The organism is Hydrogenophaga aromaticivorans (genome assembly GCF_013387465.1).
In the GTDB taxonomy this organism is placed as follows: domain Bacteria; phylum Pseudomonadota; class Gammaproteobacteria; order Burkholderiales; family Burkholderiaceae_C; genus Hydrogenophaga; species Hydrogenophaga aromaticivorans.
Genome location: NZ_VYGV01000016.1, coordinates 112,256 through 332,711, shown reverse-complemented (window position 1 = coordinate 332,711; position 220,456 = coordinate 112,256). Strand labels below are relative to the sequence as shown.

Annotated in this window: 245 protein-coding genes, 1 tRNA gene and 4 pseudogenes (2 of these 250 cut by a window edge); 97 read left to right on the top strand and 153 right to left on the bottom strand. The window is 63.6% G+C overall.

The annotated features are described in order from the left end of the window. The 13 genes from F3K02_RS18710 to F3K02_RS18650 form a co-directional block, all read right to left on the bottom strand. Positions 1-341, bottom strand: the beginning of a protein-coding gene (locus tag F3K02_RS18710) for a CaiB/BaiF CoA transferase family protein (protein ID WP_218179494.1). Its footprint begins 862 nt before the window's first position; only the first 341 of its 1,203 coding nucleotides appear in the window; it begins with the start codon at positions 339-341; its stop codon lies off the left edge, out of view. Then, a complete protein-coding gene (locus tag F3K02_RS18705; protein WP_246309635.1) occupies positions 338-1,480 on the bottom strand; it encodes a CoA transferase in 1,143 nt (380 codons plus the stop codon). Before F3K02_RS18705 ends, F3K02_RS18710 begins: the two co-directional genes overlap by 4 nt. A 60-nt stretch (positions 1,481-1,540) precedes the next feature. Next, complete coding sequence (locus tag F3K02_RS18700) at positions 1,541-2,755, bottom strand: FAS1-like dehydratase domain-containing protein (RefSeq protein WP_177137128.1); 1,215 nt, start codon at positions 2,753-2,755, stop codon at positions 1,541-1,543. A gap of 102 nt (positions 2,756-2,857) precedes the next feature. After that, entirely contained in the window at positions 2,858-3,859 is a 1,002-nt protein-coding gene (locus tag F3K02_RS18695) for a Bug family tripartite tricarboxylate transporter substrate binding protein (protein WP_177137127.1), read from the bottom strand. Positions 3,860-3,894: 35 nt separating this feature from the next. Then, entirely contained in the window at positions 3,895-4,818 is a 924-nt protein-coding gene (locus F3K02_RS18690) for an SMP-30/gluconolactonase/LRE family protein (protein WP_177137126.1), read from the bottom strand. 13 nt (positions 4,819-4,831) lie between these two features. Beyond that, positions 4,832-5,593 carry an ABC transporter ATP-binding protein gene (locus F3K02_RS18685; protein WP_177137125.1) on the bottom strand — a complete coding sequence of 254 codons (762 nt, stop codon included), beginning with the start codon at positions 5,591-5,593 and terminating at the stop codon, positions 4,832-4,834. After that, a complete protein-coding gene (locus tag F3K02_RS18680; protein WP_343067109.1) occupies positions 5,586-6,374 on the bottom strand; it encodes an ABC transporter ATP-binding protein in 789 nt (262 codons plus the stop codon). The genes F3K02_RS18685 and F3K02_RS18680 overlap by 8 nt, the downstream gene beginning before the upstream one ends. Further along, entirely contained in the window at positions 6,371-7,375 is a 1,005-nt protein-coding gene (locus F3K02_RS18675) for a branched-chain amino acid ABC transporter permease (protein WP_343067108.1), read from the bottom strand. The genes F3K02_RS18680 and F3K02_RS18675 overlap by 4 nt, the downstream gene beginning before the upstream one ends. Further along, entirely contained in the window at positions 7,368-8,246 is an 879-nt protein-coding gene (locus F3K02_RS18670; protein ID WP_177137124.1) for an ABC transporter permease subunit, read from the bottom strand. Before F3K02_RS18670 ends, F3K02_RS18675 begins: the two co-directional genes overlap by 8 nt. 4 nt (positions 8,247-8,250) lie before the next feature. Beyond that, the gene (locus tag F3K02_RS18665) at positions 8,251-9,171 is read right to left on the bottom strand and encodes an NAD(P)-dependent oxidoreductase (protein WP_177137123.1); all 921 of its coding nucleotides are present in this window, start codon (positions 9,169-9,171) and stop codon (positions 8,251-8,253) included. A 17-nt stretch (positions 9,172-9,188) separates the two neighbouring features. After that, positions 9,189-9,932, bottom strand: a complete 744-nt coding sequence (locus F3K02_RS18660; protein WP_177137122.1) for an SDR family NAD(P)-dependent oxidoreductase — start codon at positions 9,930-9,932, stop codon at positions 9,189-9,191. Between the two features lie 59 nt (positions 9,933-9,991). Next, complete coding sequence (locus F3K02_RS18655) at positions 9,992-10,834, bottom strand: HTD2 family dehydratase (RefSeq protein ID WP_343067107.1); 843 nt, start codon at positions 10,832-10,834, stop codon at positions 9,992-9,994. 10 nt (positions 10,835-10,844) lie between these two features. After that, entirely contained in the window at positions 10,845-12,056 is a 1,212-nt protein-coding gene (locus F3K02_RS18650; RefSeq protein WP_177137120.1) for an ABC transporter substrate-binding protein, read from the bottom strand. A 167-nt stretch (positions 12,057-12,223) separates the two neighbouring features. On the opposite strand from F3K02_RS18650, the gene F3K02_RS18645 reads away from it, so the two are divergent. From F3K02_RS18645 to F3K02_RS18620, 6 genes are all read left to right on the top strand, one after another. Then, on the top strand, positions 12,224-13,453 hold the full coding sequence (locus F3K02_RS18645; RefSeq protein WP_177137119.1) for a CaiB/BaiF CoA transferase family protein: 1,230 nt from the start codon (positions 12,224-12,226) through the stop codon (positions 13,451-13,453). 22 nt (positions 13,454-13,475) lie between these two features. Continuing rightward, a complete protein-coding gene (locus F3K02_RS18640) occupies positions 13,476-14,039 on the top strand; it encodes a DUF2889 domain-containing protein (RefSeq protein ID WP_177137118.1) in 564 nt (187 codons plus the stop codon). A 41-nt stretch (positions 14,040-14,080) separates the two neighbouring features. Further along, positions 14,081-17,536, top strand: coding sequence for a pyruvate carboxylase (locus F3K02_RS18635; RefSeq protein WP_177137117.1), 3,456 nt, complete (start codon positions 14,081-14,083; stop codon positions 17,534-17,536). 142 nt (positions 17,537-17,678) lie between these two features. Then, on the top strand, positions 17,679-18,839 hold the full coding sequence (gene sucC, locus F3K02_RS18630) for an ADP-forming succinate--CoA ligase subunit beta (protein WP_177136773.1): 1,161 nt from the start codon (positions 17,679-17,681) through the stop codon (positions 18,837-18,839). An 18-nt stretch (positions 18,840-18,857) separates the two neighbouring features. Next, complete coding sequence (gene sucD / locus F3K02_RS18625) at positions 18,858-19,751, top strand: succinate--CoA ligase subunit alpha (protein ID WP_177137116.1); 894 nt, start codon at positions 18,858-18,860, stop codon at positions 19,749-19,751. Positions 19,752-19,838: 87 nt separating this feature from the next. Continuing rightward, entirely contained in the window at positions 19,839-20,726 is an 888-nt protein-coding gene (locus F3K02_RS18620; RefSeq protein WP_246309583.1) for an NUDIX hydrolase, read from the top strand. Positions 20,727-21,338: 612 nt separating this feature from the next. Here the strand turns inward: F3K02_RS18620 and F3K02_RS18615 are convergent. Beyond that, complete coding sequence (locus tag F3K02_RS18615) at positions 21,339-22,307, bottom strand: YeeE/YedE thiosulfate transporter family protein (RefSeq protein WP_177137115.1); 969 nt, start codon at positions 22,305-22,307, stop codon at positions 21,339-21,341. A gap of 149 nt (positions 22,308-22,456) precedes the next feature. On the opposite strand from F3K02_RS18615, the gene F3K02_RS18610 reads away from it, so the two are divergent. Both F3K02_RS18610 and F3K02_RS18605 read left to right on the top strand, forming a co-directional pair. Next, positions 22,457-22,639 carry a hypothetical protein gene (locus F3K02_RS18610; protein WP_177137114.1) on the top strand — a complete coding sequence of 61 codons (183 nt, stop codon included), beginning with the start codon at positions 22,457-22,459 and terminating at the stop codon, positions 22,637-22,639. Between the two features lie 69 nt (positions 22,640-22,708). Then, entirely contained in the window at positions 22,709-23,416 is a 708-nt protein-coding gene (locus tag F3K02_RS18605; RefSeq protein WP_177137113.1) for a DUF6969 family protein, read from the top strand. A 120-nt stretch (positions 23,417-23,536) separates the two neighbouring features. Here the strand turns inward: F3K02_RS18605 and F3K02_RS18600 are convergent, their stop codons facing one another. From F3K02_RS18600 to F3K02_RS18560, 9 genes are all read right to left on the bottom strand, one after another. Continuing rightward, positions 23,537-24,613 carry a hypothetical protein gene (locus F3K02_RS18600; RefSeq protein WP_177137112.1) on the bottom strand — a complete coding sequence of 359 codons (1,077 nt, stop codon included), beginning with the start codon at positions 24,611-24,613 and terminating at the stop codon, positions 23,537-23,539. Between the two features lie 56 nt (positions 24,614-24,669). Then, complete coding sequence (locus tag F3K02_RS18595) at positions 24,670-25,404, bottom strand: cytochrome c biogenesis CcdA family protein (RefSeq protein WP_177137111.1); 735 nt, start codon at positions 25,402-25,404, stop codon at positions 24,670-24,672. A gap of 13 nt (positions 25,405-25,417) precedes the next feature. Continuing rightward, positions 25,418-25,798: a thioredoxin family protein gene (locus F3K02_RS18590; RefSeq protein ID WP_177137110.1), complete on the bottom strand. Its 381-nt coding sequence runs from the start codon at positions 25,796-25,798 to the stop codon at positions 25,418-25,420. A 99-nt stretch (positions 25,799-25,897) separates the two neighbouring features. Continuing rightward, the gene (locus F3K02_RS18585) at positions 25,898-26,980 is read right to left on the bottom strand and encodes a patatin-like phospholipase family protein (protein WP_246309631.1); all 1,083 of its coding nucleotides are present in this window, start codon (positions 26,978-26,980) and stop codon (positions 25,898-25,900) included. A 139-nt stretch (positions 26,981-27,119) separates the two neighbouring features. Next, complete coding sequence (locus tag F3K02_RS18580) at positions 27,120-27,920, bottom strand: 3-hydroxybutyrate dehydrogenase (protein WP_177137108.1); 801 nt, start codon at positions 27,918-27,920, stop codon at positions 27,120-27,122. 109 nt (positions 27,921-28,029) lie between these two features. After that, positions 28,030-28,314 carry a DUF427 domain-containing protein gene (locus F3K02_RS18575; RefSeq protein ID WP_177137107.1) on the bottom strand — a complete coding sequence of 95 codons (285 nt, stop codon included), beginning with the start codon at positions 28,312-28,314 and terminating at the stop codon, positions 28,030-28,032. Between the two features lie 55 nt (positions 28,315-28,369). Beyond that, positions 28,370-29,065 carry an HAD-IA family hydrolase gene (locus tag F3K02_RS18570; RefSeq protein WP_177137106.1) on the bottom strand — a complete coding sequence of 232 codons (696 nt, stop codon included), beginning with the start codon at positions 29,063-29,065 and terminating at the stop codon, positions 28,370-28,372. Between the two features lie 30 nt (positions 29,066-29,095). Beyond that, the gene (locus F3K02_RS18565) at positions 29,096-29,404 is read right to left on the bottom strand and encodes a hypothetical protein (RefSeq protein ID WP_177137105.1); all 309 of its coding nucleotides are present in this window, start codon (positions 29,402-29,404) and stop codon (positions 29,096-29,098) included. Between the two features lie 13 nt (positions 29,405-29,417). Then, a complete protein-coding gene (locus F3K02_RS18560; RefSeq protein WP_177137104.1) occupies positions 29,418-29,987 on the bottom strand; it encodes a carboxymuconolactone decarboxylase family protein in 570 nt (189 codons plus the stop codon). Positions 29,988-30,256: 269 nt separating this feature from the next. On the opposite strand from F3K02_RS18560, the gene F3K02_RS18555 reads away from it, so the two are divergent. From F3K02_RS18555 to F3K02_RS18545, 3 genes are all read left to right on the top strand, one after another. Next, a complete protein-coding gene (locus tag F3K02_RS18555; protein ID WP_177137103.1) occupies positions 30,257-30,583 on the top strand; it encodes a DUF4148 domain-containing protein in 327 nt (108 codons plus the stop codon). Between the two features lie 218 nt (positions 30,584-30,801). Then, the gene (locus F3K02_RS18550) at positions 30,802-31,413 is read left to right on the top strand and encodes a sigma-70 family RNA polymerase sigma factor (RefSeq protein ID WP_177137102.1); all 612 of its coding nucleotides are present in this window, start codon (positions 30,802-30,804) and stop codon (positions 31,411-31,413) included. Next, complete coding sequence (locus F3K02_RS18545; RefSeq protein ID WP_177137101.1) at positions 31,410-31,640, top strand: anti-sigma factor family protein; 231 nt, start codon at positions 31,410-31,412, stop codon at positions 31,638-31,640. Before F3K02_RS18550 ends, F3K02_RS18545 begins: the two co-directional genes overlap by 4 nt. 16 nt (positions 31,641-31,656) lie before the next feature. On the opposite strand, the gene F3K02_RS18540 is transcribed toward F3K02_RS18545, so the two are convergent. After that, complete coding sequence (locus F3K02_RS18540) at positions 31,657-32,493, bottom strand: AraC family transcriptional regulator (protein WP_177137100.1); 837 nt, start codon at positions 32,491-32,493, stop codon at positions 31,657-31,659. A 105-nt stretch (positions 32,494-32,598) separates the two neighbouring features. On the opposite strand from F3K02_RS18540, the gene grxC reads away from it, so the two are divergent. Next, a complete protein-coding gene (grxC, locus tag F3K02_RS18535; RefSeq protein WP_177137099.1) occupies positions 32,599-32,859 on the top strand; it encodes a glutaredoxin 3 in 261 nt (86 codons plus the stop codon). Between the two features lie 79 nt (positions 32,860-32,938). Here grxC and F3K02_RS18530 read toward each other — a convergent pair whose 3' ends face one another. Genes F3K02_RS18530 through nrtS form a run of 4 tightly spaced genes read right to left on the bottom strand, consistent with a single transcriptional unit; the run spans position 32,939 to position 34,600 of the window. Continuing rightward, a complete protein-coding gene (locus F3K02_RS18530) occupies positions 32,939-33,514 on the bottom strand; it encodes a carboxymuconolactone decarboxylase family protein (protein ID WP_177137098.1) in 576 nt (191 codons plus the stop codon). Further along, positions 33,511-33,747: a zf-HC2 domain-containing protein gene (locus F3K02_RS18525; RefSeq protein WP_177137097.1), complete on the bottom strand. Its 237-nt coding sequence runs from the start codon at positions 33,745-33,747 to the stop codon at positions 33,511-33,513. Before F3K02_RS18525 ends, F3K02_RS18530 begins: the two co-directional genes overlap by 4 nt. Further along, positions 33,741-34,379, bottom strand: coding sequence for a sigma-70 family RNA polymerase sigma factor (locus F3K02_RS18520; protein WP_177137096.1), 639 nt, complete (start codon positions 34,377-34,379; stop codon positions 33,741-33,743). Before F3K02_RS18520 ends, F3K02_RS18525 begins: the two co-directional genes overlap by 7 nt. Further along, complete coding sequence (nrtS, locus tag F3K02_RS18515) at positions 34,376-34,600, bottom strand: nitrate/nitrite transporter NrtS (RefSeq protein ID WP_177137095.1); 225 nt, start codon at positions 34,598-34,600, stop codon at positions 34,376-34,378. The genes F3K02_RS18520 and nrtS overlap by 4 nt, the downstream gene beginning before the upstream one ends. A 358-nt stretch (positions 34,601-34,958) precedes the next feature. Between nrtS and F3K02_RS18510 the strand changes: the two genes are divergently transcribed. The 5 genes from F3K02_RS18510 (at position 34,959) to F3K02_RS18490 (ending at position 38,475) form a co-directional block, all read left to right on the top strand. After that, positions 34,959-35,279 carry a BufA1 family periplasmic bufferin-type metallophore gene (locus F3K02_RS18510; RefSeq protein WP_177137094.1) on the top strand — a complete coding sequence of 107 codons (321 nt, stop codon included), beginning with the start codon at positions 34,959-34,961 and terminating at the stop codon, positions 35,277-35,279. 45 nt (positions 35,280-35,324) lie between these two features. Next, positions 35,325-36,302, top strand: coding sequence for an MNIO family bufferin maturase (gene bufB, locus F3K02_RS18505; RefSeq protein ID WP_177137093.1), 978 nt, complete (start codon positions 35,325-35,327; stop codon positions 36,300-36,302). Further along, entirely contained in the window at positions 36,299-37,069 is a 771-nt protein-coding gene (locus F3K02_RS18500) for an HvfC/BufC N-terminal domain-containing protein (protein WP_177137092.1), read from the top strand. Before bufB ends, F3K02_RS18500 begins: the two co-directional genes overlap by 4 nt. Before the next feature lie 140 nt (positions 37,070-37,209). Then, positions 37,210-37,653, top strand: a complete 444-nt coding sequence (locus F3K02_RS18495) for a DoxX family protein (RefSeq protein ID WP_343067124.1) — start codon at positions 37,210-37,212, stop codon at positions 37,651-37,653. 24 nt (positions 37,654-37,677) lie between these two features. Continuing rightward, positions 37,678-38,475: a YiiX/YebB-like N1pC/P60 family cysteine hydrolase gene (locus tag F3K02_RS18490; protein ID WP_177137090.1), complete on the top strand. Its 798-nt coding sequence runs from the start codon at positions 37,678-37,680 to the stop codon at positions 38,473-38,475. Between the two features lie 13 nt (positions 38,476-38,488). Here F3K02_RS18490 and merR read toward each other — a convergent pair whose 3' ends face one another. Beyond that, positions 38,489-38,887, bottom strand: a complete 399-nt coding sequence (merR, locus tag F3K02_RS18485; protein WP_177137089.1) for a mercury resistance transcriptional regulator MerR — start codon at positions 38,885-38,887, stop codon at positions 38,489-38,491. Positions 38,888-38,929: 42 nt separating this feature from the next. Here merR and merT point away from each other — a divergent pair, with 42 nt between their 5' ends. The 7 genes from merT to F3K02_RS18455 all read left to right on the top strand — a co-directional run bounded on the left by merT (position 38,930) and on the right by F3K02_RS18455 (position 44,638). After that, positions 38,930-39,301, top strand: a complete 372-nt coding sequence (gene merT, locus F3K02_RS18480; RefSeq protein WP_177137088.1) for a mercuric ion transporter MerT — start codon at positions 38,930-38,932, stop codon at positions 39,299-39,301. 10 nt (positions 39,302-39,311) lie between these two features. Next, positions 39,312-39,596 (top strand): mercury resistance system periplasmic binding protein MerP, encoded by a 285-nt coding sequence (gene merP / locus F3K02_RS18475; RefSeq protein ID WP_177137087.1) that lies wholly within the window; start codon positions 39,312-39,314, stop codon positions 39,594-39,596. Beyond that, positions 39,593-39,811 (top strand): GDCCVxC domain-containing (seleno)protein, encoded by a 219-nt coding sequence (locus tag F3K02_RS27630; protein ID WP_343067106.1) that lies wholly within the window; start codon positions 39,593-39,595, stop codon positions 39,809-39,811. Before merP ends, F3K02_RS27630 begins: the two co-directional genes overlap by 4 nt. A 239-nt stretch (positions 39,812-40,050) precedes the next feature. Next, positions 40,051-42,201, top strand: coding sequence for an FAD-dependent oxidoreductase (locus tag F3K02_RS18470; RefSeq protein ID WP_177137086.1), 2,151 nt, complete (start codon positions 40,051-40,053; stop codon positions 42,199-42,201). A gap of 13 nt (positions 42,202-42,214) precedes the next feature. Then, positions 42,215-43,261: a DEP domain-containing protein gene (locus F3K02_RS18465; RefSeq protein WP_177137085.1), complete on the top strand. Its 1,047-nt coding sequence runs from the start codon at positions 42,215-42,217 to the stop codon at positions 43,259-43,261. Between the two features lie 17 nt (positions 43,262-43,278). After that, entirely contained in the window at positions 43,279-43,953 is a 675-nt protein-coding gene (locus tag F3K02_RS18460; protein WP_177137084.1) for a TIGR04283 family arsenosugar biosynthesis glycosyltransferase, read from the top strand. A 7-nt stretch (positions 43,954-43,960) separates the two neighbouring features. After that, a complete protein-coding gene (locus F3K02_RS18455; protein ID WP_177137083.1) occupies positions 43,961-44,638 on the top strand; it encodes a TIGR04282 family arsenosugar biosynthesis glycosyltransferase in 678 nt (225 codons plus the stop codon). A 13-nt stretch (positions 44,639-44,651) separates the two neighbouring features. On the opposite strand, the gene F3K02_RS18450 is transcribed toward F3K02_RS18455, so the two are convergent. Genes F3K02_RS18450 through arsS form a run of 6 tightly spaced genes read right to left on the bottom strand, consistent with a single transcriptional unit; the run spans position 44,652 to position 50,195 of the window. After that, positions 44,652-45,497: an S-methyl-5'-thioinosine phosphorylase gene (locus F3K02_RS18450; RefSeq protein WP_177137082.1), complete on the bottom strand. Its 846-nt coding sequence runs from the start codon at positions 45,495-45,497 to the stop codon at positions 44,652-44,654. Positions 45,498-45,500: 3 nt separating this feature from the next. Then, positions 45,501-46,523, bottom strand: coding sequence for a hypothetical protein (locus F3K02_RS18445; RefSeq protein ID WP_218179493.1), 1,023 nt, complete (start codon positions 46,521-46,523; stop codon positions 45,501-45,503). A 15-nt stretch (positions 46,524-46,538) separates the two neighbouring features. Next, positions 46,539-47,384 carry a phosphonate ABC transporter ATP-binding protein gene (locus tag F3K02_RS18440; protein WP_177137081.1) on the bottom strand — a complete coding sequence of 282 codons (846 nt, stop codon included), beginning with the start codon at positions 47,382-47,384 and terminating at the stop codon, positions 46,539-46,541. Positions 47,385-47,392: 8 nt separating this feature from the next. Continuing rightward, entirely contained in the window at positions 47,393-48,289 is an 897-nt protein-coding gene (gene phnE / locus F3K02_RS18435; protein ID WP_343067105.1) for a phosphonate ABC transporter, permease protein PhnE, read from the bottom strand. After that, positions 48,286-49,152: a phosphate/phosphite/phosphonate ABC transporter substrate-binding protein gene (locus F3K02_RS18430; RefSeq protein WP_177137080.1), complete on the bottom strand. Its 867-nt coding sequence runs from the start codon at positions 49,150-49,152 to the stop codon at positions 48,286-48,288. The genes phnE and F3K02_RS18430 overlap by 4 nt, the downstream gene beginning before the upstream one ends. Then, positions 49,149-50,195, bottom strand: coding sequence for an arsenosugar biosynthesis radical SAM (seleno)protein ArsS (gene arsS, locus F3K02_RS18425; RefSeq protein WP_177137079.1), 1,047 nt, complete (start codon positions 50,193-50,195; stop codon positions 49,149-49,151). Before arsS ends, F3K02_RS18430 begins: the two co-directional genes overlap by 4 nt. Before the next feature lie 912 nt (positions 50,196-51,107). Between arsS and F3K02_RS18420 the strand changes: the two genes are divergently transcribed. From F3K02_RS18420 to F3K02_RS18405, 4 genes are all read left to right on the top strand, one after another. Then, complete coding sequence (locus F3K02_RS18420; protein WP_177137078.1) at positions 51,108-52,625, top strand: ATP-binding protein; 1,518 nt, start codon at positions 51,108-51,110, stop codon at positions 52,623-52,625. A 122-nt stretch (positions 52,626-52,747) separates the two neighbouring features. Next, positions 52,748-53,395 (top strand): SEC-C domain-containing protein, encoded by a 648-nt coding sequence (locus F3K02_RS18415; RefSeq protein WP_177137077.1) that lies wholly within the window; start codon positions 52,748-52,750, stop codon positions 53,393-53,395. A gap of 354 nt (positions 53,396-53,749) precedes the next feature. Then, positions 53,750-54,406 (top strand): hypothetical protein, encoded by a 657-nt coding sequence (locus tag F3K02_RS18410; RefSeq protein ID WP_177137076.1) that lies wholly within the window; start codon positions 53,750-53,752, stop codon positions 54,404-54,406. 309 nt (positions 54,407-54,715) lie between these two features. Continuing rightward, entirely contained in the window at positions 54,716-55,663 is a 948-nt protein-coding gene (locus F3K02_RS18405; protein ID WP_177137075.1) for a S1 family peptidase, read from the top strand. A 336-nt stretch (positions 55,664-55,999) separates the two neighbouring features. Here the strand turns inward: F3K02_RS18405 and F3K02_RS18400 are convergent, their stop codons facing one another. Further along, positions 56,000-56,605 (bottom strand): hypothetical protein, encoded by a 606-nt coding sequence (locus F3K02_RS18400; RefSeq protein ID WP_177137074.1) that lies wholly within the window; start codon positions 56,603-56,605, stop codon positions 56,000-56,002. Between F3K02_RS18400 and F3K02_RS18395 the strand changes: the two genes are divergently transcribed. Then, positions 56,604-57,317: a DUF6998 domain-containing protein gene (locus tag F3K02_RS18395; RefSeq protein WP_246309581.1), complete on the top strand. Its 714-nt coding sequence runs from the start codon at positions 56,604-56,606 to the stop codon at positions 57,315-57,317. The two genes, F3K02_RS18400 and F3K02_RS18395, sit on opposite strands and share 2 nt — an antisense overlap. A 715-nt stretch (positions 57,318-58,032) precedes the next feature. Here the strand turns inward: F3K02_RS18395 and F3K02_RS18390 are convergent. From F3K02_RS18390 to F3K02_RS18355, 8 genes are all read right to left on the bottom strand, one after another. Then, complete coding sequence (locus tag F3K02_RS18390; protein ID WP_177137073.1) at positions 58,033-58,671, bottom strand: hypothetical protein; 639 nt, start codon at positions 58,669-58,671, stop codon at positions 58,033-58,035. A gap of 142 nt (positions 58,672-58,813) precedes the next feature. Next, a complete protein-coding gene (locus F3K02_RS18385; RefSeq protein ID WP_177137072.1) occupies positions 58,814-59,257 on the bottom strand; it encodes a hypothetical protein in 444 nt (147 codons plus the stop codon). A 445-nt stretch (positions 59,258-59,702) separates the two neighbouring features. Next, complete coding sequence (locus tag F3K02_RS18380; protein WP_177137071.1) at positions 59,703-60,680, bottom strand: GIY-YIG nuclease family protein; 978 nt, start codon at positions 60,678-60,680, stop codon at positions 59,703-59,705. Positions 60,681-60,685: 5 nt separating this feature from the next. Then, entirely contained in the window at positions 60,686-61,057 is a 372-nt protein-coding gene (locus F3K02_RS18375; protein ID WP_177137070.1) for a hypothetical protein, read from the bottom strand. Between the two features lie 25 nt (positions 61,058-61,082). Further along, the gene (locus F3K02_RS18370; RefSeq protein ID WP_177137069.1) at positions 61,083-61,859 is read right to left on the bottom strand and encodes a hypothetical protein; all 777 of its coding nucleotides are present in this window, start codon (positions 61,857-61,859) and stop codon (positions 61,083-61,085) included. A 61-nt stretch (positions 61,860-61,920) separates the two neighbouring features. Then, the gene (locus F3K02_RS18365; protein WP_177137068.1) at positions 61,921-62,742 is read right to left on the bottom strand and encodes a hypothetical protein; all 822 of its coding nucleotides are present in this window, start codon (positions 62,740-62,742) and stop codon (positions 61,921-61,923) included. A gap of 125 nt (positions 62,743-62,867) precedes the next feature. Then, a complete protein-coding gene (locus F3K02_RS18360; protein WP_177137067.1) occupies positions 62,868-64,130 on the bottom strand; it encodes an Arm DNA-binding domain-containing protein in 1,263 nt (420 codons plus the stop codon). Continuing rightward, the gene (locus tag F3K02_RS18355) at positions 64,123-64,362 is read right to left on the bottom strand and encodes a hypothetical protein (protein WP_177137066.1); all 240 of its coding nucleotides are present in this window, start codon (positions 64,360-64,362) and stop codon (positions 64,123-64,125) included. Before F3K02_RS18355 ends, F3K02_RS18360 begins: the two co-directional genes overlap by 8 nt. Positions 64,363-64,512: 150 nt before the next feature. Here F3K02_RS18355 and F3K02_RS18350 point away from each other — a divergent pair, with 150 nt between their 5' ends. Further along, on the top strand, positions 64,513-64,725 hold the full coding sequence (locus F3K02_RS18350; RefSeq protein WP_177137065.1) for a helix-turn-helix domain-containing protein: 213 nt from the start codon (positions 64,513-64,515) through the stop codon (positions 64,723-64,725). 204 nt (positions 64,726-64,929) lie between these two features. Here F3K02_RS18350 and F3K02_RS18345 read toward each other — a convergent pair whose 3' ends face one another. From F3K02_RS18345 to hydA, 18 genes are all read right to left on the bottom strand, one after another. After that, the gene (locus F3K02_RS18345; protein ID WP_177137064.1) at positions 64,930-65,709 is read right to left on the bottom strand and encodes an HNH endonuclease; all 780 of its coding nucleotides are present in this window, start codon (positions 65,707-65,709) and stop codon (positions 64,930-64,932) included. A 22-nt stretch (positions 65,710-65,731) separates the two neighbouring features. Next, the gene (locus F3K02_RS18340; RefSeq protein WP_177137063.1) at positions 65,732-66,277 is read right to left on the bottom strand and encodes an ATP-binding protein; all 546 of its coding nucleotides are present in this window, start codon (positions 66,275-66,277) and stop codon (positions 65,732-65,734) included. Next, positions 66,274-66,696 carry an ASCH domain-containing protein gene (locus tag F3K02_RS18335; protein ID WP_177137062.1) on the bottom strand — a complete coding sequence of 141 codons (423 nt, stop codon included), beginning with the start codon at positions 66,694-66,696 and terminating at the stop codon, positions 66,274-66,276. The genes F3K02_RS18340 and F3K02_RS18335 overlap by 4 nt, the downstream gene beginning before the upstream one ends. 4 nt (positions 66,697-66,700) lie before the next feature. Continuing rightward, a complete protein-coding gene (locus tag F3K02_RS18330; RefSeq protein ID WP_177137061.1) occupies positions 66,701-67,081 on the bottom strand; it encodes an EVE domain-containing protein in 381 nt (126 codons plus the stop codon). Positions 67,082-67,117: 36 nt separating this feature from the next. Next, positions 67,118-68,344: an IS256 family transposase gene (locus F3K02_RS18325; RefSeq protein WP_177137060.1), complete on the bottom strand. Its 1,227-nt coding sequence runs from the start codon at positions 68,342-68,344 to the stop codon at positions 67,118-67,120. Next, a complete protein-coding gene (locus F3K02_RS18320) occupies positions 68,341-69,513 on the bottom strand; it encodes a GNAT family N-acetyltransferase (RefSeq protein WP_177137059.1) in 1,173 nt (390 codons plus the stop codon). The genes F3K02_RS18325 and F3K02_RS18320 overlap by 4 nt, the downstream gene beginning before the upstream one ends. Before the next feature lie 813 nt (positions 69,514-70,326). Continuing rightward, entirely contained in the window at positions 70,327-70,836 is a 510-nt protein-coding gene (uraD, locus tag F3K02_RS18315) for a 2-oxo-4-hydroxy-4-carboxy-5-ureidoimidazoline decarboxylase (protein WP_246309579.1), read from the bottom strand. A 26-nt stretch (positions 70,837-70,862) separates the two neighbouring features. Continuing rightward, positions 70,863-72,113 (bottom strand): pyridoxal-phosphate-dependent aminotransferase family protein, encoded by a 1,251-nt coding sequence (locus F3K02_RS18310; RefSeq protein WP_177137057.1) that lies wholly within the window; start codon positions 72,111-72,113, stop codon positions 70,863-70,865. Between the two features lie 21 nt (positions 72,114-72,134). Continuing rightward, positions 72,135-72,893 carry a fumarylacetoacetate hydrolase family protein gene (locus F3K02_RS18305; RefSeq protein ID WP_246309577.1) on the bottom strand — a complete coding sequence of 253 codons (759 nt, stop codon included), beginning with the start codon at positions 72,891-72,893 and terminating at the stop codon, positions 72,135-72,137. 11 nt (positions 72,894-72,904) lie between these two features. Further along, positions 72,905-74,323, bottom strand: a complete 1,419-nt coding sequence (locus F3K02_RS18300) for an amidase (protein ID WP_177137055.1) — start codon at positions 74,321-74,323, stop codon at positions 72,905-72,907. Beyond that, positions 74,323-75,615 (bottom strand): TRAP transporter large permease, encoded by a 1,293-nt coding sequence (locus F3K02_RS18295; protein ID WP_177137054.1) that lies wholly within the window; start codon positions 75,613-75,615, stop codon positions 74,323-74,325. The genes F3K02_RS18300 and F3K02_RS18295 overlap by 1 nt, the downstream gene beginning before the upstream one ends. Continuing rightward, positions 75,612-76,223, bottom strand: a complete 612-nt coding sequence (locus tag F3K02_RS18290) for a TRAP transporter small permease subunit (protein ID WP_177137053.1) — start codon at positions 76,221-76,223, stop codon at positions 75,612-75,614. The genes F3K02_RS18295 and F3K02_RS18290 overlap by 4 nt, the downstream gene beginning before the upstream one ends. Positions 76,224-76,293: 70 nt before the next feature. Continuing rightward, positions 76,294-77,349, bottom strand: coding sequence for a TRAP transporter substrate-binding protein (locus tag F3K02_RS18285; RefSeq protein WP_177137052.1), 1,056 nt, complete (start codon positions 77,347-77,349; stop codon positions 76,294-76,296). A 47-nt stretch (positions 77,350-77,396) separates the two neighbouring features. Beyond that, positions 77,397-78,677, bottom strand: a complete 1,281-nt coding sequence (locus F3K02_RS18280; protein ID WP_177137051.1) for a TRAP transporter large permease — start codon at positions 78,675-78,677, stop codon at positions 77,397-77,399. Further along, on the bottom strand, positions 78,674-79,201 hold the full coding sequence (locus F3K02_RS18275; protein ID WP_177137050.1) for a TRAP transporter small permease subunit: 528 nt from the start codon (positions 79,199-79,201) through the stop codon (positions 78,674-78,676). The genes F3K02_RS18280 and F3K02_RS18275 overlap by 4 nt, the downstream gene beginning before the upstream one ends. Before the next feature lie 26 nt (positions 79,202-79,227). Continuing rightward, entirely contained in the window at positions 79,228-80,232 is a 1,005-nt protein-coding gene (locus F3K02_RS18270) for a TRAP transporter substrate-binding protein (protein WP_177137049.1), read from the bottom strand. Positions 80,233-80,257: 25 nt separating this feature from the next. Beyond that, positions 80,258-81,010 carry an aspartate/glutamate racemase family protein gene (locus F3K02_RS18265; RefSeq protein ID WP_177137048.1) on the bottom strand — a complete coding sequence of 251 codons (753 nt, stop codon included), beginning with the start codon at positions 81,008-81,010 and terminating at the stop codon, positions 80,258-80,260. Between the two features lie 9 nt (positions 81,011-81,019). After that, the gene (gene hydA / locus F3K02_RS18260; RefSeq protein WP_177137047.1) at positions 81,020-82,435 is read right to left on the bottom strand and encodes a dihydropyrimidinase; all 1,416 of its coding nucleotides are present in this window, start codon (positions 82,433-82,435) and stop codon (positions 81,020-81,022) included. Positions 82,436-82,732: 297 nt separating this feature from the next. Between hydA and F3K02_RS18255 the strand changes: the two genes are divergently transcribed. Next, the gene (locus F3K02_RS18255) at positions 82,733-83,458 is read left to right on the top strand and encodes a maleate cis-trans isomerase family protein (RefSeq protein ID WP_177137046.1); all 726 of its coding nucleotides are present in this window, start codon (positions 82,733-82,735) and stop codon (positions 83,456-83,458) included. A gap of 123 nt (positions 83,459-83,581) precedes the next feature. Then, positions 83,582-84,295 (top strand): GntR family transcriptional regulator, encoded by a 714-nt coding sequence (locus F3K02_RS18250; RefSeq protein ID WP_177137045.1) that lies wholly within the window; start codon positions 83,582-83,584, stop codon positions 84,293-84,295. 329 nt (positions 84,296-84,624) lie between these two features. On the opposite strand, the gene F3K02_RS18245 is transcribed toward F3K02_RS18250, so the two are convergent. Both F3K02_RS18245 and F3K02_RS18240 read right to left on the bottom strand, forming a co-directional pair. Continuing rightward, positions 84,625-85,785 carry an IS30 family transposase gene (locus F3K02_RS18245; RefSeq protein WP_177137044.1) on the bottom strand — a complete coding sequence of 387 codons (1,161 nt, stop codon included), beginning with the start codon at positions 85,783-85,785 and terminating at the stop codon, positions 84,625-84,627. A 312-nt stretch (positions 85,786-86,097) separates the two neighbouring features. After that, a tRNA-Arg gene (locus F3K02_RS18240) sits at positions 86,098-86,173 on the bottom strand. Between the two features lie 239 nt (positions 86,174-86,412). Between F3K02_RS18240 and F3K02_RS18235 the strand changes: the two genes are divergently transcribed. Continuing rightward, a complete protein-coding gene (locus F3K02_RS18235; RefSeq protein ID WP_177137043.1) occupies positions 86,413-86,955 on the top strand; it encodes a c-type cytochrome in 543 nt (180 codons plus the stop codon). Between the two features lie 77 nt (positions 86,956-87,032). Here the strand turns inward: F3K02_RS18235 and F3K02_RS18230 are convergent, their stop codons facing one another. The 3 genes from F3K02_RS18230 to F3K02_RS18220 all read right to left on the bottom strand — a co-directional run bounded on the left by F3K02_RS18230 (position 87,033) and on the right by F3K02_RS18220 (position 89,213). Further along, positions 87,033-87,611 (bottom strand): DUF2946 family protein, encoded by a 579-nt coding sequence (locus F3K02_RS18230; protein WP_177137042.1) that lies wholly within the window; start codon positions 87,609-87,611, stop codon positions 87,033-87,035. Positions 87,612-87,754: 143 nt separating this feature from the next. Further along, a complete protein-coding gene (locus F3K02_RS18225) occupies positions 87,755-88,762 on the bottom strand; it encodes a YheT family hydrolase (protein WP_177137041.1) in 1,008 nt (335 codons plus the stop codon). Positions 88,763-88,775: 13 nt separating this feature from the next. After that, positions 88,776-89,213, bottom strand: a complete 438-nt coding sequence (locus F3K02_RS18220) for a YybH family protein (RefSeq protein WP_177137040.1) — start codon at positions 89,211-89,213, stop codon at positions 88,776-88,778. Between the two features lie 198 nt (positions 89,214-89,411). Between F3K02_RS18220 and F3K02_RS18215 the strand changes: the two genes are divergently transcribed. From F3K02_RS18215 to F3K02_RS18205, 3 genes are read left to right on the top strand one after another with little or no spacing between them, the layout of a single operon-like run. Continuing rightward, a complete protein-coding gene (locus F3K02_RS18215) occupies positions 89,412-90,020 on the top strand; it encodes a LemA family protein (RefSeq protein ID WP_177137039.1) in 609 nt (202 codons plus the stop codon). Further along, complete coding sequence (locus F3K02_RS18210; RefSeq protein ID WP_177137038.1) at positions 90,017-90,916, top strand: TPM domain-containing protein; 900 nt, start codon at positions 90,017-90,019, stop codon at positions 90,914-90,916. The genes F3K02_RS18215 and F3K02_RS18210 overlap by 4 nt, the downstream gene beginning before the upstream one ends. 5 nt (positions 90,917-90,921) lie before the next feature. Then, entirely contained in the window at positions 90,922-91,449 is a 528-nt protein-coding gene (locus F3K02_RS18205) for a TPM domain-containing protein (RefSeq protein WP_177137037.1), read from the top strand. 27 nt (positions 91,450-91,476) lie between these two features. On the opposite strand, the gene F3K02_RS18200 is transcribed toward F3K02_RS18205, so the two are convergent. From F3K02_RS18200 to F3K02_RS18155, 10 genes are all read right to left on the bottom strand, one after another. Next, positions 91,477-92,049, bottom strand: coding sequence for a cyclic nucleotide-binding domain-containing protein (locus tag F3K02_RS18200; RefSeq protein ID WP_177137036.1), 573 nt, complete (start codon positions 92,047-92,049; stop codon positions 91,477-91,479). Positions 92,050-92,170: 121 nt separating this feature from the next. Continuing rightward, the gene (locus tag F3K02_RS18195; RefSeq protein WP_177137035.1) at positions 92,171-92,587 is read right to left on the bottom strand and encodes a F0F1 ATP synthase subunit epsilon; all 417 of its coding nucleotides are present in this window, start codon (positions 92,585-92,587) and stop codon (positions 92,171-92,173) included. Between the two features lie 123 nt (positions 92,588-92,710). Continuing rightward, the gene (gene atpD, locus F3K02_RS18190; protein WP_177137034.1) at positions 92,711-94,117 is read right to left on the bottom strand and encodes a F0F1 ATP synthase subunit beta; all 1,407 of its coding nucleotides are present in this window, start codon (positions 94,115-94,117) and stop codon (positions 92,711-92,713) included. Positions 94,118-94,161: 44 nt separating this feature from the next. Then, positions 94,162-95,028 (bottom strand): F0F1 ATP synthase subunit gamma, encoded by an 867-nt coding sequence (gene atpG / locus F3K02_RS18185; protein WP_177137033.1) that lies wholly within the window; start codon positions 95,026-95,028, stop codon positions 94,162-94,164. A 31-nt stretch (positions 95,029-95,059) separates the two neighbouring features. Further along, the gene (atpA, locus tag F3K02_RS18180) at positions 95,060-96,616 is read right to left on the bottom strand and encodes a F0F1 ATP synthase subunit alpha (RefSeq protein ID WP_177137032.1); all 1,557 of its coding nucleotides are present in this window, start codon (positions 96,614-96,616) and stop codon (positions 95,060-95,062) included. A 60-nt stretch (positions 96,617-96,676) separates the two neighbouring features. Further along, positions 96,677-97,207 carry a F0F1 ATP synthase subunit delta gene (locus F3K02_RS18175; protein ID WP_177137031.1) on the bottom strand — a complete coding sequence of 177 codons (531 nt, stop codon included), beginning with the start codon at positions 97,205-97,207 and terminating at the stop codon, positions 96,677-96,679. Positions 97,208-97,253: 46 nt separating this feature from the next. Then, positions 97,254-97,724: a F0F1 ATP synthase subunit B gene (locus F3K02_RS18170; RefSeq protein WP_077334649.1), complete on the bottom strand. Its 471-nt coding sequence runs from the start codon at positions 97,722-97,724 to the stop codon at positions 97,254-97,256. 121 nt (positions 97,725-97,845) lie between these two features. Continuing rightward, positions 97,846-98,094: a F0F1 ATP synthase subunit C gene (gene atpE / locus F3K02_RS18165; RefSeq protein ID WP_077334647.1), complete on the bottom strand. Its 249-nt coding sequence runs from the start codon at positions 98,092-98,094 to the stop codon at positions 97,846-97,848. Between the two features lie 77 nt (positions 98,095-98,171). Next, a complete protein-coding gene (gene atpB, locus F3K02_RS18160; RefSeq protein WP_177137030.1) occupies positions 98,172-99,056 on the bottom strand; it encodes a F0F1 ATP synthase subunit A in 885 nt (294 codons plus the stop codon). A gap of 28 nt (positions 99,057-99,084) precedes the next feature. After that, positions 99,085-99,585 (bottom strand): ATP synthase subunit I, encoded by a 501-nt coding sequence (locus tag F3K02_RS18155; protein WP_177137029.1) that lies wholly within the window; start codon positions 99,583-99,585, stop codon positions 99,085-99,087. 134 nt (positions 99,586-99,719) lie between these two features. Here F3K02_RS18155 and F3K02_RS18150 point away from each other — a divergent pair, with 134 nt between their 5' ends. Genes F3K02_RS18150 through F3K02_RS18130 form a run of 5 tightly spaced genes read left to right on the top strand, consistent with a single transcriptional unit; the run spans position 99,720 to position 103,369 of the window. Next, on the top strand, positions 99,720-100,643 hold the full coding sequence (locus F3K02_RS18150; RefSeq protein WP_246309575.1) for an aminotransferase class IV: 924 nt from the start codon (positions 99,720-99,722) through the stop codon (positions 100,641-100,643). A gap of 10 nt (positions 100,644-100,653) precedes the next feature. Beyond that, on the top strand, positions 100,654-100,938 hold the full coding sequence (locus F3K02_RS18145) for an HP0495 family protein (RefSeq protein ID WP_177137028.1): 285 nt from the start codon (positions 100,654-100,656) through the stop codon (positions 100,936-100,938). A 2-nt stretch (positions 100,939-100,940) separates the two neighbouring features. Next, positions 100,941-101,633 (top strand): lipoyl(octanoyl) transferase LipB, encoded by a 693-nt coding sequence (lipB, locus tag F3K02_RS18140; RefSeq protein WP_177137027.1) that lies wholly within the window; start codon positions 100,941-100,943, stop codon positions 101,631-101,633. 27 nt (positions 101,634-101,660) lie between these two features. Then, positions 101,661-102,683: a lipoyl synthase gene (gene lipA / locus F3K02_RS18135; protein WP_177137026.1), complete on the top strand. Its 1,023-nt coding sequence runs from the start codon at positions 101,661-101,663 to the stop codon at positions 102,681-102,683. 2 nt (positions 102,684-102,685) lie between these two features. After that, a complete protein-coding gene (locus F3K02_RS18130) occupies positions 102,686-103,369 on the top strand; it encodes a helix-turn-helix domain-containing protein (protein ID WP_177137025.1) in 684 nt (227 codons plus the stop codon). A gap of 125 nt (positions 103,370-103,494) precedes the next feature. On the opposite strand, the gene F3K02_RS18125 is transcribed toward F3K02_RS18130, so the two are convergent. Beyond that, complete coding sequence (locus tag F3K02_RS18125; RefSeq protein ID WP_177137024.1) at positions 103,495-103,845, bottom strand: carboxymuconolactone decarboxylase family protein; 351 nt, start codon at positions 103,843-103,845, stop codon at positions 103,495-103,497. Positions 103,846-103,948: 103 nt separating this feature from the next. Here F3K02_RS18125 and F3K02_RS18120 point away from each other — a divergent pair, with 103 nt between their 5' ends. Then, positions 103,949-104,785, top strand: a complete 837-nt coding sequence (locus tag F3K02_RS18120; protein ID WP_177137023.1) for a DMT family transporter — start codon at positions 103,949-103,951, stop codon at positions 104,783-104,785. 35 nt (positions 104,786-104,820) lie between these two features. On the opposite strand, the gene gloA2 is transcribed toward F3K02_RS18120, so the two are convergent. The 6 genes from gloA2 to F3K02_RS18090 are packed head-to-tail and all read right to left on the bottom strand — an operon-like array spanning position 104,821 to position 109,532. Then, a complete protein-coding gene (gene gloA2 / locus F3K02_RS18115) occupies positions 104,821-105,225 on the bottom strand; it encodes an SMU1112c/YaeR family gloxylase I-like metalloprotein (RefSeq protein ID WP_177137022.1) in 405 nt (134 codons plus the stop codon). Positions 105,226-105,244: 19 nt separating this feature from the next. After that, positions 105,245-107,017: a phosphoenolpyruvate--protein phosphotransferase gene (gene ptsP, locus F3K02_RS18110; RefSeq protein WP_177137021.1), complete on the bottom strand. Its 1,773-nt coding sequence runs from the start codon at positions 107,015-107,017 to the stop codon at positions 105,245-105,247. Positions 107,018-107,021: 4 nt separating this feature from the next. Next, entirely contained in the window at positions 107,022-107,291 is a 270-nt protein-coding gene (locus F3K02_RS18105) for an HPr family phosphocarrier protein (RefSeq protein ID WP_177137020.1), read from the bottom strand. Next, positions 107,260-107,706, bottom strand: coding sequence for a PTS sugar transporter subunit IIA (locus tag F3K02_RS18100; RefSeq protein ID WP_177137019.1), 447 nt, complete (start codon positions 107,704-107,706; stop codon positions 107,260-107,262). Before F3K02_RS18100 ends, F3K02_RS18105 begins: the two co-directional genes overlap by 32 nt. A gap of 9 nt (positions 107,707-107,715) precedes the next feature. Then, on the bottom strand, positions 107,716-108,999 hold the full coding sequence (locus F3K02_RS18095; RefSeq protein ID WP_177137018.1) for an MFS transporter: 1,284 nt from the start codon (positions 108,997-108,999) through the stop codon (positions 107,716-107,718). Continuing rightward, entirely contained in the window at positions 108,996-109,532 is a 537-nt protein-coding gene (locus F3K02_RS18090) for a hypothetical protein (protein ID WP_177137017.1), read from the bottom strand. The genes F3K02_RS18095 and F3K02_RS18090 overlap by 4 nt, the downstream gene beginning before the upstream one ends. 56 nt (positions 109,533-109,588) lie before the next feature. Between F3K02_RS18090 and F3K02_RS18085 the strand changes: the two genes are divergently transcribed. From F3K02_RS18085 to F3K02_RS18075, 3 genes are all read left to right on the top strand, one after another. Next, entirely contained in the window at positions 109,589-110,854 is a 1,266-nt protein-coding gene (locus tag F3K02_RS18085; protein WP_177137016.1) for a CaiB/BaiF CoA transferase family protein, read from the top strand. Positions 110,855-110,901: 47 nt separating this feature from the next. Further along, entirely contained in the window at positions 110,902-111,363 is a 462-nt protein-coding gene (locus F3K02_RS18080; protein WP_177137015.1) for a thioredoxin domain-containing protein, read from the top strand. Positions 111,364-111,479: 116 nt separating this feature from the next. Then, on the top strand, positions 111,480-112,010 hold the full coding sequence (locus F3K02_RS18075; RefSeq protein ID WP_246309573.1) for a TlpA disulfide reductase family protein: 531 nt from the start codon (positions 111,480-111,482) through the stop codon (positions 112,008-112,010). 105 nt (positions 112,011-112,115) lie between these two features. Here F3K02_RS18075 and F3K02_RS18070 read toward each other — a convergent pair whose 3' ends face one another. After that, positions 112,116-112,568 carry a c-type cytochrome gene (locus F3K02_RS18070; protein ID WP_177137014.1) on the bottom strand — a complete coding sequence of 151 codons (453 nt, stop codon included), beginning with the start codon at positions 112,566-112,568 and terminating at the stop codon, positions 112,116-112,118. Between the two features lie 195 nt (positions 112,569-112,763). Here F3K02_RS18070 and istA point away from each other — a divergent pair, with 195 nt between their 5' ends. The 4 genes from istA to F3K02_RS18050 all read left to right on the top strand — a co-directional run bounded on the left by istA (position 112,764) and on the right by F3K02_RS18050 (position 116,636). Then, positions 112,764-114,308, top strand: a complete 1,545-nt coding sequence (gene istA, locus F3K02_RS18065; RefSeq protein WP_177136038.1) for an IS21 family transposase — start codon at positions 112,764-112,766, stop codon at positions 114,306-114,308. A 59-nt stretch (positions 114,309-114,367) separates the two neighbouring features. Next, positions 114,368-115,105 (top strand): IS21-like element helper ATPase IstB, encoded by a 738-nt coding sequence (gene istB / locus F3K02_RS18060; RefSeq protein WP_177136039.1) that lies wholly within the window; start codon positions 114,368-114,370, stop codon positions 115,103-115,105. A gap of 295 nt (positions 115,106-115,400) precedes the next feature. Next, positions 115,401-116,075, top strand: coding sequence for a cytochrome b/b6 domain-containing protein (locus tag F3K02_RS18055; RefSeq protein WP_177137013.1), 675 nt, complete (start codon positions 115,401-115,403; stop codon positions 116,073-116,075). A 66-nt stretch (positions 116,076-116,141) separates the two neighbouring features. Then, a complete protein-coding gene (locus F3K02_RS18050) occupies positions 116,142-116,636 on the top strand; it encodes a GNAT family N-acetyltransferase (protein WP_177137012.1) in 495 nt (164 codons plus the stop codon). 83 nt (positions 116,637-116,719) lie between these two features. Here F3K02_RS18050 and F3K02_RS18045 read toward each other — a convergent pair whose 3' ends face one another. The 22 genes from F3K02_RS18045 to F3K02_RS17940 form a co-directional block, all read right to left on the bottom strand. After that, positions 116,720-117,232: a peroxiredoxin gene (locus F3K02_RS18045; protein WP_177137011.1), complete on the bottom strand. Its 513-nt coding sequence runs from the start codon at positions 117,230-117,232 to the stop codon at positions 116,720-116,722. Between the two features lie 138 nt (positions 117,233-117,370). After that, positions 117,371-117,640, bottom strand: a complete 270-nt coding sequence (gene rpsQ / locus F3K02_RS18040) for a 30S ribosomal protein S17 (RefSeq protein ID WP_177137010.1) — start codon at positions 117,638-117,640, stop codon at positions 117,371-117,373. Between the two features lie 11 nt (positions 117,641-117,651). After that, complete coding sequence (gene rpmC / locus F3K02_RS18035; RefSeq protein ID WP_177137009.1) at positions 117,652-117,858, bottom strand: 50S ribosomal protein L29; 207 nt, start codon at positions 117,856-117,858, stop codon at positions 117,652-117,654. A gap of 16 nt (positions 117,859-117,874) precedes the next feature. Then, entirely contained in the window at positions 117,875-118,291 is a 417-nt protein-coding gene (gene rplP / locus F3K02_RS18030; RefSeq protein ID WP_177137008.1) for a 50S ribosomal protein L16, read from the bottom strand. 2 nt (positions 118,292-118,293) lie between these two features. Continuing rightward, positions 118,294-119,169 carry a 30S ribosomal protein S3 gene (gene rpsC, locus F3K02_RS18025; RefSeq protein WP_177137007.1) on the bottom strand — a complete coding sequence of 292 codons (876 nt, stop codon included), beginning with the start codon at positions 119,167-119,169 and terminating at the stop codon, positions 118,294-118,296. Between the two features lie 15 nt (positions 119,170-119,184). Further along, complete coding sequence (rplV, locus tag F3K02_RS18020) at positions 119,185-119,520, bottom strand: 50S ribosomal protein L22 (RefSeq protein WP_177137006.1); 336 nt, start codon at positions 119,518-119,520, stop codon at positions 119,185-119,187. Positions 119,521-119,529: 9 nt separating this feature from the next. Further along, positions 119,530-119,805, bottom strand: coding sequence for a 30S ribosomal protein S19 (rpsS, locus tag F3K02_RS18015; protein WP_077334601.1), 276 nt, complete (start codon positions 119,803-119,805; stop codon positions 119,530-119,532). Positions 119,806-119,817: 12 nt separating this feature from the next. Next, complete coding sequence (gene rplB / locus F3K02_RS18010; protein WP_177137005.1) at positions 119,818-120,642, bottom strand: 50S ribosomal protein L2; 825 nt, start codon at positions 120,640-120,642, stop codon at positions 119,818-119,820. A gap of 2 nt (positions 120,643-120,644) precedes the next feature. Further along, positions 120,645-120,959 (bottom strand): 50S ribosomal protein L23, encoded by a 315-nt coding sequence (gene rplW, locus F3K02_RS18005; RefSeq protein WP_177137004.1) that lies wholly within the window; start codon positions 120,957-120,959, stop codon positions 120,645-120,647. Further along, the gene (gene rplD / locus F3K02_RS18000) at positions 120,956-121,576 is read right to left on the bottom strand and encodes a 50S ribosomal protein L4 (RefSeq protein ID WP_177137003.1); all 621 of its coding nucleotides are present in this window, start codon (positions 121,574-121,576) and stop codon (positions 120,956-120,958) included. Before rplD ends, rplW begins: the two co-directional genes overlap by 4 nt. After that, entirely contained in the window at positions 121,576-122,250 is a 675-nt protein-coding gene (gene rplC, locus F3K02_RS17995; protein WP_177137002.1) for a 50S ribosomal protein L3, read from the bottom strand. The genes rplD and rplC overlap by 1 nt, the downstream gene beginning before the upstream one ends. 217 nt (positions 122,251-122,467) lie before the next feature. Next, positions 122,468-122,782 (bottom strand): 30S ribosomal protein S10, encoded by a 315-nt coding sequence (gene rpsJ, locus F3K02_RS17990; protein WP_068174613.1) that lies wholly within the window; start codon positions 122,780-122,782, stop codon positions 122,468-122,470. 11 nt (positions 122,783-122,793) lie between these two features. Then, complete coding sequence (gene tuf, locus F3K02_RS17985; protein ID WP_177132504.1) at positions 122,794-123,984, bottom strand: elongation factor Tu; 1,191 nt, start codon at positions 123,982-123,984, stop codon at positions 122,794-122,796. Between the two features lie 111 nt (positions 123,985-124,095). After that, the gene (gene fusA, locus F3K02_RS17980) at positions 124,096-126,198 is read right to left on the bottom strand and encodes an elongation factor G (RefSeq protein WP_177137001.1); all 2,103 of its coding nucleotides are present in this window, start codon (positions 126,196-126,198) and stop codon (positions 124,096-124,098) included. An 81-nt stretch (positions 126,199-126,279) separates the two neighbouring features. Continuing rightward, complete coding sequence (rpsG, locus tag F3K02_RS17975; RefSeq protein WP_068169697.1) at positions 126,280-126,750, bottom strand: 30S ribosomal protein S7; 471 nt, start codon at positions 126,748-126,750, stop codon at positions 126,280-126,282. Positions 126,751-126,903: 153 nt separating this feature from the next. Then, complete coding sequence (gene rpsL / locus F3K02_RS17970; protein WP_056266875.1) at positions 126,904-127,281, bottom strand: 30S ribosomal protein S12; 378 nt, start codon at positions 127,279-127,281, stop codon at positions 126,904-126,906. A 189-nt stretch (positions 127,282-127,470) separates the two neighbouring features. Then, a complete protein-coding gene (locus F3K02_RS17965) occupies positions 127,471-128,649 on the bottom strand; it encodes a D-alanyl-D-alanine carboxypeptidase family protein (protein ID WP_218179492.1) in 1,179 nt (392 codons plus the stop codon). Positions 128,650-128,693: 44 nt separating this feature from the next. After that, complete coding sequence (locus tag F3K02_RS17960; RefSeq protein WP_177137000.1) at positions 128,694-129,317, bottom strand: alpha/beta hydrolase; 624 nt, start codon at positions 129,315-129,317, stop codon at positions 128,694-128,696. Between the two features lie 65 nt (positions 129,318-129,382). Next, positions 129,383-129,721: a (2Fe-2S) ferredoxin domain-containing protein gene (locus F3K02_RS17955; protein WP_177136999.1), complete on the bottom strand. Its 339-nt coding sequence runs from the start codon at positions 129,719-129,721 to the stop codon at positions 129,383-129,385. A 9-nt stretch (positions 129,722-129,730) separates the two neighbouring features. Then, positions 129,731-130,846 (bottom strand): VanZ family protein, encoded by a 1,116-nt coding sequence (locus tag F3K02_RS17950; RefSeq protein WP_177136998.1) that lies wholly within the window; start codon positions 130,844-130,846, stop codon positions 129,731-129,733. A gap of 9 nt (positions 130,847-130,855) precedes the next feature. Next, positions 130,856-131,284 carry a CopD family protein gene (locus F3K02_RS17945; RefSeq protein ID WP_177136997.1) on the bottom strand — a complete coding sequence of 143 codons (429 nt, stop codon included), beginning with the start codon at positions 131,282-131,284 and terminating at the stop codon, positions 130,856-130,858. A gap of 273 nt (positions 131,285-131,557) precedes the next feature. Then, a complete protein-coding gene (locus F3K02_RS17940) occupies positions 131,558-132,685 on the bottom strand; it encodes a hypothetical protein (RefSeq protein WP_218179491.1) in 1,128 nt (375 codons plus the stop codon). Between the two features lie 317 nt (positions 132,686-133,002). Here F3K02_RS17940 and hemB point away from each other — a divergent pair, with 317 nt between their 5' ends. Together hemB and F3K02_RS17930 are read left to right on the top strand one after the other, a co-directional pair. Then, on the top strand, positions 133,003-134,004 hold the full coding sequence (gene hemB, locus F3K02_RS17935; RefSeq protein WP_177136995.1) for a porphobilinogen synthase: 1,002 nt from the start codon (positions 133,003-133,005) through the stop codon (positions 134,002-134,004). 34 nt (positions 134,005-134,038) lie between these two features. Then, a complete protein-coding gene (locus F3K02_RS17930) occupies positions 134,039-135,166 on the top strand; it encodes a magnesium transporter CorA family protein (protein ID WP_177136994.1) in 1,128 nt (375 codons plus the stop codon). A gap of 70 nt (positions 135,167-135,236) precedes the next feature. Here F3K02_RS17930 and F3K02_RS17925 read toward each other — a convergent pair whose 3' ends face one another. Genes F3K02_RS17925 through F3K02_RS17910 form a run of 4 tightly spaced genes read right to left on the bottom strand, consistent with a single transcriptional unit; the run spans position 135,237 to position 138,175 of the window. Beyond that, complete coding sequence (locus tag F3K02_RS17925) at positions 135,237-135,887, bottom strand: glutathione S-transferase family protein (protein ID WP_177136993.1); 651 nt, start codon at positions 135,885-135,887, stop codon at positions 135,237-135,239. Positions 135,888-135,889: 2 nt separating this feature from the next. Then, the gene (locus F3K02_RS17920) at positions 135,890-136,855 is read right to left on the bottom strand and encodes an amidohydrolase (RefSeq protein WP_177136992.1); all 966 of its coding nucleotides are present in this window, start codon (positions 136,853-136,855) and stop codon (positions 135,890-135,892) included. A 4-nt stretch (positions 136,856-136,859) separates the two neighbouring features. Further along, on the bottom strand, positions 136,860-137,543 hold the full coding sequence (locus F3K02_RS17915) for a dienelactone hydrolase family protein (protein WP_177136991.1): 684 nt from the start codon (positions 137,541-137,543) through the stop codon (positions 136,860-136,862). A 32-nt stretch (positions 137,544-137,575) separates the two neighbouring features. Next, positions 137,576-138,175: a 2-hydroxychromene-2-carboxylate isomerase gene (locus tag F3K02_RS17910; protein WP_177136990.1), complete on the bottom strand. Its 600-nt coding sequence runs from the start codon at positions 138,173-138,175 to the stop codon at positions 137,576-137,578. An 83-nt stretch (positions 138,176-138,258) separates the two neighbouring features. Here F3K02_RS17910 and F3K02_RS17905 point away from each other — a divergent pair, with 83 nt between their 5' ends. The 3 genes from F3K02_RS17905 (at position 138,259) to F3K02_RS17895 (ending at position 140,301) form a co-directional block, all read left to right on the top strand. Further along, positions 138,259-139,029 carry an SDR family oxidoreductase gene (locus F3K02_RS17905; RefSeq protein ID WP_177136989.1) on the top strand — a complete coding sequence of 257 codons (771 nt, stop codon included), beginning with the start codon at positions 138,259-138,261 and terminating at the stop codon, positions 139,027-139,029. Between the two features lie 13 nt (positions 139,030-139,042). Then, positions 139,043-139,570 (top strand): MaoC family dehydratase, encoded by a 528-nt coding sequence (locus F3K02_RS17900; RefSeq protein ID WP_177136988.1) that lies wholly within the window; start codon positions 139,043-139,045, stop codon positions 139,568-139,570. A gap of 110 nt (positions 139,571-139,680) precedes the next feature. Beyond that, positions 139,681-140,301 (top strand): MarC family protein, encoded by a 621-nt coding sequence (locus F3K02_RS17895; RefSeq protein ID WP_177136987.1) that lies wholly within the window; start codon positions 139,681-139,683, stop codon positions 140,299-140,301. On the opposite strand, the gene F3K02_RS17890 is transcribed toward F3K02_RS17895, so the two are convergent. The 7 genes and pseudogenes from F3K02_RS17890 to F3K02_RS17860 form a co-directional block, all read right to left on the bottom strand. After that, entirely contained in the window at positions 140,207-141,028 is an 822-nt protein-coding gene (locus F3K02_RS17890) for a GntR family transcriptional regulator (protein ID WP_177136986.1), read from the bottom strand. The genes F3K02_RS17895 and F3K02_RS17890 overlap by 95 nt on opposite strands. A gap of 8 nt (positions 141,029-141,036) precedes the next feature. Then, positions 141,037-142,716, bottom strand: coding sequence for a sigma-54-dependent Fis family transcriptional regulator (locus F3K02_RS17885; RefSeq protein ID WP_177136985.1), 1,680 nt, complete (start codon positions 142,714-142,716; stop codon positions 141,037-141,039). Positions 142,717-143,157: 441 nt separating this feature from the next. Next, a pseudogene (locus F3K02_RS17880) lies at positions 143,158-143,649 on the bottom strand (transposase); the annotation flags it as partial. A 91-nt stretch (positions 143,650-143,740) separates the two neighbouring features. Next, the gene (gene ltrA, locus F3K02_RS17875; RefSeq protein WP_177136972.1) at positions 143,741-145,216 is read right to left on the bottom strand and encodes a group II intron reverse transcriptase/maturase; all 1,476 of its coding nucleotides are present in this window, start codon (positions 145,214-145,216) and stop codon (positions 143,741-143,743) included. Positions 145,217-145,544: 328 nt separating this feature from the next. Next, entirely contained in the window at positions 145,545-146,744 is a 1,200-nt protein-coding gene (locus F3K02_RS17870; protein WP_343067104.1) for an IS5 family transposase, read from the bottom strand. A gap of 224 nt (positions 146,745-146,968) precedes the next feature. Beyond that, complete coding sequence (locus F3K02_RS17865; protein ID WP_177136984.1) at positions 146,969-148,201, bottom strand: ThuA domain-containing protein; 1,233 nt, start codon at positions 148,199-148,201, stop codon at positions 146,969-146,971. A gap of 177 nt (positions 148,202-148,378) precedes the next feature. Next, a complete protein-coding gene (locus F3K02_RS17860; protein WP_177136983.1) occupies positions 148,379-149,284 on the bottom strand; it encodes a LysR family transcriptional regulator in 906 nt (301 codons plus the stop codon). Between the two features lie 55 nt (positions 149,285-149,339). Here F3K02_RS17860 and F3K02_RS17855 point away from each other — a divergent pair. Beyond that, positions 149,340-150,159 (top strand): annotated as a pseudogene (locus tag F3K02_RS17855) (molybdopterin-dependent oxidoreductase); the annotation flags it as partial. 203 nt (positions 150,160-150,362) lie between these two features. Here F3K02_RS17855 and F3K02_RS17850 read toward each other — a convergent pair. Next, positions 150,363-150,617, bottom strand: a complete 255-nt coding sequence (locus F3K02_RS17850) for a hypothetical protein (RefSeq protein ID WP_177136982.1) — start codon at positions 150,615-150,617, stop codon at positions 150,363-150,365. A 163-nt stretch (positions 150,618-150,780) separates the two neighbouring features. On the opposite strand from F3K02_RS17850, the gene F3K02_RS17845 reads away from it, so the two are divergent. The 11 genes and pseudogenes from F3K02_RS17845 (at position 150,781) to F3K02_RS17795 (ending at position 160,925) form a co-directional block, all read left to right on the top strand. Then, on the top strand, positions 150,781-151,974 hold the full coding sequence (locus F3K02_RS17845; protein WP_177136981.1) for an aromatic ring-hydroxylating oxygenase subunit alpha: 1,194 nt from the start codon (positions 150,781-150,783) through the stop codon (positions 151,972-151,974). Positions 151,975-151,976: 2 nt separating this feature from the next. Continuing rightward, positions 151,977-152,486 carry a nuclear transport factor 2 family protein gene (locus F3K02_RS17840; RefSeq protein ID WP_177136980.1) on the top strand — a complete coding sequence of 170 codons (510 nt, stop codon included), beginning with the start codon at positions 151,977-151,979 and terminating at the stop codon, positions 152,484-152,486. Positions 152,487-152,552: 66 nt separating this feature from the next. Beyond that, entirely contained in the window at positions 152,553-153,638 is a 1,086-nt protein-coding gene (locus F3K02_RS17835; RefSeq protein WP_177136979.1) for a TAXI family TRAP transporter solute-binding subunit, read from the top strand. Positions 153,639-153,690: 52 nt separating this feature from the next. Further along, positions 153,691-155,631 carry a TRAP transporter permease gene (locus F3K02_RS17830; RefSeq protein WP_177136978.1) on the top strand — a complete coding sequence of 647 codons (1,941 nt, stop codon included), beginning with the start codon at positions 153,691-153,693 and terminating at the stop codon, positions 155,629-155,631. Further along, on the top strand, positions 155,628-156,734 hold the full coding sequence (locus F3K02_RS17825) for a 2Fe-2S iron-sulfur cluster binding domain-containing protein (protein ID WP_177136977.1): 1,107 nt from the start codon (positions 155,628-155,630) through the stop codon (positions 156,732-156,734). Before F3K02_RS17830 ends, F3K02_RS17825 begins: the two co-directional genes overlap by 4 nt. Positions 156,735-156,747: 13 nt before the next feature. Next, the gene (locus F3K02_RS17820) at positions 156,748-157,077 is read left to right on the top strand and encodes a Rieske 2Fe-2S domain-containing protein (protein WP_177136976.1); all 330 of its coding nucleotides are present in this window, start codon (positions 156,748-156,750) and stop codon (positions 157,075-157,077) included. A gap of 77 nt (positions 157,078-157,154) precedes the next feature. After that, entirely contained in the window at positions 157,155-157,574 is a 420-nt protein-coding gene (locus F3K02_RS17815) for a 2Fe-2S iron-sulfur cluster binding domain-containing protein (protein WP_177137538.1), read from the top strand. Next, positions 157,565-158,509, top strand: a complete 945-nt coding sequence (locus F3K02_RS17810; RefSeq protein WP_177136975.1) for a catechol 2,3-dioxygenase — start codon at positions 157,565-157,567, stop codon at positions 158,507-158,509. Before F3K02_RS17815 ends, F3K02_RS17810 begins: the two co-directional genes overlap by 10 nt. 49 nt (positions 158,510-158,558) lie before the next feature. Further along, complete coding sequence (locus F3K02_RS17805; RefSeq protein WP_177136974.1) at positions 158,559-158,963, top strand: GlcG/HbpS family heme-binding protein; 405 nt, start codon at positions 158,559-158,561, stop codon at positions 158,961-158,963. A 21-nt stretch (positions 158,964-158,984) separates the two neighbouring features. After that, a complete protein-coding gene (locus F3K02_RS17800) occupies positions 158,985-160,439 on the top strand; it encodes a 2-hydroxymuconic semialdehyde dehydrogenase (RefSeq protein ID WP_177136973.1) in 1,455 nt (484 codons plus the stop codon). Between the two features lie 8 nt (positions 160,440-160,447). Beyond that, positions 160,448-160,925, top strand: a pseudogene (locus tag F3K02_RS17795) (alpha/beta fold hydrolase). A gap of 75 nt (positions 160,926-161,000) precedes the next feature. Here F3K02_RS17795 and F3K02_RS17790 read toward each other — a convergent pair. The 3 genes and pseudogenes from F3K02_RS17790 to F3K02_RS17780 all read right to left on the bottom strand — a co-directional run. Further along, a pseudogene (locus tag F3K02_RS17790) lies at positions 161,001-161,618 on the bottom strand (transposase); the annotation flags it as partial. A 91-nt stretch (positions 161,619-161,709) separates the two neighbouring features. Next, on the bottom strand, positions 161,710-163,185 hold the full coding sequence (gene ltrA / locus F3K02_RS17785) for a group II intron reverse transcriptase/maturase (protein WP_177136972.1): 1,476 nt from the start codon (positions 163,183-163,185) through the stop codon (positions 161,710-161,712). A gap of 328 nt (positions 163,186-163,513) precedes the next feature. Beyond that, positions 163,514-164,713 carry an IS5 family transposase gene (locus F3K02_RS17780; protein ID WP_343067104.1) on the bottom strand — a complete coding sequence of 400 codons (1,200 nt, stop codon included), beginning with the start codon at positions 164,711-164,713 and terminating at the stop codon, positions 163,514-163,516. A 199-nt stretch (positions 164,714-164,912) separates the two neighbouring features. On the opposite strand from F3K02_RS17780, the gene F3K02_RS17775 reads away from it, so the two are divergent. The 6 genes from F3K02_RS17775 to F3K02_RS17750 all read left to right on the top strand — a co-directional run bounded on the left by F3K02_RS17775 (position 164,913) and on the right by F3K02_RS17750 (position 169,577). After that, complete coding sequence (locus tag F3K02_RS17775) at positions 164,913-165,113, top strand: phenol hydroxylase subunit (protein ID WP_177136971.1); 201 nt, start codon at positions 164,913-164,915, stop codon at positions 165,111-165,113. Between the two features lie 35 nt (positions 165,114-165,148). Then, on the top strand, positions 165,149-166,144 hold the full coding sequence (locus tag F3K02_RS17770; protein ID WP_177136970.1) for an aromatic/alkene monooxygenase hydroxylase subunit beta: 996 nt from the start codon (positions 165,149-165,151) through the stop codon (positions 166,142-166,144). 33 nt (positions 166,145-166,177) lie between these two features. Next, positions 166,178-166,447: an MmoB/DmpM family protein gene (locus F3K02_RS17765; protein WP_177136969.1), complete on the top strand. Its 270-nt coding sequence runs from the start codon at positions 166,178-166,180 to the stop codon at positions 166,445-166,447. A 145-nt stretch (positions 166,448-166,592) separates the two neighbouring features. After that, complete coding sequence (locus F3K02_RS17760; protein WP_177136968.1) at positions 166,593-168,152, top strand: aromatic/alkene/methane monooxygenase hydroxylase/oxygenase subunit alpha; 1,560 nt, start codon at positions 166,593-166,595, stop codon at positions 168,150-168,152. Beyond that, the gene (locus tag F3K02_RS17755; protein ID WP_177136967.1) at positions 168,149-168,505 is read left to right on the top strand and encodes a phenol hydroxylase subunit P4; all 357 of its coding nucleotides are present in this window, start codon (positions 168,149-168,151) and stop codon (positions 168,503-168,505) included. The genes F3K02_RS17760 and F3K02_RS17755 overlap by 4 nt, the downstream gene beginning before the upstream one ends. Positions 168,506-168,512: 7 nt before the next feature. Next, positions 168,513-169,577: an NADH:ubiquinone reductase (Na(+)-transporting) subunit F gene (locus F3K02_RS17750; RefSeq protein ID WP_177136966.1), complete on the top strand. Its 1,065-nt coding sequence runs from the start codon at positions 168,513-168,515 to the stop codon at positions 169,575-169,577. Here F3K02_RS17750 and F3K02_RS17745 read toward each other — a convergent pair. Continuing rightward, complete coding sequence (locus tag F3K02_RS17745) at positions 169,564-170,475, bottom strand: LysR family transcriptional regulator (protein WP_177136965.1); 912 nt, start codon at positions 170,473-170,475, stop codon at positions 169,564-169,566. The two genes, F3K02_RS17750 and F3K02_RS17745, sit on opposite strands and share 14 nt — an antisense overlap. A 126-nt stretch (positions 170,476-170,601) precedes the next feature. Between F3K02_RS17745 and F3K02_RS17740 the strand changes: the two genes are divergently transcribed. The 13 genes from F3K02_RS17740 to F3K02_RS28005 all read left to right on the top strand — a co-directional run bounded on the left by F3K02_RS17740 (position 170,602) and on the right by F3K02_RS28005 (position 181,590). Further along, positions 170,602-170,973 (top strand): 2Fe-2S iron-sulfur cluster-binding protein, encoded by a 372-nt coding sequence (locus F3K02_RS17740; protein WP_177136964.1) that lies wholly within the window; start codon positions 170,602-170,604, stop codon positions 170,971-170,973. 20 nt (positions 170,974-170,993) lie between these two features. After that, positions 170,994-171,938 carry a catechol 2,3-dioxygenase gene (locus tag F3K02_RS17735; protein WP_177136963.1) on the top strand — a complete coding sequence of 315 codons (945 nt, stop codon included), beginning with the start codon at positions 170,994-170,996 and terminating at the stop codon, positions 171,936-171,938. A gap of 145 nt (positions 171,939-172,083) precedes the next feature. Continuing rightward, positions 172,084-172,515, top strand: a complete 432-nt coding sequence (locus tag F3K02_RS17730; protein ID WP_177136962.1) for a GlcG/HbpS family heme-binding protein — start codon at positions 172,084-172,086, stop codon at positions 172,513-172,515. Between the two features lie 22 nt (positions 172,516-172,537). After that, on the top strand, positions 172,538-173,992 hold the full coding sequence (locus tag F3K02_RS17725) for a 2-hydroxymuconic semialdehyde dehydrogenase (protein WP_177136961.1): 1,455 nt from the start codon (positions 172,538-172,540) through the stop codon (positions 173,990-173,992). Next, a complete protein-coding gene (locus F3K02_RS17720; RefSeq protein WP_177136960.1) occupies positions 173,989-174,846 on the top strand; it encodes an alpha/beta fold hydrolase in 858 nt (285 codons plus the stop codon). The genes F3K02_RS17725 and F3K02_RS17720 overlap by 4 nt, the downstream gene beginning before the upstream one ends. 12 nt (positions 174,847-174,858) lie before the next feature. Further along, positions 174,859-175,635: a 2-oxopent-4-enoate hydratase gene (dmpE, locus tag F3K02_RS17715; RefSeq protein WP_177136959.1), complete on the top strand. Its 777-nt coding sequence runs from the start codon at positions 174,859-174,861 to the stop codon at positions 175,633-175,635. Between the two features lie 28 nt (positions 175,636-175,663). Next, positions 175,664-176,452 (top strand): 2-oxo-3-hexenedioate decarboxylase, encoded by a 789-nt coding sequence (gene dmpH / locus F3K02_RS17710; RefSeq protein ID WP_177136958.1) that lies wholly within the window; start codon positions 175,664-175,666, stop codon positions 176,450-176,452. Positions 176,453-176,471: 19 nt separating this feature from the next. Then, positions 176,472-177,386 (top strand): acetaldehyde dehydrogenase (acetylating), encoded by a 915-nt coding sequence (locus F3K02_RS17705; RefSeq protein ID WP_177136957.1) that lies wholly within the window; start codon positions 176,472-176,474, stop codon positions 177,384-177,386. Between the two features lie 11 nt (positions 177,387-177,397). Then, positions 177,398-178,438 carry a 4-hydroxy-2-oxovalerate aldolase gene (gene dmpG, locus F3K02_RS17700; RefSeq protein ID WP_177136956.1) on the top strand — a complete coding sequence of 347 codons (1,041 nt, stop codon included), beginning with the start codon at positions 177,398-177,400 and terminating at the stop codon, positions 178,436-178,438. 9 nt (positions 178,439-178,447) lie between these two features. Further along, entirely contained in the window at positions 178,448-178,639 is a 192-nt protein-coding gene (locus F3K02_RS17695; protein WP_177136955.1) for a 2-hydroxymuconate tautomerase, read from the top strand. Between the two features lie 77 nt (positions 178,640-178,716). Continuing rightward, positions 178,717-180,105 carry an amidase gene (locus F3K02_RS17690; RefSeq protein WP_177136954.1) on the top strand — a complete coding sequence of 463 codons (1,389 nt, stop codon included), beginning with the start codon at positions 178,717-178,719 and terminating at the stop codon, positions 180,103-180,105. A gap of 43 nt (positions 180,106-180,148) precedes the next feature. Next, positions 180,149-180,940: a 2-keto-4-pentenoate hydratase gene (locus tag F3K02_RS17685; RefSeq protein WP_177136953.1), complete on the top strand. Its 792-nt coding sequence runs from the start codon at positions 180,149-180,151 to the stop codon at positions 180,938-180,940. Positions 180,941-181,293: 353 nt separating this feature from the next. After that, complete coding sequence (locus F3K02_RS28005; RefSeq protein WP_177136952.1) at positions 181,294-181,590, top strand: DUF2934 domain-containing protein; 297 nt, start codon at positions 181,294-181,296, stop codon at positions 181,588-181,590. Here the strand turns inward: F3K02_RS28005 and lon are convergent. From lon to F3K02_RS17660, 4 genes are all read right to left on the bottom strand, one after another. Further along, complete coding sequence (gene lon, locus F3K02_RS17675; protein ID WP_177136951.1) at positions 181,577-183,958, bottom strand: endopeptidase La; 2,382 nt, start codon at positions 183,956-183,958, stop codon at positions 181,577-181,579. The two genes, F3K02_RS28005 and lon, sit on opposite strands and share 14 nt — an antisense overlap. Before the next feature lie 62 nt (positions 183,959-184,020). Continuing rightward, entirely contained in the window at positions 184,021-184,497 is a 477-nt protein-coding gene (locus F3K02_RS17670) for an Hsp20/alpha crystallin family protein (RefSeq protein WP_177136950.1), read from the bottom strand. A 4-nt stretch (positions 184,498-184,501) separates the two neighbouring features. Further along, positions 184,502-184,930, bottom strand: coding sequence for an Hsp20/alpha crystallin family protein (locus F3K02_RS17665; protein ID WP_177136949.1), 429 nt, complete (start codon positions 184,928-184,930; stop codon positions 184,502-184,504). A gap of 152 nt (positions 184,931-185,082) precedes the next feature. Further along, positions 185,083-185,736 (bottom strand): BON domain-containing protein, encoded by a 654-nt coding sequence (locus F3K02_RS17660; protein ID WP_177136948.1) that lies wholly within the window; start codon positions 185,734-185,736, stop codon positions 185,083-185,085. 407 nt (positions 185,737-186,143) lie between these two features. On the opposite strand from F3K02_RS17660, the gene F3K02_RS17655 reads away from it, so the two are divergent. Continuing rightward, complete coding sequence (locus F3K02_RS17655) at positions 186,144-186,395, top strand: lipoyl domain-containing protein (RefSeq protein WP_177136947.1); 252 nt, start codon at positions 186,144-186,146, stop codon at positions 186,393-186,395. Positions 186,396-186,441: 46 nt separating this feature from the next. On the opposite strand, the gene F3K02_RS17650 is transcribed toward F3K02_RS17655, so the two are convergent. The 6 genes from F3K02_RS17650 to F3K02_RS17625 form a co-directional block, all read right to left on the bottom strand. Next, positions 186,442-187,323 (bottom strand): helix-hairpin-helix domain-containing protein, encoded by an 882-nt coding sequence (locus F3K02_RS17650; protein WP_343067103.1) that lies wholly within the window; start codon positions 187,321-187,323, stop codon positions 186,442-186,444. Further along, positions 187,320-189,335, bottom strand: a complete 2,016-nt coding sequence (locus F3K02_RS17645) for an erythromycin esterase family protein (RefSeq protein WP_177136946.1) — start codon at positions 189,333-189,335, stop codon at positions 187,320-187,322. The genes F3K02_RS17650 and F3K02_RS17645 overlap by 4 nt, the downstream gene beginning before the upstream one ends. Positions 189,336-189,391: 56 nt before the next feature. After that, positions 189,392-189,817: a c-type cytochrome gene (locus tag F3K02_RS17640; protein WP_177136945.1), complete on the bottom strand. Its 426-nt coding sequence runs from the start codon at positions 189,815-189,817 to the stop codon at positions 189,392-189,394. Positions 189,818-190,075: 258 nt separating this feature from the next. Continuing rightward, positions 190,076-191,182 (bottom strand): DUF8173 domain-containing protein, encoded by a 1,107-nt coding sequence (locus tag F3K02_RS17635; protein WP_177136944.1) that lies wholly within the window; start codon positions 191,180-191,182, stop codon positions 190,076-190,078. Positions 191,183-191,188: 6 nt separating this feature from the next. Continuing rightward, entirely contained in the window at positions 191,189-191,713 is a 525-nt protein-coding gene (locus F3K02_RS17630; protein ID WP_177136943.1) for a flavodoxin family protein, read from the bottom strand. A gap of 46 nt (positions 191,714-191,759) precedes the next feature. Beyond that, positions 191,760-192,185, bottom strand: a complete 426-nt coding sequence (locus tag F3K02_RS17625) for a glycine zipper 2TM domain-containing protein (RefSeq protein ID WP_177136942.1) — start codon at positions 192,183-192,185, stop codon at positions 191,760-191,762. Positions 192,186-192,379: 194 nt separating this feature from the next. Here F3K02_RS17625 and F3K02_RS17620 point away from each other — a divergent pair, with 194 nt between their 5' ends. Further along, entirely contained in the window at positions 192,380-192,886 is a 507-nt protein-coding gene (locus F3K02_RS17620; protein WP_177136941.1) for a host attachment protein, read from the top strand. Between the two features lie 435 nt (positions 192,887-193,321). On the opposite strand, the gene F3K02_RS17615 is transcribed toward F3K02_RS17620, so the two are convergent. The 5 genes from F3K02_RS17615 to F3K02_RS17595 are packed head-to-tail and all read right to left on the bottom strand — an operon-like array spanning position 193,322 to position 197,928. Further along, positions 193,322-194,311: a branched-chain amino acid ABC transporter permease gene (locus tag F3K02_RS17615; RefSeq protein ID WP_177137536.1), complete on the bottom strand. Its 990-nt coding sequence runs from the start codon at positions 194,309-194,311 to the stop codon at positions 193,322-193,324. A gap of 5 nt (positions 194,312-194,316) precedes the next feature. Then, positions 194,317-195,174: a branched-chain amino acid ABC transporter permease gene (locus tag F3K02_RS17610; protein WP_177136940.1), complete on the bottom strand. Its 858-nt coding sequence runs from the start codon at positions 195,172-195,174 to the stop codon at positions 194,317-194,319. 28 nt (positions 195,175-195,202) lie between these two features. Next, entirely contained in the window at positions 195,203-195,913 is a 711-nt protein-coding gene (locus F3K02_RS17605; protein WP_177136939.1) for an ABC transporter ATP-binding protein, read from the bottom strand. Beyond that, positions 195,910-196,638 carry an ATP-binding cassette domain-containing protein gene (locus tag F3K02_RS17600; protein WP_177136938.1) on the bottom strand — a complete coding sequence of 243 codons (729 nt, stop codon included), beginning with the start codon at positions 196,636-196,638 and terminating at the stop codon, positions 195,910-195,912. Before F3K02_RS17600 ends, F3K02_RS17605 begins: the two co-directional genes overlap by 4 nt. An 18-nt stretch (positions 196,639-196,656) precedes the next feature. Further along, complete coding sequence (locus F3K02_RS17595) at positions 196,657-197,928, bottom strand: ABC transporter substrate-binding protein (protein WP_177136937.1); 1,272 nt, start codon at positions 197,926-197,928, stop codon at positions 196,657-196,659. A gap of 217 nt (positions 197,929-198,145) precedes the next feature. Between F3K02_RS17595 and F3K02_RS17590 the strand changes: the two genes are divergently transcribed. Next, positions 198,146-198,337, top strand: coding sequence for a VOC family protein (locus tag F3K02_RS17590; protein ID WP_246309569.1), 192 nt, complete (start codon positions 198,146-198,148; stop codon positions 198,335-198,337). 171 nt (positions 198,338-198,508) lie between these two features. Here the strand turns inward: F3K02_RS17590 and hpaI are convergent, their stop codons facing one another. From hpaI to hpaR, 10 genes are all read right to left on the bottom strand, one after another. Then, entirely contained in the window at positions 198,509-199,318 is an 810-nt protein-coding gene (hpaI, locus tag F3K02_RS17585) for a 4-hydroxy-2-oxoheptanedioate aldolase (RefSeq protein WP_177136936.1), read from the bottom strand. Beyond that, on the bottom strand, positions 199,315-200,346 hold the full coding sequence (locus F3K02_RS17580; RefSeq protein WP_177136935.1) for a 2-dehydropantoate 2-reductase: 1,032 nt from the start codon (positions 200,344-200,346) through the stop codon (positions 199,315-199,317). The genes hpaI and F3K02_RS17580 overlap by 4 nt, the downstream gene beginning before the upstream one ends. Further along, a complete protein-coding gene (locus F3K02_RS17575; RefSeq protein WP_177136934.1) occupies positions 200,343-201,104 on the bottom strand; it encodes a class II aldolase/adducin family protein in 762 nt (253 codons plus the stop codon). Before F3K02_RS17575 ends, F3K02_RS17580 begins: the two co-directional genes overlap by 4 nt. A 33-nt stretch (positions 201,105-201,137) precedes the next feature. After that, positions 201,138-201,965: a 2-oxo-hept-4-ene-1,7-dioate hydratase gene (hpaH, locus tag F3K02_RS17570; protein ID WP_177136933.1), complete on the bottom strand. Its 828-nt coding sequence runs from the start codon at positions 201,963-201,965 to the stop codon at positions 201,138-201,140. A 3-nt stretch (positions 201,966-201,968) separates the two neighbouring features. Continuing rightward, positions 201,969-202,415 carry a 5-carboxymethyl-2-hydroxymuconate isomerase gene (locus F3K02_RS17565; RefSeq protein WP_177136932.1) on the bottom strand — a complete coding sequence of 149 codons (447 nt, stop codon included), beginning with the start codon at positions 202,413-202,415 and terminating at the stop codon, positions 201,969-201,971. An 11-nt stretch (positions 202,416-202,426) separates the two neighbouring features. Next, a complete protein-coding gene (gene hpaD / locus F3K02_RS17560) occupies positions 202,427-203,353 on the bottom strand; it encodes a 3,4-dihydroxyphenylacetate 2,3-dioxygenase (RefSeq protein ID WP_177136931.1) in 927 nt (308 codons plus the stop codon). Between the two features lie 340 nt (positions 203,354-203,693). Next, positions 203,694-205,169, bottom strand: a complete 1,476-nt coding sequence (gene hpaE, locus F3K02_RS17555; protein ID WP_177136930.1) for a 5-carboxymethyl-2-hydroxymuconate semialdehyde dehydrogenase — start codon at positions 205,167-205,169, stop codon at positions 203,694-203,696. A gap of 16 nt (positions 205,170-205,185) precedes the next feature. After that, entirely contained in the window at positions 205,186-205,962 is a 777-nt protein-coding gene (locus F3K02_RS17550; protein ID WP_177136929.1) for a fumarylacetoacetate hydrolase family protein, read from the bottom strand. Continuing rightward, positions 205,959-206,621 carry a fumarylacetoacetate hydrolase family protein gene (locus F3K02_RS17545; protein WP_177136928.1) on the bottom strand — a complete coding sequence of 221 codons (663 nt, stop codon included), beginning with the start codon at positions 206,619-206,621 and terminating at the stop codon, positions 205,959-205,961. Before F3K02_RS17545 ends, F3K02_RS17550 begins: the two co-directional genes overlap by 4 nt. Before the next feature lie 10 nt (positions 206,622-206,631). Continuing rightward, entirely contained in the window at positions 206,632-207,129 is a 498-nt protein-coding gene (gene hpaR / locus F3K02_RS17540) for a homoprotocatechuate degradation operon regulator HpaR (RefSeq protein WP_177136927.1), read from the bottom strand. 115 nt (positions 207,130-207,244) lie between these two features. On the opposite strand from hpaR, the gene F3K02_RS17535 reads away from it, so the two are divergent. Together F3K02_RS17535 and F3K02_RS17530 are read left to right on the top strand one after the other, a co-directional pair. Continuing rightward, the gene (locus F3K02_RS17535; protein WP_177136926.1) at positions 207,245-208,297 is read left to right on the top strand and encodes an NAD(P)H-dependent flavin oxidoreductase; all 1,053 of its coding nucleotides are present in this window, start codon (positions 207,245-207,247) and stop codon (positions 208,295-208,297) included. Further along, complete coding sequence (locus F3K02_RS17530; protein WP_177136925.1) at positions 208,285-208,581, top strand: antibiotic biosynthesis monooxygenase family protein; 297 nt, start codon at positions 208,285-208,287, stop codon at positions 208,579-208,581. The genes F3K02_RS17535 and F3K02_RS17530 overlap by 13 nt, the downstream gene beginning before the upstream one ends. Before the next feature lie 16 nt (positions 208,582-208,597). Here F3K02_RS17530 and F3K02_RS17525 read toward each other — a convergent pair whose 3' ends face one another. Next, positions 208,598-209,737, bottom strand: coding sequence for a hypothetical protein (locus F3K02_RS17525; protein WP_177136924.1), 1,140 nt, complete (start codon positions 209,735-209,737; stop codon positions 208,598-208,600). 66 nt (positions 209,738-209,803) lie between these two features. Here F3K02_RS17525 and radA point away from each other — a divergent pair, with 66 nt between their 5' ends. The 5 genes from radA to F3K02_RS17500 all read left to right on the top strand — a co-directional run bounded on the left by radA (position 209,804) and on the right by F3K02_RS17500 (position 213,721). Then, a complete protein-coding gene (gene radA / locus F3K02_RS17520; protein WP_177136923.1) occupies positions 209,804-211,180 on the top strand; it encodes a DNA repair protein RadA in 1,377 nt (458 codons plus the stop codon). Between the two features lie 64 nt (positions 211,181-211,244). After that, positions 211,245-211,679 carry a glycerate kinase gene (locus F3K02_RS17515; protein ID WP_177136922.1) on the top strand — a complete coding sequence of 145 codons (435 nt, stop codon included), beginning with the start codon at positions 211,245-211,247 and terminating at the stop codon, positions 211,677-211,679. A gap of 60 nt (positions 211,680-211,739) precedes the next feature. Then, a complete protein-coding gene (locus tag F3K02_RS17510) occupies positions 211,740-212,678 on the top strand; it encodes a branched-chain amino acid transaminase (RefSeq protein ID WP_177136921.1) in 939 nt (312 codons plus the stop codon). 1 nt (position 212,679) lies between these two features. Continuing rightward, on the top strand, positions 212,680-212,886 hold the full coding sequence (locus F3K02_RS17505; RefSeq protein ID WP_177136920.1) for a zinc-finger domain-containing protein: 207 nt from the start codon (positions 212,680-212,682) through the stop codon (positions 212,884-212,886). A 4-nt stretch (positions 212,887-212,890) separates the two neighbouring features. Beyond that, positions 212,891-213,721: a glycosyltransferase gene (locus F3K02_RS17500; RefSeq protein ID WP_177136919.1), complete on the top strand. Its 831-nt coding sequence runs from the start codon at positions 212,891-212,893 to the stop codon at positions 213,719-213,721. 330 nt (positions 213,722-214,051) lie between these two features. Here F3K02_RS17500 and F3K02_RS17495 read toward each other — a convergent pair whose 3' ends face one another. Both F3K02_RS17495 and F3K02_RS17490 read right to left on the bottom strand, forming a co-directional pair. Continuing rightward, a complete protein-coding gene (locus F3K02_RS17495) occupies positions 214,052-215,329 on the bottom strand; it encodes a sensor histidine kinase (RefSeq protein ID WP_177136918.1) in 1,278 nt (425 codons plus the stop codon). Next, entirely contained in the window at positions 215,326-216,057 is a 732-nt protein-coding gene (locus tag F3K02_RS17490) for a response regulator (protein WP_218179489.1), read from the bottom strand. Before F3K02_RS17490 ends, F3K02_RS17495 begins: the two co-directional genes overlap by 4 nt. Positions 216,058-216,203: 146 nt before the next feature. Here F3K02_RS17490 and F3K02_RS17485 point away from each other — a divergent pair, with 146 nt between their 5' ends. Further along, the gene (locus tag F3K02_RS17485; RefSeq protein WP_177136917.1) at positions 216,204-217,778 is read left to right on the top strand and encodes a class I adenylate-forming enzyme family protein; all 1,575 of its coding nucleotides are present in this window, start codon (positions 216,204-216,206) and stop codon (positions 217,776-217,778) included. Here the strand turns inward: F3K02_RS17485 and F3K02_RS17480 are convergent. Further along, the gene (locus F3K02_RS17480) at positions 217,744-219,162 is read right to left on the bottom strand and encodes an AmpG family muropeptide MFS transporter (protein WP_177136916.1); all 1,419 of its coding nucleotides are present in this window, start codon (positions 219,160-219,162) and stop codon (positions 217,744-217,746) included. The genes F3K02_RS17485 and F3K02_RS17480 overlap by 35 nt on opposite strands. A gap of 47 nt (positions 219,163-219,209) precedes the next feature. On the opposite strand from F3K02_RS17480, the gene F3K02_RS17475 reads away from it, so the two are divergent. Next, on the top strand, positions 219,210-220,076 hold the full coding sequence (locus F3K02_RS17475) for a M48 family metallopeptidase (RefSeq protein WP_177136915.1): 867 nt from the start codon (positions 219,210-219,212) through the stop codon (positions 220,074-220,076). Between the two features lie 70 nt (positions 220,077-220,146). Here F3K02_RS17475 and F3K02_RS17470 read toward each other — a convergent pair whose 3' ends face one another. Next, positions 220,147-220,456, bottom strand: partial view of a lysylphosphatidylglycerol synthase domain-containing protein gene (locus F3K02_RS17470; protein WP_177136914.1) — the end only. Its footprint extends 656 nt past the window's final position; the window shows 310 of its 966 coding nt (coding positions 657-966); its start codon lies off the right edge, out of view — the gene reads right to left on this strand; it ends in the stop codon at positions 220,147-220,149.

The following is a 220,456-nucleotide window of genomic DNA, read 5'->3' as shown; positions in this document are numbered from 1 at the left end:
TCGAACCCGAGGCCGAGGCGGTTCATGACACCAGCCCGGAAGCTCTCGGTCGCCACATCGGACACCGCCACTAGCCGCTTGGCCAGCGCAACGGCCTCGGCCTGCTTGAGGTTCAAGCGCACCGACAACTTGTTGGCCGACACCTGGTCGAAGGTCGCGGCCTGCATGCGGCCGTATACGGCGTGCGGTTTGCGAAAGGCATCCGGTCGGGTTCGGCTTTCGATCTTGATGCACTCCGCGCCCAGTTGCGAGAGCAGGTGTGTGCAGTAGGGTCCTGCAGCGTGGATCGTGAAATCGGCGATACGCACGCCAGCCAAAGGCGCATTGGTACGTTTCATCATGCCAGCACCACCGCGTCCATTTCTCCCAGCGCCGGCACGCGTCCGCCGCCAGGCAAGAGCGAGCAGCGGAACTGGAAAGGTGCAACCAGCACCTCCACCGATCCACCGCTCTCCAGTTCCGAGCGCGCAAACAGGCCACGCGCCCGCTCGTGCTCACTCTGTGTCACCTCCATAGGTGTCCGGTACTTCGCCGCGGGCACGCCCAGTTCCTGCGCCCGACGAACAATCTCCTCGACCGGGTGCCTGCGCATCCACTCGCGCACATGGCCATTGATCTCGTCGCCGCGGCGGCTGCGTTCCAGCGGATCGCTCAGGCTTTCTTCTTCAGCCCATGCCGGGCGCCCCAGCAAATCCACAAGCCCGTGCCACTGCCGGTCTTCCAGCGTGAGCAACTCGACATAGCCATCGCTCGCCTCGAACACACCGCCATAGCGGAAGCGCCTCGATGTGCGGTGCTCCAGCGAACCATCGCCCAAGCGCTGCAAGGCGAAGGCCCCCACCGACAGCACGGCGTCCTGCACCGATACATCGACGTACTGGCCACCCGCCACAGGCACAGCCCACCAGGCCGTGAGCGCGGCCAACGCCGCCATGGTGCCTCCCTGATAGCCGGCAAAGTGGCCATAGATCTTCAGTGGCGGACGGTCCGGGAACAGCTCATGGGACAGTCCATTGGGCAGCAGGAAGCCCTCGCCCCCGGCGTGGAGCAAATTGATCTCCTCCCCATCCCAGTTCGCCTTCGGTCCCGAGGCGCCAAAGGGCAAGACACTCACGTGCACCAGGCCCGGATGCCGCGCCCCGATCAACGCCGGATCCAGCCCGTGCCGCGCTCGATCGCGCAGCGGCGTGTCGTCGATCAGGATGTCGGCATGAACCAGCTCGCGCTCCAGCACGAGCCGACCCTCGGCAGAATCCAGATCACACACCTGACTGCGTTTTCCCACCGCCAGGTAGGTGAACAGCGCGCTGTCCCCCGTACCGTCCAGCAGCGGTGCGGCATGGCGCAGCGGTGAGCCACCGCTCGGCTCCAGCATCACGACGTCCGCCCCCATCGCGGCCATCAAGCGGCCTGCGTAGGCGGCAGCGACTGTGCGTGAACACTCAAGAACGCGACAACCGGTCAAGGGCAGAGATGGCATTTGCGGTGCGTCGTTGCTGGACATGGTGGCTCTTTCGCTGGTTGTTCCGCTCGGCGCCGTTCAACGGACGACGGGCAACTCAAGGTCCATGGCGGAGCCGTCGATGAACGCTGGCAACTTGACGTCGCGCGAGGGCAGCGCCACCGTGGCCAGCCCCGGGGTGGTCACTTCACCGCGCTGGTTCTCCGCGGCAATTTCAATGTCCACCAGCGGCACGTTGTTCTTCACATACTTGCGCACGACTTTGCCCTTGCAGAACGTTGTGTCGCCGACGATGTTGAAACGGCGCATCTCCGTGCGCACCCGCTTGATGACACCGGCATCACCCATCCAGTTGGTGATGAGCGTGCACATCCAGGAGGAACGCTGCGGACCGTAGTCGTAGGTGCCCGGCACGCCAACCTCTTTGGCCACCGACTCGCGGTGGTGACCGATGCCGGTGTACTCCACCCCACCGCCCGCTTCCGGATTGCGGAAGAAGTGACCCGGATGCTTCACCGCAGCCTGCAACACCACACCGTGGGTATGGCCCCGACCGCAGCCCACCAGGAACCCCATGGTGTCCATCAAGGACAGCGGACCACGGGCGATGGTCGGGAGCTCTTCACCCACCTCCACTTCCTCCCAGTAACGAACGGCGGCACCACGGATGTTCTTGGGTTCGTCCAGAACGATCTGATCGATGCGGTCGTGTTCTTCGTTGCTGTACTCGTACTGCTCGATTTCTTTGTACTTGCCGGTGTCTCGCGCAGCCTTGCGCTCGTGGCGGGTACAGGTGCCCAGCGCTCGGGCCACCAGCTCGCTGCGCTGGTTGTAGTAGCACGCTTCCACGTACTGAAGCACCAGGCGGCCAGAGAACTTGCTTTCCTTCTCTTCGACACCGACCACGCGCTCGATCGGGGTGATGCGATCACCCGGGCGCACATGGCGCATCAGCTCCCAGTCGTTGCCGGCATAGAAGCCGTGCACGCCAGGCAGACCCCAGCGGGTACGACCCAGCCAGCCGAAAGCCATGGGGAACATGGGATGGGCCAGCATCGTGCCGTAGCGCGATGCTGCGCCATACCCGATGTCGCGGTACAGCGGATTCAGGTCACCAATGCCATTGCACCAGTTGCGCAGGGTGTCCGCGGTGGCGTCCTGCAGATACGGTCCTTCCGGGCGCAGGTGCAAGCCGATCATCGCTCTGGCGTCGGCGATGGCCTGATCGGTGATGAGGCCTTCAGCGGGCGCATTGCCGACTTCGTTCTGCTGGGGGATTGCGATGGCATTCATGTGTGTAGCTCCGGTCGTTGAAAATTTGATGTTGAATGCATAATGCATTCTTTTGAGAAAAAAGTCAATGCCAAAGGCCTGACTTTGCACGTCAGACGTCGATCAATCGATGCGGATATCGGCCGCCTTGATGATGCCGCCCCACTTGAGGCGCTCGTCCTTCACGAACGCGTCGAGCTGGCTCGCCCCCATGTAAAGAGGCTCTATCCCGATCTCCTGCATCTTGCGCCGGGTCTCGGGCTGTTGCAGCGCACGCTGTATGTGCTCGCTCAGCTTTTGCACGACGTCGCGTGGTGTGCCACGGGGCGCAAACAGGGCGTCCCAGGCCACGACGTCAAACCCGGACACGCCTTGCTCGGCCACAGACTTGACGCCAGGCAGCATCTCGCTGGCTTTGAGTGATGTGATGCCCAATGCACGAAGTTTTCCGGAAGCGATGTGTGCCCGCGCGGCGGTGACCGTGTCGATGGTCAGGGGGATCTGCCCACCGAGCACATCGGTCATCGACTGGGCGGAGGATTTGTACTTCACCCCGAACAACGGCGCTTGTGCCACCTTCTCGAACTGCGCCAGCACCACGCTGGCGGTGGTGCTAGGCAGTCCGACATTGAGGGTCTTCGGGTTCGCACGGGCGCGTGCAATGAGTTCGGGGATGCCATTGGTGGGGAAATCGGGTGACGACGTGCTGATCACCATCGGCAGCAGGCCGATCATGGCCACGCCTTCGAAGTCGGCGGAGGGACTGAACCCGAGGTTGCTGTAGAGGAATTCGTTGGCCGCGTGGGTGGCGTTCGTTCCGAGCAGGAAGGTGTAGCCATCTGGCGCGGATTTGGCGGCGACTGCGGTTCCGATGTTGGCGCCCGCACCGGCACGGTTTTCCACCACAAACGGCTGGTTCAGCGTCTTGGCCAGCTCCTGCGTGAGCAGGCGCGTCAGCACGTCGGCGCCCTGCCCCGCGGCATACGGCACGATGATGCGGATCGGTCGCTCAGGCCAGGTCGTCTGCGCGGCCGCAGGGAGTGCCCACGCCAACAGCGTCGAGGCGACCAGCGCACAGCCGGCGCGCAAGGTGGTGCGCCGGTTGTGGAGTTTCGATGGCTTCATGGATGCGTCCTTTCAGGGGTGGTTGCCGGAGGGGGTCAGGCGGAAAGCGGTAGACCGGCTCGCGGCCAGACGGCCTCAAACAGCTGGCCATAACCGGAGAGGGTGATGAAGGCGGTGCGCCGGTCGGGCCCACCGAAACAGATGTTGGTGCAGTAGCCTTCGGGCGCATCGTGGAACTCCAGCAGCTCGCCCACCGGGGAAAACACACTGATGCCGCCGCGCACCAGCGTGGCCACACAGATGTTGCCGCCCTCCTCCAGCGCCAGCGAATCGAAGCGCTGGAAACCGGGCAGGCCATGCACCAGGCGCCCACCGTTGGGCGACGGCCAGGCTTCGTGCCCGAGTTCGCCACGTCCGATGACAGGAAAGGACCACAGCCGGCTGGTTTCCGTTTCCGTCACATACAGCGTGCCGCCATCGGGTGACAGTCCGACGCCGTTCGGCGTCAGCACGGGGTGGGCGGCGCGGCGGATGAAACGGCCATCCGTGGTGGCGTAATACACCGCGCCGCGCATCATGCGGTCCTCGAAGGTCTTGCCAAAGTCGGTGAACCAGAAGCCGCCCTGGCCGTCGAACACCAAATCGTTCGGACCATGCAGGGGCACGCCGTCGCAATGGGTGTACAGGGTTTCAACAAGGCCGCTGTCGAGGTTCACGCGCTGGATCGCACCGCCACGGTAGTCCGCGGCCGGACCGGTGGGTCGCATGAAGCCGCCGTCGGTGCGCCAGCTGAAACCGCCGTTGTTGCAGATGTAGCAATGGCCGTCCGGCCCCAGGGCCGCGCCGTTCGGACCGCCACCCACCTCGGCAACAACACGCTGCGTCCCATCCGGCAAGACCCGCGTCAGGCGCCCAGCGGCGATCTCGACCACCAGCACACTGCCATCCGGCAGCGCCACCGGCCCCTCGGGAAATTGCAACCCGCTGGCGATCACCCGCCCCTGCAATTTCTGTTTCATGACAGCTCCCGTTTCAAGCATGGGCGGTGGGCGCGGCGTCCTGCCGCGCCCCCAGATAGGCATCGATGGCCTGCTGGCGTCCCTCGCGGCTGCGCAGGGCATGGGCATCCAGCTCGCCCACGATGTGGCCATGGCGCATCACCCAGGCACGCGCCGCCAGCTTGGCCGCCGCGTGGAAGCTCTGTTCCACCAGCAGCGCCGTCAGCTTCTGCTCCTGCTGGATCAGGGCCAGCCGTTCGTACACCCGAGCAACGAGCAAAGGGGCAAGTCCCAGCGAGGGCTCATCCAGCAGCAGCAACCGGGGACCGGACATCAATCCGCGGCCGATGGCCAGCATCTGCTGTTCACCGCCACTGAGCAGACCCGCCGGCGACTTCAAGCGGGTCGCGATCTCCGGGAAGAACTCGAGCACCATCTGCTGGCGCCGCACCCGTGTGCGGGCATCGACGAAATACGAGCCCAGCGTGAGGTTCTCGGCAACCGACAGATCGGTGACGATCGCACGCCCTTCGGGCACGTAAACGATGCCCGCGCGGAACCGCTGCGCGCAGGACAACCGGCTCACATCCTGCCCGTCGAAGCGCACCCGCCCTTGCGACGGCTCCAGCCCGGCTATCGCCCGCAGGGTGCTGGACTTGCCGGCACCGTTGGCACCCAGCAGCGCCGCGACCGTCCCACTGGCCACCCCCATCGAAACCCCGTGCACCACGGGGCCGGCGCCATAGCGCACGGTCAGGCCATCCACCTGCAGCAGGTCTGAAGTCGTATCACTCATCGTCGTCTCCGAGATACACGCGGACCACTTCCGGGTTGGACCGAATCTGCTCGGGGTCTCCCGAGGCCAACAGTCGCCCGACGTTGAGCACGTGGATGGTGTCGCACACTTCCATGATCAGGTCCATGTCATGCTCCACCACCACCAGCACCATCTGCGGCGTACGCAGCTTTTTGAGTGCGTTCGACAGGTCACGCGTCTCCACCGAGTTCAGGCCCGCTGCGGGTTCGTCCAGCAGCAGCACACGCGGCGACCCCGCAATGGCGCGAGCGATTTCGGCCAGCCGCAGCATGCCCGGCGGCAGTTGTGAGGGCGACTCGTCGGCCGCCTGGGCGATGCCCAGCCGGCTCAGCGCCGCGAGCGCCAGATCGCGGTTGTGCTGGCGCTCGGCCCGGCCGCGCGCCAATGGCAGGAACGCGTCCAGCCAGCCCGCAGAAGACTGACGGTCCAGCCCGATCATCACGTTCTCGACCACGCTGAGTTCGGGGCACAAGGCGACATGCTGGAAACTGCGCGAGAACCCGAGTGCGGCCCGTTCGGTGGGCGCCATGCCCTTGAGCTGCACCTGACCGAGCCGGATGCTGCCCTGCTGCGGCGAATACAGGCCGGTGAGGCAGTTGAAGAAACTGGTCTTTCCGGCACCGTTGGGACCGATCAGCCCGGTGATTTCTCCCGGCGCCAGGTGCATCGCGATGTTGTGCAGCACCTGGTTGCCGCCGAACGAGAGCGCGAGGTTCTCGACCACCAGAGGCACCGCTTCCATGACCGTTGTGGTGTTCACGCGCGGCCTCCTTCGAGGCGGGCACGAAGCCCCGCCGGCAGCGCGTTGACCCCCAGCACGACACCCAGCAGCGCACCGCCGTAGAGGATGGGCACCCAGTCACCCGCGCCAGCCAGCAGCAGGGGCATCAGCGTCAGGAACAGGCCACCTACGATGCTGCCCACGACCGACAGGGAATACAGGCTCACCACCGATCCCACGAGCAGGAAGATGGATGTCCAGAGCGTGAAGCTGTTGGGCGAAACAGTCGACGAACTGAACGAGAGCAGCGCACCGGCGATCGCCGCAATGCCGGCGCTCAAGGCCACACAGGACAGGCGGGCCCAGCTGCGGCGCACACCGAAGGACTCCGCCGCGTGCGCGGAGGTGCGGATCAGCAGCAGGGCCGTGGCCTGACGCGAGCGCCGGAAGCGCCACAACAGGGCCACCACGAGGAACAACCCCATGAGCGGCAGGTAGTAGCGCTGCAGCGACTTGCCCATGACCGGCAAGGCATCGAGCTTCACATACAGTCCTTCGTAACCGCCGGTCACCGAAGAGAAGTGCAACAACACTTCGGGCAGCGCCAGCGCCAGCGCCATCGTTGTTACCGACAGACCGATACCGAACAGGTTGCGCGAGGGATAGGCAAACACCAGTCCCATCGCCGCGCCAACCACCGCGGCCACCGGCAGGCTGAAGAGCAGCGACAGTCCGAAGTACTTCTCCATCAAGGCCACTGTGTATGCGCCTGCTGCGACGAACACGCCGTGCCCGATCGACACCTCGCCGCCGTAGCGCACCAGGAAGCTCACAGAAATGATCGCGATCGCGTTGGCGAAACACAGCCCCAGTGTGAACGTCCAGTAGCCACCCGCCACCAGCGGCAGCAGCAACAGGAACAGCAAACCGACGGCAACGCCGATCCGCATCGTCAGGCGGTGGCCGCCAGCGCCACCGGTCACGCCGGCAGCAGGCGCATGGTCGGCCACGGCCCCTTGAACCATCAATGCATCAGACACGGGTACCTCCTCGCACAGACAGAACCCCTTTGGGAAAGACGTTCAGCACCAGCAGCATGGTGAGCAACAGGTAGGTGTTGCTGAACTCCGCCGCGATGTAGAAGGACAGCAGATTCATCAGGATGCCCACAAAGATCCCACCCAGCACAGCGCCCGGCAGGCTGCTGAACCCACCCACCACCGCAGCGGCGAAGGCCTGGAGCATGAAAGACGAGACGCTGGTGGAGGACAGGAACGTCGTGGGCACGATCAGCAGCGAGGCCACCAGCCCCAGCAGGCCGGCCACCACCCAGGAGAACAGGTGCACTTGGCGCAGGTTCAGCCCGCACACGCGGCTGGCGAAGGGATTCGCCGACACCGCCCGGAAAGCGATCCCGATTCGGGTGCGCTCGATCAGAAGGTACAACAGTCCGATCACGATCAGCGTCACGCCCAGCACCGCCAGGTCATAGGTCGAGATGCGCACCGGGCCGAGCTGCCCGCGCCAGTCGGGCAGCGGCAGGTCCATCGACACGACGTTGGAGCCAAACAGCAGCTGCGTCGCGCCCTGTGCGACCAAGCCGATGCCCAGCGTGGCGATCGTGCTGGTCAGGTCCGACTTGAACACCAGCGGCGCGATCAGAAAGTAGCAGCCGGCCATGACAGCCACCATGATCACCAGCGTGAGCAGCACCGCCAGCCCCCAGGCCATGTTCGCAAAAATGCCGGCGGTGAAACCGAACACCAGGAAGGCCGAAAGACCGGCCAGGTTGCCATGGGCGAAGTTCACCACCATGGAACTCTTGTAGATCAGGACGATGCCGATCGCCCCCATCGCATAGAGACAACCGCTCACCATCCCGGCCCAGAGCAGGCCCAATAAATCGTCCACGGCATCAGTCCTTGGTGGTGCCCGTGGCGGGTGCCAGGGCGATGTTGCGGTCAATGACCTCGATCACCGCGGGGTAGTAGCGACCACTCCAGCCGTTTTCAGCCGTCGCCGCGTAGTAGCGCTGCGCCAGTTCGGTGACGCGCGTCCTCACACCGGTCTGTTCGGCCAGTTCCAGCACGTAGCCAATGTCCTTGAGCACGTACTCCGGAGGAAAGGACTTCGCCGGGTACTCCCGCGGCAGCATGGACTTTCGCCCGTGGTTGCGCAGCGCGAAGCTGTCGCCCGAACCCTTGGACACGGCATCCAGCAGCGTCGCGGGTTGTACGCCGGAACGCTCGCCCAGCACCATCATCTCGGCCAGGGCGAGGGTGTTCTCGAACACCAGTGCGTTGTTGATCAGCTTCACCACCTGGCCGCAGCCGGTGACGCCGCAATGCGTCACGTCCGACCCCATGTAGCGCAGCCACGGCTCAATGCGTGCGAACAGCTCCGCGTCCGCCCCCACCATGATGCTGAGTTCGCCGCGTTGCGCCGCTTCCCGTGTGCGCGCCACCGGGGCATCGGCGAACGCCACACCCAGGGCCGCGAGCCGTTCGGCCACGCTGCGCGCCACGGCCACGGTGGTCGTGCTCAGGTCGACGATCACCTGTGGTCGCCTCGCCCCACTGGTCAATCCGCTGCTTCCCAGGCAGACCTGCTCCACGGCTGGTCCGCCCGGCAGCGACAGAAACACCACGTCGGCCTGCGCGGCCAGCTCGGCCAGCGTTCCCACGCGGCGGGCCTTGGTTCCGTCGAGCACCTCGAACGCCCCCGGGTTGGTGTCGAAGGCGAGGACATCGCCCGCGTGCTTCATCGCGACGTTGCGGCACATCGCCCCACCCATCACGCCGAGCCCGACAAAACCGATCACTGCATCTGTTGCCATCTTGAAGCCCCTTGGTGTCAGTCCATCCACATGCCGCCGCTGATGTCCAGCGATGTGCCTGTGATCCAGTTGGAAGCGGGCGAGCACAGGAACAGGGCGGCTTGCGCGATGTCATCTGCATTCCCCCAGCGACCCAGCGGCACCGACGCATGGGCGGATGGCGCCGCGTTGCCCGTGACGTTGGCCCACATGGCGGTTTCCACCGGACCGGGGGCCAGGGTGTTGGCGTAGACGCCATGTGGGGCGCCGGCCTTGGCAATCCAGCGCATCATTCCGTGAACGGCCGATTTGGAGGCCACATAAGCCGGACCGGACGCTACGCCACCGTTCTTGGCGGCGATCGAGCCTGCGGCCAGGATCTTGCCGAAACCACGCTCGCACATCAGCGGAAACAGCTTGCGGGCCGGGTTCACCACGCCCATCACGTTCACGTTGAGGATGGACTGCCACTCCTCATCGGTGCTCTCTGCGAGGGGTGTCCGGGCGATGGTGCCGGCGCACAGCACCAGGATGTCGACTTTCTGGTGTCGGGCAATCACCGCATCGATCACCCGGTCGGTGTCGCTGCGCGAAGTCACGTCGTAACGCAGGTATTCGATGCCCGGACCGAGGTCTTCCTTGTCCGCGCGGTCCGTTGCCACCACCGTGGCGCCTGCGGCCTTGAACGCCGCGCTGATGGCGCGGCCCATGCCGCCGGCGCCGCCGGTGATCAGCGCGACCTGGCCTTCCAGGCTGGCCGGTCCGCTCATATGTTGTGCCATGTTTTTGGTGCTCCTTGTGTGGGTTGGGTTCTCGGGACACCGGTCCCGTGCTTGCATCGTCAGCGGAAAGTGGCCGTGGCGGACATGGCCAGCTCGCCGTCCGGGCCCCGGGCCCACAGGGACATGGCGCCGCTCTCCGCGTCACGGCCCTCCAGGCGAAAGGGACGACCGACGAACAGGGGACTGACACCTCGGAAATCGAAGCTCGCCAGCCGGCGAGCGCCGCCGTGCGCCACCGCAAACTGCTGCAGCAGCGTGGCCGTCAACGGCCCATGAACCACGAGGTCGGGATAGCCTTCTTCTTCACGCGCGTAAGCCTGGTCGTAGTGGATGCGGTGCCCGTTGAAGGTCAGGGCCGAATAGCGGAACAGCAACGTCGTGTCGGGCCGGAACTCCTGGCTCCATTTCGCCTGCCCGTCGTACGGTTCTGGTGCCGCAACGGGCGAAGCCCCCGGGGGCGTCGCATCCCGGTAGACGATGTCCTGTTCCTCGGCGATGCAAGGCTTGCCCTCGCAGCTGATCACGTGCTCTACCGTGACGAACCACAACGAGCCTCGTTTGCCGACCTTGTTCTCCACTTTCAGGATCAGGCTGCGCCGCGTCGCCGTGGCGTCGACAGGGACATCGGCCAGGTAGCGCACCCGGCTGCCGGCCCACATGCGGCGCGGCAACTCGATCGGCGGCAGGAATCCACCGCGCAGGGGGTGGCCATCACCGCCCAGTCCGCTGCGGCGCACGACCGGGTTGAAAAACAACCACTGCCAGCCCGGTGGCAGGGGCTTCCCGGGGCCCGGCGCGTCTTCAAGATCCAGGGCCGCGGCCAAGGCTTGAACCGACGGCGCGAGCACCCGCTCCGTTCGTTCCTCTTCCCGGCCAACCCAGTCGTCATAGGCAGTTGTCACACTCGGCTCCTCAGGAAATCTTGGCGTCGAACACATCGGCTGGGAACGGACGGAAGTCGCGCACCAGCTTGAAACTGCCATCTGGCGCCGCCTGGATGATTCCCTCCTGGCGCGCGCCGCGGTGGTCGCCCGCCTTGAAGGTGACATTGCGTGCACCACCGACCGTGGCGTTGCTCATGGTTTCCATCACGTCCACCAGGTTGGCGCGGGTCAGCGGCTTGCCACTGGCCAACAACATCTGAAAACCCTTGACGAACAGCGCGCCATTGCTCCAGCCGTTCAGGCCGAACACGCCGATGGGATCGTTCGGGAAGTGCTTGGCCACGTTGTCGCGGTAGGCCTTGATGTCCGGATCGTCGGCACCGACCGGCATCAGCCACGAGGAGAAAAAGGTGCCATTCAGCAGGTCACCCGCCAGTTTGCGCGTCGTCGGATCGGCCGTGAAGAAAGGCGCCATCCACTTGGTCTGGAAACCGATGCGGTCGGCAGCCTTCTGCGCCGCCGCCAGGTTGGCGTTGGAGCCGAAGAGGATCACCACTTCAGCCTTGGTGTTGGCCAGTCGCCGCACATGCGGCGTGAAGTCGGTGTTGCGCACTTCGAAGGGGATCGATTCGGCCGCCTCTTTCTTGAGCGTGCTCATGTGCAGATCGAAACCTCGTTTGGCCGAGCGCCCCAACTCATCGTTCTCCCACAGCAGGGCGACGCGGCTGGCGTTCAGTCCATTCAGGGCATAGTCCAAGTTGGAGGCAGCCGACCACCCGTAATCCGGCAACAGCGGAAACACCAGCCTCTCGGCGAACAACGCTGTGGCGCCACCGATCGGACCAATCATGGGCAGCCCCACTTCCTTGGCGTAGGGGATCACCGCCACCGACTGCGCAGTCCCCACCGGAGCCGCTAAGGCAAAGACCTTGTTCTCCTCCACCAGGCGACGCGTGACCGCGACGCTGCGCGCCGGCTCATAGCCGTCGTCGTAGGTCACATAGTTGATCTTCCAGCCGTTCAGGGCGTTGGTCTCGTTGGCCCACTTGAAGCAGGCCTCGGCTGCGTGCGTGAGGATCGTATAGAACGGCACCGGCCCCGTAATGGGCGTGAACGCCCCCACAGTCACCGTCTTGTTGGCCAGATCAATGCCCGGGGAAGCCTGCTGGGCTTGCACCCAACCCGGCAGGGCCAGCGATGTGACCGCAGCGCTGCTGGAGAGAAAAGTTCTTCTGTGCATCTTGGTGTCTCCTGTGGATGTTCGGGATATGCGCCAAGATCACTCGACGCACAATGCATTGTATGGAATGCAGAAGTCATTAAAATTAGGGTTTCCACTGAAAAAACAGGGAAATCTTCTGTTTTTACCGATATACAATGCATTCTTTTAACGATGAAGGGCATCCCATGCACCACCCTCCACTCTCCGGACGACGCGTCATTGAACTGGGCACCATGCTGGCAGCGCCCTTTGCCTCACACATCCTGGCCCAGCTCGGCGCCGAGGTGATCAAGGTGGAGCCGCCCGCCGGCGACCCCACACGCAGCCTGGTGCGCGGCGGCCCCAGCGGCACCTTCATCGCCTACAGCCACGGCAAGAAGAGCGTGTGCATCGACCTGGGCCGACCCGAGGGCCGCGCCGCATTTCTCCAGCTGATCGCCAGCGCCGACGCACTGGTGCACAACCTGGCGCCCAAGGCCGCGAAAAAGCTCGGGGTCACGCGCGAAGACTGCGCCGCGGTCAATCCGAACCTGATCTACTGCCACATCCGCGGTTACGCGGCCGGCCCGCAGGCCGATGACCTGGCCTCGAATCCGGTGGCCGAAGCCGCCACCGGTGTGATGGAAGCCAACCGGGTCAACGGCCGACCCAGCCGCCTCGGCCCCTCGTACCACGACCAGTTCGCAGGTGCCTATGCGGTCATTGGCATCCTGGCGTCGATGCTGCAGCCCGAGGCCGACCCGGGCGAACGGCAGGTGGAGATCGGCCTCTACGAAACCGGTCTGCACGTGGCATCGCGCGACCTGGTGGGTGTTCAGCTCAAGACCCAGTTGCTTGGCCGACCCGAACGCGAACCGCATGGGGAGTTCAGCATGCCGGGCTACGGCGCCTACCTCACCGCCGACGAACGCTGGATCTACCTGCTGATCCTGAACGACGCCCATTGGCTGAAGTTCTGCGAAGCCCTGAAGCTGCCGCAGGCGACAGATGCGTCGCTGGCCGCGCTGCGCCACCGCAAGAAGCGCCGCGAAGAGGTGGAGGAGATCGTGAAGGCCGCTGTGGCCCAGCACCGTTTCGACGACGTCGAATCCCGGTTGAAGGCAGCAGGCGTCGGCTGTACCGAAGTGCTGCCGCTGGAACGTGTGCTGGAGGCGCCGCAGGCGCACCAGCCCGGCAAGCTGCGCACGGTGCCCTTGCGCGGCATGGATTTCGAGGTGCCCGAGTTTCCGCGGCTGGGTGCCTGCGATGACGGCATCGTCACCCTGCCCCCGGCCGAGCTCGGCGAGCACACCCTGGAGGTGCTGCAAGCTGCGGGCCTGAGCCCTCAGGCCTGCGAGGCCCTGATCGCGTCAGGTGCTGTGGCGGTGGCCCGGCCGGACAGTTTTGCCTGGGCCCCGGTTCGCCCTGGCACCTGAACACGCCAGCCCCGGAGAACCCATGACCCACCCTGCTGATCGGGAAGAGATCCACCACCGCCAGATCGACCTGCGGTTTTTCCGGCGCACCGACGGGCTTTTCGAGATCGAAGGACGTCTGGTGGATACCAAGAGCCACCCATTCCGACGACAGCTTGCCCACCAGGACACACCACCGGGCGTGCCCGTGCACGACCTCCTCGTGCGCCTCGTGATCGACGAGGACATGCTGGTGCACGAGGCATCGGCGGAGATGGTAGCGACCCCTTTCGGCGTTTGCCGCGGCGCAGTGAACACCTTGGCGCCACTCCAGGGCCTTCGCCTCGGCGCGGGCTGGGGCAAGCAAGTGCGAGAGCGCCTCGGCGGCGCACAGTCCTGCACGCACATCGTCGAACTGCTCGGCCCCATGGCCACCACCGCCTTCCAGGGACTGGCGCCCCAGCGCTTGGCCAGCATCAATGCACCGGCAGGCGAAGCACAGCGCCGGGCCAAGGTGGACAGCTGCTACGCCTATGCGGCGCAGCGGGAAGTCGTGGCACAGCTCTGGCCCGACCTCCACCGACCACCACACGACCGCGACACCTGAGCACACCTGCTGATGTATCGGCAGACAGCGCGCAACACACCATGAAACAGCCCACCATCGAATCGATCCTGATCGCCAACCGTGGCGAAATTGCCATCCGCGTCATGCGCGCGGCCACCGAACTCGGCATCCGTACCGTGGCCGTCTATTCCAACGAAGACCGCTTCGCCCTGCACCGCTTCAAGGCCGATGAGAGCTACCTGGTTGGCGCGGGGCAGAAACCCATCGCCGCGTATCTGGACATCGCCGAAATCATCCGGGTGGCCAAACTCGCCAAAGTGGATGCGGTCCACCCCGGCTATGGTTTCCTGTCGGAGAACCCCGACTTTGCAGACGCCTGCGCGGCGGCCGGGTTGGTCTTCATCGGGCCGTCCAGCACCGTGATGCGCACCCTGGGGAACAAGGTCGCCGCGCGCCATCTGGCCGAGTCCGTGGGCGTGCCTGTGATGCCGGCCACACCCCCGCTACCGCTGGACACGGATCAGGCCATCGCGCTCGCCGAAGCCATCGGCTACCCGCTCATGCTCAAGGCGAGCTGGGGTGGCGGTGGCCGCGGCATGCGCGTCATCCGCAGCCGCGACGATCTGCTGGAGCAGATGCCCATCGCCCGCAGCGAAGCCCGGTCCGCATTCGGCAACGACGAGATCTACCTGGAAAAGCTGGTCGAGCGGGCGCGCCACGTGGAAGTGCAACTGTTGGGCGATACCCACGGGCACCTGCTGCACCTCTTCGAACGCGACTGCACGGTCCAGCGGCGCAACCAGAAGGTCGTTGAACGGGCGCCGGCGCCCTATCTGAGCGACGAACAACGCGAGGCCTTGTGCGCAGCGGCACTCACACTCGGCCGCGCCGTGAACTACACCCACGCCGGCACCGTCGAGTTCCTGCTGGATGCCGACACCGGCGCCTTCCATTTCATCGAAGTCAATCCGCGCATCCAGGTCGAGCACACCGTGACCGAACAGGTCACCGGCATCGATCTGGTCAGGGCACAGATCACCATCTCGCAAGGCGCGGCCATCGGTGTGCCTGGTGCCGCCGTGCCGCCGCAGGAGGCGCTCCGGCTGAACGGCCACGCACTGCAGTGCCGGGTCACCACCGAAGACCCCGAGAAGAACTTTTCACCCGACTATGGTCGACTCTCGAACTACCGGTCCACCGGTGGCTTTGGTGTGCGCCTGGACAGCGGCACCGCCTACTCCGGCGCGGTCATCACGCCCTACTACGACAGCCTGCTGGTCAAGGTCACGTCCTGGGGCATGAGTTCCGACGACGCCATTTCGCGCATGGGGCGCTGCCTGCGGGAGTTCCGCATCCGCGGTGTCGCCACCAACCTCGCCTTCCTGGAAAACGTCATCACACATCCGCAGTTTGTCAGCGGGACGTGCACCACCCGCTTCATCGACCAGAGTCCGGAACTGCTCAAAGTCGCACAGCGGCGGGATCGGGCCACCAAGCTCCTGCGATTTCTCGGTGAGGTCAGCGTCAACGGACACCCGGAAATGAAGGGGCGGACGCTGCCAGCGCTGCCTTTGCCCACGCCCGTCAAACCTGCGTGCGACCTGATCCAGCCGGCGCCGCCCGGCACGCGGGACCTGCTGCGCGAACTCGGCCCGGAGACATTTGCCCAGTGGATCAAGGCACAGCAACGCGTGCTGCTGACCGACACCACCATGCGCGACGCCCACCAGTCGCTGCTGGCCACCCGCATGCGCACCCATGACATGGTGGCGATCGCACCGCACTACGCCCGGCTGCTGCCGGACCTCTTTTCGGTCGAATGCTGGGGTGGCGCCACCTTCGATGTGGCGATGCGGTTCCTGAACGAGGACCCGTGGCAGCGCCTGGCACAACTTCGCACTGCCATGCCCAACGTGCTGCTGCAGATGCTGCTGCGCGCTTCGAACGCGGTGGGCTACACCAACTATCCGGACAACGTGGTGCGCTTCTTCGTGGCCCAGGCGGCCCAGGCCGGCATCGACGTCTTCCGGGTCTTCGACTCGCTGAACTCGGTCGAGAACATGCGGGTGGCCATCGACGCGGTGAAGGAGTCCGGCGCCCTGTGTGAAGCCGCCATCTGCTACACGGGGGATCTGTGGGATACCCGGCGGGACAAGTACAACCTGGCCTACTACGTGAAGATGGGCCAGGCGCTGCAGCGCGCCGGCGCGCATGTGCTGGCCATCAAGGACATGGCCGGCGTGTGCCGCCCCCGTGCCGCGGCGGCCCTGGTGCGCGCACTGAAAGACGAAACCGGACTGCCGATCCACTTTCACACACACGACACCAGCGGGATGTCCGGCGCGAGCGTGCTGGCGGCCATCGATGCCGGCTGTGACATCGTGGACGGCGCCCTGGACGCCATGAGTGGCCTGACCTCCCAGCCCAGCCTGGGCAGTCTGGCGGCGGCACTCGAAGGCCACCCCCGCGATCCGGGCGTGCGCCAGGAGGCGCTGCGCGACCTGTCGCACTACTGGGAAGGGGTTCGCCGCTACTACAGCCCGTTCGAGAGCGACATCCGCTGCGGCACCTCCGATGTGTACCGACACGAAATGCCCGGCGGGCAGTACACCAACTTGCGTGAACAGGCCCGCTCCCTGGGACTGGAGGCCCGCTGGCCCGAGATCGCCGAAACCTATGCCCAGGTCAACCTGCTGTTCGGCGACATCGTCAAGGTAACACCCACCTCCAAGGTGGTGGGTGACATGGCGCTGTTCATGGTGGCCAATGATCTGACGCCCGCCGACGTCACCGACCCCAACAAGGAGCTGGCCTTTCCGGAGTCGGTGGTGTCGCTGTTCAAGGGTGAGCTCGGATTCCCCGCGGATGGCTTTCCCGAGGCCTTGCAGCGCAAGGTGCTCAAGGGCCAGCCACCCCTGACGGGTCGAGCCGGCGCGCAACTGCCCCCGGTTGACCTTGAAGCCGAACGGGGAAAGCTGACGCGACAGCTGGGTCACGCGATCAGCGACCAGGACCTGGCGTCCAGCCTGATGTACCCGAAGGTGTACCAAGCCTTCTCGAAACACCGCAGCCACTACGGTGACGTCTCGGGTATTCCGACGCCCGCCTTCTTCTATGGACAACAGGAGCGCGAGGAAATCGCGGTCACCATCGACACCGGCAAGACGCTGCACGTGAAGGTCGAGGGGAGCACCCCACCAGACGCCGAGGGCCAATGCCGTGTGTTCTTCGAACTGAACGGTCAACCTCGCCTTATCCGCATTCCGATGGCAGGCGCGGTCGTCACGAGCAAGGCCACCCGGGTGGCCGAAGAGAACAACCCTCACCATGTGGGGTCACCCATGCCAGGTGCGGTGGCGCGCGTGGCCGTGCGCGAAGGCCAGCGCGTGTCCAGGGGCGATGTCCTGGCCACCATCGAAGCCATGAAGATGGAGAGTCTGGTGTGCGCCGAGCACGACGGGGTTGTCACCCATGTCCATGTGCAGCAAGGTGACTCCGTCCCAGTCCGGGGCTTGTTGTTTGAAATCGGCGGCTGACTGTCTGCGCTTCCCGGTGTATCAACCTGGCATCGGACACCATCAAAGTCACCCGTCATTCCACTACGAACTGGCGACGGTTTGATGAAGCTGTCGAGTGGTTTGAACCAAGACACCATTTCTATCAATACAAAGGTTAAAAATGAAGATTCACGAGTACCAAGGCAAGGAAATCTTGCGTCAATTTGGTGTGCCAGTGCCGCGTGGCATTGCCGCGTTCACGGTGCAGGAAGCGGTGGAAGCCGCGCAGAAACTGGGTGGTCCGGTCTGGGTCGTCAAGGCCCAGATCCACGCCGGCGGCCGTGGCAAGGGCGGTGGCGTGAAGGTCGCAAAGACCATCGAAGACGTCAAGCGCCTTGCGGGCGAGATCCTGGGCATGCAGCTCAAGACCCACCAGACCGGCCCAGAAGGCCAGAAGGTGCGCCGCCTCTACATCGAAGACGGCGCCGACATCAAGAACGAACTGTATGTGTCGCTGGTCACCGACCGCGCGACCCAGAAGGTGGCGCTGATCGCATCGAGCGAAGGCGGTATGGACATCGAGGAAGTGGCCCACTCCACGCCCGAGAAGATCGTCACCGAGTTGATCGATCCGCTGACCGGCATCACCGAAGCGCAGTCCCGCAAGGTGGCTGCCGCCATCGGCCTGACCGGCGCTTCCGTGGACCAGGCCGTGGACATCTTCGCCAAGATCTACAAGTGCTACATGGACACCGACGCGTCCCTGGTGGAGATCAACCCCCTGAACTGCGATTCCAAGGGCAACCTGATGGCGCTGGACGCGAAGTTCAACTTCGACGCCAACGCGCTGTTCCGCCACCCCGAGATCGTGGCCTACCGCGATCTGGACGAAGAAGATCCGGCCGAAATCGAGGCCTCGAAATTTGACTTGGCCTACATCAGCCTGGACGGCAACATCGGCTGCCTGGTGAACGGTGCCGGTCTGGCCATGGCCACCATGGACACCATCAAGCTGTTCGGCGGCGAGCCGGCCAACTTCCTGGACGTGGGCGGCGGCGCCACCGCCGAGAAGGTCACCGAAGCCTTCAAGATCATGCTCAAGAACACCAAGGTCAAGGGCATCCTGGTCAACATCTTCGGCGGCATCATGAAGTGCGACACCATCGCCACCGGCGTGATCACCGCCTGCAAGGCGACCAACCTCAGCGTGCCGCTGGTGGTGCGCATGAAGGGCACCAACGAAGAGCTGGGCAAGAAGCTGCTGGCCGAATCCGGCCTGCCGATCATCGCTGCCGACACCATGGCCGAAGCAGCGACCAAGATCGTTGCTGCCGTCAAATAAGCCCGGAGAAGAAACACCATGTCGATCTACATCAACAAAGACACCAAGGTCATCACCCAGGGCATCACGGGCAAGACCGGCCAGTTCCACACCGAGAAGTGCCAGGAATACGCGAACGGCAAGAACTGCTTCGTGGCTGGCGTGAACCCGAAGAAGGCCGGTGAGTCGATCTTCAACATCCCGATCTACGCCTCCGTCAAGGAAGCCGCGCAGCAGACCGGCGCCACCGTGTCGGTGATCTACGTGCCGCCCGCTGGCGCTGCCGCCGCCATCTGGGAAGCCGTCGAGGCAGATCTGGACCTGGCGGTCTGCATCACCGAAGGCATCCCGGTCAAGGACATGCTGGAAGTGCGCAACCGAATGAAGGCCAAGGAAGCCGCCGGCGGCAAGAAGACCCTGCTGCTGGGCCCCAACTGCCCCGGCCTGATCACGCCGGAAGAAATCAAGATCGGCATCATGCCCGGCCACATCCACCGCAAAGGCCGCATCGGCGTCGTGTCCCGTTCGGGCACGCTGACCTATGAAGCCGTGGCCATGCTGACCGAAGTGGGCCTGGGCCAGTCCAGCGCCGTCGGCATCGGTGGTGACCCGATCAACGGCCTGAAGCACATCGACGTGATGAAGGCCTTCAACGACGATCCCGATACCGACGCCGTGATCATGATCGGCGAGATCGGTGGCCCGGATGAAGCCGAAGCCGCGATGTGGTGCAAGGCGAACATGAAGAAGCCCATCGTCGGTTTCATCGCCGGTGTGACGGCCCCTCCCGGCAAGCGCATGGGCCACGCCGGTGCGCTGATCTCCGGTGGTGCCGACACGGCGGACGCCAAGCTCGCCATCATGGAAGAGTCGGGCTTCATCATCACGCGCAACCCCTCCGAGCTGGGCAAGCTGCTCAAGGCCTCAATTTGAGATCGGAAGCACCATCCGACATCAACGTCATGCGCGGCAAATGCTGATCAAGGCATACGCTGGAAACAACGAAACGTCCTGAAACCTATGGCACTTGAACTCAACGCAGAGTATGTGGACTCAATGCCAGCGCCCGCTGCGACTGTCATGGTCCTGCGCGACTCTGCAGAACACTTTGAGGTGCTTCTTCTGCGGCGGCATGCGGCAGCCGGTGTACTTGGCGGCGCATACGTCTTTCCGGGCGGCAAGCTCGAACAGCGTGACAGACAGCTGTCTCCATCGCTGGTGAATATGACAACCGAGCAGCTGCGCTCCGCTCTTTGCGAGCCTGATATCGAGCGGGACACAGCCTGTCAGATCTACGCCGCCGCCGTACGGGAGACGCTTGAAGAATGCGGTCTGCTGTTGGGTATCGATGGGCTCCCGGACGGCCAAGCGCTGGTTCAAGCCCAGGGCATGGTGAACAGTGGTCTGTCTCTGGACACGGTACTGGCGCATTTCGGTTGGCGTCTCAATGCGTCGAGCTTGCTGCCCTGGAGTCGGTGGATCACGCCTCGACGCCCAACGGTGACCAACCGCCGGTTCGACACCCGCTTTTTCGTCTCCAGTTTGCCACCAAACCAAATGGCGGTTCACGATCAAAGCGAGGTGACTGACTGCGCATGGATGCAGCCACGAATCGCGCTGGAACGGTATTGGGCAGGTGCGATCGATCTGGCAGCCCCCCAGATCATCTGTCTTCAACACTTGGCCCAATTTACGACGATCGACCAAGTGATGGCATACGCCAGATCTCATTCTCCGCGCACGATACGTCCGGAGTCATTTGATCAGGATGGAGAACGGGTCATGTGCTACCCCGGTGATCCCATGCACAGCTGTTTGGACACCGCCTGGGAAGGTCCGACTCGCCTGACCTTCCGGAACGGGCGATTCGAACCAGACGGAGGACTGAAGGCTCTCATTGCTAGATGAGGCTTCGCAGGTGCTGGCATTGATCTATCTCGCCACCCTCGAATCTGATCGGTAGCCTGCATCAGAACTTGAGCGACGGGTGTGCAGCGAATGCTGACGATGGGTGCTACCAGGCGTACTCACGCTGACTGCCATGAAGCGGCTGTTGGGTACGGCGACCGACGCGGGAGGGAATGGCTCCTGTAAGAAGTACTGCGGTCATTGGGCTTCCGCGACCTGACTGGCTCCGTGCCGCCGACGTCTACCCATTACCTGAACTGGCGACACCGACACATCGCGGTCGGTGAGCAAGTTTCAAAGCAGACGCATACCCCCTGCCCGATTTCACCGTTCAGCCTTCGAAGGACCCTGAACTTCTCGACACTTGTTTGTCCAGTCGGCCATTGATAAGCACAAACAACACTTGAAACCCACAAACGCTTTGGTCCGGCACCACCTTTCTGATTCAGACGCCATTCTTGAAAAACAGCCCAACGGTCATTCCGACATGCCTCGGCCGTCAGTGTGTGAGGAGATCGAACCGAACAAATCCATGACTTGCAACGGGCGCACGCCGATCAGACTGGAGCGCATGTGACGGATGAATTTTGTGCAGCACAGCTGCTTCAACAACTAGCCACTGATCACCCTCATCAGTTTGACCACCCCATAGATCCCCACCAACATTGCTCCAAAGCTAGCTAACGCCTGGAGAGACAGTGTCGGCATCAGCACCAGCAACACGGTGTCGTTACCCCCAGGCACCAGGGCGCCACCAATGCCCATGAGTCCGCCGCCCAGCATGTTGCGCCACCCGAAAATGGACTGCGTACCCCGCCACTCGAACTGACCACGCTGCACCGACGAAACCACCATGCCCAAGAACAGGCAGGCAACCAGCGCCAGGCGATGCCACCTTGGTGCATTCGTTTCAGTCACCCATGAAAGACCCAGCTCGCGCAGGTAGTTGGTGTAGGTCCAGGCCCCTTCCAGAAGGAACAGCAGTCCGCTGCAAAGGCCCAGCACCATCGCGGCCAATGAGAGGCGGTACCTAGGCGCCAAGAGCCACTGGTCCGGGCGCTGGAGGCGGTCTCTGCAGCGCCAGAGCACGGCAAGCTGCCATACGGCCCACACCAGCAGGATCAACACCAGCGCACTCCGTGCGCCCGGGCCTATGGCATTCCACCAGAGCGCTTCGACATGCGGCCAGGGCACCGCGCCGAGCGATTGCAGCCACGTCACCACGAGGCTCCCCAGCACAAAGAACACCAGCGTAGTGAACAAACGGGCCTCGCCGTCCGCCAGCCGCTGCAAGGTGGACAAGGAACAGCCGCCGTTGACCGCCGCGCCCATGCCGAACAGCAAACCACCAACCACGCTGAACAGCCAACTGCTGGCGAGCACGGGACGTCCGGAGATTGGCACCCCAGCCCAAGCAAACAGCCCCGTGGCCAGGCTGGCCCAGAGTGACGCGTAGAAAAAGCTGACCAGCAAGCTGGATTTGCGTTGTTCCATCCACTGCATCACCGCCCGCACCGTGCAAAGGCTGGCGCGGTGGGCCGCAAAACCAATGAGGAAAACCAGCACAAAACTCAGCCACATGTCGCTTGGTCGTCGCGCATGGGCTTCGAATTACATCGACCGCTGTAACGATCCGGCCACGGTGAACGACCAAACCCCACCAAGGACGGCGTGTGTGCATTCGGCCGCGCGTCAGTCACTGGCTTATGTCACCTCACCGGAGAACCACCATGTCGTCACTCTCATCCCGCCTGTCCCTGAGCCTGGCCGCGGCCGTTGTCACCACCGCAGCCCTGGGTGGCTGCGCCATGGCGTGTCGCGCTTGCGGCGGCGCCAAGTGCGGCACTTCCAAGATGATGCCCAAATGCGGCGCCTGCAAGGCCAAGTGTGGCGCCTGCGCACCGAAGAAGTAAACGCTCCATCTGGCTCACGCGAACCCGGAGCAGCGCCCTGCTCCGGGTTCGCTTCACCCATCCGTTTCCATGCCCGCATCCGCCACGCTGCGCCGACACTGGCACTCCGCCTCTTTGACCGAACTGGGCACCGCCCTGTACAACGGCCAGGCCAGTGTGGACGCATTCGCCACCGCGACGGAGTCCTCCGGTTCCCTGCTGCAAAGTTGGGTGCAAGGCGCCGAGGTGGTGGAGTACGAACACTACCCGCCGGCCGACGTGATCGACCTGGGCAGCGGGACCCAGTTCTATTACCACGCGCACCGCACCCATGGCGACGAACACGGACACCTGCATGTTTTCTGGCACGCCACCGCCACCGGCCGCCGCAGCCGCGCCACACAAGGCCGCAAGGTCTGGAAGCGTCACGCGCCGACCCACATGCTGGCCATTGCGCTTGATGCCCGGGGCCTGCCCGTCAAGCTCTTCACCACCAACCAGTGGGTCACCGAGGGCCACTGGTTCGATGCCGCGCTCACCCTGACCTGCCTGGACCGTTGCCGGCCAGGCCAAGTGCCCGGGCATGAAAACGCCTGCGCCTGGCTGGGTCACTTTCTGGCGATGTACCGCCCCTTGATCGCCGACCTGCTGCAGCGCCGGGACGCCCGCCTGGCAAAGCACGGCGCGCTGGTGGATGCCTTGAACAACCACCGCCTCGAAGTGCTCAGCCAGTCCCGCGTGGACTGGGCCGCCGATCTCGATGCCCTGCAGACCGAAGCGACCCGGCGCGGGCTCTGATCAACCGCAGCGCTTCATACGGTTTTGCATTCAAGCGTAGAACAAGGCGCGAAGCCGCAGACAGTGCTACAGCACGGCAAGGCGAAGCAACGAAGTTATACGCTTGAAGGCAACGCCGAATCAGCGGGCCTCGACCGTGAACTGGTAGCTGTTCCCCTTGAGCAGTTCGACCGTGGGCCGGTACAGGCCCGGCAGGCTGCCGGCGCGGAACTGGATCGCGATCAGACCCGGGTTGGGTTTGCCGCCACCCGCTGCCGGCGGAAAGCGGTCGCTGCGTGGCACCTGACCCGAGAGCACCGGGTTGCCATCGGCACCCTGCGGGCTGGTGGCCGCCTGGCCCGTGGCACCCTTCGGGGCCGCGCCGATGATGCCCCCCACCACCGTGTCCACCGCCGGGTCCAGGCGCTTGTCGCCGTTGCTGTCCTGCACAAGCAAGCCGCCGGTGTAGCGCGGGAAGCGGTTGATGTCGCGCGGGGCCACGCCAACACCGTTGAGCGGTGCGCCGTCGGCCCCCCAAAGCAGCAAGCCCAGGTGCATGGGTGCGACCTGACCGGTCGCCACCGTCTGGTAGTCGGTGTTTGCGCCCGGTGGCACGTGAAAGTTGGTCGGCACCAGCCGGGTCTCCAGCATCTCCTCCTGCACCCGCATGCCGCCTTGCCACACCGCCTGAACCTGTCCACCGGCGGATCGGCGTGTCACCGTCACCGGATAGCCACCGGTCGCAGGGTTGGTGAAGCTGCGACCCCTCACATGCATCACCTTGATGCCCGGCGCGTTGCCGCCGGCGGCCGCGATGTCCTTGAGCGCGGTGACGGTGATGGCATGGTCCTTCTCGACGAAGTCGATGCGGTACTGCCCGGCCAGCGGCACGGCACCCTGCGGCCAGCCCTTGGTCAGCACCAGGTTGGTGTCGCGGTCGGAGACGATGGGCACCGAAGCATTGCGTTTGAACGCCGGAGACAGCGCCAGGTGCAGCGACTCGCCCGCCTTCATCGCCAGACCTGGCGTGGCCGGATTGCTGTCAGGCACCAGCACGAAAACGTAGTCGGTTGCTTCGCCAGCCACATGCCCGTCGTACGACACCGGAGCCGGCGCCGTGGGCAGCGCCAGCGGCTTCTGCGGTTCGACGCTGCCGCACGCGGCCAGCAGCAGCGCCGAAGCGCCGACCAGCGGAAGGGTCTTGAACATGGCTTGCATGGGAATGTCTCCTTGATAGGGATGGCTCGCTGTAGAACCCGTGGTGGATGAAACGGTCAGATGCCCACCGTGAGATTGACCCAGGCGTCGGGCATCCACCGGACGAACAAAGCTTCGAGGCGTTTGTCCCACCCCATCAGGATGGCCACACCCAGCAGACCCAACAGAACGGCGAAGGCATGGCGCAAGCGTTCGATGCGGGCCATCACCCAGTCGCGCACGCGGTTGAAGCCGCTGCGCGAGGCGTAAGCCACGGCCACGAGGGGAATGGCGGCTCCCAAACCGAAGACACCCAGGATCAGCCCGCCCCGCGCCAGACCGCCTTCACTCGCCACAAGCGTGAGTGCCGAGCCGAGCAAGGGGCCCGAGCAGGGGCTCCAGACCAGACCCAGCACACCACCGAGCAGAAAAGCGCCAGTGAGCGAACCGCCCTGAATCCCCGACGAGGCGGCATGGGCCGAATTGGCCAGCGGCAACATCCAGCGCGTGAAGCGCTCGCCCAGCGCTGGCACCAGCATCACCACCGCAAAGGCGATCAACATGGCCGCGCCCGCGATGCGCACCGAGTCACCGTCAATCCCCAGCGCCGGCCCGAGCGCACCGAGCAGCATGCCGATGCCGGCAAACGAGGCGATCATGCCCAGGCCCATGGCCACCGGCCCCAGGCGGTTGCCCTGCAGCGCACCACCGACCACCAGGGGGAGCATAGGAAAGACGCAGGGCGAGAGCGTCGTCAGGCCGCCAGCGGCCAGGCTGAAACCCAGTTGTGGAAGCGATACCAGAGCCGACATGCGCTCGCCCCGCTCAGAGCGCGGACTTGAACGCAGTGCGGATGGCTGCGGGATCGGTGTCACCCACCAGGCGCGCCCACTCCTGCTGCCCGCGCAGCACCACGAAGGTGGACTGGGCACGCACATTGAACAGCTTCTTGAGCTCCTTCTCGGTGTCGTAGTTGACAACCAGCACCGTCAGGTCCAGACCCGGCTCGCTCTTGAGGGACTGCAAGACCTTTTCCTGCGCGCGGCAGGTCGGACACCAGTCGGCATGGAAATGCAGCGCGACCGGCTGGTCGCTGGCCTGTGCCTGTGCCAGCAGCGCAGCGGAGAAGGGTTTGATGTCCAGCGCGTGCGAGGCGGCGCTGGCGAGCAACAGAACAGAAGCAAAAAAGGCACGGCGAAGAACCATGATGACTCCTTGAGTGGGAACCGGGGTGATGTACTGAGTCGCGCGAAGGTGGGCTTCTCTTACAGGCACCCATGACACATCAACCGCGGTGCCCGCTGGCTATGCAGCCGCTGGGTCCAGGTGAACCCGGTGCACGCAAACGCCTTCCAGCGGGTCGTGCGGCGCCTCCCACAACTTCTCCGCCAGCGCCTGGCGCCCCAACTTCAACCCGGCGTCCGTACGCAGGTGCACACCGCGGGGCGTGAAGTCGATGTCCTTGGTCTGGTCTTCGCCGGGCAGGTGCGGCGCCATCAGGCTGACGACGTGCATCACGGTGTTGCAACCCCAGGCACCCAGCTCGCGGGCATGGGCGCTGTCGGGCACCTGTCGGGCCAGGTCGCGGATGATGTGGCGCAGCCGGTGCAGCTGCCGCTGGCGTTCGATGTGCGATTCGGCCCGGCTGGCGAACTGGATGTCCTTCAGGCGGCCCTGCACGTCCCAAAGGCTTTGCGGTTCGTCGCCGTGCGGCTCCCACAGCCGGCAGGCAAAGATCAGCGAGTCGCAGCGCGGCTTGTCGTCCAGCACCACCTCGATCGGCGTGTTCGAGTACAGCCCGCCATCCCAGTACGGATCGCCGTCGATGCGCACCGCGCCGAAGGCCGGCGCCAGCGCACCCGAGGCCATGATGTGATCCAAGTTGAGACGCTCGTGCCGGCTGTCGAAATACCGCATCTGACCGGTGCGCGCATTGACAGCGCCCACCGTGATGCGCATGGGCGAACGCGCAAGGACGTCAAAGTCCACCAGCTCGTCCAGTGTGTCGCGAAGCGGTTGCGTGTCGTAGTACGCGGCTCGCTCTATGCCCACTACCTGTCGCGGATTGAACCAGGCCGGCAGATTCGGCTTGAAGAAATCGGGGATGCCCTGCCCCACCACACCCAGGTTGTGTTGCCACTGCGCCATCCCGGCCAGCGAGGGCCACAGCGCAAAGGCACTGTGGCTGGCCCGCCGGGACTGCATGCGTTCCCAGAAGGCCCGCAGCCGCGCCAGCCGGTGCTGGGGATGGTTGCCGGCGATCAGCGCCGCGTTGATCGCGCCGATGGACGTGCCGATGACCCAGTCTGGCTCCTTGCCGCCTTCGTGCAGGGCCTGGTAGACACCGAGATGAAACGCCCCCACGGCGCCACCGCCCTGCATGACCATCACGGTCTGCTGGGGTGGACAGTTCGGATTCGGCGCGTCCGCCGGGGACCGTGCCGCCTTGTTGGCAACCGCTTTGGCGGCTGCGCGGGTGTTTGTGGATGGTGTGCTTGCGCGTGTGGCCATGTCGAACCGCCTTCCGTTATTGCGCCGTCCAGCCACCGTCGATGGGCATCACCGCTCCGGTGATGCTGGCGCCGGCGTTGGAACACAGGAAGGCCGCAAACGCTGCGACCTGCTCGATGGTGACGAACTGCTTGGTGGGCTGCGCGTGCAGCAGCACATCGTCGATCACCTGTTGCTCGGTCAATCCGCGCGCCCTGGCCGTGTCGGGAATCTGCTTTTCCACCAGCGGCGTCCACACATAGCCCGGACACAGCGCGTTGGCGGTGATGCCCTGGGTGGCCACTTCCAGCGCCACCGACTTGGTGAACCCGGCGATGCCGTGTTTGGCCGCGACGTAAGCGGACTTGAACGGCGACGCCACCAATGCGTGGGCCGAGGCCACGTTGAGCACCCGGCCCCAGCCTCTGGCCTTCATGCCGGGCAAGGCCAGCCGCGTGGTGTGGAACGCGGCCGACAGGTTGATCGCGATGATCGCGTTCCATTTTTCCACCGGAAACTCGTCCACCGGCGCCACGTGCTGAATGCCGGCGTTGTTCACCAGGATGTCGATGGCGCCGCAGGCACCGATGGCTTCTTCCATCATGGCCTCGGTGGCGACCGGATCGGACAGATCGGCACCGCTGTAGCGCACGTTCACGCCGTGCAGCTGAGACAGCTCGGCGCGCAATTGTTCGATGGCTGCAGTCTCGCCAAAACCGTTGAGCACCACGTCGTGTCCCGCTGCGGCCAGGGCGGTGGCGATGCCCAGGCCGATGCCGCTGGTGGAGCCAGTGATGAGTGCGGTCTTTGTGCCGCGGTGGACGGATGAGAGGGCCATGTGCGCTTTCTGCCTGAAACGGACGCAAGCCACATGGCTTGTGTGCCTCAGTCGCTGCCGCGCCTTGCATCCTTACACCCCCCGACCCCCACCGGCAGACGGACGACGATCAGTCGGACACCAGCGTCACGCCGCGCCAGAAAGCGACCCGATCTCGAATAGCGGACGCGCGGGCCGTCGGATGGGTGTAGGTCCAGACCGCGTCCTTGTTGACCTGCCCATCCACCACGATGTCGTAGTAGCTGGCCATGCCTTTATAGGGACACACGGTGTTCTTCGCACTGGGTCGCACATGCGCTGCGACGAGTGAGCCGACGGGAAAGTAGCTGACGCCTTCGTACTCGACGATGTCATCGCTCTGCGCAATGACAGCGTGGTTCCAGACGGCTTTCATGGGGTTCCTTGCAGGGACACGATCGGTGTTGACAGAACGCCCCAGGCGAAGGGCATCACGCGCCCAGCTTCTCCGCCAACGAGGTGAAGTCGTCCACCACGAAGCTGCAATCCGGATGTGGATCTGGATCGGGTGGCCCTGATGGCCCCCACTCCAAAGGCCGCCGCACAAAGGCGGTCCGGTAGCCGCTGGCGCGCGCGGCATTCAGGTCGAAATTGTGGCAAGCCACCATCAGGATCTGCGTCGGCTCCAGCCCCAGCCAGGTGGCGACCTGCGCGTACGCCTCGGGCTGCGGCTTGTACACGCCGATCATCTCGCAGGAAATCACGGCATCCCAGTCGATGTCGTTGCGGCGCGAGACAGCCACCACCATGGCCAGCGGCAACATGGTGAACGAGACCACCGGGTACCGGCTCTTCAAGCGGTTGAGCGCTGCTGGAAAGTCGGGCCAGGTGTCCAGCCCGTACCAGGACCGGTGGATCTGCCAGCGGTCCTGCGCGGTGAATGCCTGGAGACCGTGATGCGCCAGCACGCCATCGAGTTCCGTGCGGTGCACGTCGTCCATGTTGAAGGCGGGTCGCACCTGCCCGACGATGGCTTTCATCGCAGCGCGGCGGTAGTCGTTGGTCACCAAGTGCCAGTCGCGCGACAGGCCGTGCCGATGACCCACTTGCGTGAACGCCTCGACGAGACCGGTGTGCCAGTCGAGCACCGTGCCGCCTGTGTCAAATGCCAGCGCCTGGATATCCATGCTGTGGTCTCCTGATGCGGGTGATCGGCCTCAGCCACCACCCCGATGCGTCTGCAGATCAAAGCACCTCTGAATGCGATAACGTTCTGCATCGCTCAGATCGACGTAGGTGAAACGCACCGCCAGCTGCGGAATCTCCAGCAGCGCGATGCGACGCGGCGGCAAGGGCTGCCAGCTCAGCTCCATGCGCCCCTGCGGCCAGGTTGCCACGTTGCGCTGTCCGGCCTCGTCGGTCTGGAGCTGGGCATCGGGCAGTGCACGGGGCAGCCAGGCCAGCAATTCGGCGGCGGTGCAACCCATGACCCGCTCGAACGTTTCTGGAACAAAGGTGGGGGTCATGGGTTCACGGCTCTCAATCGACCTTGTAGGCCGCGAAACGCTCGTCCACCGTGGTGCCGAACGCGTGGTTGGAGTAGTTGCTGAGCACCTTCACCGACACCGCCAGCACGATGTAGAGCAGGTCGCGCTCCTGGTAGCCCGCGTCGAGAAACGCCTTGACGGCCGCAGGACTGGGCTGGCCCAGGCTCTTGACCATTTCGGTGGTGACCTCAAAAAGCGCCGCCAGCTTCGCGTCGGGAATGGGCTGGTGACCGCGGATGGCCTGCAGCACCGGTGCCGGCACGCCCGACATCTTGTCCGCGATCATGCTGTGCGCCGCTGTGCAGTAGGTGCAGCCATTGGTGCGGCTGACCGCCAGGAACACCACCTCCTGCTCGGCTGGTGTGAGGCCCGATTCCTTGCGGAACAGCCCGTAGCCGTGCAGGTAGGTGCTCAGCACGGCTGGGGCGTTGACCATGTTGGCATACATGTTGGGAATGAAACCCACCTGCTTGAGCGCGGTGTCGAGGATTTCTTTCTGCGCGCCCTGGGCGTCTGCATGGACCACGGGTTGAAGTTGCTGGATGTAGGGGGTTGCTGACATGCGATGGGCTCCTGTGAGTGAACTGAAACCGGCCGCCATCGGTCGCTTCGGACCTGTTCGGCGGGGCGTGGCACTCATGCTATGGGCGCACCAAGGGTCGCGATTCACCGAACGTCTCGGCTTTGTCACCCATCGTTCTCCTGCCGCGAGGGTGGCTCGCTGTCGCAAGTTCCAACGCAAAAAAAACCTGTCACGTTTTTTCAGGCTGTTGCGACCAAGGTCATGACGGCACTGCAGATCGCAGCGTCGCAAACCCGAAAGGAAACATCATGAAAACCCTCATCGTTGCAGGCCTCCTGGCCATCACCTCCGTTGCCGCTTTGGCCGAATCCGGCAATGGCGAAACCTGGGGTCACAACGTGGCCAGCAGCGGCCCCAGCCTGACGCGTGCACAGGTCGTCGCAGAGTTGCGCGAAGCCCAGGCCAACAACACCATCGCTTACGGCGAACACGCCTCGAAGCACACCACGTCCCCTTCGGTGTCGGTGCTGACACGTCGTCAAGTGCGTGACGAAGTACTGGCTCTGAGCAAAGCCGGTCAACTGCCCGTTCATGGCGATCGCAGCCCTGGCGACTACACCCCCGGCCAACTCTGATGGGAACAGCGTGTGAACCGTGGCCCGTGCCCTCTTCGTGGCCTCGCCGATCCGGGGTTGGTCCGGCCGGTGGGGCCGGCGGGTGGCCCGTTCCGCTGGTCGGGAAACGCCTTCGCCCGGCGGTGTTCCCTGTAAGGCCTGAGCACTTCGAACGACTGTGTCCTACAGCCCTGCGCTGTACCGATCGCCGACACACCCCAACATCGAAGGCCCGACCCATGAAGCCCTTGACTGACACCCTCCCGTCGATCCCGACCACCGATTCGACCCCTGTCAAAGATCCGTGGACACCTTTGCGACAGCGCTTGATTCGCCACGCCCGCATGGTGGTGCACGAGCCTGCACTCGCCGAAGACCTGGCGCAGGAAACCCTGATGAGCGTGCTGGAGAGCCCGCAAGCCCACCGCGGCGAAGCCTCACTCACCACCTGGGCCACCGCCATCCTGAAGAACAAGATCGCCGACTGGTACCGTTCGCCCCACCAGCGGCGGCGGGTTTACAACGCCACCGACGAAGACGAAGGTGACCCCACCGAAGGACTCTTCAACGAACAGGGCAGCTACCTGGAGCCTGTGCCCGCCTGGCAACAGCCGGAAGGTCGCGAAGCGCAGCGCCAGATCATGTCGACCCTGGAAGCCTGCTTGCGCCATCTACCGGCACAGACCGGTCGTGTGTTCATGATGCGCGAGTGGCTGGGGTTCGAGACATCTGAAATCTGCGAACGGCTGGGCCTCACCGCCGACAACTGCCGCATGGTGCTGCACCGCGCCCGCATGGGCCTGCGCCAATGCATGACCTCACATGGCCACACCGTCCGGAGCGCCGCATGAACCTCTTTCATTCCTGTGAGCGGGCCGCTGAACTCATGTCCCAGGCACTGGATGAACCACTGGACCTGACCGATCAGATGCGGCTGCGCATCCACCTCACGATGTGCGGCGATTGTCAGGAAGTCGAGAAACAAATGGCCAAGCTGCACGAACTGGTGCCTCAGCTCGGTGCGCTCGATCTGGATCTGGATGAAGAACCTGACCCGCGCAGTCCGGGCGAGCGTTGAGCCCATTCTCCCGTCGTCAGTCAGCGTGCCGAGGTTCCTGCTGAGCGACCCACTCCCCCGGCGCCACGCCCAGCTTGCGCACGAAGGCGCGCGACAAGGCGCTCGCGCTGCCATACCCGACCGCCTGCGCCACTTGCTTGATCGCTTCGCCCCGCGTCAGCAGCCGCTGAGCCGTCTGTATCCGCCAGCCCGCCAGGTAGTCGCCCGGCGTTGCGCCGGTCACTTCGCGGAAGCGCACCGCAAACCGGGCGCGCGACATCCCGGCCAGTTGTGCCATGCCAAGCAGATCCCATTCCAGTTGCGGTGACTCGTGAATGGCCGCGAGCACCGGCCCCAAACGTGCATCCGCAAGACCCGCCAACGTGCCGCCCTGCGTCAGCCCCTGGGCCATGCAGTGGCGCAGCAGCCGGACCATGAGCACCTCGCACAGCCGGTCCAGCACCCCCTGGCGACCCGGCTGTTCGTGAAACGCCTCATCGAACATCAGGTCCAGCAAAGCATCCACCCCGGGCAGCTGGCTCAAGGGCACCATGACCAAGTCGGGCAAAGAAGCGGTGATGGGGTTGATACCGGAGCCACCGAATTGCACCGTGGCGCACACCACGTCGGCACCGGCCCCTTCATCGGCCACCAGGCGGTGCTGGTCGGGCCGCGGCAGAAACATCAGCGTGGGCTCGGTCACCGCAAACCGCCGCCGTGTCACACCCCGCACCTGCACATCGCCGCTGCGAATCAGGTGCAGGTGTCCCCGCTGGGTGTCCCGCTCGAAGTCGTGAATGCCACAGATGTTGCCGGTGTAGAAGACACCCGCATGCAGGGAAAAGCTGTTGAGCAGGTTGGCCAGTGGGTCCATGAAGAATCGATACGTTAGGTCAATGAATCAGAACGATTAAACACCCATCGTGTCAACACGATCGATACATTGGGACATCCAACCCAACACCGAAAGGAACTCGCCATGGTCTCCATCACCCTGTACAGCGCCCAAGGCTGCGGCTACTGCAGCGCAGCGGAAAGCCTTTTGCGCCGAAAAGGCGTCACGCAGTGGCATAAGATTGACGTGGATCAGGAACCCGGCATGCTGGAAAAAATGATCCAGCTGACCGGGCGCCGCACGGTCCCACAGATCTTCATAGGCCCCGTCCATGTGGGCGGATTCGACGACCTGCTCTCGCTGGACAAGGGCGGCAAGCTGGACGACTTGCTGAATGCCCTTTGACGCCCGCGCGGCCACGGAGTGGGTCGCGAAGCCGTCTTGAAAGTCCGCGCCGACGGAACCGCCAACACACAGGAAACGGTCAAACGCGATGGGCGGAGGGTGGCGCAGCCGCTGCGTCCAGAAACGCCAGCAAGGGTTCGTAGCCCTCATCACGCAAGGCCTGACCCCGCGCAGAAAACACGCCCGGATTGCCTTTCACGCCATGCCCCTCAAGCAACCGGTTCATGAAGTTGAACAGGCACACCGTGAGCACGGCCTCGTGCAGGGCTGCTTCGCTCCAGCCGGCAGCAAACACCGCCTGCGCATCAGCTTCGGTCATGCGCGAGGGCTCCAGCGTGAGCTTGCGCGCGTAGCGCAGCAGCGGCTTGAGCCGCTCGTCCACGTCGGCGCTGTCGATGTCCGCCAGCAGGCGCTCCAGCGTGCCGGCCTCCAGCCCGAACGCCTTGGCGGTCTCGGCGTGCACGCCAAAACAGTACTGGCAGGCGTTGAGCCCGGAGACGTAGGCCGCAATCAGTTCCTTGTGCCGCGGCTCCAGCGGCCCCTCGTTACGCAGCGCGGCGGTGTGGAACTCGACCAGTGCACGCCCGGCCTGGGGGTTGAGCGTCAGGATATGGCGCACGCCCGCATCCTCGGGCAGCGATTTGAAGAAGCTCATGTGTCCTTGCCTTCCTTGTCCGGGGGGGGCGCTGCGCCGTGGTCTTCGATCACATCGTCCAGGCGCTCGGAATAGGCCTTCATGGCCTTGCGCAGAAACGGCACCTGCAGGCTGAAGTTCTTGCAGCCGTCGCACATCATCAGGTGCAGGTTGAGCGACATCTTCTCGACAACCGACAGTTTTCGCTCCTGCGACTCGGACACCAGGCGGGTCACTTCACGGCAGTTCAACATGATGCACCTCCCCGTGCAAACCAGCGGTCTTCCAGACACTCGCGCAAGCGCAAGCGCGCCCGGTGCAGCATCACGTTGAGGTTGGTCGAGGTGATGCCCACCTCGCTGCAGACTTCGCGCGCATCCAGGCCCACGTATTCACGCATCATGAACACCTTGGCTTGCTGGCCTGGAAGTCCTTCCAGACACAGCTCGAACACCTTCCAGAACTGTTTGTCATGCAAGGTCTCGGTCGGGTTGCCCCAGGTCGCGGGGCGTTCGTCGGATTCCCACATGCCTCGGCCGTTGAACAGTTCGGAGAGATCGGCCTCCTCGTCGGCATCGCCCGTTGGTTGATGGATCGAGACCAGGCGCTGACGCTGGCGCAGCCGCAGGATGTCGGTGATCTTGTTTTTCAGGATGGCGAAGACCCAGGTCTTGAGGCTGGCCTTGCCGGCGTAGGCTGCCGTGTTCCTGAAGGCCCCCATCAGGGCTTCCTGCACTGCGTCTTCGGCCAGTTGCGGGTCTCCCAGCTGCAGGGACGCGAACTTGACCATCTTGCCCCGCAGAGCGCTCAGCTCGGCCGGATCGACCTCCTGTGCGTGAGAAGCAACGTCCTGCGAACCCGTGGGCATGGTCTTGCCGGCGCTCATGGTGTGGTCCTGTTCGACAACTGATTGCGTGCCGCGCTGTAGCTGGACACGGCATACGGCACCAGGAAGTTCAGCAGCACGTGGCCCCAGGCAATGGGCCCGCCGGAGAAGAACGCCTCGCCCTGGTTGATCAGATTGAGCACGCAGCCCACGACGAACGACACACGCAAAGCGCCCACCACGATGGGCCTGGAAAACACCGTGCCAAAAAAAGTCTGCATCAACTGCTCCGAATGAGAGGGGCGTCACAACGTCGCACGCAGACGCCGGATCGCTGGCCGCGATTCTCGCGCAGACAGCGGGGCGCACGGGCGCAGCGCGCAGCGGCGCCCACCGGACCAGCTTCAATCCCATACCCGCACTCCATGTGTGTTGACAGGCTTGGTCGCTGCGCACAAGCCAATCATTACACCGAACAGACCACCCACATGGCCCGACCTCATCGCTCGCCAGCGCCTGCCGAAAACTTGCGCCATGTGGTGTAAGGATCGCGGAAAGGCGGCGACTACATCCCTGCAAGCCCACCATGTCGGCGAGCACCTTGAGCCCTCAACCCCCGTTCACTTTCAGGAGATCACCATGAGCAATACCATCACCCGCCGCAACGCCGCACAGATCGCCACCGGCGCAGCCCTGGCCCTCGCCATGGGCGCCGCCCTCACGCTGGCCGCCAGCCCGGCCGCCGCCCAGAGCGCCGACAAAGAAAAGTGCTTCGGCGTCGCGCTCAAGGGCAAGAACGATTGCGCCGCCGGTCCCGGCACCACCTGCGCCGGCACCTCCAAGGTGGATTACCAGGGCAACGCCTGGTCGCTGGTGCCCAAGGGCAGCTGCGAGAAGACCGCATCGCCCAAGTCGCCCAGCGGGTTCGGCCAGCTCGCGGCATTCAAGGAAAAAGCCTGACCCCCTGAGCGCGACCGAAGTACAGCCGGCAAAGGAGACCTTGCGATGAACCCGAATCCAGCATCGACCTCTGCCTGCGTTGCGCCGGTCACGCTCACCCGCCACAGCCCACCCGACAGCTGGCCGCTGCCGCATCGGGCTGGGCTGGGCCTCAAACCCGAACATTTCGCCCACATCCACGAGCGCCAGCCCGATGTGGGCTTCTTCGAGGTGCATGCAGAAAACTACCTCGTCGCCGGTGGACCGATGCTGCACCACCTCACCCGCATCCGCGAAAACTACGCGCTGAGCATCCACGGCGTGGGCCTGTCCATCGGGGGCGAGGAGCCGCTCGATACCGTCCACCTGGAAGCCGTCGCCTGCCTGGTGCAGCGCTACCAGCCGGCCGTGTTCTCCGAACACCTGGCCTGGTCCAGCCACGGTGGCGTCTTCTTCAACGACCTGCTGCCCCTGCCCTACAACCTGCCCACGCTGCAACGTGTGTGCAAGCACATCGACCAGGTGCAGAACCGCCTCGGGCGCCCGCTGCTTCTGGAGAACCCGTCCACCTATGTCGAGTTCATCAGCTCGACCTGGAGCGAGGGCGACTTCCTGCGCGAGGTGGTCCAGCGCACCGGCTGCGGTCTGCTGCTGGATGTCAACAACGTCTACGTCTCTGCCGTCAACCACGGCCGTGACCCGATGCGCAGCCTTTGCGAACTCCCCTGCCACGCCGCCGGTGAAATCCACCTCGCGGGGTTCGCAGAAGACCTCGACGCCGCCGGTGACCGCCTGTTGATCGACACCCACGGCGCGCCGGTGGCCGAAGCGGTCTGGGCGTTGTACGACACCGCGCTGGCCATCACCGGGCCACTGCCCACCCTGATCGAGCGCGACAACGATCTCCCGGCTTTCGAGGTGCTGCGGCAGGAAGCCCGCCTGGCTGAAATGCACCTGTCGGCCATCGCCCCCACCGCCAGCCACGCCAAGCCGTGCCCCCGGACGAAGACCCGCTATGCCCCCACGCAAGAGGCCAGAGCATGAGCGCGCAACACACCTGGGCCCAGGCCCTGCTGGACCCTTCTCAAGCCATTCCCCAGGGCCTCAGCACCTGGAACCACAGCGATCCCGCGAAACGCCTGGCCGTCCACCGCAACAACGTGATGGTCTCGCTGGTGGACGCGCTGGCCCAGACATTTCCGGTGACGCAACAACTGGTGGGAGAAGAATTCTTCCGCGCCATGGCCCAGGTCTTTGTGCGTGCCCACCCGCCCCGCACCCGCGTGCTCGCCCATCATGGGCTGGCGCTGCCCGGCTTCATCGCCCAGTTTCCGCCGGCCGCTGGCCTGCCCTACCTGGCCGATGTGGCGCAGCTGGAATGGCAACGCCTGCAAGCCCTGCATGCGGCCGATGCATCGGCTGTGGAACCCGCCACCATCGCCGCCCTGCTGGCCGATGCCGAGCGCCTGCCCCAGGTGCGCTGGCAACCGCATCCCAGCCTGCAACTGCTGCGTTCGCCGCATGCGGTGGTGTCGCTCTGGGCGGCCCACCAGCCTGGAAGCGGCATCGCCATCGAAGACGTCGATGTGGCACGGTCCGAATCGGCCCTGATTTTTCGCAACGGCCTGGACGTTATGGTGCTGCAGGCCGATGACGGCCTGACGGCCCTGACCGCCAGCCTGCTGGACAACGTTGCGTTCGGGTCCGCCATCGATCAGGCCCTCAGCGCCGACCCCGCCTTCGATCCTTCGCAGGCCATGGCCGTGCTGATCCGCCACGGGCTACTGATCGGCGCCCGACACCCGCATTGAAACGGCACCGACACCCACGCCCGCTTTGGCCCACAACAACCCAGGAGACCACCATGAACACCATCACCTCGACCCAAGGCGCCGAAACCGGCGGCCTGATGGCGCGCCTGACCGCGCTGCTTCAAAGCGTGCACCGCGCGATGGACCATTTGCCCAACACGCTGCTCGCCTTCGCGGCTCGCTTCTCGATCGCCGCCGTGTTCTGGAAATCGGGCCAGACCAAGATCGAAGGCCTGGCCATCGACATCGTCAGCGGCGAGTTCACGCTGGGCTGGCCCCGCCTCTCCGACAACGCGGTGTTCCTGTTCAAGGAGGAATACCAGTTGCCCCTCCTGTCTCCCGAGCAGGGTGCCACCCTGGCCGCGCTGGGCGAACACATCCTGCCCCTCTTCATCCTGCTCGGCCTGGCCACCCGCCTCTCGGCCCTCGGTCTGCTGGGCATGACGCTGGTGATCCAGCTCTTCGTCTACCCCGACGCCTACGCCACCCACGGCACCTGGGCCGCCGTGCTGCTCTACCTCATGGCACACGGCCCGGGCAAGCTGTCGATCGACGCCTGGATCGCCAGCCGCCACGCCCGCTGAGCCACGTCCGGGCAGGAGCCGATCATGGGCACGGTGTCTGGCTGGTTCGGCTCGCAGCTGGCCCGCTACCTCTCCACCGAGGTGCACCAGCACGGCAGCGCGCCGCCCACCCGGGCCGCCCGGCTGCTGGCGACCCTGCAGCCAGGCGATGTGCTGCTGGTGGAGGGGCATAGCCGTTTCAGCACCGCTATCAAGTACCTCACCCAGTCCACCTGGTCGCACGCGGCCCTGTACGTGGGGGCCGAAGCGCTGCGCAGAACCGGCGCCCCGCCCGGGCACTGCTTCGTGGAGGCCGACGTGTCGGACGGTGTGCGCAGTGTGGAAGCAGAGCTGTTCGAGGGGTACCACACACGCATCTGCCGTCCAGTAGGCCTAGCGGATGAGGACATCCATCGGGTGGTGGGTTATGCGGTGGCGCGCCTGGGCCACCAGTACGACCTGCGCAACGTGTGGGACCTGGCGCGCTACCTGTTCCCCACGCCGCCCGTGCCACTGCGCTGGCGGCGGCGCATGCTGTCCCTGGGCAGCGGCGACCCGACCCGAGCCATCTGCTCGACCCTGATCGCACAGGCCTTCCAGTCGATCCACTACCCCATCCTGCCGCTGATCACGACCACCAGCCGCGACAGCCCGGACTGCCCCGCCTGCGTCGACGAAATCCTGCAGCTGCGCCACCACAGCCTGTTTGCCCCGCGCGACTTCGATGTGTCTCCGTATTTCGCGGTGGTCAAACCGACGCTGGCGCAGGGTTTTGACTTTCACAGCCTCCAATGGACAGACAACAAATCTGAGCCAGAGCGTGCAGCATTCGGCGTCGCCTGACGCGGGCAGAAGTTCACCCTTCGTGAAGCGACGCGATCAGCGGACAACGCACCCGCCCACGCTGCGAGCCACACCGCGCCACCAGATCGGCCAGGACCTGTTCGATGCGCTGCAGGTCCGCCAGCCGGGCGCGCACATCGGCCAGTTTCCGTTCCCCTTGCGCGCGAGCCTGACCGCAATGCGAGCCGTCTTCCAGCTTCAGCAGCTCGGCCACCTCGTCCAGGCTGAAACCCAGGCGCTGTGCCGACTTGATGAACCGTACCCGCGCCAAGTCGGGGTCGCCATAGCGGCGAATGCCGCCTTGGGGTCTGGCGGGCTCGGGCAGTAGTCCCCGGCGCTGGTAGAAGCGGATGGTTTCCAGATTCACCCCGGCGGCTTCCGCCAGGGCTCCGATGGTGAAAATGTTGGACATGGTGCTTGACTCCGTACTCAGGTACGGTTTTAAGCTTAATCCATGAACACCCAGCAACCCAGCGATCCCATTCAAAAAACCGGCCTGTGGGCCCTGTTGACGGGCGGGTTGGCGGCCCTGCTCGCGTCCGCCTGCTGCCTGGGTCCTCTGCTGTTGATCTCCCTGGGTCTTTCCGGTGCCTGGATCGGCCATTTGAGTCAACTGGGCCCCTTGCAACCCGTGTTCCTCGGTGCGGCGGTGCTTGCACTTGTGCTGGCCTGGCGTCGCATCTGGCGTCCCACCCAAGTCTGCGAACCGGGCCAGATTTGTGCGTTGCCACCGGTCAAGCGCGCCTATCAATGGCTATTTGGATTGGCAGTGGCCCTGATCGCCGTGGCTCTGGTGTTTCCATTCATCGCCCACTGGTTTTACTGAAAGGCACATCATGAAAAAAATCTGGCTGTCTCTGGCCCTGGTCCTGTTAACGGGCTCTGCGCTGGCCGCCCCTCAAACTGTCAAGCTGTCCGTGCCGACCATGGACTGCCCCGTCTGCCCCATCACCATCAAGAAAGCCTTGCTACAGGTGGCCGGTGTCAGCCAGGCTCAAGTGAACTTCGAGCGAAGAGAAGCGCTGGTCACATTTGACAACGCACGGACCCATGTCGATGCCCTGATGCGCGCCACCGCGGAAGCGGGTTACCCCTCCACCGTGGCGGAGCGCCAACCGTGAGCACGGTCAATCTGATCTCCACACTCAGCTGCCCCCATTGCGGGCACCGCAAAACAGAAACCATGCCCACCGATGCGTGCGTTTGGTTTTACGAATGCGAACAGTGCCACACCGTGCTCAAACCCCTACCCGGAGATTGCTGCGTTTTTTGTTCCTATGGCTCTGCCCCTTGCCCTCCCATGCAAGTCGGAAGCAGTCCATGTGGTTGCGGTTGATCGTGAGCAACCACCAAAAGCGCCCTACGTCGGCGATGCCCGCCTAGCATCTGCGCATGTGTTTTCTCATCGCCGTCCTGCTGGGCGGCGCTGGAACCGGTGGTGCTCAGCCCATGACCCACCGTCGCAACCCCCACCGTTTGCAAGCAACTGTAAGGACCGACGCACTGGCGACGACTGAGGTTCAACCCGGCAGCGGATCGTTGCCCGCATCCGCCCACCAGGAACCTCACCCCTTCATGAAAAGAACACTGATCCTTGCCACCGTCGTGTTGCTGGTGGTCGCCTATTTTGGGCTCGGGCTGGACCGGTACCTGACCCTCGCCGCCGTGCAGGATCGTCTGGTCGACTTCGAAGCCCTGCGTCAGGCATCCCCCATCGCCACGGCGCTCGGGTTTTTCAGTCTGTACGTGCTGGCCACCGCCCTGTCCCTGCCCGGCGCGGTCATCCTCACCCTGGCGGCCGGCGCTCTGTTCGGTCTGGCGGGCGGCACGCTGATCGTCTCGTTCGCCTCCAGCCTGGGCGCCACGCTGGCGTTTCTGGCCTCGCGGTATTTGCTGCGCGACAGCGTACAGGCGCGCTTTGGCGACCGGCTCAAGGCCATCAACGATGGCATGACCAAGGACGGCGCGTTGTACCTGTTCACCCTGCGCCTGATCCCGGTGTTCCCCTTCTTCCTGGTCAACCTGCTCATGGGGCTGACACCCATCCGCACCGACACCTACTACTGGGTCAGCCAGCTGGGCATGCTCGCGGGCACCCTGGTCTACGTCAACGCCGGCACCCAGCTGGCCCAGCTCTCCAGCCTCTCGGGCATCCTGTCGCCCGGCGTGCTGATGTCCTTTGTCCTGCTCGGAGTCTTTCCCATGATCGCCAAAGCCGCCCTCGGTTTCCTGCAACGCCGGCGTGTTTACGCCCGCTGGCAGCGGCCCAAAACCTTCGACCGCAACCTAGTGGTCATCGGGGCCGGCGCGGCGGGCCTGGTCACCTCCTACATCGCTGCGGCGGTCAAGGCCAAGGTCACGTTGATCGAAGCGCACAAGATGGGCGGCGACTGTCTGAACTTCGGCTGCGTGCCCAGTAAGGCACTGATCAAGTCGGCCAAGCTCGCGACCCAGATGCGCCGGGCCGATCACTACGGCCTGGAGGCCGCAACACCCGCCTTCAGCTTTCGGCAGGTGATGGCCCGTGTGCACCAGGTCATCAGCGAGATCGCGCACCACGACAGCGTGGAGCGCTACACCGGGCTGGGGGTTGAAGTGCTGCAAGGGCGCGCCCGCATCGTCGATCCCTGGACGGTCGAAGTCACCCTCAACGACGGGGGCACCCAGCGCCTGACCACGCGCAGCATCGTCATCGCCGCCGGTGCCCGCCCCTTCGTGCCACCGCTGCCCGGACTGGACGACGTGGGCTACGTCACCAGCGACACCCTGTGGGACGAATTCGCCCAGATGGACGCGCCTCCGGCGCGCCTGGTGGTGCTGGGCGGTGGTCCGATTGGTTGTGAGCTGGCGCAGAGCTTTGCGCGCCTGGGCTCACAGGTCACCCAGGTGGAGATGGCGCCGCGCATCATGATCCGGGAAGACCAGGAGGTGTCCGACCTCGCCCGCGACTCGTTGCAGCGCGACGGTGTGGCCGTGCTCACGGCGCACAAGGCGCTGCGTTGCGAGCGCGAGGGGGACCGCAAGTTCATCGTGGTGGAACACCAGGGCCAGGAAAAGCGCATCGAGTTCGACGCGCTGCTCTGCGCGGTCGGCCGCGTGGCGCGGCTGCAAGGCTACGGGCTGGAAGAACTGGGCATCCCCACGCAGCGCACGGTGGTGGTCAACGAATACCTCGAAACGCTGTACCCCAACATCTTTGCCGCGGGCGACGTGGCCGGGCCGTTCCAGTTCACCCACACCGCCGGGCACCAGGCCTGGTACGCGGCCGTCAACGCCCTCTTCGGCAGCTTCAAGAAATTCAAGGTCGACTATTCGGTCATCCCCTGGGCGACCTTCATCGAACCCGAGGTGGCGCGCGTGGGCCTGAACGAACAGGACGCCAAGGAAAAGAACATCCCCTACGAGGTCACCAAGTACGGCATCGACGACCTGGACCGCGCCATCGCCGACGGCTCCGCGCACGGCTTCGTCAAGGTGCTGACCGTGCCGGGCAAGGACCGTATCCTGGGCGTGACCATCTTGGGCGAACACGCGGGTGACCTGCTGGCCGAGTTCGTGCTGGCGATGAAACACGGCCTCGGCCTGAACAAGATCCTGGGCACCATCCACACCTACCCCACGCTGGCCGAGGCCAACAAGTACGCGGCCGGCGAGTGGAAGCGCGCCCACGCACCCCAGCGCGTACTCGCCTGGTTGGGCCGTTACCACGCCTGGCGCCGAGGCTGAAGGAGAAACCACCATGGCCAAGACACCCGCCCCGCAGGTTTACCTGCAACTGCCCGACGGCCCCGACCGCGACGCCCTGCGCGCCGGCCTGCTGGCCCTGCAATGCATCCCGGTGAACCTGCCGCCGCCAGGCGCTGCGCTCTCCGAACAGCTGGAACGCCTGGCCCTGGACCCGCACGCGCTGGTGTTCCTGGATGTGTCGAACGCCCTGCCCAGGGTCACCCATCGGTTCGATCGCATCCTCAAGACCTGGCCGCAGGCGCTCAGGGCGCGCACGCTGCTGACCCGGCTGGCAGCCGGCCACGTCAGCCCGGCTGACCGCACCTGGGTGCAGTCGCTGGGCTTTGCCGACCTGATCGCCTCGTTTGTTGACCGCGGGCCGACATCGCCCTTGCGACAGGCGTTGGACCGGGTCGCGTCCAACGTGGGTTTGCCTGCGCTGGCCGCCGACGAGCTTGACCGCTACCTGCGTGCCGTCCCCACAGCACCATCCAGCCTGTCGCCCCGCGCGCTCATCCGCGCCCGCACCGGACTGGACGCCGAAGCGCTGGCGGACCTGCTGCAGTTCAAGCTCGACATCCGCGACCGCAGCTACCACCTCAAGAAATACCCCGCCTGCTTCCTCGCCTCAGAAGCGGTGCAATGGATACGCTCGCATTTCCGGCTGGACAGTCCGCAGGCGGTCGAGGTCGGGCAGGCTCTGCAGTCGTTGGGCCTGCTGTACCACGTGGCGCACGAACAGGTGTTCGCCGACGAGGCCCTGTTCTTCCGCCTGCGCGCGCCGGCCCAGTTGCCCAACGTCAACCTTGGCCTGGTCTTGCAGACCCTGCGCGACCGGCTGGTGGTGGTGGACCGCAGCTACCTCGGCAAGGACTACCCGAGCTGCTGGATCGGCCAAGAGGCGGTGGACGTGCTGTGCGCCAAGCGCAACATCACACGCCATGAGAGCCAGTTGATCCTGCACCGCCTCATGCAGTTTGGTTTCTTTGAACACGTCGTCGGTGAACATGGTTTCATTGATGGCAACTTCTTCTACCGTTTCACCGACAACCTGCCCTGAACCGGTCTCACGCCCCGATGCGCTTTTCCATCGTCGTTCCCATGCTCAACGAGGCCCAGGAGATGCCTCGCCTGCTGGCGCGGCTCTCTGCGCTGGCGCGCCTGGGCAACGATGTGCTGATCGTGGACGGCGGCAGCGACGACGGCAGTGCCGACCTGGCGGTGCGGGCGGGCTTGCGGGTGCTGTCGTCGCCACGGGGGCGCGCCCGGCAGATGAACCTGGGTGCTGCGCACGCATCGGGCGATGTGCTGCTGTTCCTGCATGCCGACACCCTGTTGCCCGAAGGCGCCCTCATCACCATCCACCGGGTGATGCAGAAGTCCAGTGCCCCCTGGGGGCGTTTCGACGTGGTGATCGACGGGAGCCACCCCCTGTTGCGTGTGGTGGCCAGGCTGATGAACCTGCGATCCCGCTGGACAGGCATCGCCACCGGCGACCAGGCGATCTTTGTCACCCGCGAGGCGTTTGACGCCGTGGGTGGTTTTCCGGACCAGCCACTGATGGAAGACATCGAACTGTCGTCCCGCCTGCTGAGGCGTTCGCGCCCTGCGTGCATCAGCGACCCAGTGCTCACCTCGGGACGCCGTTGGGAAAGCCGGGGTGTCTGGCGCACCGTGCTGCTGATGTGGCGCCTGCGCTGGGCCTACTGGCGCGGTACGCCGGCCGACCAGCTGGCACGGCTGTACCAGTAGAAAAAACATGGTCAACACTGCCCACATCATCGTCTTCGCCAAAGCCCCCGTCGCAGGTCTTGCCAAGACGAGACTGATTCCGGCATTGGGTGCCACGGGCGCCGCCCGCCTCGCCGCCTCGATGTTGAAACATGCGGTGGAACAGGCGCTGGCCTGCGGGGTGGGCACCGTGGAGGTGTGCGTCACGCCGGCACCTCAAGACCCCACGTGGTCGGGGCTGTTGCCACAGCACGCGGCGCTGAGCCTGAGCGATCAGGGACAGGGCGACTTGGGTGAGCGCATGGCGCGCGCTGCACGGCGCGTGCTGGATGCGGGCCGCCCGGTGCTGTTGATGGGGACCGATTGCCCGGAACTTTCCGCCGAGCGGATTCGAGCGGCGGCGGACGGCCTGCGCACCAACGATGCCGCCCTCGTGCCGGCCTTTGACGGTGGTTATGTTTTGCTGGCGCTGAACCGCTTCGATGCCAGCCTGTTCCAGGACATTGCCTGGAGCACGTCCAGCGTGGCGCAGGCGACGCAGTCCCGGATCGCTCTGCTGGGCTGGCGCCTGGTCACTTTGCCCACGCTGCACGACATGGATGAGCCCGACGACCTGAGCAGGCTACCAGCGGGTTGGCTGGCAGCCGCCGAGGCGCCTCTGCAGCAAGGGCTGGCCTTGCAGACCGAGTCTGGCGGTCAGAAGTGATTTCAAGACCGCATCACGCCCGCAGTTGGGAAACCCATGTTCTCTGGGCCTCGGACATCGCTTCGTCGGGTGTGAGCAGCGCCCCTGTGAGCGCTGTGCGGATGGACGTCTCAGGCACCGGCAGCGCGCCCGACAACAGCGCGTCCAGCAGGCGCCGGGCTTTGGCCAGGCTCTGGCCGTAGAGCTCGAACACGGCGGACACGCTGACGTGTTGCGTGGGGTCGTCGAGCCAGCAGTCGTAATCGGTGACCAGCCCCACGGTGGCATAGGCCATCTGGGCTTCACGCGCCAGAAACACCTCGGGTGCGTTGGTCATGCCCACCAGGTGGCAACCCATCTGGCGCAGCAGATGGCTCTCGGCCTGCGTGCCCAGGCGAGGACCGTCCACACAGGCGTAGGTCAGACCCCGGTGCACCGACAGCCCGGCCCGTTCAGCGGCCACCACAACCGAGTCGACCAGCGCACCGCTCACCGGCTTGGCGGTGGAGACATGCGCCGCAACACCGCCACCGAAGAAGGTGCGCTCGCGCGCGCCCCGTGTCCAGTCAATGTATTGCTCCGGCATGGCGAGGTCGCCGGGTGCGACTTCCATGGCCAGGCTGCCCACGGCCGAGAAGCCCAGCATCATGGTGGCACCGGCACGCTTGAGCGCATACACGTTGGCGCGGTAGTTCACCTCGTGCGGCAGCAACCGGTGCCCTGCCCCATGGCGAGCCAGAAACAGCAGCTCTTGACCATGCAGCGTGCCGCGCAAGACCTCACCCGATGGCGTTCCGAACGGCGTGTCGCCGCCCTGGCGTTCATGGATGTCGAGGCCGTCGAGTTCGTAGAGGCCGGTGCCTCCGATGATGGCGAGCATGGTTCAGTTCTCCTCTTGACGCACGGCGTCCTGCGGCTGGTAGGCCGGGCCGTGCTGGATGCGGTTGAAGTACGAGGCGTGGGCATCGCTGCCCTCGGGCCACAGTTGCTGAAACTGTGTCTGCCAGGCGGTGGTGTCGGTCTCGATGGCGATGGCGTCGATGTGAACCCCACACTCGACCACGCCGAGCCGCCGCTCGGCACCCGTGAACGGCGTGCGCGCGATTCTCGTGATCAGGCCCGCCGCATCACCCTGAAAGTTGGGCATGCCGGTGGCACCGTTGTTGAACACCCAGCGTGCCTGGGCTTGCGGCCCGGAAGGCAGGCGCTGAAAAATAGGCAGGCAGGTGTGGGTGCTGGCGAAGGCATGCACGCCGGCCTCGTCGAACCAGCGCCCGACCTGCTCGCGGTGCCGGGCATCGCGCAGGTGCTCCTGGGCAAAGCCCCAGCCGGCCAGTGACTGCGCGTCGCCATGCACCAGACCCAGGCGCAACGGGCCGACATCAGCGCGCAGCCACATCGGCAAGGCCCGCAGTTCGTGCCGCTGTTCGGGCGTCACGCAACTTCGCAGTGTCTTGTGGATGCGGTTGGACCGTTCAACCACCAGGTCCCCCACCCAGTCGGGGTAAGCGCAACCGCAGCCCGCATCGCCGTCACGGCTCTCGTCGGCCAGTTCTGTTTCCACATTGCCCCGCAAAGCATCGAAGCGCAACACCGTCTGCTGGATGCGGGCGAACATGGCGGGCTCGGCGTCGAACCAGTGGAAGTCGCCGTTGAAGACCATGCGAGCGCGCCCACGTTCCCGCTCAAACAGCTCGACCACGCGCTTCAGCGCGGCCTCGTTGCCGTAAAGGCCGCCCACGACGTAGAGCACATCGAGCCCGGACAAACGCTCCGGCGCCTCGCTGGCGAACACCGATGGCGCATAGCGGTAGTGCAGCGGGCAGCTTCTGCCGGCGACCGCAGCCGTCGGGTCATGGGTCGTTGAGGCGGCCTTGGCGGTTGGGAGAAGAACTTCCAGAGTCATGATTGGTTTCCTTGGTCAGCCTGGCTGGCAGGCCGCGGTGCCTACGGACGGGCGACGTGTCGTGGCCGGTGGCGCCGACGACGAAAGGCGAGAGAAAACGTCCAGGGTCGGTCGGTTGCCCTGTGCACCCGGTTCGTAGAGCGCATCCAGTCGAGCTGAATCAACGTCGGCGGTGGGCAGATCGAACACCAGCGCGCCCTCGCGCAGGCCGATCACCCGGTCGGCCAGCAGGGGCAGCAGCGCGGGCTGGTGCACCACGGTGATTTGCGTCGCGCCCCGGGCGACGCTGCCCAGCCACTGGCAGGCATCGGCGGCGGCGGCCGGGTCCAGGTTGGCGGTGGGCTCGTCGGCCAGGATCAGGCGCGGGCGCTGCAGGTACAGGCGCGCGATGCTGAGCTTCTGCCGCTCGCCGCCGGAGAGCCGGTCGGTGCGGATGTCGCCCTTTCCCTGTAGGCCGACTAGGGCAAGCGCCTCGTCGGCCTCGGCCACCAGCGCAGCCGGGTACAGGCGGCTCCAGCTTCGCCAGCCGCTCAGGCGCCCCAGGGCGCCGATCAGCACGTTCTCTCGTGCGCTCAGCCGGGCCACCATGTGCAGGCCCTGCATGACCTGGCCGACCTGGCTTCGCCAGACGCGCAGCGCGAGATCGGGCACCGGCTGTTGCAGGTCGCGTCCCAGCACATGGACCGTGCCTTCGGTGGGGGTCAGCAGGCCGCCGATCACCCGCAGCAGGGTCGACTTGCCTGCGCCGTTGTGTCCAACGATGGCCACCCGCTCGCCCGCAGTGATGCAAAGTTCGTCCAGCCGCAGCAAGGTTCGCGCGCCGGCCTTCACGGCCAGATCGCGGATATCGATGGCGTGCATGTCGGGTGTCACAGCAACGCCTGACGGATACGCCGCGACAAGGTGTCGAACACCACCACCAGGGCAATGACGACCAGCAAGATGGTGGCCAGGCGGCTCCACTGGAACAGGCTCACGGCCTCGGAGATCAGCAGGCCCAGGCCACCGGCGCCAATCAGGCCGAGGATGGTCGAGTCGCGGATGTTGAACTCCCAGATGTAGAGGTGGTTCGACACGAACTGGGGCAGCACGGCGGGCCACACGGCGTTGAAGAAGACCTGGGTGCGCGATGCCCCAGTGGCCTGCACGGCATGGATGGCGCCCATGTCCAGCGACTCCACCGACTCGGCGTACAACTTGCCATAGGTGCCCATGGAATGCAGCGCAATCGCCAGGATGCCGGCGGTCGGGCCCAGGCCGACGATGCCGACCAGCACCAGACCGAACACCAGGGTGTGGATCGCGCGCAGCACGTCGAGCAGGCCTTTGCTTGCCCAGGCCAGCCAGCGCGGCGCACCCAGGTTGCGCGCACTCAACAGGCCCAATGGCAAGGCCAGCACGGCGCCCAGCAACGAACCCAGGGTGGCGATCTGGAACGTGACCCAGGTCGCTCGCCCCAGCGCCGCCAGAAAATCGGCCTCCACCACGCGGCGGTTCTCCACACGCAGCAGGGAGCCATCATCGCTGCGGTATTCCAACCGTTCAGACCCGAACCACACATCGAGAAAACTCGGGTAAGCGAACTCGCCGATCGACTTGATCAGGTTGGCCACGGGGTTGCGGCCCATCGACAGCTCGCCCGCCGCCCAGAGACTGCCCAGGCACACCGCGACCAGCAGTGCATAGGCCAGCACCAGCAGCGCAAAGCGTGCCCGGCCCGACCACCGCCATGGCCAGATCGCTGGGTGGACCTGTAGCGCACTCACTTGGGTTGCAGGATGCCGGTGGCCAGGCCCGCGTCACGGATCGGCTTGTAGGCCCGGTTGTCGCTGTGGATGAAGCCGGTGTAATTTGGCGGCAGCAAATTCGGCTGCGTCTTGAGCAAGGGGCCCACCTCGGCCAGTGCGGCTTGCAGGCGCGCCACGAAGGCCTTGTCCTTGTAGAGCGCCTCGCTGACCGCGAAGGCGTCGTTGGGCAACGGGTCTGACTGCCAGATGATCTTCGAGCGCTCGGCCTTGATCAGGCCTTGCGCGATCATGGCGTCGCGGTTGCGGTTGTAGTCGGCGCCGGCGTCGATCTGCCCGGCGGTGACCTGGGTCTGGATCGCCTGGTGCTTGGTGTGCAGCACGCGAGAAAAATGCTTCGCGGGATCGATGCCTTGCTTCATGAAGAAGTGCAGCGGAATCAGGTAGCCGGAGGTGGAGCCCTTGTCGCCAAAGGCGAAGGTCCGGCCTTTGAGGTCGGCCACCGACTGAATGCCGGAGTCCGGGTGGGTGATGATCATGGCGAAGTACTCGGGCTTGCCTTCGTACAGGATGGTCGAGACCACCTGGGCATCGGCAGCCTGGTTGGCCAGCACATAACCCCAGGGGCCCATCAGGGCCAGATCGGTCTCGCCGTTGGCCAGCGACTTGGCCAATCCTTCCCAACTGTCGACCGTGCGCAGCTCCACCGGTCGGCCCAGCCGCTGGGACAGGTGCTGAGCCAGCGGCCGGTAGGTGGCATCGTTGCGTTCCCGATCGGGCTGAAACAGGCCAACACCGAATTTCAACGGCGTGATTTGCGCCTGTGCGGAAAGCGCTGCGAGCAGCAGGAACAGGCCGGCAAGCCAGCGGGTAAACACGGTCATGGGTGGTCTCCAGATGAAACGGGTTGGGCGAGGCCGTTGTGCACGGCACGAACAGAAACGGTCGCGGTGGCAATGCCGGCCGACTCCAGCGCGCCACCGCAACTGCTGCCCTGGCCTGCGGTGCAACCGTAGCAGTGGTCGGCGATCCGGATGGATTCGCCTTCCGGGTTGGCCTTCAGCAGGTCCCGCAAGTGCGGACGGTAGGCCTTGCCCAGGCGGGCCGGCAACCCCAGCATCTGGTTGAAATCGCAGTCGTAGAGATCGCCCTGCCAGTCCACGCTGATCATGGAGCGGCACATCACGGTCTCCAGGTTGTCGGCCTGGAACGCCTGGCGCAGCAGTTGCATGTAGCTGGCGAATGTGCCCTTGGACACCAGGGTGCTGCCGAAACGCTGCACCGGCATGTTGGTCAGCGCAAAAAGGTGGTTGAAGCGGATGCCGAAGTGCTGCAACAGTTCACGCTTGTAGTCGGCTTCCAGCGCGCCCTGGGGTGGTGGCAATGACGGACCCTGTGGGTTGTAGACGAGGTTCAGCGTGAGGCCGCTGCCCTCGGCGCCGTAACCCAGTGCGTTGAGCTGCTGCAGCCCGGTGATGCTGAGGTCGAACACGCCATCGCCCCGCTGGCGGTCGACGTTGGCCGGGGAATAACACGGCATGGAAGCCACCACTTGAACGCCTTGCTCGGCCAGAAAGGCGGCCAGACCGTCTTGGCCAGGCTCGCTGAGGATGGTCAGGTTGCAGCGGTCAATCACCTCGACACCGAGGGCTCGGGCCGCCACCACCAGGCGCCTGAAGTGGGCACTGAGCTCCGGCGCGCCGCCGGTGAGGTCCAGCGTGCTGATGCCCCGCGCCTGCAGCACCTCGATCACCATGTCCACCGTGTCCGCCTCCATCATCTCGGTGCGGTTGGGGCCGGCATTGACGTGGCAATGCAGGCAGGACTGGTTGCAGCGGTAACCGAGGTTGACTTGCAACGTATTCAGAGCGCGGCGCCTGATGGCGGGGAAGTCGGTGGCGGTGAGCAGCGGCAGGGTGTCGTGCATAAGGCGGGTGAACGAGTTGATCAGCGAAATGTTTCTCAGTCGTCCAGCGTGGCTATCTCCTTACAGCATCTCAAAAAATATTTCCACTGGAGTTGGAGTTGACCCACTTTGTTGGACGGGTTCCAAAACGTTCGCGGCGAAGGTTCAAGTTCCAATTTGGACCGGTCATTCGCTCTGAAATCCGCCACGTGCCCGCACTGGGTCCAGCACAGCCACTCACCTCGGGCGCGAGGAGGCATTCGCGAAGCGCGACCAGGCTGGCATGTGTTGAGAGGCAGGTGACGGTTGTGCTGCGGTCGTTCGACCCTTCCGTCCTTGAAGGACAGGTGACCTCGGCTGCCGACATTCAGGCGTGCAAGGTCACCGACAGCACCCAGCCTCAAGCGACCTTCGAATCCCAAATGCGGCCTTGCAGCGTTTGGAGCCTGTCGTCAGCGCCGGGTGTACTCACGCTCATCGGTAGCAAGCAGTCGATGTGCCCTGCGACAGGCGACGGCATGAATGGCGGCTGTATGAGGTACTTCGGTCGTAGGACTTCGCGCCCCGGCTGGCGCCGCACCACCGACTGCCTCCCCCTCACCTGGACTGGTGGTACCGACCCTGAGCGGGCACCTGACAAGGCATCGCCGCCATCCCCGTTGCAGTGGTTGGCAACTTCTGATGCATCGAATGTGGTTGCCCGAGTAGACTGAAAATCAGCTTGCGGGTCCGACGGGCCATCTCGCTCATGCTTCTCGACGCTTGGTTAACTTTGATGAACTAGGTAACGTTTCATCTATCCGCCAGATTAGGCCACCCAGTTGATTTTAAACGCGCTTCTGAAATGTCAATGCAATTTTGCCAAACGGCCGTAATTTTGGCATGCACACATTTTGGCGGTATAAACTAAATTAAGGTATAGGCGAGGAAATAATGAAAATTAAATCTATAGGGGTGAACCGCTTTCGTGGATACAAAGAACCGGTACGTGTAGAAATAGAAAACCTGTGTGTTCTGGTGGGTCGGAACGATATTGGGAAGTCAACGATACTTGAAGCATTAGACATCTTCTTTAACGAAGGAAAAGGATGCATCAAGCTTGACAAGGATGACATAAACAAGACGTGTCTTTCGAACGGAGAAGACTGCATTGAGATTGAGGTCGAATTCACAGACCTTCCACAGAAAATCCTCATTGATGCCACGAATGAGACAACCCTTGCAGATGAGTTTCTTCTGTCAGTCGATAGCACGCTACAAATTATTAAACGATATCCTGGGGCCGGCAAGGAAAAGGTATTCATAAGGGCGAACCACCCCATAAATCCAGAGTGCAATGATCTACTGACAAAGAAGATTCAGGATCTCAGAAAGATTCTCGATGACCAAGGACTGGATTGCCAAGACAAAACTAAAAGTGCTGAGCTGAGACGGGCTATTTGGCAAGGACAGACCAACCTTCAATTGCAGAGCTACGAGATCGAAATCTCCAAAATTGATAGCAAAAACATCTGGGAGCAATTAAAGTCTTACATGCCGCTTTACACCCTATTTCAGTCGGACAGGAAAAATACCGACTCTGATGATGAGGTGCAGGATCCGATGAAGATTGCTGTCAAGGAGATTCTTAACGATCCCACGATTCAGGCCAATCTTGCTGCTATTGCTGAAACAGTTAAAGCTCGGCTTGAAAATGTAGCGGAAAGAACTCTGGCAAAACTGCAGGAATTGAACCCAGCCATTGCAAAATCTCTTGATCCGCAGATTCCAGAGCCAGCTAGTCTTAAGTGGGCAGATGTCTTTAAGAGCGTCTCAATTTCTGGAGATGAAGATATTCCAATCAATAAAAGGGGTAGCGGCGTTAAACGTCTGGTCCTGATTAGCTTTTTCCGCGCAGAGGCTGAGAGAAGGCTAAACGAGTCAAACCTTCAAACTATCGTCTACGCAATTGAAGAGCCGGAAACCTCTCAACATCCAGAGCACCAACGTGGACTCACGGACGCGCTCATATCACTATCAGCTGCAGCGAATACACAGGTGATTCTCACAACCCATAGCCCTGAAATCGTGAAGCGACTAAATTTCGATAATATTCTCCTTGTCACAGGAGATGCTAATAATAGAATGTGCCGCGTGCAGCAAAGTGAGCTCCCATACCCTAGTCTGAATGAAGTCAATTTCGCTGCATTCGGTGAGGCGACATACGAATATCACAATGAACTTTACGGATATGTAGAGGCGGAAGGCATCCTGAATGAATACAGGAATGGCAAACCACTTAGAACTTATACCAAGCTACGCAGAGACAATTCAACGGAACAATGCCAAGTTGTGCTAACTGATTATATTAGACACCAAATTCATCATCCCGAAAATGCACACAACGCTCGCTTTACGGCACAGGAGCTTGTCGATTCCATTCAGGCCATGAGGGCATTTATTCAGGAGTGATCAGTGGTGCGGCGGCATCCAGCCTATCGCCCCAAGGGACTCGCCACCTCTCTTTGGCGCATCCCCTAAATTCGTCAGGTCAAATTATAAACATTGATTGCAAACACCACTCTGAGGCAGCGATGAATATCAGCCCAACCAAGACTCCAGATCGCATCACTCCAGCGATCGTGAAAGGCTGTACGCAGCTCGTACCAAGTGGCATTCCAATCTTTGTCGAACGCGCTCAAGAGCATGATGCGTTGATAAACAAATGCGTATTCAACGTCAAAAACTATCTCCTGAGCAATCCAGGAGAAATGGTTCTAGGTTGGGAGATCGCCATCTGGGAGAATGTGCTTTTGGATTGCATTGGGCACGCAGTCGTCCGTGTTGACGGTAAGCTTAAGTGCATCACACCATCAAAATATGGAGATACGAAACTGCTTTTTCTTCCTGATCCCAGTTTGACTTTTGACTTTAGTGAAAAAATGTCTCGCATGCCAACCACCCAGGTTGCAATATCAACAAGGCCAGAAGTAAAGAGATTGATTGAAATTGAATCTCTTGAGCGATCAATAAAAGTCAAATACCCAGTGTCTACACAAGAAATTATTATTGGCGGGCAAGATGCATATGAACTTCAGCGTCTTGCAAAGGAAAAGCAGTGGACCATCCTCATGGTCATTCTTGCTACAAGTGACCATACGACAAAATGCCTTTGTGGTAGTGGCAAAAAATTTAGAAAATGTCACCGCAGCGCAATGGAATCCATGTTGGTCGAGCGTTAAATCATGTTTGACGCAGTTCGCAGTGAGCGTTAAACGAATGCTCGCCGACACACCAACGGCGATTTATGGTCGGGACTGCCAGTTTACGGCTAAGCCAGACAGCGGTCCTTGGTAATGCACAGGATCGAAGGACCGGTGTCGACGAACATGGACATCGCGAGCCGATCCTGAACAAGTCATAGAGCCACTGCATGCAAAGCAGCCCTTTAGTGCCCTAACAATATCGAAGCCAATGGGGTGGCTATTCCACCCGCGTCCACCTTCAGCACATGCTTCGAAATGATGTTGGTTGACACATCGTCACTAATCTCGCAAGGTTTGCGAGATACACGTTTTAAGTCCTGGGAAACGCTCATGAACATTCGCCTAACCATGCTCGACAATGCGCAAGACTCATTGAGCCGTGCCATAGAGTTGCTTGCATGGAGGGAAATATCGGCGGATACGTCTCGCCTCAAGCAGGCAATTCTCGGCGTTGCACACGCTTCCGAATTGCTCCTGAAGGAGCGACTGAGTCGAACGAATCAAGCACTTATTTGGGAAGACGTAGATAAGTTTCCAAATATTGATGCGAGAACTGTGACGGTAGATAAAGCTATAAGCCGACTTAGAAAGATTTCGGGTGTTCCGATCTCGATCGAGGACGAACGTCTTCTACGCTCACTTCGCAATACGCGCAATGCCATCGAGCATTTTGAATGGCAGACAACGAAAGGCGAAGCGGATTTAATTATCGGGAGCGCATTGAGCTTTTGCCTCGCCTTTGCACTCGAACACCTAGGGCGCGACTTGGCGTATGAGTTCAAGCGCGACGACACATGGCAGATGCTTATTGGTGAACTAACTGAATTCTCGCGAAATCACGGTGTTCGAATTCGAAAAAAAATGGAAACTAACGGACTCCTTGTCGCAGAGTGCGAGTTCTGCGAAAACGACACGGTTCCGCTTACCGGAGGCGCGTGCGAACTTTGCGGGCATTGGAACAACTTCGATGATGACGTACCCGCCTAAATCTGGCGCCATTCCAGTCAGCAACTGTGGCGTAGCTCTTCTATTGATGGGATGATGAATGTGCCGCGTCCTCCAGATCTCCCTTTTTGTAAATGTTGAAGGACTGCTCCATCAGCTGAGCGACGTTCGTTCCTGGCCGGGTCTGTGAGTTCGCAGCGCACCCCGTCAGCGGTCTCCGGGCCTCGACCGCATCACAGACCAGCGGCTGCTTCCCCTGCCATCCGCGAATAGGAGGATCCGGCCAGCACCGCAGAATTCGCGGAATCTTCATGGTCACGGTCTGGCTCCTCAATGGGTATTAGTCCATCTATGACGAAGCAACAAGCATCAAAGGAAATAGATTACGCCACGACCGTTGCGCAGCTTGACCCCGAGCAGGAGCTTGCGCCCGCCGAGCCGATCACCTTCGTCGCGCAGCGCTTGCTTTTCGAAGGCTCGAACGGCGACTACATGCGCGTGGGTGCGCAAAACGGAATCTTGCTCGCGCTGAGCTTTCGCGACCGCGACGGGCACCACACTTACGGCTCTGGCGTGATGGTTGGGCCTGGCCTTGCGCTGTGCGCGGCGCACGTTCTCCATGAGCATGACTTCTACGGCAAGCTCCAACGCGACGAGGCGACGCTCGTCGTGCAGGCGCCGCTGCCCGACGGCGGCATGCTGCTGTGGACTGTGCTTCGCATGGCGCTTGTGCCGGACAGTGACCTTGCCGTCTTATCGATGGCGCTGACCTCAAGCTACCCCGCAGACCGACGCTTTATGACCGCGAGTCTCACCACCCGCATGCCCGTGCTGGACGATGTGCTCACTGTGACGGGCCTCTCAGCTGCGGGCGACGGCACCGAAGCAATAGCAAGCAGTATGCGCATCGAGATGGCCCCGCAATGCCAGCTCGGTCGCGTCATCGACCGCTACCCCAACGGGCGCGACCGCCGCCTTCCGGGACCTTGCCTCGCTATCGAATGCGCTGTACCTGGCGGAACGAGCGGTGGCCCGGTCTTCGACAGCCGGGGCTACTTAGTGGGACTCTTGTCTGCCTCCTATGACGGCGCTGAGATTTCTTTCGTTTCGCACCTTTGGCCCGCGCTCGTGCGTGCGCAAGCCTGCCCGGTGTGGCCGCCCGTTCCTTACACGCGCCCGGCGCCCGGCACGCTGCTGCAGCTGGGCAGTGCGTTCGGAGTCTCGATTGAACGCCCCGACGCGTTCAGGCTCTGCACTCCGCAGGGTGTCATCTCGCTTGAATACGTGGCGTGGGAATAGTGCGGCCCTGAGCGCGTTCTATGGCAATGGGGCACGTCCTTCCGGTGTCTAGGCCTTCAGCCAGGCTTCGAAGTTGAGCTAGGCTCACGGTGCAACCCTGTTTCCAGCATCCGTATTGGGTTGGCTCGCGATGGTCTTGGTTGTCGACAATGGTCCTTCGATCTGGTACGTGGCCAAGGACCGTTGCCGAGCTTGACCGCGAACTCGCAGTCCCGGCCAGGATCGGACTTTGAATGTGCTGAGCTGTACGTCTGCTCGGGTAAGAGGCGCCGCCCATATTGTGGGGAGTCGGATTTCCGTCAAAACCGGTAGCGCGGTAGATTGGGTCGGTGCCCATCAACGTCTCTTGATGATTTCGTCGTAAAACTGGCGCATCTCGGCCTCGCCCTTCAAGATAGTCTCAATGTCGTCACCAATGAACCCGGTGAACTCAGGTTGTGAGGCGTCGATGAGAGTTTGCACGTCAGCTCTGATTGATAGGACCCACGGATTGTTGGAGATCGTGGCGGTGTAGTTCATCTCCGCGTCGTTGCGGCCAGTCCAGGCCGGGAAGAAGGCTTCGTAGGCCTCGAATGAATATCGGAGGTGTACTTGAAGATCAGCAACGCTGTCCGCAAGCCTTTCGTAGGCTGTGCGGTCGGGCGTGTAGTTGGCTAGACCGACCAGCATTCTCAGGTCGTGACCCGATCGTCGCACGGCTAGGTAAGCCTCTTCCACCGGTTTGTCACTCTGGCTTAAAAGTGCGTGAGCCTTGAGTACGCACTCCACTGACATTAGGAGGTCAACAAATGACTTTGTGCGTCCCATCTTGTGCAGCAGACTTCCGTTCTCCCAAAGCACATCGAAGCGGGTCGCAAAGTCGCGGCTATCGTTCTGAAAGTGCTCAGCAATCGAGTGCAGCAGCGATGATGGTTTGGACTTGAAGAGATCGGCGGCGTCCATGGGTTCCATCATGTGGGACAAACAAGAAAACAGAATGGCTGCTTCAGAACTGCCGTTACGGCGCCCAGTCATTGCTGCACGGCACACGTCCAATGGTCGCGTAGCGGTCAATAATTGTGAGGTAACAGCTGAGGAGGGTATTGTGAGCGATTGGGAATTTCTGTATGAGATGCACGACCGTGGCTACAGCGCCGAGGACATTGCTGATGCTGCGGCCACCGGCGTAGCACCCTGGGAGTGGAAGTACATCGACAGAGAGTGGGCTGAAAAGCAGCTCAACGGCGAGCCAGAGGAGGATGCCAACTCAATCGCGCCTGCCGGAAAGAGGGATGGTTTTCCGTTCAGCATCCTTGAACAGGTGGAAGTCTTCCGAGATTTGGTTGACTGTGCGGAACGCCATTTCGCGAACACTGGCCGATACCTGCAGGTCTGGGGCGAACTCGGAGAAATCTACGCGGAGATCAAGTTTGGGCTTCGCCGCCATGTGACTCACGCGCCCGGGTCAGACGGAACGATTGACGGCAAGCTTGTTGAGGTGAAGACCATCTCGCCCGAGAAGGCCAGCGACATCGTATTGGTCAAAAGCCAGGGCAACTTTGAGCAGCTACTGATCGTCCGCATTGATCGGGACTTCCAGTTCCGAAGCAAGCTCATCGACCGTAGCGAGTTGAAGGGCGGCACGGGCAAGCTCCTCCGTGGGCGGTTCGCTTGACGAGGACAAAGGGCCGGGCACAGCCGCTCACCTCAGTCGCGAGAAGTCGTTCTCGAAGCGCGAACAGGCTGGCCTGTGTGGAGTGACCGGTGACGGTTGTGCTGCGGTCGGTTGACCCTTCCGTCCTTGAATGACAGGTGACCTCGGCTGCCGACATTCAGGCGTGCAACGTCACAGGCAGCAACCAGCCTTGTCCCGACCTTGGTTGCGACTGTGAGGCCAGGCACTTACCAACAGGGGTCCAGGTGCCCTTCGATCACGGAACCGTCGCTACACCCAGACCCGAAGGTTTTCTTGGCATGTTGGCAATCGGCTCTGCCGACTTGAGCTGCTGTTCTCGCTATATGCCCAACACCCAAACCGCGATCTGGACGGTCACCAAAACGAGCAGCAGTTGAAAGAGACGCACCAAGTACTCTGAGTTGCTCTCTAGCTTCTTCTGCAAGGCGTTCAATTGCCGACGCGACCGACGATCCAACGGACCGGTCTCCGAGCACCCGTCGCGCTGCCGACTTCTTGTGAGTGGCTTGATGTTGGGCAAATGCATGACCTGGATGGGTGATGGTGGTTCAGAGGGTGTGTTTGTCATGGGCGAGCCCTTCGAGCAATGACGGCACGCGTGCCTTGCCCGCAGGACGCTTTTGTGGGTCTATCAGGTTTGGCGGTGTGGCGCAGCAGCCAAGACCTGCTCGGCGCAATGGCGGCTCTCCACTTTTCAGGCGGTCCACAGTTCGGCCACCCGCCGATTGGCCAGCCAGACGGCCGTGCCTATGCGGCTCACTTGTTCGGGGTCGATGTCTTCGTTGATGCCCTGATCGAACACCTCGCCCAAGGTATCGCCCATGGCGGCGTTTTCCACGCGCAGCTGATGCAATGGCCACTCCAGCAGATGACCGCGAACGCCGTCGGCCCGGTTGAATGCCACATCGTTCAGACCCGTGGTCTTGACCACCCACGGATGTAGGCAATGAAACAGCCCGCAAGAATAGATCAGTGATGCGGCATATGCCAGCTGCCGTTCATGGGGTTGGGTCACGATGTCCATGTAGAAAGCCCGCAGTGCCGCGCGCAACGCAGCGTCCAGCGGCAACTGCTCCAGGCTCCGTTGTTCCGAAGGCAAGGATCTGGCATGGAGCGCCCGGGGCTGGAAGTAGCACTCCACCATCAGGTCGTCTGCAAAGACCCGCTGGACAAAACGTTCGAGCACCGGGTCATCCATGTGCTTGCGCCGGATATGCAGGTTTTCTCGCATTGGCTCGACGCAAAAGGGATGCAATCGCAGCGGCTCGGTCCCGCTAGGGAAGCGAGCGATGTTCGGCTGCAGCGGGGCTGACATGTTGGCCAGCTTGGCCATGTCACGGCGTCTTTCGACATATGGGCTGAGACGCCGCGGGTGGAATTGTGGGCGAGGCTGAAAGGGTGCGGATGGGTTTTGCATGCTGGATTCCTTGAGCGTGAAAACGGGCTATGGCTGTGGGTCGAGTGATGAAGAAACGTCAACGTGCAGCAGCCCCTTCTCCGCCCTCGTCCGCCTCAACGTGCGCCTGCCCCTCGCCGCCCTCCTCTGCGTCGGGACCCTCGAGGTAAAACGGCGTGAGTTCAAAGTCGTATGCGTCGGTTTCCGTGCTGAAGCACAGGCGGATGTTTGTGGTGCGCAACGCATCCCGAAATCGATCCTTGAATTGCGGATCGCCGGCGATCACCGGACTGGCATCGAGAAAGATCACGCAGATGCCGTTGCACTGGTGCAGTTGCACCGTGCGGCTCACACAGGCCGGGCGTTCCTGGGCTTGGCGCCGAGGCGCATCGGCCCGCTTCGTCTTGCGCGGGCTGGCTTTTTTCGTCGTTGCCCTGGCTTTAGCAGCAGCTTGGGTTGAGGCCTTGCCTTGGGGTTTCACGGCTGCAACGGTCTTGGGGTTTTGGTTGGTCTTGCGGTTCATGCGGGTTTCGTTCGTGTTGTTGAAAAGATCGCCTGGCAATACCCACAGCGAGGTGGTGAGTGAGGCGTTCTTCGGTGTGATCAGGCAAGGCTCCGCCCTGCCCTGCTCCTTGGGTTTTTGGTACTTCGGTGGTTGAGAAATGGGGTCTCCTGCCTCAGCAGGTCGAAGTCACCCGCGCTAGGGAGGGCGCGAGCTGTCGTCGGAGGTGGTTGCTTTTTTCATCACCACCAAAATCTCATGCTTTTCCGCCATGTCAAGGCATTCGCCCGGTGGTTTTGGTCGGCTGTTTGGCGCCCCTTTGGTCTTGACACAGGAAGAACCTGTGGCACTCGGTGTCATCGAAACCTGCCATCTTTCACGGTGGTTGGTGAGGGGACCCAAGGCCCTCGTTCAGGCCTTGGGCTGGATGGGCCGAGAGCCCCCTCACCCTTGTTGATGCCTCCGGTCAACCCTCCCACAGCCCATCCCAGAGGGCGAGCATGCGTGGCCCGCCGGGCAGTGCTCTGAGCACATTGCGGTCCTCCACCCACAGCGCCAGGGTGCCACGGGAATCGGGATCGAAGTGGATGCGGGTGAGCCAGGAACGCTGCTCTCCGTGCTGGCGCAAGCGCCCGGTCCTGAACATCCAGAACGCCGAGTCGCTCATCTGAAATCGGCTGGACAGCATCTCGCTCTCCCACAGGTCACCCAGCCCGTAGAGGTAGACCACCTCCGGTTGGGCCGCCTGGGGTTCGTCCAGGGCGTCGGCCTCTCCACCTTTGACAACGTCCGGTGGGGTAGGCTGAGCTGTCTGTGCGGACTGCAGGACGATGTCCAGGTTGTCGTTGAGCTTGCGCAGGGCCTTCACGATCTCGTTCATCTGCCGCAGATTGGCGTGCGTCGCTTCGAACCAGCGCCGGGTCTGGGCTTCGCGGTGACAGAGCCGGCGCTGCCCCCTTGTGTAGCTCTCGTCGGCAAGCGTAGTGAGCGTCACCAGCGTGGTCTGCTCATCACCCAGCGGTGTCTGTGACAGCAGGTTGACCGCGTGGCTCAGGCCATCTATCGAAAACCATTCGGTGCCACCATCCCAGCGCTCAGGCCCCTCACCGTGGATGTGGAGCCGGAAACCGCTCAGCAGCTTGTGCAGGCTCTTCTCGATCTCCATCGCACGCCGGCGGTCCGAGAACAGGGCCTTGAGCGAACTCTCTTCCGCGATGTGCTCGGCGTCGGGCAGGCCGCGTGCACGCACCTGCGGGTCCACGCTCACACCGATCTTGAAGCGCGGCGAGAGGCGGTGCACGAGCAGGTAGACGTAACACGGCGTCGGACGGGTCGTGCGCACCGGCCTTCTATCCGGTGCGCGGCGCGAACCGCGTTCGCAGCTGGGCAGCTGCGCTTCCTCGTAGTGCCAGCTCATGCGCGACTGGGGCATCAGTTTGTACATGGCGTTCACTCCTTTGACGTGCGCGAGATCGTTTTGGCACAGAGGCTCCGGTGAAACACACCGATGTAGCGCCTGGCGCTGGCGGGAAGCTTCAGGATCTGCCCCTCACCCAAAGGCACCACCAGGGTGCCGGCATGGCCTTGGTTGATCGGGTTGGGGAGAACGGTGATCTCTGGCAGCTGAAGCAGAACAGCAAAGCAGGCCATGCGCATCACATTCAAGGTGTCCGACGGTTCGCTGGCCTCGACCGCGGTATCCCTGGCAAGGGCATCCTGACATGTCCGATACATGCCTGTGCCGGTCAGAACCGTCAGCACAGCCAGATCTCGGAAGCGCTTGCGGCCTGCTTCCTGTGTGAGTGGGTTGTTCGCATTCATGTTCATGTCCTTCCGGTCGTGGGGGTCAGTTCTTCAAGCCGTTGACCAGCGTCCACCACGGGAAGGTGATGCGCTCGCCCCACAGGTGGAGCACGGTCAACAAACGGGCGTGCTGCTCGATATCGACTCCGTCGCCCGCCTCGGCGCCCAGCAGCAGCGACCGGAGCAGGCGGCCCTCCTTGGGCACCTGCCGGATCAGGAAATCCAGGTCGACTCGCAACATCCGGCGCCGGGCCTGCCGGACTTCGCTGAGGCTGACCTGAGGCGTTCCGCGTTTGGCCACTTCCAGCGGGTGTGCGCACCAGAAATGCCCACAGGCGTGGAAGAACCCGGCGGCGTGCATGACTGGCGCTTCGTCCAGCTGCACGCCGGGCGCGATCGAGCACTGCCAGGCCAGCTGGCTGGCGAGCTCGAAGGGCGTGACCTTGCCCAATCCCCGGCTCAAGGGATGGAGGAAAGGACTGGTGCGGGCTTCGTGCACCTTGAAGTAACACTCCAGGTTGAAGTCGGTCTCGAAGATCGACTCCATGAAGCGGTCGATCTCGAGATGCCCGCAACGGATGCGGTACTGCAGCACGTGTTCGCGCAGAATCGCCAGTTGGCGCTGCTTCATGCGGTGGGGCGTCAGGCCCTGGAACAGCGCGCCCATGGCCATCAGTTCGCTGGCGCTGGGCACGCGGCTGTGGTTCCAGTGGGCCTGCTCCCAGGCGGTCTGCGCGGCCTTGCCGGATTCTTTTCCCCCTCCCGTTCCTTTGCGCGGACGGGGTTCGGGTTGTGGGGTGTCGTCGGTGGGTGTGTTCATCGGTTTCTTTCTGGAAAGGGAATCGGTCGGCGAACGTAGATGAGGGGAAAGGTGGTCGCGGTCAGCCGTTCGGCTGGGTGCGGACCATCCAGACGAAGAAGCGCTGGCGCACATCGAGGGGCGTGGCCTGCTGGTCGGGGCGGGCCAGCAGGCTGATGAAGCAGTTGTCGTTGCTCGCCATGCATTCACCCGGTGGTGAACCCGGCCAGTTCGAATCGGTCCAGCTGAGCTCCATCCACTGTGGCAACAGACTGCCCACGACGTCGGGCGTGGCCATCTGTCCAGCGAGGGCGCGCAACGCGTCGTTGACGTCTGGGTTCAGCCCGTGCAGCAGGATCCACAGCCCCTCGTGCACCGGCAGCAGCACGATGCCATCCAGCCCCGAAAAGCTCACGATGGGGTGCGGCCCGGGGTCTGGCTGGGCGTCGGCGTCGGGCTGCACAACGTCTGGTGCCGGCGCGCTCTCGACATCCACGGCAGGTCGTGGGCTCGGGTCCGCAGAGGGCTGGCCGACCCGCAGGCTGTGCAGGAGATCCGAGGGCGCGATCACCAGATCAAAGACATCGTGCGGTGCTTGCAGGCAGATGGTCCAGGCGTATCGGTTCACCTCGCCCCAGAAGGTGTCCATCACATCGGGGCTGAAGCCGTCGGTGTATGCCGGATCGAGGTAGAGGAAGCCCTGTGCCAGCAGGTGGTGGCGTTGCACGGTGTCGCTGCCCGTGCGCCGTGCGGGGATCGCCGGGGTTGTCGGCTGCATGGCCTTCCTGAACCGGCGACCGGGGTTGGCCGGCTGCTTGTTCGGTTTCTTCCGGGCGGCTGGCTTGAGCAGGCGCCGGGGCACCGTGGAGCCGGTGGTTCTGGATGAACGTGGTTTGGAGGTCATGTAATTGCTCGCTTTCTGAGATGACAGGTGATTGGGTGAATGAATGGGTCCATGGGCAGGCTTCAGGCAAGGCTTCGCCCTGCCCTGCTCGTTGGGCGTTTGGCTGTTCGTTCCAGGGAGGTGGTCTAGGTGGCCGGCAGCTCGCTGGGCGGTCCTTCAATCGCCAGGTGGATCGGCGTGATCGCACCGGTCACGGGCGCCAGGGAGATGTGCTGCTTGAGCAGGCGCTCCATGGCCGAGCCATCGCGCCGGGTCAGGTTGGGCACGTATCGGCTGTAGACCCGGAACAGCATTTCGGTGCTGGTGTGGCCTAGCTGGCGGGCAATCCATTCGGGGGCTTCACCACTGGCCAGCCACAAGGTCGCCGCCGTGTGCCGCATCTGGTAGGCCCGCCGGTGTTGGAGCTCCAGGTGGCGCAGCAGCGGGGCCCAGACCCGGTTGAGGAAGTTCTGGTTGTTGATCGGCTTGCCACCACGGGTGCAGAACACGAATTCCGAGAGCGAACCGGTGGCACGGAACTGCGACTGCAGCGCCTCGAACACCATCTCGGTCATCTGGATGTCGCGCATGCTGCCATCGGTCTTGAGATCGTCTTCCTCGTTGAGCACGATGGACTCGCGCACCAGGATCAGGCGACGCTCGAAGTCGATGTACTTCCATTTCAGGCCATGCACCTCCCCCGTTCTCATCCCGGTGAAGAAGCGCACGGTGAAGTAGTTGCGGTAGTCGGCCCTGGCCGTGGTCAGGATGCGCTGCACCTCATCGAGCGTGAACGGCATGACGTCGCTGCGCTTGATCTTCAGCGGCTTGATGTTGCGGAAGGCGGACGTAAACTCGAACCGGTCGGCCGCTTCATTGAGGATCTGTCGCAATGGCTTCATCACGGAGTTGACGCGTCGGTTGGACAAGGTTTTGCTGGACTTTCGGACGGGAACTTTGGCGAGTGAAGCCCGAAAGGCCAGTGTGTCTGCTTTGGTGATCTGGCCGACCTCTTTTTCTCCGAAGAACGGGATCAGGTACTTGTCCAGTGCACCCCGCTGAGTGATGGAGTAGCTGCGGCGCCAGCTCACTTCCGCCTCTTTGAACCACGTCTCGGCGAAGTCCTTGAACAGTGGAGTCGCGGGCTTGGGTGCCAGCGCTTCGCTTCCTACCTGCTCTTCCTCAGCCCCCGCCTCGTCCGACTTGGCCGGCAGCGGCTTGCCGAAGGTCTTTTGGTAGTCGAAGGCGCCCAGCGCAATGTCCGCCTCGATGCGATCCAAGGCCTTGAGCAGGCGCTTGCGGTTGGTGGGGGTGTCGGCAAGCGAGGTGTATTCGCGCAGCCGTTGACCTGCAAACCGAAAATCCATGAAGAGCGTCCCTTTGCTCTCATGACGACGAATGCTACCCATGGAGAACTCCTCCATTGGCCAGAGGAATGGCGTCGCTGCTCACCGCAGAGTGCTGCGCCATGTCGGACTCGATATGCTCCCAAATGTAGAGCGTCTTGCGGCCGCCGAAGGGCCGGATGTAATGCCGTCCTTCGAGCAACACACTGTCTTTGAGTCGGTCCCGTATGGTCCGGCTGTCGTACTTGATGCGGGACGACAGTTCATCTGTCGTCAGATAGGTACAGGTGCTCACTTCTCACTCCTTGACGATGGTGGGACAATCAGGATTGAAAAAAGCCATGCATAAAGCTTTTTTTTCATCCTGAATGACATTATGGGCACCAATATGCCACTGTCAAGGACTTTTTGTCATCCTGAGTGATATTTCTACACGGAGAGTGTCGTGATCAAGTGCCACCTGTCCCGCCTGATGGGAGAGCGAAAGCTCAAGATCAGTGATGTCGCCAGAGACACCGGGCTGCATCGCAACACGATAACGCTGCTCTATCAGGAGACTGCCAACCGCATCGAACTGGATGCCGTCGACGCGCTGTGCAAGTACTTTCAAATTCCCATCAACGAACTCTTCGAGTACGTTGAAGACAACAACTCCTGAGTAAACGGCGGTTTTTGACGCTGAGCTTTCGTTCAGCGCTTGCTCGGATGGCGATAACGCTGCAAAGCTTATGAACTTGAAAGGGCACTCGAGGCTGAATGCCACCGTTCGTGGCCTGTCTGCCTATCGGCAGCTTCTACCGATTGCGGTCATTGGCGCACATGGATTGCGTGCTCAAAGAGCGGTCACGCAATGCTTTACCAGTCAGACTTCAGCCCCTGCTCGCCACGTCTCAAAGCCATCGAGTCCGGGTCCGCCCATGTTGAGGGAAAATTCTTCACCAAAGAGCACTAGAGATATGTAGCAGGCATAGAGGTCGTTGGCCACATCGATTGGCCTCAGAAGCAGCTCGTATTCATGGAGAAGCTCGTAGTGCTCGTCGCCATCTGAGAAGACCTTTGCCGGTGGGTACAACTGCCGTCGGCCGACGGACCATTGAAGCGGTCCGCTTCCACGGCGGACGAAGTTTCTAAGCTCGTCAAGAGCTGGCTTGTCGACCAGTTCCTCATGCGACATGCCAGCTTGTATGACCCGAGACGCCAGTGCCTCGAGGCCAACTTTTCCGATGAAACAAGCAAGGGCGCGTTCCTCTGGAGGTGTTGCCATCGGGAATATCAACGTTCCTCGAGGCTGGCTCAACAGCCTCTCAATGAGACGCGCCTCGTCAGTATCTGGATGGGCGCCGATGCTGATGCCCTCGCCGGTGTCCGCGTTTGCCTGGATGCGCTTGCCTGACTGCAGATGAAAACCATCTAACGGGATGAAGCGTCCTCGCTTGTTTGCAACGACAGCGTTGAAACGGCGTTCCTTGAAGTACAGGGAGTCAAGAATCGGCTTCTCGACCTCGCGCGCCAGGTAGTTGTTGCACCCATCGCAGACAACGCCAGGCTCCAGAACGTGCTCGGTATTTCCGAAGGACTCGGGCACGATGTGCTCCCTGGACCGTGAGGTCGACGAGTCGGCTTTGCAGAAGAGGCAACGCATTTTTTTCTCCTTCGACGCTCGGCTATTGGCGAGAGGCGCTCGCGCTTTTCGAGAGCCGATCCAACCAGATCTCCACCTCCTGGGCGCTCGGCGAATCGAGAATTTCTAAGTCAAGACCCAATACCTCGGCGACCTCAGCACTGTGAGTGTCCTCGGCCATGCTGAACTCGGATAGTTCTGACTCAGTCCAGCTCATGTCCTGCCTTGCATGTAGACGCTCAAGCAGGACCTGCACCGGACTGCGGATCAATAAGACGGACGAGCACTTCAGTTCCCGGAACACGTCGACAGGCAGCCTTTCATGGGTGCCTGGTGCTCGTCGGAGCACGAAGTGGCCGTCTAAGACGAGCGTCGCACCGCTCTCTCGGATGCGCCTTGCGGCCGAGATGAGCGCTGCCTGGTTCTGGTCCACGTCCGAAACCAACTTCGCGCCGTCCCAAGTGGCCTGTCCGCGCTCTTGTTTGATGAGTTGGCTGGCCGTGGCATGCATCAGCCCTAGCTTCTCACAGGCTGGTTTGGTGGCAAAGGTCTTTCCCGCGCCATGGACTCCTGCGACGAAGATGGTCATTCGGGTTCCTCGACCAGGCCGAAGTGCTTGCCGATGAGACGCAGTTCGGTTGTAGTCAAGTAGCGAAAGGACTGCGGCGGGCGGAACCCCCTGAACAGAGACTTTGGCCGAATCGGCTTCTCCGGAAGGGTCAGACTTCCCAGCAAGACTCCGAAGGCTTGGGCCTTGCCTGCGAAATACTCCATCAGTTCCTTGCGTTCTAGACCCGGACCGCGCGCGCGGCATTTCGTCCAGACGGACGCAGGTGACGCGATAACCGCTCCTTCGATTCCCACGATGCCAACGAGTCGCTGGACTGGAGAACTGGAATAGACGACGGCCAGGCCAACGGGCTCGACAGCCCATGACCGACGAAACTCCACTGTCTTGGTCCCATCGAGGATCTGCTCGGCAAACCTTGGCTTGACGGAAAGCAGCACGGCTCTAGGCCCCTGCGGTCGCAAGCACTCTTGAAAACGCTTCATCGGAAATCTTGGTGATAGATTGAATGTTGCCAGCGACCACCCCGTCATCGAGAAGGCGCTTTAGGGATGCCGGTGCTGGGAAATGCTTTACGAGCCTGAAGAGGATGACTTTCGTTGGCCGAGTGGCCATTTTTTCAATCTCTTTGATGCTGTAAACGGTGCGTCTGCTGACCATGGCGGCGATGCTAGCCGCGTCGCTAAGCACAGCGAACTGGTCCACGACACCGAGCGAGGTGACCGACTGCTCATCCTCTGACCTGTAGAACAGCAGCACGTCGCCCGGTTTGATCTGTTTAGATGCCGCATGGCAAAGGTAGGCCAGCTTGATGGCATTGCCCACGGGCGTGTCCGAATTTTTGTGTAAACGGTTCGGACTTCAGTTGACGGAGATGCGGTCTCCGAACTGAATGGTAAAGCGGGTCAGCGCAGCCTTCCAATCGCGGATGGGCATGGTCCACTTCTGGCTGATGTTGCGCAGGGCCAGGTAGAACAGCTTGGTCAGCGCCTCGTCGCTGGGGAACGAGCCCCGGTTCTTGCTCAGCTTCCTCAGACCCATGTTCACCGACTCGATGGCGTTGGTCGTGTAGATGACCTTTCGGATTTCCGCCGGGTAGTCAAAGAACGGCGTCAGCCGGCTCCAGTTCCTGCGCCAGGACTGGCCAATGGGCAGGTAGTCCGAGTCCCACTTAGCTTCGAACTCGCCCAGGCGCAGCTCGGCCTCTTCGGCGGTGGCGGCCTGGTAGATGTGGCGCAGGTCCGCCGCAACATCTTTTCTGCGCTTCCATGAGACGTAGTTCAGGCTGTGGCGCACCATGTGCACGATGCACAGCTGAACCACAGCCTTGGGGAACACCGCCTCGATGGCATCGGGGAAGCCCTTGAGCCCGTCAACGCACGCGATGAAGATGTCCTGTACGCCCCGGTTGCGCAGCTCGGTGACCACCTGCAGCCAGAACTTGGCACCCTCGGTCTGCGCCAGCCACAGGCCCAGCACCTCCTTCTCGCCATTCATGTTGATGCCGATGGCCAGGTACACCGCCTTGACCCGCACCGCGCCCTCGCGCACCTTCACGTGGATGCAGTCCAGGTAGACGATGGGATAGATGGCGTCCAGCGGGCGGGCCTGCCAGACCTTGACCTCTTCGCTGACGGCGTCCGTCACCGATGAAATCAGGCTGGGCGAGACCTCGGCGCCGTACATCTCCTGCAGGTGGCTCTGAATCTCGCGCACCGTCATGCCGCGGGCGTACAGGGAGATGATTTTGTCGTCGAAGCCGTTCCAGCGGGTCTGGTGCTTGGGGATGAGCTGGGGCTCGAAGCTTCCGTGGCGGTCGCGTGGCACTTCGATGGGAAGCTCGCCGAACTCGCCCTTGAGGGTCTTCTTGCTCTTGCCGTTGCGGGTGTTACCGCTGGCATTGGCCACGGCCTCGTGGCGTTCGTGACCGAGGTGTTCGGTCAGTTCGGCGTCCAGCGCCTTCTCCACCAGCAGTTTGGTCAGCTGCTTGAGCAGGCCGTTCTCGCCAATCAGGTCTTCAGGCTTCTTGTAGTCGGCCAGCAGGCTGGCCAGCAGTTCTTGCGGTACTTCGTGCTTCTTGGTTGTCATTGTGTTTGCGGACAAGCAGGCTCTCGCCTGCGGTGGATTGTCCGTTTACACAAAATTCTGCACACCCTCTTGCCCACGCTTCCTCTGGGTGCAAAGAGCTGGGATTGAAGCGCCTGATAGTCAGGGAAAAGTATCTGATGGAACTCATGCTTGATTGGTACTAGGAACTTCTGGATTTGATGTTCTGCCTGATAGTGGGGGTAGAAGCGTCGGACATATTCGAGTGCGGGGAGTCCTGCCGAATCTGGAGCGTTGAGAGGGTGCTGCTTCACTAAGACCCTGTCCTTTCCATAAGGGCCGATGTCCTCGAAGCCGAAATCGACAAGGAGGTTCACCAAGTAGGCGTGTTTATCTACGTCTGCGTGGGTGAAGATGTGCTCGCAGGCGTTCTCGGTTGCGTAGCGGAAGGCTGCCTTCAGGAAGAGTTCGCCAATCTTGCGCCCTCTCACGCTCTGGCCGACCTTGAACGTGCAGAGCTTCAGCGCCTTGCCGTCTAGGAGCTTTCCCTCATTGGTGACTAGCTCATTGCTCTGAACGTCGTAGACGCAAATCGCGCCAAGCACGTCGGTCTCATCCCGGTAGACCCAGGCTTTTCTGTTCTCCCTGGCCTTCCTGCGGAACCATTCGTCGAATCCGTCGTAGCCATCGCGCAGGCTGTCAAAGAACGCTCCTGTCAGCTCTGGTGTCAGGCTGTGCAGCGGCTGATCGTCGATGTTTGGCAGCGAGACGTCGAACGGCTGATGCAGCCGCCGCAGCCAATCTTCGGCCGTTTGGATGTTGTAGGTTCGGTGACCCAGACCGCGTGCTCGAGCCTTTGTCAGAAGCCCCTTATCTTCCGTGACGAGCGCATGTGCTGCGTCGCACTCAAGGGCGTACAGAATTTCGTTGTCGCAGGCGTCGTTTGGGCTCGTTGCCGGCGTGTTCCAGGGGCATTTGGCGGGACGCTCCAGAGCCGGGTACCGGCGGACGTGCTCCAAATTCCTGGCGCGCCGGCCTAGGTCGGTGTCCCTTTCGAAGTCTTCGATGCTTGCTGGGTGATAGACCAGCTTGTGACCGCCGACAAGCGCTAGCCGATGGAAGTTTGCTAGGTTGTCACCTAGCACGGCATACGAGTCCTGTAACGGAATCAGGACGTTTGTGTCGAGTAGAAGCGTGAGTTGCTTCGGCACTGATCTCCTCCCTTGAGCCCCGCAGATATTGGGCTCTCTGCTTTGGCCCTGAACTTCCGCATTGGCTGGTTTGCATTTGGATGCTTCAGAGCAATCTTACAGTTGGGTCCAGTTTGACCTCCGGCGTCAGTCGCAGCAACGAGGCGTCTGTATGCCCGCTCCCATCCGAAAAGCGGACCATGATGGGAAACCGGATGAACGCAAGAAGTCGCTGCAAAGTCGACTTGAGGCTGGCTGCTGCCGGTGACCTGAAACGCTTGAATGTAGGCCGCAGCGGTCACCTGTCTTTCGAGGATGGAGGGGTCGAACGACCGCTGCACTTCCGTCACCGGCCTCTCAATACATGCCAGCCTGGTCGCGCATTAAGAACGACTCCTCGCGACCGAGGTAAGCGACGGTGCCCGACCCAGGGAAGCCTTTTACGCGCATCTTACCGAGCTACTGGTCCATTCAGGAACAGGCTGATCGTTAAACACTGCCGTAAATCAGGGCCTGGCAACAGCGGACTTTCGCTTGTGACCGCTGTCGCTCGGGACCCAAGAGGCATGGGCTATGTACCACCTGTAATAGGCCATTTTTTTCATGCCGAAGGTCTCGTCTTTCCGGCAAGCTTGTCCCTCATGGATGGTTCAAAGGTACATCGGTAAATGGCGCAGTTTTACATCGGTGACCACATTCATACTGATCCGGCTATGTTCAACTGACATCGACACGCATCAAATTCTCCTGGCCGCGCGCGCATAGTCAACGCTTATCAAATATCGCGGAGCGGAGCTCGAAACGGGAGTGTCGAGCTCCGGCATACGCACTCGATCAATTGACGGACAGGAGTGCTCGCACACGCAGGCGGGTGATATGGGCGATCTGCGTCATGGCCTCGACGAACTCATCGGCCGTATCGCGATCAATGCGGCGCTGCATTTCGTCGAAAATCTGCGCCTTCGTATGGCGCAACGCGGCGATGATGAAGGGTATGCCGTGTCGATCACGGTATATGCCATTCAGGTGCGCCATGCGCGCCATTTCCTCCTGCGTCATTGAACCCAGGCCCGCGCTGGCTTGCTCGTGCTGCGAATCGTTCGTCAACGATCTGGCTTGCGCCTCGCGCCCGGCCAGCTCGGGATGTCCGCACAGGAAAGCGATTTGCGTCGTCTGTGGTGATCGGCGCACCACCCCGATCATGGCCGCGTGTAGCGCCTCAGCACTCGCGAAAGGTCGTTCGAGCCACGCCGACTCGGCGACCCAGGGCGCGTGTTCGAAGGTCTCACCCAGTGCGTCGACGAACGCACTGCGGTCCATGGCATTCAAGGTATCAAGAGTCAACGGGGCACTCAGCACAGGCACCCCATTCATCGATTGTTGTGGCTTTTCAGCACATCCGGCACCGATGGCTCCCCTGCGAACTGCGCCATGGCAGCCGCCACACCGCTGCCAGCCAGCGGTACGCCTGCCAGCTTCAAACCCATCTCGACACCGGACAGGGCACCCATCAAGGTCAGGTCGTTGCAATCCCCGAGGTGCCCAATTCGGAACATGCGTCCCTTCAGTTTGCCCAGACCGGCACCGAGCGAGAGGTCGAATCGATCATGAATCAAGCGGCGCAACGCATCGGCGTCAACGCCCGGTGGTGTGATCACCCCGGTCAGTACCGGTGAATAGACGTTTGGGTCGGCACATTGGATCGGCAAACCCCAGGCATTCACCGCAGCTCGCACGCCAGTCGCCCAACGCTGATGGCGCGCGAAGACTGCCGGTAGTCCCTGCCCAAGCAGCATGTCCAGCGCCTCGCTGAGTCCATAGAGCAGGTTGGTGTTTGGCGTGTAGGGCCAGTAACCGGTCCGGTTCATCTCAATGATCTCATCCCAGGCCCAGAAGGCCTTCGGAAGACGTGCAGACTTGCTGGCCTCGATCGCCTTTGGCGACAAGGCGTTGAAGCTGATGCCCGGAGGCATCATCAAGCCCTTTTGCGAACCGCTGATCGTGACATCGACGCCCCATTCATCGTGGCGGTAATCGGCGCTGGCCAGGCCCGAGATGGTGTCGACCATCAGCAGCGCCGGATGCCCTGCGGCGTCGATTGCGCGGCGTACCGCAGCGATGTCGGAGGTCACTCCGGTAGAGGTCTCGTTGTGCACCACGCACACGGCCTTGATCCGGTGATCGCTGTCCTCGCGCAGGCGCTGTTCGATCTGGTCGGCCTGCACGCCATGGCGCCAACTGTTGGGCAGGCCGGTGGCCTCGTCGTAACCGGGCAGGGCCAAGAATTCCGGATCGAGGCCAAGGCGCAGCGCCATCTTGTTCCAAAGCGTTGCGAAATGTCCGGTCTCGAACATCAGCACCTTGTCTCCAGGGCTCATGACGTTGACGAGAGCGGCTTCCCAGGCACCGGTGCCCGACGCCGGGTAAATGCACACCGGGTGCCGAGTTCGAAATACTTGTTGAAGGCCGGCAATCACTTTCAAGCCAAGGGCCCCGAACTCGGGGCCGCGGTGGTCGATGGTTGGCAGACTGATTGCACGCAGGATGCGGTCTGGCACTGGGCTGGGACCAGGGATTTGCAGGAAGTGACGACCAGAAGGGTGTTTGTCGAGGAGGATCATGATGTATGGAGGCAATGAAAATTAGAATTGCACCGACGCTTGGCCAATGCCTTCGAATGAGACGTGGACGTGGTCGCCCGCGGCCGCACTCAGGATGCCGACCCAGGTACCGGTCGTGACGACGGTCCCCGCTGGAGTAAGCCGACCTTGCCGTGTCGCATGGCGCAGCCAGGCTGGCAGCACGAACAGGGGATCGTTCATCGGATGGGTGCCGCGCCGCTCAACGAGGGGCTGGCCGCCAATCTGCACCAGGCAGGACTGTTGCCCCCAGTCTTGGGGCTGGAACGGAGTCCATTCACCGAGCACCAACGCTCCATGCGACTGCAGATCCGCGAGCTTTGCCAGCGCAGGTGCGTTCAAGCCTTCGATCCACCGCGAGTCGACGATCTCGATCGATACACACATCGCGTCGACGAGCTTTTCTGCCTGGTTGAGGTCGAGTTCTCTGGCCATGAGTGGTGTCACATCACAGGCCAGTCTCAAGGCGATCTCGGCTTCGATGCCACGCATCTGGAACGGCCATTTTCCTGCTTCGGCTGGGCTCGACCAGACCCCATCGGGCGGTAGTGGCGCATGGGTGAGCACGGCCTCACGCGAAGGTCCGCCCGATTTCCAGTAGCACGCAGGCGCATCACCGTACCAGCCGAAACGGGCGGCAACAGCCTCCTGGACGGCGTACGCAGACAATGCGTCCGGCACGAACGACGTGCCTGCCGCCACTGGTTCGTGGTTGTGCCGCGCGCGCTCCAGCAGACCTGTTGTCGTTTCTATGATGTTCATATGGTCTTTCATCACAGGTCGGGCCAGCGGTGGGCCCAGGGAGCTGCGGCTTCATAGGTTTCACCCAGATCGAGCAGGGTGTCGTCACTGCCGTAAGCGCCAATCAACTGGACGCCGATCGGCAGTCCTTCGGACGACGGCTCAGCAGGCATCGCCAGTCCGGGCAGGCCGGCCGCATTGACCCAGCCGGTATAGATCGCGTGACCCCGCGGGCCGACATCCTGTCCGTCGATGCGAGGCGGAAAGGCCTCCTTTGCGGGCCAGGGCAAGGCTGCTGCGGACGGCATCAAGATGCCATCAACGCCTTCAAAAAGAGCGGCACAGGAGCGCCTCAGCTGTGTCACGTGGTCGATGATCTGCCACAGGCGCGACGCTGGCAGGCGCCGGCCCGCGTCTGCCATGTCGCGATATTTGACCGAGGCCTGTTCGGCCCAGTCGGGGTGCGCCTCGAACATGCGCGCCAGTCCGATCTGTCCGATCTGGGGCCATGCCTCAACGAAAAAGTCCAGGTCCAGTGGCAACGCACGGGCTTCAACATGGTGACCCAGATCGGCGAAAACGTGGGCGGCTTGCTGTGCACTGCGCGCAATCTGTGGGTCCAGCGGCGCGCTGCCGAAACGCTCGACGTAGATGAGGCGCTTCGGCGCCTTCGAACGCGGATATGCCTGCGCAGCCTGCGCGGCCGTCAACGATGATCGATCGACCGGGTCCGGCCCGCGCAAGGCATCAAACAGCAGCCGCGCGTCGGCCACAGTACGGGCCAAGGGTCCGATGACTTCGAAGTCAAGCAGCAGACTGGGTAGCACATGCTGACGAGGCCATGCACTCAACGACGGCTTCAGACCGACCACACCGGCATGTGACGCCGGTCGGCGGATCGACCCACCGCCGTCTTGTCCGATGGCCAGTGGAGCGATGCCAGCGGCCAGGGCAGCAACTGCACCACCGCTCGAACCGCCTGGAGTCAATGACAGTGACCAGGGATTACCAGTGGTGCCGAACAACGGGTTGTCGGTGTAGCCTTCGAGTGCGAACTCCGGCACATTGGTTTTGCCAACAATCAAAGCGCCGCCCGAGCGTGCGCGGCCAACGGAGAACTCGTCGTGTCCGGGCTGATGCTCACGCAGTGCCTTCGTTCCCCAGCTCGTCGGCTGATCGACCGTCAGTAGGCTGTCTTTCACTGTTACCGGGATGCCGTCGAGTGCAGACAGCGCCTGCCCGTTGGCAAACCGCTTCGCGGAGGCCCTCGCCTCATCCAGCACACGCGAGTCGCGCCGCGCGATGACGGCATTCAGGCGACTGTTCACCGCGTCCATGCGATCCAGGACCGCCTGCGTAACGGTGACTGGGTCCAGAGTGCCAGCGCGATAGCAATGCTGCAAATCGCTGGCCGACAGACGCCACAGCGCGCTTTCATCTTTAGCGTTCATCACATCTTTCCCGGCAACCAGGTCGCAATGCCTGGCACGAGCATCAGCAAGATCGTGAAGGCGATCATGATCAAGGCATATGGCAGCGCGCCGACGATGGCGTCATGGATACCGCCCTTGTCGGGCCGGATGCCATGCACGACAAACAGGTTCATTCCAACGGGCGGCGTGATCATGCCGAGTTCGCACATCAGCACGATGAAGATGCCGTACCAAACCGGATCGATACCCATCGCGGTGACGATGGGGAAAGTGATGGGTATCGTTGCCACCATCATTGACAGCACGTCCATGAACATGCCGAGCAACAGGTAGAAAGTAATCAGCACCAGCAACAACTGTGTCGCAGTGAGCCCGAAGGAGGTGACCCAGGCGGTCATCGCTTCTGCCACACCGGTCAGGCTGATCGCCAAGTTGAGAATGAACGCGGCGGTGATGATCAGCAGGATCATGCCGGTGGTCTTGGCGGTTTGCACGAAGCAATGCTGCAGCAGCGGCCATGTCAGTTTTCGGCTCTTCCAGGCAAACAGCAGTGACGCGATCACTCCCAGCGCTGCCGATTCGGTGGTGGTTGCCAAGCCGCTGTACAGGCTGCCCATCACAATGAAGAACACCACTCCGGGCGGCACAAGGTCCTTCAACAGGTGCATTCGCGTCGCCAGGGGAACCTTTTCCTCGCGCACTGCCTTGCCGGTGTACAAAGCATGCAACAGGATGAAGCCCATGAACGCCCCTGCCAGCAGCAGGCCAGGAATGATGCCGGCGACAAACAGCTTGCTGATCGAGGTATCGGTCAACGAGCCATAGATGATCATGTTGACAGAGGGGGGTATCAGGATGCCGAGCGTGCCGCCGGCGGCGATGGACCCGAGCGACATGTCCATGCGGTAGCCGCGCTTGTACAGCGACGGCAGCGCCACTGTGCCGATCGTGGCGGCCGTGGCTACCGAAGAGCCTGACGTCGCAGCAAACAGCGCGCTGCAACCGACGTTGGTGTGCAGCAAGCCGCCAGGCAGTCGTCCGAGCCAGGCAGCAAGCGCGCCGAACATTCTGTCGGCGATGCCCGAACGAAGCAGCAACTCGCCCATCAGCACGAACAGCGGAATCGCTGTCAAAAGGTTGTCGTTATGGACACCCCAGACGACTGGCGCGATCGAATCGATGAACGGCACGCCATAGGCGAACAGACCCCCGACGATGCCGATCGCGGCCATGGCCACGGCGATCGGCAAGCCGAGCAGCATCATGCCCAGCATGGCTGCGAATGCAATCAGGATGTAGGAAACATTCATTTTTGCGCTCCGGTAGAGACAAGAGCGCTTGGTGACATGGTCTCGCTGCTTGAACGTGCCTTGAGGTCATGCAATTCTTCGTCGACCTCGTCCTTGGTGGTGCGTGGACCGAACTCGAGATTCAGGACCCTGAAGTCACCGCGCACCAGCAGCCAGGTGGCACGCAGGGCGAAGCCGACCGACACCAAGGCGAACATGATCAGCCCGACGAGCCAGGCCGATTGCGGATACTGAAGCGGTGTGGCCCAAGGCGTCTGCGACACGCTCTGGTATGCCTGCGTGTCCTGGACGACGAACCATGCGAGATAGGCCAATAGCCCTGCGAAGGCGGCCAGACAGACCACAGACAACCAGTTGAGCCCAGTTTGCAGCCATGACGGCAGGCGGTCGTGGAACACATCGACGCGGATGTGCGTGCGTCCCATCAGAGCCAGGCTGAAGGCAATTGTTGCCCCTAGCGCCAAGGTGTATCCGCCGAGTTCATCGGCACCTTGCAACGAAAAGTTGAAGATCTTTCGGGCCAGCGTCTCGACCGCCACCATGCATGACAAGGCGACGAAGATGAAACCGAATAGTGTGCCCAGCCAGCGTTCGATGGCGTCTTTCATGATGGGATCCTGGTTCGAAGTACAGGGCGGGCGACGCGAGGTGCGCGCCGCACGAGCGGGGTGGATCAGGTCACTGAACGCCGATGGCTTTACCGACGGTCTTCTTCCAGGCGGCGGAGCAGCCAGGATTGGACTTGTCGCAGATTTCAGCCCAGGTAGGAAGCGAGATCGAGGCCACCGCCTTGCGCACCGTTTCCTTGTCGGCGTCGGTGACAGGTACGTTGACCAGTTTGAACTTCTTGCCCGTGGTGCAGGGATCTTTTCCGGCGTTGCAGTTGATGGCGTCCTGCGTCAGCTCCTGCGAATAGGCCCAGATGTCGTCAACCAGCGTATTGAACGCCGCTTGCATCTTCGATTTCTGATCAGGGCTCAAGCGATTCCACGACTTCATCGACATTGCATAGCCGTTCATGGCCATCTGGAAGCCAAGCGCGTACTGGTGCGTTGTCACTTCGGGCCAGTTCGATGAGTTGGCCGAACTGGGGCCGGTGATTGCGCAATCGACCACACCCAGCGACAACGATTGGTGCACTTCGGTGAAAGACAGCGGCACCGGCGTACCACCAACCGATTCAATGAATTTGGCCAGGTTTTGATCGTAGACGCGTACCTTCATGCCGGCCATATCGGCGAGCTTGGCAATCGGTTTCTTGCAGAACAGGATCTGCGGGCCAAAGGGCCAGATTCCGAGTAGCTTGACCTGAAACTGCTTCTGCAGTCGCTGGTCGAGCGCATCGCTGTAGGACTCGTACACCTTGCGAGCGGTCGCATAGTCAGGCGCGGCGCCAACCAGGTCCATGCCGAGCAGCGTTGGCTCGTCGCGGGAGTTCTGCGACACGCGCAGCGACACGATGTCGAACAGGCCGGCCTTCATCACACGCAACTGTTCAGTGTCCTTGATGCCGAGCGAGTCGATCGACTTGTAGTCGGCGTCGAACGGCAGGCCAGTGCGCTTGGCAAAGTCGTCGAAGAAGGGCTTTTCTTTGTTCTTCTGGATCAAACCGGTGGCCGCGGGCTGGCCGACAACCTTGAGGGCGACGCGGTCCTGGGCTTGTGCGCCGGAGGAAAGGCCGAGGGACAGCGCGAGCGCCGCAGCGATGGTTGTCAGATGGTGCTTGAGCGACATGAAAGTCTCCTGAGGTGGATGATGAGGCGAACGGAAACCAGGACAGATCAGTAACCCAACGCTCGCGGCAGGGTCGTGACGATGGCGGGGAAAAAGATACACAGGGCCAGAACGGCATACATCAGCGTGATGAAGGGCCATGCGCTTTTGACGAGCTCTCGCATGGGCACTTGGGTGACGCCACTGACGACGAAGAGCACGACGCCGACCGGGGGCGTGAGCATGCCGATGACGAGGTTGAGCACGAAGACAAAGCCGAAGTGCAGCGGGTCAATACCGTATTGAAGCGCGATCGGGTGCAGGAGCGGCACGAGCATGATGTAAGCCGCGTTCGACTCCAGGAACATGCCAACGATGAACAGGATCACCGCCACCAATCCCATGAAGACAAGTGGGTCGGTGGTCATCGCCCGCAGGAAAACCGACAACTGCTGTGGTAACAGGTCGACAGTCATCAGGTACGTGATGATCGACGCGAAAGCGATCAGCGCACCGACCACGGCGGATGTGATTCCGGCGCGGACGACGATGCCAGGCAAGTCACTCAGAGAAAGCTTGCGCGTGATCAGGAAGCCGATCGCCAACGAATAGACGACAGCGATCGCTGCACCTTCGGTGGCCGTGAAGGCGCCGCCAACGATGCCGCCGATCACGATCACCGGCATCAGCAGCACGACCAATGACCGGCGCAGTTCGACCAGCACGTTCTTGACGCTGAAGGGGTCTCCTGTGACAGCCCACCCACGTCGACCAGCAATCCACGAGCACAACAGCATGAAGCCGCCGCAGATGATGATGCCGGGCACGACGCCGGCCATGAACAAGCCGCCAACAGAGACCGACGAGCCGGCCATGAAGGCGTAGACGATCATCGCACCCGACGGCGGCAGGATCGGCCCAAGGTTGGCGGCTGCGGCCACAATTGCGGCTGCGAACGGCCGGTCATAGATCTTTGACAACGAAGGAACGAGGATGGCTGACAAGGCGCTGGCGTCGGAAACCGCCGCACCCGACACGGTGGCCAACCCGGCACCGGACAGCATCGTTACATGCGCCATGCCGCCTCGTACCCGGCCGACCACCGAATTGGCCAGAGAGATCAGTCGCTCGACGATGCCGGCCTTGATCATCAACTCACCGGCGAGCATGAAGAACGGAATTGACATCAGGGGAAAGGAATTCACCGCATGCATCATTCGCTGCGGCACCATCGAGAAGTCAACACCGGTGACCCACAGTGCGACCATCGCGGCGACACCCATCGCAAACGCAATCGGCAGGCCCAGGCAGGCCAGCAGCATGAAGCCGAGGACGATGGCGGCGCTCATTTGGCACCCCCGGCGAAAAACGTCGACGGCCCCTGGATCGCGATGCGGATCAAATGCAACGCTGACAGCATTGCACCGACGCCAACTGGCACGATGAACCAGCCAACGCTCCAGTCAAGCACGGACATGAACTCGTCCCACTGCTCGGTCGCCACACCCAGCGCAGCCCAAGCGATGACCAGCATCATCACGGCGCAGAGCCAAGCGCCGCCGCGCCTCAAGACCATCTGTACCTGCGATGGCATCTTGGCGACGACGATATCGATACCAATGTGCGCGCCTTGGCGCACACCGAGCGGTATGGCCAAGAAAATGCTCCACACGAAGGCCAGACGCGACACCTCGTCGGCCCAGTCGAAGGACCTGTTGAAGCCGTAGCGCAAGGCGACCTGCGCCGAGACCACGCCAACCATCACTGTGACAGCCAGCAAGAGCAATAACAGCACGAATCTATCGAGCGCATGCAGGGTGCGTCCCGGCCACGATTGGGTGTCATAAACGACGGGAAGGACAGGGTGGCTCACGTGGACCTCCGTGTGGTGTCTGACAGTTACTTTTTGGCAACTTCGGACAGGACCTGGTCGACCAGCGCTGCGCCAGCACGCTTCTTGACAACCTCGTCGATCACGGGCGCCGTCAGCTTGCGCATTTCCTCGCGCATGGCTGGCGAAATTTCGGTGTAGGTCATCGTCTTCTTCAGCTCGCCCAGAGCTTTGCTCTCTGTTTCGATGGCCAGCTTGCGTTGGTACGCGATCGTCGCCGTCATCGCTTCGCGCACCGCTTTCTGGTGTTCAGGCTTGAGCTGATCGAGAGCCTTCTTGCTGCCAATGACAGCGATGAAGTCGAAGAAATGGCCGGAATTGGATAGGTGCTTCTGCACCTCGCCGTAACGCGACGCCGAGATCACCGTGTAGGGATTTTCCTGCGCATCCACGACGTGTTGCTCGAGTGCCGAGTACAGCTCCTTGACGTCCATCGACACAGGATTGGAGCCAAGCGCACGGAACGACGACAAGTGCGTCTCGCTCGGCTGCAGGCGCAGCTTGAGCCCCTTCAGATCAGCGACGCTCGAGATCGGGCCACGGCTGTTGGTGATATGGCGCATGCCAAGTTCCATCCAGCCGAGCGACGTGAATCCCTTGTCCTGCAGCTTTTTCTCGATTACATCTCCAACGACGCCGTCAATGACGCGCAGCGCGACTTCGCGATTCGGGAACACGAAGGGCAATGCCACGGCTTCAAGTTCAGGGACGATGCGCGACATGTAGGCTGCGCCAACCCAGGTCAACGCCAACGTGCCGGAGCGCACTGCATCGACGTTTTCCTTCGCGCCGCCGAGCTGCATGGCGGGGAACACGTCAACCTGCAATTCGTTGTTCGTGCGCTTCGCAATCTCCGCTTTGAACACTTTTTCGACGGCGACGCTGCTCGGATGTTCGGTGGCGAAGTTGCCCGCGATCTGGAGCTTTTGCTGCGCTTGGGATGGCGCAGAAACAAGCAGGAGCGTAGCCAGCGTCAGTGGCTTCAGCAAACTGGTGAGTGATGAGTTTTTCATGGGATCTCCTGGTATGAATTGAGGTTCAGACATGGCGACGGCTGGCAAGCAGTCGTTCAAGGGCAGGGCTAAGTCCCTGATTGGCTTTGACGGGGGGAGGTGCGAAGCTGCCACGCACCGCCTTCCCAGGCTGCAGCGCGATCAGTGATTCGACATGGCGCACGGCGCTCGACACCCCGTCAACCACCGGCACCGGTAAGCGACCGCGCAAGCAGCGCGCCAGTCCGGCCAGGGGGGCACCGGCCAGGACGATCACATCAGCTCCGTCTTCGTCGACACACCGTTCGGCCAATGCGATCAGGCGTTCGCCCTGGTTTCCTTGCACGTTGCCGATGTCGGCCAAGGGCTCATCCAAGCCTCGAATACTGGCCAGCCGGCCATCGAGACCGATGTGCTGCACCGTCTCGCGGTACCAGGCGCGGATGCGTTGGGAGATGGCGACGATCGAAAAGCGTTGGCCGAGCAGGCTGGCGCTCGCCAATGCCGCCTCGGTCAGGCCAGTCACTGGACAAGGCAGCGCTTCGCGCAGGCCAGCCAGGCCAGGATCGCCGAAGGCCGCAACGATCACCGCGTCGAAGCGCTCGTGATGCTTCGCAGCGACCTCAGCCGCTGCATATGCCCCAATCAGCGCTTCGAAACGGGTTTCGATGTAGGCGACGCCAAACGGCGCTGTGATGACCTCGATTTGGGTGCCCTGTGCCGCACTGCGCTCGGCCTCGGCACGGATCAGATCGGACACGCTGTCCGAGGTGTTGGGGTTGATCAGGAGGATGTTCATCGTACGACCTCAACGGCTTTGAGGCCGCAGACTGGGTGTGCCACAGCTAAGGAAGCGGCCCCGGCCAGCGCGTGGATGGAAATTGCTTCCGTCCCAGACAACTTCGCCGCCAGCCAACGTCAGCCCGGGCCAGGCCTTCAGCTTCATGCCCTCGTATGGGGTGTAGTCGACTGCGTGGTGCAACCGCGCATTTGTCAACTCGAATTCACCCTCGTCCCACATCACCAAGTCGGCGTCAGAGCCGGGAGCGATAGTGCCCTTGCGGGGGTGCAGGCCATAGGCCTTGGCCGGGTTGGTGGATGTCAGCTCGACAAACTTCGACAAGGTGATGCGACCTTTGAGCACACCTTCTGAATACAGCAACGGCAGGCGAGTCTCGAGCCCCGGAATACCGTTTGGTATATGCCTGAAGGGCACCTCTTGACCGCCCGGCTTCTTGCCCTCGGGGTCGTCGAAACGAAACGGCGCATGGTCGGATGAGAAAATCGTGAACAGTCCATCGTTCAGACCATTCCAGATCACTTCCTGGTTGCCCTTGTCGCGCGGTGGCGGGCTGCATACGCAACGAGCACCCTTGTAGCTGTCGTCGATGCCCAGGTCTTCAGCGGTCAGGAAAAGGTACTGCGGACAGGTTTCGGCATGCACCTGCAGGCCATGCGCGCGTGCCCAGCGGATCTGCTCGACCGCTTCACGCCCAGAAACATGCACGACCAGAATCGGCACATCAACCAGTTCTGACAGTGCGATGGCGCGGTGCGTGGCTTCGCGCTCGACCAGCATCGGCCGCGAATGTGCATGGAACCTGGGCGCGATGCGCCCGGCAGCTTCAAGGCGCTTGCTGAGCCATTCGATGCAGTCAGCGTTCTCAGCGTGGATCATTGCCATCGCACCCTCCTCGCGCGCCACCGACAGCACGTCCAGGATCTGGCCATCATCAAGTTTCAAGTCGTCATAGGTCATGTAGACCTTGAACGAGGTGTAGCCGGCGCGTATCAGCGACGGTAGGTCGTCGTTCAGTACAGTCGGCGTCGGATCGCTGACGATCATGTGAAAGGCGTAGTCGATATGTGCCTTGCCCTCGGCGCGGCGATGGTAGTCATCGACGGCGGCACGCAATGACTGGCCTTTTTCCTGCGCGGCAAACGGAATCACCGTTGTGGTGCCGCCGCAGGCGGCCGAACGGGTGCCGCTTTCGAAGTCATCGGCCATGCGAAGCGGCGGCGGCATTGACTGATCAAGATGGCAATGCGCGTCTACGCCGCCCGGCGTGACGACACGGCCAGCGGCGTCGATCTCCTGCCGCCCCTTGGCCAGAGCAGCGCCGAGCGCCTCGATCCGGCCGTCACGGATGCCAATGTCGGCTTCGAAACAATCACTGGCCGTTGCAACACGTGCTTGGCGGATCACGAGATCAAATTCGCTCATGACACGACTCCGTCACGGATCAACGGGCTGGTCCAACTGCGCGTTCTAAAAAACAGGGGTGTCGACAACATGATCCTGGGCTTCCTCAGTGGCTATCAACACCTGCACTTCTGAAGTAGCCAGAAGTCAACAGCAAGCGCGATAAATGTCGTATTCAATGTCGACAGTGTTGCTCACATTTATAATGTCGAACATAGTGTTTACACCTATGTTGACAATAAATTCCGGTGCACCCATGATGGTCCTGAGCACCATCGTTGTGCCGAAACCCTTCAACCCGTCTGCAGGAGTCCCTTCATGTCCCGCCCCATTCGTATCGGTGTGTTGACACCTTCATCCAATACCGCGCTGGAGCCTTTGACCAGCGCCCTTGCAGCCGCAGTCCCCAACTGCAGCGCGCACTTCTCGCGCTTCAAGGTGACTGAGATAGCCTTGTCCGACCGCGCGCTCGGCCAGTTCGACGACAGCAAAATCCTGGCTGCAGCTGAATTGCTGGCCGATGCCAAGGTCGACGTCATTGCCTGGAGCGGCACTTCATCCGGCTGGCTCGGGTTCGATGCCGATCAGCGCCTAGTCGAGCGAATTCGAGAACGCACCGGCATTACAGCAACCACTGCAGTACTGGCTTTGAACGAGCTGATGGCGTTGCGCAACATTCGGAGGCTGGCGCTGGTGAGCCCCTACACCGCCGATGTACAGCAGCGCATCATTGACAACTACGCCGCGCGCGGCATTGAGGTCGTTGCCGAGCGACATTTGGACATCCGGGTCAACCACGATTTCGCACTTGTCGAGCCGGAGCGCTTACGGGCCCTCATGGGCGAGGTGGCCGCCAGTCAGCCCCAGGCGATCACGACTTTTTGCACCAATCTGCATAGCGCCCAGCTTGCTGACGGGATTGAGGCGGAATTTGACATTCCGCTGCTCGACACGGTCAGCACGACCGTCTGGGGAGCTCTGCGCGCGATAGGGGTCGACCCAAGCAACGTGCGGGGCTGGGGTCAACTCTTCACTTGGCAATGATCTGGCAACGACACACCACAGACAATGAAAGGCAAGTGCCACTGCCTACAATCAATCCCACAAGACCAACATTTGATTGGTCTTGTTTCGACAAACCAACTAGCCTCATTGATCGCAAGCACTATGTCGACCTCCCGCGCGCAAAAATCCCCGGTGGCCGCCCGTCTTGAGCGCGAGAACGCGCAGGATGAGGTCTACGAGCGGATTTACACAGCCATTGTCGAACACCGCCTGCACCCCGGTACCAAGTTGGTTGAGGAGCGGCTGGCGGAAATTTTCGGCACAAGCCGGGCGCGAATTCGAGAAGTTTTGGCGCGCATGGCGCATGAACAAATCGTCGAACTCATCCCGCAACGCGGTGCCTATGTGGCTAGGCCGACTATCGAACAGGCTATGCACGTCTTTGAGGCGCGCCGGCTCATCGAGCCGGCTGTACTGCGGCGCCTGATCGAGAATCTATCGCCTGAGCGGGTGGCGCGCTTGCGACATCATTGTGAATTGGAGCAGGATGCTCGTCGGCGCGACGACAAGCGATCTGTCGTTCGCCTCTCAGGCGAGTTTCATATCCTGATCGCGGAACAGGCAGGGAACACTGCGTTGGCGCGACAGATGCGAGAACTGGCGACACTGACCTGCCTGATCATCGTGCTCTACGACGCACCGACATCCAGCACCTGCTTGGCTGACGAGCATTCCGAGATCATTGACGCCATCGCGCGCCGAGACGTTGCACTCGCTGAATCGTTGATGCTCGAACATCTGCAGCACATTGAGCGCAGTCTGAAGCTCGAACCGGCATCGGAAGAGGTCGACCTCGAAGCTATCTTTCAGTCCTGACCAGGCCCAGGCTGTATGTGTCCGCAACGCTGAAATGCTCGCGCAGGAGGCGGCTTCCTTCACACTGCATCAAGCTCATGCGCATGGTCGCCACCTTGAGGTGTGGCTTTCCCCCAGTCTCCCTCAGTTTCTCGGACATGCCCCGCCAGTCCGGGTCATGTTGAAGCGGTCGATGGCGCGGCGCCAGCCGGGTCGCGGAAGCTCTATGACCGCAGTACCTCATACAGCCGTCATTCGGGCACGCGCCTATCGCCATCCCGAAAAGCCGCTTCTTGCCAGCAAGCCTGAGTACGCCTGGCAGCACCCACCGTCAGCACGCGCTGGCGGATTCAACCGGTCGATGCAACAGATTCGCTGAACATCTCAGCGGGCGTATGGAAGCCGAGCGTCTTGCGCGGCCTCTCATTCAATTGTCTCGCGATCGCGTTGAGCTGAAGCTGCGAGAAACCCGAGATATCCATGCCCTTGGGCATGTACTGCCTGAGCAGCCCATTCGTGTTCTCGTTGCTTCCGCGTTGCCACGGACTTTGCGGATCGCAGAAGTAGACCTGGATGTCAGTGGCCATCGTGAACTGCTTGTGCGCGGCCATCTCCTTGCCTCGATCCCAAGTCAGTGACTTGTAGAGTTCCTGCGGAAGCTTGCGAGCGTTCTTGATGAGCGCGTTGATGACCGTCTGCGAGTCTTTACCGTCCAGCTTCACCAGCATCACGTACCGCGTTTGACGCTCAACCAATGTCGCGATCTGGCTATTGCCACTGCCAAAGACCAAGTCCCCTTCCCAATGACCAGGCACCGCTCGGTCTTCGACGCAGGAGGGGCGCTCGCTGATCGAAACCGCATCGACGATCTGTCCGTGAATGGCCGTCTTCTGCGTGTAGTGACGAGAGCGACGCATCCCGCGGGTACGCCTCAGGTGCGCCAACAGCTCCTTCTTCAAGGCGCCACGCGCTTGAATGAACAGACTGCGGTAGATGGTCTCGTGTGACACGTGAAGGCTCTCGTCGCACGGATAAGTATGCTTTAGCCAGCCCGCGATTTGTTCAGGCGACCACAACACTCTCAGCTTGTCGGCGACGATGCGTGCCAGGCTGCGGTTCTCCATGAGCTTGCAACGCTTGGGTCGAAGCGCTCGGCCCCAAGCATCGCTGTCGGCCTGCGCAGCTCGATAACTCTCTTGGCCACCATTACGCTTCAACTCACGACTGACTGTCGACGGCGCCCGGCCAAGGCGTGCAGCGATCGACCGAATCGATTCGCCTGCAACGACGGCCCGCGATATTTCTTCTCTCTCGACCAAGCTCAACGCCGTCGCGGACCGACATCGCTGCGGTGGCCTAATGCCACCAGTTTTCACCAAGATGTTTTGGATCGAGGTGTGAGGCCGGTCAAACAGTTGGCCTATCTGGTGAAGCGTCCACCCTTCTCTCCAGCGCTCCCACATCAAAGCCTTCTGGCTGTCGGTGTAGTAGTTTCGTGTCCGGTACTTCATCTGCAACACTCCATCTGCTCACGCAGTTCTCAGTGTGTTGCATCGACCGGTTGAATCCGCCCTGCAAAGTTGCCTGTCAGTCAGGTCAACATCCTGGGCCATGAGCCTATCGTCAATAGTCAGCCCAGATATGCTGCCAGATCAAAGTCATGGGCTACGCATGGGCCACAGACGGGCCATGGTGATGTAGAGCTTCTTGCCGTGACCACAAGTCCATTTGCCCTGTGGCCCAGTACCACCACGGCTTTTGCGTCATCGGGACAACTTTGACAGTCACGTGGGCCACAAGAAACCCACGTATGTCATTGATTTTGGTGCGGCTGGCGGGGATCGAACCCACGACCCTCGGCTTCGGAGGCCGATACTCTATCCACTGAGCTACAGCCGCATGCTGTAAGGAGACCAATCGTCGAATTGTTGCATGCCGGGCCCGTGACCATAGGCTTCGGAGGCCAATACTCTATCCACTGAGCTACAGCCGCAACAGCGACCGATTCTATCAGGCGGGCTCAGCTGCAAGTCTGCGGCAAGAGGGGTTTGGCTATAATCGCGGGCTGTCCGGCGCTTGGCCGGGCACGGCCTGCCCCACCCATCCTGGCTCCCCGTTCCGCCATTCTTGAGGACACCATGAGCGACCACGCGCACGATTCCCACACCGGCCCGATCAAAACCCCTGCCCAGTTGCTCTGGACGTCGTTTTTCTCGTTTGTCGCCCCGATCTTCATCATCATCGGCCTGGTGTACTACGTCACCTCCGGCGACAAGCCGGCCGCCGGCGCGGTGGACCCCGAACTCGCGACCGCTCAGCGCATCCAGCGCGTGGGCACCGTGGTGCTGGGTGATGCCGCAACGATCGCAGCCGCCATGGCGGCTTCGGGCGCAGCCCCGGCCCCAGCCGCTGACGGTGCGGCCGCTGGTGCACCCACCGCCGCACTCAGCGGCGAAGCGCTTTACAACAAGGCTTGCGTGGCCTGCCATGCGGCCGGTGTGGCCGGTGCGCCCAAGTTCGGCGACAAGGCCGCCTGGGGCCCGCGTATCGGCCTTGGCCTGGAAGCGCTGACCGCCAGCGCGATCAAGGGTAAAAACGCCATGCCTCCCAAGGGCGGCTCCACGGCGTCGGACGCCGAGATCCAGTCGGCCGTCGAGTTCATCCTCGCTGCGGTCAAGTAAGCCTCGAAGGCCTCTGTGCCTTTCACGAAAAAGCCGGTCGCTGACCGGCTTTTTTTACGTGTGTTGTCGACCGCGCGTCAGGTCTTGCCGACCGGTTGGGCCTCTCTGACCTGCAAGTGCTGCGGGCTGCGCACAAAACCCCGATCGATCGGCAGCGCAGACCATTGCACCGGCTCGGGCACCCAGCGCCCAGACTCCACCGCATCGGCCGCCAGCGCCATGTCGCTGGTGTGCACCAGTCCCAGGCCCATCGCGGTCACGAGATAGAGGCGGCCCTGCTCGTCCAGCAGGCTCTGCCGCACCTCGCCGGCATCGGGTCCGGTGTGGGACCGCACCCGGCCATCGGGCTGCACGCGCCAGATGAAGGGCGTGTTTTCCAGCTCGACGTACACCCGCTGCGGTCCGTTCTGAAAGAACCATTGACCTTGTTCATCCGCGGCGTAGTTGCGATGGATGAATTCGATCAGCTTCTCGTGTTTGAGCAGGGAACCCTTGCTGGCGACGCGATCGTCGCCCTCGGCCCGCGCAAACGGGCCAGCCGCCTGGCAGCGGTCGTCGCGCATGTACCAGTTGCCGCGCGCGTCGAGCCCCAGCCAGCCGTAACAGTGCGGCACGTTGGGCCATTTGGCGAGGGCGGCTTTGACGATGTCATCCATACCGTGGATTACAACCCGTTTCAGGCACGCGAGACACAAGTCAATGTCAGCAGAGGGGAAGTGATTCCAAGGGCTGCGCGGAACCGGCTTCGCCGGGCCGCCTGTGCCGGCCCCTGGACGGGGTCGCGCGCGGCGGGGGTGGATCAAATGTTCGCCAACAGCCAGCGCCCAACCGCGTCGGGCATGGCGCGCACATGGCTGCGCAACGGCGGGCGCAAGGCCGGGAAACCCACATGTCCGCCCTGCGCCGTTTGCCACAGGGTCACGCAGGGCCCGGCGTCGCGCAGCGTCGGCAACGAAGCAGCGGGCACAAAAGGGTCATTGCGCGCATTGAGCGCCAGCGCCGGCACGCGGATCTGCGCCAGCACGGGCTTGGCCGACGCACGCGCCCAGTAGTCCTCGGTGTCTCGAAATCCGTGCAGGGGCGCGGTGAACAGGTTGTCGAAGCTGTAGAGGTCGCGCGCCGCCAGCAAGGCCTCGCGGTCGAACAGGCCCGGGTATTGCTCCAGCTTGCGCAGGGCCTTGGGGACCATGCTCGACAAAAACATGCGTGTGTAGACCAGCCGGTTGAAACCGCGGCCGATGGCGTGCCCACCCGCGGCGAGGTCCAGCGGCGAGCACACGGCGGCCACCGCGCGCACCGTGTGGGCGGCGCCCTCGCCCATCTCGCCCGCCCAGCGCAGCAGCGCATTGCCCCCCAGTGAGACGCCCACCGCCAGCAAGGGACGGCCCGGGTGGTCCGCCGCGAGCCGCTTGAGTATCCAGTCGATCTCCTCGAAGTCGCCCGAGTGGTAGGCGCGGGGTGCGCGGTTGATCTCGCCCGAACAACCCCTGAAATGAGGCACGGCAAAGGCCAGTCCCTCCGACGCGGCAAAGTCGGCGAAAGCCACCGCGTACTGGCTGGCCGACGACCCTTCCAGTCCGTGGAACAACACCAGCAAGGGGGCGCCTGGTGGGGCGGTGTGCGTGCTCAGGTCCACATCGATGAAGTCGCCGTCGGGCGTGTCCCAGCGGGTGCGTTGCCAACGGGGCGCCGGCCCGAAATGGCGCTGGGCATACAGCGCCGCCCACAGCGTCTGCGCGTTGCCACCGGGCAGCCACCAGGGCGCGCGGTAGCCGTCCATCGCAGTGGGCAGCGGCTCGCGTTTCATGTCGGTTGAACGTTCAGTGCAGGACCGGCGGCGCGGTCGTGACCTCGGGCGGCTCGGTGCGTGAACCCGGACTGGCGTGGTGGGCCACCAGGCGCCAGCCTTGTGCAGTCTTGGCGTAGACATTGGTGGCCACGACCCAGGCGTGCTGCAGCCCGTCGTCGCTCAACACCTCCACGCGCTCGACCACGCTGTGCACGCTGCAGCTTCCCGCATCCAGGCGGCGCACCTTTTCCGGGTGGGCCTTGACACTGCCGTTGGCAAACATGGCTTCGAACGCGGCGCGCACCGCGGCATGCCCCACCATCCGTGGACCCCCGGGGTGCACGCAGACGATGTCGTCCTCGTCGGCCCAGCAGGCCATGAGGCGTTCGAGGTCGCCGTTTTGCAGGGCGTCGTAGAACGCGTGTTCGGTGTCGTCGGGGGAACCGGGGGGCAGTTTGGTTTTGCGCATGGCAGCCATTTTGCCGCTTGACCGGTGCGCCAGCGCTGCGGGCGCCGGTTTTCCCCCGCCCGACGTCCCCATGATCACCAGACGGTCCCGCGCTGGCGTTGCCGGCCAGGGCGCCTGCCACACGCCACAGGTATAGTTGCCCGACAACAGGCACCCGTACCGCCTGCCACCATTCTGGTCAACGCCCCCGGAGGACACATGCGCACCTTGTTCAAACCCCTGACCACCTGGGCCTTGGCCCTGTTCCTGGCGGCTGGTCTCACCGGCTGCGGCTACAACGATTTCCAGCGACTGGACGAACAGAGCAAGTCCGCCTGGTCCGAGGTGCTGAACCAGTACCAGCGCCGCGCCGACCTGATCCCGAACATCGTCGCCACCGTCAAGGGCGAGGCCAACTTCGAGCAGGAGACCCTGACCAAGGTGATCGAAGCGCGCTCCAAGGCCACCTCGATCCAGATGACGCCGGAGATGCTGAACGACCCGGCCGCGATGCAGAAATTCCAGGCCGCGCAGGGCGAGGTGAGCAGTGCCCTGAGCCGCCTGATGGTGGTGGTCGAGCAGTACCCCAACCTCAAGGCCAACCAGGCCTTCAGCGACCTGCGTGTGCAGCTCGAAGGCACCGAGAACCGCATCACGGTCGCCCGCAACCGCTACATCCAGGCGATCCAGGAATACAACGTGCTCGCACGCAGTTTCCCGACCAACCTCACCGCCATGGTCTTCAGCTACGCGCCCAAGGCGGGTTTCCAGGTCGAAAACGAAGCCGCCATTTCCAGCCCGCCCAAGGTGGACTTCAACAAGCAATGACCGTGCGCTGGCATCGCCCGCTGCTGGCGGCGGTCTTCTGGCTGCTGGGCGCGGTGGCCTGGGCCCAAGGCCTGCAGCCGCTGCCCGAGTTGCGAGCGCGGGTGATGGACCAGACCGGCACGCTGGATGCCGGTAGCCTCGCCACTCTCGAAGCCCGACTGGAGGCGTTCGAGAAGAGCCGCGGCTCGCAGGTCGTGGTGCTGATGGTGGCGACCACGGCTCCGGAAGACATTGCCGACTACACCCAGCGCCTGGGCGATGCCTGGAAGCTCGGGCGCAAGGACGTGGGCGACGGGGTCTTGTTCGTCATCGCCAAGAACGACCGCCGCCTGCGCATCGCGACCGCCAAGACACTGGAAGGCGCGATCCCCGATCTGATCGCGCGCCGCATCATCGATCAGGCGGTCACGCCCGCCTTCCGCCAAGGCGACTACGCGGGCGGCATCCAGGCCGGCGTGGACCAGATCCTGGCGCGCATCGCGGATGAGGAACTCCCGCTGCCACAGGCCGCGCCCACCTCGGTGAATGACTTCGAGTGGATGGACATGCTGATCTTCCTGGTGTTCGCTGTGCCGATCGCCTCGGGGGTCTTGCGCGGCATCTTTGGCAACAAGCTCGGCACCCTGTTGACCGGCGGCGCAGCGGGCGGACTGGCCTGGGTCATCACCTCGGTAGCCTGGATCGCCATCGGCGCCGGCCTGCTCGGGATGCTGGCGGCATTGTTCATCCAGTTTCTGCCCACGTCGGCCACTTCGGGGCGCAGCTCCCGGGGTGGACACCACGGCGGATGGGGCGGCGGCGGTTTCGGCGGTGGGGGTGGGTTCGGTGGCGGTGGCGGATTTGGCTCGGGCGGCGGGGGCGATTTTGGCGGTGGCGGTGCGTCCGGAGACTGGTGAGCAAGATGAACAAATGGCTGCGCATCCTCAAACACCGCTGGCTCGACGCCTCGGACACCCGCCGCGCGGTGCCCGACGACATGGCCGAGCGCCTGGCCCAGCGGGTGGGCGCCAGCGAAGCTCGACACACCGGTGAAGTGCGTTTGTGCGTTGAAGCGGCGCTGCCGTTGTCCTACCTGTGGCGCCTGCAGCCGGACCGGTCGATCAAGGCCCTGGTGCGCGAACGCGCGGTGAGCTGGTTTGGCCGCATGGGCGTCTGGGACACCGAACACAACAACGGCGTCTTGATCTACCTGCTGCTGGCCGAGCACGCGATCGAATTCGTCGCCGACCGGGCCCTCGCGCAACGGGTGGATCAGGCGCAGTGGCAGGCCATTGTGGACCGGCTCGGTGCCCGCCTGCACCGGGGTGAAGTTGAAGATGGCCTGACGCAGGCGCTGGAGGAGGTTTCGGCGCTGCTGGTGGAGCACTTCCCTGCCACGTCCGAGACCTGGCGCCCCAACCAGCTGAGCAACAGCGTCGTGCGCGCCTGACGCCGGCTGGTCCGTCGGTCGGCATACCTACCTGCGTTTCTGGGCCTCGAGTCCGGTGCGGTTGTTCATGACCACCTGCAACTCCTGCTGCAAGGCCTTGTTCATCTGTGCAAAGGTCTTGAGCTTGCGGGTGGTCTCACGCAAGCGGTCGGCCATGCGCTTGGATATCGCCAGCAGCAGGCGCGCACCGACCCGCGGCTCGTCCTTGAGCAGTCGCATGAGTGCAGTTCGGGAGAGGACCGCCGCGTAGATGTCGGTGGTGGCGGTGCAGGTGGCGGAGCGGGGCGCGCCATCCAGCACACCCATTTCGCCGATCAGATGTCCTGGACCCATGATGTTGACCACCATGCTCTCGTTGAGACCGGGCAGGGCATTCTCCACGGCGATATCGCCTTCGAGCACCAGCAACATGTAGTCGTTCTGACGGACTTCGCCTTCCTGGATGAACACCGTTCCGGACTTGATGCGCTTGGGTCGCATGTACACCACGACCTTCATGGCGTCCGCCAAAGTCAGGTCGTCCAGCGCAGATGCGGTGACCAGCAGGCGCGCCGCCACTTCCTCCGGTGCCAGGTCCGGGTTTTCAAAAATCGACGACATGGCAGCGGTGAGGGTTGAAGTGGTTCGACAAGATGCTTGTATTGTGCGGGCGCGCACCAACAATCGGCAAAAAAAAGACCGGCCAATGACCGGTCTCTCTGGAGCCAACGCGCAAGGCGTCTTACTTTTTCTGGCGGTACTTGCGCAGCGCTGCAATCTGCGCGGCCATGACCGCGAGTTCGGACGTGGCCTTGGCCAGGTCGATATCGCTCTTGGCGTTCTTGACGGCTTCTTCGGCCTGCTTGCGCGCATCGCTGGCCTTGGCTTCGTCCAGGTCCTTGCCGCGGATGGCGGTATCGGACAACACGGTGATGCAGTTGGGTTGCACTTCCAGAATGCCACCCGCCACAAACACGAACTCTTCGCCGCCATCGGCCTTCTCGATGCGCACGGCACCGGGCTTGATGCGGGTGATCAGCGGAATGTGGCCGGGCAGGATGCCCAGTTCACCCGCTTCGCCCGGCAGGGCCACGAACTTGGCCTCACCCGAGAAGATCGACTCTTCGGCGCTGACCACATCAACGTGGATGGTGCTCATAGATACTCCAGTTTAAAAGGTGAGTGGAAAGCAAGCAGCGGGGTGGCTGGCTAGGCGCCGCGCACTGCCGTACTAAAGGTACGGTGAGCACGGCAACAACGCCAGACGCCCCGAGGCGCCGCTTTACGCCACCTTTTTGGCCTTTTCGAAGGCTTCGTCGATAGAACCGACCATGTAGAAGGCCTGCTCGGGCAGGTGGTCGCATTCCCCGGCCGTGATCATCTTGAAGCCGCGGATGGTTTCCGACAGCGGCACGTACTTGCCTGGCGAGCCGGTGAACACTTCGGCCACGTGGAACGGCTGGCTCAGGAAACGCTGGATCTTGCGGGCGCGGGCCACGGCCAGCTTGTCTTCAGGCGCCAGTTCGTCCATGCCCAGAATGGCGATGATGTCGCGCAGTTCCTTGTAGCGCTGCAGCGTGTTCTGCACGGCGCGAGCGGTTTCGTAGTGGTCCTGGCCCACGACCAGCGGGTCGAGCTGGCGGCTGGTGGAGTCCAGCGGGTCCACCGCAGGGTAAATACCCAGCGAAGCGATGTCACGCGACAGCACCACGGTGGAATCCAGGTGGGCGAAGGTCGTGGCGGGCGACGGGTCGGTCAAGTCATCGGCTGGCACGTAAACGGCCTGGATGGAGGTGATCGAACCGACCTTGGTCGAGGTGATGCGCTCTTGCAGACGGCCCATTTCTTCGGCCAGTGTCGGCTGGTAGCCCACGGCGGAAGGCATGCGGCCCAGCAGGGCGGACACTTCGGTACCGGCCAGCGTGAAACGGTAGATGTTGTCCACGAAGAACAGCACGTCACGGCCTTCGTCACGGAAGGACTCGGCGATGGTCAGACCGGTCAGGGCCACGCGCAGACGGTTGCCCGGGGGTTCGTTCATCTGACCGTAGACCATGGCCACTTTGGAGTTGGGCAGGTTCTCCAGGTCCACCACCTTGGAGTCGGCCATCTCGTGGTAGAAGTCGTTGCCTTCGCGGGTACGTTCACCCACACCAGCGAACACCGACAGACCGCTGTGGGCCTTGGCGATGTTGTTGATGAGTTCCATCATGTTCACGGTCTTGCCCACACCGGCGCCACCGAACAGACCCACCTTGCCACCTTTGGCGAAGGGGCAGATCAGGTCGATCACCTTGATGCCGGTTTCCAGCAGCTCTTGCGAGGGACTGAGTTCGTCGTAGGCCGGTGCCTTGCGGTGGATGGAGGCGGTCAGGGTCTGGTCAACCGGGCCGCGCTCGTCGATGGGCGTGCCGAGCACGTCCATGATGCGGCCCAGAGTGGCCTTGCCCACCGGCACCATGATGGGTTCTGCGGTGTTGGTCACCAGCATGCCGCGGCGCAGGCCGTCGGACGAGCCCAGCGCAATCGTGCGCACCACGCCGTCACCCAGCTGTTGCTGGACTTCCAGCGTCAGGGCCGAGCCCTCCATTTTCAGGGCGTCATAAATGTGGGGCATCTGGTTGCGCGGAAATTCCACGTCAACCACGGCGCCGATACATTGGACGATCTTGCCTTGTACTTGAGACATGATGGATACCTTTTAAATTCTCTGGATTCTGTTGAACGGCTGCTTCAGACCGCTGCGGCGCCGGCGACGATTTCCGAAAGTTCTTTCGTGATCGCGGCCTGGCGGGTCTTGTTGTAGACCAGCTTGAGTTCGCCGATGACGCTGCCGGCGTTGTCGGTGGCGGCCTTCATGGCCACCATGCGTGCCGACTGCTCGGAGGCCATGTTTTCGGCCACGGCCTGGTAGACCTGGGCTTCCACATAGCGCAGCAGCAGCTCGTCAATCACCGCGGGTGCGTCGGGTTCGTAGATGTAATCCCAGTCGCGTCCGCCCGCGCCATCCTGCAAGGTGCCTGCGTTCAACGGCAGCAACTGCTCGGTCACGGCTTCCTGCTTCATCGTGTTGATGAACCGGGTGTAGCACAGGTAGACCGCGTTGATGCGGCCTTCGGTGTACGCATCGAGCAGCGACTTCACGGGGCCGATCAGCTTGTCCAGATGGGGCGTGTCGCCCAGTCCGGTTGCGCTGGACACCACCTTGGCGTTGATGCGGTTGAGGAAACCGAGACCCTTGTTGCCAATGGCCACGGCCTCGGCGCCGATGCCCTTGGCCTGCAGATCCTTGAGCTGGGTCGTCAGGGCCCGCAGCACGTTGGTGTTCATGCCGCCGCACAGGCCTTTGTCGGTCGTCACAACGACAAAACCGGCGGTTTTGGCATCGTTGACCTTCATGAAGGCGTGCGTGTACTCGGGGTTAGCGCGGCTCAGGTTGCCGGTGATCTGGCGCACCTTTTCCGCGTAAGGCCGGGCCGCACGCATGCGGTCCTGCGCCTTGCGCATTTTGGAGGCGGCGACCATCTCCATGGCTTTGGTGATCTTCTTGGTGTTCTCCACCGATTTGATCTTGCCGCGTATTTCCTTGCCTGCTGCCATTGCTGCTCCTTTATCGGGTCAATGGGCCGGTTCAGTACGTGCCGGTTTTCTTGAACTCGGCAATGGCGGCGGCCAGCTGGGCTTCAGCATCCTTGTCCATGGCCTTGTCGTTTTCCAGCTTGGCCAGCAGGGCCGCGTACTTGTCCTTCAAGTGGGCGTGCATGCCGGCTTCGAAGGGCAGGACCTGCTTGATCTCGATGTCATCGAGGTAGCCCTTGTTCACGGCGAACAGCGTGGAGGCCATCAAGGCGATGGACTGCGGGCTGTACTGGGCCTGCTTCAGAAGTTCGGTCACGCGGGCACCGCGGTCCAGCTGCTTTCGGGTGGCTTCGTCCAGGTCGGAAGCAAACTGCGCGAACGCAGCCAGCTCGCGGTACTGGGCCAGGTCGGTACGGATACCGCCGGACAGACTCTTGATCAGCTTGGTCTGGGCCGCACCACCGACGCGCGACACCGAGATACCGGCGTTGATGGCGGGGCGGATACCGGCGTTGAACAGGCTGGTTTCCAGGAAGATCTGGCCGTCGGTGATCGAGATCACGTTGGTTGGCACGAAAGCGGACACGTCACCGGCTTGCGTTTCGATGATGGGCAGCGCGGTCAGCGAGCCGGTCTGGCCCTTGACTTCACCCTTGGTGAAGGCTTCGACGTAGTCGGCGTTGACGCGAGCGGCGCGCTCAAGCAGACGGCTGTGCAGATAGAACACGTCGCCGGGGTAGGCTTCGCGGCCTGGCGGGCGGCGCAGCAGCAGCGAGACCTGGCGGTAGGCCACGGCCTGCTTGGACAGATCGTCATAAACGATCAGGGCGTCCTGGCCACGGTCGCGGAAATATTCGCCCATGGTGCAGCCGGAGTAGGCCGACAGGTATTGCATGGCAGCGGATTCAGAGGCCGAAGCGGCCACGACGATGGTGTACTCCATCGCGCCGGCCTGCTCCAGGGCTCGCACCACGTTCTTGATCGACGAGGCCTTCTGGCCAATCGCGACGTAAACGCAGGTCATGTTCTGACCCTTCTGGTTGATGATGGCGTCGATGGCCACGGCGGTCTTGCCGGTCTGGCGGTCGCCGATGATCAACTCGCGCTGGCCACGGCCGACTGGCACCATCGAGTCGATCGACTTCAGACCGGTCTGCACCGGCTGGTCCACCGATTTACGGGCGATCACACCCGGGGCGACCTTTTCGATCACGTCGGTCATCTTGGCGTTGATCGGGCCTTTGCCGTCGATCGGAGCGCCCAGGGCGTTGACCACGCGGCCGATCAGCTCGGGGCCGACCGGCACTTCCAGAATGCGGCCCGTGCACTTGACGGTCTCGCCTTCGGAGATGTGTTCGTATTCACCCAGAATCACGGCGCCGACAGAGTCGCGCTCGAGGTTCAGGGCCAGGCCGAAGGAGGGCACGCCATCCTTGTTGGCCGGGAATTCCAGCATTTCGCCCTGCATCACATCGGACAGGCCGTGCACGCGGACGATACCGTCGGTCACCGACACCACGGTGCCCTGGTTGCGCACATCACTCGATGCGCCCAGACCCTCGATGCGGGACTTGATCAGTTCAGAGATTTCGGCGGGATTGAGTTGCATGACTCTTTCCTTCTTTCGTTAAATGGGATGAGGGCGCGCCCGGGATTCGACCAACGGGCTTCAAGCCGTTAGCGCAACTTTCATTTGTTCCAGGCGGGCTTTGACCGAGGTGTCGAGCACCTCGTCACCCACCACCACGCGAACGCCACCGATCAGGTCGGGCTGGAGCTCAACCTTCAGGTTGAGCTTGCGTCCAAAGCGTTTTTCCAGCACACCTGAAAGATCGGCCAGCGCAGCGCTGTCCATCTCGAAGGCGCTGTGGACCACAGCGTCGGAACTGCCTTGCTGGGCGTTTTTCAACGCACGGAACTGCTCGGCGATTTCGGGCAAAGCGGCCAGACGACCGTTCTCGATCACGATGCGCAGAAAATTCTGCGCCGGCGTGGACAAGCCGGCTTTGAGCACGCCGGTGATGACACCGAACACCTGCTCGCTGGAAGCCTTGGGGCTGTCGGCGAACTGGCGCAACTGCTCGTTGCTGGCGATGGCTGCCAGCTCATCAAGCCAGACAGCGGTGCCGGCGGCATCTGCGCCAGCGGCTTTGAACAGCGCGTCCGCGTAAGGACGGGCGATGGTTGCGATTTCGGCCATGGTCTACCTGTGGATGCCTGCTGGGGAAGCGTGGAGGATCGCGGGATCAGAGTTCGGTCTTCAGGCGGCCCAGCAACTCGGCGTGAACACCGGCGTTGACTTCGCGCTTGAGGATCTGCTCGGCACCTTTGACAGCCAGGGAAGCCACTTCTTCGCGCAGCGCCTCACGGGCTTTGACGACCTGAGCCTGTGCTTCCTGGTGAGCCGCGGCCACGATCTTGGCGGCTTCTTCGGTCGCACGCGCCTTGGCCTCTTCGATCACGGTCTGTGCACGGCGCTCGGCATCGGCCAGACGGATGGCGGACTCGTTGCGCGATTGGCTCAACTCTTCTTCCACGCGCTTGTTGGCGACAGCGAGCTCGGACTTGGCTTTTTCAGCCGAGGCCAGGCCTTCGGAAATCTTCAACGCACGCTCGTCAAGGGCTTTGGCGATGGGTGGCCACACGAAGGTCATCGTGAACCACACCAGGATCGCAAAAACGACGGCCTGCGCGAAGAGGGTTGCATTGATATTCATCGCAACGCCTTTCTGTGTGTTGACAAGGGAGTAGACGCGCTTGCTGCGGCATGGACGGCGCTGGTGCGACCGGGCTCAGAGCCCGGTCACCTCTGGCCGCCGCGCACGGCAGCAAGAACCATCAGGCCAGCGTGAAGGGGTTGGCGAAGGCGAACAGCAGGGCAATGGCCACGCCGATCAGGAAGGCGGCGTCGATCAGGCCAGCCAGCAGGAACATCTTGGTTTGTAGGTCGTTCATCAGCTCAGGCTGACGGGCGCCGGACTCAAGGAACTTGCCGCCCATCATGCCGATGCCAACCGAAGCGCCCAAGGCACCCAGACCGACGATAAGACCGCAAGCCAGTGCGACGAGACCCAGAACGTTTTCCATGATGTTTCCTTTGAGATGGAGAAAAGATTAAAGAGAAAGGGAGAGAGAAAACTCAGCGAACGGGAAAACCGCGCCGCTTAGTGAGCGTCATGCGCCTGCCCGAGGTAAATCAGGGCCAGCATCATGAAAATGAACGCCTGCAAGGTGATGATCAAAATATGGAAGATGGTCCACACCGTGCCTGCGATCACATGTCCGATGAAGAACAGTCCACCGCTGAGCGAGAAGGCGGCAAAACCACCCAGCAACGCAATCAGCATGAACACCAGCTCACCCGCGAACATGTTGCCAAACAACCGCATGCCGTGTGAAACCGTCTTGGCCACGAACTCGATCATTTGCATAGAAAAATTCACCACGCCCAGCAGCAGGGCCGCGATCGGGTTTTTGCTGGTGCCGAAAGGGGCCGTCACCAGCTCGTGCGACCAGCCGCCGAGACCCTTGATCTTGATGTTGTAGAACAGGCAAAGCAGCAGCACCGAGATCGACAGGCCCAGCGTGGTCGACAGGTCGGCGGTGGGCACCACGCGCAGATAGGCGTGGTGCGGATCATGGCCGGTAGCCGAGTAGTACTCAGCCCAGAGGCGCGGCAGCAGGTCGACCGGCAGCATGTCCATGAAGTTCATCATGAAAATCCAGACGAACACCGTCAGCGCCAGGGGAGCCACCAGCTTGCGGCTCTTGGCGTTGTGGATCACCGACTTGGCCTGGCCATCCACCATCTCAACCAGCATTTCCACGGCAGCCTGAAAGCGGCCCGGCGTACCGGACGAAGCCTTGCGCGCAGCGCGCCAGAGCAGGAAACACACAAAGGCGCCGAGCACCACGCTGAACACCACGGAGTCCAGGTTGATGATCGAAAAATCCACAATGGATTGCTGCTTTTCACCCGAGTTGTTCAAGTGAACCAGGTGGTGCCGGATGTATTCACCCGGGGTGATTGCGTTACCTTCAGCAGCCATGTTTGTTTGCGTCCATCAACCGATTTATTCAACGACGGGTCTGGATCCAGAATCCAAACCAGTACACCTTCAACACAAGCACCAGGCCCGCCACGAGGGCCAGCCAGTTCAGGTCGGGAACGATTCTGGGCGCCGACCACAACATGGCCACCGTCAACAGAATCTTGACCCCCTCCCACAAAACAAAACTCATGAACATCGAGATCACATGCCCCGCCGATCGACGGGACAAAGCACTCGACGTCATACCCCAGGCCATCAAGGCTGTCGGGATCACCACCGAAGCTGCGCCGTACAACACCGAAGAAGCCACCGGAACCGAACGGGTGAACAACCACCCCAGAGCTCCGGCCAACAGCCCCACCAGCACTTGCACACCAACCACGCGCCAGGCCGACAACGCGGGCTGGCTGCGCCGCCACTGCAACGCTTCTTCGTGCGTGAGGGCCTTGAACTCGGGTTCAACCGCCCCATCTTCCCAAGCATCAGAGGTTCGCGAAGTCGACCCCACCGGCGGTATTGTCGACATGGCAAATTACTGACAGGTTACAAAGGTATGCGATTTGGCACAGCCGTTGATTATACGTAGAAACCCCATCCTCTCGTCAAGGTGTCTGTGAGCGAGAGAGTGCGTGCGCCAGCAGCGACGGATAATTCCTCGGCATGAACATCCCGATGCCGGGCACCACACCCGACTTCCCACCTCCCCTGCCTGAATCGCTGTGCCACCTGAACGGCGAGTACCTCCGGTTGTGCGACGCCAAGGTCAGCGTTCTGGACCGCGGCTTCATTTTTGGCGATGGGGTCTACGAGGTGTTGCCCGCCTACGGTGGCCGCATTTTTCGCTTCGAGCAACACATGGCGCGGCTGGACCGTTCGCTCGGCGCATTGCGCATTCACAACCCGCACACTCATGCCGAATGGCTGGCGCTCGCCCGGCGCCTGATCGACGCGCTGGTGGCGTCCACCGGGGCGCCCAATCAATTGGTCTACATCCAGATCACGCGTGGCGTGGCGCCGCGCGACCACGTGATGGTGCCCGGCCTGCGCCCCACCGTGTTTGTGATGGTCAGCGAGATGAAGCAAGCCACGCCAGCCCAGCGCGAACAGGGTGCGCGCTGTGTGAGCGCCGACGATTTCCGCTGGAAAATGGCCCACATCAAGACCACCAGCCTGCTCGCCGCGGTGATGGCTCGCCAGATCAGCGCCGACGTGGGTGCGGCCGAGACGGTGATGTTTCGTGACGGCCACCTCAGCGAGGCGTCATCCAGCAACGTGTGGGTGGTGAAGAACGGTGTGGTGATGGGTCCGCCCAAAGACCACCTGTTGCTCGAAGGCATACGCTTCGGCCTGATTGAAGAAATGTGCCAGGCGCAGGGCATCCCGTTTGAATTGCGGCGCATCACCCGCGCCGAGGTGCTGGATGCCGACGAACTGATGTTGTCGTCCGCCACCAAGGAAGTCCTGCCCATCACCACCCTGGACGACCAGCCGGTGGGCCACGGCGCCGCGCGTGGTCGCCCAGGTCCGATCTACACCCGTCTGTATGCCGCCTACCAGCAGGCGAAGGCCAGCCAATCGGTTTAAGGAGCACCCCATGGACCAGCCCCGCGAAATCCCGCCCGAGCAATCGCTCATCGAATACCCCTGCCACTTTCCCATCAAGGTGATGGGGGCCAATGTGGACGGCTACGTCACGGCCATGACCCATGTGGCCAAGGCCTTCGACGCCAGCTTCGACGCCTCGACCATCGAGCTGCGCCCGAGCAAGGCCGGCAACTACATGGGTCTGACGCTGTCGGTGTATGTGACCAGCCGCGAACAGCTCGACGAGCTGTACCGCACGCTGACCACGCACCCGATGGTCAAGATCGTCCTCTGAGCATGCAGATTCGCAACCTCGGCCGGGTGGACTACGCCCCCACCTACGACGCCATGGTGGCGTTCACCGAGGCACGTACCGCCGAGACGCCCGACGAGCTCTGGGTCTGCGAGCACCCGCCCGTGTTCACGCAAGGCATTGCCGGCAAGGACGACCACCTGCTGTCGCCGGGCAACATCCCGGTGGTCAAGACCAACCGCGGCGGCCAGGTGACTTACCACGGCCCGGGCCAGGTGGTGGTCTACCCGCTGATCGACCTGCAACGCGCTGGCTACTTCGTCAAGGAATACGTCTACCGCATCGAAGAGGCGGTGATCCGCACGCTGATCCACTTCGGCGTGACCGGTCATCGTGTTGGCGGTGCGCCCGGAATCTACGTGCGGCTGGACGACCCGTTCAGTCACGCCCTGCTGCCGCAACGGCCACAAAGAAAGGTGGAGGGCCAACCCGCCGCCGATCCCGATTTCACCGGCCTGGGCAAGATCGCCGCACTGGGCATCAAGGTCAGCCGTCATTGCACCTACCACGGCGTTGCGCTCAACGTCGACATGGACCTGCAGCCCTACTGGCGCATCAACCCTTGTGGGTATGCTGGCCTGCAGACGGTGGACCTTTCTACAATCGGGGTCGCCGTTTCATGGGATGAAGCGGCCCAGGTCCTGAGCCAGAAGCTCGGCACCACCCTCAGCCCCTGAACCCCAACGCGCCACCGCGCCTCCACCATGACCCGCCCCGACACCCCCACGGCCGCTGACGCCCCCACGGTCCGCGAAGCCCAGCCCGCCGCCGGCTACGACGCCACCGCCAAACAGAAAAGCCAGGCCAAGACCTCGCGCATTCCGATCAAGATCGTGCCGGCCGAGGTGCTGAAAAAGCCCGAGTGGATCCGCGTCAAGGCCGGCTCGCCGAGCACCCGCTTCTACGAGATCAAGGACGTGCTGCGCGCCAACAAGCTGGTCACGGTGTGCGAAGAAGCCAGTTGCCCCAACATCGGCGAATGCTTCGGCAAAGGCACGGCCACCTTCATGATCATGGGCGACAAGTGCACGCGCCGCTGCCCATTTTGTGACGTGGGCCACGGCCGCCCCGACCCGTTGGACGTGAACGAGCCGGAGAACCTGGCCAAGACGATCGCAGCGCTCAAGCTCAAGTACGTGGTGATCACCAGCGTGGACCGCGACGACCTGCGCGACGGCGGCGCCGGCCATTTCGTGGCCTGCATCGAAAAAACCCGCGAGCTGTCACCGCAAACGCAGATCGAGGTGCTCGTGCCCGACTTTCGCGGCCGCGACGACCGCGCGCTGGAGATCCTGAAGGCCGCACCGCCTGACGTGATGAACCACAACCTGGAAACCGCGCCGCGCCTGTACAAGGAAGCACGCCCAGGATCGGACTACCAGTTCAGCCTGAACCTGCTCAAGAAGTTCAAGGCGCTGTTCCCGCACGTGCCCACCAAGAGCGGCCTGATGGTCGGTCTGGGTGAGACCGATGAAGAAATCCTCGAAGTCATGCGCGACATGCGCGCGCACGACATCGAGATGCTGACCATCGGCCAGTACCTCGCGCCCAGCGGCCACCACCTGCCGGTGCGCCGCTACGTGCACCCCGACACCTTCAAGATGTTCGAGGCCGAGGCCTACAAGATGGGCTTCACCCACGCCGCCGTCGGCGCCATGGTGCGCAGCTCGTACCACGCCGACCAACAGGCGCACGGCGTGCTGAACGCTGGCGCCACCAAGGGCTGACCATGCGCCTCCCGGCCGATGCCCTGTCGGTCCGGTGCTACGGCGCCTCGCACGGCAGCCATGCGCACGAACACTTCCAGATCCTGCTCGGACTGGACGGCGTGCTGGAGCTGGAGGTGGATGGCCGAGGTCGTCGCCTTGCGGCCGGCGACGGCGCCGTGATCGTCCCCGGGGATCGCCACGACTTTGAGGCCACCGGCTCGGCGCGCTGCCTGGTGCTGGACTCCCACGACGCGCGCTGGCAATACGCCCGCGAGAGTCCCGCGCCCCGGGCGCTGGCCCCCCTGGCCAGTTACCTCGCGGCGGCCTGCGACAACGCCCTGCCGCGCGCCCGTCTGCTCGGCCCCGCCCTGCTGCTGGAAGCCTGGGCGCCACCGGCCGAGCCTCAGCGGGCGCGGCGCGCGATCGACTGGAACGCACTGACCGCCTGGGCGCAGGCCCACGGTCGCGAGCCTCTGCAGGTGGCCGACCTGGCGATGCGCGTGCACCTGAGTGCAGCGCAGTTCACCGCCCGTTGCCGCGAGGAACAGGGTCAAAGCCCGATGGCCTGGCTGCGCGACTTGCGGCTGACCGCAGCGCGCCACTTCAGGAGCCAGGGCCTGCCGGTGGCCGAAGTGGCCCGGCGCACCGGCTACCGCTCGCCCTCGGCACTGACCGCCGCCCTGCGCAGGCCAGCGGGTCGCTGAACCGCAACGAGACCCGTGGATCGCGACGATCCACCCGCGGCTGGCGATGGTGCGGCCACTATGCTGAGGCCATGTGTCAACGCCCTGCAATCAGCCCACCCGCGCACACCCATGCGTTCGGGTTCTCAGGCCTTCACGCTGAGCTTTTCCCACGCCGCGATCACTTCCGCCGCGTACATCAGGGCGGGCCCGCCGCCCATGTAGACACAGACGGTCAGCATTTCCTCCAGTTCGGCCCGGGTGCAGCCGAGCTGGACCAGCGCCTTGACGTGGAACCCGATACAACCCGAGCAACGTTGCGTGACGGCGATCGACAACGCGATCAGTTCCTTGTGTTTGGCGCTGAGTTCGCCATCGGTGATGGCGGCCTTCGCCAGTTGGCCGAAGCCGGCCATGGCGTTGGGCTGAGCCTTGCGGAAAGGCGCCAGGCTCTCGTTGATGTCGCGCATCAGGTCGCTGTGATTGAACGTGCTCAATGGAAATCCTTCGAAGAAAAATACCCTGTGGAGTATCTATCATGAAGTCCGCGTGCTGCCTTGTCGTGGATCAAAGCCCTGTGGCAGCGCTCCGGGAGCCTGCATGACAGCCCATCTGCTGGCCCTTGGCGCCATGGCACTTTGGGCGTCCCTGGCCGCGCTCGGGGTGTCGCTGTCGCACGTGCCACCCTTTCTGCTCACCGGGCTGGCCCTGCTGGTGGGCAGCGTGATCGCCTTGCCGCTGTCGCGCTTCGACTGGCGCCAATGGCGCATCCCAACCTCCACGCTGGTGCTGGGGGTCTACGGCCTTTTCGGCTACCACTTCCTGTTCTTCATCGCGCTGCGTCACGCGCCGCCGGTGCAGGCCAACCTGGTGAACTACCTCTGGCCGCTGGGCATCGTGGTCATGGCGCCGCTGTTCCTACCCGGCGTGTCGCTCACCGCGCGCCACGTGCTGGCCGCGCTGATCGGCTTTGCCGGCGCGGTGCTGGCCATACTCGGACGCGGGGGCACCGGTGAAACGGTCTGGGCCTGGGGTTACATCCCGGCGCTCGGCTCGGCCTTCATCTGGGCCAGCTATTCGCTGCTGACGAAACGCGTGCGGGCCTTTCCCACCGCCGCCATCGGCAGCTTTGCGCTGGTTTCGGGGCTGCTCTCGCTGCTGTGCCACGCCTGGCTGGAACCCGCCACCGCGCTGTCAGCGCGCGACTGGGGCCTGATCGCCCTGCTCGGCCTGGGGCCGCTGGGTGGCGCGTTCTTCCTGTGGGACGCGGCGCTCAAGCGCGGGGATGCGCGGCAGATCGGGGTGTTGAGCTTCCTCACGCCACTGCTGTCCACCCTCACGCTGCTCTGGGTGCGCGGGGAGGCCCCGAGCGCTTCCGTGGTCCTGGCCGCGGTGATGATCATCGGCGCCGCGGTGATGGCGACGCGGATCCGCTGAAACGCGCCACCCCGGCTCGCGCGCCGCTGCGCGGATCAATCGACCTGATTCGGCGGCGCTGCCTCGTACAGTTCCAGCGGCAAACCGTCGGGATCGGCGAAAAAGACGAACCGCCGTCCCGTGTATTCGTCCACCCGCACGGGCTCGACCTCCACGCCTTGCGCCTCCAGCGTGCGCTTGGTGGCCTCAACGTCGAGCACTTCAAAGGCCAGGTGACGCAAACCCTGCGCCTCCGGATAGGAGGGCCGGGGTGGTGCGCCCGGGAACGAAAACAGTTCGATCTGCGAACCGTCGGGCAGGGCCAGGTCGAGCTTCCAGCTCTGGCGCGCCTCACGGAAATGTTCACCGATCACTTGCAGCCCCAGCACCCCGGTATAAAACCGCCGGGACCGCTCCACGTCCGAGCAGATGATCGCAGCATGGTGGATGCGCAACAACACGAGGCCACCCTCCATCCACTCAATCGGCCATGAGCGCCGCAGGATCCTCGGCCACGAGCACGCTCTGGGCCCAAGCCTGCAGGCGCACAGTGTCGCTGCGCAGGATCTGCTGCTTGACAGCCAGGATCTGTGACGGATGCATGGAAAAACTGCGCAGACCCAGGCCCAGCAACAGTCGCGTCATGGCGACATCGCCCGCCATCTCGCCGCACACGCTCACACCCTTGCCCTGGGCCTGGCATTGCGAGATGGTGCTGGCCAGCAATTGCAGCACGGCCGGATGCACCGGGTCGTACAGGTGAGAGACGGCCTCATCGGCGCGGTCGATGGCCAGCGTGTACTGGATCAGGTCGTTGGTGCCGATGGACAGAAAGTCGAAGTACCGCAGAAACAGCGGAATGGTGAGCGCCGCAGCGGGCACTTCGATCATCGCACCCAGGCGCACCGGGCCGTAGGCCTGGCCTCGCGCATCGAGCTGCTCGCGGGCACGGTCCACCAGCGCCAGCGTCTGGCGGATCTCGCTGGCGTGCGCCAGCATCGGTATGAGCAGGTTGATCGCGCCGTGCGCCGCAGCGCGCAGGATGGCCCGCAACTGCGCCAGAAACATGGTCGGCTCGGCCAGACTCCAGCGGATGGCGCGCAAGCCCAGCGCAGGGTTCAGGTGGTCTTCGCCGGCGCGCACGGGGGAACGGTCCAGGGGTTTGTCGGCGCCCACGTCCACGGTCCGGATGGTGACGGGCAGGCCCTGCATGCCCTCGACCGCGCGGCGGTAGGCCTGGTACTGCTCTTCCTCGTCGGGCAGCTTGCCGTTGCGCCCCATGAACAGGAACTCGGTGCGGAACAGCCCGACACCCACGGCACCCGCCTTGAGCGCTGCGATCGCGTCATCGGGCTGCTCGATGTTGGCCAGCAGTTCGATCTTCTGTCCGTCGAGCGTGACGGCCGGTGTGTTTTTCAGACGCGACAGGCGCTCGCGCTCGACCTCACCCTGGCGCTGCTTGAAGCCGTACTCGGCCAGCAGGATCGCCGAAGGATCCACCACCACGACCCCAGCATCGCCATCGATGATGACCCAGTCGTCCTGGTTGATCAGGTGGCTGGCCGAACGCGCCCCGACCACGGCCGGGATGTCCATGCTGCGCGCGACGATGGCGGTGTGGCTGGTCTTGCCGCCCACGTCCGTCACGAAGCCCGCAAACACGCTCTGCTTGAACTGCAGCATGTCGGCTGGCGACAGGTCGTGCGCGATCAGCACCAGCGGCACCTCGACCGAGGGATCGAACAGGGTGTCGCTCTTGCCGTCTGCCGCAGCAGGCCGCGGCGCCGCCACGGGCGAGGCCACACCGCGCATGAAGCGCAGCATGCGCTCGACCACCTGCTCCAGATCGGCCTTGCGCTCGCGCAGGTAGGGGTCTTCCATTTCGTCGAACTGGCGCGCGATCACCTCCAGCTGGGTGGTCAGCGCCCATTCAGCGTTGTAGTGGCGGTCCACGATCCAGTGTTTGACACCGTTGGTGAGCTGTTCGTCCTGCAGCAGCATGAGGTGCACATCGAGCAGGGCACTGAGTTCCGGGTGGGCATCGTTGGACCCCAGTTCACCCAGGCTGTGCTGCACGCGGCCAATCTCTTCGACCACCGCCTTGCGCGCCGAGCGCAGACGCTCGATCTCGGCCTCGACCTGTTCGACCTTGACAAAATAGTGCGCCACGTCCACGCGGCTCGACGCCACGATGACAGCCCGCCCGATGGCAATGCCCCGGGAGACCGCCAAGCCATGGACAGTGAAGCTCATGCCGTCACTCTCCCTCGCCGAACTTGTCGTTGATCAGGGCGACGATGGCGTCCATCGCCTGCTGCTCGTCGGGCCCGTTGGTCTCGATTTCGACCGTGCTGCCGAGCCCGGCGGCCAGCATCATGACGCCCATGATGCTCTTGGCGTTGATGCGGCGTTCGCCGCGCGACATCCAGACATCGCAGCTGTGACTGCCGGCGATTTTGGTGAGTTTGGCCGAGGCGCGTGCGTGCAGCCCGAGCTTATTGCTGATGGTCACGGTGGTCTTGATCATGGGTGGCTCTTCGGGCCTGGTTCTGGGGTGCGGTGACCGCCACTTGGATGACCCCTTGCGTGGCACCGATCATGGCGCGCGAAATCAGGGCGTCGAGCGACTCGTGGCGGTAGGACACGGTGCGCAGCAGCATGGGCAGGTTGACACCGGCGATCAGCTTGGAGCGCACACCGTCCACCAGCTTCTGTGCCACGTTGCAAGGGGTGGCACCAAAGACGTCGGTCACGACCAGGGTGTTGGGCTTGTCGAGCTGGCGCAACAGCGCTCGTGCCTGCGCCAGCGATTCTTCGGGCGGTACGTTGGGCTGGACATCCAAAGCCGACACCGCTTCCGCGCTGTCGGGAAACACATGCAGCACACACTGGCGCAAGGCCGAAGCCAGCGGGGCGTGCGCAATGATGAGGATGCCGTTCATGGGAGCAGTTTAGCCCCGCGACGCGATCGCATGGCGCCGGTAGCCGCGCAAAAAACCCCCATACGCCAACAAACAGCACAGACCGAACACGGCCACTGCGCCGCGGAAGCTGGCTTCGGTGCTCCAGCCCATCGCGCCAAAGGCGTCCACCACCAGACCGATGGACCACTGGACCACAAAGATCCCGGCAAAGATCACCAGGTTGAAGGCCGAGAGCGCCCGACCAGCCGCCTGGGGCGGCAACGCCTGCGCCACCGCCGGCTGCGACAAGGCCACAAAGGTGCTGCCCACACAGAACGCGGCCCACAGGGGCCAGCCCGCATCCGCACCCAGGCCGACGATGGCGCCCAGCGCCACAAAACTCAGCGGCAGGCCCCACGCGATCAGGCGTTCGGGCAACAGGCCGCGGTGGGCAAGGTGGGGGTTGATCACGCCCCACAGCCAGAACGCCGCGAGCATGCACAGGTTGATGCCAAAAAGGCCCAGTGCCGACTGGTCCGGCGTGTAGCCGGCCACCTTGACCATCCAGGGACCCGCCCAGAGGGTTTGCACCGCCACCATGCCGCCGTAGTTCACGAATCCGATGGGCACCATCTGGCGGAAATACGGGTGACGCCAGATCTCGCCATAGCCAACGGCCCTGCCCGCAGCGGGCGCACCGGCGCTCCCGTGGTGACGCCAGGCCGGCACGAGCGCGGCGATGCCCAGCATGGACACCACCACCAGCCCGGCGAGCAACCAGAACAAACCCCGCCAGCCCAGCAGCGGCATGAGCCACTGCACGGGCAGGGTGGACGCGACCATGCCGAAGGAGCCTGTCATGAGCATCCAGGAGTTGGCGCGCATCTGCGTGGCCGGGCTCAGCCAGCGCCGGTAGCCGGTGAGCGGCGCCATCAGGCAGGCGCTCACACCCATGCCGGTCAGTACCCGCGCGGCGAGCAGCCCGGCGAAGCTGGTGGCCATGGCGAAGGCGGCACAACCGAGCACCGCCACACACAGGAACGCCAGGATGACGCGGCGCGGGCCATACCGGTCCAGCCAGGTGCCCAGCGGCATCTGCGTCAGCGCGAAACCGAAGAAGTAGCCGCCGGCCAGCAGGCCCAGGTCACTCGCCTGCAGCGCGAGTTCGGCACTGAGGACAGGAGAGAGTGTGGCCGTGACGGCGCGCACCAGCGCCGACAGGAAATAGGCCAGCGCAAAGGCCATGAAGACCCACACCGCCGTGCGCGGTGCCAGCCATTCGTTTTCGGGCACCGGTGTGCTGGCTTGGGAACGGCCCGGCGCGGCGCTCATGGGCCCGAAAGCCGCAGACCGGCAAAGAATCCGTCCACCGCCTCGTCCGACAATTTCGCGCCGTAAACCGCAGCCTGGTAGACCTGAGTGCCCTGAGCGAAGTAGGCCGCACGCGTCTGCACCGGCTGGCCCTGCGGGTCCTGCCCTTGCGCGCTGACGCCTTGCGCGGCGGGTGCACCGGCCACGGTCACGCCCCATTGGGTGGTCGGGTCATCGACTGGCGGGGGCACCACGCGGATGGCCTGCAGGCTGGCGCTGCGCCAGGCTGCGAGCGCTACCGGCACCTGGGCCACATCTCCCACATCGGCCCAGGCCACAGCGAAGCGCAACCCCCCGGCTTCGCAGCTGTGCATGTGCAGCTGCGTCGGCGTGCCGGCCAGCGGCACCGCTCGCGTGGCGCTTTCGGGTTTGCAGGGCAACAGCGCTTGCAGGGGCGTGCCGTCCAGGCGCAGTTCGCGCCAGTTGAAGGTGGGACTGCAGGCGCTCACGGCCAGCAGCGCCGCCAGGCCAGCGGCGCGAGAAGAATGCGACAAAGGTGTCTCCGAAATGCGCGACAGCGTGGCGCCGCCGCGACGGGCACAATGGCCCGATGAACGCTCTGGATGGTATCCGCATACTCGATTTGTCCCGCGTGCTCGCCGGGCCCTGGTGCACACAGACGCTCGCCGATCTGGGCGCCGACGTGGTGAAGGTGGAGCGCCCGCCCGGCCCCAACCACCCCGGTGGCGACGACACCCGCGGCTGGGGCCCACCCTTCCTGAAGGGGCGCGACGGCGCCGACACCGCCGAGGCCGCCTACTACCTGGGCGCCAACCGCAACAAACGCTCCATCACCTGCGACATCGCCCAGCCAGAAGGCCAGGCGCTGATCCGCGAACTCGCCTCCAAGGCCGATGTGTTCGTGGAGAACTACAAGGTCGGCGACATGGCGCGCTACGGACTCGACTTCGCCTCTTTGCACGCCATCAACCCCAAGCTTGTGTACTGTTCCATCACCGGCTTCGGCCAGACCGGGCCGTACAAGGACCGCGCGGGCTACGACTACGCCATCCAGGGCATGGGCGGCCTGATGAGCGTGACCGGTGAGCGCGACGATCTGCCCGGCGGCGGCCCGCAGAAGGTGGGCGTGGCGGTGGCCGACCTGTTCACCGGGCTCTACGCCACGGTCGCCATCCAGGCCGCGCTGCGCCACGCCGAGCGCACCGGCGAGGGACAACACATCGACATGGCCCTGCTCGACACGCAGGTCGCCATGCTCGCCAACCTCGGCGCCAACTACCTGGTGCGCGGCCGCGAAGACGGCAAGGTGCCGGGACGCGCCGGCAACGCGCATGTCAATATCGTGCCCTACCAGGTGTTTGAGGTCGCGCCGGATGCGCAGGGGCGGCCTCAGCACATCATCCTGGCCGTGGGCAACGACGGTCAGTTCGCCAAATTCTGCGAGGTGGCGGGCCGCCCGGAGCTGGCGCAGGACGAGCGCTTCGCCCGCAACCAGAACCGCGTGCGCCACCGAGACGTGCTGGTGCCGCTGCTCGAAGCGATCATGAAGACGCGCTGCAAGGCCGACTGGCTCGCCGCGCTGGAAGCCGCCAAGGTGCCCGGCGGCCCGATCAACAACCTGGCCGAGGTGTTTGCCGACCCGCAGGTGCAACAGCGCGGCATGGTGCAGACCTGGCAGCACCCGCTGGCCGACGCGGTAGACCTGGTCGCCAGCCCGCTCAAGCTCAGCGCCACGCCGGTGCGCAACGACCTCCCACCGCCCCTGCTGGGAGAACACACGGCGGGGGTGCTGGGCGACTGGCTGGCGCTCACGCCCGAACGCTTGTCGGAACTCCGCGGCCGCGGTATCGTCTGACGTTGGCCTGCACAGCCCCTGTTTCTGCCTCTGAAGCCCCACCTGCCATGAGCTCCACCGCCACGAAGTCCGAAGCCGTACCCGCTGCGGTCATCCGATCCAGCGCTTTGCCCAGTCCGGCGTCCTTGCGCGGCGCAGCCCAGGCCGCTGCAGCGCTCGGCGAACCGCTGGTGGTCATGACCACTTTGAGTGGTTGCCCGTATTGCGATCTGGTGCGCAACAGCTACCTGCTGCCCCTGCGCCGCGAGGGCAAGGTGCAGGCGGTGCAAATCGATATCCGCGACCGCAGCAGCAACCTGCAAGGCTTCATGGGTGAAAACACCACCCCGGCCGAACAGGCCCGGCTGTGGAAAGCGCGTTTTGCGCCGACCGTGCTCTTCCTCGGACCCAAAGGACAGGAACTGGCGGAACGCCTGGTCGGTGTGGCGGTGCCGGATTTTTACGGCGACTACCTCGATGCCCGTCTCATGGAAGCGCGCAAGCGCTTGAAGTCGGCACACACCGCCTGAGGCCCCGGCCCGTTAAACTTTCAGCGATTCCGTTGAACTCCGGTCCAGAAAACAGGTCCACTCCCTCAGCTATTCCGGCCGCCATCCGCGCCACCCCATCGAGCGACCCGCACCCCATGCCATCCCGTTCCCCTTTGCCCTTTCTGCCCGCCCGCCGCTTGATGGCGGCGCTGTTCGCTGTGGCGGCCATCGGCTCTGTTTTTGCGTTGGGTGCCTGCAGCACCAGTGACGCCGCGCCCGCCTCCACTTTTGTGCTGATTGACGGCAGCCAGTCCACCACCGCCGACCTCAAGGGCAAGGTGACGCTGGTGAACTTCTGGGCGACGACCTGCGTCTCCTGTGTCAAGGAAATGCCGGCCCTGACCGCGACCTACAACAAGTACAAGGACCGCGGCTACGACACCGTGGCCGTGGCCATGAGCTACGACCCGCCCGCTTACGTGCTCAATTTTGCCAAGACCCGGCAGCTGCCCTTCAAGGTGGCACTCGACAACACCGGGGAACTGGCGAAGTCCTGGGGCGATGTGAAACTCACCCCCACCACCTACCTGCTGGACAAGCAGGGCAACATCGTCAAGCGCTTCGTTGGCGAACCCGACATGACGGCGCTGCACAACCTGATCGAAGAGTTGCTTGCCAAGGGTTGACGCCGGTCCTTGCTGCTTTTCGCATGAAAAAGCCGGCTCGAATGAGCCGGCTTTTTTTCGTTCGCAGACGCCGTCAAGCGTTGAGCGAGCAAGCCAGTCCGCGCATCATTCCTTGCGGAAGTCGTCGTGGCAGGCCTTGCACGACTGCCCCGCCGCACCAAACGCCGTCTTCACACTGTCCAGGTTGCCGGTCTTCGCGGCCGCGGCGAGCTTGGCCACTTCGCCCTGCATCTTCTCGGCTGCCGCGTTGAATTTGGCCTGCTCGGTCCAGATCGCGGGCAGTGCGCGGGTCTCCCCCTTGTCGGTTCCGGGGACGAAGCCCGCAAAAGGCAGTTTGCTGAGGGTCTCCACGAGGGCCGCGTTGTCCATCGCTACCTTGGCATCGAACGGCGCCTTGCCGCTGGCCATCGCGCCGATGCGTCCGAAATGGGCCGACATCACCGTCATCGCGGCCTTGCGGTACTTGATCGCGTCTTCCGGTTTCTGGAACTGGGCCATGGCTGGCGCCGACAGGCTGACTGTGGCAACAGCCAATGCAAGAGAGGCAAGCGTTTTCATGGGGACTCCTGAGTGCGTATTCCACGCGATGGCGGACACGATTCCAGGCTGATGGCGGACAGTGTTCCACCACCATGGCGGACACCGTTCCACGGTGATGGCGGACAGCATTCCATTTTGATGGCGGACACCTGCGGGTGTTCTGAGTGACCCAAACGCGGCATACGCTGACCGGTTTTTCGACCGGAACCAGCAATGCCCACACCCAGGGTCACCATGAGCAAAATACGACACACACTGCAGCTGCTGCACGCCGGGGCATTGAGCACCCGCCAAATCGGTGCCGCTCTCGGCATCTCCAAATCCACCGTCAGCGAGATAGCCAGCTACGCACGCGTGGCTGGCGTGGACTGGGTCTTGGCCCAGACCTTGAGCGACGAAGAGCTGCAAGCGCGGCTGTACCGGCCCCCAGTGGCGCGAGAGTCCCGCCACCTGGAGCCTGACCACGCTCACATCCACCAAGAGCTGCGCCGCCCCGGTGTCACGCTGCAACTGCTGTGGGAGGAGTACCAGCATCAACACGCCGGCCAAGCCTACAAATACAGCGCCTTCTGCGAGAAGTACAAGGCCTGGGCCCGCAGCCTGCAGCGCTCCATGCGCCAGACCCACGAGGCCGGCGACAAGCTCTTCGTGGACTACGCTGGCCAGACGGTGCCCGTCGTGGATGCCAGCACCGGCGAGATAAACCAGGCCCAGATATTTGTGGCCGTGCTGGGGGCATCGAACTACACCTACGCCTGCGCCACCCCCAGCCAGAAGGCGGTCGACTGGGTGGCCAGCATCATCGCCACACTGGAGTTCATCGGTGGCGTACCCCGCCTGCTGGTGCCTGACCAGCCACGCGCCCTCATGGCGCGCCCTGACCGCTACGAGCCCACCTCACACCGTTTGCTGGAAGAGCTTTCGGTGCATTACAGCCTGGCGGTCATGCCGGCGCGCCCGGCCAAACCACGTGACAAGCCCAAGGTCGAAGTGGGGGTGCAGGTGGTTGAGCGCTGGATTCTGGCCCGCTTGCGCCACCAGACCTTCTTCAGTATTGCCGCCCTGAACCGTGCCATTGCCACATTGCTGGTGGATTTGAACCAGAGAGCGTTCAAGAAGCTGCCCGGCAACCGGGCCAGCGCATTTGCCGAACTCGATGCACCGCTGTTGCGCCCACTGCCGCCCACGCGCATGCCAATAGCCCGCTTCAAGCCTGCCCGCGTCAACATCGATTACCACGTCGAACTCGACGGCCACTACTACTCGGTGCCCCACGCCCTGGTGGGCGAGGTGGTGGAGTTGCGCATCACGGCGGGCACGGTCGAAGTCCTGCATGGCAACAAACGCGTGGCAGCCCATGCCTTGAATCCTCGCAAGGGTGCACACACCACCACACCAGAGCACATGCCGGCCTCGCACCGGGCGCACCTGCAGTGGACACCGGCCAAGCTCATCGCCTGGGGCGAGCGGGTGGGAGTGGCCACCGCGGCCGTGGTGCGCTGGCAGATGGAACACCGCGCCCACCCCGAGCAGGGTTACCGCTCCTGCCTGGGCCTGATGCGTCTGGGGCGTGAGTACGGAGCGCAGCGCCTGGAGGCGGCCTGCGCCCGGGCGCAGTCGATTCGCTCACCCTCCTACAAGAGCATCGCCTCCATCCTGAGCTGCGGCCTGGACCAGCGAGCGCTTGATGCGCCCATTCCCACACAGGCGAGCCTGCCGCTGCACGAGAACGTGCGGGGGCCGGGCTACTACCACTGATGACCACTGAAGACGACCGTCAGCCACCACCTCAACACGCCCATACCGAAAGAACGAACATGCTCAACGAACAGACCCTCAACCAACTCCGCATCCTTCGCCTGGACGGCATGGTGGCGGCCCTCAATGACGCCGCCACCCACATCGCGGTCAGTGAACTGCCCTTCGAGCAACGCCTGGCGCTGCTGGTGCAGCGAGAGGTGGACTGGCGCGACAGCAAACGCCTGGAGCGCCTCTTGAAGACCGCCCGGCTAAAGGTCTCCAGCGCTTGCCTGGAGAACATCGACTGGCGGTGCAGCCGAGGTTTGAGTCGGGAAGTCATCGGCAGCCTGGCCGGCGGGGACTGGCTGCGCCATGGCCACAACGTCCTGCTCACCGGTGCCACAGGCTGCGGCAAGACGTGGCTGGCGTGTGCGCTGGGCCAGCAGGCCGCTCGCCTGGGCTTCTCGGTGCTCTACACCCGCGCACCGCGACTGCTGGAGGAACTGCATGTGGCCCATGGCGACGGAAGCTTTGGCAAACGTCTGGCGCAACTGGCCAAGCTGGATTTACTCATCCTGGACGACTTCGGCATTGCCCCGATTGCTGCACACGAACGCAATGACTTGCTGGAGCTGCTGGACGACCGTGTGGGCACGCGCTCAACGCTCATCACTAGCCAACTGCCGATGACCGCCTGGCACGCCTGGCTGGACGAGCCCACGCTGGCCGACGCCATCCTTGACCGCATCGTCCACGGCTCGCACAAAATGGCCCTCAAAGGCGAGTCCATGAGAAAGGTCGCCAGGGCCGCTTGAAGGACACCGCCTGGCCACCGGTTCCACGCTGATGGCGGACACTTCGGCTACGATTTGCTCGTCACTCAGGACACCCGCGCGGCGTGTCCGCCATCGCCTGGAACGCTGTCCGCGATGGGAATGGAATCACTGTCCGCCATCAGTGGAATGCGCACCTGAGCAAGTGGGTTGGAGGTGTTGTTGTAGCCCTTGCGTGCTACAACGCGCTGAGTCTTCGTTCCGTGAATTAGTTCCGCTGGAACCTCTGCCATACCGTTTTCTCCATAATGCAGGCGTCACCGCAGGAGGCTAGAACATGCACACTGTCCGCGTCTGGGATCTGCCCACCCGCCTGTTTCATTGGGCTCTGGTCGTCTGCGTCATCGGCCAGATCGTCACCGCCAACGTGGGCGGGAACTGGATGAACTGGCATCTGCGGCTGGGCTACACCGTTTTGACGCTATTGCTGTTCCGACTGGTCTGGGGCTTTGTGGGCGGGCATTGGTCACGCTTCTCCAGCTTCCTGTACGGGCCCACCGCCGTGCTGAACTACCTCAGGGGCCAGGCCCGTCCTGAACACCGCGTCGGCCACAACCCCCTGGGGGCGTTCTCCGTTTTTGGCCTGTTGACCATCTTGCTGTTGCAGGTGGGGAGCGGTCTTTTCAGCGATGACGAGATAGCGTTCACCGGTCCGCTCGTGAGCCTGGTCTCGGGCGATGCGGTCAGCCTGGCCACCAGCTACCACAAGAACGTTGGCAAATTCATCGTGCTCGCCCTTGTCGTGCTGCACCTTCTGGCCATTGGTTACTACAGGTTCTCAAAAAAGGAAAACCTGGTGAGGCCCATGATCGTGGGCGACAAGCAGGTCCCCACCGCTGTGCCAAGTGCCCGCGATTCAACGCAGTCGCGTCTGCTGGCGCTGGGCGTGTTGTGCCTGTGTGCGCTGGTGGTGTATGGGCTGGTGGGTCTGGGTGCAACCTCCGGGTTTTGACGGTCGGCTGCGAAAAATAGCTTGTCGTATAGTCATGATCCGGAATCGCCCGAGCACCTTGAATCCATGAACGAGTCCCCTGCCGAAGTCACCCTGCGCCTGGTTCACTCTGGCGAAGATGTGGCCACCATTCGTGCGCTCTTTCTGGAGTACCAGGCCGATCTGGGTGTGGACCTGTGCTTCCAGGGCTTCGCCGACGAACTGGCGACCCTGCCCGGTGATTACGCGGCGCCTGGTGGCGGTTTGTTGCTGGCCTGTGTCGACGGTGCACCCGCCGGCTGCTGCGCCTTCCGGCCGTTGATCAGCAGTGACCACCTCAACGCCTGCGAAATGAAACGCCTGTTTGTCCGGCGTGCGTTCCGTGGCTTTGGCCTGGGCCGCCAACTGGTCGAGCGCATCATGACCCTGGCCCAACTCGCAGGCTACACCACCATGCTGCTGGACACGCTGAGCGACATGGAGACGGCACGGGCCATGTACCAGGAAGCGGGTTTTGTCGAGGTGCCACCCTACTACCACAACCCGTTGGCCGGGGCCCACTACCTCAAGGCTGTGCTCTAGCCTGGTGTAAATGATCAGTGGTTGGGGAAAAGGAAAGGGCAGACCACCCGCTGGCGGCCTGCCCTTGATCCGGACCGCCGATCTCAGAGACCGGCTTTGACCTGTGCCAGCAAGGTTTCGGCATCGCTCACCTCGAACTGACCCGGGCCTTCGATGTTCAGCGCCTTGACCACGCCATCCTTCACCAGCATGGAATAGCGGTTGCTGCGCAAACCCATGCCGCGTGCCGTCAGATCCAGTGTCAGGCCCGTGGCCTTGGCAAATTCCGCACTGCCGTCGGCCAGCATGCGCACCTTGTCGCCGGTTTTCTGGTCGCGCGCCCAGGCACCCATCACAAACGCGTCGTTCACGCTCAGGCACCAGATTTCGTCAACGCCCGCGGCCTTGAGGGCATCGAACTGAGCCACATAGCCGGGCACATGTTTGGCCGAACAAGTGGGGGTGAACGCACCGGGCAAGGCAAAAATAGCGATGGTCTTGCCAGCGCTGGCCTTGGCCGTGTCCACCGGGTTGGGGCCAATGCTGCAGCCTTCTCCCGCAACCTCGATGAATTCCATCAAGGTGGTTGCAGGAATCTTGTCGCCGATCTGAATCATGGGGGCTCCTCGTTGTACTGGATAAAGCCCCGCAGGGCCGGATTGGCCGACCCGCGAAAAACGCGGCGCCAGAAATGAAAAAAGCGACCGAATTGTCGGTCGCTTCTTCGAGTTGCGCTGCAGAGCGCAAAAACAGGCTTACACCAGTGCGGCCTTTTGAACCAGGCGGGTGGCAACCCAGTTTTTGGTCTTGGACAGCGGACGGCTTTCGGTGATCTCGATCACGTCGCCCGTCTTGTATTCACCGGCTTCGTCGTGCGCGTGGTACTTGCTCGACTTGGCAACGATCTTGTCGTAGAGCTCGTGCTTCACACGGCGTTCAACCAGAACCGTCACGGTCTTGGCACGCTTGTCACTGACGACCTTGCCAATCAAGGTGCGCTTGAGGGATGTTTTAGCTTCCGTCATGGTTTCGCTCCTTATTTGGCAGCAGCCGCTGCACGCTGTTGCTCGGCCAGGATGGTCTTGGCGCGGGCAATGGCACGGCGGGTGTCGCCCAGCGTACCGGTGTTGTTGAGTTGTTGCGTGGCTTTTTGCATGCGCAGACCGAAGTGGGCCTTTTGCAGCGATTTCACTTCGGCTTCGAGGCCGGCCACATCCTTTTTGCGCAGATCAGCAGTTTTCATCTCATGTTCTCCTGAATCACTGACCCAGCATGCGCGTCACGAACGTGGTGCGCAAAGGAAGTTTGGCGGCAGCGAGCGTGAAGGCTTCACGCGCCAGCTGTTCGGGCACACCGACGATCTCGTAGAGCACCTTGCCGGGCTGGATTTCAGCCACGTAGTACTCGACCGAACCCTTGCCGTTGCCCATGCGGACTTCGGCAGGCTTCTGGGAAATCGGCTTGTCCGGGAACACGCGGATCCAGATCCGGCCGCCACGCTTGACGTGACGGGAAATCGCACGGCGTGCGGCTTCGATCTGGCGGGCCGTCAGACGGCCGCGGTCGGTGGACTTGAGACCGAAGTCACCAAAAGCCACGGTGGCGCCACTGGTAGCGACGCCCGTGTTGCGGCCTTTTTGCTCTTTACGGTACTTGCGACGAGCGGGTTGCAACATGTTTATTCTCCTTTGCCGTCCGCAGCTGCAGATGCGGGTGCGTCTTTACGAACGCGCTTAACGGCGGGTTTGGTGTCACCACCCGTGGCTTCGGCAGGCTTGTCGCTGCCATCGGCCGGGGCGGCATTGGCGCCAGGGCGGCGAACCGCAGCGCGGGCAGGAGGACCTGCCGGACGCTCGCGGCGCGGACCACGCGGACGACGATCTTCTTCAGAACGAGGAGCTTCAACGGCCACGGGCGCATCGTTGCGACCCAGAGTGTCGCCCTTGTAGACCCAGACCTTGACACCGATGATGCCGTAGGTGGTCTTGGCTTCGGACGTGCCGTAGTCGATGTCGGCGCGCAGGGTGTGAAGCGGCACGCGGCCTTCGCGGTACCACTCGCAGCGAGCGATTTCAATACCGTTGAGACGACCCGACGACATGATCTTGATGCCCAGGGCACCCAGACGCATGGCGTTCTGCATCGCGCGCTTCATGGCGCGGCGGAACATGATGCGCTTTTCGAGCTGCTGCGTGATGCTGTCGGCGATCAGCTTGGCATCGATTTCGGGCTTGCGCACTTCTTCGATGTTGACCGCAACCGGCACGCCCAGCTTGGCGGCCAGTTCTTTCTTCAGCTTCTCGATGTCTTCACCCTTCTTGCCGATCACCACGCCCGGACGTGCCGAGTAAATGGTGATGCGGGCGTTCTTGGCAGGACGCTCGATCACGACGCGGGAAACCGCGGCGTTCTTCAGCTTGCCCTTGAGGTACTCGCGCACCTTGATGTCTTCGGCCAGCATGCCGGCGAAGTCGCGGTTGCTTGCGTACCAGCGGCTTGCCCAGTTGCGTGAAATCGCGAGGCGGAACCCGGTGGGGTTGATTTTCTGTCCCATATTCCAGTGACCTCTTCAGTTGCCAACCGTCACATAGATGTGACAGGTGGGTTTGCTGATGCGGTTGCCGCGGCCTTTGGCGCGGGCCGAAAAACGCTTGAGCGTGGTGCCTTGTTCGATGTAGATGGTCTTGACCCTCAATTCATCGATATCGGCGCCGTCGTTGTGTTCAGCATTGGCGATGGCGGACTCAAGGGCTTTCTTGACAATGCCAGCGGCCTTCTTTTGCGTGAACGCCAGGATGTTCAGGGCTTGGTCAACCTTTTTGCCGCGAATCAGGTCCGCAACCAGGCGGCCCTTGTCCATCGACAGGCGCACGCCGCGAACGACAGAGCGAGTTTCTGTATTCATGGTTGGTCCTTACTTCTTCGCTTTTTTATCGGCCGGGTGGCCTTTGAACGTGCGCGTCAGCGAAAACTCGCCGAGCTTGTGACCCACCATCTGATCGGTGATGTACACGGGCACGTGCTGCTTGCCATTGTGCACAGCGATGGTCAGACCGATGAACTCGGGCAGGATCATGGAGCGGCGCGACCAGGTCTTGACGGGTTTTTTGTCCTTGGTGGACACGGCCTTTTCCACTTTGGCCATCAGGTGATGGTCAATGAAAGGGCCTTTTTTGAGTGAACGAGTCATGTTGTCAACCCTTTACTTCTTGCGACGCGACACGATCATCGACTGCGTACGGCGGTTGTTGCGCGTACGGTAGCCTTTGGTCAGGTTGCCCCATGGATCCACCGGAGCGCGGCCTTCGCCGGTCTTGCCTTCACCACCACCGTGCGGGTGGTCGATCGGGTTCATCGCGGTACCGCGAACGGTCGGACGGATGCCCATGTGACGCTTCACACCGGCTTTGCCCAGCTGACGCAGGCTGTGTTCCTGATTGGACACTTCACCGATGGTGGCGCGGCAATCGACGTGGATCTTGCGCACTTCACCCGAGCGCATGCGCACCTGGGCGTAAATGCCCTCGCGAGCCAGCAACACGGCCGAAGCACCAGCGGAACGGGCGATTTGCGCGCCTTTGCCGACTTGCAGTTCGATGCAGTGGATGGTCGAACCGACAGGGATGTTGCGGATCGGCAAGGTGTTGCCGACACGGATCGGCGACTCCGAACCGGACAACAGCGTGGCACCGACTTCAACACCGCGAGGGGCGATGATGTAACGGCGCTCGCCATCGGCGTAGCACAGCAGCGCAATGTGGGCGGTGCGGTTGGGGTCGTACTCGATGCGTTCGACCTTGGCCGGGATGCCGTCCTTGGTGCGACGGAAGTCGACCACGCGGTAGTGGTGCTTGTGACCACCGCCCTTGTGGCGAACCGTGATGTGACCGTTGTTGTTGCGACCGGCCTTCTGGAATTGTGGTTCCAGCAGCGGTGCATAACCTTCACCTTTGTGGAGGTGGTCACGCGTGACCTTCACCATGCCGCGACGGCCTGGTGAGGTGGGTTTCATCTTGATAACTGCCATGATTAAACAGCCTCCCCGCCGAAGTTCAGTTCCTGACCCGGCATCAGCGTCACGTAGGCCTTGCGCACGTGGTCGCGGCGACCAACGGACTTGCCAAAGCGCTTGGACTTGCCCTTCTGGTTCAGCACGGACACGCCCTTGACTTCCACCTTGAACATCAATTCCACAGCGGCTTTGATTTCAGGCTTGGAAGCATCCCGCAGCACCTTGAACAGCACGGCGTTGGATTGCTCGGCGGCTTGTGTGGCCTTTTCCGACACGATCGGCGCAACCAGCACCTGCATCAGACGGCCTTCATCGTATTTCGTGACGCTCATGCGAACATCTCCTTGAGCTGGTCAATGGCGCCCTTGGTGACGATCACCTTCTTGTAGTGCACCAGAGACACCGGATCGGCGTAACGCGGCTCAACAACCAGGATGTTGGGCAGGTTGCGCGAAGCCAGGTACAGGTTTTCGTCCACTTCCTCGGCAATCACCAGAACGTGGTTCAGGTTCATGGCCTTGAACTTGTCGGCGAGCTGCTTGGTCTTGGGCGAGTCCACCTTCATGGAATCCACCACCGCCAGACGGCCTTCACGGGCCAGCTGCGAGAAGATGGAGGCCATGCCGGCGCGATACATCTTCTTGTTGAGCTTCTGGGTGAAGTTTTCGTCGGGGCTGTTCGGGAAAATGCGACCACCCCCACGCCACAGCGGGGAAGATGTCATACCGGCGCGGGCGCGGCCCGTACCTTTTTGCTTGAACGGCTTCTTCGTCGAGTGATGAACCTGCTCACGGTCCTTCTGGGCTCGCGTACCCTGACGGGCATTGGCCTGATAGGCCACGACCAGCTGGTGAATCAGCGCTTCGTTGTAGTCACGACCAAACACGGTCTCGGGCACGTCCACATTGGACGACGCTTGACCCTGGTCATTCAGGAGTTCAACTTGCATCAGTTAGCTCCCTTGTTGACTTTGGCTTTGATGGCGGGGCGAACGGTCAGGAAACCGCCGTTGGAGCCCGGCACAGCGCCACGGATCATCAGCAGCTGACGGGCTTCGTCAACGCGGAAGATGTCGAGGTTCTGGATGGTCTTGGTGTCATCGCCCATGTGTCCGGTCATTTTCTTGCCGGGGAACACACGACCTGGGTCTTGTGCCATGGAGATCGAGCCCGGCACGTTGTGCGAACGGCTGTTGCCGTGCGACGCGCGCTGGGATTTGAAGTTGTGGCGCTTGATGGTGCCGGCGAAGCCTTTACCGATCGAGGTGCCTTGCACGTCCACCTTCTGGCCAGCCGCGAAGATCGCGTTGGCAGCCACCACGGCACCGGGCTGGTACTGGGCAGCGACGTCGGAGGCGACGCGGAATTCCTGGATGATTTCACCCGCTTCAACACCGGCCTTGGCCAGGTGGCCCGCTTCGGGCTTGGTGACGCGGGAGGCACGGCGGGCACCAAAGGTGACCTGCAGCGCATCGTAGCCATCGTTGGCTTGGGTTTTGACTTGTGTCACACGGTTGTTGGACACGTCGACCACCGTGACAGGAACTGCGTCCCCATCATCGGTGAACAGGCGCATCATGCCCACCTTGCGACCCAACAACCCGAGGGAGTTGCTAAGACTCATTGTTTTCTCCGTTCCCGACTTCAATTGGCCGGGGCTGATGTTGTACCCGCCTCCACCCTGAGGCAGCGCTGCGGCACATTGTTAAGGCGCTCCGGACCCACCGGGCTGCACCGAAAAAACGATCATCTCTCAGACCAAAGGCCTGAAAAGCCTACGAGTATAACCAGCAGGCTGAAATTGCGCAAGCCTGACTCTCGCCAGGCTTGCCATGCGTGCATTACTGCAGCTTGATTTCGACGTCCACGCCGGCCGGCAGGTCGAGCTTCATCAGGGCGTCAACCGTTTTGTCGGTCGGGTCCACGATGTCCATCAGGCGCTGGTGGGTGCGGATTTCAAGCTGGTCGCGCGACGTCTTGTTGACGTGCGGCGAACGCAGGATGTCAAAACGCTTCATGCGCGTCGGCAGGGGCACAGGGCCCTTGACGATGGCGCCGGTGCGCTTGGCGGTGTCGACGATCTCGGCAGCCGAGGTATCGATCAGTTTGTAGTCAAACGCTTTCAGGCGGATGCGGATCTTTTGCTTGGAAGACATGTGGATGCTCCTTAAGCGATGATCTTGGCAACCACACCGGCGCCGACGGTACGGCCACCTTCGCGGATGGCGAAACGCAGACCTTCTTCCATGGCGATCGGGGCAATCAGCTTGACCGTGATCGACACGTTGTCACCCGGCATGACCATTTCCTTGCCTTCGGGCAGCTCAATGGAGCCGGTCACGTCGGTGGTGCGGAAGTAGAACTGCGGACGGTAGTTGTTGAAGAACGGCGTGTGACGGCCACCTTCGTCCTTGGACAGCACGTACACCTCACCCGTGAAGTGGGTGTGGGGCTTGATGGAGCCGGGCTTGCACAGCACCTGGCCGCGCTGCACGTCTTCGCGCTTGGTGCCGCGCAGCAGGATACCGACGTTGTCGCCAGCCTGACCCTGGTCCAGCAGCTTGCGGAACATTTCCACGCCGGTGCAGGTGGTTTTCTGGGTGTCGCTGATGCCGACGATTTCGATTTCTTCGCCGACCTTGACGATGCCGCGCTCGATACGACCGGTCACGACGGTGCCGCGGCCGGAGATGGAGAACACGTCTTCCACGGGCATCAGGAAGGCACCGTCCACAGCACGCTCGGGCGTGGGGATGTAGGTGTCCAGCGCATCGGCCAGCTTCATGATGGCCTCTTCACCCAGGGGACCCTTGTCGCCTTCGAGGGCGAGCTTGGCCGAGCCGTGGATGATGGGGGTGGCATCGCCAGGGAAGTCGTACTTGTCGAGCAGCTCGCGCACTTCCATTTCAACGAGTTCGAGCAGTTCGGCGTCGTCGACCATGTCGCACTTGTTCAGGAACACGATGATGTAAGGCACGCCGACCTGGCGGGCCAGCAGGATGTGCTCGCGGGTCTGGGGCATGGGGCCGTCAGCGGCGGAGCACACCAGCACGGCGCCGTCCATCTGGGCGGCACCGGTGATCATGTTCTTGACGTAGTCGGCGTGGCCGGGGCAGTCAACGTGGGCGTAGTGGCGGTTGGCCGTTTCGTATTCCACGTGGGCGGTGTTGATGGTGATGCCGCGGGCTTTTTCTTCGGGAGCCGCGTCGATCTGGTCGTAGGCCTTGGCCGAACCGCCGAACTTGGCCGCCAGCACGGTGGTGATGGCCGCGGTCAGGGTGGTCTTGCCGTGGTCAACGTGACCGATCGTGCCGACGTTGACGTGCGGCTTGGTCCGCTCAAATTTCTCTTTTGCCATTTTTCAATTCCTAGAAAGAACAAACCCGTGTCACGGTTTTAGGTCTGCACCACACTGCTGATTCGCCCCGCACGGGGACAGGGCGGCGCGTGATCGCAGACCGGCTGAAACTTACTTGGCGCGCGCGGCAACAATGGCTTCGGCCACGTTGCGCGGTGCTTCGGCGTAGTGCTTGAACTCCATCGAGTAGGTGGCACGGCCTTGCGACATGGAACGCAGCGTGGTCGAATAACCAAACATCTCGGACAGCGGCACTTCGGCGCGAATGGCTTTGCCACCACCGACCATGTCTTCCATGCCCTGCACCATGCCGCGACGGCTGGACAGATCACCCATCACGTTGCCGGCGTAGTCTTCAGGCGTCTCGACTTCCACCGACATCATGGGTTCAAGGATCACCGGGCTGGCCTTGCGGCAGCCTTCCTTGAAGCCGAAGATGGCGGCCATCTTGAAGGCCATTTCGGACGAGTCCACGTCGTGGTAAGAACCGAAGTGCAGCGTGACCTTCACGTCCACCACCGGGTAACCCGCCAGCACGCCGGTCGTCAAGGCTTCGATCACGCCCTTTTCAACCGCAGGGATGTATTCGCGAGGCACCACACCGCCCTTGATCGCGTCGACGAACTCAAAGCCTTTGCCGGCTTCGTTGGGTTCGATCTTGAACACCACGTGACCGTATTGGCCCTTGCCGCCGGACTGGCGCACAAACTTGCCTTCGGAGTCTTCCACCGTCTTGCGGATGGTCTCGCGGTAGGCCACTTGCGGCTTGCCCACGTTGGCTTCCACACCGAACTCACGCTTCATGCGGTCAACGATGATTTCCAGGTGCAGTTCGCCCATGCCGGCGATGATGGTCTGGCCCGACTCTTCGTCGGTCTTGACGCGGAAAGACGGATCTTCTGCGGCCAGGCGCTGCAGGGCAATGCCCATCTTTTCCTGGTCGGCCTTGGTCTTGGGTTCCACCGCCTGCGCAATCACGGGCTCCGGGAAGACCATGCGCTCCAGCATGATGATGGCATCCGGATCGCACAGGGTTTCACCCGTGGTCACGTCTTTCAGGCCCACGCAGGCAGCGATGTCGCCGGCGCGAATTTCTTCGACTTCCAGACGGTTGTTGGCGTGCATCTGCACGATACGGCCGATGCGCTCTTTCTTGCCTTTGATCGGGTTGTAGACCGAATCGCCCTTTTTCATCACGCCCGAGTAGACGCGCACGAAGGTGAGCTGGCCGACATACGGGTCGGTCATCAGCTTGAAGGCCAATGCGGAGAACTTCTCGTTGTCATCGGCCTTGCGGCTGGTGACTTCTTCGTCGTCGTCCGTGCCCTTGACGTCGGCGATGTCCACCGGGGAGGGCATCAGTTCGATCACGGCGTCGAGCATGCGCTGCACACCCTTGTTCTTGAACGCGGTACCGCACAGCATCGGCTGAATTTCGGTCGCCAGCGTGCGCACGCGCAGACCGTGGGTGATCTCTTCTTCGGTCAAGTCACCTTCTTCAAGGTACTTGTTCATCAACTCTTCGCTGGCTTCAGCCGCTGCCTCGACCATCTTTTCGCGCCACTCTTTGGCCTGCTCCAGGAGTTCAGCGGGAATTTCTTCGTAGTTGAACTTCATGCCCTGGGACGCTTCGTCCCAGATGATGGCCTTCATCTTGCGCAGATCCACCACGCCCGTGAAGTGCTCTTCGGCACCGATCGGGATCACGATCGGCACAGGGTTGGCCTTCAGGCGCAACTTCATCTGCTCAACGACCTTGAAGAAGTTGGCACCGGTGCGGTCCATCTTGTTCACAAAGGCCAGACGTGGCACCTTGTATTTGTTGGCCTGGCGCCAGACGGTTTCCGACTGGGGCTGAACACCGCCCACGGCGCAGTACACCATGCAGGCTCCGTCAAGCACGCGCATGGAACGCTCCACCTCGATGGTGAAGTCCACGTGGCCGGGGGTGTCGATGATGTTGATGCGGTGCTCGGGGAAGGACAGGTCCATGCCCTTCCAGAAGCAGGTCGTAGCGGCAGAAGTGATCGTGATGCCACGCTCCTGCTCCTGCTCCATCCAGTCCATGGTGGCGGCACCATCGTGCACTTCACCGATCTTGTGGTTCACACCCGTGTAGAAAAGAATGCGCTCGGTCGTGGTGGTCTTGCCGGCGTCGATGTGAGCGGAAATACCGATATTGCGGTACCGCTCCAGTGGCGTAGTGCGTGCCATGGAAATACTCCTGAATTGGGCAAGCCCGCCACCCCTTCTGGGGTTTGCGGGCTCGCCTTGGATGACTGGGAAAAGCGGAACTTAGAAGCGGAAGTGGCTGAAAGCCTTGTTGGCTTCGGCCATGCGGTGCACTTCATCACGCTTCTTCATGGCGCCGCCACGGCCTTCGGTGGCCTCGATCAGCTCGTTGGCCAGGCGCATGGCCATGGACTTCTCGCTGCGCTTGCGGGCAGCTTCCTTGATCCAGCGCATCGACAGCGCCAGGCGACGAACCGGGCGCACTTCAACAGGCACCTGGTAGTTCGCGCCGCCGACACGGCGGGACTTGACTTCCACCATGGGCTTGACGTTATTGATGGCAATGGAGAAGGCTTCGACCGGGTCTTTGCCGGTCTTTTTCTCGATCTGCTCCAGCGCACCGTAAATGATGCGCTCGGCGACAGCTTTCTTGCCGCCTTCCATGATCACGTTCATGAACTTGGAGAGCTCGACGTTGCCGAACTTGGGATCCGGCAGGATTTCACGTTTAGGGACTTCGCGACGACGTGGCATTTTTACACCTCAAATTTGCTTCAGTTGGCATCTTTTCAGACACCGCGAGAACCCAGCAAGGCCCTCACTTACTCGACCCGACGCCGACATGGCGTTTTGGGGTCACTACGTTCGACACAGCTTGCCGGCCGGCCAAACACCGAAAAACCAGGATTATTTGGCCTTGGGCTTCTTCGCGCCGTACTTGGAGCGCGACTGCTTGCGGTCTTTCACGCCCTGCAGGTCCAGCGAACCGCGCACGATGTGGTAACGCACACCAGGCAAGTCCTTGACACGACCGCCGCGAACCAGCACGACGCTGTGTTCCTGCAGGTTGTGGCCTTCGCCGCCGATGTAGGAAATGACCTCAAAACCGTTGGTCAGGCGCACTTTGGCAACCTTACGCAGAGCGGAGTTGGGCTTCTTGGGGGTCGTGGTGTACACACGGGTGCACACACCGCGACGCTGCGGAGAGTTTTCCATGGCCGGGCTCTTGGATTTGGTCTTTTCGACCTCCCGGCCGTGGCGCACGAGTTGATTGATGGTTGGCATGAAGAAACGTCCCTAAACGTTTAAAAAAGCGAAAACGAAAACTTCTCGGAAGATTCCGAAAAGCCCTCTAATGTAGCACGGGCTTGTTCTTCTGACAAACGCCCACGCAAAAAGTCGCCGGAACACACGCGGATGCACAGCGCTTTCTCAAGCGCGAGGTGTCTTCGTGCCGCGCATTTCAGACGCAGCTTACTGAATCCAGAGGCGCACAGCGTCCCAGGCCCGGCCGAAGACACCGCTCTCCTCGACCGTCTCCAGCACGCTCAGCGGCACCTCGGCCACCGGCGTACCGTTGGCCAGACTCACCTTCAGAATGCCCACCGCCTGGCCGCGCATCAAAGGCGCGACCAAAGGTTCCGGGCGGGTGACCTCGGTCTTCAGCCTCGCACCCTCGCCAGCAGGAACGGACACCACAACACCCTCGGGCCGGCCCAGCTTGACGACTTCCGCCTTGCCTTTCCAGACGCGCGGCGATACCAGCGGCTCGCCAACAGGGGACAGGCGCACGGCATCAAACGCGGTGTAGCCCCAGTTCAGCAACTTCTGGCTTTCGGCGGCGCGGGCGTTTTCGCTCGAAGCGCCCAACAGCACGCTCAACAGACGCCGCTGCCCCTGCGGCCCGCTGCCCAAGGCGGGTACGGCCCGATGGGCGGTGGCGACCAGGCAATAGCCCGCGGCACTGGTGTGACCGGTCTTCAGGCCGTCCACACTGGGGTCGCGAAACAGCAGCAGATTGCGGTTGGTGTCGTTGGCGGCAGGGGTGCCGGGATAACGGTAGCGCTGAATGGCGTAATAGGGCACGAAGTCGGGGAAATCGCGCATCAGGCGGGTGGCGAGCGTGGCCAGGTCGCGGGCGGTGGTGGTGTGACCTGCCTCGGTAAGGCCTTCGGGATTCTTGAAGCCGCTGGCGTTCATGCCCAAGGCTTTCGCCTGCTGGTTCATCAGCTGCACAAAACGCTCCACGCTGCCGCCCAATCCCTCAGCCAGCGCTACGGTGGCATCGTTGCCCGACTGCACGATCATGCCTTTGACCAAATCTTCCACGGGTACCTGCATCTTGGGATCGATGAACATGCGCGAACCCGGCATTTTCCAGGCCCGCTCACTCACTGGCAAAGTCTGGGTCAGACTGAGCTTGCCCGTCTTCAGGGCATCAAACACGATGTAGGCGGTCATCAGCTTGGTGAGAGACGCCGGCTCCACCGCCAGATCGGGGTCTTTCGACGCCAGCACCTGGCCCGAGGTCACATCCATCAGCAAATAGGCGCGGGCCGCCACTTCGGGCGGCTGGGGCACCTGGGCAGAGGCCGAAAACGCCACCGCAGCGGCCAACAGAAACAAAGCACGGGAAAACAATCGACGCAACAAAATCCGGTTCCTGAAATAAAAAATGGGGGAAAGGGGCGGCCGCTTCAGGCGTGCAGATGGCGCAGGACCAATTCGCGCAGCAACGGCAACTGCCCGTGAAAAAAGTGGCCGCCACCGGGCACCACCAGCACAGGCAACACCTGGGGCCGCGCCCAGTCCATGACCGAAGCCAAAGGCACCGTGTCGTCCTGCTCGCCATGGATGACCAGGGTGCGCGGGTGAAGTTCCTCAGCCACCGGAGCGACTTCAAATCGGCTGGCGGCCGTGCCCACCAGAATCAGGCGCCGGATCTCGCGTTGCGCATGGAGCTGGCGGGCCGCATGGCTGGTGACGAACGCCCCGAATGAAAACCCGGACAGACACAAGGGACCAGATGGCGCCTGCGCTTCGATCACCGACAACAGATCGGCCAACTCGCCACGACCCTCGTCGTAGGCCCCCTCACTGCGCCCGACGCCGCGGAAGTTGAAGCGGACAGCCGTCCAGCCCGCCAGCACGCAGGCGCGCGCGAGGGTCTGGACAACCTTGTTGCTCAGTGTGCCGCCATGCAGCGGGTGCGGGTGGGCCAGCACCGCGATCCCGACCGCGTCGCCCGAAGGCCGGTCCATCGCGACTTCCAGCACACCGGCCGGACCATCCTGCAGCAGGTATTCGGTCTGGGCGTTCATCGGTGCGCCCCGGACAGCCTGGCATCGGCGACCTGCACGAGAACTCGACAGTCGGGCGAGCGCATTCAGCGTCCAACGTCCGGCGGGGTCAGCAGCCGCTGCACCACCACGCCGTCGCGCAAATGGGACTGCACGATCTCGTCGATGTCGCTCTCGTCGACATAGCTGTACCAGACCGCTTCCGGGTAGACCACGGCAATCGGTCCACCGGCACAACGGTCCAGGCAACCCGCCTTGTTGACCCGAACCTTGCCGGGTTCGAGCAAACCCTGGGCCTTGGCCTGGGATTTGCAACGATCAAAGGCGGCCTGCGCCTTGTGCCGGGCACAGCAATCCTCGTTCCCCTCGCGCTGATTGAGACAGAAGAAGATGTGGCGCTCGTAATACGACTTGTTTTCAGACATGCGCCGATTTTAGTGGGCGCCCTGTCCGGCACCAGGGTGTCGGGCGATGGCGCGCAGGCCAAAGAGCAGCGCCGAAAAAGGCCACAACCAACCCAGCCATTGTGAAAGGCCATAAAAACGGATGAAGCGCCCTTGCTCCCAGACTTCAAGCGACTGGTCGAAGTAAGGACTGACTGGCGCTCGATTCAGCAGGCTGAGCGACGTGGCCAGGCACAGCAGCATGAGCGCATGACATACCCGGCGTGGCAGGGCGAGCAGTGCCAGGCCGGCGACGAACGCCAGGGCCAGTCCCAACAAGGCCTGGGACGTGATCCACGCCCAGCCATGCTCCGGGCCGTAAGTGAGTGCCGACGACAACCCTGAAACAGCCAGCGCGCACACAAAAAAGGCCACCAGAAACCCCACGCGGCGCGACAGCGAACGCATGTCGGCGAAACCCATGAGCAGCGGCGCCAGCAACCCGAGCGCCACACAGAATGCTTCGGCCAGCGGACTCAACGGCAGCGGGTTTTCAACCCGGAACGGCACCCAGGCCAGAAATGGGGTCTCCGCAAGCAGGTTCGCCAGCTCCATCTCCAGCCTGTCCCAGACCTGGCCCAGGCCAAAGGGCACCGAAACCGGGTAGAGCAAGGCTGCCGGCCACAAGGCCAGCAGCACCAGCGAGCCGTGGGCGCCAGGCACGAACCAGTCGGCCCGAAACTGGCTCCAGCGGCGCAGTCCACCCAGCCGCTCCAGCATCCAGGCTGCGGTCGCACCCAGCAGCGCACCGGCACCGTTCAGTGCCAGATCGAGGTTGGAGGCCACCCGCATGGGCAGGTAGTTCTGCAGGGTTTCCACCCCGAACGACAGCAGAAGCGGCAAGGTGAAGCCCAACAACCAGGACCATCCCCCAGCACCGGAGCGCAGCAGGGACAGCGCCAGCAGAAACGCCAGCGGGGCGTAGCCCAGAAAGTTGCTCACCACATCAAAGGCGGTCCAGTACTTCGGCAGCGGCGCCAGCATGAAGGCCATCGGCTCCACGCCCTGCATGCGCCAGCCCTGAAACGGATACAGGCTCGCATACACCACCAGCGCCGCAAACAGCAACGCGAGTGGCCAGGCCGAAGAACGCGGGGTCGTGACCACCCCTGGGCCTCAGAAGGGCTTGATCACCACCAGCAGCACCACGACCACCAGCATGATCACCGGTGCCTCGTTGAACCAGCGGTACCAGACATGGCCCCGGCGGTTGATGCCCTGCTGGAACCTGCGAAGCATGACGCCGCAAGCGTGGTGATAGCCGAGGATCAGCGCCACGACGAACAGCTTGGCGTGCATCCAGCCATTGCCGGCGCCCAGACCGATCCCATAACCCAGCCAGAGCCACAGACCCAGTGCAACCGCTGGAACAGCCAACAGGGTGGTGAAGCGCATCAGCTTGTGCGCCATGAGCAGCAAGCGCTCGCGCTCGGCAACACTTTCGGGCGGAACCATGGCCAGATTGACAAAAATCCGGGGCAGGTAAAACAGGCCGGCGAACCAGCTGGCGATAAAAACGATGTGGAAGGATTTGACCCAGAGCATGCTGGCAGTTTAGCCCGCCAGGGAGTACTGCACATGCTGCGCCGGGTGGGTTGCGCCTCGGCGACGGACAAAAAAAACCCGGCCCTCAGGGCCGGGTTAGGAAGCCTTTTTGCTGTCACACACTAAGGCACCCGCTCAGGGAGGAAAAGCGGGGGGCTCACCCTTCGGCTCGCCCGAGTGAATGTTACAACACAATGTCCGGATTTTTGTCGCCGCCACTGTCAGATTTGACAAATGGGCCGCAGCGTCAGCCTCAGGAACACCTATGGACTACTACATCATCTTGGCCAGTTCGAACATCACCGCCGTGCCAAGGGCTTCGCGGATGTTGCCCCGGCCCACCTTGGCCATGGAAAACTCGCCAAATCCCGACATGTCGAATGAGCTATCGTCCGGCGAGATCTCGACGAAAGGGAACTCGAAGACTTCGCGCAGCAGATCCCGGCGGAAGGCATCAAAGTCGTCGTCCTTGATTTCCGAATCCACCACGATCAGGCTGGGCATGCGGCTCTTGATGGCATCGCGGGCTTGTTGGAAATCAACCACACTGTCCGAAGAAATACCTATCTCACGCAGCGCGTCACGCACGTCGGCACGGATCTGCAAGCTCGGTGAAATGGTGAGCACATAGGTACCGGAAAGCGACTTGAACATCGACGAGTGGTCGTCCGACAGGTCCACGGCCGAAATACCGTCGACGGCCTGCACGGTGCGGGTAAACATGGCTGTGAAACTCACACCCTCCTCGTTCACTTCGCGCTCGATCTCGACACCGCCCGACACCATGGCAATCTGGCGGATCAGAATCCAGCTCAGGCTGTCCGTCGACGCAGCGCTTGACGGGGGCACACCGTCATTGGCCACGCGCATCTGCAAACGCGCATGTTGCGGCCAGGCGTTGAGGTCCAGACGCATGTCGACCCGGCTGCCAAACGGCAGCCCCCAGTCAAGCACGGCATTGACGAAGGTATGTGCAATTGTGGGATCGATCAGCACATCCACCTGTTTGAGCTTGCGCCGCAAGGCAATGCCCAGCGTGCCAAGCTCCTGCTTGCGCTCCTGCAACACGTCTTCAACCAGCTTCGCCATGTCCACCTTCTCATGCGACTGGCGGATGCGACCACTGTAGAAACGGTTGATCTGCTGGGCGCTGACACCAGCGAGCTTGATGCGCTCGGCCGGAATGCTCAGGGCCCGATGCTCCAGCTTGTTGATGCGCCCCTTGGCCAGCAACTGATCGATCTGGTTTTCCAGGGAGCTGACGTTTTCGGTGAACTGCTCGGCGAGGCTAGCCACCAGCTCGGGCCAATGGTCGTCGAGCGACCAGGCTTCGGGCGCACCGGCGACCGCCGGTTTGGTACCCACGGGTGGGGTGGCGGAGTTTTTCTTGGTTTGCAACATGGCAGAACTCGGTGAATATAGAAGCCAGGACCCTATCGACAGTCGCATGCAGCCGGTGCATCCGGTCATGTCACATCACCCCCAGGGCGTTTCGATGCGGACGGCCGATCGGAAGATCAAAAAAATACCTTCGCCAGCCCAGGACAGCCGGCGCACACTTGTATTTTCTTCTTATGAGAGAGTTCAACACAAACTTCTGGGTTTTTCAATCACCCCCATCTTCTTACGAATTGAAACCCGGTAGTTTCAGACACTTTGAGGACTGGATTCAACCGAACCGGGTCGGCCACCCGCGGCGGCTTTGCCACAATACAGGCATGCACATCCCAGCCCCCTACCCCCTGTCCCGCCCCCGCCGCCTGCGGCGTGATGCCTTCACACGCGATCTGGTGCGCGAGCACCGGCTCAGCCCGGCCGACCTGATCTACCCGGTGTTCGTGCTCGATGGGCACGGCCGACGCGAAGCGGTGGGCTCCATGCCGGGCGTGGAGCGCCTGAGCCTGGACCTGCTGCTACCGGTGGCCGAAGACTGCGTGAAACTGGGCATTCCGGTGATGGCGCTGTTCCCGGTGATCGACCCGTCGCTCAAGACGCCCGACGGCCGTGAAGCGCTGAACCCCGATGGCCTGGTGCCGCGCGTGGTGCGCGAACTGAAGAAACAATTTCCCCAACTGGGTGTGATGACCGACGTGGCGCTCGACCCCTTCACCAGCCACGGTCAGGACGGCTTGCTGGACGAGCACAACTACATCCTGAACGACCCCACGGTCGAGATCCTGGTGAAGCAGGCGCTTACACAGGCCGAGGCCGGTGTGGACATGGTGGCGCCCAGCGACATGATGGACGGCCGCATCGGCGCCATCCGCCTGGCTCTCGAAGCCAAGGGTCTGGTGCACACGCGCATCATGGCCTACAGCGCCAAGTACGCCAGCGCCTTCTACGGTCCGTTCCGCGACGCGGTGGGCTCGGCCGCCAACCTGGGCAAGGCCGACAAGAAGGTCTACCAGATGGACCCGGGCAACAGCGACGAAGCCCTGCGCGAAGTGGCGCTGGATCTGGCCGAAGGCGCCGACATGGTGATGGTCAAGCCCGGCATGCCCTACCTGGACATCGTGCGCCGCGTGAAGGACGAGTTCCGCGTGCCGACCTTCGCCTACCAGGTCAGCGGCGAATACGCCATGCTCAAGGCCGCTGCGATCAACGGCTGGCTGGACCACGACGCGGTGATGATGGAAAGCCTGCTGGCCTTCAAGCGTGCCGGTGCCGACGGCGTGCTGACCTATTTCGCGCGCGACGCGGCCCGCCTGCTGCGCGGCTGATCCACCCCACCACCGCCTGCCTGGCCACCGACGCATGCGCATCTTCCACGTTCTGCCCGGTGCCGTGCACGAAACCGGGGCGCTGCCCACCGAACTGGCGCCACGCAGTTTTGTCTGGATCGCCTGCGGCCGGCGCGAGTTCGAACTGGAGCAAGGTCACATCCAGTCCACGCTGCACGCCCTGCACAGCGTGACGCTGGTGGACCTGCATGTGTCCGACCTGCTCAACAACCAGTTGCCCTCGCACTTCGACTACACCTCGCAGTACGACATCCTGGTGTTCCGTCGGCTTGCTGCAGGGCACAGCGAGACCGACCTCGCGCACCCCGGTCAGGTCTTGACGCAACACATCAAACGCGGCGGTCCGCCGGTGCTGCGCCGCATCGACACAAGCCCGGTCGGGTTTGCGGTGTTCGACCGCGTACTGGTCACGGTCCACCCCGCGGGCTGCACGGTGCTGGAACAGTACGCCTCGCGACTGCTCGCCGCAGCCTCGGCCGCTTCGCGCGCCGCTGGCGTGAACCTGCCCAGCGGGCCGGCCGACCTGATGCTGCGCATCGTGAACCAGATGGTGGATGGCTACCTCGATCTGCGGCGCGAACTCACCCGGCAGCTGGACCACTGGCAAGCCGAACTGCTGCACCCCTCGACGCGCTTCAACAACTGGGGCTCGTTGCTGGACGCGCGCATTTCGCTGCACCACCTGGACGAAATCTGCGAAGACCAGCGCGCCGCCATCCAGGATTGGATCGAAGCGCTGTCTGGCTGGGAAGTGATCGAGGGTTCCGCCAGCGACCACTTTGGGGGCCATCGCGGACTGGAGCTGCTCAAGGTGCGCAGCCGCGACGTGCTGGAGCACATCGAACGTGTGGTGCACAACGTGCGCCGGCTGGAGCAGAACGCAGAGACCGCGGTGCAGATGCATTTTTCGGCACAGAGCAACCGCACCAACGACATCATGCGCACGCTCACGGCGCTGACCGCCATCTTCCTGCCGCTGAACCTGATCGCGGGCATCTTCGGCATGAACTTCGAATTCATTCCACTGCTGCACAAGGAGTCGGGATTCTGGTGGGCCATGGGCTCGATGACGCTCACGGCCGTGGTGCTCAGCGTGCTGTTCTGGCGCAAACGCTACCTCGCCCGCACCGGCGAGCGCTGATCCGCACCGCGACTGCACAGTCCCCTCGGACCGTTTTGCATCCACGTGTGCGCCAAGGGCGAAACCGCATTCAGACGAAGGGCGGACTCAAGCCCTCGTTGGCCAATACCCGCTGCACGGCAGGCCGGTCCAGCATGCGCTGCAGGTACGGGCCCAGCTGGCGCTTGCTGCGGGCGGGCGCACCGGCAAAGTTGCGCGTCCAGCGGCACAGGGTGAACACGTAGGGGTCCAGTGCGGTGTAGGCCTCACCCATGAACCAGGGGCCGCCGTGGCGGGTCAGCTCGTTGTCGAGCTGCTTCAGGAGGTTGTTGATGCGGATTTCGGCGTGGTGCCGGACCTCGGCGGCGCCCGCCGCGTTGCCGGCATTCACCCAGCGATCGGGGTAAAAATAGACGATCAATGTGGCTTGCAACGTGTTCGTCAGCCACATCAGCCACTTGTAGAAGTGCGCGCGCTCGGGGGTGCCCAGCGCGGGTGCCAGGCCGCTGGCCGGGTGTGTGTCGCAAAGGTGCAGACAAATCGCGGCGGTTTCGTACAGCACCAGATCGCCGTCGGTGAGCACCGGGATCAGGCCGTTCGGGTTCAGCTTCAGGTAGGCCATGGTCTTCTGCACGTCCTGCGCGCGGTCCACCAGCACGCGTTCGTAGGGCACGGCCAGTTCTTCGAGCAGGATGTGCGGCACCATGCTGGCGGTGCTGGGGTAGTAATGCAGCTGGATCATGGTCAGTTCTTCGGGGTGGGCACGCCAAACAGGCGTGCCCCATTGTCCCAGCCAATTTGCCGCGCCACGTCGGCCGTCAGGCCGCCGAGCCAGACGCGGTAACCCTGCATCAGTTCGCCGTAGGAGAGCCAGCGCTGGTTGATCCAGGTGTCCGAGCCGATCAGGAAGCGGTCCGGGTACTTGAGCAGCAGCGTGCGCCACTCAGGGCACAGCTGGCCACCCTCGCAGGTGAGGCCCGGCCGGTAGGAGAGCTCACCCATCAGGCGCGGGTAGCGCGCCATGAGTTCGTCGACCCGCGCCACCGGAGTGCCGCCGATACCGGTGTGGGCCCAGATGAGGCGAAATCCGTCACCCCCACGCTCCGCCTTGGGGCGGCCCGGCGGCGGATCGATCTGCCCCTTTGACGGCGTGTGCGCCATCAGCAGGTCAATGGCCACATCGTCCACATGGGCCAGGATCGCCAGCCCCTTGTCCTCGGCGAGCGCCATCAGCTGTCTCGCCACCGGACCGTTGGCGTTGGCGCTGTCGTAGAGGTGGAACTCGCCGAGTCCGCGGTAGGGGCCGGCGAGCGTGCCTTTGACCAGTTCGGCCTGCACCAGATCGACGATGGTGCGGTCGCGAAACCAGTTGTTGTAGTCGGCCCGGTTGCGGTAGATCCGCACGAACGGCACCACGGTCACGCCCGCGGCGCGGGTCTGCTCACGCGCCGTGGCCAGGGCGCGGGTACCGTCGTTGGGGCGGGAGTTCGCCAGCACGGCGCGCACGCCGCTGGTTTGCATGCGGGCGAGCACGTCCGGCAGTGGATGCGGGCAGCCCGGCGCGGGTGCGTCGTGCACACAGGCCTCATCGTTGTAGTGCAGATGGGCATCGAACAAGGGCCCGGTGTAGGCCTCCTGCGCCGCGGCCGACAGCGCCCAGCCGGCCACCAGGGCCACCCCGGAGAACCGCGTCAGGCCGCCGACGCGCATGGTCTCACCCCAGGTGCTGCGCCAGGAAGGCCAGCGTGCGCTCCCGCGCGAGCTTCGCAGCCTCGGCGTTCCAGGCGCCGCGGTGGTCGCAGTTGAAGCCGTGGTTCGCGGCGTAGACGTGCACCGTCACACCGGGCTGGGCCTTCTCGAAGGCGCGCACGCTGTCCAGCGGAATCCAGTGGTCCTGTTCGCCGAAGTGGGCCATCACCGGCACGCGGGGCTGGCGCGCCGCCTCGGCCTCGGTGGTCATGCCGCCGCCGTAATAAGGCACGGCGGCCGACAGGCCGTTGAGCGCACTGGCCGCGCGCCAGGTCAGCAGGCCTCCCCAGCAGTAGCCCACGATGCCGACCTTGCCCGCCTGCCCCGCGTGGTCGATGGCGGCCTGGATGTCGGGCATCACGCCCGGCGCAGGCAGCGCCTCCACCGCGGCCTTGAGCGCCATGCCGGCCTGCATGTCGGCCTCGGCGTAGCCCAGCTCCACACCGGTCTTGACGCGGTGGAAGGTGGACGGTGCGACGACAAAATAGCCGTCGGCCGCGTAGCCATCGGCCACGGCGCGGATGTGGGCGTTGACGCCAAAGATCTCCTGCAACACGACGAGGCCGCCTTTGGGCTGGCCGGTGGGTTGCGCCACGTAGGCGGGGAAGGTGAAGCCGTCGGCGGCGGTGAGGTTGGTGAATTGCCCCATGGAATGCTCCAGCGTTGTTGTCAGAAAAACGGTCAGATCGACAGCCGGCGCTCGACGAAATCGAGTCGGTCCTGGCCCCAGAAAACTTCGCCGTCGATGACGTAGCTTGGCGCACCGAACACCCCGGCGTCAATCGCCTGCGCGGTGTGTGCGGCGTACAGCGCTTTCGCGCCGTCCTGCTGCGACTGCGCCAGGCGCTGCGGGTCCAGCCCACATTCGTCCAGCAGCTCGGCCAGCACGGCGGCGTCGGCGATGTCGCGCTCCTGCGCCCACACTGCCCGGCCCACCGCGCCGGTCAGCCGCATCGCGGCGGCGTCGCCGTCCTGCTCGGCCACGGCCGTGATCAGCCAGCCCGCCGGGTCTCCCGCCACCGGGAAACAACGTGGCTGCGGGTTGAGCGGAATGCCCAGCGCCTCACTGAATCGGCGCAGCTCCACCAGCCGGTAGGCCTGGCGCTGGGGCGCCCGCTGCGGCAGCGGCAGTCCGCCCGACACGGGGAACACTTTGCCCAAGTCCACCGGCAGCACACGCACCTGGGTGTCGGTGCGCTGCAGCAGTTCGGCAAAGCGCTCGTGGCCGAGGTACATCCAGGGGCTCTGGGGTGCGAAGTAATAGTCGACTGTGCGACGCATGGCGGTCTCCTGACGCTGTTGTAATGAAGGGCGGTACAAGCGGTGTTGTAAGCCATACCGGCGGCTTTTGCAGGAGACAGGTTATGAATCAGAAAGACGGCGCAACGCAAAAGAAGGTTTTGCTGGTGACCGGCGGCAGCCGCGGCATCGGTGCGGCCACCGCCCTGCTCGCCGCGCGCCAGGGCTGGGCCGTGGCGGTGAACTACACCGCCAACTCGCTCGCGGCCGACGAGGTGGTGCGAGCGATCCGCGCCGAGGGTGGCGCGGCGATCACGGTGCAGGCCGATGTGGCCGACGAGGCGCAGGTGCTGTGCATGTTCGAGCAGGTGGACGCCCAGCTCGGGCGGCTCACCGGGCTGGTGAACAACGCCGGCGTGGTGGACGTGACCGCGCGGGTTGACGAGATGGGCGTGGCGCGCTGGCGCCGCATGTTCGACATCAACGTGATCGGCAGCATGCTGTGCGCGCGCGAGGCGGTGCGCCGCATGAGCACGCGGCACGGCGGCGAAGGTGGCTCAATAGTCAACGTGTCCAGCGCGGCCTCGCGCCTGGGATCGCCCGGGCAGTACGTGGACTACGCGGCGGCCAAGGGCGCGATCGATGCGTTCACCATCGGCCTGGCCAAGGAGGTGGCGGCCGAAAGCGTGCGCGTCAACGCGGTGCGGCCGGGCCTGATCGAGACGGAGATACACGCCTCGGGCGGCCTGCCCAACCGCGTCAACGACCTCAAGCACCAGGTGCCGATGCAGCGCGGCGGCACGGCCGACGAGGTGGCGCAGGCCATCGTCTGGCTGCTGTCGGACGCCGCGAGTTACACCACCATGAGCCTGCTGGACGTGTCCGGTGGCCGATGAGGAGATCAACCACATGACCGCCACCACACCCGAACAAAGCCCGCACATCAAGATCTGGTGGGAAGACCTGGAAATCGGCCAGGTGCGCGACCTGGGCAGCCTCTCGCCGACAAAGGCCGAGATCATCGCCTTCGCCAGCCAGTTCGACCCGCAGCCCTTCCACCTGAGCGAAGAAGCCGGCAAGGCCTCGGTGTTCGGGGGCCTGAGCGCCAGCGGCTGGCACACCTGCGCCATGGCAATGCGGCTGATGGTGACGAACTTCCTATGCGAAACCTCAAGCCTCGGCTCACCCGGGCTGGAGAGCCTGAAGTGGACCAAGCCGGTCTACCCCGGCGACGTGCTGCGGCTGCAGCACACCATCACCGAGAAGCGCGCCATGAGCAAGCGGCCCGACGTGGGCCTGGTGCGCACGGTGTGGGAAATGTTCAACCAGCACGGCGACAAGGTGCTGCACATGGAAGGCTACGGCATGTTCCGTAGAAGAGAGCTTGAGCCCCCACGCTCCACCGCTGCGCGGGTCGCTGCCCCCCCAGGGGGCTGATCCAGCTTGGGGCGGCCCGGCGCCGGATCGCTACGGCGGCAGCGCATGAATGCCCCCTGAAATCCGCTGATGCAGCGCGGGCGGACCCTTCCTGCCCCACAATGCCGGCCATGGATTTCAAGCCCCTCATCACCCTGCTCGCCATCGTCAACCCGCTGGCGATCGTGCCCTTCTTCATCCACTACACACAGGGTTTCACCTCGGCGCAGCGCCGGCGCACCATCCTGATCTCGTCGATCAGCGCCTTCGCGGTGATCGCCACCTGCGCCATCATCGGCCTGCAGATCCTGGAGTTTTTCAGCATCTCGCTGGCGAGCTTCCAGGTCGGCGGCGGCATGCTGTTGCTGACCTCGGCGCTGTCGATGCTGAACGCACAACCGGCCGAGGCCAAGACCACGCAGGGCGAGGTGGACGACGCCTCAGCCCGCGCCTCCATCGCGGTGGTGCCGCTCACCATCCCGCTGCTCACCGGCCCGGCCACCATGTCCACAGTGGTGATCTACGCCGACCAGGCCAAGACCTTTTTCCAGCACGCCGCGCTGGTGGGCTACGGCGTGGTGATCGCGCTGGCCACCGCCGTGTGTTTCTCGCTCGCCAAACCGATTGCCCGACTGATGGGCCAGACCGGCATCAACGTCATGACCCGACTGATGGGCCTGATCCTGGCCGCGCTGGCGGTGGAGGTGATGGCGGCGGGTCTGACCAAGCTGTTTCCGGCGCTGGGGCAGTAACGGCACCCGCCTCGCCTGCGTGCCGGGTGAGCAGGTCGCAGGTCAGGCGGATGTGGGCTTCCAGCGCCAGTGCGGCGCGCGCCTCCTGGCGCGCCAGCGCGGCCAGGTAGATGCTTTCGTGCTCGGCGTGCACATCGCGCTCCACGTGGGCCGTGGCGCCCAGGCGGATCGCCACGTGGCGATAGCGCTCGCCATGGCGGTAGAGGATGTCCAGCAGGTGGCGCGTCCACGGCGAGACGTGGCCAGCGATCAGCGCTTCGTGAAAGCGTCGGTTGGCCCGCTCCCATTGCTGCGGGTCACGCGCGGCGCCGCCCGCTTCGGCTTCGCTCAGTTCGGCAAACGCCTGCCGCAGCGCCCGTTCCCACAACGCATCGCCTTGCCGGATCGACTGGCGCAAGGCCTCGGTCTCCAGCCGCACCCGCGTGTCGGTCAGGTCGCACAGGTCTTCGAGCGAAATGGCGCTGACCCGGTAACCCCGCTGCCCCTCGACCGTCACTAGCGCGTCCGACACCAGCAGCGCCAGCGCCTCGCGCAGCGTGCCGGCGCCCACGCCGTAGGAATCCTTGAGGTGTTCGACCCTTAAACGCAGACCCGGCGCCAGCTGACCGCGGACGATGTCGTGGCGCAGCGCGCGGTAGGCGCGTTCGGTCAGAGTTCGGGGCTCGGGTTCTTCGGGCCTGGGAACCGGGCCGATGGGCCGGGCGGGTTGGAGCAGGTCTTGCAGCATGGTGCGTTTCAGTCGTTTTCAGCGGGTTGCTGGCGCTTGAGGCGGTAGGCGAGCTGCGCGCGCGAAATGCCCAGCAGCCGCGCCGCGCCGGAGAGGTTGCCGCGGCTGCGCTCGACCGCCAGCGCCAGCACCTGCGCCTCCAGCGATTCGATGGGCACACCGCTGTCGAGCACGCGCTCGCACAGGGCCTGTTCGTCCTGCGGCGCGCGGCGGGCGAGCCGGCCCTGGGGATCGATGCCGTCGTGTGCCACGTCCGGCTGGTTGGGAAACAGGTGCTCGACCTCGATCGCCGCGCCTTGCGCCGCCAGGATCACACCGCGTTCGACCAGGTTTTCGAGTTCGCGCACGTTGCCCGGCCAGTTGTGCCGGGTGAGGGCCAGCAGGGCCCGGTCGCTGAAACCGGCCAGGCGCTTCTGGTGCAACGCGGTGAACCTCGCCAGCAGGTGCCGCGCGAGCGGTTCGATATCGGTCGGCCGTTCGCGCAGCGGCGGGATGCAGATGGGGTAGACGTTCAGGCGGTAAAACAGGTCGCGGCGGAACAGTCCGCGTTCGACCGCGCTTTCGAGCTGGACGTTGGTGGCCGCCACCAGGCGCACGTTCACCTTGCGTGTGCTTTCGCCCCCCAGGCGTTCGATCTCCCCTTCCTGCAACACACGCAGCAGCTTGGCCTGGGCCGGCATCGGCAGGTCGCCGACCTCGTCGAGAAACAGCGTGCCACCTTCGGCGCGCTCGAAGCGCCCGGCGCGCGCGGCATGCGCCCCGGTGAAGGCGCCCTTCTCCACGCCGAACAGCTCGGCCTCGATCAGCTCGGCCGGCAACGCTGCGCAATTCACAGCCACGAAGGGGCAGGCCGCGCGCTCCGAGTGCTCGTGCAGCGCGCGCGCAAAGCGCTCCTTGCCCACACCGGTCTCACCGGTCAGCAGCACCGAAACTTGGGTGCCCGCGGCGCGCAGCATCAGGTCGTGTGCCCGCTGGAAACCGGGCGAAGCACCGACCAGCATGCCGCCGGCCTCGGTCGGTCCGAGGCTGCTCTTGAGCGCCTCGACCTGCTGGCTCAGCGCGTCCATCTTTTCCAGCAGGGAATCGTCTTCAAAGTACTGGCGGTGCGCATCGCCATCGGGCCATTCATCGATCGGCCGGCCCACGATGTGGCAGTGGTCGTCGCCGCAGGCGCCGCAGCGCGTCTCCTTGAACAGGATGTGCCGGCCCATGAAGGCACTGGTGTATCCGCTGGCGTAGCCGAGCAAGGTCCAGCACGCCGGCTCGTCGACCACGCCATAGTTCAGGCGGTGGGCATGCGCTTCCCAGGAATCGTCCCAGCGGAACTCGCCCTCGAACTGACCGGCCTCGGCGTTCATCTTCAGCACCACCGGCGTGACCCGCGCCGCGCCTTCGAGCATGTGCAACTGCGGGCCGACCATGAACATCTCTTCCAGCGTGCGCGAACCGCGGATCTTGGCGGCAAAACCCGCGTCGTGCAGGCCGCAGGCGTAGCCCATGCGGGTGAGCAATCGCCGCGCCTGTTCCTTGCCGACCGAGGTGATGAGGTCGTGCTGCAAGGCTGTCAGCGCGGCCGTGTGCAACAGCACCATGCGCCGCTCGCCAAGCCAGATGGCGCCGCTGTCGGGTTCAAAGCGCAACAGCCGGCGCAGGTCCTGGTCGGGGGGATAGGTCAAGGCAGCGTCCAACGGTGTCTCCAGTGATCGGGTTCTGATGACCCTCTTGAATCTCGATATTTTCACCGAAGGCCACTTCCGCGGCAAGCCACCTGCCCAGACTTCTGTTTTTTCTCATTTGAGAAAAAGTGCCGGCAACCACCTCTTCAAATCATCAAACTCGGGCACAAAACAGCCCACTTGTGCCATTACTCACGCTATCAGTTGAGCAGAACTCATACGGATGCTGCACAGCACATCGGCCATTTTCCTAGGGATTTCCCATAAATAGTCGTCCCTGAAATATTCATTTCAAGCAGAAACTGACGCGTGAGCACCCGCACGGCGATGGAAGCTTGAGGAGTGGCGTGCCGATAACCAGGTGCTTTCTGCCCTGATGCCCAGCGCCATGGCAGCCACCACCCAAGACCGGCCCAGGCCGCTGACTTGCTGCAGGCACAAAAAAACAGACCGCAAGAAGGAAACGCCCTTCCTGACGATCATGCGCAGCAGCCATTGGATGTTGTAGCCCGCAGCACACAGCACCGCGTGCAGCCGATCACCCCGTTCACCTTTGAGGTGGCAGCGGTCCATGCGGTGATCGGTCTTGAGGTGGCCGATGATCGGCTCGATCGCCTGGCGCCGCCTGAGCTGGCGTCGCTCCTGCTCGCGGATCCTCTTGGCCTTGCCCCGGTGCACGATGTGCACATCCGGGTTGTCCGCATCTACACCCCGATAGCCCAAGTCGACGAACGCCGTCGCGGGTTTTGATCGGCTGTCCTGCATCAGGATCGCGGCCTGCTCCAGCTGTTCGTTCAGGGTGTGCCCATCGTACGGGTTGCCGTGGAAGGCTTTGGCCCCCACGATCAGGTTGCCCCGCAGTGTGCTGGCAATGCCCACCTTGACCCCGAACTCGTAGGGCTGTTTGGCCTTGCCGTCGGGTAAGAACACGCCGTTGCCGGCGTGCTCTCCCCTGAGAACCGTGCATGCGAGTTTCCCAGCACACGGCTCAAGCCTTCCAACAGCCCGAGATCGGACCGGGTTCTTCACAACGGAGTCAGCGAGCATTGGCACGACGCTGGAAGTATGCAGTCCATGCTGGGTCGAACGGGTTGGCATCGCTGCGAACCTTCGTGTGGCGCTTGATGGGCAGCCCAGCCAGCCGGAACAGCATCGGCCTGAAGGCCAACTCCGGCGGCCGATTGGCGCATGCGAATACCCAATCGCGCAGACCGTGGCGCTCGAAGTACCGCGCCTTGATCCAGCGCATGGGCTTACGTGGGTGGCGGCGTTTGGCCCACACCCACAACTTGGTCCACACGAGATGATCGATCCGTGAGAAGGTCGCCGCGGCCACAACGTGCCGGTGGTACATCGCCCAGCCCCGAAGGATTGGATTGAGCAACATGATCACCTGCGCCTGCGTGGCAGCCTTGTTCTTTCCCAGCACTTCTCGCACCTTGTCCAGGAGCGAAGCCACGCTCTTGCGTGCGGGCTTGATCAGAAGCTTGTCCCCGTACTTGCGGACGTTCTGCCCGAGGAAGTCGAACCCTCGGCAGATATGCGTGATCAGCGTTTTCTCGGGCGCCAGTTGCAGGCCGCGCACCGCGAGGAATTCCTCGACGGCCGGTTTGACACGCAGCTCCAGCAGTTCCCTTGTTGCGCCAGTCACGATGAAGTCGTCCGCATAGCGGACCACGTGCGCCTTGGCTGGCTGTCGCGCGTTCGGGCTGCGACCCAAGGCCGAGCGCACCGCGTCTTCGATGCCATCCAGTGCCATGTTGGCCAGGACTGGAGAAGCGATCCCACCCTGCGGCGTTCCTGCTTCAGTGGGGAACAGCACTCCTTGGTCGATGAATCCCGCATGCAGCCACTTGCGCAGGACGATCTTGTCCATCGGGATGTTCTTCAACAGCCAGTCATGACTGATGTTGTCGAAGCAGCCCCGGATGTCTCCCTCAAGAACCCACTGCGCGGAGTCGCGTTTGGCGAGCGCATTGAAGCATTGCTCTATGGCATCGGCCGTCGATCGCCGGGGCCTGAAGCCATACGAGTTCTTGTCGGCCGTCGTTTCTGCAACAGGGTTCAGCGCCTGCGACCACAACGCTTGCATGGCCCGATCGTGCATGGTCGGAATACCCAGCGGGCGCTTCTTTCCGTTGCTCTTCGGGATGTACACGCGCCGTAGTGGCAGCGGCTGATAGCCCCTGTGCGTCAGTGCTTGCGATGCCTTCATCTTCGACATCGGCGTCTTCCAGATCTTGCCGTCGACGCCTGCCGTCCTTTTGCCTGCGTTCTCCGTCACCCGCTTGACGGCAAGCAGCTTGCCGCTGTGCGAGCGGGTCAGCAGGCGTTGCAAGGCCTGGACCTTGTTCCACCTGCCAGCCTGTGTAGCCTTGGCAATACGCACCTGTAGCCGCGTGACCTCTTCGGTGGCTTGGTCCCAGTTGATCTGATCCCATGTTTCCTCAAAGGCTGGAGGCGCACCAGTGCTGGCAGTAGTGGCTCTCGCCGTGCGTGCTGGCACCGTCATCTGCCTTCCTCCTGATCGCGGTTTCTCAGGCTCTCTTGCCATGGAAGACCTCGCGGAAGTCAGCTCGCTTTCGCGCCGGACGATGTTGCAGCCCGTATTCGTTCGATTACAGAACGACATTTGCTTGCTCCGCATTCCTCTACCCGCTGAGCCATCAGTCTTCCTCGCAGTCGACCTGCCGTTACCGGCGGCTCGTCGGGCTTACCGTGTTCCGCATACATCACAACGCGTGGGGTAGGTCCTGCCTGTACACCGGTGGTCTTCATATCCGTGTGCGCCGTAGCAAAGGGAGGCGCAGCCGACCACGTACCGTTTTGGTTCAAGCCTGTCAGCATCTTTGGCTTGTTATGCATAACGATGCCTGTAGCAGTTCACTTCTGTTGACCATGCCACTCAGCCTTGCATCCCATCCGCCGTGATGCTGGCAGGTGACGCCGCTTCCTCGCGGAAGCCGGCGCGGCCCGAAGGCCCGATACGTTATCCCTGTGGCTTCACACGCCGCCGTTGCCAGCAGCGCATGCACAGGTAGGCTACGGCCGACGGAACGGCCGGTCTCGTCTCCAACCTTGTGGGCGGGCGAGACAATGATGTAAGCGACTTCACGTCGCACCTTGCTGATGCAATCCACCTCGGGCGCATGCCAGGCGTAGAGCTTGGGTTGTCCATCGGCAGCCTTGCGCTGGCCGCTCTGGGCCACGATGCGATGGGCTTTGTTCAAGGTCTCGCCCAACGCTTGCCGCACGGCAGCCCCGATGGCGCTGGCCTTGCGATCGATCTCGCGCTGCAGTCGGCCGACGATGGTGCGCTGGCGCTTGATGGCGCTGCGCATGCGTTTGAACTGGCGGGCGTGGGCATAACGCCCGGCCTTGTGGCTGAGGTGCTGACCCTCCTTGGCAAAGGTCTGCTTCAGATCGATGCCGGCGTCCTTGGCCGCCTCCACCAGCTTGGCGCGTGCCGTCTCCAGCAAGCGGCTGTCGGTGGGGTGGGCAATGGCCTTGTGCTGTACCGTGCTGTCCACGATCACGCGGGTGAGCTCTTGTGGCTTGATCAGCTTGAGGTCCACGGCCACGTTGATGGTCTGCGCCAGCAGCTCCTCCACACCTTCTTCGCCCAGCAACTGGCGGAACTTGACCAGGGTGGTGGCGTCGCAGGGGCGGTGGTGTTCAAAGTACGCCTGGCCCGAGAAGAATTGCCAGGTCGGTGTTTCTCCCCAGCGCTCGACGACGCCCTCGTCGGACTCGTTGAAGGCGTGTTTGAGGTACAGCAGCGCGATCATGATGCGCAGCGGAACCCGGGGGCGTCCTGCGTTGCTGGTCGCCGGTGCGCGCAGTGCTTGTTCACCGAAGAGGTCCAGGTCTGGCATGGCCACGCCGGCGCGGCCTTTGCGGGAGAAGACCTGGGCCACCCGCGCTTCGATCTCTTGCCAGGGCATGCGCGAGGACAGCACGGCCAGCGGATGGCGCAGGTCGATCATGTGATCGATGCGCGAACGGAAGAAATCGTCGGTGGCGGGGCAGGCAAACAGCACGGCAGAACTCCCAGAAAACAGCCCCTATTGGAAATCAAACTGGGAGTTCCGGCCATCGGCCATCACCCCAAAGACCAGTGTTTATGCGGGCTCCGGGGATTCTTCAGGGACGACCACTTAGTTCCTCGATATTGCAGAGTTGAAATCGAACAATTCTCGTTCGTTACCGGTGTGCCCCGCTACGGGCATCTGCAACTCATGGTCCGAGCTCACGAGCAGCCCTTTCAGGCTACGAACTTCTCTCGCGTCAGGGTGAACGTGCGTCCGAGCTCGGGTTGGTAGTTGACCAAGTGGACCACTACTCTGCCCTGCTCCGGCTGGGCGAGCAAGGTGGCCTCCACGCACATTGGGGCGTCGACTTGTAACGGTGCCGCTTGACCCGCGGCCCACGTCACAGCGTTGGTCAGCAGCACTTTGTATTCCGGGTGTCCCCACTTGGCATAGAGTCCGTCGGGCTGGCCAGGGAAGTACACTGAACGGCCTTTGCCTGGCGAATTGAGGACCATCGCAGGATAGGTTGAAGCCGACATCTCAGGAGGGTGACAAGGCGACGACAGACGGTTCAGGCCATGCTGGCCATAGACGATGCGTCCTTGGGCAACGGCCTCTGCACAGACGCGCACTCGAGTTTGGATTGCTCGATGCAACAGCGGTACATCGGGCGGCAAGCCTCGTGCTAACTCGGTCTCCGCATCAAACTTCAGATAGCTGAGGGGCAAGGTGACGGTGTCGCGGAACTTCGCGCCGAGTACCTGCCCGAGACCGAAGTCGCTCCGTATCTTCCCTGTGCTGTCGAAGAGAGAAGTCATAAAGGTCGACACAAGGCCCCCGCCCGATTCGACATAGTTGCGCACAGCTTCGTTTTGCACGTCATCCAGACATGCCGCATTAGGTAGCACCAGCGCACGGTATCGGGAAAGGTCCTTCGCCGTCAATCCGCGATCGGTGACTATGTCGAAGGGGATGTGGCTTTCAAGCAGGACCTTGCAAGCGCCAAGAAAATTTAGAAGATAGCGCTCGCCGGGGTCGTTCTGCCCAAAGTGAAGCCGCGTGTGCTTGGAAAAGAATACTGCCACGTAAGGCACAGGCGTTCCACCCATCCACGGTTCAATTGCGGCGATGGCGTCGCACACGGGCCTCAGGGTGGTGTAGGTGTGCGGCTCAATGCGCCCCTCGGGGTAAATCAGGTCCTCGAACATCGTGCCCATGCCGTTGGCCGCGAGCGAGGCCACTTCGGCTTTCAGCTGTGCGACCGGCTTGAATGCGAAGTCGAGGTCTCCGGAGTGGCGAAACGTATCGGCGTCGGAAGGTTTGCCGTTGGTGATGGCTCGTGTGAACCGCGGATGGAGGCTCAGCGCCAGGAAGCCTTCGCGCTCCGCATGAATTTCTTGCGTGATGTGGTCGGCCGGCTCCGAAATTTCTTCTGGATCCTGACCGTGGAACCAGTAGCCGAACATATCGAGGCCATTGTGCGTGCTGAGCGTGAGGAGCGCGCCGAGCCGCTATGTCGCCCGGATTCCGTGCCGCGCAGCCGCGAAGAGAGCGGCTGCAGCCACCCGGGCAGCTCTTCGCGGCAAATGGTCGTTTGCGTCCGCGGCGCTCTCCGCCGAACGCCCAACGGACAAGCCTCTGAATCAGGGTTCGGTCGAACGCATGCAGTGCCTCAGAAAGTCCTGCGAAACACTGCCGAGACGCTTGGTTCGATGAACGACGATTGCGAGTGTTCGGCGAAACTCGGGAAGGCTAGTCTTTACCTCTACCAGCCAGCCCTCGCGAACTGCATCGGCCACCGTATGGCGCGAGAGGCACCCCAGCCCCAGGCCCGAGGCAACCGAACGCTTGACGGCTTCGTTGCTTCCCAACTCAAGATCAACCTGAACGCGATCGAGGTGTGAAATCAGCCAGCTATCTACCGCCTCGCGCGTTCCAGAGCCGGGCTCACGCAGAATCCATAGGGCATGCCCCAACTGTGCGATAGAGGGGCGTCGCTTGGCGAAAGGATGGTCCGGAGAGGCGATAACCGCCAGCGCATCGGTGCGCCAACGCCTGACAATGAGGTCGGGATGCGAGTGTTGGCCTTCGATGAACCCCACGTCTGCCATGAACGATGCGACGGAATCGAAGACTTCAAACGTATTCGCGATGCTCAACTTGATGGCGCCGCGGGGATGGCCCAGTTTCCATGCGGCGATCAGTTCCGGCAGCAGATATTCGCCAATCGTGTAGCTCGAGGCCAGGCGAAGCGCTGCCGCGTGATCGCCGGCAAACATCGCTTCCGTCTCGATCGCCTGCTCGACGATGCTTGCCGCATGTGGCAGCAAGGCGCGACCATTCTCGTTCAGGACCAGTCGTCTCCCGACGCGGTCGAAAACTTGAACCCCAAGCGTGATCTCCAACTCGGACAACGCATTGCTTGCTGCGGACTGAGATCGAGCTACCTGGCCCGCAGCCGCATGCGTCGTCCCGCCCCGCGCGATGGCCGAAAACACTTCCAGCTGGCGAATCGTTAGTCGGACCCGTTGATCATGTTTATCGTTCATCGTGAGCAAAATTATCCACTATATCGATTGATGAATGACCTCTACGATTGGTCGAATGTTTGAATTCCTTTCCCGAAAGCCGATCCATGATGCGACCGCGAGCCTGACTGCCAGCACGGAAGTCAAGACGACCACGTGCTACATGTGCGCCTGCCGCTGTGGCATCCGGGTGCACATGCGAGAAGGGGAAATCCGGTACATCGACGGCAACCCCGACCATCCCATCAACAAGGGGGTGATCTGCGCCAAGGGCAGCGCCGGCATCATGAAGCAGAAGTCCCCCGCGCGCCTGACTCAGCCGCTGCTGCGCAAGCCAGGAAGCGAGCGTGGGGCAGGGGAGTTCGAGCCGATCTCCTGGGAGCGTACGTTCGAGATCCTGACGGAGCGCCTCGGGCGCATCCGCGCCACGGACCCCAAGAAGTTCGCGCTGTTCACGGGCCGCGACCAGATGCAGGCGCTCACCGGCCTGTTCGCCCGCCAGTTCGGCACCCCGAACTACGCCGCCCATGGCGGATTCTGCTCGGTCAACATGGCCGCCGGAATGATCTACACCATCGGTGGAAGCTTCTGGGAATTCGGTGGGCCCGACCTGGACCGCGCCAAGCTGTTCGTCATGATCGGCACCGCCGAGGATCACCACAGCAACCCGATGAAGATCGCGCTGGGGAAGTTCAAGCGGGATGGCGGGCGCTTCATCTCGATCAATCCCATCCGCACCGGGTATTCAGCGATCGCCGACGAATGGATTCCCATCCGCCCCGGTACGGACGGCGCGCTCTTCATGGCGCTGCTGCACGAACTGATCGGCACCGGCATGATCGACCGGCCATTCCTGCAGCGGTTCACGAATGCGCCGCAGCTCGTGGTGCTGGACGAGGGCGAGCGTGAAGGCTTGTTCGCCTTCGATCCCGCTGCCGGCCGGCCGGGCGACGGTCGCAATCCCCACAACAAGCTGGCCTGGGATATGGCAGGCAACTGCGTCGTAACGGCCTACCCCGAAGGGATCGTCTGACACATCACGCACGTCATGCTATGAGCTACACACCTCACTTCAACCCCGACCTCAAGTTCGGGCTCATCAATCGAGCGGGCTGCAAAAGACGGAACTCATGGCCTCTAACGCCTCAATGGCGTCAAAGTCGTTCTTGCCTTGCACCAACAGGCCCAAGTGGCTCTTCGAGATGTCGCCATTGATGATGCCTTTGCCTGCGAGAGGAAAAGCATGGTCAACGCGCTTGTTGCTCTCCGTGCGCTTAAGGAATTGCCCCACGAGTGTCAAACCGGCATTGGAGGAGAGGTCGTATTTGAGCTTCTTGATAATGAAGTCGGTCATGGTTTTTCTCACCCTCTGGGTGAATAGCACTTGACGGCTAAGTTGTTAATTTCGATAGAGATTATGAAAAATTCTCTGATTCTTATCACGGATTCAGGTTCTTATTTAGATCTCTTCGAATTTGATTTTTATTCAATGGATATACATTGCACAAAGGAGTGATATGAGCAACCGTACAGCTTATTCCAATATTTTTTGGGATCGACTGCCAAAAACTCATTATGTAGATAATCAAATTTTCTGCAGCCAGGAAGTATTCGACATTGAGCAGCGGACCATCTTCTCGAAAGTATGGAAATTCGTGTGCTGCGAATCCGAGGTCGCCCAAATAAACGATTTTCGAACAACCACGGTGGCGGGTATCCCGCTCCTGATTGTCCGTGGTCCCGATTTGATGATTCGAGCATTGGTGAATTCCTGTTCTCATCGTGGAGTAAAACTTGTCGAAGAAACTGCCGGCAATGCACGCAAGTTTGAATGCCTATTCCATAGGTGGACATACGATGTGCGTGGCAAATGCATCGATATTCCTCGCGAAGAGGCGTATGAATGCGTAAAGATCGACAAGGCTCAATGCGGGCTCAAGCAGGTTCGATGCGAGATCATGCGTGGCTTGGTATTTGTCAATCTGGACGACAACGCATCACCCCTTGAAGAATATCTTGCTGGATGCCTAAGCGTGTATGACGACGTTTTCGATGGAGCGGATCTTGAGGTTTTCCATTTTCACGAACAGGTTTTGAATACCGATTGGAAGCATTGGCAGGAGACCAACATGGAGCTTTATCATGAGTTCCTGCACGTGCTTAATCGAAAGACCAGCATGATAGATCCGGGGTACTTTGAAAGAAAGTGGCACGCATTTCCAAATGGCCATATGACCGTTGATCCGCTGATTATTCAATACGAAAAAATGCAGGGCAGTGTATCTCGAGAGGATTTTACGCTTCCGGGATTAAAGTCAAATGAATTTCGTCTTTTAGATATTTTCCCTGATGTCATGCTTAATTGCCGCGCTTCCGTACTCCGAATCGACACCCAAATCCCCCTGGCGCCAGGAAAGACGTTAATTCAATTTCGAGGTCTGGGCATCAAAGGTGAGCCCGAAGAAATGAGGCACCGTCGTATTCGAGACCATGCAGAGTTTTGGGGGCCGTTCGGCAGAAACCTTCCTGAAGATGGCCTTGCGGCAGAAAGACAGACGGAAACCATGGGCAAGGCTTCGAAGTACTCCCTGATGGCGAGAGAGGAAAATCGCCTCACCCAGGATGACTTTCCGATTCGCGAGTTTTATCGTGAGTGGGAGCGTCATACAGGATTATGTGCCGCATTCGCGGTCGAAGAAAAACAGGAGTAGAGATGGATCAAGACAAAACAATATTTGCCCAGATGCCTGAAGTGTCGGTTTCAGATTCTCATCATGCGATACGGCGTGTTATCGAACGCGGATGCCGCTTGCTCGACGCTGAAAACTATTCCGAGTGGGTAGCCGCTTACGCGGACGACTTCAAATATTCCATCCGAGCGTATAGCCCCGAAATTCGCAGCGAAGTTACTTGGCTTGAAAAGGACAATAAGGGGTTGAAATTACTCTTCAAGCAGCTCCCCATGCATGAAAAGTACAAGGGCCAATTCAGGAGAATACTCGGCTGGACCGATATAGTCAGTCAGGATGATTCGGCAGAGCTATTTGTTGTGGAAAGCGGCTTGTGCGTCTACCACACTGACCTTCACGGGACGTCAATTCTCTACTGTACCGGGAAGTATCAAGACCAATTCCGTTTCGAGTCGGGGGTACCTGTTCTGTGCTCGAGGTTGGTGATGATGGATACACGTAGATTGCCTTTCGGATCTCATATTCCGATCTAGCTTCGCAACTGCCTGAGATCATTTGTAGATAAAGGCGAAAGTAGTTCCATAACTAAAGGAGACAATATGTACACGAAGACATCCAAGCGGTCGCGCGCAGATTTTATTTCGATCGCATTCAGGCGTCGAAATTCGGCACTAGGACTGCTCGCAATTTCATTCGCCATGTGGGGCACCAGCGCTACGGCCCAGACGGTGGTGCGCCTATATACCTATCCGCAAGGAGCCTATGGTCAGGTTGCCGGCGTCACCTTGCAGAAACTGATTGCAAAAAACAGCAAGACGCTGCGGATCGAATCGCTTCCTGCGGCAGGAAGAGAGCAATATGTTGATTACGCCAATGCCTCGAAGGAGAAGCGGCAGTACATGATGCTGACGATGAGCCACATCGAGCCGGTCCTGGGCGACAAGGGCCAGGTGCCATGGGACAAACCGGTGCCGCGCATGAAGGCGATCATGACCTTCGCACCGAATAGTGCCGTGGCCATGTTCACCAACAATCCCGCGATTCGGACGATTCATGACCTGGCCGGCAAGAAGGTAGACATCGGGCTGCCCGGTTCGTATGTGTATAACTCGCAGACTCCGCTGTTGATCGCGGCGGGAGTCATGCCAAAGATCGATCCATTGCCCAGCGTGAGCATTAACCAAGGCTGGCAGCGGCTTGGGGATAAGGTGATCGACGCCTCCGGGGCGGGCATCATCAATATGCGTCTCTTGCCGCCCGGCCCGTCGGATGTTGCGAGAAAATCGAAGATCTATCAGGTTCACGTGCCGCAAGAGTTGTTCAAGAAAGCGCAGGAGATGACCGGGTTTCCACTGCTGCCGCTGCCTGTGAAAAAGGGGGCATTCAAAGAAAGCTACGGCCTTGATTACGAGGTCGCGCGCGAGGAGTCCGGCACGCTGGCCTCCGCGTTCACTCCGGGATTCTGGGTTTCCGCGGACATGCCGGAAAACGTTGCCTATGAGATCACCAAGACCGCGCTGCAACACATCGATCAGTTCGGGCAAGACCATGCCTTAGGCAAGTTGCTCAAGGAAAAAATCGGACACATGACTGTCCCGCAGGCGGACTTCCACCCAGGCGCACGGCGCGCTTACCAAGAGTTAGGTTTCACTTATGGTCTCGAGGGCATCAGCGGGAAGCGTTAGTTCGCTAGGGTATGCGCACCGGATCTTGAGCGTTCTGGCTTAAGGTCCGGCAATGAAAGAACTGAAGAGAAATACAATGAGAGACTGGAAATTGGCATTCGCGAACGCGAAGTGGACCGAGCAGACACTAGCCATCTTGGCTCTTGTCTATGTAGGCTTCCATTTGATCAACCTGTTTGTCGCGTTCGGGCCGATGGGGTCGAAGGTAATACACATTGGCATGGGTATCGGCGTGCTCACGCTTGATCTCATGCGACGCCATCCCGGCCGGACGACGAAGCTTGCGGCCGCTTTGGTTTGCGTGACTGTCATCCCGGCGGCGTGTTATTTCTTTACCGATCAGATCGGGGTATTAACGAGATACGGCTTTGCCTCTTCTCCCGACATGCTGGCGGGCGGGGTGCTGGTGTTCTGGATGTTTGTCCTGACAGGCTTCTACTTTGGCCCGGCATTCGCGGCCGTCGGATTGGTTTTTTTCGTTTACGCGTATCTGGGCAGTTATCTGCCGGCGCCTTTCACCGCACCGTCGACGGACCTGCTCAGGGTGACTTCCAAGCTGACGGTCGGCGCCTTGGGCGATGTCGTCGAATTGAGCGTCACCGCCATCTTCCTGCTGCTGCTCTACGGGTCCGTCCTGCAGGCATCCGGCGCGGGCGCGTTCATCTGGACTATCGCGAGCAATCTGGCGCGCCGCGTAGGTGGAGGCACCGGGGCGCTGACGGTCGTGTCCAGCGGACTGGTGGGCTCCTTTTCCGGCGTGGGCGCTGCGGGGGTAGGCATTACCGGGCCGATTGCAATACCGCTGATGAAACGGGACGGCTACACGGCGGAGCAGGCAGCGGCAATCGAGGCCATCGCTTCCACCGGCGGCCAGATTGCCCCGCCCGTACTGGGAATGGTGGCGTTCCTGATGGCCGATTTCCTCGGCATTCCCTATGCAAGGATAGTGCTTGCGGCGATCGTGCCTTCGATCCTTTTCTATCTGGGACTGCTGCTTTTCGTGGTCTTGATTTATCGAAGGAATGGCGGCACGGGAGCGCCGGTCGAAGGTGAAGTGCAGCCGGATGCAAACCATAGCGGGATGAGAGTCGGCATCAGCTTCACTCTTCCGATCGCTGTGATGGTTGTGCTGATCATGGAAGGCATGTCGGTTCCACTGGCGGTTTTCTGGTCGATCGTTTCCATCGCTGTTCTGGCGCTGATTTTTCGGCTTGAGCGCGACCCCAAGGTCTGGATGGGCGCCATATTGAATGCAGCGATCAACGGCGCGGCGCTCGGCATGGCATCCGGGGTGCTCGACGTCGTGATGGCGTCGCTGGATATTACGCAGCTCGGAATGATTGTTGGTTTTATCGTCGGCGAGATTGGCGGGACGAGCGTACTGGCGAATTTCCTGCTGGTGCTGGTGGCGGCGTATCTCATGGGCATGGGCATGCCGGGGGTCGCGGTGTACACCGTGCTGGCCGTAACCCTGGCGCCCGTGCTGATCAACCTGGGGGCCGCCCCAATCGTGGCGCATTTCCTGATCATGTATATGACCATCCTCTCCAATTTCACGCCGCCGGTCGCGCCAACATTGATGCTGACCGCGAGAATCGCCGGGGCCAACTACATGCGTTCAGGCCTGGACGCCATGAAGGCGGGAGCAGGGTCAATGATCCTTCCATTCTTCCTGTTCACCTATCCTGCGCTGCTTCTCTACAACGCGACGTTCACGGCTGTCGTGGAGGCAATCGTGGTCACATCGCTCTCGATTTTCCTCCTGACGATCAGTTTGGTCGGATGGCTGGGGCGACCGCTTTCGGTGATTGAAAGACTGATGCTTGCCATATTGCCGATAGTTGCCTGGAGCGCGGACTTCGCCGGCGTGAAGCCGCTCTACTGGGGCGCTGTCGCGGCATGTTGCGCGGCCTTTATCTGGGTAGTTTTCGCCGGCCTGAGCATGCGGAAAAAGACGCTCGCTGAAATTTCAATAGAACCCCAAGGCATATGATGGACGCGTTATCAAAGCTGAGTACGTTTTCGGAGTCAATCCGATCCGTCGTACCAGTCAGCATCGAGACGGAACAGAAAACCTATTGCTTCGATGTTCCGCCGCAGGGCGTGCTTCTTTACGAAGCGTTGCGTGCAGGAATTCCACTGGCTTATTCCTGCGCAAGCGGGACTTGCGGAACCTGCGTAGCGCGAGTGACGGAAGGGGAGGTCGGCGATCTCTGGCAAGCCGCGCCGGGGCTTTCAGCGAAGGCGCGCCAAGCCGGCCGGGTGCTGTCGTGCCAGTCCGCGGTAACGAGTCCGGTCCGATTGCGCGCAAGCGAAAGCGCGGCATATATCCGCTCCCTCTTGCCTGTTCCCGACTATCACGTCGGGCGCTTGGTGAAAACAGTTGTTCTTGCTCCTGGCGTCACGGAACTGCAGCTGCAACTCGATTGTGCTTTCACCTTCATTCCTGGCCAGTTCATTCTGGTCTGGTTTGACGGCTTGAGCGGCCCGCGCGCGCTATCGATTTCAAACGTCGAGCGTTCTCCGGTAGACCGCGTCCGCCTGCTCGTAAAGCCTCGACAAGGAGGCGAGTTTGATGCCCTATTGCGTTCGGCGGATTCGAGCGGCATGCCGCTGCGGGTATTCGGCCCCCTTGGCTCGGCATGCCTGTACGACGAATCGGAGCACGGCGAGATCACATGCGTGGCCGGAAGCACCGGAATTGCACCCATGCTTCCCATCCTCTTCGACTGGGTGCACCGTAGAGAGCCGGGTTCGGCGCGGCTGGTTTATGGAGTGCGGACGGGCGAAGACACCGTTTTGCTGAATGAGGTGATCGATCTTGCGAAACGTTCAGGTGGTCGCCTCGACGTGGTTATCGCGTTGTCCGAACCGCGCGACGGCGACGTCAATAATCTGCAGAAGCAAGTCAGGGACTTTGGCAGGGTCGTGGCCGGCTATGCGCATGACGCTGTCCGCGAGCTGGCAAGCGACGGCTCGTTAAGCGGTATCGCTTTTGTCTCCGGCCCGAAGCCGATGGTACAAGCCACGGTAAAAACGCTGATCGTGCACGGCAAGTTGAACCCACTGGCAATTCGTTCCGATGATTTTGGTTGAAAGGAAATAGATAATGCCCTGGAAAAAAGTTTGTTCGCTGAATGACCTGGAGAAGGATCAGATTGCGGAGTTCGATGTGCAAGGAGTTCTGGTTGCGGTAGTGCGCGGCGAAAACCAGCCGGTTGTGATCCCGCCAATGTGCCCTCATTTGGAAGAGCCGCTGTGTGAAGGGGTTTGTGATGGCCGGACGCTAACATGCCACAAACATTTATGGCAATGGGATTTGGAAACAGGTAATCCAATGGGGTTGGCTCAAAAGCCGTTGAAACGCTACGACAGCAAGGTTGAAGGCGATACGCTCTTTGCTCTGATTGATCAGGAAATTCTATACGACTATGAGTGAGCTCAGATTTTGGGCCAGAGCCTTATACCAACCGCGCAGCCCACTTTTCAAGCGCGTGTGAAGGTGCTGCAACGATGATGTTCGAAACTAACACGAAGGTGAACGTCCATGTCATGCAGACGGGTGAGTCCTACCCATGTGCCACCAACGAGAGCTTGTTGCAGGGCATGTTGCGCCTGGGGCGCAAAGGCATTGCGGTGGGTTGCGTCAACGGCGGCTGCGGGGTCTGCAAGGTTCGCATCGTCGAAGGGCGGGTGCGGGCGCTGGGGCCAATCAGTCGCGCGCACGTGACGGCTGAGGAGGAAGCTCTGGGATACACCTTGGCCTGCCGGGTGGCGCCCACCGTTGCGGTGCGGCTCGAAGTGGCTGGCAGGCTGGCAGGCTGGCAGGCTGGCAGGCTGGCAGGCTGGCAGGCTGGCGAAGCCTATTTCCAAAGGATTCGCTGCACAGGCGAACCATGTTTTAACCAAGTAAAAGAAGAACTATTATGGGTGTAATGCGAATTGGCCATACTAGCCTGAGAGTGATGGACATGGCGGCGGCGGTCAAGCACTACGAGAACGTGCTGGGCCTGAAGACGACGATGCAGGACAAGGCCGGCAACGTCTACCTGAAGTGCTGGGATGAATGGGACAAGTACTCACTAATCCTCACGCCTTCGGACCAGGCGGGCATGAACCACGTGGCCTACAAGGTCGAAAAAGACGCCGACCTCGATGCGCTGCAGCAGCGCATCGAAGCCTCGGGCGGCAAGACCACGATGCTGCCCGAGGGCACGCTGCCCTCCACCGGACGAATGCTGCAGTTCAATTTGCCCAGCGGCCACGAGATGCACTTGTTTGCACATAAGGAGTGTGTTGGCACCGACGTCGGCTCCACCAACCCTGACCCCTGGCCGGACGACATCCGCGGCGCCGGCGCCCATTGGCTTGACCACTGCCTTCTGATGTGTGAGTTCGATCCGGGCAAGGGTGTCAACAAGGTAGCCGAGAACACCCGGTTTTTTATCGACGTGCTGGACTTTTTCCAAACCGAGCAACTGACCGTGGGCCCAGACGGGGCGTTCCAGTTGGCTTCGTTCCTGTCGTGTTCCAGCAAGCCGCACGATATCGCCTTTGTCGGTGGCCCAACACCTGGCATACATCACATTTCGTACTTCCTCGACTCCTGGCACGACGTGCTCAAGGCTGGTGATGTGATGGCAAAGAACAGGGTCCGCATTGACGTGGCACCTACGCGTCACGGCATCACGCGTGGAGAAACGATCTACTTCTTTGACCCTAGTGGCAATCGCAACGAGACGTTTGCTGGTCTGGGATACCAAGCCCAACGTGATCGACCGGTGACAACTTGGACCGAAGATCAGGCGGGGCGCGCGATTTTCTACCATACCGGGGTGCTTTCTGCGTCTTTCACCGAGGTCTACACCTGATCGCGGAAAGATAACCATAGAACGAACTCCATTGAGTGTTGCGCAGCCCATGATCGACTGGGCGGCAGCACACGCCTGCGTCGGCGCAGCGGTCAAGGCCGCTGGGGTCTTGGGCGTGCGCGTGAATGTCGCCGTGGTCGATGCCAGCGGTGTGCTGACGGCCTTTTTGCGCATGCCCGGCGCACCGCTGCATTCAGTGGAAATTGCCATTGACAAAGCCTACACCGCAGCCAGTTTCGGTCTGGCCACGAGCCAGTGGACTGCAGCACTGCAGCAGCACTCATCGGCAGTACGTGAAGGCATCGTACGCAGGCCGCGTTTCGTCGCCTTTGGCGGCGGGCTACCGGTTATTGAGAACGGTCAGCGCATTGGCGGCATCGGCGTATCCGGCGCCACTGAGGAGCAGGACGAGGCTATTGCAGGCGCAGGCTTGAAGGCACTGGGATTTGTCTGATTTCAGACTGAAAGCCAAAATATGAAACAGTTTCTAAACTACATCAACGGCGAATTCGTCGCCACTGACACCACTTTCGAGAACTGCGCCCCGGCTGACAACCATGTCATCGGATTGGTGCATGAGGCTGGCGCGGCCGAGGTCGATGCCGCCGTGCGCGCCGCGCGCGCCGCGCTCAAGGGCGATTGGGGCCGCATGAGCGTCGCCCGGCGGGTTGAGTTGCTGCATGCGGTGGCCGATGAGATCATCCGCCGCTCTGACGAATTTCTGGAAGCCGAAATTGCCGACACCGGCAAGCCGCGCAGCCTGGCCTCGCACATCGACATTCCGCGCGGCGCGGCCAATTTCAAGGTGTTTGCCGACATCATCAAAAACGTGCCGACGGAGACCTTTGAGATGGCCACCCCCGACGGCGGCCAGGCGCTCAATTACGCCATCCGCTCCCCGCTGGGGGTGATCGGCGTGGTCTGCCCGTGGAACCTGCCGCTGCTGCTGATGACCTGGAAGGTCGGCCCAGCGTTGGCCTGCGGCAACACCGTCGTCGTCAAGCCATCGGAAGAAACCCCGGCCACCGCCACCCTGCTCGGTGAAGTCATGAGCAAGGTCGGCATTCCGCCTGGCGTGTACAACGTGGTGCACGGCTTCGGTCCGAACTCGGCCGGCGAATTCTTGACCCAGCACCCGGGCGTCAACGGCATTACCTTCACCGGCGAAACCCGCACCGGCGAGGCCATCATGGCCGCTGCCGCCAAAGGCGTGCGCCCGGTGTCGTTTGAGCTGGGCGGCAAGAACGCCGGCATCGTGTTTGCTGACTGCGATTTTGACAAGGCCGTGGCCGGCATCACGCGCAGTGCTTTCGAGAACTGCGGTCAGGTCTGCCTGGGCACCGAGCGGGTGTATGTGCAGCGGCCGATTTTTGACAAGTTCGTCGCCGCGCTCAAGGCCAAGGCTGAGGGCCTCAAGATTGGCCCGTCCAACGAGGCCGGGGTCAACCTGGGTCCGCTGATTTCAGCCGAGCACAAACAAAAAGTCCTGTCCTACTTTGACAAAGCCCGCGCGGAAGGCGCCACGGTGGTCGCCGGCGGTGGCGTGCCCGCCATGCCCGGCGAACTGGGCCATGGCCACTGGGTACAGCCCACCATCTGGACCGGTCTGCCCGAGACTGCCAGCGTGGTGCGTGAAGAGGTGTTTGGCCCCTGTTGCCATATTGCCCCGTTCGACACCGAAGAGGAGGTGATTGCGCTGGCCAACGCCACCGATTACGGCCTGGCCACCACGGTCTGGACCGAGAACCTGGGTTGCGCCCACCGCGTGGCCAAGCAGGTCGAGGTCGGCATCTGCTGGATCAACAGCTGGTTCCTGCGTGATCTGCGCACCGCTTTTGGTGGTGCCAAGGGCTCTGGCATCGGGCGTGAAGGCGGCGTGCACTCGCTGGAGTTCTACACCGAGCTGCGCAACGTCTGCATCAAACTTTGAGTCCTGTCATGTCTAACAGCACCAACCCCGAAATCGGCCAGCGCATCCGCACCGGTTCTTTCCACACCAACGTCCGGTGCTGCTGCTGCACGGCTCCGGCCCGGGCGTGAGCGCCTGGGCCAACTGGCGTCTGCTGTTGCCGGTGCTGGCCCACACGCGCCGTGTGGTGGCGCCTGACTTGTTGGGCTTCGGTTACACCGAGCGCCCGACCGACCCCGCCAATCCTCCAGAGGGCACGCAGTACCGCATGGAGGTCTGGGTGCGGCAGGCGACATTCGCGCCTTGCCGCATCACACGTTGATCGTGCATGGCCGTGAAGACGCTGTGATTCCGCTGTCGAACTCGCTTCTGCTTTCGCAATGGATTGCGCGCGCGCAACTGCATGTATTTGGCCAATGCGGTCACTGGACGCAGATTGAACACGCCGCACGCTTTGCCAGGCTGGTCGAGGATTTTCTGCTTGAGGCCGACACCCGCCCGGCCTGAGCGCCAGCCGCCATCACACCGCATCCCATTTCATTTCATTCAACTACCCGCAGGACTTAGTCGTCCCTGATTTATTCAGAAGCGGGCGCCGACGGGGCGCTGGACTGAGCCGATGAGTGTGCGTGTGAGCAAAGTAGCCAGCGCGTCTTGCCAGTTCGGCGACACGCTCGCCACCATGCACAGGCGCAAATAAAGTCGCTGCAAGAAGGTGATGCCCTTACGGGCAATCATGCGCAGCAGCCATTGGATGTTGTAGCCCGCAGCACACAGCACCGCGTGCAGCCGATCACCCCGTTCACCTTTGAGGTGGCAGCGGTCCATGCGGTGATCGGTCTTGAGGTGGCCGATGATCGGCTCGATCGCCTGGCGCCGCCTGAGCTGGCGTCGCTCCTGCTCGCGGATCCTCTTGGCCTTGCCCCGGTGCACGATGTGCACATCCGGGTTGTCCGCATCTACACCCCGATAGCCCAAGTCGACGAACGCCGTCGCGGGTTTTGATCGGCTGTCCTGCATCAGGATCGCGGCCTGCTCCAGCTGTTCGTTCAGGGTGTGCCCATCGTACGGGTTGCCGTGGAAGGCTTTGGCCCCCACGATCAGGTTGCCCCGCAGTGTGCTGGCAATGCCCACCTTGACCCCGAACTCGTAGGGCTGTTTGGCCTTGCCGTCGGGTAAGAACACGCCGTTGCCGGCGTGCTCTCCCCTGAGAACCGTGCATGCGAGTTTCCCAGCACACGGCTCAAGCCTTCCAACAGCCCGAGATCGGACCGGGTTCTTCACAACGGAGTCAGCGAGCATTGGCACGACGCTGGAAGTATGCAGTCCATGCTGGGTCGAACGGGTTGGCATCGCTGCGAACCTTCGTGTGGCGCTTGATGGGCAGCCCAGCCAGCCGGAACAGCATCGGCCTGAAGGCCAACTCCGGCGGCCGATTGGCGCATGCGAATACCCAATCGCGCAGACCGTGGCGCTCGAAGTACCGCGCCTTGATCCAGCGCATGGGCTTACGTGGGTGGCGGCGTTTGGCCCACACCCACAACTTGGTCCACACGAGATGATCGATCCGTGAGAAGGTCGCCGCGGCCACAACGTGCCGGTGGTACATCGCCCAGCCCCGAAGGATTGGATTGAGCAACATGATCACCTGCGCCTGCGTGGCAGCCTTGTTCTTTCCCAGCACTTCTCGCACCTTGTCCAGGAGCGAAGCCACGCTCTTGCGTGCGGGCTTGATCAGAAGCTTGTCCCCGTACTTGCGGACGTTCTGCCCGAGGAAGTCGAACCCTCGGCAGATATGCGTGATCAGCGTTTTCTCGGGCGCCAGTTGCAGGCCGCGCACCGCGAGGAATTCCTCGACGGCCGGTTTGACACGCAGCTCCAGCAGTTCCCTTGTTGCGCCAGTCACGATGAAGTCGTCCGCATAGCGGACCACGTGCGCCTTGGCTGGCTGTCGCGCGTTCGGGCTGCGACCCAAGGCCGAGCGCACCGCGTCTTCGATGCCATCCAGTGCCATGTTGGCCAGGACTGGAGAAGCGATCCCACCCTGCGGCGTTCCTGCTTCAGTGGGGAACAGCACTCCTTGGTCGATGAATCCCGCATGCAGCCACTTGCGCAGGACGATCTTGTCCATCGGGATGTTCTTCAACAGCCAGTCATGACTGATGTTGTCGAAGCAGCCCCGGATGTCTCCCTCAAGAACCCACTGCGCGGAGTCGCGTTTGGCGAGCGCATTGAAGCATTGCTCTATGGCATCGGCCGTCGATCGCCGGGGCCTGAAGCCATACGAGTTCTTGTCGGCCGTCGTTTCTGCAACAGGGTTCAGCGCCTGCGACCACAACGCTTGCATGGCCCGATCGTGCATGGTCGGAATACCCAGCGGGCGCTTCTTTCCGTTGCTCTTCGGGATGTACACGCGCCGTAGTGGCAGCGGCTGATAGCCCCTGTGCGTCAGTGCTTGCGATGCCTTCATCTTCGACATCGGCGTCTTCCAGATCTTGCCGTCGACGCCTGCCGTCCTTTTGCCTGCGTTCTCCGTCACCCGCTTGACGGCAAGCAGCTTGCCGCTGTGCGAGCGGGTCAGCAGGCGTTGCAAGGCCTGGACCTTGTTCCACCTGCCAGCCTGTGTAGCCTTGGCAATACGCACCTGTAGCCGCGTGACCTCTTCGGTGGCTTGGTCCCAGTTGATCTGATCCCATGTTTCCTCAAAGGCTGGAGGCGCACCAGTGCTGGCAGTAGTGGCTCTCGCCGTGCGTGCTGGCACCGTCATCTGCCTTCCTCCTGATCGCGGTTTCTCAGGCTCTCTTGCCATGGAAGACCTCGCGGAAGTCAGCTCGCTTTCGCGCCGGACGATGTTGCAGCCCGTATTCGTTCGATTACAGAACGACATTTGCTTGCTCCGCATTCCTCTACCCGCTGAGCCATCAGTCTTCCTCGCAGTCGACCTGCCGTTACCGGCGGCTCGTCGGGCTTACCGTGTTCCGCATACATCACAACGCGTGGGGTAGGTCCTGCCTGTACACCGGTGGTCTTCATATCCGTGTGCGCCGTAGCAAAGGGAGGCGCAGCCGACCACGTACCGTTTTGGTTCAAGCCTGTCAGCATCTTTGGCTTGTTATGCATAACGATGCCTGTAGCAGTTCACTTCTGTTGACCATGCCACTCAGCCTTGCATCCCATCCGCCGTGATGCTGGCAGGTGACGCCGCTTCCTCGCGGAAGCCGGCGCGGCCCGAAGGCCCGATACGTTATCCCTGTGGCTTCACACGCCGCCGTTGCCAGCAGCGCATGCACAGGTAGGCTACGGCCGACGGAACGGCCGGTCTCGTCTCCAACCTTGTGGGCGGGCGAGACAATGATGTAAGCGACTTCACGTCGCACCTTGCTGATGCAATCCACCTCGGGCGCATGCCAGGCGTAGAGCTTGGGTTGTCCATCGGCAGCCTTGCGCTGGCCGCTCTGGGCCACGATGCGATGGGCTTTGTTCAAGGTCTCGCCCAACGCTTGCCGCACGGCAGCCCCGATGGCGCTGGCCTTGCGATCGATCTCGCGCTGCAGTCGGCCGACGATGGTGCGCTGGCGCTTGATGGCGCTGCGCATGCGTTTGAACTGGCGGGCGTGGGCATAACGCCCGGCCTTGTGGCTGAGGTGCTGACCCTCCTTGGCAAAGGTCTGCTTCAGATCGATGCCGGCGTCCTTGGCCGCCTCCACCAGCTTGGCGCGTGCCGTCTCCAGCAAGCGGCTGTCGGTGGGGTGGGCAATGGCCTTGTGCTGTACCGTGCTGTCCACGATCACGCGGGTGAGCTCTTGTGGCTTGATCAGCTTGAGGTCCACGGCCACGTTGATGGTCTGCGCCAGCAGCTCCTCCACACCTTCTTCGCCCAGCAACTGGCGGAACTTGACCAGGGTGGTGGCGTCGCAGGGGCGGTGGTGTTCAAAGTACGCCTGGCCCGAGAAGAATTGCCAGGTCGGTGTTTCTCCCCAGCGCTCGACGACGCCCTCGTCGGACTCGTTGAAGGCGTGTTTGAGGTACAGCAGCGCGATCATGATGCGCAGCGGAACCCGGGGGCGTCCTGCGTTGCTGGTCGCCGGTGCGCGCAGTGCTTGTTCACCGAAGAGGTCCAGGTCTGGCATGGCCACGCCGGCGCGGCCTTTGCGGGAGAAGACCTGGGCCACCCGCGCTTCGATCTCTTGCCAGGGCATGCGCGAGGACAGCACGGCCAGCGGATGGCGCAGGTCGATCATGTGATCGATGCGCGAACGGAAGAAATCGTCGGTGGCGGGGCAGGCAAACAGCACGGCAGAACTCCCAGAAAACAGCCCCTATTGGAAATCAAACTGGGAGTTCCGGCCATCGGCCATCACCCCAAAGACCAGTGTTTATGCGGGCTCCGGGGATTCTTCAGGGACGACTAAATATCGAGATTTTCACCGTATCTGCGGCTTCATTGGCACGGTGCCTGCAAAGAAGCACACGTCCACGACCGCCACAACCGCCATGAACCCGAGCACCGACCTCCCCCTGCCCGCCTGCGACACCTCCCTGCGTTTCGTGCGCGTGATGGAGCGGCGCGCCGACGGGCTGGTCAGTTTCGAGTTCTCGATCGGCTGGCCCGAGCTGGCGGTGGAACTGATGCTGCCCGAAGCCGCTTTCGAGGCTTTCTGCGCCAACAACCGGGTGCAGCGTCTGGACGCGTGAGTGTTCAACAACCATTCCAACGGAGACAAGCCCCGATGAACATCGACCTGCAGGCGCGCGAGATCACCCCGCTGCGCAACACCTTTGCCCACGTCGCCAAATACATTGGCCACGAGAAGGCCGCTTCGCGCTACCAGGAGGCCACGCTCGGCGCCCAGCCGATGACCAACTTCCACTACCGGCCCACCTGGGACCCGGCGCACGAACTGTTTGACGCCTCGCGCAGCCAGGTCAAGCTCACCGACTGGTATGTGCTCAAGGACCCGCGCCAGTTCTATTACGCCAACTGGACCATGACCCGCGCACGCCAGCAGGACGCGGTGGAATCCAACTTCCAGTTCGTCGACCAGCGCGGCATGGTGGCCATGATCCCCGACGCGGTGCGGGAAAAGGCGCTGGAGATCCTGCTCCCGCTGCGCCACGCCGCCTGGGGCGCGAACATGAACAACGCGTCGATCGCAGCCTATGGCTACGGCACCGCCTTCACGGCACCCGCCATGTTCCACGCCATGGACAACCTGGGCGTGGCGCAATACCTCACCCGCCTGGGTCTGGCGCTGGCCGAACCCGATGTGCTGGACGCCGGCAAACAGGCCTGGCTGGACGCGCCCGAGTGGCAGGGTCTGCGCCGCTATGTGGAAGACAGCCTGGTGGTGCAGGACCCGTTTGAGCACTTCGTGGCGCAAAACCTGGCATTGGACGGCCTGCTCTACCCACTGATCTACAGCAGCTTCGTGGACGACCACATCGCTCTGCAAGGCGGCACGGCCGTGGCCATGCTCACCGCGTTCATGCCGGAATGGCACGACGAGACCGCGCGCTGGATCGACGCCGTGGTGAAGGCCGCTGCCGGCGAAAGCGATGCCAACCGCCAGCTGATCGCGCAGTGGACCCAGGACTGGGCCGACCGCGCACAGGCCGCGCTGTCGCCCGTGGCCCGTCTGGCGCTGGGCGAACACGGCGAATCCGCCCTGACCGAAGCCCGCGACAAGCTCAACACCCGCAGCCGCAAGGCCGGTGTGCTGGCCTGACGGACGCCCCTCCCGCTTTCACCAGGAAACCCCATGTCCAACGTATTCATCGCCTTCCAGGACAACGAAGAGTCCCGCCCCGTGATCGAGGCCATTGCCGCAGACAACACCGACGCCCGGGTGGTGCACTCGCCCGGCATGGTAAAGATCGACGCCCCCGGCCGCCTGACGATCCGGCGCGAAACCATCGAAGAGATCACCGGTCGCCCCTACGACCTGCAGGCCATCCACGTCAACCTCGTCACGCTCTCGGGCCACATCGACGAAGACGACGACCAGCTGACGCTCAGCTGGAAACATTGAGATGCACCCCCTGCGCCGCTGCGCGTCTTCCCCCTCTCCTTCGGGAGGAGGACGCTCCCTGTGGCCCGGCAAAGCCGGTTCCACGGGAGCACTGACCAAACGCAGTGCGCGCCGTTGACCCACTGAATTTCACCAGGAGACAAACATGGACACCCGTGTCACCAAGAAAAAGCTCGGCCTGAAAGAACGCTACGCCGCCATGACCCGCGGACTGGGCTGGGAAACCACCTACCAGCCCATGGACAAGGTGTTCCCCTACGACAAGTACGAGGGCATCAAGATCCACGACTGGAACAAGTGGGAAGACCCGTTCCGCCTCACCATGGACGCCTACTGGAAGTACCAGGGCGAGAAGGAGAAAAAGCTCTACGCCGTGATCGAGGCCTTTGCGCAGAACAACGGCCAACTCGGCGTCACCGACGCGCGCTACATCAACGCGCTCAAGCTCTTCATCCAGGGCGTGACGCCGCTGGAGTACTACGCGCACCGCGGTTTCGCCCACGTGGGCCGGCAGTTCACCGGCGAGGGAGCGCGCGTGGCCGCGCAGATGCAGAGCGTGGACGAGCTGCGCCACTACCAGACCGAAACGCATGCCATCAGCCACTACAACAAGTACTTCAACGGCATGCACCAGTCCAACCACTGGTTCGACCGCGTCTGGTACCTGTCGGTGCCCAAGAGCTTCTTTGAAGACGCCATCACCGGCGGCCCGTTCGAGTTCCTCGTGGCGGTGAGCTTCTCGTTCGAATACGTGCTGACCAACCTGCTCTTCGTGCCCTTCATGAGCGGCGCGGCGCACAACGGCGACATGTCCACCGTGACCTTCGGCTTCAGCGCACAGAGCGACGAGTCGCGTCACATGACGCTGGGCATCGAATGCATCAAGTTCCTGCTGGAGCAGGACCCGGCCAACGTGCCCATCGTGCAGGGCTGGATCGACAAGTGGTTCTGGCGCGGCTATCGCCTGCTCACCCTGGTGGCCATGATGCAGGACTACATGCTGCCCAAGCGCGTGATGAGCTGGAAAGAAGCCTGGGAGATGTACGCCGAAGAAAACGGCGGTGCACTCTTCAAGGACCTGGCGCGCTACGGCATCCGCGAGCCCGCCGGCTGGAAGCAGGCCTGCGAGGGCAAGGACCACATCAGCCACCAGGCCTGGAACACCTTCTACAACTACAACGCCGCCGCCCCCTTCCACACCTGGGTGCCCAGCGAGGAAGAAATGCAGTGGCTGTCGGAGAAGTACCCCGACAGTTTTGACAAGTACTACCGCCCGCGCCTGGAGTACTTCCGCGAGCAGCAGCAAGCCGGCAACCGCTTCTACAACAAGACGCTGCCGATGCTGTGCACCACTTGCCAGATCCCCATGCTGTTCACCGAAGAGGGTGACCCGACCCAGATCTGCTACCGCGAGAGCGACTACTTCGGTAACAAGTACCACTTCTGCTCGGACCACTGCAAGGGCATCTTCGAACACGAACCCGAGAAATACATCCAGAGCTGGCTGCCGGTGCACCAGATCTACCAGGGCCACTGCTTCAAGCCAGGCACCGACCCGACCGCCGAAGGTTTCGATCCGCTGTTGGCCGTGCTCGATTACTACGAGATGAACGTGGGCCGCGACAACTTCGATTTCGAAGGCTCGGAAGACCAGAAAAACTTTGCCGCCTGGCGCGGTGAAGGCGCACAAGGAGAAACGAAATGAGCGTGACTGCAATCGGCACCTACGATTTCCCGATGAAGGATGTGCGCGAGAACTTCCCCGCGCCCTTGCTCTACATCGGCTGGGAAGACCACCTGATGTTCTGCGCGCCCTTCTGCCTGCCGCTGCCGCCGGACACACCCTTCGGTGCGCTGTCTGCCGCTGTGCTGCCCGGCATCTACGGCTACCACCCCGACTTCGCCCAGATCGACTGGGACAAGGCCGAGTGGAAAAAAAACGGCCAGCCCTGGCAACCCGATCCGGCCAAATCGCTGGCCGACAACGGCCTAGTGCACAAGGATGCGATCCGTTTCCGCTCGCCCGGTCTGACCGGTATCAAGGGAAGTTTCAGCTGATCCGTCCATGAGCTACCAACTGACCATCGAACCCCTGGGCGCGACCATCGAGGTCGAAGAAGGCCAAACCGTGCTCGACGCGGCGCTGCGGCAGGGCATCTACCTGCCGCACGCCTGCGGGCACGGGTTGTGCGGTTCGTGCAAGGTGCAGGTGTGCGACGGCGATGTGGACCACGGCGCGGCCAACCCGTTTGCGCTGATGGAATTCGAGCGCGACGAAGGCAAGACGCTGGCCTGCTGCTGCACGCTGCAGAGCGACACCACCATCGAGGCCGACATCGACGAAGAGCCCGATGCGCGTGTGATCCCGGTGCGCGACTTCGCCGCCACAGTGACCCGCATCGAAGACCTCACGCCCACGATCAAGGCGATCCACCTGCAGCTGGACAAGGCCATTGACTTCCAGGCCGGCCAGTACGTTCAGGTCGAGATCCCCGGACTCGGTCAGAGCCGCGCGTTTTCCATCGCCAATGATCCCGCCGACGTGAAGGCCAGCATGTGCATCGAGCTCAACGTGCGCAAGCTGCCGGGCGGCGCCGGCACCACCTGGCTGCATGAACAGCTCAAGACCGGCGACCGTCTGCGCGTGGCCGGTCCGTATGGCCGCTTCTTCGTGCGCGAATCTGCGCAGCTGCCGATGCTGTTCATGGCCGGCGGATCGGGGTTGTCGAGCCCGCGTTCGATGATCCTGGACCTGCTCGCGCGCGGCAGCTCGCTGCCGATCACCCTGGTCTACGGCCAGCGCTCGCGCGAGGAGCTGTACTACGACGCCGAGTTCCGCGCGCTGGCCGCGCAACACCCGAACTTCAGCTATGTGCCTGCACTGTCGCACGAGCCCGAGGGGTCGGACTGGGCCGGTTTCCGCGGTTTCGTGCACGAGGCCGCCAAGGCGCATTTCGGCGGCAACTTCGCGGGCCAGAAGGCCTACCTTTGCGGGCCGCCGCCCATGATCGAAGCCGCCATCACGACCCTGATGCAGGGCCGACTGTTCGAGCGCGACATCTACACCGAGAAGTTCCTCTCGGCGGCCGACGCACAGGCCACGCGCAGCCCGCTGTTCAAGCAGGTCTGAACCCCTTCAGCGCCGACCGGGCATGTTCATGCACCACACCCAGAAACATCCGCAGCACCGGCGAGGGGTCTTCGCGCCGGTACAGGCAGCTGAGCTCCAGGTCCTTGAGGTGACGGCTGCGGAACGGCACGAACACCACACCCGGCAGGCGCAGGCTGCTGGCCGAGCGAGTGGTCACCGCCAGTCCGAAACCACCGGCCACCAGGGCCACCGCCGTCACCACGTCTTCAACTTCCTGCTCCACCGCGAGCCGCGCGCCCTCCTGCCGGAACGCCTCAGCCACCTCCTGCGCCAGCCCGTGCATGGGCACGTTCGGGTACAGGATCAGCGGCAAACCATCCAGGTCGGCCACACCCACCACCTTGCGCCGGGCCAGCGGATGCGACTCGTGCATCGCCACCACCATGGGCTCGCGCAACACGGTCTCGATCACCAGGTCGGGCTCGGGCGGCACCAGGCGGTTGAAGCCCACGCTGATGCGGCGCTCGCGCAGCGCCTGCAACTGTTCGGACTTGGTGAGGTTGTGCAGCACGATGCGCACCTCGGGGCGCTCCTGGTGGAAGCGCGCCAGCACGCGCGGAATCACATCCAGCACACCGGAACCGAACAGGCCCACGTCGAGTTGTCCCGTCAACCCCTGGGCCGCGCGGCGGGTGCGCTCGGTGGCGCTCTTCGCCATGCGCAAAAGGTTGGGCACCTCGTTCAACAAGGTCTGCCCGGCTTCCGTCAAATCGACACCGACCGAGGTGCGCAGGAACAGCGGCGCGCCCATCTCTTCTTCCAGCGCCTTGATCTGGCGCGAGAGCGGCGGTTGCGCCATGTGCAGGCGTTCGGCTGCGCGCGTGAAGTTGCGCTCTTCGGCCACCGCCAGAAACTGGCGCATGTCTTTCAGGTCCATGGTGTCTCCCCATTCTTCAGGCAATACCTCAGCAGTATAGGGTCGACGACATTTGGTATTGGACGGTATGACCGAGCTGTCCTATCTTCCGCAGCTGACGCTGCTGCGTTCAAGAAGACCTGAGACATGTCCCTGTTCGATTCACGCCCCAAGTTCCCTGTCCATGTCGCCCAGACGGACGAGACCTATCCGTGCGCCGGCAACGAAAGCCTGCTCACCGGCATGTTGCGCCTGGGTCGCAAGGGCATTCCGGTCGGCTGCGTCAACGGCGGCTGCGGTGTCTGCAAGGTCCGCATCCTCGATGGTGAGATCAAGGCGCTGGGCCCGATCAGCCGGGCCCATGTCACCGCACAAGAAGAAGCCCTGGGCTACACGCTGGCCTGCCGCGTGGCGCCCCAGACGCCGGTCGACCTGGAAGTGGCCGGCAAGTTGAACAAACCGTTTTCAAAAGGGCGCGCAGAGTCTGCGACTGCCAGCCCTTCGATTCAGCAGCAGTAACCAACCGAAGGAGACAAGACATGGGTGTGATGCGCATCGGGCACGCGAGCCTGAGAGTGATGGACATGGACGCCGCGATCAGGCACTACGAAAACGTGCTCGGTCTGAAGACGACCATGAAAGACAAGGCCGGCAACGTCTACCTCAAGTGCTGGGACGAGTGGGACAAGTACTCGCTGATCCTGACGCCGTCGGACCAGGCCGGCCTGAACCACGTGGCCTACAAGGTCGAGAAGGACAGCGACCTCGACGAGCTGCAGAAGAAGATCGAAGCCTGGGGCGTGAAGACCAACGTGCTGCCCGAAGGCACGCTGCCTTCGACCGGCCGCATGCTGCAGTTCAACCTGCCCAGCGGCCACGAGATGCGCCTGTACGCGATGAAGGAATACGTGGGCACCGAAGTCGGTACCACCAACCCCGACCCCTGGCCCGATGGCCTCAAGGGCGCCGGCGCCCACTGGCTGGACCACCTGCTGCTGATGTGCGAGATGAACCCCGAGGCGGGCATCAACACCGTGGCCGACAACACCCGTTTCATGACCGAGGCGCTGGACTTCTTCCTGACCGAGCAGGTGCTGGTTGGACCCGAAGGCAACATGCAGGCCGCCACCTGGATGGCCCGCACCACCACGCCGCACGACATCGCCTTCGTGGGCGGCGCCAAGAGCGGCCTGCACCACATCGCCTTCTTCCTGGACTCGTGGCACGACGTGCTCAAGGCCGCCGACGTGATGGCCAAGAACAAGGTGCGCATCGATGTGGCGCCCACCCGCCACGGCATCACGCGCGGCGAGACCATCTACTTCTTCGACCCCAGCGGCAACCGCAACGAGACCTTCGCCGGCATGGGCTACCTGGCCCAGCGCGACCGGCCCGTCACCACCTGGACCGAAGACATGCTGGGCAGCGGCATCTTCTATCACACAGGTGATCTGGTGGCTTCGTTCACCGACGTGTACACGTGATCACCCCCCTGCGCCGCTGACGCGGCTTCCCCCCTCTCTGGCGCGCCTGCGGCGCTTGGAGGGGGGACGGCACCTGTGGCCCGGCAGAGCCGGTTCCACGGTGCCCCTGGGTTGAAGACCTCTCGTTCCAACGCCTCCTCTTTTCATGTCACTCGCTCTCTCAGTTCCCTCTTCAGTCATCACCGCATCGGCGGCCTCGCTGGCTTGCCAGGCGGCGATTGCGCACGCAGAAGCATTGGGCATACGCATCAACGTGGCTGTGACCGATGCTTCGGGCACGCTCGCCGCTTTCTTGCGCATGCCCCATGCCTTTCTGCATTCGATCGACATCGCGATCGACAAGGCCTACACCGCCGCGAGCTTTGGTTTCCCGACCTCGAAGTGGGGCGGCGTGATCGGCGACGACGAGCTGCTGCGCATCGGCCTGAACCAGCGCCAGCGGCTGGTCTTGTTCGGCGGCGGTTTGCCCATCGTCGAACAGGGTGCCCGCATCGGTGGCATCGGTGTCTCCGGCGGCTCGGCCGAGCAGGACGAAGCCTGCGCCCGCGCCGGCCTGAAGGCACTGGGCCTAGATTGATTTTTCATCTCCCTCACGCAACATGAAACAGTTCCACAACTTCATCAACGGCGAGTTCGTCGCCACCGGCAAGACCTTCGAGAACCGCAACCCGGCGACCAACGCCGTGGTCGGCCTGGTCCACGAAGCGGGTCAGGCCGAGGTCGACGCCGCTGTGGACGCCGCGCACGCCGCGCTCAAGGGCGACTGGGGTCGCATGAGCGTGGTCAAGCGCACCGAGCTGCTGCACGCGGTGGCCGACGAGATCAACCGCCGCTTCGACGACTTCCTCGAAGCCGAACTGGCCGACACCGGCAAGCCGCGCTCGCTGGCCAGCCACATCGACATCCCGCGCGGTGCGGCCAACTTCAAGGTGTTCGCCGACATCGTGAAAAACGTGCCGACCGAGAGTTTCCAGATGACCACGCCCGACGGCGGCACTGCCGTGAGCTACGCCATCCGTTCACCGCTGGGCGTGGTCGGCGTGATCTGCCCCTGGAACCTGCCGCTGCTGCTGATGACCTGGAAGGTCGGCCCCGCGCTGGCCTGCGGCAACACGGTGATCGTCAAGCCTTCCGAAGAAACCCCCGCCACCGCCACCCTGCTGGGCGAGGTGATGAACGCGGTGGGCGTGCCCAAGGGCGTGTACCAGGTGCTGCACGGTTTCGGCCCCGGATCGGCGGGCGAGTTCATCACCAAGCACCCGCGCGTCAACGGCATCACCTTCACCGGCGAAACGCGCACCGGCGAAGCCATCATGGCCGCCGCAGCGAAAGGCGTGCGCCCGGTCAGCTTCGAGCTGGGCGGCAAGAACGCCGGCATCGTGTTCGACGACGCCGACTTCGACAAGGCCGTCGCGGGCATCACGCGCAGCGCGTTCGAGAACTGTGGCCAGGTCTGCCTGGGTACCGAACGCGTGTACGTGCAGCGCCCGATCTTCGACCGGTTTGTGGCCGCGCTGAAGGCCAGCGCGGAAGGCCTGAAGGTGGGACCGTCCGACGAACCCGGCGTGAACCTGGGCCCGCTGATATCCGCCGAGCACCGGCAGAAGGTGTTGGGCTACTACGCGAAGGCAAAGGACGAAGGCGCGACCGTCGTCACCGGCGGCGGTGTGCCCGCCATGCAGGGCGAGTTCGCCAACGGCCATTTCGTGCAACCGACGATCTGGACCGGTCTGCCTGAGAGCGCCAGCGTGGTTCGCGAAGAGATCTTTGGTCCCTGCTGCCACATCGCACCGTTCGACACCGAAGAGGAAGCGATTGCGCTGGCCAACGCCACCGACTACGGCCTGGCCACCACCGTGTGGACGCAAAACCTCGGCACCGCGCACCGCATGGCCGCCGCCATCGAGGTCGGCCTGTGCTGGATCAACAGCTGGTTCCTGCGCGACCTGCGCACCGCGTTCGGCGGCGCCAAGGCCTCGGGCATCGGCCGCGAAGGCGGTGTGCATTCGCTCGAGTTCTACACGGAACTCAGAAACGTCATGGTGAAGCTGTGAACGCGCCGCACAACCCCGAAGTCGCGCGCAGCGTCCGCACGGGCGGCTTCAACACCAACGTGCACGACCTGGGTGAATCGAAACCCGGTCAGCCGCCGGTGCTGTTCATCCACGGCTCGGGTCCGGGTGTGAGCGCCTGGGCCAACTGGCGCCTGGCGATGCCCGCCATTGCGCAGGACCGCCGCGTGATCGCACCCGACATGGTGGGCTTCGGCTACACCGACCGGCCCGCGAACATCACCTACAACATGGACACTTGGGTACAGCAGGCGCTCGATGTCATGGACGCGATGGGCGTCGAGAAAGCCGACGTGGTGGGCAACAGCTTCGGCGGTGCGCTCTCGCTGGCACTGGCCATCCGCGCGCCGCAGCGCGTGCGCCGCCTGGTGCTTATGGGTTCGGTCGGCGTGCCGTTCCTGATCACCCCGGGCCTCGACGCGGTCTGGGGCTATGAGCCCTCGCTGGAGAACATGAAGCGCCTGCTGGACATCTTTGCCCACAGCCGCGCGCTGGTCACCGACGAGCTGGCCCAGCTGCGCTACCAGGCCAGCATCCGCCCCGGTTTCCAGGAATCGTTTTCCGCCATGTTCCCTGCCCCGCGCCAGCGCTGGGTCGAAGCCATGGCCAGCCCGGAAGCCGCGATCCGCGCGCTGCCGCATGAGACCCTGATCGTGCATGGCCGCGAGGACCAGGTGATCCCGCTGCAGAACTCGCTCACGCTGAGCCAGTGGATACCCAACAGCCAGCTGCACGTGTTCGGCCACTGCGGCCACTGGACGCAGATCGAACACGCCGCGCGCTTCGCGCAACTGGTCGCCAACTTCCTCGCCGAAGCCGACAAGACCTCTACATAAAGCACCAACACCATGATCTCCATCGAAACCCTGGGCGACGAGCTCTACACCGCGTTGCGCGACCGCCAGGTCGTCGACCCGCTGTCCACCCGCTTCCCGAACATCACCATCGAGCAGGCCTACCGCATCCAGGAGCGCATGCTGCAACGCCGCCTGCAGGACGGTGAGCGCATCGTCGGCAAGAAGATCGGCGTGACCTCGGCGGCGGTGATGAACATGCTCGGCGTGCACCAGCCCGACTTCGGCTACCTGACCGACGCGATGATCGTCAACCAGGGCGAGTCCATCGACACCTCGACCCTGATCCAGCCCAAGGCCGAGGGCGAGATCGCCTTCCTGCTCAAGCGCGACCTGATGGGCCCGGGCGTGGGCGTTGCCGACGTGCTGGCCGCGACCGAGTGCGTGATGCCCTGCTTCGAGATCGTCGACTCGCGCATCCGCGACTGGAAGATCAAGATCACCGACACCGTGGCCGACAACGCGTCGTGCGGCGTGTTCGTGCTCGGCGACCGCGCGGTCAGCCCGCTCGCACTGGACCTTCAGACCTGCGGCATGGTGCTGGAGAAAAACGGCGAGGTGGTCGCCACCGGCGCCGGCGCCGCGGCCCTGGGCTCGCCGCTGAACTCGGTGGCCTGGCTGGCCAACACCATGGGCCGCCTGGGCATCCCGCTCAAGGCCGGCGACGTGATCCTTTCGGGCGCTTTGGCCGCCATGTTCCCGGCCGCCAAGGGCGACTTCTTCCGCGTCTCCATCGGCGGGCTGGGCGAGTGCTCGGTGCGTTTCAACTGATCCCGCCCTTTTCAGACCGGACACCACCATGACACTCGACAAAGCCACCATCGAAACCCTCGCCGAACACCTGGAGAACTGCCAGCTGCAGGCGAAGGACACCACCAAGATCACAGACGACCACCCAGACATGGACTGGGCCGACGCCTACGCGATCCAGGCCGCCATTCTCGCGCGCAAGCAGGCGCGCGGCTTGCGCCTCGCGGGCCTCAAGGCGGGCCTCACCTCGTTCGCCAAGATGAAGCAGATGGGCGTGAGCTCGCCCGTGTTCGGCTGGATGACCGAGGACTACGCCGTGCCGCACGGCGGTGAGGTCACCACCAGCGAACTCATCCACCCCAAGGTCGAACCCGAGATCGCCTTCGTGCTCAAGCGCGCACTCAGCGGGCCGGGCTGCCACATGGGCACCGTACTGGCCGCGACCGACTTCGTGCTGCCCGGCATCGAGGTGATCGACAGCCGCTACCGCGACTTCAAATTCGACCTCAAGAGCGTGATCGCCGACAACACCTCGGCCTCGCGCTTCGTGGTCGGCGGCCAGCCCATGAAGGTCGACGGCCAGGACCTGCGCACCGTCGGCATCGTGATGGAGAAGAACGGCCTGCCCGTGGCTTTCGGCGCCGGCGCAGCCGTGCTCGGCCACCCGGCCACCGCGATCGCCATGCTCGCCAACCACCTGGGCGCGCGCGGCGAAGAGATCCCCGCCGGCACGCTGATTTTGTCCGGCGGCATCACCGAAGCGGTGTCTGTCGCCGCAGGCGATTCCGTGACCCTGAAGGTGCAGGGCATGGGCAGCACCAGCCTGCGCTTCGTTTGAGATTCAGAAAAGGAAACCCATGAGCAAGAAGATCAAGTGCGCCCTCATCGGGCCCGGCAACATTGGCACCGACCTGCTGGCCAAGCTGCAGCGCAGCCCGGTGCTCGAACCCGTCTGGATGGTCGGCATCGACCCTAACTCCGACGGCCTCAAGCGCGCCAAGGAGATGGGCATCAAGACCACCGCCGACGGCGTGGACGGCCTGATTCCGCACATGAAGGCCGACGGCGTGCAGATCGTCTTTGACGCGACCAGCGCCTACGTGCACGTCGAGAACTCGCGCAAGGTCAACGCGCAGGGCGCGATGATGATCGACCTCACGCCCGCGGCCATCGGTCCCTACTGCGTGCCGCCGGTCAACCTGAAGCAGCATGTCGGCCAGCGCGAGATGAACGTGAACATGGTCACCTGCGGCGGCCAGGCGACCATTCCCATGGTCTATGCGGTCAGCCGCGTGCAGCCGGTGGCCTACGGCGAGATCGTCGCCACCGTCTCAAGCAAATCGGTCGGCCCCGGCACGCGCAAGAACATCGACGAGTTCACCCGCACCACGGCCGGCGCGGTCGAGAAGGTGGGCGGCGCGAAGAAGGGCAAGGCCATCATCGTGATCAACCCGGCCGAGCCGCCGCTGATCATGCGCGACACGGTGCACTGCCTGACCGAAGGCACGCCCGACCAGGCCGCGATCACGAAGTCGGTCCACGACATGATCAAGGAAGTGCAGAAGTACGTGCCGGGCTACAAGCTGGTCAACGGCCCGGTCTTCGACGGCAACCGCGTCTCGGTCTACATGGAGGTCGAAGGCCTGGGCGACTACCTGCCCAAGTACGCCGGCAACCTGGACATCATGACCGCTGCCGCCGCGCGCACAGCCGAGATGTTTGCCGAAGAAATTCTCAAGGGCGAGCTGGTGCTCGAACCTGTGGCCGCCTGAAGGAGAAGACCATGAGCCAAAAGAAGATCACCCTGCACGACATGACCCTGCGCGACGGGATGCACCCCAAGCGCCACCTGATGACGCTCGACCAAATGAAGAGCATCGCCTGCGGCCTGGACGCCGCCGGCGTGCCGCTGATCGAGGTGACCCACGGCGACGGCCTGGGCGGCTCCAGCGTCAACTACGGCTTCCCGGCCCACTCCGACGAGGAGTACCTGGGCACCGTGATCCCGCTGATGAAGCAAGCCAAGGTGTCGGCCCTGCTGCTGCCCGGCATCGGCACCGTCGACCACCTCAAGATGGCGCACGGCCTGGGCGTGCACACCATCCGCGTGGCCACGCACTGCACCGAGGCCGACGTGAGCGAGCAGCACATCACCTACGCGCGCCAGCTCGACATGGACACTGTCGGCTTCCTGATGATGGCCCACATGAACAGCCCCGAAGGCCTGGTGAAACAGGCCAAGCTGATGGAAGGCTACGGCGCCAACTGCATCTACATCACCGACTCGGCCGGCTACATGCTGCCCGCCGACGTGAAGGCCCGGCTGCAGGCCGTGCGCGACGCCCTCAAGCCCGAGACCGAGCTGGGCTTCCACGGCCACCACAACCTGGCCATGGGCGTGGCCAACTCGGTCGCCGCCATCGAATGCGGTGCCACCCGCATCGACGCCGCGGCCGCCGGCCTGGGCGCGGGCGCGGGCAACACGCCCATGGAAGTGCTGGTGGCCGTGCTCGACCGCATGGGCGTGAGCACCGGCGTGGACGTCTGGAAGATCCAGGACGTGGCGGAAGACCTGGTCACGCCCATCATGGACTTCCCGATCCGCATCGACCGCGACGCGCTCACCCTCGGCTACGCCGGCGTGTACGGCAGTTTCCTGCTGTTCGCCAAGCGCGCCGCCGTCAAGTACGGCCTGTCGGCGCGCGACATCCTGGTCGAGCTCGGCCGCAAGAAGATGGTCGGCGGCCAGGAAGACATGATCGAAGACACCGCCATGACCATGGCGCGTGAACGCGACGCCCGCCTGCAGAAGAAGGCCGCCTGAGGAGACACCATGCCATTCGCACAGATCTACATGCTCGAAGGCCGCACGCCCGAGCAGAAGAAGGCCGTGATCGAAAAGGTCACCGCAGCCCTGCAGGAAGCGGTGGGGGCGCCCAAGGAAGCGATCCGCGTCTGGATCCACGAGATGCCTAAGGAAAACTGGGGCATCGCGGGGGTGTCGGCGAAGGACCTCGGGCGCTGACCCAGGCGGAGGCCGCCGCGGCCGGTTGGTGACAATGGGGCACACCCTGTTCACCACACACCCCGAGGAGAAGGCCCTTGAACGCTGCCCACCTTTCGCTGGCCGAACACGCCTCCCGCCTGCGCCGCCGTGAGCTGACGGCGGTGGCGCTGGTGGATGCCTGCGCGCAGAACCACGCGCGCACCGAACCCCGGCTCAACGCCTACAAGACCTGGGACGGCGCGCGCGCCCGCAGCGCCGCCGAAGCGGTCGACACCCTGCTGGACCAGGGCATGGACCTGGGGCCTTTGATGGGCCTGCCGGTGTCGGTGAAGGACCTGTACGGCGTGCCGGGTCTGCCGGTGTTCGCGGGCAGCGACGAGGCCCTTCCCGAAGCCTGGCAGGCGGCCGGCCCGCTCGTTGCGCGGCTGCAGCGGCAGCTGGGCATCGTGGTCGGCAAGACACACACGGTCGAGTTCGCGTTCGGCGGCCTCGGCGTCAACGCCCACTGGGGCACGCCTTGGAACCCCTGGTCGCCCCGCGAGCACCGCGTGCCGGGAGGGTCCAGCGCGGGCGCGGGCGTCTCGCTGGTGCAGGGCAGCGCCCTGCTGGCGCTCGGCACAGACACCGCCGGTTCGGTGCGCGTGCCCGCGTCCATGACCGGGCAGGTGGGGCTGAAAACCACCGTGGGGCGCTGGCCGCTCGAGGGCATCGTGCCCCTGTCGTCCTCGCTCGACACCGCGGGGCTGCTCACCCGCACGGTGGAGGACCTGGCCTACGCCTTCGCCGCCCTCGACCCCGAGAGCCAGGGCCTGCCCGCGCCCGCCCCCGCGCGCCTGCAAGGCCTGCGCGTCGGGGTGCCGACGAACCACTTCTGGGACGACATCGACCCCAGCATCGCCGCCGCCGTGGAAGCGGCCATCGAGCGCCTCGCCCAGGCCGGCGCACAGGTGGTCCGTCTCACGCTGCCGCACTGCGAAGAAGCCTTCGACATCTTCCGCCGCGGCGGCCTGGCGGCGTCCGAACTCGCGGCCTACCTCGACCTGCACTTCCCGCACAAAGTGGAGCGGCTGGACCCGGTGGTGCGCGACCGCGTGCGCTGGGCCGAGCAGGTGTCTTCCGTCAAGTACCTGCGGCGCAAGTCCGTGCTGCAGCGCTGCGGCGCGGGCGCGGCTCAGGTGTTCAACGACGTCGACGTCCTGCTCACGCCCACCGTGCCCGCCTCCCCGCCGCGGCTGGCCGACATCGACACGGTGGAGAGCTACGCGCCGGCCAACATGAAGGCCATGCGCAACACCGCCATCAGCAACCTGTTCGGCTGGTGCGCGCTGACCATGCCCGTGGGCCTCGACACTAACCGGATGCCGGTGGGTCTGCATCTGATGGGGCCGCCGCGCGCCGAAGCGCGGCTGATCGGCATCGCGCTCGGCATCGAAGCCCTGATCGGAAAAGGTTTTGAGGTGCTGGGCGCGCCCGACCTGTCCTAGCTTGCGCGCCCCCACCCCCAACCCCTTCCAGGCGGAGCACCCCATGAACCAGACAACCGCCCAACTCGCCGAAGCGATCTGGGCCGCCCGTCAGGCCGGACGCACGCTGGACGCCGAAGCCACCATCGGCACACCCGACCTCGCCACCGCTTACGCCATCCAGCGCGCGCTGCTCGGCCTGCGCCTGGCCGCCGGCGAGCGCGTGGTCGGGTGGAAGCTGGGCTACACCTCGGAGGTGATGCGCCGCCAGATGGGCATTGACCGGCCCAACATCGGGCCGCTGACCGACTGGATGCTGCTCGGCTCGGGCGACGCGGTGCATGAGCGCCTGGTGCAGCCGCGGGTCGAACCCGAAATCGGGCTGCGCCTGAAGACCGCGCTCGACGCGCGGCACGCGCCCGTCGACCGCCACACCGTGGCCGCGGTCGTGGAAGGCGCCTACGCCTGCCTCGAAGTCGTGCACTCCACCTGGACCGGCTACCGCTTCAACCTCGAACAGAACACCGCCGACAACTCGTCCGCCGGCCAGGTCGCCGTCGGGCCGCGCCTGCCGGTGACCGACCTGATGGCGCTCGACACCGTGGCGGTGCGCCTGCACGACGGCAGCCGCACGCTGGGCCAGGGCGTGGGCGCCGACGCCGACGGCCACCCGCTGGACGCGGTGGCGCGGCTGGCGCGGGAACTGGCCGCCATGGACCGGCGTCTCGAGGCGGGTGATCTGGTGATCACAGGTGGGTTGACGGCGGCTTGTGCGCTGGAGGTGGGTGGGCGGCTATCGGCGGTGTTTTCAACGGGGGCCGCTTGGTCGATTGAGGTCGCTGTTCAGCGTCCGTGACGCAGCGCCCGATAGGCACTGCCCCGCCTACACATCAAGCCGCCTAGCGAACGGCTCAACCAAAGTCGCCAATGCCAGCGATTGCCGACAGTGGTGGCTGTCAGGCGTGCTCATGCTGACAGCAACAAAGCGGATGCTGGGCATTGCGACCGCCGCTGGGCCGGATGGCAACTGCATGAGGTACTGCGGTCCATTGGGCTTTCGCGCTCCGGCTGGCGTCGCGTCACCGACCGCTTCCTCATCACCTGGACTGACGGTATCGAACCAGAAGAACAAGTGGTGGTTCTCCGAAAGAGCAACCACCCAACTTTGACAATTGATGCGCGTCGAACAAGCTGCCACCGCTGGCGGTCGTGGCCTCGGGCGAAGGCCAAGCACAGTCTGTCGATTACGGGCCCGGGCTTTCCCGCGAGACGCGCATCTGCGAAGCGGCCTACGAGCTCTATGAGAAACGGGGCCGTGAGCACGGTCACGGCTTGGACGACTCGCTGGCCGCCAAAGCGGCCATGGGCGGGTGGGTGCCAGGGACCCAGACTTCAGCCGATCAGGTCGCCCTGCTTTGGAAAGATCGCGTTGTGTTGCATCCGACCCGGTCTATCTGGGCATCGGCCAAGCTGCAACCGGTGCGGCCGCACGTCAGATCAGTTTGAAATCACCTTCTTGAGCCCGTGCACGCACGCCCAACGCGGCAGCAACGGCGTCGTCCACCGTCTCCAGCCACGTGAAGTGCAATGCCTGGCGTGTGCTCTCGGGAACGTCGTGCAGGTCTTTTCGGTTGCGTGCAGGCAGCATCACTTCGCGCAGCCCGGCCCGTTGTGCGGCCAGCACCTTCTCCTTGATGCCGCCCACCGGCAGCACCAGGCCGCGCAGGCTGATTTCGCCCGTCATGGCGAGATCGTGGCGCACCGGCCGGTCGCTGAACAAGGAAGCCAGTGCGATGAACATCGCCACACCCGCACTGGGTCCGTCCTTGGGAATCGCCCCCGCGGGCACGTGAACGTGCACATCGACATGCTCGAAGAGCGCCGACGCCAGGCCGAGGCCGGGCGCACGCGACTTCACCAGCGTCAGCGCGGCCTGGGCGCTTTCCTTCATCACATCGCCCAGCTGCCCGGTGAGGATCAGCCGCCCGCTGCCCGCCACCCGGGTGGCCTCGATGAACAGGATGTCGCCGCCCGCCGGCGTCCAGGCCAGTCCAGTGGCGACCCCGGCCAGGCTGCTGCGCAGGGCCACATCGTGCTCCACCGTGGGCGGCCCCAGCAAGGCCTCGAGATCGGCGGCATCGACCCGCACCTGCGTGTCGCTGCCTTCGGCCACGCGCAGCGCGACCGCGCGCATCACGCGACCGATCTCGCGTTCGAACTGGCGCACGCCAGCCTCTCGCGTGTAGCCTGTGGCCATCGCGTGCAGCGCGGCCTCGGTCAGTTCGCACTGGTCGGCCCGCAGACCACAGGCCTGCAACTGGCGCCCGAGCAGGTAGCGCTGTGCGATCTGCAGCTTGTCTTCCAGCGTGTAGCCGGGCAGTTCGATCACCTCCATGCGGTCGCGCACGGGCGGTGGGAGAGAGTCGATGACGTTGGCGGTGGCTATGAACAACACCCGGCTCAAGTCAAACGGCACGCCCAGGTAGTTGTCGCGGAAGGTCGTGTTCTGCTCCGGATCCAGCACCTCCAGCAGGGCGGCGTAGGGATCACCGTGCAGGCTGGCCGACATCTTGTCGATCTCGTCGAGCATCATCACGCCGTCGCGCGCGCCCGCCTTGCGCAGGCCCTGGACGATGTTGCCGGGCATCGCGCCCACGTAGGTGCGGCGGTGGCCGCGCAATTCGGCTTCGTCGTGTACCCCGCCGAGAGAGACCCGCACAAAGGGCCGCCCGATGGCCCGCGCCACGCTCTGGCCGAGCGAAGTCTTTCCCACGCCCGGCGGCCCCACGAAGCACAGGATCGGCGCACGCCCCTTCGGGTTGAGTTTCTTGACCGCCAGGTACTCGACGATGCGTTGCTTGGCGCGCGCCAGACCGAAGTGGTCGTTCTCCAGCGTCTGCCGCGCGGCGGCCAGGTCGATCACCCGTTCCTCCGGTTCCGCCCAAGGCATCTCGGTCATCCACTCGATCCAGGTGCGCAGGGTCGAGGCTTCGCCGGCCGCATCGTGCATGCGCTCCAGCCGCTGCAACTCCTTGCGCACATGGGCTTCCACCTCGGGCGGCATGTGCGCGGCGGAGATGGCCTCACCGAGACTGGCCATCTCGCGCGCGCCCTCGCCGTTCTCGCCGAGCGCCTTCTTGATGGTGCGCAACTGCTCTTCCAGCAGGATGCGGCGCTGTCGGTCGTCCAGTTGTTCTTTGGTGCGGGCACCGATCTCGCGCGACAGCCGCAACACCTCCAGCCGGTGGCTCACGATCTTCAGCACGGTGCCCAGGCGCTCTTCGGTGGACAGCGTTTCCAGCAGCGCCTGCTTTTCGGGCAGTTCCGAGTCCAGCAGGCTGGCCGCCAGATCGACCAGTTGCGAGGGAGAACGGGTGCCCTGCAGCAAATGCGCCAGCTCGGCCGGCACGCCCGGCAGCAGCGACAGGATCTCCGTGCCGCGTTCTCGCAGCTGGATCGCCATGGCCTCGGACTCTGTCGAATCCTCACCGGTGTCCGCCAGCCGCTCGATGCGCGCGGCCAGGAAAGGATATCCCTCCACCAGCTCGACGATCCGCATGCGCTGCAGCCCCTGGCACACGGCGTGGGCCTGGCCGTCGTCGGCCAGCTTGTGCTGCAGCACCGTGGCCAGCGTGCCCACGCTGCACAGGCCCGACAACCCCGGGTCGTCTTCCTGGGCATCCTTCTGCAGCACCAGCCCCACAGGCGCCTCGCAGGCCACCGCCTGCTGCAGGGCAGCGACCGACTTCGGCCGCCCCAGAGCCACAGGCGCCAGCACGTGGGGAAAGAGCACCAGATTGCGCATGGGCAACAGCGCCACCACATCGTCCGGCAGCGGGTTGTCACAAGGCAAGGGGTTGGATTCTTCGTTCATGGGGTATCCCTCGGTCCACCGCCGGGTTCGTGGCGGCGGCTGCCGGGCGCTGCTGTCTGGCGTCAGTCGGCCGCACGCACGGGGATGCGTCGACCGCGGTCGCTACGCGGCATGTCGATGCGCAACACGCCGTTGCGGTATCGGGCCTGCGTGCGCTCAGCATCGACGATGTGCGGCAGGATCAGATCGCGCCGAAAGCTGCCATAGGCACACTGCAGCAGACGGTAGCTGCCATCGCCACTCTCCTGCTCAAAGTGTTTCTCCCCCGACACACTGAGCTGGTCGCCGTCGATGTCGATCTGCAGGTCTTCCCGGTTCATGCCGGGCAACTCCATGCGCACGATGATGCGGTCGTCTTCCACACGCAGATCGGCGGATACCAAGCCCCACCCAGCCTCGTCCTCGCGTCCGGCGGCATCTTTGCGGCGAAAACGGGTGAGCGCCCCGCCGGCACGGTGGCGCAGGTCGCGCCAACCCGCTGCCAGTGAAGCCCAGGCTTGCTGCGCGCCGTGGCGCCAGGGTGCGGTCAGTGTGTTCATGGCGTCACTGGATCGCGATGCGTTTGCTGGAGGTGTCGGCCTTCTTGGGCAGGGTCAGCGCCAGGATGCCGTCCTTGTAGCTGGCCTCAACCTTGCCCTCGTCCACCGGGCAGGCCAGGGTGAAGCTGCGGCTGGCATAGCCCTCCTGGCGCTCACGGCGCAGCACGCGTCCACCGTTGCCCTTTTCTTCTTTGTCGGACTTCACCTCGGCACTGATGGTGACCGTGTTGCCATCGACGCGCACGTCGATGTCGTCTTTCTTCACGCCGGGAATCTCGGCTTTGACGGCGTAGCTGCCGTCCTGCTCCGAGAGATCGATCTTGATGCGCGGTGCGGTTTCCGGCATCTCAAAGCGCCATGGGCGCATGAGCGAGCGGAACGTGTCGTCAAAGGGATCGAGGGCAAAAGGGTCCAGGGTGCGAAGTTCGTTCATGGTGATGCTCCTGTGGCTCAGTGGAAATGAGGGGCCTGAGTTCACGAACCCAGGACAGCGGAAGGCGAAGCGCCAACCGGGAAACGATGTTGCGACGCTGGCGGCCGGGCGCCATTGAGCTTGCTCAACGAGCGCGCACTGACCGCTGCCCGTCAGGGGCTGATGCGCAACTCGTTGTCGACCCGCGTGATGCCTGGTGCAGACCAGGCTGCGCCCTGTGCGGCCACCCGCTCGGCCAGTGAATGCACCGAACCACGCAGCACCACGGTGGAGTCCAGGACCTGCACTTCGATGCCTTTGGCCTCGCGCTCGGCCTGACGGGTCAAGGCGTCCCGGATGCGTTTTTCGATGTTGTCCGGTGTGGTTCGGCGCTTGAGGACGATGTTGTTGTCAATGCCCATCACCCCGATCAAGGGCCGCACCAGATTGGCCGCGGCCGCGCGCTGGTATTCCCAGTCGACTTCGCCAGCGAGCGTGACCCAGCCCTTCTCGACCTTCACCTGGATCCGGTTGGCCGGCACCGAGCTGTGCCATTTGAAAGCCGTCTCCACCGCGTGGGCGATTTCCGAATCGCTGCGCGCGCTGCCGGCGGTCAGCTTGACGTCGAGCTCGACCGCCACGGCGCGCACGCCAGCCACGCGCTGCACCACCTTCTCCACCTCGTGTTTCTCCGCCAAGGTGTTCAGATGGCCAGAGAGCGTCACGACCCCATCCTTCACCGCCACACCCACCTCGGCCGCGTTGATGGAGGGGTCCCATTCGAGTTCAGCTTCCACGTCCTTCTTGAGTTGCGCATCGGATTTCATGTTCGACCTTTCTGCTGGATGGCCAGACGGGTTGAAATAAAGATGGCCCGCCGTCCTTTCGGAGGGCGGGCCATGGTGAAGGTCCCCGGCGATACCCTCTCGGGCTCCACCGGTCTGAGGTTGCCTTCATCCTTCCATGGTGTGGGAAACACACCATGAAAATCCCCCATCAGGGGGAATCCCCATCTGGCCGTTGCTCTCGGGTATCACCCAGGGAAACATCGGCAACGTCAGTGTGCGCGGGGCCGATGGCGGCGGCATTGAGTGTGCTCAATCGAACCCCACTACCCTGCGACCCGTTGAGCGGTGTCAATCCGGCGTCCGATCACCGTGGGTAGAGTGAATGCTTGTGGTTTGGGCAAGGAAACCACGGCGCAGAGTTGCCGTCTTTTAAGAAGGGCGTACCGATGATGGGTGATGTGGTCCTGGACCCTTTGTTGTGGGAGAGCCTGGAAGCGGGTGATGGTGCCCGCGTCGAGGGCTGGCTGGCATCGGAAGGGGATCATGTGCGCGCAGGGCAGCCGATCGCGCGGGTGCGCTTGCTGCACCAGTCGCTCGAACTGGTTGCTCCCCACGACGGCGTTCTGGAAACCATTCTGGTTCCCACGGGTGATCGTTTTGCGCACGGCGCCGTGTTGGCGCGGGTGGTCACTTTCTAACGGCGCGGCAGACACACGCCCTGGGCACCAGGCTGCCTTGAGCCCCTCAGGCTGCGGCCTGCGCGTACCACTGCCGGCATTCGATCTCGCGACCACGCACCACCCGCTTCCCGACCAAGGCGCCCCGCCCTGCGGTGACCACGGTGCAGGGGTGTTCGTGATGCGCCTCGTCCTCGGCATAAATCACCACCCAGTCGTGGGTGCGGTCCAGCTCGTGGGCACGCGCCGTGTTGGAGTACAGCGCGGTGAAATGCCAGCCGGATTTGTTGGCGTGCAGCACCGGCAGCCAGGCACGGTTCTCCGGGTTGAAGCGCTTGGGCGCGATCTTGGGCAACTTGTCGGCCTCGGCGGCGGCGCGGTATTCGCGGTCCACCTGCAGCAGCAGCGCCACCGGCGGCTCCGCCCCTGTCAGACCGCGCGACAGACCACCCTGGCGCCGAGTGCGCCTGCGATCGAGCATCTGCGTCAGGGCCGCGCCAATGGCGGCCGCACGGCGTGGGCCTATGCCTTCGACGGCTTCCAGCCGGCCAGCGCGGGCTGCGCCTTCCAGCGCCTCCAGTGTGTCCACGCCCAGTGCCTCGTGCAGGCGCATGGCCAGATCGGGACCGACGCCCGGGATGGTGCGAAACAGGGCCTCCGTGTCCGAACTGCCGCGCAAGCGTTCCAGCTGCTGCCAATGACCTGTCTCCAACATTTCCACGATCGCGGCCGCGATCCGCTGGCCAACGCCCGGCAGCGCGTCCAGCGCGGCCACACCGCCGCCGCGATGGATCTCCCGCAGGGAAGTCCCCAGCTGGGCCACGGTCTCGCTGGCGCGCTGGTAGGCCGCCACACGAAAGGGGTTGTCGCCCTGGGCTTCGAGCAACGCGGCCATTTCGGCCAGCGCCTGGGCGATGGTGGCGTTGGTCACGCCGGGCAGTGTGGTCACACGCCAAAAGGGTAGGTATCGGCCAAGCCCTCGCGCACCTTGGTCGGCAACGGCGTCACCGCACGGGTTTCGTTGAGCCAGATGTATTCGTCAAACTGGCGCGGCAACACGGCGTCGAAATAATGGCTCTGGCGCTCTGTGTCTGGGCGGTAGATCACCCCGATGGCGCGCTCCATCCGGGGAACAGCCAAGCCATCCACCATGGCTTTTGTCCCCGCCTGTTCACGCAGCGGCAGCACAAATCGCTCGACACCGCTGGCATGAAACAGGTGTTCGTAGCTGCCAGGCAGCGCCGGGCGAACGGCCTTCACCTCCATAGGCCCATCCCACTCGCTCGAGGCGGCCACGGTGCCACCATGGGTACCAAAACCCACCAGGCAGGCCGATGCGCCAAACGCCTGGCGACAAAGGTGCCCCAGGTTGAACTCCTGGCGCAGCGACATCTCGGTGGCCGCCGAATCACCGACGTGCGAGTTGTGCGCCCACACCACGGCCTTGCTGTCCGCGCCATGGAAGGACAGCAGGTGCTGCAGGGTCGAGAACATGTGGCTGTCACGCAGATTCCAGGCCACGCGCGAGCCGTAATACATGGTGCGGTAATAGCGCTCGGCCTGGCTGACGACACGGGCATTTTGCAGAGCGTCCAGCAGGCGTTCACCATCCTGGCCGATGTAGACCGGGCTTTTCTGCTGCAAGTCCACCAGCATCTTCACGACGTCTTGTTCGCAGCTTCGGTAGCGTGTGGTCAGTGCCGCCAGCCCGTAGCTGGCGGGATCGGACTGCCAGGGCGTGAGGCATCCGTAGCGCTGCCGGGCGACCTGCGCCGTGGGCGGATCCACACGGTCCAGGTAGGCCAACACGGCGTCGATGGAGCTGTACAGGCTGTAGAGATCGAGCCCGTGGAATGCCACCGGCTGCGCAGCCTGTCTGTTGTGCTCGCGCAGCCAATCGACAAAGCCACGCACTTCCTCGTTGCGCCACATCCAGGTGGGGAACCGGGCAAACCCGGACCAGGCTTCGTCCGTCGTCGATCCCCCTCGCACATGCCGATCAATCTGTGCCGCATCGGGCCAGTCGCCCTCGATGGCGACAAACGAAAAGCCCTTTCGAGTGATCAGTTCGCGCGTGATGCGCTCGCGCATGCGGTAGAAGTCCGATGTGCCGTGCGTGGCCTCGCCCAGCAACACGACACGCGCATCGCCCACGCGCTGCAGCAGAGGTTCCAACTCGGCCGAGTCCACCGAGTCGAAGCGTTCGGCCACCGCTGCCACTTGGGCTGCCAGCGTTGCGTCAGCAACAGCGGTCCCTTTGCCCTTCGCCGTTCCGACATGCATGCGCCACATGGCGCCGGCGTGCGCGCCCACATGCGGCGTTTCACCCAGCACCAGTTCAGCTCCGATGTCTGCCATGTCCTCCACACGGAACTGGTTGCCCCGCAAGCGCGTCACCCGAACCAGCTCCCCCACCTCGGGGTCATCGCCCAGGGTCATGACGAGCCTGCCGCCCTCTGACAACTGGTCTTTCAACATCTGGGGAACGTGGCGGGAACGGGCATGCACCACGATCGCATCGAACGGCGCTTCTTCCGGCCAGCCTTCGGTCCCGCTGTCGTGACGCACATGCACGTTGTGGCAACCCAGGCGTGCGAGCGTGGAAGTGGCCGCCAGCGCGGCCGGTCCCTGTGGCTCGACGCTGTACACGCTCGCGCACAGGCGCGACAGCAGCGCCGTCACATACCCCACGCCTGTCCCGATCTCAAGCACTCTGTCTTTCGCCTTGAGGCCCAGCGCGGCGAGCACAACGCCCACCTCGCTCGGGCGCGGCAACAACAGGCCCCCGCTAATGGGCAGCGCCACATCGTCAAACGCGAACTCCAGCAAAACCTTGGGCGCGAACTCCTCGCGCGGCACTTCACGCATCGCGTCGAGCACGCTCTCGGCACGCACGTTGCGGCCCATCACATGCCGCTCCACCATGACTGCCCTGCGCTGGAGAAGCTCTGAATGGTTCATGTCTCTGTCTTCAGCAGAAATTCACAGACGGCTTTACTGCTGCCGCAGGGTTGGGATCAAGTTGTCTGGATGCGGCTGATGTATTCAAGGAGGACCAAGATGCGAGCCCGCACCAGTTCAGCTGAGTCGTAGCGGCCTCGCGCCTCGCGCATCTGCTGCGCACCCTCGATTTGATATTCACGACCCCACACGGGCATATCGCGTGAACCGTGGCTGGGTACGCCTGCGCCGTCCACCACTGCGTACAACCGGTTGATGGGCAAAACACCCTTGTTCTGCTTCGCCAGCTGCGTCAGATCGGGAGGGCTCTTGCGCAGCAATTCGCCCAACGGTCCATTGCCTTTGCCGTCGAGACCGTGACAACTGGCGCAGTTTTCAGAAAACTCCTGCTTGCCCGGATCGTAAACAGCAGACTGGGCCATCGCGGCGCCACCGCAGCATGCAATGGCAAGCGCAAGAAGTGTTCTCTGGAGTGTGTTCATGGTGTGGCTCCTGTGGTGGTTTGGCTAGGGCCCGCACAGGGAATCCGTGCGAACAGGCATTCATGCTAGGTCCCACCCCATCTGCACCCATTGAGGCTGCTCAATCGGAACCCAGCATTTCACAAGGCCCACCGCTCTGAAAACCCCAAGCGACAGATCTGCCAGCATGTCAACCCGGCGGCATGTGACTTGGCTGTCACTTTCAGGGAGCTGCCCAGGCTTCGAGGGTGTACACCGGAGGCGCGCTGTGTTTCCTGCTCACGCTGCGCCTTCGGATCGACTGACCAGTCGGCGGCGCCACTCCAGCACGCAGGCACCCAGGCCGGCGGCCATGGTGGCTGTTACCAGCATTGGCCCCACCAGGGGCACTGCGCTCACCACCAACAGGACGACCCCGACCACGGCCATCCAGCCATAGGGAACCACCAAGCCTGTGGCGTTGGCCGGCGAGGCATGTGTTGACAGCCAGCGCGCCGCATACAGAACACCGATCAACCAGCCCAGCAGCAGCAACGGCGGGTACATGGCCATGATCAACAATCCCAGTGGAATGCCCAGGAGCGTGAAAAACAGCAACAGCGACAACACTGGCAGGGCCAGCAGCAACACCGCGCCCAGTCCCAAGGTACGCCACGGCCCGGTTTCGATATGTTGCGCCGCCTGAACAGCAAAACGGGAAAACACGAACAGCATCACGCCGGCCAGGGCAAACACACCGAGAAGACCCATGGACAGCGGCATCAGCAGCCACCATCCACTCAGCGCGGGCCGCCTGTCTTCGTGCATGTTTTGCCGCTCGATGCGCTGCAGCGGACCGGTGACCACGGCGGCCGGGTCCTGCGTGAAGGTTGATGCTGTGTAGCTCAGTCCACCGCCCACCCGGGCCTTTGATCCGAGCTCAAGCTCTTCCACGGAGGCCTGCACGTCGCCGCCCACCGGCCCGTTGAGCACCAGTCGACGCGCGCGCACATTCAACGAACCGACCACCCGGCCGCCAATCAGCACATCGCCCCCGGCAAGGTCGGCCCGGCCGCCCACCTGCGCGGCGTTGGTCAGTCTGAGGGTGCCTGCGGCTGCCAACACGTCGCCGCCGACCGAACTCTCGACAGAGACATCACCGCCGACTGCGCGCAAATCTTCGCCCACAGGAGCAAGCACATCGACCGCACCGCCCAATAGCAAGGCGTCATCAGCGACTGCCCGGTCCAGCACAACGCGCCCGCCCAACGCTGAAAAGTCGCCATTCACTGTTGTTGCGGTCCGAACCGAGGAACCGAATACCTGCTCGTTGCGCTCGACCACTATCGGCTGGGCGAATGCGCCCGACATCAACATGGCAAGACAAACCAGCGGCGCGACTTTCAAGGCGCTTCAGGCGGGAGCCTGATCCTGCACGGCGCGCGGCGGGACGGAGGCAGAACGAACCCGCTTGAGTTCGCGCAGGAAGCGTTGAAACGCCGGGTCTTGCTGGCAATGATCTACCGCCCGCTCGGTCAATGCGATCCTGGCCAGAGCGGGATGACCGCACAAGCGTTCCAGGTCGTCCAGCACCTTGGCGTGGCCAGAACCACCGCAGGTGCAAAACACCGCCACGTTGCCCAGCGCACGGTGGTGGCGATGCAGCCAGCTGCGAACGGGGCTGGACACGGACCAGAACCACACCGGTGTGCCCACGATCACCAGGTCGTAGTCACCCGGGCGGAGGCGTCCACGTTTGATGGGAGGTTGCAGGCCCAGGATCGCCTCCATGGCCGAACGCAGGTAGCCCAACACACCATCGCGGCTCGTGAGTTCCTCAATGCGCTCGATGTCGGCATGGCAGCGGGCAGCGATCTGTCTGGCCACGAGGTCGGTGTGGCCGGTTCGGGAGTAATGGACGACCAGGATGCGGTTCATGGTTGACTTCCTTCCGACGGTGACTGGTTTCTGGTACCACCGAACGTCAGGGTTGGGCGCGCCAGCTGCCATCCGCCTGCCGGCAGGCTGTGCCCACCATCTGCTCTACGCGGCCACCAATCACCGCGTTCACCTGGTATTCGCGACAGGGGCCTTCGTCGCTGCCGTAGGTGCGTGTGGGCACCACGGTGTAGCGGTAGCCGGTGTCGGGATTGACCCACTGGCTGGAAACGCCAGTCCGTACCGTTTCCAGCGTCTGGGCAGTCATGTACCTGTCGCGCTCGGCCATCGAACGGCCCACGGCGCCACCCACGGCCACACCAGTGAGAGTGCCCAGGATGACGGCGGCCGTGCGGCCACTGCCCTGACCGAACTGCGAACCGACCACACCACCAAGCAGGCCACCGATCACCATGCCGCTTTGCTCCTGCGTCACCGGCGTCTGGCACGCCGTCAGCGCCAAGGAAGTCATCAGAACCGGCAGTGATCGTTTCAGAAAAATAGTGCCCATGTCAGCTCCAAGAAATTCGCTGCATGCGTGCAACGCTTTTTCAGTCTGGGCGGGAGATCACCTGGCTGGATTGAGCCTGCTCAATGCCCCTGCAGATTGGCGCACACAGCCCCTTGTCGTCGCCAGGGCTTGCGTGTCCGCATTGAGCGAACTCAATGGGTTACGGTTTTTTCGGCACTAGATTTTGTGACCTTGAATTGAAAGCAGCCATCATGAAAAAGCATTGGATTTTGGTCGCGAACGGGTCCATGGCCCGTTTCTTCAGTCGCGCCAGCGTGGGCGATCCGCTGTTGGCAGTGGAGACCTTCGACTTTCCCGCGGGACGCCTCAAAGACAACGAGCTCGAACGCGAACGCCAGGGCCATGGGAGCAATGACAACAGCAGCGCAGTCGTTCACTTCGAGCCGCACACGAGCACCCACAAGAAGGTGCTGCACCATTTCGCCATTGAACTGGCCAAGCGGCTGGAGGAAGGTGCGGTCGATGGCGAATATGAGACCTTCTGGCTGATCGCCCCCGGCCCGCTCCTGAGCGAAACCAAGGCCTGCCTGAACCGGGGTGTGGCCTACCGACTTCAATGGTCCCACGACGCGGACTTCACGGGTCTGGACGTTGGCACGCTTGAGAGCCGTCTGCGCGAGCTACACCGATCTGCACGGTGAAGCCACGACCACGTACGCAGAGTCCATGCTGTTCTTCATCGCTGCGCTAGACAATCATGTGAAGACGGGGTCAAGAAGTAAGGACCCTCACACTGTGAAACACTGAGGGCAGTGCACACGCGAAATCCACGTATCACTCTATGCAACCGGGGTTGACATGTGTTGAGAAGCCGGTGACGGAGGTGCAGCGGTCGTTCGACCCTTCCCTCCTTGAATGACAGGTGACCTCGGCTGCCGACATTCAGGCGTGCTAGGTCACCGGCAGAAATCAGCCTTCAGCTGGACCCTGAGTAATTCGGGGAAAACTGCCGCCAGCGGCCGAGCCATTTCATTGGTGGCCGACTCGACCGACCTCGCCAGCCGCGCGACGTCTTCCAAGTTGTCATGGACCTCACCGCGTTAACAGGATGCGGCACGTCGGCGCCGCCCCCTCCGTCACAGCTCCACTTTCAACAGCCGCTGCGTCGGGAACAGCGTCAGCCCGGTCTTGCCCTGCACCCAGCCCCACAGCCCCTGGCGGAACAGCAGCGTGACGGCAATGGCGAGTACGCCCAGGCCGAGCTGGTACCAGGTGCCGTAGTCGGCGAAGAACTTGTTGAGCAGCCAGAAAATCACCGCGCCGATGATCGGCCCCTCGATGCGGCCTATGCCGCCGATGACGACGATGAAGATGGCGAAGGCGGTCCAGTTGACGCCGAAGGCGGCGTCGGGGCTGATGCGCACATTCCCGACGAAATACAGCGCGCCGGCCAGGCCGCAGCCCAGCGCCGCGACCACGTACACCACCAGCTTCATGCGGCCGACCGCAATGCCCTGGCTCTCGGCGGCTACCTCGTTGTCGCGGATCGCCTGCAGCGCCAGGCCTTCCTTGCTGCGCAGGAACAGGTAGACGCCGCCGATGCAGGCGATGACGCAGGCCAGCGCCATCCAGTAGGTGACGTTTTCGCGCATGGCGCGGCTGATGCCGCGCAAGGCGGTGATGCTGGTGCCCGAGCCGCCGCCCACCGCCGGGACGTTGGCGATCGTGAGGCGGAACACCTCGGCGATCACCCAGGTGCCGACCGCGAAATAGCCGCCTTGCAAACGGAACGCGATCCACGACACCGGCACCGCGACCAGCGCCACCAGCAGCGCCGCGATCACCACCGAAACGAATGGGTTGAGGCCCGCGATGTCGGCCAGCACCAGCAGCGCATAGCCGCCGAGGCCGAAGAAGGCCTGTTGACCTACGGAGACCATGCCGCCGTAGCCGGCGAGCAGGTTCCACATCATCGCGAAGATGAAGTAGCAGGAGAACTCCACCATCTCTCGCTTCCACGACGACTCGCCCCACAGCGGCAGCGTGGCCGCAAACACCACCCACACCAGCGCGAGCACCAGCGCCGCATTGCTCGCCCGCGTGCTGCGGATCACCTGAACGTCCATCGTGCTCAACCCCGCGTTTTCGGAAACAGCCCCTGCGGGCGAACCACCAGCACGGCCAGGAACACCATGTGTCCCAGCCACAAGCCCCAGCCGGGATCGATGGTGAAGCCGATTTGCTGCGTGAGCCCCAGCACCATGGCGCCGATGAAGGTGCCCCAGAAGGAGCCCATGCCGCCGATGATCACGGCCTCGAACGCGAACAGCAGCAGCATCGGCCCGTCGGTGGGCGCGACCGTTGTGCGCAGCACCTGGAACCAGCCGGCCAGCGCGATCAGCGCGAAGGCGATGCCGGTGGCCATGGCGTAGACCCGCCACGACTTCAGGCCCATGAGTTCGGCGATCTCGGGGTCGTCGGACACCGCGCGGAACGAGCGCCCCAGCGCCGTGCGGGCAAACAGCCACTGCAGGCCCACCGTGCAGGCCACGGCAGCAGCAAAGATCAGCAGCGGCAGCACGCCGATGCTCATGTCGCCGAGCGCAAAGCTGGCGGTGTTCAGGCCGCCGGAGTCGAGCGAACGCGGGTCGGCGGAAAAGACTTCCTGCAGCGCGTTCTGGATCACGATGGACAGCCCGAAAGTCACCACCAGCGAGGGCAGCGGGTCTTTGCCCATGGTGCGGTTGAGCAGATGGGTTTGCAGCTGGTGGCCGATCAGGAAGCCGGCCGGCAGCAGCAGGAGCAGCGTGAGGCCGATGCCGCTGCCCAGTTGCGCGGCCAGCGCCACCGCCACAAAGGCTGCGAGCACGATGAAGTCGCCCTGCGCGATGTTGGTCAGGCGCATGACGCCAAACATGATCGACAGGCCGAGCGCAAACAGGGCGTACAGGCCACCGAGCAGCAGCCCCTGGATGAGGGTTTCAAACATGGTCGTTCACGGGTTCACTCGCTCGCCTTCAAAGGCCGAAATAGGCCTGGCTGATCTGCTCGCGCGTGACGGCCTGGCTGTCACCTTCGAGCGACACGCGGCCTTCTTGCAAGCAGTAGAGGCGCTGAGAGACGCGCTGGGCCAGGCTCACGTCTTGCTCGACGATGACCAGGCTCATGCCGTCGGCGGTGATCGCGGGCAGCGCGGCGTAGATCTCCTGGATGACGACGGGTGCGAGGCCCAGCGAGAGTTCGTCGCACAGCAGCACCTCGGGGTTGCTCATGAGCGCGCGGCCGATGGACACCATCTGCTGCTGCCCGCCAGACAACGCGCCCGAGGGGTTGCGGCGTTTTTCTTTCAGGACGGGGAACATGGCGTAGAGCCTCTCCAGCGTCCACGGCCCCGGCCGGCCCGGCGTGGCGCCCATGAGCAGGTTCTCTTCGACCGAGAGCGAGGCAAACAGCCGCCGGCCTTCGGGCACCAGGGCCATTCCCTGGCGCACGATGTCGCCGGGGTGGGCGCCGCCGATGGCCTGGCCCTTGAAGCGCACCGCGTCGGCCGGCGCCTTGACCAGGCCGGTGAGCGCTTTCAGAAAGGTGCTCTTGCCGGCGCCGTTGGCGCCGATGATGGCGACCACCTCGGAGCGGTGCAGCGCGAAGTGAATGCCGAACAGCGCCTGCGCGTCGCCGTAGAAGGCTTGCAGGTTTTGGGTCTGGAGGATCTGCTCGGACATGTTCATGCTTCCATGCCCATGTACACCCGTTGGACTTCGGGGTCGTTCATCACGTCCTGCGGCAAGCCCTCGGCCAGCTTCGCGCCGAAGTTGATGACGAACAGGCGGTCGGCGATGGAGAGCAGCGCGTGCACCACGTGTTCGATCCAGACCATGGTCACGCCCTCGGCCTTGATGCGGCGCAGTTCGTCCACCAGCTCCTGCGCTTCATGTTCGGTCAGGCCACCGGCGATTTCGTCGAGCAGCAGCAGCGAGGGTCTGGTGGCCAGTGCACGCGCCAGCTCCAGCCGCTTGCGGTTGAGCAGGGTGAGGCCGCCGGCCGGCTGGTTGGCGTGCACCTTCAGGCCGGTTTTTTCCAGCACTTCGACGGCCGTGTGCCACGCCTCTTTCTCCGGCTGCTGTCCACCGAAGCAGGCGGCCGTGACCAGGTTTTCGAACACGCTCATGTGCCCGAAGGGCTGCGGCACCTGGTAGCTGCGGCCGATGCCGGCGCGGCAGCGCTGGTGCGGTTTGAGCGCCGTGATGTCTCGGTCTTCGTAAGCGATGCGTCCCGCGTCGGCGCGCACATCGCCCGAGATCAGGTTGAACAGCGTGGTCTTGCCCGCACCATTCGGACCGAGGATGCCCAGGGTTTCACCACGGTGCACGGAGAGCGAAATGTTGTCGGTGACGGTCAGCGCGCCATAGCGCTTGCTGACCGCCTCCAACGTCAGGAGCGGCGTGGAACTCACGTGGTCTTTCGGCCCCGCTCAGGCGTATTTGATCGCTTGGAGTGCGGCCTGCTTGGGAATGTTCGGTGCCAGCGAGTTGTCGACCACGAGCAGTTCCATGCCCTTGCCAGCCTTCTTCCACTGGCCCACCACCAGCGGCGTCTTGCTGATGTTGGGCACCGGCCCTTTCTTGAAATTCACCGGGCCGACCACGGTGTTCAGGTTGGTCGATGCGATGGCATCGCGGATGGCCTCGGGCGAGCGGTCGGCGGAGCGCTTGAGCGCATCCAGCGCCACTTCAAACAGCGACTGCTTGAAGCCCAGCGGCATGGTCCAGGGGCGGCCGGTGGCGGCGGTGTAGGCCTCGGCCAGTTGCTTCGAGGTCTGACCCGTCATCGACGAGCTGAACGGGTGATTTGGGCTCCACCAGACCTCGACGGTCAGGCCGTCGGCGCGGTCGCCGAAGGCCGAGATGGCGGCCGGAAACTCGGTGGCCTTGGGCACGGTCACGATCTTGGGGCGAAAGCCCTGCTGGCCCGCCTGGTTCCAGAAGTTCGCAAAGTCCGGCGGCGGCAGCACACCGGAGACGATCTCGACGTTGTTCTTCTTGAACTCCGAGATGAAGGACGAGAAGTCGTTGATCGGCGACTGGAAGCGGCCGCGGTCGATGAGCTTGAAGCCCTTCTGTGCCAGCGCGTAGGGGAAGCCCAGCTTGGCGTCACCCCAGGCGTTGCCGTCTTCGTCGTTGGGCCAGAGTGCGCCCATGGTTTTGTTGGTGTCCAGCTGGGACCACGCCGACGTCAGGCCACCGATCACGTCTTCCAGGCCCCAGAAGAAGTGGTAGGTCCATTCGAAGCCCACTTTCGGGTTGCCCTTGCGACCGAAGAAGTGGGGTTGCCAGGGCGTGTCGTTGGTGATGCAGGGCACGCTGTTGAGCTCGCACTGATCGGCCACCGGGTTGGTGGTGGCGGGCGTGGACGAGGCCACCACGAGGTCGACCTTGTCGCGGGTGATCAGCTCGGCGGCGGCGTTGCCGGCCTTATTGGGGTTGGACTGCGAGTCCTTGTAGACGACCTCGACGGCGTACTTCTTGCCCCCGATGGTGATCCCACCGGCCGTGGCCTTCTTCAACTGCTCCAGCGTGAACTTGTCGGGCTCGGCGAACGCGGCCAGCGGGCCGGTCTGCGGGCTCACATAGCCGATCTTGATAGTGCTGCCGCTCTGAGCGAAGGCGGGGCGCAGCGCAGGCGCAGTGGCCAGCGCAAGCGAGGCAGACTTGAGCAGGGTGCGACGGGAAATGTCTGTGTGCATGTCTTGTCTCCGGGGGTTGTTTTGTTCCTCTCGGGTGCGGTGCACCTCGATGACGGCGGTGATCTTCTCCCCCGCTCCGGAGCCTGTCCAATATCGATTGGCTCTCTCTTCATACCCGGTAGGTATGGTTGGAACACATGCGTATGCGCCTGTCAGCGTATGCATGTGCATCTCTGTGGTGCCATCTTGCACACCACGCCCACGCAAGGACCTACACATGCTCAATCACATGATTTTTCGCGTGGCTGATATTGCCAAGGCCAAGGCCTCTTACAACGCGGCCCTGGCGCCGCTGGGTTACAGCGGCTGCTTTGAAGGGAACCACGGCTCCAACATCCTCGGTCTGGCCTACCCGGACGCCACCGAGCCCGACGGCAAAAAGGCCGACGTCTGGTTCATCCTTTCGTGATCGACCCCGATAGCAACAACATCGAAGCGGTCTGCCACCAGCCCGAGTGAGCGGCCAGAAAAAATTTTCAGCCGACCGGCTTTTTCTTCAGAAACCTGGCCGGCGCAGATTTTTTCTTCAGAAAGAAGCCTCCCGAAGATTTTTTCTTCAGATTTGGCACCCTGTCGCCACTCAGTACCCGCCCGACGGCCCAGCCGGCCCCTTTGAAGCCCCCGCGCTGAACCGCTCCAGCAACCCACTCGCCGCCTTCACCAGCAGCGTCGTGTCCACCCCCACCGCCACGAACAGCGCGCCCGCGTCGAGGTACTGCTGCGCCAGCGCCGGGTCGGTGGCGAGGATGCCGGCGGCCTTGCCGGCGGCGCGCACGGTGGCGATGCCTTCGAGGATCACCTTCTGCACCTCGGGGTGGCCGGGCTGGCCGCGGTGGCCCATGCTGGCCGAGAGGTCGGCCGGGCCGAAGAACACGCCGTCCACGCCCTCGGTCTCGGCGATGGCCTTGAGGTTGTTGACCGCGGTCACGGTCTCGGCCTGCACCAGCAGGCACATCTGGCCATTGGCCTGGTTGAGGTAGTCGTCGACCTGGTTCCAGCGCGAGGCGCGCGCGAGCGCCGCGCCCATGCCGCGGATGCCTTCGGGCGGGTAGCGCATGGCCTGGACCATGAGCGCGGCCTGTTCGGCGGTGTCGATCATCGGGATCAGCAGGGTCTGCGCGCCGATGTCGAGGTACTGCTTGACAAGGGCCACGTCGGCCTCGACCGCGCGCACGACGGCGTGGGTCTTGGTGTACGGGGCAATCGCGCGCAGCTGGTCGAGCGCGGTGCGCGGGTCGTTGGGCGCGTGTTCGCCGTCGATGAGCAGCCAGTCGAAGCCGCAGCCGGCCAGGGCCTCGGCCACGTCGGGCGAGGCGAAGCCGACCCAGCAGCCGATCTGGGGCTTGCCGGCCTGGAGGGCGTCGCGGAAGGTGTTCTGGGGGATCTTCATTGCGGTGTCTTCGTCGGTTCAGGGTAGAGGCCGCGCATCTGGCCCATCAATCTTGTGAGGCCCATGAGCGCGTCCATGTTCGGTGTGGCTTCGCCCAGGTGCTGGCCGATCTCGCGCACGGCGCCGACCAGCGCGTCGAGCTCGATGGGGCGGCCGGCTTCCACGTCCTGCAGCATCGAGGTCTTGAACGAGCCGAGCTTGCGCGTGACGGCGTGGCGGTCTTCGGGGCTCTGGTCGATGGGGATGCCGATGCGCGCACCGATGGCCTTGGCCTCCAGCATGATGGCGCTGACAAAGCCGCGCACCAGCGGGTCGTCGAGGATGCGGTCGCAGGGCGCGCCGGTGATGGCCGAGATAGGGTTGATGGTCATGTTGCCCCAGAGCTTGAACCAGATGTCGCGCTGGATGCGCTCGGATACGGTGACGCCGAAACCGGCCGCGCCCAGCAGCTCGGCCACGGCCTGCACGCGCGGGGTCACGCCGCCGGCCGGCTCGCCGAGGATGAGCTGGTTGTTCTTGATGCGCTGGATGCGCGCGGGCTGCGGTGCGGCGGCGCTGGCGTGCACCACGCAGCCGATGACCTGCGACGTGGGGATGTTCGCCGCGGTGACGCCGCCGGGGTCGACGGCGTTGAGTTGCAGGCCCGCGGCCTCGCCGGGCAGGCCGTCGAAGAACCACCAGGGCACGCCGTTCATCGCCACGAGCACCACCGTGTGCGGCCCCATCAGCGCGCGCACGGCGGGTGCGACAGCGGGCATCGCCGGGCCTTTCACCGAGACGATCACCAAGTCCTGCACGCCCAGGCTGGCAGGGTCGTCGCTGGCGTGGACCGCGGCGCGGTGTTCCGCGCCCTCGGCGTCGACCCACGTCACACCGCGCTCTTTCAACGCCCGCAGCGTGTCGCCGCGCGCCACGGCGGAAAGCTGGATCTGCCCGGCCGGCAGGCGCGAGCCGAGCCAGCCCGCGAACAGGCCGCCGATGGCACCGACGCCGACGATGGCGACTTTGTCGAAGGTTTGTGTGCTCATGCGCGGTACCCCGGGTCGATGCGGTCGATCAGGCGTTGCATGGCAGCGAAGGAGTCTTCACCGGCGCCGTGCCGGGGATTGAAGTTGAGCGAGTCGCGCACGCAGGCCTGCAGCGCGGCTTCGGAAATGGGCTGCAGCTCGCCCAGCGCCTGCGAGGCGACCTGGATTTCGCAAGCGCGCTGCACCAGCCACATGATGTTGAAGGCCTGCGCCAGGCTGTTGCCGATCACCACGGGGCCGTGGTTGCGCAGCAGCAGGACCCGTTTCCCGCCCGCGCTGGCGAGGATGCGCGCGCCCTCGTCGCGGTGCACGGTGATGCCCTCGAACTCGTGGTACGCGACCTGGCCGTAGAGCTGGGCGGCGTAGAAATTGGTGAACGAGAGGCCGTCCTTCAGACAGCACACGGCCATGGTCGGCGTGGTGTGCACGTGCATCACGCAGTGCGCGTCGGGCAGGGTGGCGTGGATGGCGCCGTGGAAGGTGAAGCCGGCCGGGTTGATCGGCCAGTCGTCGTTGCCTATGATGTTGCCGTCCACGTCGACCTTGACCAGGTTGGACGCGGTGACCTCGGTGTAGTGCAGGCCGAAGGGGTTGATGAGGAAGTGGTCGTCCGGCCCCGGCACGCGCAGCGAGATGTGGTTGTAGATCAGTTCGGCCCAGCCGAGGTGGGCAAAGATGTGGTAGCAGGCGGCGAGCTGCACGCGAGCCTGCCATTCGGCGTCGCTGATGCGGGCGGGTTTGAGGAAGGCGTCGGCCATGCGGGGTCTCCTTCTATATACAAGTGTGTGCGGTCAGATGAAGCGGAAGCACAGGCAGCCGAGCGGGCCGTAATCGGCCTCGAACAGGTCGCCGGCTTTGGCCGCCACTGGCCGCGTGAAGCTGCCGGCGAGCACGGTCTCGCCAGCCTGCAGCGTCTCGCCCCAGGGCGCCAGTTTGTTGGCCAGCCAGGCGATGCCAATGGCGGGGTCGCCCTGCACGCCGGCGGCCAGGCCGGTCTCTTCGACCGCGCCGTTCTGCCGCAGGATGGCGCCGCACCATGGGCGGTTGGTGCTGCGCGGGTCGGCCTTGAACGCGGGGTCGCCCGCGCCTATGACGATGCCGGCGTTGGCCGCGTTGTCGCTGATGGTGTCGTAGACCTTGCGCATCACCTTGGTGTGGCGATCGAACTGCTCGATGCGTGCGTCGATGATCTCGATGGCGGGCGTCATGTAGTCCGTCGCGGCCAGCACGTCTTCCACCGTGACGTTCGGGCCAGCCAGCGACGCCTTGAGCACGAAGGCCAGCTCGACCTCGACGCGCGGGGCGATGAAGTTCTTCACCGGAATTTCCATCACCTCGCCGGCCTTCGCGGTGTAGAGCATGTCGTCGAGCAGGGTGCCGTAGTCGGGCTCGTCGATCTGGCTGCTGATCTGCATGGCGCGGCTGGTCAGGCCGATCTTGTGGCCGATGACTTTCCGGCCGGCGGCCTTTTGCAACTTGACCCAGGCGCGGCCGATGCGGTAGCCGTCTTCAACCGTCATGCCGGGGTGGCGTTTGGAGAAGTGCTCGACCTGCGTGCGGGTCTGCTGGGACTGCTGCAGCTCGGCGGCGAGCTGCTGAACGAGGGCGTCGTCGAACATGGCTTACTTCTTCTGGAAAAGCGGGTGCAGGGAACTGTTCTTGGCGTCGAAAACCTCGTGGCCCTCGTCGACCTGCACAGTGATCCCGATGGGGCGCTTTGCGAGCTGTTCGGCGAAACGCTCCCTCACGCAGGCGTTCAGCGCCTCGCCCACGCGCTGGTGCACGACCGCGCTGCGGCCCTTGGCCATGCGCACGTTCATGTAGACGAAGGCGTAGTCGCCGCCCAGGCCCGCCTCGATGCCGGCCGCGCCGCCATCGGACACGGCGCTGTGCGCCGCGGGGTAGGCCAGCACGCGCGTGCCGCCGGTGGGGAAGACCTGCTGGTCCTGCTCGTCGCGCACGGCGAGCATCGCGTCGGCGAGCGCGCGGCACAGGCCGCGCATGTCGACGCCGCCTTCGGCCGCTGGCTTGTCGAGGTTGGGGGTGTAGAGGATGACGAGGTGGGGCATGGGGATTCCGTTCAGAGGCGTGAGCTCACGAGGCTGAACCCGTCGGCGGCCGAGGCCTGCGCCTTGGGAATGGCTTTGCCGGTGACGGGCGTGACGGGAAACACGGCGTTGATCTGGCCGGTGCCCGACGCGCCGAAATACGGCGTGATGACCTCGGCCTTTCCGTCGTACTCGCTCCAGCCCAGCACGCCCAGCATCATGGCGGTGTCGTGCATGAAGCCTTCGCCGTGGCCCTTGGCGGCGTACTCGGGCAGCATGCCGCAGAAGTCGGCCCACTCCCCGTTTTCCCACATCTGCACCACGCGGTGGTCCAGGGTTTCGAGGAAGGGGCTCCAGACCTTGAACGCGAATTCGGGCGCGAGGCCGTTCTGTGCGAAGCGGTGGCTCAAGCTGCCGCTGGCGAGGAAGGCGACGGTACCGTCGTAGTGGTCTTCGACCGCCTTGCGCATGGCCCAGCCGAGGCGCGCGCTGTCGTTGAGGTAGTGAACGGTGCACAGCGCCGAGACCGAGATGGCCTTGAAGTGCTGGTCGGCGTTCATGTAGCGCATGGGCACGAGCGTGCCGTACTCCGGGCCGAGCGTGGTGGCGTGGTGGGCCAGGGTTTCCACGCCGTGTTCATTGGCCACCTTGGCCAGCAGCTGCCCGAGCTCGGGGTTGCCGGGGATGGCAAACGGCAGGTTGCTGATGAAGTGCGGCAGCTCGTTGCTGGTGTAGGTGCCCTCAAAGTGCGGCGCGCAGTTGAGGTGGTAGCTGGCGTTGACGAGCCAGTGGGTGTCGAAGACGACGATGGTGTCCACCCCGGCTTCCCGGCAGCGGCGCGCGATTTCAACGTGGCCGTCGATGGCGTCCTGCCGCGTGCCCTTGCGCGGGCCGTCGAGCTCGCTGAGGTACATGGAGGGGACGTGGGTGATCTTGCCGACCAGTGCTACTTTGCCCATGGGTTTTGTCTCCTGTCAGTGCTTAGGAATTGTTTCGTTGGCTCCGTGGGCTGACCACGCCGGGCGCCCACCTCCGCTCATGTCCCCCGGTCTGCGCTGCGCGCAGCCCTCCTCCTTGACTTCGCTGCGGTAGGCACCCGGCGCGGCCAACCCACTGCATGGCTGGTCCGTCGCCCCATGAGTGCCAACACCTCGCGTCGGATCGATCGGGTGGGGTGTTCTGCGCAGCGAAGTAAAGGAGGAGGAACGGGCGCAGCCCGTTCCGGGGGACATGAGCGGAGCAGAGCGCCCCGGCCGTTCGATCCTGCCCACCCCTTTGAGTGAAACAGCGGAGAACACATCACACCCCCCAATGAGGAATGTGATGGGAACCGAGAGACACCGCCACGTTCTTGGGCTCCAGGAACACCTCGTAACTCCAGGTGCCACCCTCGCGCCCCGTGCCCGACGCCTTCGTGCCGCCAAATGGCTGCCGCAGGTCGCGCACGTTCTGCGAGTTCACGAAACACATGCCCGCTTCCACCGCCGCGGCCACGCGGTGCGCCTTGCCCAGGTTCTCCGTCCACACATAACTGGAGAGGCCGTAGGCGATGTCGTTCGCCAGCTCGATGGCGTGCGCCTCGTCGCGAAACGGAATCAGGCAGGCCACCGGGCCGAAGATCTCTTCCTGCGCGATGCGCATGCGGTTGTCCACGTCGGCAAACACCGTGGGCCAGACATAGTTGCCCGCCTGCACATGCGCCGGCAGCTCAGCCGCATAGCTCGGCCGGTCGAGGCCGCCGCACAACAGCGTCGCGCCCTCCTTCGGTCCCAGCTCGATGTAGCTGCGCACCTTGGCCAGATGGCCCTGGCTGATCATCGGACCGATGGTGGTCTTCTCGTCCTGCGGGTCGCCCACGACGATGCGTTTGGCGCGTTCGGCGAACTTCGCGGCGAAGTCGGCGTAGATGCTCTGCTGCACCAGAATGCGGCTGCCGGCGGTGCAGCGCTCGCCGTTGTTGCTGAAGATCATGAAAAGTGCGGCGTCGAGCGCACGGTCCAGGTCCGCGTCGTCGAAGACCACGAACGGGCTCTTGCCGCCCAGCTCCATGCTGAACTTCTTCAGGCCCGCGGTCTTGACGATGCGGTTGCCGGTGGCGGTGGAGCCGGTGAAGGAAATCGCACGCACGTCGGGGTGCGCGCACAGCGGCTCGCCCGCCTCCTTGCCGAAGCCGTGCACCACGTTCAACACGCCGGCCGGGATGCCGGCTTCCAGCGCCAGCTCGCCCAGGCGCGCCGCGGTCATGGGCGACAGCTCGCTCATCTTCAGCACCGCCGTGTTGCCGAAGGCCAGCGCGGGCGCGACCTTCCAGGTGGCCGTCATGAAGGGCACGTTCCATGGGCTGATCAGCGCGCACACGCCGACCGGGTGGAACAGGGTGTAGTTCAGGTGCGTGGGCGTGGGGTAGGTGTGGCCGTCAACCCGGGTGCACATCTCGGCGAAGTAGCTGAAGTTGTCCGCCGCGCGCGGGATCAGCTGCTTGCCGGTCTGCGCGATCACCTGGCCGGTGTCGTCGGTTTCGGTCTGGGCAATCTCCGGCACATGCTTCGCGATCAGCTCGCCGAGTGCGCGGATCTTCTTGGCGCGCTCGGTCGCCGGCAGGCCGGCCCATTTCGGGAAGGCGTCCTTGGCGGCCTGCACCGCGGCGTTGACTTCGGTCTCGGTGCCCGAAGCCACTTCGGCCAGCACGCCCTGCGTGGCGGGGTTGATCGTTTCGAAGTAGTCGGTGCCGGCAACCGTCTTGCCGTTGATGAGGTGGTTGATGCGTTGGGTCATGTCGGTTCCTGCGTTGTCAGGCGGCCTTGGGCGCCGCCGTGATGGTGTTCATGAGTTCACCGATGTGTTCGATGGACGTGACGATCACGTCCCCCGGCTGGCAATCGACCACGCCGTCGGGCGTGCCGGTGAGGATCAGGTCGCCGGGCATCAGGGTCATGAAGCTGCTGAAGTATTCGATCAGCGTGGGCACATCGAAGATCATGTCTTTCGTGTTGCCCTGCTGCGTGAGCTGACCGTTCACGGTGGTCGTGAGCGCCAGGTTCATCGGGTCGGCCACATCGGCTGCGTCGACCAGCCAGGGGCCGATGGGCGTGCAGGTGTCGCGGTTCTTGACCTTGAGGTTGGGGCGGTACCAGTTCTCCAGGTAGTCGCGTATCGCGTAGTCGTTGGCCACGGTGTAGCCGGCCACGTACTGCAATGCATCGGCCTTCTTCACGCGCTTCGCAGGCTTGCCGATCACCACCGCGAGTTCGCATTCGTAATGCATGAACATCACGCCGTCGGGTCGCACGGTGAAGGCGCGGTGACCGATCAGCGAGGACTCGCCCTTGACGAAGGCCAGCGGCTCTTCGGGCGCCTTGAAATCAAGTTCCTTGGCGTGATCGGCGTAGTTCAGGCCCAGCGCGAGCACGGTGCGCGCGCGGTCAACGGGCGCCAGCGGCGGCAACCAGACCACCTCGTCGAAAGTCACGCGGCGACCTTTGAAAGCGGGGGTGAGCAGTTCGAGCTGGCCATCGGCTTCGATGGCGTCGTGGACCGCGCCGGCCCAGGCGATACGGGCTCTTTTCATGTCTGTTCTCCGACGAAGGCGTTCACCAGCGGCTTGAAGCCGGTGGCCAGGATCTCCACCGCGTCCCCGGCTTTGGCGCGCGGGCGGGTGCCGTCGGGCAGGCAATCGGTGCCGAGCATCAGCACGTCGCCCGGCCGCAAGGTCTGGAAGGCGTTCACGTCGGCCCAGAGCGTGGCCGCGTCGCGCACCAGATCGGCCAGCGCCACGGTCTGGCGGTGCACGCCATTGATGCGCAGCTCGATCACGAGCCCGGCCAGGCCGTCGAGGCCCCCCAGCGCGTCCAGCGCCACGGCATCGCGCCCCACACCGAGGAAACCGTCCACACAGCGGAACTTCACCGACGGGCGGAAGTAGCTCTCGTGCGGAATCGCCACGTTGTTGAACAGCACGGCGCTCGCGACGCGGCCGCCCTCGCCCGCAACCAGACCGAGCGACGCGCTCACATCGACCTCGGCGACCTGGTGGGGCAGCGCGATGGCATGGCCCGACGGCGTGAAGGTGTTGGCGGTCTTGATGTAGAGCACCGGCGCCTGCGGCGGCGCCTTGTAGGGCGCCTCGTTCATGCGCGGCGCCCACAGCGCGTGTTCGCGCCGGAAGTTCAGCAGGGTGCCGTAGACCGTGCCCTGCGGCAGGTACGGCGGGGTCCAGGGGGTGTTCATGTCGGTTCCTTCATGCGGCGTCTTCTTCGGTCCAGCCCGCGCCCCCACCCTCGTCGGCATCGGGCACTTCCAGCGCGATCACGCTGTCGAGCAGGGTGTAGAGCTGCGCCAGCCGCGCCTTGCCCAGGCGCTCTTCCATCCAGGCGTAGTGCGCCTCGATGGTCTGTGACAGTGTGGCCACCAGCTTCAGCCCCGCCCGGGTGGCGCGCACCACGGTACGGCGCGCGTCCTGCGGGCAGCGCGCGCGGCTGATCAGCCCGTCGCGCTCCATGCGCGTGAGCACGCCGGTGAGGCTGGGGCCAAGCAACAGCGCTTCGCGTGCCACGCGGCCGGTCTCGACGCCCGCCGGATCGGCTGCGTGTTCACCCAGCACGCGCAGCACGCGCCACTGCTGGTCCGACAGGCCGTGCTCGCGCAGGCTGGGCCGGGTGTGCTGCATCACGGCCTCGCGCGCTTCGAGCAGCAGGCGCGGCAGGTTGCGGTGGACAAAAGGGGTTTCGGTGCTCATTTATTTAATATGTTAAATGATTTTCTTTGGCCCGGTTTTCGGGTTTACCCTGAGCCGTTCGGCGGCCTATGCCGGGGGACTGGTCACCACGGTCCGTCGCACCGACAATCCGCGCATGAAAACCCTGACCGAGCTGCTGCACACCGAATTCCCGTTGATCCAGGCCCCGATGGCCGGCGTGCAGGGCGCGGCGCTCGCGATCGCGGTGAGCAATGCCGGCGGCCTGGGCTCCCTACCCGGCGCCATGCTCACGGCCGAGGCCCTGCAGCGCGAGCTGGCGGCCCTGAGCACCGGCACCCAGCGTCCCTGGAACGTCAACTTCTTCTGCCACACACCACCCGAACCCGATGCGGGCCGCGAAGCCGTCTGGCGTGCGGCGCTCGCCCCCTTCTATGCCGAGGCCGGGCTGGACCTCGCCAAAGTGCCGGCCGGCGCCGGCCGCGTCCCGTTCAGCGCTGCGGCTGCCGACATCCTGGAACCCTTCCGCCCGCCGGTGGTGAGCTTCCACTTTGGCCTGCCCTCGCCCGATCTGGTGGCCCGCGTGAAACGCTGGGGCAGCGTGGTGCTGTCCAGCGCCACCACGGTGGACGAGGCGCGCTGGCTCGTGGCCCACGGCGCCGACGCCGTGATCGCCCAGGGCCTGGAGGCCGGAGGTCACCGTGGGCACTTTCTGTCGCACGACCTGAGCCAGCAAATGGGCACCTTCGCCCTGCTGCCGCAGATCGTGGCGGCGGTGGACGTGCCGGTGATCGCGGCCGGCGGCATCGCCGACGCGGCGGGTGTGGCCGCGGCGATGGCGCTGGGCGCGGCCGGCGTGCAGGTCGGCACGGCCTACCTGTGCAGCGCTGAAGCCACCACCAGCGAACTGCACCGCGCCGCGCTGCAGAGCGCCGCCGCACGCCACACCGCGCTCACCAACGTGTTCACCGGCCGGCCGGCGCGCGGCATCGTCAACCGCGTGATGCGCGAACTCGGCCTCCTGAGCCCGGCCGCGCCAGCCTTCCCGCTCGCCACCGCCGCCATCGCGCCGCTGCGCGCGCACTTCGAAGCGTTGGGCAGCGGCGACTTTTCACCGCTCTGGTCGGGCCAGAACGCCAGCGGTTGCCGGTCGCTGCCGGCGGCCGAAATCACCCGTCAACTCATCCAAGGCTTCGAATGTTTGTTGTGATCTTCCGCGCGAAAGCCCGCGCCCTCGACGCCGAATACAGCGCCATGGCGGCTCAGATGCGTGAACTGGCATTGACCCAGTTCGGTTGCCTGGATTTCACCGCCGCCACCGAGGGCGACCAGGAAATCGCGCTCTCTTACTGGCCCGATGAGGCCAGCATCCGCGCCTGGAAACAGCACACCGACCACCTGGCCGCGCAGCAGCTGGGGCGCGAGCGCTGGTACGCCAGCTACTCGGTGGAGATCGCCGAAGTGAAACGCCGCTACAGCCACCCGGCGAAGTAAGTCCACAAGGCGCGGTTCAGAAATAGTCGTCGGGATCGCGGTCCGCACGCACACGACCCGGTGTTTCGCGCTGCTGGTTGAGCCAGCGCTTGAGGCCGGCGGGTTCCTGCACCCGCTCCAGATCCTGCTCGGTCTGCGCCACGGCCGACTCCAGCGCCGCCACCTGGGCCAGCAGATGCTGTTTGAGCGTGTTCGGGTTGGCCACCTGGCCCGGCGGCAGGTCGAACTCGCGCGCCAGACGCTGCTGGCGCGCGGCGCGCTCGCGCTCCAACCCGGCCACCTGCTGCTTGAGCAACAGGGTCAGCGCGGCCAGCTTGTCTTCGGCCAGGCGCGACACGGCGGCCGGGTCGGCCAGCTCGGCGCGCAGCTGGATCTGCATCAGCGTGACCAGGTCCTTGCGCCCATAGGCGGCGTTGGCCTCGCTCATGAGCGCGGTCTTGCGCAGGCGCTCCTGGGCGTCGGTCTCGCGGTCCGGGTGCAGGGCGCTGGCGAGCTGGCGAAACAGCGTGCGCAGCTGCGTTTCAGCATCGGCCTGCTGCACCTGGGCCTGGGTCTGTTCCGCGCCGGGTTTTTGACGCGCCTTGCGGGCCTTCGCCTTCGCCTGGCGGCGCGCCTGTTCTTCGTCCTGCGACTCGCGCAGCCGCGCCATGCCGGCGCGCAACAACTCTTCCATCGACGGGTCCTCACTGGCATCAGCCAGCGGTTCGCCCAGCACCTGTTCCAGCCGCGCGCGCAGGGCGTCGGCCGCGGCCTGCTTCTTCTGCGCCAGCGTCTGCGGGCTGTGCTGGTCGTGCAGCTCGGCCATGGCGAGATCGCCCTCCTCGGCCAGGGTCTGCGCCAGCCGACACAGGGCTTCGGTCGCCGTCGCCTGCTGCAAGCGGCTCAGGGTCTTGCCCTGCAGGCACTCCGCCAGCCACAAGGCCAGCTCGCGCATGCGCTGGCGCTGGCGCTGCTGCAAGGGCGCGACCCAGCGGTGCAACTCCACCCGGTGCGACTGCGCCAGGGCGTCCAGCTCATCGAGCTGCGCCTTGAGCTTGTCGACGCGGGTCAGCTGCAGGTTGAAGGCCCGCGCGGCGGCCGTCAGCGGCTGTTCGCCGGGCGGCAGCGCGCGCAAGGCCGCGGCGGGCGGCGGGGAGGGATGGCGGGGGTCGGGCAAAAGCGGTCCAGTGGAGCAGGCGGGGCCGGAGCCAGCCCGGCGGGACTCGACTATATTGCCTGCCACATGGCCAAAGATAAAACCCAATACACCTGCAACGAATGCGGCGGCAGCAGCCCCAAGTGGCTGGGCAAGTGCCCGCACTGCAACGCCTGGAACACGCTGATCGAATCGGTGGCCGAATCGTCGGCCCCGGCGAAGAACCGCTTTGCGTCGCTGGCGAAGACCGCCGAAGTCACGACCCTGGCCGACATCGATGCCACCGACGTGCAGCGCACGCCCACCGGCCACGACGAGCTGGACCGCGTGCTCGGCGGCGGCATCGTCGAAGGCGGCGTGGTGCTGATCGGCGGCGACCCGGGCATCGGCAAGTCCACCCTGCTGCTGCAGGCGCTGGATTCGCTGCAGCGCGCCGGTCAGAAAACGCTCTACGTCACGGGTGAAGAAAGCGGCGCCCAGGTGGCGCTGCGTTCGCGCCGGCTCGGGCTGGACGGTTCGCAGGTCAGCGTGCTGGCCGAGATCCAGCTGGAGAAGATCCTCGCCACGCTGGACCATGTGAGACCGGCCATCGCCGTGATCGACTCGATCCAGACCGTGTATTCCGAACAGCTCACCAGTGCACCCGGCTCGGTGGCGCAGGTGCGCGAGTGCGCGGCTCACCTGACCCGCGCGGCCAAGGCCAGCGGCACGGCGATCGTGCTGGTGGGCCACGTGACCAAGGAAGGCGCGCTGGCTGGCCCGCGCGTGCTGGAGCACATGGTGGACACCGTGCTGTATTTCGAGGGCGACACGCATTCCAGCTTCCGCCTGATCCGCGCGATCAAGAACCGCTTTGGCGCCGTGAACGAGATCGGCGTGTTCGCCATGACCGAGCGTGGCCTGAAGGGCGTGAGCAACCCGAGCGCGATCTTTCTCTCGCAACATTCCGAACCCGTGCCCGGCAGCTGTGTGATGGTGACGCTGGAAGGCACGCGGCCGATGCTGGTGGAGATCCAGGCGCTGGTGGACAGCGGCGGCCCGTCGCCCCGGCGCCTCTCCGTGGGCCTGGACCGCGACCGCCTGGCCATGCTGCTGGCCGTGCTGCACCGCCACGCCGGTGTGGCCTGCATGGACCAGGACGTGTTTGTCAACGCCGTGGGCGGCGTGCGCATCAGCGAACCGGCCGCCGACCTGGCGGTGATGCTCGCCATCACCTCCAGTCTGCGCGGCAAGCCCCTGCCCAAGGGTTTCATTGCGTTTGGCGAGGTGGGCCTCGCGGGCGAAGTGCGACCGGCGCCACGCGGACAGGAGCGGCTGAAAGAGGCCGCCAAGCTCGGTTTCAGCGTGGCGGTGGTGCCCAAGGCCAACCTGCCGAAGAAGAACGACAAGGCATTTGATGGCATGACAGTGCATGGTGTGGATCGCATTGATGAGGCCATGGAATTGGCCCGCTCGTTGGCATGAACCCACCCCGGGTGTACGCAGTGACCGCAACCGACCGTCAGCGACAAGCGCCGACAATCAGAACATGAACTTCTCGCGACTTGTTGTTCCTCTGGCCGGCGCTGCGCTGATCGTGCTGGCCTACCGCAGCTACGGCTGGCCCGGCGTGTCCGTGGTCGCAGGTGGCCTGGTGATGTGGCTGCTTCTGCACGTCACCCGGCTCATGACGGTGATGCAGCGCGCGGCGAAACAGCCCATCGGTTTTGTCGCCAGCGCCGTGATGCTCAACGCCAAGCTCAAGCCAGGCGTGACGCTGATGCACGTGATCGCCATGACGCGCGCACTGGGTGAACGCCTGACGGCCGAAGGGGAACAGCCCGAACAGTACCGCTGGACCGATGGCAGCCATTCGTCGGTCACCGCGCACTTTCGCGACGGCCGGCTGGTGAGCTGGGACCTGGCCCGACCGGCACCCGAAGACGAAACGGCCCAGGCGCCGGCCACAGGGACGGCGCCGTAAAATCAGGGTTTGGCCGGTCTGCGCCCAGGCCATCGATCAATACACCCCAAAGGACCCCGCATGAGCCCCGTGATTCCCTCGATGTCCGACCGCGACGGCAAGATCTGGATGGACGGCCAGATGGTCGACTGGCGCGACGCCAAGATCCATGTGCTGACCCACACGCTGCACTACGGTTGCGGCGCGTTCGAAGGCGTGCGCGCCTACAACGCTGCGGGCGGTACGGCCATCTTCCGTCTGGAAGAGCACACCGAGCGCCTGTTCAACAGCGCCAAGATCCTGCGCATGAAGCTGCCGTTCACCAAGGAAGAAGTGAACGAGGCCCAGAAAGCCGTGGTGCGCGAAAACAAGCTCGAGAGCTGCTACATCCGCCCGCTGACCTGGATCGGCGACAAGAAGCTGGGCGTCAGCCCCAAGGGCAACACCATCCACCTGATGGTCGCGGCCTGGGCCTGGGGCGCCTACCTGGGTGAAGAGGGTCTCAAGCGCGGCATCCGCGTCAAGACCAGCAGCTACACCCGCCACCACGTCAACATCACCATGACGCAGGCCAAGGCGGTGAGCAACTACACCAACTCCATACTGGCCAACATGGAAGTCACCGACGAGGGCTACGACGAGGCCCTGTTGCTCGACAGCTCCGGTTTTGTGTCCGAAGGCGCGGGCGAAAACATCTTCGTGGTCAAGAACGGCGTGATCTACACGCCCGACCTCTCGGCCGGTGCGCTCAATGGCATCACCCGCAACACCGTGTTCCACATCGCCAAGGACCTGGGCCTGGAGATCGTGCAGAAGCGTATCACGCGCGACGAGGTCTACATCGCCGACGAGGCCTTCTTCACCGGCACCGCCGCCGAAGTGACCCCGATCCGCGAGCTGGACCGCATCGAACTCGGCGCCGGCAGCCGCGGCCCGATCACCGAAAAGATCCAGAGCGCGTTTTTTGACATCGTCAACGGCCGCAACGACAAATACGCCCACTGGCTGACGAAGGTTTGACATGAAAAACGCATCGATCGAACTCGCCGCCGCGGACCTGAACCACCAGGGCGGCATCTTCTGCCCCAGCCCCAAGGCCGACATGAAGCTCTGGAACAGCCACCCCAAGGTGTACCTGGACGTGGCCAAGACCGGTGAAGCGCGCTGCCCGTATTGCGGCACCGTCTACCGCCTGGGCGCCAACGAACAGCTCGCGCACCGGCACTGAATTCATGGCCGGGCCGGGAAGCGTCGAGGTTGTTGTCTCAACCTACAACAACCCGCACGCGCTGGATCTGGCCTTGTGTGCCCTGCGTCGGCAATCCGTTGCCGACTTCAAGCTCTGCATCGCCGACGACGGCTCCGGGCAGACCACCCGGGATCTGGTGAATACATGGGCCGCGGCGTTTGGACCGCGCCTGCGCCACATCTGGCACCCAGACCATGGTTTCCGGAAAAACCGCATCCTGAACAAAGCCATTGCCAGCTCAACAGCGGAGTACCTGATTTTTCTGGATGGCGACTGCGTGCCGGGGCGGGTGTTTGTCGAACGCCACCTCACGTTGAGCAAACCGGACCGGTTTTGCACCGGCGGCGTGATCCGCCTGGACCGGCCCACCAGCAATGCCGTCACCAGAGAACAGGTCGCATCCGGCGAAGTGTTCACAGCGCAGTGGCTGTCCGCCCACCAGGCCCTGGACGGTCTCGGCAACCGCCTGAAAGCCGGGCTCTACCCGGTGTGGCTGTCGGGCCTGGCCGAGACCCTCACCCCGGTCAGCAAAACCTGGAACGGCGGCAACAGCTCGACCTGGCGCATCAACCTGATCAAGGTGAACGGCTTTGACGAGAACTTCGGCTACGGCGCAGAAGACATCGAACTCGGGTTCCGTCTGAACAACGCGGGCATCCGGGGACGGCACCTGCGGTACACCGCGCCGGTGCTGCACCTGGAACACGAGCGGGCCTACGCCGACCTGGCGTGCAAGGAAAAAAACAAGGAAACGGCCCAACAAGTGCGCAAGGGCGGCAAAACCCTCTCGGACCAGGGCATCGACCGCCTGTAGCGGCCCAACTTCCCGGCACGCGCCCCTTCCAGGCGCGACAAACGGGCAAAAAAAAGCCACCTTGCGGTGGCTTTGAAAGTCCTTGGAAGGACGTCGTTGGGAGACCAGTTTCAAACGCTTGGATCAACGTATGGGGTTTGCCGGATCTGCATTTTTCGGAATGTTGTGACAGCAACGGGGTGAATTGTGCGCTGCCACATGGGTTTCGAACATCCCCCATTTGGGGGAGCAACGACCCTTTTTGTTGGAAATTGTCACCCCCATTTGGCGAAAACAAGGGCCCTGCGGTCTGCAGCAGGTCCTTCGGCGCTTCCCCGACCCGTTTGCACCTCACAACGGCAACTCGACCACGAACCGGGCACCGCCACCCGGACGGGATTCACAACGCACCGAACCCTGGTGGCGCTCGGCGATGGACTTGACGAGTGCCAACCCCAGACCCACCCCGCCTTCTTTTTCGCTGGCGCCCGGCAGACGGTAGAAGGGCTCGAAGATGCGCTCGCGCAGCTCGGCCGGCACCCCCGGACCCCGGTCGTCCACCCACAGGACCGCCACCGCCGAAGCGCCATTCGGCGCCCGGGACCCCGAGCCGGGCCGTTGCGACAGCGTCAGACGCACCTGGGGTTCTCCGGGGTCTGCGTCAGCGCCAGAAACCGGGCGTCCATAGCGCCGCGCGTTCTCCAGCAGGTTGCGCAACAGGCGACGCAACAGCCTGGGGTGACCCTGCACCAGCAGCGTCGATCCGCCGGGTGCGATCTCCAGATCGGCGCCGGTGCGGGCGCACTCCTCGGCCGCCAGGCCCACCAGATCGACTTCTTCGGTCGGACCCAGCGCGGAAGCGTCGTTGGCGTCGCGCGCGTCCAGCCGGCTGGCCAGCAGGATCTCGTCGATCAGCTGGTCCAGTTCCTCGATGCTGCGCGCGATCTCGGCACGCTGACCGGCCCCGGCACGGTCGTGCCCCAGCAGCTCCAGCCCCATGCGGATGCGCGCGAGCGGCGAACGCAACTCGTGTGAAGCGTTGGCCAGCAGGGCTTTGTGCGAGAGCAGCAAGGTCTGCACGCGTTCGGCCGCGGCGTTGAACCGGGCCGCCAGAAACGCCACCTCGTCCTGCCCCTGCACAGGCAGGCGCGTGCTCAAATCGCCCTGACCCCAGCGCTCCACGCCTTTTTGCAGGGCTTCCAGCCGTTTCGTCAGACGGCGCACGATCGGGTAAGCCCCCAGCGCCACCGCCAGCGCCACCAGTCCCAGCAGCCAGGCGAAACCAAAAGGCGACTGCAAGCCGAACAGGCTGCGCCGGGACGGCAAGCTGCCGGGGGTGCGGTTGGCCCGCGGCAGCAGGACGTAAAGCGTGTGGCCGTCCTTCATCTCCACCTGGAACTCAAGCCCCTGACCCGGAATGCGCACCGCCTTGGCGGGCGACCGCCCCACCTCCTCACCCGCCCCGTTGCGCAAGACAATCTCGCGCGCCACCCGGGCATCGCGTTCCTCGCGATCACGGTCCAGCGCCATCTGCCAGAGCCAGCCCACCACCAGCGTCAGCACCGCCACGGCCGCCACCACGGCGAACCAGATGCGCAGGTACAGCCGCTGACCCCAAAGGCTTTTCATTCTTGTTGTTTGGCGAAAACATAGCCCACACCCCGCACAGTGAGGATGCGCTTGGGGTCCTTGCTGTCGACCTCGATGGCGGTGCGGATGCGGCCGATGTGCACGTCGATGCTGCGGTCGAACGCTTCGAGCTCGCGGCCACGCACGGCCTCCATGATCTGGTCGCGCGTGAGCACGCGCCCGGCGCGTTCGGCCATCGCCACCAGCAGGTCGAACTGGTAGGACGTGAGCTCGCACAGCTGTCCGGCGACCTGCACCGTGCGCGCATCGCGATCGATCTCCAGCGACCCAAAGCGCAGCACGGGTGAGCTGCGCGTCGTGGCCGCAGACCCACCCGGCTCGCCCCGGCGGCGCAGCACGGCGCGGATGCGGGCGAGCAGTTCGCGCGGCTCGAAGGGCTTGGGCAGGTAGTCGTCGGCCCCCAGTTCCAGGCCAATGATGCGGTCCATGGGATCGCCCTTGGCGGTGAGCATGAGCACGGGCACGCGCGCGTTCTCGTTGGGCATGGCGCGGATGCGGCGACACACCTCCAGCCCGTCCATGCCGGGCATCATCAGGTCCAGGATCACCAGCTCGGGCTGGATCATCTGCAGCTGCTCAAGCCCTTGTTCGCCGGCGGGCGCGTGCGTGACCGCGAAGCCTGACTGGCCGAGGTAGTCCGTGACCATCTGGGCCAGACGGGCATCGTCTTCGATCATCAGGAGGCGGGTGGGGGTCGGGGAGGTCATGGCATTCAGTGTAGCGGGCGGGATAGAGCCCTCCAAGCGTCCCGCGCCCTTGCGGGGGCAGCCCGGCGGCGGATCGGTGAGCCCGGTCATGCGTATGGTCGCGCGCGCGTGTGAACCCGGTGCGCCGCTCGCGTAAAGTTCGGTAAATGGCCCAGCTCCCGACCCCTGTTCTCCCGCCCGCCCGTTCGCTGGACAGCCTGCTGCAGCGCCTGGCCCGCGAACGGCCAGGCGCTCTCGCGCTGAGTGCACGCGAACCCGCAGCGCCTGCGGGCCCTGACACGGACTTTGCGGAGCTGGCGCGCTGGGCGGCGGCCGTCGCCCGCCATCTACAGACGCAACACGGGGTGCAGGCCGGTGACCGGGTCGCCTGGCTGGGGCTGAACCACCCGCTGCAGATAGTGCTGCTGTTTGCGCTGGCGCGGCTCGGTGCGCTGCTGGTGCCGCTGAACCACCGGCTCGCCGCCGCCGAGTGGGCCGCCGTGCTGGCCGACTGCCAGCCTCGGGTGCTGGTGCACGACACCCACTTCGCATCGGCCGCCCAGTCGCTGCCTCACCCCTCGCCGGCCGCCGGCCACCTCGTTCCGATGGCGCAGTTGCCTGGCCGGTTGAACACCACCACCACGGACACCATGGACCCGGACGGCCCGGAGTTCGCCGAAGCGTGGGACGCACCGGTGCTGCTGGTCTACACCTCAGGCACCACGGGCGCCCCCAAGGCCGCTGTGCACACCCAGGGCAACCTGCTGGCCAACATGGCCATCGCCGCCCAGGTCCAGGGGCTGTCAGCGAACGACACCGTGCTCACCGTGCTGCCGCTGTTCCACGTCGGCGGCCTGTGCCTCCAGACGCTGCCGGCGCTGTCGGTCGGCGCGCGCGTGCTGCTCTTTTCGCGTTTCGACGCTGTTGCCACGCTGGACGCCATCGCGCACGAACGCCCCACCCTCACCCTGCAGGTGCCCGCCACACTCAAGGCGCTGACCGAACATCCGCGGTGGACCGGCACCGATCTGTCCAGCCTGCGCGCGGTCTGGGCCGGGTCCAGCCTGCTGCCGCCCGCACCGCTGGCCGCGTTTCATGCGCGCGGCGTGCCGGTCTGCAACGTCTACGGCAGCACCGAAACCGGCCCGTTCTCGATCGCCCTGCCAGCCGAACACGCCCAGGACCATGCCGGCTCCTGTGGCTGGCCGGCCCCCGGCGTCGAGGTGCAGCTGCGCGACCCCCTGGGCGCGGTGGTGGCGCCCGGCGCCGTGGGTGAGCTCTGCATCCGGGCGCCCAATGTGGTCCGGCGCTACTGGCCCGACCGCGCGGCCTGCGACGCCGACGGCTTCTTCCACAGCGGCGACCTGGCGCAACAGGCGCCCGACGGCAGCTTCACCGTGGTCGGCCGGTCCAAGGACATGATCATTTCCGGCGGCGAAAACATCTACCCGGCCGAGATCGAAAACCTGCTGCTGCAACACCCGCTGGTGGTCGAGTGCAGTGTGATCGGCCAGGCCGACGCGCGCTGGGGCGAGGTGGCGGTCGCGGTGCTGGTGCTGCAGCCCGGGGAGCACGACCACCCGGACTGGGCCGAACCCTTGCAGCGTTTCCTCGACGGGCGTCTGGCCCGCTACAAGTGGCCGCGCCGTTGGCTGCGCGTCGACGCCCTGCCCAAGACCGCGCTCGGCAAGGTGCAGAAGGCCGAGCTCAAACGCCTGCTGGACGCTCCGGCAGCGGAATGAGGCGCGTGGCGAGCCAGACCAGCAGCAACACCGGAACACCGAGAAAGGCCGTTGCGGTGAAGAAGGTCGGGTAGTCGTATGCATCGACGAACGCCCCCGAATAGCCCGCCAGCCACTTGGGCGCCAGCAGCATCATGGAGCTGAATAGCGCGTACTGCGTGGCCGAGTAGGTGACGTTGGTCAGGCTGGAGAGGTAGGCGATGAAGCCGGCCGAGGCCACGCCCGCGCTGAGGTTGTCGGCCGAGATCACGGCGATCAGCGCCGTCACATCGTGACCATGACCGGCCAGCCACGCAAACAGCAGGTTGCTCGCGGCCGAGAGGATGGCGCCGAGCATCAGCACCCGCATCACGCCCCAGCGCAGCGACAGCGCGCCGCCGATGAAGGCGCCGACCAGGGTCATGATCACGCCGTAAACCTTGGTGACCGCGGCCACCTCGTCCTTGGTGTAGCCCATGTCCACGTAAAACGGATTGGCCATGATGCCCATCACGACGTCGCTGATGCGGTAGACGCCGATCAGCGCGAGGATCAGCAAGGCCTGCTTGCCATAGCGCTGGAGGAAGTCGGCGAACGGCTCGACAAAAGCGCCCCGGAACCACTCGGCCGCATTGCGCGCGGGCGGCACGGCCAGTTGCACCGGTTCGCGCGAGAACAGCACCGTCACCACCCCCACCAGCATGCTCGCGGCCATGACGAGGTAGGCCGAGGTCCAGGCGGCGTTCTGGTACAGCGCACCCGGCACGGGCTTCGCGGCTTCAGCGGCCGCGGTGACCACCGCGACGGCGGCCTGGGCCACCGGCGCCACCTCGGCCCGCGCCGCCAGCCACAACACCCCCCCCCCCGCCCAGATCATCGCCAGCCGGTAGCCCGTCTGGTAGGTCGCGGCGAGCACGCCCTGGTGCCGCGTGTCGGCGGACTCGATGCGGAAGGCGTCCAGCGCGATGTCCTGCGTGGCCGAGGCGAACGCCACCGCCAGAGCGCACCACACCACCACGTTCAGCCCGGTGCGCGGGTCCGACAAGGCCATGCCCACCAGCGCCGCCATGATCGCGCCCTGCGACAACAGCAGCCAGCTGCGACGCCGCCCCATCCAGCGCGTGAGCAAGGGGATCGGCAGCCGGTCCACCAGCGGCGACCAGCACCACTTGAAGCCATACGCCAGCCCCACCCAGCTCAGGTAACCGATGGTCGTGCGGTCCAGCCCGGCCTCGCGCAGGCGAAAGCTCAGCGTGCCCAGCACCAGCAGCAGCGGCAGCCCGGCCGAGAAACCGAGCGCGAACATGCGCAGGCTGGCGGGCTCCAGGTAGGCGCGCAGGGTCTCGCCCCAGGTGGGTCGGGCGGTGTTTTGTGGGCTCGAAGGCGTGACGGCGTTCTCGGTCATTGCGGCAGGTGGGTGCGCCCGGCGGGGGCTTTGCCTATTATTGACCCATGTGTTTTCTCTGCGACCTCAAGACAGCCTCCACCCCCATCTCCCAAGATGCCCCACAGCGCGGCCCCTGGCAGGCGCGCCGCGCCTTCGTGCTCGCGGGCGCGGCAGCGGTCGCCCTGCCTGCGTCCGCCCAGGTCGACGTGGGCAAAGCGTCCAGCCTGCGCAAGCTCGTGCCCGCCGACCAGATCGAACAGGCCGGCAGCCAGCAGTTTGTGCAGACCGTGCAGGAAGCGAAGCAGCAAAACGCCCTGCTGCCCGCCAACCACCCGCAGACCCGGCGCCTGCACGCTATCGCGAAACGCATCATTCCCCACGCCGCAGCCTGGAACCCGCGCGCCAGAGACTGGCGCTGGGAAGTGGTGCTGATCAACAGCGACCAGATCAACGCCTTCTGCCTGCCCGGCGGCAAGATCGCCTTCTACACCGGCATCCTGAGCCAGCTGAAGTTGAATGACGACGAAGCCGCCATGATCATGGGCCACGAAATGGCCCACGCCTTGCGCGAACACGCGCGCGAACGGCTGGCCAAGAGCAGCGCCACCGACCTCGGCCTGCGGCTGGGCGCCCAGCTGCTGGGGCTGGGCGATCTGGGCAACGTGGCCGCCGGGCTGGGGACGCAGCTGCTCACGCTGCGGTTCAGCCGCGAGGACGAGTCCGAGGCCGATCTGGTGGGCCTGGAACTCGCGGCGCGCGGCGCCTATCAGCCCCGGGCCAGCGTGAGCCTGTGGCAGAAGATGGCCGCCCAGACGGGTGGCCCAGGCATCGGCTTTCTCTCGACCCACCCCACCGGTCCGAACCGCATCCGCGACCTGGAGGCGAATGTGCCGAAGGTGCAGGGGTTGTACGAGCGGGCGCGAAAAGGGTAGGCAGCCCCCTCCGCCGCTGCGCGGGTCGCTGCCCCCCGAGGGGGCTGGCCCTGCCTTGGGGCGGCCCGGACTACCGTTGGGTCGGCACCCGGGTTGAGCCGGGCCGGTGCCGCCGCGCAGCCGCCTCGCTCAGCGCATAGGCGGGCAGCGCCAGCGCCAGGGGCAACAGGTAGTAAACGGCGCGGTAGGCCAGCACCGTGGCGAGCACCTCGACCAACGGCAGGCGGGTGCCGAGCGTGGCCACGAACACCGCCTCCAGCACACCCAGACCCGCCGGCACGTGCGTCAGCACACCGGCCAGCGCCGCCAGCAGCAGGGCGCCGAGCACGGTGGGGTAGTCGATGCGGCCACCGAACAGGCTCCAGACGGTGGCGCCGATC

Excerpts from the sequence above, each read along its gene's own strand:
- F3K02_RS17830 (WP_177136978.1), top strand. The coding sequence starts at position 153,691 with ATGAAAGAACTGAAGAGAAATACAATGAGAGACTGGAAATTGGCATTC.
- atpA (WP_177137032.1), bottom strand. The coding sequence starts at position 96,616 with ATGCAACTCAATCCCGCCGAAATCTCTGAACTGATCAAGTCCCGCATC.
- fusA (WP_177137001.1), bottom strand. The coding sequence starts at position 126,198 with ATGGCACGCACTACGCCACTGGAGCGGTACCGCAATATCGGTATTTCC.
- F3K02_RS18705 (WP_246309635.1), bottom strand. The coding sequence starts at position 1,480 with ATGCCATCTCTGCCCTTGACCGGTTGTCGCGTTCTTGAGTGTTCACGC.
- F3K02_RS17510 (WP_177136921.1), top strand. The coding sequence starts at position 211,740 with ATGAGCCCCGTGATTCCCTCGATGTCCGACCGCGACGGCAAGATCTGG.
- F3K02_RS18520 (WP_177137096.1), bottom strand. The coding sequence starts at position 34,379 with ATGAGCGCCGGCAAGACCATGCCCACGGGTTCGCAGGACGTTGCTTCT.
- F3K02_RS17930 (WP_177136994.1), top strand. The coding sequence starts at position 134,039 with ATGCGCATCTTCCACGTTCTGCCCGGTGCCGTGCACGAAACCGGGGCG.
- F3K02_RS18360 (WP_177137067.1), bottom strand. The coding sequence starts at position 64,130 with ATGGGTAGCATTCGTCGTCATGAGAGCAAAGGGACGCTCTTCATGGAT.
- F3K02_RS17480 (WP_177136916.1), bottom strand. The coding sequence starts at position 219,162 with ATGACCGAGAACGCCGTCACGCCTTCGAGCCCACAAAACACCGCCCGA.
- F3K02_RS17590 (WP_246309569.1), top strand. The coding sequence starts at position 198,146 with ATGCTCAATCACATGATTTTTCGCGTGGCTGATATTGCCAAGGCCAAG.
- ptsP (WP_177137021.1), bottom strand. The coding sequence starts at position 107,017 with ATGAGCTTCACTGTCCATGGCTTGGCGGTCTCCCGGGGCATTGCCATC.
- F3K02_RS17640 (WP_177136945.1), bottom strand. The coding sequence starts at position 189,817 with ATGAACACACTCCAGAGAACACTTCTTGCGCTTGCCATTGCATGCTGC.
- F3K02_RS18325 (WP_177137060.1), bottom strand. The coding sequence starts at position 68,344 with ATGACAACCAAGAAGCACGAAGTACCGCAAGAACTGCTGGCCAGCCTG.
- atpB (WP_177137030.1), bottom strand. The coding sequence starts at position 99,056 with ATGGCTGCTGAAGGTAACGCAATCACCCCGGGTGAATACATCCGGCAC.
- F3K02_RS18595 (WP_177137111.1), bottom strand. The coding sequence starts at position 25,404 with ATGTCGGCTCTGGTATCGCTTCCACAACTGGGTTTCAGCCTGGCCGCT.
- F3K02_RS17810 (WP_177136975.1), top strand. The coding sequence starts at position 157,565 with ATGGGTGTAATGCGAATTGGCCATACTAGCCTGAGAGTGATGGACATG.
- rplB (WP_177137005.1), bottom strand. The coding sequence starts at position 120,642 with ATGGCAGTTATCAAGATGAAACCCACCTCACCAGGCCGTCGCGGCATG.
- F3K02_RS18305 (WP_246309577.1), bottom strand. The coding sequence starts at position 72,893 with ATGAACATCATAGAAACGACAACAGGTCTGCTGGAGCGCGCGCGGCAC.
- lon (WP_177136951.1), bottom strand. The coding sequence starts at position 183,958 with ATGAACGAAGAATCCAACCCCTTGCCTTGTGACAACCCGCTGCCGGAC.
- F3K02_RS17545 (WP_177136928.1), bottom strand. The coding sequence starts at position 206,621 with ATGAACACCCCCTGGACCCCGCCGTACCTGCCGCAGGGCACGGTCTAC.
- rplW (WP_177137004.1), bottom strand. The coding sequence starts at position 120,959 with ATGAGCGTCACGAAATACGATGAAGGCCGTCTGATGCAGGTGCTGGTT.
- F3K02_RS17745 (WP_177136965.1), bottom strand. The coding sequence starts at position 170,475 with ATGGACCTGAAAGACATGCGCCAGTTTCTGGCGGTGGCCGAAGAGCGC.
- F3K02_RS18695 (WP_177137127.1), bottom strand. The coding sequence starts at position 3,859 with ATGAAGCCATCGAAACTCCACAACCGGCGCACCACCTTGCGCGCCGGC.
- F3K02_RS17765 (WP_177136969.1), top strand. The coding sequence starts at position 166,178 with ATGTCCAACGTATTCATCGCCTTCCAGGACAACGAAGAGTCCCGCCCC.
- F3K02_RS18075 (WP_246309573.1), top strand. The coding sequence starts at position 111,480 with ATGCCATCCCGTTCCCCTTTGCCCTTTCTGCCCGCCCGCCGCTTGATG.
- F3K02_RS17890 (WP_177136986.1), bottom strand. The coding sequence starts at position 141,028 with ATGCTGCAAGACCTGCTCCAACCCGCCCGGCCCATCGGCCCGGTTCCC.
- dmpH (WP_177136958.1), top strand. The coding sequence starts at position 175,664 with ATGACACTCGACAAAGCCACCATCGAAACCCTCGCCGAACACCTGGAG.
- hpaH (WP_177136933.1), bottom strand. The coding sequence starts at position 201,965 with ATGTTCGACGACGCCCTCGTTCAGCAGCTCGCCGCCGAGCTGCAGCAG.
- F3K02_RS17910 (WP_177136990.1), bottom strand. The coding sequence starts at position 138,175 with ATGCGTCGCACAGTCGACTATTACTTCGCACCCCAGAGCCCCTGGATG.
- sucD (WP_177137116.1), top strand. The coding sequence starts at position 18,858 with ATGTCGATCTACATCAACAAAGACACCAAGGTCATCACCCAGGGCATC.
- F3K02_RS18170 (WP_077334649.1), bottom strand. The coding sequence starts at position 97,724 with ATGAATATCAATGCAACCCTCTTCGCGCAGGCCGTCGTTTTTGCGATC.
- merP (WP_177137087.1), top strand. The coding sequence starts at position 39,312 with ATGAAAAAAATCTGGCTGTCTCTGGCCCTGGTCCTGTTAACGGGCTCT.
- dmpE (WP_177136959.1), top strand. The coding sequence starts at position 174,859 with ATGATCTCCATCGAAACCCTGGGCGACGAGCTCTACACCGCGTTGCGC.
- F3K02_RS18280 (WP_177137051.1), bottom strand. The coding sequence starts at position 78,677 with ATGAGCGCCGCCATCGTCCTCGGCTTCATGCTGCTGGCCTGCCTGGGC.
- dmpG (WP_177136956.1), top strand. The coding sequence starts at position 177,398 with ATGAGCCAAAAGAAGATCACCCTGCACGACATGACCCTGCGCGACGGG.
- rplD (WP_177137003.1), bottom strand. The coding sequence starts at position 121,576 with ATGCAAGTTGAACTCCTGAATGACCAGGGTCAAGCGTCGTCCAATGTG.
- F3K02_RS18540 (WP_177137100.1), bottom strand. The coding sequence starts at position 32,493 with ATGGACCCACTGGCCAACCTGCTCAACAGCTTTTCCCTGCATGCGGGT.
- F3K02_RS18585 (WP_246309631.1), bottom strand. The coding sequence starts at position 26,980 with ATGGTCATGCAGGGCGGTGGCGCCGTGGGGGCGTTTCATCTCGGTGTC.
- F3K02_RS17575 (WP_177136934.1), bottom strand. The coding sequence starts at position 201,104 with ATGGCCGACGCCTTCCTCAAACCCGCCCGCATCAGCGACGCCGAATGG.
- F3K02_RS18500 (WP_177137092.1), top strand. The coding sequence starts at position 36,299 with ATGAGCGCGCAACACACCTGGGCCCAGGCCCTGCTGGACCCTTCTCAA.
- F3K02_RS17800 (WP_177136973.1), top strand. The coding sequence starts at position 158,985 with ATGAAACAGTTTCTAAACTACATCAACGGCGAATTCGTCGCCACTGAC.
- F3K02_RS17955 (WP_177136999.1), bottom strand. The coding sequence starts at position 129,721 with ATGTCTGAAAACAAGTCGTATTACGAGCGCCACATCTTCTTCTGTCTC.
- F3K02_RS18095 (WP_177137018.1), bottom strand. The coding sequence starts at position 108,999 with ATGAGCGCCGCGCCGGGCCGTTCCCAAGCCAGCACACCGGTGCCCGAA.
- F3K02_RS18375 (WP_177137070.1), bottom strand. The coding sequence starts at position 61,057 with ATGAATGCGAACAACCCACTCACACAGGAAGCAGGCCGCAAGCGCTTC.
- F3K02_RS17850 (WP_177136982.1), bottom strand. The coding sequence starts at position 150,617 with ATGACCGACTTCATTATCAAGAAGCTCAAATACGACCTCTCCTCCAAT.
- merT (WP_177137088.1), top strand. The coding sequence starts at position 38,930 with ATGAACACCCAGCAACCCAGCGATCCCATTCAAAAAACCGGCCTGTGG.
- F3K02_RS17630 (WP_177136943.1), bottom strand. The coding sequence starts at position 191,713 with ATGAACCGCATCCTGGTCGTCCATTACTCCCGAACCGGCCACACCGAC.
- F3K02_RS17730 (WP_177136962.1), top strand. The coding sequence starts at position 172,084 with ATGTCACTCGCTCTCTCAGTTCCCTCTTCAGTCATCACCGCATCGGCG.
- atpD (WP_177137034.1), bottom strand. The coding sequence starts at position 94,117 with ATGTCTCAAGTACAAGGCAAGATCGTCCAATGTATCGGCGCCGTGGTT.
- F3K02_RS18420 (WP_177137078.1), top strand. The coding sequence starts at position 51,108 with ATGAAAATTAAATCTATAGGGGTGAACCGCTTTCGTGGATACAAAGAA.
- F3K02_RS18570 (WP_177137106.1), bottom strand. The coding sequence starts at position 29,065 with ATGGATATCCAGGCGCTGGCATTTGACACAGGCGGCACGGTGCTCGAC.
- F3K02_RS17655 (WP_177136947.1), top strand. The coding sequence starts at position 186,144 with ATGATGGGTGATGTGGTCCTGGACCCTTTGTTGTGGGAGAGCCTGGAA.
- F3K02_RS18525 (WP_177137097.1), bottom strand. The coding sequence starts at position 33,747 with ATGTTGAACTGCCGTGAAGTGACCCGCCTGGTGTCCGAGTCGCAGGAG.
- rplV (WP_177137006.1), bottom strand. The coding sequence starts at position 119,520 with ATGAATACAGAAACTCGCTCTGTCGTTCGCGGCGTGCGCCTGTCGATG.
- rpsC (WP_177137007.1), bottom strand. The coding sequence starts at position 119,169 with ATGGGACAGAAAATCAACCCCACCGGGTTCCGCCTCGCGATTTCACGC.
- F3K02_RS18100 (WP_177137019.1), bottom strand. The coding sequence starts at position 107,706 with ATGAACGGCATCCTCATCATTGCGCACGCCCCGCTGGCTTCGGCCTTG.
- F3K02_RS17845 (WP_177136981.1), top strand. The coding sequence starts at position 150,781 with ATGAGCAACCGTACAGCTTATTCCAATATTTTTTGGGATCGACTGCCA.
- F3K02_RS17905 (WP_177136989.1), top strand. The coding sequence starts at position 138,259 with ATGAATCAGAAAGACGGCGCAACGCAAAAGAAGGTTTTGCTGGTGACC.
- F3K02_RS18210 (WP_177137038.1), top strand. The coding sequence starts at position 90,017 with ATGACCGTGCGCTGGCATCGCCCGCTGCTGGCGGCGGTCTTCTGGCTG.
- F3K02_RS17610 (WP_177136940.1), bottom strand. The coding sequence starts at position 195,174 with ATGTTTGAAACCCTCATCCAGGGGCTGCTGCTCGGTGGCCTGTACGCC.
- F3K02_RS18380 (WP_177137071.1), bottom strand. The coding sequence starts at position 60,680 with ATGTACAAACTGATGCCCCAGTCGCGCATGAGCTGGCACTACGAGGAA.
- F3K02_RS18220 (WP_177137040.1), bottom strand. The coding sequence starts at position 89,213 with ATGCGCAAAACCAAACTGCCCCCCGGTTCCCCCGACGACACCGAACAC.
- F3K02_RS17900 (WP_177136988.1), top strand. The coding sequence starts at position 139,043 with ATGACCGCCACCACACCCGAACAAAGCCCGCACATCAAGATCTGGTGG.
- F3K02_RS17490 (WP_218179489.1), bottom strand. The coding sequence starts at position 216,057 with ATGACCTCCCCGACCCCCACCCGCCTCCTGATGATCGAAGACGATGCC.
- F3K02_RS18235 (WP_177137043.1), top strand. The coding sequence starts at position 86,413 with ATGAGCGACCACGCGCACGATTCCCACACCGGCCCGATCAAAACCCCT.
- F3K02_RS18245 (WP_177137044.1), bottom strand. The coding sequence starts at position 85,785 with ATGAAGTACCGGACACGAAACTACTACACCGACAGCCAGAAGGCTTTG.
- F3K02_RS18465 (WP_177137085.1), top strand. The coding sequence starts at position 42,215 with ATGGCCAAGACACCCGCCCCGCAGGTTTACCTGCAACTGCCCGACGGC.
- F3K02_RS17605 (WP_177136939.1), bottom strand. The coding sequence starts at position 195,913 with ATGAACATGTCCGAGCAGATCCTCCAGACCCAAAACCTGCAAGCCTTC.
- F3K02_RS17740 (WP_177136964.1), top strand. The coding sequence starts at position 170,602 with ATGTCCCTGTTCGATTCACGCCCCAAGTTCCCTGTCCATGTCGCCCAG.
- hpaE (WP_177136930.1), bottom strand. The coding sequence starts at position 205,169 with ATGACCCAACGCATCAACCACCTCATCAACGGCAAGACGGTTGCCGGC.
- F3K02_RS18455 (WP_177137083.1), top strand. The coding sequence starts at position 43,961 with ATGGTCAACACTGCCCACATCATCGTCTTCGCCAAAGCCCCCGTCGCA.
- F3K02_RS17515 (WP_177136922.1), top strand. The coding sequence starts at position 211,245 with ATGAACTTCTCGCGACTTGTTGTTCCTCTGGCCGGCGCTGCGCTGATC.
- hpaR (WP_177136927.1), bottom strand. The coding sequence starts at position 207,129 with ATGAGCACCGAAACCCCTTTTGTCCACCGCAACCTGCCGCGCCTGCTG.
- F3K02_RS17535 (WP_177136926.1), top strand. The coding sequence starts at position 207,245 with ATGAAAACCCTGACCGAGCTGCTGCACACCGAATTCCCGTTGATCCAG.
- rpsG (WP_068169697.1), bottom strand. The coding sequence starts at position 126,750 with ATGCCACGTCGTCGCGAAGTCCCTAAACGTGAAATCCTGCCGGATCCC.
- F3K02_RS17595 (WP_177136937.1), bottom strand. The coding sequence starts at position 197,928 with ATGCACACAGACATTTCCCGTCGCACCCTGCTCAAGTCTGCCTCGCTT.
- F3K02_RS18550 (WP_177137102.1), top strand. The coding sequence starts at position 30,802 with ATGAAGCCCTTGACTGACACCCTCCCGTCGATCCCGACCACCGATTCG.
- F3K02_RS18055 (WP_177137013.1), top strand. The coding sequence starts at position 115,401 with ATGCACACTGTCCGCGTCTGGGATCTGCCCACCCGCCTGTTTCATTGG.
- ltrA (WP_177136972.1), bottom strand. The coding sequence starts at position 145,216 with ATGACGGTGCCAGCACGCACGGCGAGAGCCACTACTGCCAGCACTGGT.
- F3K02_RS18545 (WP_177137101.1), top strand. The coding sequence starts at position 31,410 with ATGAACCTCTTTCATTCCTGTGAGCGGGCCGCTGAACTCATGTCCCAG.
- lipB (WP_177137027.1), top strand. The coding sequence starts at position 100,941 with ATGCAGATTCGCAACCTCGGCCGGGTGGACTACGCCCCCACCTACGAC.
- F3K02_RS18225 (WP_177137041.1), bottom strand. The coding sequence starts at position 88,762 with ATGAAACGCGAGCCGCTGCCCACTGCGATGGACGGCTACCGCGCGCCC.
- F3K02_RS18605 (WP_177137113.1), top strand. The coding sequence starts at position 22,709 with ATGCCCGCATCCGCCACGCTGCGCCGACACTGGCACTCCGCCTCTTTG.
- sucC (WP_177136773.1), top strand. The coding sequence starts at position 17,679 with ATGAAGATTCACGAGTACCAAGGCAAGGAAATCTTGCGTCAATTTGGT.
- F3K02_RS18295 (WP_177137054.1), bottom strand. The coding sequence starts at position 75,615 with ATGAATGTTTCCTACATCCTGATTGCATTCGCAGCCATGCTGGGCATG.
- F3K02_RS18490 (WP_177137090.1), top strand. The coding sequence starts at position 37,678 with ATGGGCACGGTGTCTGGCTGGTTCGGCTCGCAGCTGGCCCGCTACCTC.
- F3K02_RS17725 (WP_177136961.1), top strand. The coding sequence starts at position 172,538 with ATGAAACAGTTCCACAACTTCATCAACGGCGAGTTCGTCGCCACCGGC.
- atpG (WP_177137033.1), bottom strand. The coding sequence starts at position 95,028 with ATGGCAGCAGGCAAGGAAATACGCGGCAAGATCAAATCGGTGGAGAAC.
- F3K02_RS17565 (WP_177136932.1), bottom strand. The coding sequence starts at position 202,415 with ATGCCCCACCTCGTCATCCTCTACACCCCCAACCTCGACAAGCCAGCG.
- F3K02_RS17550 (WP_177136929.1), bottom strand. The coding sequence starts at position 205,962 with ATGAAAAGAGCCCGTATCGCCTGGGCCGGCGCGGTCCACGACGCCATC.
- F3K02_RS18365 (WP_177137068.1), bottom strand. The coding sequence starts at position 62,742 with ATGACCTCCAAACCACGTTCATCCAGAACCACCGGCTCCACGGTGCCC.
- F3K02_RS17660 (WP_177136948.1), bottom strand. The coding sequence starts at position 185,736 with ATGAAATCCGATGCGCAACTCAAGAAGGACGTGGAAGCTGAACTCGAA.
- F3K02_RS18690 (WP_177137126.1), bottom strand. The coding sequence starts at position 4,818 with ATGAAACAGAAATTGCAGGGGCGGGTGATCGCCAGCGGGTTGCAATTT.
- F3K02_RS18300 (WP_177137055.1), bottom strand. The coding sequence starts at position 74,323 with ATGAACGCTAAAGATGAAAGCGCGCTGTGGCGTCTGTCGGCCAGCGAT.
- istA (WP_177136038.1), top strand. The coding sequence starts at position 112,764 with ATGCCCACACCCAGGGTCACCATGAGCAAAATACGACACACACTGCAG.
- F3K02_RS18080 (WP_177137015.1), top strand. The coding sequence starts at position 110,902 with ATGAGCTCCACCGCCACGAAGTCCGAAGCCGTACCCGCTGCGGTCATC.
- F3K02_RS18615 (WP_177137115.1), bottom strand. The coding sequence starts at position 22,307 with ATGTGGCTGAGTTTTGTGCTGGTTTTCCTCATTGGTTTTGCGGCCCAC.
- F3K02_RS18460 (WP_177137084.1), top strand. The coding sequence starts at position 43,279 with ATGCGCTTTTCCATCGTCGTTCCCATGCTCAACGAGGCCCAGGAGATG.
- F3K02_RS17815 (WP_177137538.1), top strand. The coding sequence starts at position 157,155 with ATGTTCGAAACTAACACGAAGGTGAACGTCCATGTCATGCAGACGGGT.
- F3K02_RS18070 (WP_177137014.1), bottom strand. The coding sequence starts at position 112,568 with ATGAAAACGCTTGCCTCTCTTGCATTGGCTGTTGCCACAGTCAGCCTG.
- hydA (WP_177137047.1), bottom strand. The coding sequence starts at position 82,435 with ATGAGCGAATTTGATCTCGTGATCCGCCAAGCACGTGTTGCAACGGCC.
- F3K02_RS18610 (WP_177137114.1), top strand. The coding sequence starts at position 22,457 with ATGTCGTCACTCTCATCCCGCCTGTCCCTGAGCCTGGCCGCGGCCGTT.
- F3K02_RS17685 (WP_177136953.1), top strand. The coding sequence starts at position 180,149 with ATGAACCAGACAACCGCCCAACTCGCCGAAGCGATCTGGGCCGCCCGT.
- F3K02_RS17665 (WP_177136949.1), bottom strand. The coding sequence starts at position 184,930 with ATGAACGAACTTCGCACCCTGGACCCTTTTGCCCTCGATCCCTTTGAC.
- F3K02_RS18310 (WP_177137057.1), bottom strand. The coding sequence starts at position 72,113 with ATGATCCTCCTCGACAAACACCCTTCTGGTCGTCACTTCCTGCAAATC.
- F3K02_RS18130 (WP_177137025.1), top strand. The coding sequence starts at position 102,686 with ATGCGCCTCCCGGCCGATGCCCTGTCGGTCCGGTGCTACGGCGCCTCG.
- F3K02_RS18150 (WP_246309575.1), top strand. The coding sequence starts at position 99,720 with ATGAACATCCCGATGCCGGGCACCACACCCGACTTCCCACCTCCCCTG.
- F3K02_RS18650 (WP_177137120.1), bottom strand. The coding sequence starts at position 12,056 with ATGCACAGAAGAACTTTTCTCTCCAGCAGCGCTGCGGTCACATCGCTG.
- F3K02_RS17695 (WP_177136955.1), top strand. The coding sequence starts at position 178,448 with ATGCCATTCGCACAGATCTACATGCTCGAAGGCCGCACGCCCGAGCAG.
- F3K02_RS18205 (WP_177137037.1), top strand. The coding sequence starts at position 90,922 with ATGAACAAATGGCTGCGCATCCTCAAACACCGCTGGCTCGACGCCTCG.
- F3K02_RS17625 (WP_177136942.1), bottom strand. The coding sequence starts at position 192,185 with ATGACTTCCTTGGCGCTGACGGCGTGCCAGACGCCGGTGACGCAGGAG.
- F3K02_RS17580 (WP_177136935.1), bottom strand. The coding sequence starts at position 200,346 with ATGAGCACACAAACCTTCGACAAAGTCGCCATCGTCGGCGTCGGTGCC.
- F3K02_RS17500 (WP_177136919.1), top strand. The coding sequence starts at position 212,891 with ATGGCCGGGCCGGGAAGCGTCGAGGTTGTTGTCTCAACCTACAACAAC.
- hemB (WP_177136995.1), top strand. The coding sequence starts at position 133,003 with ATGCACATCCCAGCCCCCTACCCCCTGTCCCGCCCCCGCCGCCTGCGG.
- F3K02_RS18685 (WP_177137125.1), bottom strand. The coding sequence starts at position 5,593 with ATGAGTGATACGACTTCAGACCTGCTGCAGGTGGATGGCCTGACCGTG.
- F3K02_RS18470 (WP_177137086.1), top strand. The coding sequence starts at position 40,051 with ATGAAAAGAACACTGATCCTTGCCACCGTCGTGTTGCTGGTGGTCGCC.
- F3K02_RS18265 (WP_177137048.1), bottom strand. The coding sequence starts at position 81,010 with ATGAACATCCTCCTGATCAACCCCAACACCTCGGACAGCGTGTCCGAT.
- nrtS (WP_177137095.1), bottom strand. The coding sequence starts at position 34,600 with ATGCAGACTTTTTTTGGCACGGTGTTTTCCAGGCCCATCGTGGTGGGC.
- rpmC (WP_177137009.1), bottom strand. The coding sequence starts at position 117,858 with ATGAAAACTGCTGATCTGCGCAAAAAGGATGTGGCCGGCCTCGAAGCC.
- F3K02_RS18495 (WP_343067124.1), top strand. The coding sequence starts at position 37,210 with ATGGACCATTTGCCCAACACGCTGCTCGCCTTCGCGGCTCGCTTCTCG.
- hpaI (WP_177136936.1), bottom strand. The coding sequence starts at position 199,318 with ATGAAGATCCCCCAGAACACCTTCCGCGACGCCCTCCAGGCCGGCAAG.
- F3K02_RS17820 (WP_177136976.1), top strand. The coding sequence starts at position 156,748 with ATGCCCTGGAAAAAAGTTTGTTCGCTGAATGACCTGGAGAAGGATCAG.
- F3K02_RS17835 (WP_177136979.1), top strand. The coding sequence starts at position 152,553 with ATGTACACGAAGACATCCAAGCGGTCGCGCGCAGATTTTATTTCGATC.
- F3K02_RS18580 (WP_177137108.1), bottom strand. The coding sequence starts at position 27,920 with ATGGCCCTCTCATCCGTCCACCGCGGCACAAAGACCGCACTCATCACT.
- bufB (WP_177137093.1), top strand. The coding sequence starts at position 35,325 with ATGAACCCGAATCCAGCATCGACCTCTGCCTGCGTTGCGCCGGTCACG.
- F3K02_RS18045 (WP_177137011.1), bottom strand. The coding sequence starts at position 117,232 with ATGATTCAGATCGGCGACAAGATTCCTGCAACCACCTTGATGGAATTC.
- F3K02_RS18255 (WP_177137046.1), top strand. The coding sequence starts at position 82,733 with ATGTCCCGCCCCATTCGTATCGGTGTGTTGACACCTTCATCCAATACC.
- F3K02_RS18560 (WP_177137104.1), bottom strand. The coding sequence starts at position 29,987 with ATGTCAGCAACCCCCTACATCCAGCAACTTCAACCCGTGGTCCATGCA.
- F3K02_RS18700 (WP_177137128.1), bottom strand. The coding sequence starts at position 2,755 with ATGAATGCCATCGCAATCCCCCAGCAGAACGAAGTCGGCAATGCGCCC.
- F3K02_RS17770 (WP_177136970.1), top strand. The coding sequence starts at position 165,149 with ATGAACATCGACCTGCAGGCGCGCGAGATCACCCCGCTGCGCAACACC.
- F3K02_RS17505 (WP_177136920.1), top strand. The coding sequence starts at position 212,680 with ATGAAAAACGCATCGATCGAACTCGCCGCCGCGGACCTGAACCACCAG.
- F3K02_RS18290 (WP_177137053.1), bottom strand. The coding sequence starts at position 76,223 with ATGAAAGACGCCATCGAACGCTGGCTGGGCACACTATTCGGTTTCATC.
- F3K02_RS17475 (WP_177136915.1), top strand. The coding sequence starts at position 219,210 with ATGTGTTTTCTCTGCGACCTCAAGACAGCCTCCACCCCCATCTCCCAA.
- arsS (WP_177137079.1), bottom strand. The coding sequence starts at position 50,195 with ATGCACGACACCCTGCCGCTGCTCACCGCCACCGACTTCCCCGCCATC.
- F3K02_RS18175 (WP_177137031.1), bottom strand. The coding sequence starts at position 97,207 with ATGGCCGAAATCGCAACCATCGCCCGTCCTTACGCGGACGCGCTGTTC.
- istB (WP_177136039.1), top strand. The coding sequence starts at position 114,368 with ATGCTCAACGAACAGACCCTCAACCAACTCCGCATCCTTCGCCTGGAC.
- F3K02_RS18410 (WP_177137076.1), top strand. The coding sequence starts at position 53,750 with ATGAACATTCGCCTAACCATGCTCGACAATGCGCAAGACTCATTGAGC.
- F3K02_RS18250 (WP_177137045.1), top strand. The coding sequence starts at position 83,582 with ATGTCGACCTCCCGCGCGCAAAAATCCCCGGTGGCCGCCCGTCTTGAG.
- F3K02_RS17760 (WP_177136968.1), top strand. The coding sequence starts at position 166,593 with ATGGACACCCGTGTCACCAAGAAAAAGCTCGGCCTGAAAGAACGCTAC.
- F3K02_RS18285 (WP_177137052.1), bottom strand. The coding sequence starts at position 77,349 with ATGTCGCTCAAGCACCATCTGACAACCATCGCTGCGGCGCTCGCGCTG.
- F3K02_RS18105 (WP_177137020.1), bottom strand. The coding sequence starts at position 107,291 with ATGATCAAGACCACCGTGACCATCAGCAATAAGCTCGGGCTGCACGCA.
- F3K02_RS18635 (WP_177137117.1), top strand. The coding sequence starts at position 14,081 with ATGAAACAGCCCACCATCGAATCGATCCTGATCGCCAACCGTGGCGAA.
- F3K02_RS17615 (WP_177137536.1), bottom strand. The coding sequence starts at position 194,311 with ATGGACGTTCAGGTGATCCGCAGCACGCGGGCGAGCAATGCGGCGCTG.
- F3K02_RS17485 (WP_177136917.1), top strand. The coding sequence starts at position 216,204 with ATGGCCCAGCTCCCGACCCCTGTTCTCCCGCCCGCCCGTTCGCTGGAC.
- F3K02_RS18385 (WP_177137072.1), bottom strand. The coding sequence starts at position 59,257 with ATGAACCGCAAGACCAACCAAAACCCCAAGACCGTTGCAGCCGTGAAA.
- rpsS (WP_077334601.1), bottom strand. The coding sequence starts at position 119,805 with ATGACTCGTTCACTCAAAAAAGGCCCTTTCATTGACCATCACCTGATG.
- F3K02_RS17865 (WP_177136984.1), bottom strand. The coding sequence starts at position 148,201 with ATGTTCGGCTACTGGTTCCACGGTCAGGATCCAGAAGAAATTTCGGAG.
- F3K02_RS17620 (WP_177136941.1), top strand. The coding sequence starts at position 192,380 with ATGGGTTACGGTTTTTTCGGCACTAGATTTTGTGACCTTGAATTGAAA.
- F3K02_RS18200 (WP_177137036.1), bottom strand. The coding sequence starts at position 92,049 with ATGTCGTCGATTTTTGAAAACCCGGACCTGGCACCGGAGGAAGTGGCG.
- F3K02_RS18395 (WP_246309581.1), top strand. The coding sequence starts at position 56,604 with ATGGGTTCCATCATGTGGGACAAACAAGAAAACAGAATGGCTGCTTCA.
- grxC (WP_177137099.1), top strand. The coding sequence starts at position 32,599 with ATGGTCTCCATCACCCTGTACAGCGCCCAAGGCTGCGGCTACTGCAGC.
- F3K02_RS17735 (WP_177136963.1), top strand. The coding sequence starts at position 170,994 with ATGGGTGTGATGCGCATCGGGCACGCGAGCCTGAGAGTGATGGACATG.
- F3K02_RS17495 (WP_177136918.1), bottom strand. The coding sequence starts at position 215,329 with ATGAAAAGCCTTTGGGGTCAGCGGCTGTACCTGCGCATCTGGTTCGCC.
- F3K02_RS18565 (WP_177137105.1), bottom strand. The coding sequence starts at position 29,404 with ATGACCCCCACCTTTGTTCCAGAAACGTTCGAGCGGGTCATGGGTTGC.
- F3K02_RS18430 (WP_177137080.1), bottom strand. The coding sequence starts at position 49,152 with ATGACCGTGTTTACCCGCTGGCTTGCCGGCCTGTTCCTGCTGCTCGCA.
- rpsJ (WP_068174613.1), bottom strand. The coding sequence starts at position 122,782 with ATGTCTTCCAAGCAAAAGATCCGCATCCGCCTGAAAGCGTTTGACTAC.
- rplC (WP_177137002.1), bottom strand. The coding sequence starts at position 122,250 with ATGAGTCTTAGCAACTCCCTCGGGTTGTTGGGTCGCAAGGTGGGCATG.
- lipA (WP_177137026.1), top strand. The coding sequence starts at position 101,661 with ATGACCCGCCCCGACACCCCCACGGCCGCTGACGCCCCCACGGTCCGC.
- F3K02_RS17825 (WP_177136977.1), top strand. The coding sequence starts at position 155,628 with ATGATGGACGCGTTATCAAAGCTGAGTACGTTTTCGGAGTCAATCCGA.
- F3K02_RS18340 (WP_177137063.1), bottom strand. The coding sequence starts at position 66,277 with ATGACCATCTTCGTCGCAGGAGTCCATGGCGCGGGAAAGACCTTTGCC.
- F3K02_RS17895 (WP_177136987.1), top strand. The coding sequence starts at position 139,681 with ATGGATTTCAAGCCCCTCATCACCCTGCTCGCCATCGTCAACCCGCTG.
- F3K02_RS17960 (WP_177137000.1), bottom strand. The coding sequence starts at position 129,317 with ATGAACGCCCAGACCGAATACCTGCTGCAGGATGGTCCGGCCGGTGTG.
- F3K02_RS18555 (WP_177137103.1), top strand. The coding sequence starts at position 30,257 with ATGAAAACCCTCATCGTTGCAGGCCTCCTGGCCATCACCTCCGTTGCC.
- rpsQ (WP_177137010.1), bottom strand. The coding sequence starts at position 117,640 with ATGACGGAAGCTAAAACATCCCTCAAGCGCACCTTGATTGGCAAGGTC.
- F3K02_RS17915 (WP_177136991.1), bottom strand. The coding sequence starts at position 137,543 with ATGGGGCAATTCACCAACCTCACCGCCGCCGACGGCTTCACCTTCCCC.
- F3K02_RS18145 (WP_177137028.1), top strand. The coding sequence starts at position 100,654 with ATGGACCAGCCCCGCGAAATCCCGCCCGAGCAATCGCTCATCGAATAC.
- rpsL (WP_056266875.1), bottom strand. The coding sequence starts at position 127,281 with ATGCCAACCATCAATCAACTCGTGCGCCACGGCCGGGAGGTCGAAAAG.
- F3K02_RS17530 (WP_177136925.1), top strand. The coding sequence starts at position 208,285 with ATGTTTGTTGTGATCTTCCGCGCGAAAGCCCGCGCCCTCGACGCCGAA.
- F3K02_RS17945 (WP_177136997.1), bottom strand. The coding sequence starts at position 131,284 with ATGCTCTGGGTCAAATCCTTCCACATCGTTTTTATCGCCAGCTGGTTC.
- F3K02_RS18530 (WP_177137098.1), bottom strand. The coding sequence starts at position 33,514 with ATGAGCTTCTTCAAATCGCTGCCCGAGGATGCGGGCGTGCGCCATATC.
- F3K02_RS18600 (WP_177137112.1), bottom strand. The coding sequence starts at position 24,613 with ATGCAAGCCATGTTCAAGACCCTTCCGCTGGTCGGCGCTTCGGCGCTG.
- F3K02_RS18450 (WP_177137082.1), bottom strand. The coding sequence starts at position 45,497 with ATGCTCGCCATCATCGGAGGCACCGGCCTCTACGAACTCGACGGCCTC.
- F3K02_RS18620 (WP_246309583.1), top strand. The coding sequence starts at position 19,839 with ATGGCACTTGAACTCAACGCAGAGTATGTGGACTCAATGCCAGCGCCC.
- F3K02_RS18085 (WP_177137016.1), top strand. The coding sequence starts at position 109,589 with ATGAACGCTCTGGATGGTATCCGCATACTCGATTTGTCCCGCGTGCTC.
- F3K02_RS17755 (WP_177136967.1), top strand. The coding sequence starts at position 168,149 with ATGAGCGTGACTGCAATCGGCACCTACGATTTCCCGATGAAGGATGTG.
- F3K02_RS17805 (WP_177136974.1), top strand. The coding sequence starts at position 158,559 with ATGATCGACTGGGCGGCAGCACACGCCTGCGTCGGCGCAGCGGTCAAG.
- F3K02_RS18120 (WP_177137023.1), top strand. The coding sequence starts at position 103,949 with ATGACAGCCCATCTGCTGGCCCTTGGCGCCATGGCACTTTGGGCGTCC.
- tuf (WP_177132504.1), bottom strand. The coding sequence starts at position 123,984 with ATGGCAAAAGAGAAATTTGAGCGGACCAAGCCGCACGTCAACGTCGGC.
- radA (WP_177136923.1), top strand. The coding sequence starts at position 209,804 with ATGGCCAAAGATAAAACCCAATACACCTGCAACGAATGCGGCGGCAGC.
- F3K02_RS18660 (WP_177137122.1), bottom strand. The coding sequence starts at position 9,932 with ATGGCACAACATATGAGCGGACCGGCCAGCCTGGAAGGCCAGGTCGCG.
- F3K02_RS18400 (WP_177137074.1), bottom strand. The coding sequence starts at position 56,605 with ATGGACGCCGCCGATCTCTTCAAGTCCAAACCATCATCGCTGCTGCAC.
- ltrA (WP_177136972.1), bottom strand. The coding sequence starts at position 163,185 with ATGACGGTGCCAGCACGCACGGCGAGAGCCACTACTGCCAGCACTGGT.
- F3K02_RS18510 (WP_177137094.1), top strand. The coding sequence starts at position 34,959 with ATGAGCAATACCATCACCCGCCGCAACGCCGCACAGATCGCCACCGGC.
- F3K02_RS17920 (WP_177136992.1), bottom strand. The coding sequence starts at position 136,855 with ATGCGCGTCGGCGGCCTGACGCGGTTCTCCGGGGTGGCCCTGGTGGCC.
- F3K02_RS18590 (WP_177137110.1), bottom strand. The coding sequence starts at position 25,798 with ATGGTTCTTCGCCGTGCCTTTTTTGCTTCTGTTCTGTTGCTCGCCAGC.
- F3K02_RS17775 (WP_177136971.1), top strand. The coding sequence starts at position 164,913 with ATGAACCCGAGCACCGACCTCCCCCTGCCCGCCTGCGACACCTCCCTG.
- F3K02_RS18390 (WP_177137073.1), bottom strand. The coding sequence starts at position 58,671 with ATGGCCAAGCTGGCCAACATGTCAGCCCCGCTGCAGCCGAACATCGCT.
- F3K02_RS18345 (WP_177137064.1), bottom strand. The coding sequence starts at position 65,709 with ATGCGTTGCCTCTTCTGCAAAGCCGACTCGTCGACCTCACGGTCCAGG.
- F3K02_RS18575 (WP_177137107.1), bottom strand. The coding sequence starts at position 28,314 with ATGAAAGCCGTCTGGAACCACGCTGTCATTGCGCAGAGCGATGACATC.
- atpE (WP_077334647.1), bottom strand. The coding sequence starts at position 98,094 with ATGGAAAACGTTCTGGGTCTCGTCGCACTGGCTTGCGGTCTTATCGTC.
- F3K02_RS17670 (WP_177136950.1), bottom strand. The coding sequence starts at position 184,497 with ATGAACACACTGACCGCACCCTGGCGCCACGGCGCGCAGCAAGCCTGG.
- F3K02_RS17860 (WP_177136983.1), bottom strand. The coding sequence starts at position 149,284 with ATGAACGATAAACATGATCAACGGGTCCGACTAACGATTCGCCAGCTG.
- F3K02_RS18230 (WP_177137042.1), bottom strand. The coding sequence starts at position 87,611 with ATGGATGACATCGTCAAAGCCGCCCTCGCCAAATGGCCCAACGTGCCG.
- F3K02_RS18665 (WP_177137123.1), bottom strand. The coding sequence starts at position 9,171 with ATGGCAACAGATGCAGTGATCGGTTTTGTCGGGCTCGGCGTGATGGGT.
- F3K02_RS18050 (WP_177137012.1), top strand. The coding sequence starts at position 116,142 with ATGAACGAGTCCCCTGCCGAAGTCACCCTGCGCCTGGTTCACTCTGGC.
- rplP (WP_177137008.1), bottom strand. The coding sequence starts at position 118,291 with ATGTTGCAACCCGCTCGTCGCAAGTACCGTAAAGAGCAAAAAGGCCGC.
- F3K02_RS18445 (WP_218179493.1), bottom strand. The coding sequence starts at position 46,523 with ATGACTCTGGAAGTTCTTCTCCCAACCGCCAAGGCCGCCTCAACGACC.
- hpaD (WP_177136931.1), bottom strand. The coding sequence starts at position 203,353 with ATGGGCAAAGTAGCACTGGTCGGCAAGATCACCCACGTCCCCTCCATG.
- F3K02_RS18640 (WP_177137118.1), top strand. The coding sequence starts at position 13,476 with ATGACCCACCCTGCTGATCGGGAAGAGATCCACCACCGCCAGATCGAC.
- merR (WP_177137089.1), bottom strand. The coding sequence starts at position 38,887 with ATGTCCAACATTTTCACCATCGGAGCCCTGGCGGAAGCCGCCGGGGTG.
- F3K02_RS18370 (WP_177137069.1), bottom strand. The coding sequence starts at position 61,859 with ATGAACACACCCACCGACGACACCCCACAACCCGAACCCCGTCCGCGC.
- F3K02_RS18195 (WP_177137035.1), bottom strand. The coding sequence starts at position 92,587 with ATGAGCACCATCCACGTTGATGTGGTCAGCGCCGAAGAGTCGATCTTC.
- F3K02_RS17705 (WP_177136957.1), top strand. The coding sequence starts at position 176,472 with ATGAGCAAGAAGATCAAGTGCGCCCTCATCGGGCCCGGCAACATTGGC.
- F3K02_RS17645 (WP_177136946.1), bottom strand. The coding sequence starts at position 189,335 with ATGAACCATTCAGAGCTTCTCCAGCGCAGGGCAGTCATGGTGGAGCGG.
- F3K02_RS17840 (WP_177136980.1), top strand. The coding sequence starts at position 151,977 with ATGGATCAAGACAAAACAATATTTGCCCAGATGCCTGAAGTGTCGGTT.
- F3K02_RS18155 (WP_177137029.1), bottom strand. The coding sequence starts at position 99,585 with ATGTCGACAATACCGCCGGTGGGGTCGACTTCGCGAACCTCTGATGCT.
- F3K02_RS17925 (WP_177136993.1), bottom strand. The coding sequence starts at position 135,887 with ATGATCCAGCTGCATTACTACCCCAGCACCGCCAGCATGGTGCCGCAC.
- F3K02_RS18270 (WP_177137049.1), bottom strand. The coding sequence starts at position 80,232 with ATGAAAAACTCATCACTCACCAGTTTGCTGAAGCCACTGACGCTGGCT.
- F3K02_RS18215 (WP_177137039.1), top strand. The coding sequence starts at position 89,412 with ATGCGCACCTTGTTCAAACCCCTGACCACCTGGGCCTTGGCCCTGTTC.
- F3K02_RS18645 (WP_177137119.1), top strand. The coding sequence starts at position 12,224 with ATGCACCACCCTCCACTCTCCGGACGACGCGTCATTGAACTGGGCACC.
- F3K02_RS18440 (WP_177137081.1), bottom strand. The coding sequence starts at position 47,384 with ATGCACGCCATCGATATCCGCGATCTGGCCGTGAAGGCCGGCGCGCGA.
- F3K02_RS18415 (WP_177137077.1), top strand. The coding sequence starts at position 52,748 with ATGAATATCAGCCCAACCAAGACTCCAGATCGCATCACTCCAGCGATC.
- F3K02_RS17940 (WP_218179491.1), bottom strand. The coding sequence starts at position 132,685 with ATGTTGCAAACCAAGAAAAACTCCGCCACCCCACCCGTGGGTACCAAA.
- F3K02_RS17750 (WP_177136966.1), top strand. The coding sequence starts at position 168,513 with ATGAGCTACCAACTGACCATCGAACCCCTGGGCGCGACCATCGAGGTC.
- F3K02_RS18405 (WP_177137075.1), top strand. The coding sequence starts at position 54,716 with ATGACGAAGCAACAAGCATCAAAGGAAATAGATTACGCCACGACCGTT.